The sequence below is a fragment of the Flavobacterium sp. TR2 genome, assembly GCF_025252405.1.
In the GTDB taxonomy this organism is placed as follows: Bacteria; Bacteroidota; Bacteroidia; order Flavobacteriales; family Flavobacteriaceae; genus Flavobacterium.
In genome coordinates this window covers 288358-518116 of record NZ_CP104307.1, presented here as the reverse complement: position 1 = coordinate 518116, position 229759 = coordinate 288358, and the positions used below count along the sequence as shown (strand labels likewise).

The following is a 229759-nucleotide window of genomic DNA, read 5'->3' as shown; positions in this document are numbered from 1 at the left end:
TATACTGCAAGGAAGCAATGAAAATTGGGGGCTGTTTGATAAGAAAAACAGTAAGCACATGGCAATACTGTCACAGCTCAGAACATTGCAATGGACTGTCAAAAATGACCGCTACGGCGAAGTTGCCGACATCCATAGATTGAGCGAGTTTTTAAAGAGCGATAAATCGCCAGTTAAAAAGCCTTTAAAGGATATGGACGAAAAAGAGCTTTCAAAGATCATTAGCTGCTTTGAATCAATGGTAACTAAAAAATATAAATAATGGAATATGCAATTATAACAGTAGTCCTTATTGCAGTGATGTATTTCGGATTTAAGATAGGATGGTTTTTGGCAAAGCAATCAGACGATAGCGATAAAACGGAAGCAGTTAAAACTTTAGAGGATTTATACTGTTTTGAGTGTGAAATCGAAATGCCTGTCAAAGAAAAAGATGGTCGGCTCTACTGCACAAACTGCAAATTATACCACTACAATGATTACCTATAGAATGTTAGAGAACTGTCCGCACAAAAATCGAAAAACAAAAGTATTAGAAACTTTATGCGGATGCGAGAAAACGGTAATTGTCTGTGCCGATTGCAATAAAGAATTAGAAAAACCAAAAACAGAATGTTAGTAAAAATAGCAAAAGTAATAACCGAATGTACAGAATGTGAGCACTGTAAGGTTTTAGAAGATAAATCAAACTACATAAAAGCTTATGTGTGTGTTTTTGAAGATGAATCGAATGAAAATGAGCATAAACCTTTTCTGATTTTTTATCAGGAATCCTCTGGAACTTACAAATTAAACATTCCTGAAAACTGTCCACTTGAAACCTATAAATCTGTAGAAACATGAAAATAAACTTAGCACTAGCACCTGAAGCTGCAATAATAATCGCGGCAACCCTCGAGGCAGTTTACAACACGAAAGCTTTTACTCGCAGAAATAAAGCGGTTTTATCGATCGCGTTGGATGTTGCTGCCAAACTTGACGCAAAAGCTGTTTTGGCGAAAGGAAAAAGAACTCAGTTCGACGCTAAAAAGAAAATAAAAGTGTCATTGAAATTTCACGAAGCCGATATGTTAGAATTATTATTGATTCAGCAGGTTAAAGATGTTCAAGAGCCCTATATCAGACAGCAGATTCAAAAGACAATTGACGATTTGAACCAAAAATTAGCTTAATGAGACAAAAAAAAATATCCAAGAAGACCAACTCTAAAAGCTGAAAGCATTTTTGATGCGGAAAAACGGCTGCATCAAGAAGCTAGGCAGATTTCACAAACATTCGTTCACACTAAACCAATAAAATACCTTTTAAAAAGATGAATGAAGTAATCACATATAAAGTAACTTTTAAGGAGACAGCTGACGAATGGCTGTTCCAATACAAAGAAAGCGACGGTGTCATACACAGCTTTTATAATCTGAAAGGGTCGCGCGTATTAAAACTATTCAAAAACGGTCAGTTTCCTGGCACCAGACACGAAATTGAAAATTGGACAAAGTTTAAGCACTTAGTTACAATTGAACTGGTTTTAGAAGATTATTCCTTTGAAGCTTTCTGGAATAAATACAACCTGAAAGTAAAAAAAGAAGCTGCTGAAAAAGCTTGGAAAAAGCTTGATCTGGTCGATACGATAAAATGTTTCAACCAACTTCCAAAGTATGATGCTTTTCTAGCAAAAACTACTCAGGCAAAAGCGCATTTAGTCACTTGGCTTAATCAAAAAAGGTACAACGATGAATATTAGATTATATGGCAACAGTTGGCAAATACAGAAAGATTATGTTTTCGAAAAAAGACATAAAGTTTATAAGAGATAATTTTCAGTCAATGACAAATCAGCAGATCGCTGACGCGCTAGGGCTAAAAAAGACAAAAGTTCGAATGAAAGCCTACGAACTTGGTCTGCAGCGCATAAAATTGGAATACTGGCCTGTAGAAGCGGTTGACTATCTTATTTCTAATTACAAGATCATGGGCAATGTTGAAATCGTGGAATATTTTAATTCAATGTTTCCAAAATCAAAGGGATGGACTACCAGCCATATTGATAAAAAGCTAGAACAGCTCCATTTAAAGAGAAATAAGCGGGATTGGTATAGTATCATAGAGCGCAATAGGCTGCAAGGCCGATACGGAAATCCAAACCCTAAAAAGAATGGCAGACAGCTCAAAGTGATTGTAACCTTTAAAGAAAAAAAATATCTGCTCAAGCCAGGACAAAGCAAAGAAGAGCTTTTTGACTTAATAATAACGAACAAAGTTGAACCAATAGAAAATTAAAGAGGTATGTCACTTAAAATTGAAATAAAATCACGAAGAAGCAAATCATACGAACTTCAAGTACTACAGAAATTAAGGGATTTTGAGAACAGTAATATTTCTCTGCACTCGTTTCCTGATATGTTTAAATCCAGAATTGGAGAAATACCAAGAGCATCTGTCGGTACAGCCGATATGTTTTACAGAGCCACACTTTCAGAAGACTATAAAAAAGTAGATGTCTGGCATTTAAACATACAAGGCGACCAAGATAGACTGCTGGCTGTTGTTACCGATGACGGTAAAGAGTATAACCCTTTTAATTTTTAACCACATAAAAACTAAAAAAATGCCTAAACAATTTGCAAAAATAACGCAGCGCTATTCAACGAAGAATAAACTGCAGGAATTAATTTTTAAAGAAATGGAAATTGTAGACTTTACGTTATATCCAGACTTTAGAACAGCTAAAAAAGAGATCGTAAAGCTGTACGAAAAAGCGTTGTCCGATTATAAGGGTAAAGCTTCTATACCTGAACTAAAAATATTTGATAGAATTGAAAATGTAGTAAGGTTTGATGTTGATGATGTGATTTCGATTTCAGTATTTAATACTAAATACGACTGGACATGATTTTACCTTTCAGCACGCAGATAGATAAAAAGCCCACATATTTTATTGAAAAGATTTGGAATGGGTTGCTACAAGAAAAATTTAATTTAATCGCTTATCACAAGTTTAGAGATGATGCAGCTTTAGTTGGCGTGATAGATCAATGGGATATTCCAGAATCGAAAGCAGTTAAAATAACAACAATTCGAGAGGACACAAACAAGCGTTGGAAACAGGGTGTCTTAATTGACTTTTTTATCAATTCGAGGACAAAAAAAATGTTCAGGTTTGCGCCAGCTATACCAGTTGTAAGTACCCAGAAAATATTTATGACCTATTACCATAGTGATATAATTCAAATCTCAGTTGATGGAAGAGAATTGTTTGGTTATGAAAGGTTACAGCTAGCGTTAAACGATGGTTTTGATACGTGGAATGATTTTTTTGAATACTTCTATCCAATAATCCAAAATCACCCAGACAAATTATTTAAAGGCAAAATTATACACTGGACAAATTTAAAATACTAAACTATGAGAACAATTATTATATTAATTATCGCTTTATTTTGTATGTCGTGTAAAGTACACATCGCAACAAAGTTCAAGATTGTGACAAAAGAAAGAAACTATTATACTGAGAACATCACTTATAGAAACGATTCTATTATGTTTGCTGAGAAATGCCGAAATGGACTTTCAAAAGACACCCTTAAAATCCTTTACAAGAGTGTGAAAATCATCCCAACAAATTAATATTTTATATAATTACGGATTCCCGTAAAATCAACAATCAATAAAGTTTTAACTTTACATTATGAAAGCTTATAAAGACCCATGCGACAGAGATTATCAGATAAGAGATAAGCATTATCTGGAACAGGAACTGACAATGATAAAGCTGCGAGACGATCTGAAAACAAAAACACGCCGTCTGTATATTGCAGGTTTTATTATATTTGTTCTGATGTTTCTTGCTTACCTTTACATACAAACCAACCCTTAATCAAAATATAAAAACCATGAAAAAAACGCTTTTACTTCTATTGCTTTTAGTTTTTACAATTTCTTGCAGCAATGACGATTCGGACGCTACTAAAAGCACAGAAACCTACATGAAAGTCATATCAGTAGGAACAAATTATACAACAGAAGTGCCTACACGTATTATAGTTTATGGAACATCTGAAACGGATAAGGTTACTTTGGTCGTCGATGAAAAAGTGTTTCAATTTTATCTTACCCGTACAAACCAAGGTAATTTCAGATGGATTGGAGAAGTAGATCACGAATAGCTTATGGAGGACCCAAGACCAACCGCACAAGAAGCGGCACAAGCTTTTCAAAAGCTAGGACAGGCAATTGGACAAATGTCTTTTGCTTATCTGAATTTTTTGACGGTTTCAAAACCGTTGATAGTCAGATTTGAACAGAACCGCAAAATAAAAAGCCTTTTCCGAAGAGTTTTAGGAAAACGCTTTTAATATCAGATCACAAAAAAGCCTCCGAAATGGAGGCTTTTTTTATGCGTAAAAAGTTGGGTTGTACAATGATAAAAATATATATAATTTTGTTCTATGAGCAAAACTAACCAATCTATCGGCATAAGACATAATACTCTTAAACGCTATCAGCTAATTATGCAGCTATACAAAACGCATAAGACAGAGGATATTCCAGACACGGTTATTTTAAGAAAATACATCTGTCCTGTTTATCCGATTTCACGAACCACATTTCATAAAATTTTGTGTACACCCGTTAATAAGGAATTGTCAGAGCTGGAAAAATTGAAAAGCCAGCAGCTGCAAATTTCTTTCTAAACGTTTTGGAATTTGATGGCGTATATAACTTCATACTGCTGGATTCCATCATCCCTTTTTATCCTTCTAAACGATTTTCGGATTAGCTTTCCCGACCCTGCAACCGGTGACCAGGCGTGCAGTTTTCCGTGGACGATCTCGATTAAATCATGAAGCTGCCAAGCATTGTCTTTTTGAAGCTTGGGAGCGTTAAAGCTTGTATTAGTCAATTTTAAATTGGCAAAAGTCAAAATCACGTTGGCCGTGCCTTCCTGTCTGTTCTGCGGAACCAAAGTTCGATCAAGACCAGTATCGGCATAACTCACCGCTGACACATCCAGCAGACAGCACGGCCATTTGACAGGCATGTTTTTGCTGTATTCGTCAAGCTGTCCCCAGTCTTCATCAACATAGGCTATCTGGCTTACTTCGCTTATTTTTGCCTGTATGCTTTCTAAATATTTTTTCATCGTCTAAATTGTCTTAAAAGGTCTTCGCTAAATCTTTTTACGTTTTCATCTACAATCTTTTTTACGGCTTTTGTAATGTCCGGATGATTGCCGATAAACTGCCGTTTTTGAATTTTTATTCGATGCCCTAACGGCATTAGAGCCAAACTCTTCCATTTTTCTGCCTCAGTTCCCGACGTTTTATAATGCATCGCCCAGAAGTATTTTTTCATTTTGGCAGTTACAATTATTTCACCGCCCTGGTTGTGAATGGACGCATAGGGCAGAGAGCTTGTAAATCTTATGTTTCCGCTTGAAATGGTATATCTTATAGAACGTCTCAGACTGCCTGTCCTGTTTAATAGGGAGCCTCTGCTGTTGTGCATTTTTGCAGCAGGCCAATGCTGGTTAAAAAAGGCTTTACGTTCAAAATTCCTGTCAAATTCGTCAGCAGCTTCGACAGCGACATCGTTAATGATCTTGTTTTCTAGTGCTTTAAAGTCCATCATTTAAGTTCTTTTAAATCTTTTACGGCGGTCTTAGCTCCCGCAACCTTTGAATATGGATGCTCAGGCGGGAAGATCTTTTTTGACATTCCAGGATTAAATCTGAATATTGCAAGCTTATTCTTCCCGTCCTTATCGATTTGGGTCGTGGCTTTCTCACCGCTGGCAATAGCTTTTTTGCTGTCGCTCACTTCGTATTTTCCTTTTCGAACCTGAGGCGCAGTGCATCGACATCGCCAGCCGTTAGGCGGATAAAAAGAAATCCAAAAATCATCGTCTGCAGGAAGAGTAATGTTATGCAGAACTGCGTGGCTTGCCCTTACTTTGTCATCATTGGCTGTTCGGTATTGCAGATCATAATCTTTTGATACGTTAGCCCAATTTGCTGCAGACTGCGCCGAGGAAACTGCAAACTGGTATTCAGCTTCCAGATAGTTCTGGTTGTAGTCTTCCTTAATTTTTTTAATGTCCTTTGAAAACTGGCTAAACGATTTCAATTGATTGTCTTCGTTCAGCAGGAGCTTCGAAGCTTCCAATAGCTGTGCATTGGTTTTAAGCCCCGAGAATATAAAGACATCTTTTTTAAGGCTCTCCGTCATTGCTTCGGGCATATCGTTATCGACAATTGCAGAATCAAAGATGGCACTAGTCTCCGAGATCAGATTTTTATATTCTTTCGTCTTGGCTAAATCCTCAGGGCTGTATTTTCCATTTTGATGCAATTTTTTAAATGCTTTTTCAACAGCTTTTAAAACCCCTTTAAAACGGTCTTTCTGTGCCAGCGTTATTGTACTTTTCTCTGCCTTGCAGTCTTCGCAGTTGCAGTCGTACAGAAAATTCAAACGGTTATGCAATGCCCCAAAATACTGATTATAGGCTTTGGGGCTTAGACGAAAAAACTTTCTCCAATTGTTAGGTTTGTGCCTGGAGCTGGCGCAGCCTGTTTAGGCTTTAATATTTTCAAGCTAAATGTTGAGTTCATCCATTCAACATCCATTTCGTAATGCTGCATGGCTTCTTTTACCATTGACCATAATTGAGAAATATCTTTGCTCTCAGGATAAGTGAAAACGCATTCTCTAGATATGACGCCAATGTTAATAAGCGCAGGAATTACAACAGAGTTCCAGTACTGCTCAATTAATGAAAGATCGCTATCGACTAAAGTCTGCAAAGTTTCCTGCATTGCAGCTTCTTTTGAACGGCTGCCGTTTTTCGTGTCCTGTCCCATTACAGCGCCATTGAAAAGCATGGATAATTCGTTGTTGCAGAAAGTCATTAAATTCTGATAGACTGCACCGTCCGTTTTTGTTGCTTCCGCCCATTCAAATTTTTCGTTTTCATCGATAATGAACCAAGCGGCAGCCCCCATTTCTTTCATCATTCTTTCGGCTCTTCGCAGCATCGCAATATTTTGCGTGTCCGTTTTCATAACACGTGGAGGAATACCGGCAATCTCGCAAAGTTCAGACCAGCAGGATTGCGCAAAACGTTTAAATAGAACGTGAGGTACAGCGCAGTTCATTAATCCCAAGTCTTCTCGGTCTCCAAACTCTATAATCCAAGTGCCGTATTCTTTCATTTCGCGGTACTTGATGCCTTTGTCCTCTCTGTAGTCCGGGTAAAAAATTCCTTCTTTAGGCTCGATGTTTTGGCGCTTAATAAGTTCGGCTTTCAATTGCGGTTCTGCCGCCGCCTGACCGTTCGTGCTTTCAATCCATGAGAGCTCGACAACAGAATGTGCATGCGTAACTGTTCCTAAAATCGCCTTATTGATTTCGTTCACCCATATTTTATCCTGGAGAAAATTGGTAAGCTCTTCGTTCACTTTCCCCGCTTTGTCTGTGATGGTAAAATTCATCGCCAGAGATTTTAAGAAACGGTTGCTGACCTGTGAGCGCAAAAGCCCGTCGATAAAAATTTCATCGTACAGGTTCATGAGCAGATGGCGTTTTGGCTTTTCCGCTTTACGCGCCATTGTAAGCGCCGTGTTCCATGTCAAAACATCCTGACGTACGCGCGACATTGAAACGGGAGCGATCTGATTTACCAAACCCGCAGAGCTTGGTGCGGCAGCTGTTTTTTTTGCTGCCAATTCTATATTTTTTTTTGCTAATGATCTAACTTTTCTACTGCTCATTTTCTTTAATCTCCTTGTCTAATTCGTCAATATTTTTTTTTAGGTAGTTTGTGACCTTTAAATAAGCATCCGAAGCGCTTTTGGCGTCAAAACCTCTAAATTTCACGCGTGCGGGATAAACGTTTTTTATCTCGTCGTTTTCAATATCAAAAACTAAAGCCCAGCCAAAGACATGCAGTATCTGGTTTATAATAAGGACTAGTCCTGTGCGTCTAAATTCCGACCATTCTTTTTTGCGTACCATATTACTCGTGATTAAATTTTACTCGTGAACCATTGCCAAAACCGTCCAATTCGTCTTCCTGGTCTTCGATTGGAATAGTTGGCAGATTGTCTAATTTTACAGTGCCTTTTGATAATTTTACCAGCCAAGCGACGGCGCGGTCGTACCTTTCTTTTGCCTGCTCGTAGATAATGTCTGCATTGCATAGTTCAACCAGGTACCATTTTGCAACGGTCACGGTATGCGTTACCAGCAAAGGGTTTCTTGCGGTGCCCGTTGGCGCAAATATTGCGGGAACGTCGTAAGACGATGCGCCGGACAGATAACCGCCCACTTCTTGAACCGCAGCGCCAATGGCCTGCATAACTAAATCGTCATTTCCTTCGGTGATCTGGTCAACCTGGTAGCCATAAATTGCGCTGCCTAAATCTTCTTTTCCTAAAAACATAGTTTAAAATTTTCTGTTACTGCCTCCGCCGTAAGCATAACCGCCTTCCATTGGGACTGATTTATTGTCTAAAAGCCAGCATCCGCCCTCAACGAAGTCGGGTCCGTCCATTGTCTTTGCATTCTCTGAAACTCCTAACATCTGACCATCCATAACAACCATATCCGGGTTCTCCTTTTCATCGATATTAAAAATCAAATTTCCTTTTGAGTGTATCGGTTCCAGCGTTCCTTCAATCCTGAAAAACTTTTCAGGTTTTTTACGCGTATCTTCTGAAATTGGCAGATACACGCCAAGTTCTTTATTACGCTTTCTGATTTCAGGAGTGATAACCTGTTCGTAGTGCGGGTCTTGAAGCGAGTTGTTTTCAATGTAAATGCGCTTAATATCAACTTTATGCTCTATAAGCCATTGATAGGCTTCAAAGAGCCAGCCTACAAAAGTTGCATTGTTGGTCTGTTTAAGCCAGACTTTGTATATATATCGTTTAGCGCCTTTTTTTCCAATAATGCCAACACCTTTGTAAGAAGCCTGCTTGCTTGCTCCTTTATCTTTATTAGATGTTGAAGGGTCTGCATAAACTATAACAGATTCGCAGGAACTTGCAGGCGGACATTTACCGTAATGAACCTCTTTAAATACATCACCCTCGCTTACTGGATTGTTGAAATATTCTTTTTGCTGAGCAGCCCAAGATATTTTTGAAAGTGCACGGTTAATTAACGCCTCTGTATTTTTCTGTGGCCATGTAGAAACGCCTTTTTCATCACGAATGTTTACGATCTCATGAAAATCGGCAACCTTAGCCATTTCAGTAATGCAACAGTATTTTGCAATTATGTTTCCGTTGGCAATCCATAAAAGGCCGTTCGAAATTGAGCGGGTACCGTATAACGCTTCTTCCAGCCATTTTACTTTCGCTTTGATTCTGGCCGGATTTCGGCACTCTTCGTCTGTATCAATATCGTCAATCAGAATAACATCCGGACGCACTTCATCTTTTCTGGTACCACGCGGTGACTGTCCTGCACCAAGAGCACGGAAAGAAACGCCTTGCTTGGTTACAAATTCGCCTGCTTCCCATGAGCCTAAACTTTCCTGCTCGCCGTAGTCGTTTATAATCCTGTTGTTAGCCTCTAGGATTGATTTATAAGGCAGCAGCAAGCGCTCAGCATTATCGTAGGTACTGGAAACCATTAAAACGTTCTTTTTCGTTTTCTTAGCAATTACTAGATAAAGAATTTCCATCATGGTACGCCCCGTTTTCGAAAGCTCACGTGACCAAGAGCGCACCAAATAAAGTTCGGCAAGATTTAAAACTCTCTGTGTTGAGCGTATATGAAACGGTGCAGGTTCTGAGGTGTAGAAATTAGGGAAATAGTATTTAAACCATTGTTCCGGATGTTTCTCCAATCTGGCAATACGGTTCTGCTTATCGGCTAAACTTTCATTTAGGTCAATAGGTGTCGCCTTTCGGGTGTTGTCCCGAAACTGCTGCCATAGTTCGTAATACTTTTTATCCTCTGCGCTCGCCATTATTTCATTTTTGCGGTTATGAATACATCAAAAAGGTTTGTAATGGTTTTTGCAAGCTCCAAATCCTGCTGGCGCACAAACTCAATAAAGTGTCTGGCCACTTCCACAGTATCGCCGATTGATGTTTCAGTTTCAAGTCGGTTAATGGAAGCGGTAATCTTAATAATGGTGTCTGCCTCTTTGCCGACAGCGACTTTAAAATCTCTTTTTGAAATATCAGTGTTCAAAAAATCGAGCTGGTCATATAAGAATGACAGCTGATTCTGTTTGGTGGTCAGAAGCGATTTTTTCAAGCTGTCCCATTTTCCTTCCTTAATCCACTTTGCCAGTGTTTTTTCAGTGACGGAAACCCTTTCTGCGATCTCCTTCTGGGTTAGTCCGCCCGCTAGATATAAGGACTTTGCGTACTCCTTTTCAAGTGCCTTTTTTATTGCCATAATGTCGATTTTATGAGCAAAATTGATTCAATAAAGGCGCTTTAAAAAAATGATGTTCAGGGAGTTTATAAACTGATACAGCCAGTTAATACAGTAGTTCAGCGAGTTTTAAGATTTTTTTTTTCGGCGTTTTTCCACTCAATCTTTGTCCTCTCAAAATGAAACAACGCAAAAAAATAGCCTATGCCAAAACCTTTTGTTTTTAATGATCAGAATCAGGTCAACAGTTACGGATTTAGAATTGTCACATCTGGAATCAGTTTGAAGAGGTTCAAAAAAAATCCAATGATGCTAAACAACCATTGGAACTCAACAGGCAATGTTCTTGGACGATGGGAAAACGTAACAGTCGATAAGGACCTGCTTCTTGGCGAACCTGTTTTCGATATGGACGACAAAGATGCGGCGCTGGTTGCCGGAAAAGTCGAACGTGAGTTCATAAAGACATGTTCAATGGGTATCTCTTTTAACCGTGAGGACTTGCAGATTATTGGCGATGAACTGATAATGACCAAATGCGAGCTTTACGAATGCTCTATTGTCGCAGTTCCTTCAAATGCAAATTCAATCCGTCTTTACAACCAGGAAGGCGAGCTCTTAAAGGATGAAGAGGTTAAAAAATTGTGCTTGTCTATTATGCCTACAGAAGGTGAAACCATACCGCCAACCCAAACCAGAACGTTGGATTTAAACCCTAAAAATAATATGAAAAAAATTACACTATCAATTGCTGCATTGACAGCTTTAAGTTTTGATAAGACAGCACCAGAGGTGGATGTTGAGGCAGTTGAAACTGCTGTATTAAAATTATCAAAAGAGAATGCAGAAAACAAGGGCAAATTATTGGCCATGCAGACTGAAAAAGAAAACCAGGAAGCCGAAGAATTAAAAGCATTGCTTGATGCTGGACAGCTGGCTGGAAAATTTGCAGCTCCAAAAAGAGAAGAGTTCGAAGCTCTTGGAAAAGCCAGCCTTTCTATTCTTAAGACTACTCTGGATTCAATTCCATCTAAAACCACTTTAGCCAATCAAACGGTTACCCCTGTATCTATTGGAGTGGCCACAAAAGAAGATTTTCAAAAATTAAGTCTGAATGAACAATTGGCTTTTAAAAACAGTAATCCAGACGAGTACAACAAAATGTTTAACGTAAAAAAATAAAAATATGCCAGCAAATTTTCCTGAAATTTGGTTAGATCGTGTTATCACAAACTTAGATGAATCAGATCAAGCGCCTTGGCTTGATGGCGTAGCAGAGCTAGACGCGGATGTGTCTCTAGTTGGTGAGAATACCGCAACTGAATCTAACATTATTCATATTGCAGCTACTGATTTTGATGTTGATGTTTTAATCAACAATACAACTTATCCAATTCCAGTACAGCAATATACAGACGGTTCATTGCAGTTTACGCTGGACAAGTATCAAACTAAAGTAGTGACTGTTTCTGACGATCAAATCATGGGAGCGTCTTATGATAAAATTGATACTGTTACTAAAAGCTCAGTAAGAGCAATCTTAGCGGAGAAATATGGTAAAGCTATTCACTCAATTGCTCCACAGTCACATACTACTAAAACACCAGTCATTTTTGCTACTGGTATAAACGGAACAGATGCTCCTTTAATGGATGGCACGCGTCCAAGATTAACTTATGATGATTTAGTGAGGCTTAAGGCAGCGTGCAAATCAGGTAAGTTTCCGCTTAAAGATAGACGTCTTGTTTTAACAGAAGATCACTGGAATGATTTATTGTTAGATCGTAAAAATTTTGGTGACAAGCTTGTTAATTACAGTGAAGGACAGCCAGCGCCAAAAATCGCAGGATTCTATTTATACACCTACGAAAATATGCCGTACTTCACTTCTGCAGGTGTTAAAAAAGCATACGGTTCTGTTCCAGGCGGAACTGACAGACCGGGTTCAATTGTATTTGGGCTTACTGGTATTGCTAAAAAGACAGGTAATACAAAACAGTATTTTGCTGAGGCTAAAAATAACCCGTCAACACAAACAAATGATCTGTCTTATCGTCACTATTTCTTAGCAACTCCTTTCAGAGCTGAGAAAATTGGAGCAATCATTTAAGATCACTATAAAAAATGGCTCTGCTGTTCTGAGCCATTTTTAAAACCCAAAAATTATAAATGGAACAATTTGCATACCCAACTCTGACCGCATTTTTTGGAGCATTAATTACTTGGCTGTTTTCTAAAAGAAAAAACCTAGCGGAAAATAGAGCCGCTGAACTTGATAACGCCGTAACGGCTGTAAAATATTATCGGGAAATGCTCGACGATATGGCTACAAGACTGACCGCAGCTTATGATACTATCAAGCACATGGAAATCCAGCATAAGGAATTGATGCTTATAAATCAGCAGTTAGTTGATGAGCTGCAAAAGTTCAAACAATTAAACGGAAAGACCCATGACACTACGAAATAAAGCACTTGAAATAGCCCAAAGCCAAATCGGCGTACAGGAAATACCCAAAAACAGCAATGCTGGACCAGCGGTTGAAAAATATCTCAAATCAGTGGGACTAGGAAAGGGTTATGCGTGGTGCATGGCTTTCGTTTATTGGTCAGTAAAATCAGCCTCGACTGAGCTGAACGTTGAAAACCCACTTGCAAAAACAGCCGGTGTTTTGGATATGTACAGCAAGATGGCAAAATACAGAGTAGCCACACCGCAGCCAGGAGACTTTTTTATTATGGATTTTGGCAAAGGCGCAGGACATACCGGATTTGTCGAAAAGCTTCTGCCAAACGGAAAGCTGCAGACCATTGAAGGAAATACCAATAATATAGGAAGCCGTGAAGGTTATGAAGTCGCAAGGCGATACGATCGCAAAATATCACAAATGAAGGGTTTTATCAGATTTTAAAGCCCATTTAAAAAGCAATTAAACATGAAGAATAAACCCAATAAAATCACACTCTGCTTATTTTACTTTAGTTTTTTGTTTTTGGCCATTGGAACGCTAGTCTCCTGTAAAAGCAGCGGCGTTCCTTTACCTGAAAAATCAGAAGTAAACACAATTACGACCAAAGTAGTTGTAAGAGACACAGTTTTCGAAATCCTGCAGGACAGCAGCTATTACAATGCATGGCTTGAATGCAAGGACGGAAAAGTCAAGTTCAAGGGCGAACCTGTCGCAACGCCAGGGAAAAGCTTAAAGGCTCCTAAAGTAAATATTCAGGACAATCAGCTTAAAGTCGATTGTCAGGCGGAAGCCCAAAAACTTTTTGCGCAGTGGAAAGACACTTACAAGACCGACATCCAAAAGGTTACCGTTACGCATACCAATTACATTAAAAAGCCGCTCACATGGTGGGAAAAGTTCCAGATTTTCTGCGGGCGTGTCTTCCTTACCCTTGCCCTTTACTACCTAATCAAATTTTTAATCAAAATCTTTAAACCCGTTTAGCATGAAAAACGAAATTTTTAAAGCAAATCCAAATCTGGATATGTATTACCAGACTGCTGATGGTGAGCCATTTTTTACAGAAAATGCCGCTGCCAATCATGCAAAAGGTTTGAAAAATAAATCAGTCGCACCTGTCTACAGATCAGAGGTTGAGGAATCGGACGAAACGGAAGAGGCTGAAAGCGCAGATTTAAACAATATTGATGTTACTGCAGAAATTGTGGCGCCGAATCTTACTGTTGTGAATACAGACCCGTTTGACCCTGAAACATTCCCAAATAGAGTTTTAACAGCTGAATTGGCTGCACCACAAGAACCAGCTGCACCACAAGAACCGGCTGCATCTTCTGAACCGCAAGAACCAGCTGTGCCAGAACAATCGCAAGAGCCAGCAAAACAACAGGAACCAGCTGCGCCACAAGAACCGGCTGCAAAAGCTGATGTAAAAGCTGCTGAGCCTAAAACCAATAAAAAATAATCCATGAACACAGTTCAATTTAATAGACAAGGCGGAGGCTTAGCCAAGAGGCTTGCGGGCGAAGATCACATAAGCGGTCTGATCGTCTACGGTGAGGCCAACATCGCCAAAACGCTTCTTAACGAGGTTGAAGGTTTAGCTGGTATTGGAGTGACGGCTTTGACAAATCCTGTCATGCATTATCACGTGTCGGAATATTTCAGAATTAATCCTGGTTCGAAGCTTTACATTGTTTCTTCATTGCTGAATGATGGCGAATATGTTGCCGTAAAGCAATTGCAGCAGTTTGCTGAGGCAAAAATCAGACAGATTGGAGTTGTCGACCTTATAACTGTTTTTGCTGATTTGGCGGAAACATCGGGAGCGATTAAAGATGTGCTAGACGAGCTGGCCATCTTAAATATGCCTTTGGAACTGCTTTACTCTATGCACGGGATAACGTCAGCCAATTTATTGGCATTGCCAGACCTGCACACTTTCAGCAACGACAGATTTAGTGTTGTAATTGGCCAAGATGGCGCTGGGCGCGGAAATTATGTTTCTGAGCTTGTCACTAAAAAGGTTGGAATCATTGGAGCCGCATTAGGAGCGGTGTCTAAAGCTAAGGTTCACGAAAGCATTGCTTGGGTAGAAAGGCAGAACCTTGTTACAACAGCCTATCCAAAAGCTCTTACAGGCGGGAATGTCCTTGCGCGTGAATTAGACGTGCCGGCATTTATCGATGGCACTTTGATAAGCGACTTTACTCCTGGACAAATCCAGTCGATCAGCAGCAAAGGCTACATCTTTATGATTAAGCATATCGGCTACACCGGAACTTTCTTCAATGACAGTTTCACGGCTACAGATTTAGACAGCGATTTCGCAACAATCGAAACTAACCGCGCAATGGATAAAGCGCAGAGAGGCGTCTACATCAAATTGCTGCCTAAAGTTTCGGGACCGATTTATGTTGATCCGGTGACAGGAAATCTGACGCAGGATGTAATCGCCTCACTCGAGGCAATCGCCTCGATTCCATTGGAACAGATGGAGCGTGACGGTGAAATCAGCGGTTTTAAAATAAACATTAACCCAGACCAGGAAGTGCTGACGACTTCGAAGCTTGAAGTTACAATTAAGATTGTGCCTGTCGGAGTTCTTCGAGAGATCGTTGTCAATCTTGGTTTCACATTACAATTATAGAAAATGGAGACTACACCTTTAATCAACGGCCGAGAGTACGGATGGGCTGATATTGTGGTAAACGTTTCAGCTAGTGCAATTGCTGGCATTAAGGCGATTAAGTACGAAGAGGAACAGGAAAAAGAAAATATCTACGGTTCGGGCAAAAATCCCGTGTCGCGCGGTTACGGACGTGTAAAGACAACCGGCTCAATCACGCTTTTATCAGGAACTGTCTTCGCTATGCAGGCCAATGCTCCGAAGAACAAGCTGCATAATATCGCGCCATTTCCAATTGTAGTTATGTACCAGCCTGAAACTGGACCGATCGTAAAACACACTCTCAAAAATTGCGAGTTTAAGAAAACCACTTTCGATTGGAAAGAAGGCGATATGTCTAAAGACGTCGAGCTTGAATTGTTAATCTCTCACATTGAATAGTAAATCAAAAAACCTTCCAAAGCAATATTTGGAAGGTTTTTAAAAACCAATAAAACAAGATGGAAAACAAAGTAAAAGAAGTAAAAGAAAAATTAATATGCGGATTGACTGAATCCCAAATCGCTACTTTAAAAAGGCAGCACGGATTTTTGGTAATCGTTACAATTCAGCAGGGCGGTGTTGAGCTAAAAGAAAAAATCAATCATTTGGAAACTTTGTTACTAGATCAGGGCGATAAACTTCAAGCTCAGAAACCGAAACTATATGAGGAATTGCAAAATGCTAAGGAAGAATACGAAAGTAAACACATGTTTCACGCAATCTTTAAGGAACCGACTTTTGAAGTTCTGGAAGCAACTGGAGCAATTGGCAAAAACTCTGAAATTAAAGGAACGGTCGCACTTTATGACAACTGCATCATTAAAGCGGACGATGAGATCAGCGGACGCGATTTCGCCAAACTGAAAGCTCTTGAAGGATTGGCCAAGCACATGAACTCTTTTTCTGTTGATGTAAAAAACTTGTAGCCCGTCTGGAACAAGGCGGGGATGATGTGGGATTGATGCAGGGCGATGCCATTATAATGGCAAACTTTAAAATCAATCCAAAAGAATTGCAGGTTACCCAATGGGGAGATTATTACGCGAAAGCGATGTGGCTGGAAAGATGGCGCCTGGAGAATCAGGCCGAAATGTTCAGAAACCTGTTCGGACTTGACTAAGATCTGTTTTCCTTAAAAATGGTGTTCGCAAAATTGATTAGCGCATACACAACCCAAAAACCCAAAACAACCGGAAGTAAGATTGGAATAAAACACGCTAGCGTAATACTTGCTACAAGCACGTAAAACAGAGGTTTGGCGGTGTATTTATATTTCATATCTGAAATTTTATTATACAAATATAAGCATAAAAATGGATAGTATTAATTATAATCTGAATTTTCAGAGCAACGGCGGGCAAATTTTTGCCACAATAAACGGCGGGCTTGCAAGCGTTCAGGAAAATACTACCAGAACAACTAAGGTTTTTGGCGACTGCTATAAGGCGCTTCTTGCAGTTAAATTGGCATCCGAGGGGATACAGCAGTTGGGGCAGATATTGGATGAAGTTGTACAGCCAGGAATTGAACTAAATACGCAGATGGCGGATTTAGGAGCAATTACAGGACTAACCGGACAAGGCCTGAAAGATATTGAAATGGCGGCCAGACAGAGTTCTAAAGTATTTGGAACTGACGCCAGCAACAACGTAAATGCATATAAGCTGATACTTTCGCAATTGTCTCCGGAGATCGCCCAAAATTCTGAGGCGATGAAGCTCATGGGAGATAATGTAAATATCCTGTCTAAAACGATGGGAGGCGATACAGTGGCAGCTACCAATGTTCTTACCACCGCCATGAATCAGTACGGCGTGAACCTCGAGGACCCAATTGCCGCTAGTAAAGTCATGGCAGACATGATGAATGTTATGGCTGCAGGCGCAAAAGAGGGTTCTGCTGAGCTTCCGCAGATTCAGGCTGCCCTGGAACAGGTCGGAATGGTTGCCAAAACAACGGGAATTTCGTTTGTCACTACAAACGCCGCAATCCAAATGCTTGACAAAGCAGGGAAAAAAGGTTCTGAGGGCGGTGTGGCTCTTCGAAATGTTTTAACGACTTTATCGGAAGGCCGTTTTGCTTCAAAGGATGCAACCGAAGGGCTGCAAGCTATGGGAATTTCAACTTTGAAATTATCAGATGCCAGCATCCCGCTTACAGACCGTTTAAGAATGCTTCGCCCTGTAATGAGCGATACAGCCTTAATGACTAAGGTTTTCGGTAAAGAAAACATGGCGGCGGGTATCGCACTTATTGAAACCGCTGACGCGCAGGATGAACTGGCGCTAAAGATCACCGGAACAAACACGGCGGTAGAACAGGCCAATACGATCATGGGAAGCTACCAGGAGCGCATGAACAGAATTAACGCGGTGTTCACCGACTGGAGAATATCAATCTTTAATGCGACTCAGGCCTATCTTCCCTATTTGCAGACAAGCGTAAAAGTATTTACGACTGCCGGAAAGATAGCCGAAAGCTATACCGCACTTAAAAGTGTCATTAGCGCATTTCTGCCAAAGCTGTTTATAAAAACCGTAGCAACGCAGGCAGATACGGCTGTAACGGCTGAGAATGCTGCAGTGACGGGAGTTGGAAGTATCATAAACAGGATTTACGCTGCAACTATAGGAAGTATTACAAGAGCCACTTTAAGCGCAACAATTGCGCAATTGGGATTAAATGCCGCAATGCTCGCCAATCCTATAGGTTTAATAATTGTAGGGGTTGTTGCGCTGATTGCCATTTTTAAGATGCTATGGGATAACTCCAAAAGTTTCAGGGAGGTGCTCTTCGGTATTTGGGAAGCTGCAAAAGCAGTCTTTAATAACATTGGAATAATAGTACAGCGAGTCTGGAACATGATTGTTAAACCAATCATCATGGCTTATTACAATGCCTACAAATTCGTATTCACCAAAATTTGGGAGTTCATAAAGTTTGTTTTCAATGCTATCGCTTCAATATTCGTATGGTACTATGAAACTGCAGTTTCCATTTTTACAGCAGTGAGTGATTTTGTTGTCGGCGTTTTCAATTGGATTGCTGAAAAGGTAGGCGGAGTTTTAACATTCATAGGTTCTTTTTTCAGCGGTATTTGGGAATGGTTCAGTAGCACTTTTTCAGGATTTGTAAAATTTATTGATGAATGGCTCGTACAGCCCATCATATCAGCATTTAGCGGAGTATGGGATTGGATAGTCGCACTATTTGAGAAAATTATGGATAAGCTTACAGGCGTTTTTGCGCCGATAAAGAAGTTCTTCAAAACTCTTTTCTCCAGTGAGGGAATGACCGATGTAAAAGCGGCATATAAAGAAGGTGAGAAAAAAGGTGCGGCCAGCTATGATAAAGATCACCGGAAGGAAAAGGACAAAGAAAAGCCTGTCCAGGAAAAGAAAAAAGACGAAAAGCCAATATTCGACGTCACCAAAGGATTCCAGGCAGGCGTTGCACCGACAAAACCGATTGCCGGAGTTGGCGCAAAAGATAAAAAAGAAGGCGGTTCTGGCGGCGGTTCGGGGTCGCGCAGCATCAACATCGGAAAGCTGATCGAGAACATGACGCTGCATTTCCACGGAACCGCAAAGGAAAGTAAAGAAAGTATCAAACAGTCAGTTACAGAGGCATTATTGACTGCTGTAAATGATGTAAATCTAGCCCAATAATGGTTTTCGATTTTGTGAATGTCCGGACATATAAACCATTAGAGCCCGCAAGTCTGGACTTTAAATTTGAAGGTTCTGAACATTATGGAGTTCCAACACTTACAAGCTTAGCATTTCAGTACAAAGGAAAGCGGATTGAATTTGTGGAATGCATTGCCACAGTAAACATGGAAAGAAATATTGTGACTACTCCTATGGAGGGAAGAGACGGAACCATAAAAGAATATATAAGCGAAGGGGATTATACCATCCAGATCGATGGCGCAGTAACAAATTACAGTGAAACAGACCCTGAGAAAAGCAGGGATTATCCAGTAGAAAAACTGCAGGAGCTCTTAAGTTTTTTAAAGATCAAGGATAGCTTGGAAGTGCAGAGCGATTATCTCACGCTTTTTGGAATTAAAAGCGTTGTTGTCAAATCGTACGGAATGCTGCAGGAAACCCACAGTAACCGTCAGGCTTTTCAATTGCAGCTGTTAAGTGATACGCCATACGAAATAAAAATAAAACAGGATGCTGGTTTTAGTTTCTGAAATAACAATTGAAGGGGATAAAACTTGGAGTTTTAACTCTTTAAATAGCTGTACCATTGTCGAGGACACATCGACGCTAACGGACACCTGCGAACTGCTTTTACCTAAAAAAACATCCTGGCAGGGAGCCGACAATTTCAGGCTTCCAATAAAACGAGGCGATAAAATCACAGTAAAATTGGGTTATGACGGTGTTCTTAAGACAAGGTTTACTGGCTATATCAGAACAATTGATGCAAAGAAGCCTATAAAGATCACTTGCGAAGATGGTATGTTTATGCTTAAAACTGCGGAAGTGAAAAAGAAAGGCTATGCGAAAGTGACCCTTAAAGAACTGATCGGAGATTTATTGGCTGGAACAGGAATCGAATTTCAGCTGATCGATGACGATATTGTTTTGGGCCCTTACCGGATTACCAAAAATACTGTCGCTGAGGAATTGAACGAAATTAAAAAAGAGTTTGGATTGCGTGCCTATTTCAGAACTCTTGACAATGATTCAAAGCTTTATGTTGGCTTTACCTATCCGCTGAACAGCAGAAAGCGCGAGAGCTTCATTTATGGCAAAAATATCATAAATGAAGACTTTGTGTACAGGATTGCAGAAGATGTCAAAGTCAAGGTAAAAGCAATTTCAGTCAATTCAAAAAACAAGAGAATCGAACTGACGACTGGAGACAAGGATGGCGAACTTTTTACGGTGTACAAGTATAATGTCACAAAGGACGAATTAAAAGTATTTGCGGAAACTGAACTCGTTAGATTTAAGACTACTGGTTTTAAGGGCGGTTTTGAGACTTTCGGCGAGCCACTTGTGAGCAAATGCGATATAGCGTACATCGAGGCATCTGACAGCAATAAAGGAAGCTTTCTGATTAAGAAGCTGGAAGTGAATTTCGGAATGAATGGCTACCGCCAGAAAATTGAGTTAGGACAGCCGTTAAACATCGAATAAGACAATGAGCGATTTAAGAGATACATTACAGAACCTGACACAGACTAGTGATGAAGTTTACGCCAAAGTATGTGAGGTGATGGAGATAGACCAAGACGAAAAAACCGTCAACGTGAAACCGGTTGATGATACAGCAGAAATTTATAATGTGCGTCTGCAGGCGGAAAGCGAAACAGGCGGACTTGTATTGTTTCCGAAGGTCGGCAGTATGGTCTTAGTGGTCTTTATCAATAAAAATAATGCGGCTGTTGTCAATACCAGCGAAATTGAAAAGCTTTCCCTGGTAATCGAATCCTGCAAATTTGAGGCTGATAGTTCCGGCTTTCTGCTGCAAAAGGAAAATGAGACTTTAAAAAAGCTTATGGCTGATTTAATAAAAGCGATTAAAGCATTAAAGTTTACAACCAACAACGGTCCTACTATCAATCTGATAAACATTGAGGACTTTATCGAACTTGAAACTAGGTTTAATGGTTTTTTAAAATGAGTTTAAATGGCATTGGATAAAGAAAGGTTAAAAGAAAAAATTAAGGATGCATTTCAAGCGGAACAGACAGAGCAGGAAGATCACAACGCATCGCTTGAAAGGATTTCAGACAAGCTGGCTCAGGCAATTGTGGAAGAAATCAAAGCTTTAAAAATTGAATATACCTCGGGGCTTGTTGCTCCGAGCGGTGGCGGAACAGTCACAGGAACAATTTTACACACAGTATCATGACGGATATTTTATTGGAGAATGACGATCTGAAAGTAATCGACGGCGATTTCGTACTTGGCGACAGCACAAATCAGAATGTTGAAATGATTTTAAAGCTGACGCCTGGAGAATTGAAAGAACATTTGGAAACGGGTGTTGCCATTGACAGATCAATCAGCGGAAACCTCGACAGATTCTTAGATAGGACTGTAAGAGTACAGATGGAGGCTGACGGCTTCAACATCTCGCTTTTGGAAATAAAAGAAACCGGATTAACAATTGACGGAAGCTATGAATGAGTATCAGACCCATGAAAACCAGACTTTGCAAGATGTCGCCTCACACGTGTATGGGCGTGCGGATGTTGCTTTTGAACTGGGGTTATTGAATAATCTGTCGGTTACCGATTCATTGCCTGCCGGAACAATATTAAAACTGGTTGAAGCTCCAGAAAATATATTTGTAAAAACAGCATTGGAAGGAAGAAACATTGTTCCAGCTGTTGATTTTAATTCGGAAGAGTTTGAAGATATCGGCCTTGGTATAGGCAGCATGATAATAGAGACAAATTTTATAGTAAGATAATATGGCAAGAACAATCGCTGAAATACAAAAGCAGATGCTCGACAGGATTGCAGCTGATGAAACTTTATCAGTATTAAACTCGACCAGCAAGACGGCAATTTTCCGACTATTTGCCTATATCATTGCTTTTGGCATTGCGGTTCATGAATCGTTTTTTGACCAGCATTTTAAAGAAGTTAAAGAAATGCTGGACAATGATAAAGCTGGCAGTCTGCCTTGGTATCGTACAATGGCTTTACGTTTCCAATACGGCTTTGATTTAGTCCAGGACAAAGATTATTTTGATAATGCGGGAGCTACAGATGAACAGATTGAAAATTCTAAGATCATTAAATATTCGGCAGTAAACGAAGCTGAAAACGATACAAGAATCATTATAAAAATAGCCAGCGAGGTTGATGGAGCGCTTTCTGATTTTGAAGACAGTACACAGGTAGAAGCAATTGAAAACTACTTTAAAAGAATAAAAATTGCGGGACCTAAGATAACTATTATCAATTATAAGGCAGATCAGCTGTATTTGAATTTGCAGATTAAGCGCGATGTACTGGTTTTGGACGCAAATGGGATGAGCAAGCTAAACGGGAATTATCCTGTGATAGAGGCTTTAGAACAGTTTATGAAGGAGCTGGATTTTAATGGCGAATTAAAGCTTTCAGCCCTTATTGATAAAATACAGCAGGTTCCAGGCGTTTTGGACGCCACTTTACTAAGCGCTCAAAGCTCTTGGATAAATCCAGATTTGGGCGGTTATGGAGTTCCCCAGCCAATTTTCATTTCTAAAATAGCAGAAAGCGGATATTTCAAAATAGTAACATACGAAGATATTGCTTATGTGGAGTAAGATAGATTATAGCAGATTGGTGATTTTGCTGCTCCCCAGTTTTTTGAGAAAGCCTGTCATGATTCGCTATTTACAGGCGCTCATTCTTCCGCTCGATCAGCTTTATTATAGATGGTCTAATTGGCGGGAGGAAAATATTTATAAACTAGAACATACAGGTCAAGTCTGTTCCTTGGAGGGTTCATTGAATGATAAATTTGACCCAATCCAAAGACGGATTTATATAGCGGACGGACAGTTATATGAGACATATTATGTTTACACAGAAAGCGAACAGCAGGACAGGTTTATACACACCGAGAGTGAAGAACCAACAGTTTTCCTTCGCACGGAATCAGAAACTGCAGATACAGGACTAGATTTTATTGTCTTTGTTCCTGAGGAAACATACAATACCCAAATTTACGCATTGCATGCACACGTTAAATTTTATAAAGCAGGCGGTTTTCGCTATGATATTTTTATAAATGAATAAGACAAATTTTAATCAGACAGGCGGTTTTCCATTAAAGACAGAAAGATTGCAGGAGCTTCAAACTGCGTTTATGGCTTTCAATGCATTAGGGCAATTAGCGGGAAATCTTACGATTATTTCAGGCTGTGAGACAGTTGGAACAACTGTTAGAAATGGATTCGTATTTATTGACGGTGAGCTATTAGAGTTCCGTGAGGCCTCAGGAGTTTTTGCGGGGTCTCAGGTTATAATCGTTGATGAAAATATTGACAGAGCTTTTGAAAATGGCACTATAAAAACAGTCCATACACTTCGTTATGCAACAATTGGAACAGCCGAAATATCATGGCCTTGGAGCTCATTTGAAAGGCCTATTCCAACAAAAAGCATTCAGGCATTTCAAACACTTGTTATAGACAGAATAACTGCAATTGAAGCTAAATTGAATACAATTGAAATTGGAGCTCAGAAAAACGTTCAATCGGATTGGAATGTAACTGATGTTCTATCGGATGCTTACATTAAAAACAAAATAGCATTCAACAGTCCATTCCTTCGCAAGGATGTGTTTTATGTTGGAAATGTTGGAAGTAATGGAAATGTAAATGATACAAAAATGACTGTGACATTCCCATCTGTTGGAACTTCTAATTATATGGTGTTGGGCTCTCTTAGAGGAAGGTCAGCATATTGGAATGACGACAATGATGTTTTCTGGACTTACGGCGGAGAAACAAGCACGTCTTTCGAAATCTACCTGCGTGAAATTGTAGCCAATAATCAGAATTTAAATTTCTATTATGTACTAATACCACTATCATAATGGCTACAAACATCAACATAATTTTAGACTGGTTTAGAACTGGCAAAAAACCAACTCAAGCACAATTCTGGGCTACATTGACATCTTTCTGGCATAAAGACGAAATGATTCCACAGTCGAGCATAAATGGCCTGACATCAGTTTTAAATGCAAAGGCTGAGAAATCCCAGTTTGAAGTGCATAAAACAGACCCAAATGCTCATGCTAATTTAATCATAAATACTCGTTTCATTCCAATTGGTCAACGACTTGTTTTTAAGCACTCCTCAAATGATAATCCAGACAATATAAATCAGCAGGAACAAGGTGATTTTGTAATTGGTTTTGTAGAAAATCAATGGATACAAGGATATTTTTTAGGAGGCGATAATAATAATTTAAACAATTATGATGTAGTAACATCAGCTTAACACTAAACCACTATGAAAAAAAAGAAAGTCATTAGCAAACTAATTAATAGAATTGAAAAACTCGAAAAGATCATCAAGCCTGATGGAGCAACATTCACTGATCCTATGGATGAAAACAAAGCAGTTTTTATTGGAATTAAAGCTGGAAAGTACACCAATGATGTTGTTACGATAACTCCACAAACTACAAATATCACAAACATTACTAATCAATCTATTTAATTAAAAACATGAAAAGACTTGTTTTATTTTTATTACTCGCGTTATCTTTTGCAGTAAGAGCACAAATAACCATTCCACAAGAATACTCAATTAAGAAACCTCTCCGATTGCAGACTGTATTTGAGGGTTCAAAACTAGACAGCGTTTTAGTTCGCGGAGCTGACGAAACTGTAAAATTTGTGCCACGTAGCGAATTCGGCGCAGATGGTTCAGAAACTAAAATCGCTGCAGGCGCCAATGCTTCCATAACAGGAACAGGAACAAATGCTAATCCGTACATTATTAATTCAATTCAGCCAACAATTGACGGCTCAGAAACTAAAATTTCGGCTGGAACTAATACAACTGTAACGGGTACAGGAACCGATGCCAGCCCTTACGTTATTAATTCAATTTCGCCTGCAATTGACGGCTCAGAAACTAAAATTTCGGCAGGAACCAATACAACTGTAACTGGTACAGGAACTGATGCCAGCCCTTACGTTATAAATTCAATTTCGCCTGCAATTGACGGCTCAGAAACTAAAATTTCGGCGGGAACCAATACAACTGTAACTGGTACAGGAACTAATGCGAGCCCCTACGTTATTAATTCAATTCTGCCAACTATTGACGGTTCAGAAACTAAAATTTCGGCGGGAACCAATACAACTGTTACTGGTACAGGAACTAATGCGAGCCCTTACGTTATTAATTCAATTCTGCCGACAATTGACGGTTCAGAAACTAAAATTGCTGCAGGAACCAATACAACTGTAACTGGTGCAGGAACTATTGGCAATCCTTATAGAATTAATGCAAGCGGAGGAATAGCCGATTTTGTTTATAAGGTGACTGATAGCGGCGCAAGTTATTATTTAGGCCCTAATACTGCAACTAATACTACAGGAAGTGGTGTCAGTTCTGTGGTGTTTGGAAGTAACAATATAAAATCTCTTACTAATACTCATCTAGTGTCAATCGGTGGTGATGCTTTGGCGGCATTCACAGGAGCCTCTTCCAACACTACTAGTAGATGTACTATAATAGGCGGCAGAGCTGGTATAGCTTTGACATCAATTGGGAATGAAACAACTGCTATTGGTTATTCTGCATTATATGAATCAACGGGTTTGACTGGTCCAGGTAATACAATGGTAGGCTCACTGTCTGGGGGAAGATTATCGGGAACAGCAGAATATAATTCATTTTTCGGTAAAGGCAGTGGTGCAGGTACTACAACAGGTAGTTACAATACTCTTTTGGCTTATGGCGCAGGAAGCTTAATAACTACTGGTTCAGGAAATACTGTCTTAAATAATCCAGCTAATGGCGCAAATAGGTTGGCAACAGGTTCCAATAACACAATTTTAGGAGGTGATGCAAATATGCCAATCGCGAATCCCAACAATTATGTAATTATAGGCACTAGTAGAAGCGGTACTATAGGGGGCGTTAATAGAATTATAATTGATGATACTGGAAAAATGTCGCTATTGGGAGCACTAAAAATTGCAAACGTTCCAGTATACGCAGACAATGCTGCCGCTTTATCAGGAAGTTTAACTGTGGGTGATGTTTACAAAACATCAACTGGACAATTAATGATTGTCTATTAATGAATCTAAAAATAACTTTAAATATATAATATATCTATGAATCAGAAAACTATTGCCGCTATTGTGAGCATCTTAATTGTACTGACTGGAATTATTGACACTAAATTTGATCTTTTGCAGGATGCAGGACTGAGTTTGGTGGTAATCAACAGAATCAAACTAGTAGGTTTGGTATTATCAGCAGTATTGCCAAGTGCGGCACAGCTCTTTTCTAAAAAGACAGAGTAAAATAATCCTTGGAGGCGGGAAAAAAATGTCCTCCACAAATTAATACTTTCTCAGGGTAATTTAATTTAGCACAAAGCCAGCGTGGAGGACAAAAGTCTTCTTATGCTGGCTTTGCTATATTTTAAATTATCCTGAGAGCTGCAAATATAATCATCATCAATCAAACAAACAACACAATAAAATAATGAATAAGTATCATGAAACATTAAACAAAATTATTACTAAAGGCAAGCGCCAGGAGAACAAAAAAGGTTCAATAACTTTTCTGCATAATGAAGTATTGCAGCTAAAACCGATTGATCTTCTTGAACTATTTGAAGGGCACGCAGTTGCAAAAAAGAAACTTAAAGATGAATTAACTCTTTTCATGGCTGGTGAGAGGTCAACAGAAGCTTATAGAGAAATAGGCGTCTCATGGTGGGATTATTGCGGACCAATTTTGGTCAATAGTTATCCAACCTATTTCGAACAGCTGCCAAATCTTATTGAGAAAATTAATCGCGAGAAACGATCTTCTAAAAACTATGTGCTTTTTCTTGGTTCTAACAACACAGAAAGCAATCAACAGCCTTGTTTAAGCCTTATACAATTTCAAATAGACAAAGGAAAATTGATTTTAAGCGCATATCAGCGCAGTTCTGATGCGAACCTAGGTTTGCCTTCGGACATCTACCATTTGTACCTTATTTCGAAGAAAATCGATGTTAAATTGAAAAGCATTACGCTTTTTCTTGGCAACGTTCACATTTATGAAAATAATTTTGAATTAACTAAAGAGCTTATCTCAGGTCAATCAGTTAAATTCAATTTAAACGTTGGTTAAATTGATACAAATTGAGACAATCAACTATTATTACTCATAATTAATTTTGCTGCTATAAATGCAACGGATTAAACATGGCTTTAAGTAATATTGAGGTAAAAATAGTAGGCGATTACATTTGGGATGAATATAATCAAGATTACCATGAGAATAGAATTGAAGATTTTAAATATTATTTTAGTAATTGGCTTGAAAAATTAGGCAGAATACCAGCTAGAGTATGCGTAAATATCAATATAAACTACTATGCAGACACAGGTAGGTTTGAATTTTCATATATCAGCACAAAAGAGACTGAAATACTACAATCCCTAAAGGATGATCTAGGTTTTTCCTCAAGGTATTTTACAAAGTTATGTATCTAATAATTACACTATAAAGATAGTGAATTATAGCGAGTTGACCAAATTTAAAGCATAAAAAAACCTAGATATTTCTAGGTTTTTTTGTTTAGATGGAAGGGATTCGAACCCAACATTACCATAGTCCTTCAGTAAATGTTTACCGCCTATGTTTGCCTTTCGACTTTCAGACTTTACCACTTTGTCCACATCCTAGACAAAGATAATAAAAATGTTTAATGTATCTTTAAATGTGGTTTAAAGTACATTTAAAAGAAACATCTGTTTGCTTGAAAAAATGTACATTTCATTTTATATTTGTGTACATTTCAATTTTGCGATTATATGTATAGCAAAAGAAGAATAAATAATTTTAGCATTTTTTTCAGATTAAGATTAATATCTGACTGAGAAGGAAATTATTTTGTTTCGATATCGACTATTTTTTTACCGTTTTCTCCAAGATAGTGGACTACAATGTTTTCATAAATTTTATAGCCATCATCTACATTCGTAAAAATGACTAGTCCTTGTTTTGTTTTTGGAAGTAAAATACAAATAGTTTGAACGCCTTGGTCTGCTCCTCCGTGCGATAAGGCGTAGTTCTCATTTCCTAAATCATAAATTTCAAAGCCTAAACCAAAATACTTGTTCTTTTTGGTCTGGACTTGATGTGAAATCATATCGTCAAAAACTTTTTTGCTTAACCCCTCGCTGTTCATGACACTGCATAAAAATTGGCTGTAATCTTCAACAGTAGTCAATAAATCATCGGCTGCATTTGCAGATTTATTTTTTGTAGGTTGGTAAGCATTTCCGTTTCTGTCATAATTAACGGCATATCTCGAAAGATCAATTTTATCATTCCAAATTAATTGAGAATCGGTCATTTTTAAAGGTTCAAAAACCAATTCTGAGGCCAATTGATCTAATGTTTTATGAAATTTTTTCTCGAGAGCTCTTCGCAGATATTCAAAACCTTCTCCCGAATATTGGTATTGAGTTCCGGGTTTAAACTTAAAATCCAATTTTTTAGATTCGTTAAAAGACCTCCAATTCGGGAAACCGGTCTGGTGGCTCAAAACAATTCTGGTTGTCAATAGCTTATGATTTGGATCTTTAGCAATATCTGGATCAATCCAATATTTATCGAGCGGTTCGTCCAAATTCCATTTTCCTTGAGAGACCAATTTCAAAGCCACGATTGCCGTTATAGGTTTTGTTAGCGAAGCAACATTCCAAATGGTATTGAAAGGCGCGGGATTATCATGTTTTAGTTCTCCAAACACCTTTACCTGTTTTAGTTTTCCGTCTGCAATAATTCCAATTCCTAAAGTGGGAACATTATTTTCTTTCAGCCATTTTTCAGTTTCCTGATCATTGTCAAAAAGGTTTGATATTCCAGCAGTAGAGCTTGTCATTTGATGATTATAGCTCAGTGATCTGGCTAGTTTCCATTCTTTATTTTTTAAAAGCCATAAATGGGTAAATTTGGCAAAACTTCCAGCCTGTTCAGCATTTCCAGCAGAACTTTCATAAAAACGATGTGTTCCCATTTGAATAGCGCCATACAAAACGCCATTTTTGTGTAAAGGATAAATTTCGGTGCTTCCTTTTATGAGTTCTCTGCGGTAATTATATTTCCTTGTTGGAGAACAGATTCCGTTCTGAAACGTTTTTAAAAACCTTGCCTTATCAGAAATGCTGTCTTTGTCGTGATAAAACTCAAAATCTTCAGTATAAAGATTTTCAAATTGTTTAGCATCGCAGGTATTAAAGCCAACGTCGAAAAGGAGACTGTCCTTTGACATGATGGTTTTGTATAAAGCTGAATTTTTGGCCTCCTGAGAAAATCCCAACTTAATTTGAAAGAGGAGAATTCCAATTAAAAGAAATTTGAATTGAAATGGTGATAGATTGATTTTCATTGTGATTGCGTATTGATTGATGATTCTGCAAAAATAGATCAATCAAAACTCGGAAAATTGTACAAATGCGAAAATTTATCTTTTATGAGAAAGAAAATACGAATTGGGATCGAATGTTTTTGGAGTAGTTTTGGTCACATCTTTAAACTTCTTGATAAAATGCGATTGGTCAAAATATTTATTGTAAAGCGCAACATCAGTCAGTTTTAGTTTTTCTAGATCAGAATTTACCATTTGATCGACTGATTTTCTAAACTTCAAAATCTGAATGTATTTTTTAATCGTCAACCCTGTTGCTGCTTTAAATTTAATCTGCAGGAGCCGCTGAGAAGATTGTAATGACGAACTGATTTCTGAAACCGAAACTTCTGGTTCGGTTTTAATAATCTCGCAGATTTTTTCAATGGTGTTTTTCTCCGAATTTAAATCAGATAAAGCTTCAAAATAAGTGTTTATTGTGTTTAACATTATTTCAATACCAGAATCAATCTGAATGCTAAAAGGCAGTTCTTGAGGATTAATTTTGATAATAGAATCTGTAAAATCGCTTAAATCATATTTAGGAAACATTGAAAGCGTCCAAGTGTGAAGCTGAATGATAGTAACTCTAGTTTTTGGATGGATATTGACTAAAACTTTATTTGTCATTTGAGAACAAAAATAAACGCCTTCGTTCATCTCGTATTTGGCTTTACTCGTGTGAACTTGGATAGAATTTCCAGTGACAAAAGCAAGATTGAAACAGCCGTTTGGCAGAACAAGTTTGTTTTCAATTAAGCTTTCGCCGAAACTGTTATCTAAGCACCAAATTTTATTGACGAATCGCTCAGTTTTAGGGTTTACATAATGTTCGGAGTATAGCTGCATTTTAGTCTGCGATTTCAAATTATGAAATCGCAGACTAAAGTACAGTTTTTCTGAGTCATTGTTTAAATAAACTCCCCAAAATTATCCTGTTTAATATTTTCCCATTCTTCCAAAATAATGCTGAAATAGACGTCAGTTTTACTTTTTCCTTCAGAATCGACATAATTGTTTCTAAATATCCCTTCTTGTAGAGCACCCAGTTTTAAAATAGCTTTTTGAGATCTTAAATTTTCAAGATCAGCACTAAATTGTATTCTCCTAAATTGAATGTGTTCAAAACCAAAATTCAATAATTCATATTTGCACGCTTTATTTAAACCAGTCCCTTGAAATTCTTTTCCGTACCAAGTCCATCCAATTTCACATTTTTGGCTTGCATGGTTCAGGTAACCGTAACGCGTGCTTCCGGCAACTCTGTTTGTGGCTTTGTCAATAATAAGAAATGGATAACAAATTCCATCAGCTTTTTGCTTTAAGGTACTTTTTATATAGTTTTCAAAATCTTGATCGTTTCGAACGTACATCCCCATATATTTCCAAACTTCATCATCAAAAATAATTTCTTTGAGTTCTACATTTCTTTTGCTTTCAAATGGAATTAAAAGCACTTTCTCGTTTTGTAAAATAAGGTCTGTTTGTAAAATTTCGTTATTCATGATTTTTGCTTTAATTAATGAAATTAATCTTTAGCGAAAGTAGCTGTTTAATTTCTGCTAATAAATCTAATAAAATAACAATTTGTTATATTTGTAAAACCATAAAAATCAAATGTCTTCTTTTGAAATGGCGGGTTGCAAATAATTTATTTATTTTGGGGCTTATCTATAATTATTAGTTATTTTTACGACCCAATATTAGATTATACCTCGATGCAAACATCATTAAAAATTGCAGTTGTTGGTTCAGGACTTGTAGGGTCACTTCTGGCAATTTATCTTAAAAAGGCGGGTCACACCGTTCATGTCTATGACCGCAGTCCCGATATCCGAAAAATAAACTTCTCAGGCCGATCTATTAACCTAGCGATGTCTAACCGAGGTTGGAAAGCTTTGGATGCAGTTGGCGTTGGCGATGCTGTTCGGGAAATTGCAATTCCGATGGATAAACGCGCCATTCATTTGGTAGATAAATTAAATTTTCAGAATTACGGACAAGAAGGCGAATCTATATATTCTATTTCAAGAGGAAAACTAAACAGAAAAATGATCGATCTTGCAGAAGCAGCGGGAGCCGAATTTCATTTTGAACAGAAAGTTTGGGACGTTACTTTGAACGATGCAACCCTTCATATTGGCGAAAGCGAAAGAGGAGAGTGGGAAGAAAGAAAATTTGATATGGTTTTTGGTGCCGATGGTGCCTTTTCTAGAATCCGCCACAGAATGCAGCGTCAGAGTATGTTCAACTATTCTCAGGAATTTTTGAATATGGGATACAAAGAATTAAATATTCCAGCAAATCCCGACGGCACACATAAATTAGATAAAAACTCATTTCATATCTGGCCAAGAGGCGAATATATGTTAATTGCGCTTCCTAACCTTGATGGAAGTTTTACTTGTACTTTGTTTATGCCTTTTGAAGGCGAAAATTCATTTGAATCGCTGACAGACCGCAAAATGGTTGAAGATTTCTTTGAGAAAAATTTCCCAGATTCGATTGAAGTAATTCCAGAACTGGCAAATGATTTCTTTAAAAATCCAACGAGTACTTTGGTTACTATGAAATGTTTTCCTTGGACTTACGAAAATAAAATTGCTCTGATTGGAGATGCCTGCCACGCAATAGTTCCGTTTTATGGACAAGGAATGAATGCTGGATTTGAAGATATCACCGTTTTGAGCGAAATGATTGAAAAGTACCAAGACGATTGGAAAAAAATCTTTTCAGAATATCAGATCTCTAGAAAACCGAATGCAGATGCAATTGCAGAGCTTTCGTATCGAAATTTCTTAGAAATGAGCACCAAAACAGCAGATGAAAAATTCTTGCTCCAAAAGAAAATAGAAAAAGTTTTCTCAGATAAACATCCAGACAAATGGATTCCGCTTTACAGCCGTGTTACTTTCAGTGATCGCCCATATGCAGAAGCTCTAGCGATTGGAGATTATCAAAATGGCATTATGGAAGAAGTTTTGCGAATGGAAAACATCGAAAAAATTTGGGATGGCCCAGAAGTTGAAAACAAAATTTTGGAATTATTGGAGCAGGCTTAAATTTTTAAACCATATAATAATATAGGCTCTGTCATAAGAAAACCCGTCAAGTTTAAAATTTGACGGGTTTATTTGTATGAACAAAGTAAGGTTTAAATGAACTTAAATAACTGATATGGTTTAAGTTTTATTTCTTAAAGATTTTAGTCAAAACACCAAAAACACCTCTTATAAAAGTAGCGCTTGTTACAACTTTCAGAACAGATTTTGTAACAACCTCTGTAGTGCTTGGTCCTGATTTTGCTGATTTAGCTGGAGCTTGTTCTTCTTGCTGTGCAGCAGCTTCTGCAGCTTCAGTTAGTTTTTTGCTTAAAATTTCAAAAGCACTTTCGCGGTCAATTTCTTCAGCATATTTCTTAACTAGTTTCGATTTGCCATTTATCTCCTCAATTTCAGAAGGAGACAAAATATCCATTCGGCTCATAGGCGCGCGCATCATGGTAGCAACAAGAGGAGTCGGAATACCTTTTTCGTTAAGTGCCGTTACCAAGGCTTCTCCAATTCCTAAACTGGTTAATAATTCATCAGTTTTATAATAAGGAGAAGTAGGGTAGTTGTCGGCTGTTTTTTTAATCGCCTGACGGTCATTTGCAGTAAAAGCTCTCAGCGCGTGCTGAATTTTTAACCCCAACTGAGCCAGAACACCGCTTGGCACGTCCATAGGGTTTTGAGTGACAAAATAAAGCCCTACACCTTTAGAACGAATCAATTTTACAATCGTTTCAATCTGCTCTAGCAATGCTTTGCTGGCTTCATTAAAAATTAAATGCGCTTCATCAATAAAGATAACAAGTTCAGGCTGGTCTGCATCTCCTTTTTCAGGCATTTTCTGGTAAATTTCAGCCAAAAGGCTTAACATGAAAGTCGAAAACAATTTTGGCTTATCCTGAATATCCGTCAAGCGGATGATATTAACGTAACCTTTTCCGTTTTCATCAATTCGCATCAAATCATCGGTTTCAAAAGATAATTCGCCAAAAAACAAATCGCCGCCTTGTTGTTCCAATTCTATAATTTTTCTAAGAATCGTTCCTGTTGTAGCCGTTGAAATTTTTCCATAGCTAGCAGCAATTTCATCTTTGCCTTCTTCTGTAATATAATTGATTACCTTTTTAATGTCTTTTAAATCCAATAAAGGCATCTTATTATCGTCACAGTATTTGAAGATAACCGCTACAACACCTGCCTGAGTGTCATTCAAATCTAAAATTCGCGAAAACAGGACAGGCCCAAACTCAGAAACAGTAGCCCTAAGGCGCACACCATCTTGTTTTGATAAAGACATCAATTCAACAGGAAATGCAGCTACATTATAAGGTATATTTATTTTGGCATGACGTTCAGTGATAAAGCCCTCTTCTTTACCTTCTTTGGCAATACCGCTGAAATCTCCTTTAATATCCATCATTAATACAGGAATTCCAGCATTAGAAAGCTGTTCAGAAAAAACTTGAATTGTTTTGGTTTTTCCTGTTCCGGTTGCTCCGGCAATTAATCCGTGGCGGTTTAAAGTTTTCAAAGGAATTTTGACATGAGCTTCTGCAATTGGCTCGCCGTCAAGTATTGCGCCTCCAAGCACAATACTGTCTCCCTTCGAAGAATATCCTGTTGTTATATCTGAAATAAAATTCTCTTTTTTATTCATGTTTTTATTTGTAATTTAGATTGTTATGAGTATTGCTTTGTTTTTGGGCGCTTTTTACGGCTTTTTTTTTAGTAAGAAAAAGCTTTTTTTGATTGAAAATTTAATAAAAAAAAAATTCGCAGCTTTTTAAGAAGATATCAAAGGAATCTTTGAATATTTACTAAAACGTTGTAATTTTTCTAATTATCGTCCTTTTTTTTGTTTTATCTAAAAAATGATATGACCAATTTAATGAGATATTTTTTAATTTGAAGTTAAATTTCGGTCAATTAAATTAAAAAAAGTTTTTTTATTTAAACTAAACGTATAAATTTGCTCCTCTACAAGTTAAATATAACTAAAAAATAAAAATTATTTAAAACTATTAAAATTAAAAAAAATGGCAAACGTTAAAGTTAAAAAAGAAAGCACTTCAAATGGGGGAGGAATGATCACTGGAATCATTATTGTTGCGTGTATCTTAGTAGGGGTGTTTATTTGGAAAGTAATCATGGGGGACGCTGCGAACTTCGAAGGTGGTAATCCAGAAACTGGACATCCAATCAATACATTAGGACAAGTTTATAAAGGAGGTTTCATCGTACCGGTATTATTAGGTATGTTTTTAATGGTTGTTGTTTTTTCTATCGAAAGATTTATTGTTATCGGTAAAGCTGCTGGAAAAACTAATCTTGACAAATTCATGAAAAGTGTTCAAGGTAGTATTAAAGAAGGAAACATCGAAGCTGCTATCGCTTCTTGCGACAAACAACAAGGTTCAGTTGCAAATGCAATTAAATCTGCTTTGGTAAAATACCAAGATGTTAAGAAAGAAGGATTCAATAGCGAAGAAGCTTCTGAAGTAATCCACAAAGAAATTGAAGAGGCAACTTCATTAGAAATGCCAATGTTAGAGAAAAACATGACTATTATCTCTACTTTAGTATCTTTAGGTACATTAGGAGGATTATTAGGAACTGTATCTGGTATGATTAAAGCGTTTGGTGCGTTAGCTTCTGCTGGTACTCCTGACCAAGCTGCTCTTGCAACAGGTATCTCTGAGGCACTTATCAACACTGCAACAGGTATCTCTACTTCTATCTTAGCAATTGTTTCTTACAACTTCTTTACTGCTAAAATTGACGATTTAACTTACTCTATCGATGAGGCTGGTACTACAATCGTGAATACTTACAGAAAATTCAGAGGAAGTTTAAGACAATAATTAATTTTTGATTTTATATCAAAAAAATAAAATAAAAGATAATGGCTAAAATAAAAATGAAAAAAAAGTCTACATCGACAGATATGACTGCGATGTGTGATGTAGCGTTCCTTTTGCTAACGTTCTTTATTTTGACCGCTACTGCTAAAGTGCCTGAGGCATTGCCTGTGGATATGCCTGCTTCTGTTGCGATAAGTAAACTGCCAGATACTGATTTGGCTATTATTACAGTAGGAAAAGGGAAAGTATTTTTTGACATCAAAGGAAGAGAAGTTCGTAAAAGAACTCTTGAAGGTATGGGTGCAAAATATGGTATTGAATTTTCAGAAGAAGATAAAACCAAATTTGCTCTTATGGATGATTTTGGTGTGCCAATTACAGGTTTAAAGCAAATCATTGATATGAAAGCGGCGGACAGAACCAAAGCAAACCAACCTGGAATTCCTGTGGATTCATTAGATAATCAATTGAAAGAATGGCTTCTAATCTCTAGAAGAGCTACAATTGATTTGGATGACAAAGAATTGCAGATTGCGATTAAAGGAGATGCTAAAGAAGAATATCCAAAAATTAAAAAAATTATGGATATTTTGCAAGATCAGAAAATCAATTCCTTTAACTTAGTTACTGGTAAGAGAGGAAGAGACTTTTAATTAAAAAAAATACACTAAAATGGCTGAATTAAATACTGGCGACGGCGGTGGTGGTAAAGGCGGTAAAGTAAGAAGTAAAAAGCAGAATTCGAAAGTCGATTTAACAGCGATGGTGGATTTGGCATTCTTATTGATTACATTCTTTATGTTAACTACTTCGTTGTCAAAACCTCAATCGATGGATTTGTCATTGCCAAATAAAGATGATAACGAGAAGGATGCTAAGGATACTAAGGTAGACGAGAATCGTACTATGACAGTAATGTTAGGTGCTGACAATAAAATGGTTTACTATATGGGGTTATTGGCAACACCAAAAGTGGGGCCGAAAGATATTGCATATGGTAAAGATGGTATTCGTAGAGAATTGTTAAAACAAAAGAAAAATGTTTTGGCTTATTCTGCAGCTTTAGGGAAACCTAAAAACGGAATCATTGTGATCATTAAACCAACGAAGAAATCAAATTACCGTAATTTGGTTGATATCTTGGATGAAATGGCTATCACTGGAGTTGATACGTATGCAATCGTTCCTGAGTTTACACCAGAAGAAACTAAAGTGATAGATAAAAAATAAGAGCAATCTTAAATTTTATCGACTTAAAATCAAGAAGTATGAAATTAGATATTATAAAAAATCAGTGGCTTGATATCGTATTCGAAGGTCGTAATAAGATATATGGTGCATATGAGCTGAGAAAATCAAACGGAAAAACAACTGTGAAAGCACTTGTTATTGGTTCTCTTATCTTTAGTGCTGCTATTGCTGCTCCTCTTATTGCGAGTCTATTACCAGACTCTACAGAAGAAGAAGAGGTTAAAGAGGTTAAGATGGCTACGGTAAAATTACCTCCGAAAAAAGAGGAAGTTAAGCCTAATATGCCACCGCCACCGCCACCACCACCAAAAGTGGATCAGGTAAAATTCGTTAAACCTGTGGTAGCAAAAGCGGAAGAAGTTACTGAAGATCCACCAAAAATTGTTGATTTAAAAGACAAAAAAGTTGGTGCTGAGACTATCAAAGGAGATCCAGATGCAGTTTTAACTGTTGATGAGCCAGTTGGTAAAGGACCAGTAGCAGAGGTGGTACAAGAAGATAACACTGTATATAACACAGCTGGTATCGAAGTAAAACCAGATTTCCCAGGAGGTATTGATAAATTCTACAAATTCGTAGGAAACAATTACAAAACTCCAGAAGAAGAAGGTTTAAAAGGTAAAGTTTACGTTACGTTTGTAGTTGAAAAAGACGGGTCGTTAACAGATATTAAAGTTTTAAGAGATATCGGTTATGGTACAGGAGCAGAAGCAATTCGTGTTCTTAAAAAATGTCCAAAATGGACTCCCGGCGAGCAAAATGGTAAAAAAGTTAGGGTATTATACTCTCTTCCTATTACTATTCAATCTGCAGAATAATGTTAAAAGATATGCTTAATAATATTCAGAAGAAATCGCTCAAAGAGCGATTTCTTCTTGTTTTAGGAATACTGTTTTTTTTAATTTATCTTGTGCTCGGTTTAATGATTATGTTCTGGGAAAAACTCCCGCTTAATATGGAGCCTAAATACAGATATGCTTTTGGAGGATTACTGATCGTGTATTCTGGAATAAGATTTTTAAGATTAATTAATTCAAAAGAGGAATAATTATGTTGAAATATGGTAAGGCGGTAGGTTTAGTTGTTTTTGTCTTTTTGTTTGCCATGTGCAACCAAAAAAGCAAAAGTGAAGCTGAAAAAGAAACCATTTTAAAAGGATCACTTGATATTGCGGTTGACGAAACAGTAAAGCAAATTGTAGATGATCAGGTTGCTGTTTTTGAAGGCACTTACTATGATGCAAAAATTACGGTAAAACCAAAATCAGAAGCTGAAGTAATTAATGATTTATTGAATCAAAAAGCTAAAGTTGCAATTACAACTAGAGATTTAACAAAAGAAGAAAAATCTCGTTTTGATAAAAGTAAAATCAATCCTAGAGTTACCCCTTTTGCTCATGACGCTATTGCTTTTATTTCAAACAAAAGCAATAATGACACATTAATTGCGTTGAAAAGTGTAATCGATTTTATGCAAGGTAAGCCAGATGGTAAAATTAAAGGGCTTGTTTTCGATAATCCTAATTCGAGCACAGTTCGTTACATGAAAGATTTGGCAAAGGTAAATGAGATTCCTAAGAATGGTGTTTTCTCTTTTAAAACAAATAATGAAGTAATCAAATTTGTTTCGGAAAACGAAGGAATGATCGGTATTATTGGCGTTAATTGGATATATCAACCAACTCCTGACATGGTATCGACAGTTAATAAGGTTAATGTTCTTTATGTTAAAGGTTTAGATAGTAACGAATATTATAGTCCGACTCAAAATGACTTAGAAATTGGAAAGTATCCTTTGGCACGTGATTTGTTTATTATCAATTGTCAAGGTTATTCTGGACTTGGAATGGGGTTTGCTTCATTCATAGCTGGAGATATTGGCCAGCGCATCGTTTTGAAATCAGGATTGCTTCCGTTTAAAACTCCAGGAAGAAAGCTTAAAATTAGAAGTGAAATTATAAAAGATAAAGAATAAATTAATTACGATAAAGATGAATAAATTTAAAATTTTTAGTCTTGCATTAGTTGCCTCGGCTACTGCGGCGAAAGCGCAAGATATCAACCAAGCAAAAAAGGCAATTGATGCTGAACAATTTGATAAAGCAAAAAATTTACTTAAATCAATTATTAAAGCTAAACCTTCAGATGGTGAAGCAAATTTTGTTTTAGGTAATGTTTATTTAAATCAATCTGTTGTTGATTCTGCTAAAATCTATTATAATAATGGATTGCAAGCTTCAGACAAGAAAAACTTAAACTATATTGGTTTAGGGCAATTAGATCTTGATGCAAAAAATACTGCGGCGGCTCAAGCTAACTTCGCTTTGGCAACTAAAGACATGAAGAAAAAAGATGTAAATGAATTTGTTTACATCGCTAGAGCTTACATGAATTCTGAAAATCCAGATTACAAAAGCGCTACTGAAATATTAAAAAGAGCTTTATTGGTTGATCCTCAAAATGCACAAGTGCTTCTTGCAATTGGAGATGCTTATTATGGAGCAAACAATCAAAATGATGCTTACAAATCTTACCGTGATGCATTTACAGCTGATAATACTTTGTTGAGAGCAAAAATGCAATTGGGTGTTTTGTTAAAAGGGGCTAAATCTTATGATGAGGCAATTAAATCATTTAATGAAGTTATCGCATTAGACGCTAATTATGGACCTGTTTACAGAGAGCTTGCTGAAACTTATTACAAATGGGCAAGAAACAAGCCTTCTACAGCTAAAGTTAACTTGCAAAATGCAATTACAAACTATGAGAAGTACTTAAGTTTGACAGATTACTCTCTTGATTCTAAAATGCGTCACGCAGATTTCTTGATCTTGGTAAAAGATTACAAACAGTTAGAAACTGTTGCGAACAAAATGATCGCTCAAGATAAAGTAAATCCTAGAATTTTCAGATATTTAGGATATGCAGCTTACGAAAACGGAAATGTTGATGTAGCTATTAAATCTCTTCAAGATTATATCAATACACCATCTAACAAAGTAATTGGTAGAGATTACTATTATTTAGGACTTTCTAAAATCAAAAAAGGAACAGGAGCTGATGGTACAGTAGAGCAAGCAGCTTTTGATTCTGGTTTGGCTGATATTAAAAAAGCTATTGAATTAGAGCCTTTAGTGGTTGAGGAATTTGCTGATTTTGGAAAAGAATTGTTTGGTAAAAAACAATACGCACAAGCAGCTGCAATTTTTGAACTTGGAGCAAACAATCCGGAGTCTAAAAATTACTTGGATGATAGTGTTTATTATGGTATTTCATTATACTACGGTAACGCTAGTAAGCCAAAAGAAAGCCGTGACGCTGTTGCTTTAGGAAAAGCAGATGCTGTTTTTGATAAAATTTTAACTACAGCTCCTAGTTATGATGAGGCTTATTTGTACAAAGCAAGAATTAATTCTTTATTAGATAAAGATGATATGATCATTAAAAACTACGAAGAATATGTTTCAAAAATTTCAGCAAAAGGTGCAGAAGAAGTTGCTAAGCCAGCTGTAACTAAGAAATTTATAGAAGCTTACAACGGTATTGGTGCAGCTTATGCTAATACAGATAAAGCTAAAGCTATTGAATATTTCAATAAAACTTTAGTTTTAGATCCAGCAAATTCATATGCTACACAATCTATTAAAGCTTTAAAATAAATAAAGATTTTTTAAGAATAGAAAAAAACCGATAGTTCTAAAAAACTATCGGTTTTTTTGTTCCGTATATTATTGACTATCTTTGCACTCTTAAATTATTAAAATGTTACCAAAAGAAATACAATTAGAAGTGAATAAAGGAGCTATGCTCCCTTTGATGGAAGAATTTTACACCATTCAAGGAGAAGGTTCGCATACGGGCCGAGCTGCTTATTTTATTAGAATTGGTGGATGTGATGTGGGCTGTCATTGGTGTGATGTGAAAGAAAGCTGGAATGCAGAACTTCACCCGCCGACAAGCGTGGATTTAATTGTTGAAAATGCAGCAAAATACGCTGATACAGTTGTAGTAACGGGCGGAGAACCTTTGTCTTGGGATATGACACTTTTGACAGAGCGTTTAAAAGAGAAAAATTTAAAAGTGCATATCGAAACGTCTGGTGCTTTTCCTCTATCAGGAACTTGGGACTGGATTTGTCTTTCTCCAAAAAAGAATAAGTTGCCGACACAGACTGTATATGACAATGCTCATGAATTAAAGGTGATTATTTACAACAAACACGATTTTATTTTCGCAGAAGAGCAGGCAGAATTAGTAAATGATAAAGCAATTTTATTTCTTCAGCCTGAATGGAGCAAAAAAGAAGAAATGACTCCTCTTATTGTTGATTATGTAATGAATAATCCAAAATGGAGAGTTTCATTGCAGACGCATAAGTACCTTAATATTCCTTAAAAACAAAAATCTCTTCAGACGAAGAGATTTTTTTGTTTCTACGAAGTATACAATCTGTGTAAAAAGTAAACAATAGGTTATTGCCAATTTTTGTGACTTTTTAAAGTGATGATATGCGCTAAATGATGATTCGAATGCCAAGCATACATTCCGATAATTTTTTTAAGTTTGTTTTCCGAATTATCTGCAGGATGTACAAAAGTTTTTTCCAAATCAGTTTCAGACAAATTTCTCATGATGTAACCCAATCTAAAATGAAGTCCTTTCAACAATTCTAAGGTTGGTTGGATGGACATTGTTAAATTATCATTTAGTTCAGACCAAAGAACTTCATCGTAAGCTTTAATGACTGGATTATTTTCCGTCAACGCCCATTTAATTCGGATGTAACAATTCATATGGCTTTCAGCGCAATGATGAATAACTTGTCTTACGGTCCATCCGCCTGGACGGTATGGAGTGTCTAATTGTTCATCGGTTAAATGAATCGTTTCTTTTGTTAGTTTCTCAGGAAGAGTTTCGATTTCTTTAATTCTTTCGGAAAGATATTCTTTTGAGTAATCTGCTGGAGCAACAAATTTTCCAATAGGATATTTTAATTTTTCTAAATCTGATTCTGTCATTTTTTTATGGTTTGTTTTAAATGGAAAGTCTGGCTAAATAATCATAATGTTCGCCTTCAAGGATAAGTTCACAATTTAAGCCATTGGCGATTGCTGCATTTTGAAGCGTGTTGTAATCTAAATATAACCAATCAAAAGGTTCTTCTCTTTCTCCTTTATAGCTAATATTAAAAATAAGTTCTCCATAATAATCATTTTCAGATGGAATCCATTTTCCTCCATCATCATCTTCATCAAACATATAAATGATGTCGGAACTGTCAATTAAAATTTGTCCGCCAGGATTTAAAAGAGATTTTAGCTTAGATAAATATTTGTTGCAGTTTTTTAGTTGGCCAAAGATGCCTGTTCCGTTCATTAAAAGTAGGATCGTATCAAATTTTTCTCCGTCAAAATCCAAAATATTTTTAACTCTGGTATTTTTTATTCCTCTAAGGCGGCAGGTTTCAATCGCTTTTTCTGAAATGTCAATGGCGGTTACGTTCAAACTGCGATCATTTTGTAATGATAAAGCATGGCTTCCGGCGCCACATCCTACATCTAGGGTTTTTCCATTAGCCAGTTGCAAAGCCTTTTGTTCAATTTTAGGCATTTCATTATAGGAGCGAAAAAGATATTCAACACTCATTTCATCTTCTTCAGATATTGAAGTTTCTGTAATAATGTCTTCAGGTGAATTTTTGGTGTAAAAATCAAATATTGCCTGCCCAAAAAGATCTTTCATTGTTTTAGTTCAAAGTTTAAGGTTTCAAGTTCAAAGTTGTTTAATTTTGCAGATCAACTTTAAATTTTAAACTTGAAACAGATTTTAAATAACTTAAGTAAGTTAGCCAAAGATAAGCATAACGAAAATAAAAAGTATTTCGATAAGCTAAAAAAGAAACCGCCTAAAAATTTAGATTACATTATGCAGGATTTGCATGATGCCGAATTTAAGAAGACGGATTGCTTAAAGTGCGCTAATTGCTGTAAAACAACGGGGCCATTGTTTACTTTGGCAGATATTGAACGAATTTCGAAACATTTTAGGCAAAAGCCGCAGCAATTTATTGATCAGTATTTGAGAATTGATGAAGATAAAGACTATGTTTTGAAAAGCGTTCCATGTACTTTTTTGGATAATGAAAACTATTGCATGATTTATGATGTCCGCCCAAAAGCCTGTCGAGAATTTCCTCATACAGATAGAAATAAATTTTATCAGATTTCAAATTTAACCTTGAAAAACGTTGAAATTTGTCCCGCAGCATATAACATAGTAGAAGAAATGAAAAAGAAATTGCCATTGTAAATGAAAACTGGCGATTGTTTGAAAGAACATCTCATTTTTCCTTTTTTAAATGTACTTTTGAGAAGGAATGATTAAAACAACCTAAAGAAAACGCATAATTTGAATTTAGAATATTTTATAGCCAAAAGACTTATTACTGCAAAAGATTATAAAAGCAGTATTTCGGCGCCCATTATAAAAATTGCCATTTCTGCAATTGCAATCGGAATTATTATGATGATTGTTTCTGTAGCGACGGGAATAGGTCTGCAGAAAAAAATTCGCGATAAAGTTTCGGCATTCAATGGTCAGATTATAATTTCTAATTATGATAATAATAATTCAGAAGTTACAACAGTTCCAATTTCGAAGAAACAAGATTTCTATCCCAATTTTAAATCAGTTCCAGAAGTAAGCCATATTCAGGCAGTAGCAAGCAAAGCTGGAATTATTAGAACGGAAAATGCATTTGAAGGAATTATCTTCAAAGGAGTAGGGGCAGATTATGATTGGAGCAATATTAAAGAATATATTGTAGAAGGTAAACTGCCAGATTTTACAAAAGCATTGAACGAAGATGTTATTATTTCAAGATTTTTGGCAGATCGTTTAAATTTGAAAATTGGAGACCAGTTCAATACCTTTTTTATAAAAGAAGAACAAGGCAAGCTTCCTAACAGCCGCCGATTTAAAATCGCCGCGATATTCAATTCAGGTTTTCAAGATTTTGATGCCACATATATTATTGGAGATATTCGTCACATTCAGAGAATTAATAAATGGAACGAAAATCAAATAGGAGCGTTTGAGGTTTTTGTTAAGGATTTTGATGAAATAAAATCTACAGGAAATAAAATCTATGAAGAAACGTCTTCTAATCTCGATACGAAAACTATCATAGAAAAATATAGCTATATTTTCGACTGGCTTCAATTATTTGACTTTAATATCGTGATCATTTTGGCAGTTATGATTCTAGTTGCGACAATTAATATGGTAGTAGCGCTTTTGGTGCTTATTTTAGAAAGAACGCAAATGATCGGGATTCTAAAATCTATGGGAGCAAATAACTGGTCAGTTCGCAAAATATTTTTGTATAATGCCTTTTACTTAATTCTGCGCGGATTGTTCTGGGGGAATCTAATTGGTATTTCAATTCTTTTAATTCAGCAGCAATTTGGAGTAATCCAGCTTAATCCTGAAAATTATTACGTCAATCAAGCTCCGGTGTATCTAAATTGGATTTACATACTCCTATTAAATCTGCTTACAGTTACCGTTTGTTTCTTAGTATTATTAATTCCATCTTATATAATAACCAAAATATCTCCCGTAAAAGCAATTCGTTTCGATTAAAGATATGATGAGATGTAAGTATAACAACCCGACAGGTTTTGAAAACCTGTCGGGTTTATTTGTATAGGTATGTTCGCAATCAAATTCCCGTTTTTCTGTAGAGACGCACTGCAGTGCGTCTTATGCTCGACATATATAAGGGCAGTTTTTGAAATTAGGTTTTTTCAGGAGCTGTTTCCCGCTATGCGCTGCAATCTTTTTGGGCCGAAACCCGGCCCAAAAAGGATTTCCGCTCCTATCGGGGCTAAAAATGCGGTTTCAGGAGAGGCGTTTGGGGAAATGGAAGATTTCGAAATCATGAAAAAACTTTTGAAAAAGGCGCCAAATGCTGAAAATCCGATAAAAACTGATGTCGGAAAGTATGGCAAAATAAGAAAATACCAGCCATTCCAAGAAAATCCTTACGCAGAATAAAAAAACTCCGAAACGTAAACAAGATGTTATCAGCGCATTAGGAAAAAAGCGGAAAAAAGATTTAAAATAATCGTTAAAAAGAGTTGGAAAAGCGGAAAAAGGCGCTACTTTTGCACCCGCAACGGCGAAAAATGCTCTTAGAAATTCCGGCAGCTTCAGAAGATCAGCGAAAAGAAATTTTCGAAAAAAAAAGATTGGAAAAAGCTTGCGGGAAAAGAAAAAGCTTTTTACATTTGCACCCCGAAAAACGCGGAAAGTCCATTGAAAGATCGGGAGGGAAATTGGAAAAGGGAGGCGAAAAAAAAGCTTCAAAAATTTTTTAAATTTTTCTTGCAGGAAACAAAAAGAATTTTTAGTTTTGCACCCGCTTTGAAACACAAGTGGAATACAGAAGAAACAACGTTCGTAGACATATTGAATTGACAGCCGTCTTATCTTAAAGATAAGACAACAAAAGAATAAGAGTAATGGAATCGAGAGATTCGAAAAGAACCGATAGAAGAGGCATCGATAATATAATATTAAAATATACGATGAAGAGTTTGATCCTGGCTCAGGATGAACGCTAGCGGCAGGCTTAACACATGCAAGTCGAGGGGTATGCCGATTTATCGGCAGAGACCGGCGCACGGGTGCGTAACGCGTATGCAATCTGCCTTCCACAGAGGGATAGCCCAGAGAAATTTGGATTAATACCTCATAGCATCATGTTCCGGCATCGGGATATGATTAAAGTCACAACGGTGGAAGATGAGCATGCGTCCCATTAGCTAGTTGGTAAGGTAACGGCTTACCAAGGCTACGATGGGTAGGGGTCCTGAGAGGGAGATCCCCCACACTGGTACTGAGACACGGACCAGACTCCTACGGGAGGCAGCAGTGAGGAATATTGGTCAATGGACGCAAGTCTGAACCAGCCATGCCGCGTGCAGGATGACGGTCCTATGGATTGTAAACTGCTTTTGTACGGGAAGAAACACTCCTACGTGTAGGAGCTTGACGGTACCGTAAGAATAAGGATCGGCTAACTCCGTGCCAGCAGCCGCGGTAATACGGAGGATCCAAGCGTTATCCGGAATCATTGGGTTTAAAGGGTCTGTAGGCGGTCTTGTAAGTCAGTGGTGAAAGCCCATCGCTCAACGGTGGAACGGCCATTGATACTGCTGGACTTGAATTACTGGGAAGTAACTAGAATATGTAGTGTAGCGGTGAAATGCTTAGAGATTACATGGAATACCAATTGCGAAGGCAGGTTACTACCGGTGGATTGACGCTGATGGACGAAAGCGTGGGTAGCGAACAGGATTAGATACCCTGGTAGTCCACGCCGTAAACGATGGATACTAGCTGTTGGTGGCAACATCAGTGGCTAAGCGAAAGTGATAAGTATCCCACCTGGGGAGTACGAACGCAAGTTTGAAACTCAAAGGAATTGACGGGGGCCCGCACAAGCGGTGGAGCATGTGGTTTAATTCGATGATACGCGAGGAACCTTACCAAGGCTTAAATGCAGACTGACCGATTTGGAAACAGATCTTTCGCAAGACAGTTTACAAGGTGCTGCATGGTTGTCGTCAGCTCGTGCCGTGAGGTGTCAGGTTAAGTCCTATAACGAGCGCAACCCCTGTTGTTAGTTGCCAGCGAGTGATGTCGGGAACTCTAACAAGACTGCCAGTGCAAACTGTGAGGAAGGTGGGGATGACGTCAAATCATCACGGCCCTTACGCCTTGGGCTACACACGTGCTACAATGGCCGGTACAGAGAGCAGCCACCTCGCGAGGGGGAGCGAATCTATAAAGCCGGTCACAGTTCGGATCGGAGTCTGCAACTCGACTCCGTGAAGCTGGAATCGCTAGTAATCGGATATCAGCCATGATCCGGTGAATACGTTCCCGGGCCTTGTACACACCGCCCGTCAAGCCATGGAAGCTGGGGGTGCCTGAAGTCGGTGACCGCAAGGAGCTGCCTAGGGTAAAACTGGTAACTAGGGCTAAGTCGTAACAAGGTAGCCGTACCGGAAGGTGCGGCTGGAACACCTCCTTTCTAGAGCCTGAAATGTTAGCCGGAAGGCACGTTTGGGAAATGGGATGCCAAGACTGCAGGTTTTGGATCTTGAAATTGCATTACTCTTGCTGTTAATTTAAAGAAATAAACTTTTAAGTAAAAAAAAAACAGAGTCTCGTAGCTCAGCTGGTTAGAGTACTACACTGATAATGTAGGGGTCGGCAGTTCGAGTCTGCCCGGGACTACTTTTTAAAGCTTAAAGAGAAGGAAATTCTGGATGCTGGGATTCGCCAAAAGAAATTAGAGAAGAATAAGAAATCTAAAATCTGAATTCAAAAATCTAAAATTGAAAATGGGGGATTAGCTCAGCTGGCTAGAGCGCCTGCCTTGCACGCAGGAGGTCAACGGTTCGACTCCGTTATTCTCCACCAAGGGCTATAAGCTATAAGCTGTAGGCCGTAAGCTGAGAAAGCCTAAAGCATACTGCTTTAAGCCTAAAGCATAAGAAAGTTCATTGACATATTGGGATAAGAAAATAATAAGAAAGTAGAAAGCGTTTTTATTAGCGATAATAAAAACAAAGAAAAACGGTCATAAATGATTTTATGATTGGTGCAATAAGCAAAATAAGGGCGCATGGGGAATGCCTAGGCTCTCAGAGGCGATGAAGGGCGTGATAAGCTGCGAAAAGCTGCGGGGACGGGCACACACCGACTGATCCGCAGATACCCGAATGGGGCAACCCGCTATATTGAAGATATAGCACACCGATAGGTGGGCAAACCCGCTGAACTGAAACATCTAAGTAGGCGGAGGAGAAGAAAACAAAAGTGATTCCGTAAGTAGTGGCGAGCGAACGCGGATTAGCCCAAACCAGAGCTGTTACGGCAGTTGTGGGGTTGTAGGACCGCGATATTTCATGCATAAGGAACCGGAAGCTTCTGGAAAGGAGCGCCATAGAGGGTGACAGCCCCGTACGGGCAACAAATGTAATGGATAGCGGTATCCTGAGTAGGGCGGGGCACGTGAAACCCTGTCTGAATTCGGCGGGACCATCCGCTAAGGCTAAATACTCCTGAGAGACCGATAGTGAACCAGTACCGTGAGGGAAAGGTGAAAAGAACCGTGAATAACGGAGTGAAATAGATCCTGAAACCATGCGCCTACAAGCGGTCGGAGCCCTTTAGTGGGGTGACGGCGTGCCTTTTGCATAATGAGCCTACGAGTTAACGCTGCTGGCAAGGATAAGTGGTTAAGCCATGGATCCGCAGCGAAAGCGAGTCTGAATAGGGCGCTTTAGTCAGTAGTGTTAGACGCGAAACCGTGTGATCTACCCATGGGCAGGTTGAAGCTGTGGTAACACACAGTGGAGGACCGAACCGGTTGACGTTGAAAAGTCTTCGGATGACCTGTGGGTAGGGGTGAAAGGCCAATCAAACTCGGAAATAGCTCGTACTCCCCGAAATGCATTTAGGTGCAGCGCATAAATAAGTTATATAGAGGTAGAGCTACTGATTGGATGCGGGGGCTTCACCGCCTACCAATTCCTGACAAACTCCGAATGCTATATAATGTTTCTATGCAGTGAGGGCTTGGGTGCTAAGGTCCAAGTCCGAGAGGGAAAGAACCCAGACCATCAGCTAAGGTCCCCAAATATATGCTAAGTTGAAAGAACGAGGTTTGTCTGCCCAGACAGCTAGGATGTTGGCTTGGAAGCAGCCATTCATTTAAAGAGTGCGTAACAGCTCACTAGTCGAGCGGACGAGCATGGATAATAATCGGGCATAAGCATATTACCGAAGCTATGGATTTGCATGTATTTGCAAGTGGTAGGGGAGCATTCTGACAGGGCAGAAGGTATTCCGTAAGGGGTGCTGGACCGGTCAGAAAAGAAAATGTAGGCATAAGTAACGATAATGCGGGCGAGAAACCCGCACACCGAAAAACTAAGGTTTCCACAGCTATGCTAATCAGCTGTGGGTTAGTCTGGACCTAAGGCGAACCCGAAAGGGACAGTCGATGGCCAACGGGTTAATATTCCCGTACTTCTTATTGCTGTGATGGGGTGACGGAGTGATGAAAGCGCCGCGAACTGACGGAATAGTTCGTTAAAGCACCTAGCTATATCTTTTATAGGCAAATCCGTAGAAGATGGCGAAATGCGATAGTACTCGGAGTCTTCGGACAAAGAGATAGTGCGCCTAAGGGCTTCCAAGAAAAACCTCTAAACTTCAGGCAGTAAGAACCAGTACCGTAAACCGACACAGGTAGTTGAGGAGAGAATCCTAAGGTGCTCGAGAGATTCATGGCTAAGGAATTAGGCAAAATAGACCTGTAACTTCGGGAGAAAGGTCGCCCCGAGCAATCGGGGCCGCAGTGAAGAGGTCCAGGCGACTGTTTATCAAAAACACAGGGCTCTGCAAAATCGCAAGATGAAGTATAGGGCCTGACACCTGCCCGGTGCTGGAAGGTTAAGAGGAGATGTTATCTTCGGAGAAGCATTGAATTGAAGCCCCAGTAAACGGCGGCCGTAACTATAACGGTCCTAAGGTAGCGAAATTCCTTGTCGGGTAAGTTCCGACCTGCACGAATGGTGTAACGATCTGGACACTGTCTCAGCCATGAGCTCGGTGAAATTGTAGTAACGGTGAAGATGCCGTTTACCCGCAGTGGGACGAAAAGACCCTGTGCACCTTTACTATAGCTTAGTATTGACCTTGGATAAATGATGTGTAGGATAGGTTGGAGACTATGAAGCGGCGTCGCCAGGCGTTGTGGAGTCATTGTTGAAATACAACCCTTTGTTTATCTGAGGCCTAACCCCGCGATGTGGGGGACAGTGCTTGGTGGGTAGTTTGACTGGGGTGGTCGCCTCCAAAAGAGTAACGGAGGCTTCTAAAGGTTCCCTCAGTACGCTTGGTAACCGTGCGTAGAGTGCAATGGCATAAGGGAGCTTGACTGAGAGACATACAGGTCGATCAGGTACGAAAGTAGAGCATAGTGATCCGGTGGTTCCGCATGGAAGGGCCATCGCTCAAAGGATAAAAGGTACGCCGGGGATAACAGGCTGATCTCCCCCAAGAGCTCATATCGACGGGGGGGTTTGGCACCTCGATGTCGGCTCGTCACATCCTGGGGCTGGAGAAGGTCCCAAGGGTTGGGCTGTTCGCCCATTAAAGTGGCACGCGAGCTGGGTTCAGAACGTCGTGAGACAGTTCGGTCTCTATCTACTGCGGGCGTTAGAAATTTGAGTGGATCTGATTCTAGTACGAGAGGACCGAATTGGACAAACCTCTAGTGTATCTGTTGTCCCGCCAGGGGCACCGCAGAGTAGCTACGTTTGGAAGGGATAAGCGCTGAAAGCATATAAGCGCGAAACCCACCACAAGATGAGATTTCTTTTAAGGATCGTGGAAGATGACCACGTTGATAGGCTACAGATGTAAAGGCAGTAATGTCACAGTCGAGTAGTACTAATAATCCGTAAGCTTATGCACAGACTTTTTCCTCCCGGGCAATCGGGAGGAAGGAACTTTCTAAAAAATAAAGCTTATTTGTTTCTTTATCCCAGTATGTTAAAATATTTGCCCGTCGCGGGCAGTCTTTAAGCCGAAAGATTAAAGCCGAAAGGCTTTAAGACTTGTGACTTTGGACTAAAAACCTTAAGGTGGTTATTGCGGCGGGGCTCACCTCTTCCCATCCCGAACAGAGAAGTTAAGCCCGCCTGCGCAGATGGTACTGCAGTATTGTGGGAGAGTATGTCGTCGCCTTTCTTTTGAAAACCCCATCCGTTACGGATGGGGTTTTTTTGTATGCGGAATTTTGGCTTTCCGCAAAAAAAAAGCTCTTGCAGCGCCGCAGGCCCGAAATCCCTCTTCCGTAGGGCTGCGTTAGGGATGGGAGCGGCATTTTTTTGCGGGATATGCAGGGCTTCTTTTTCCCGCAGACCCCGACCGCAAAAGATACAGCGGACAGCCCGGCCCGAAGGGAAACGCTATAAATGCCAGACCGCTTATTTCTGAAGCCGATTTTCCGGTCTTTTAGCTGCGTTAATTTTATTTGCGGGTTGTTTGCTGTTTTTTTATTGATGTGTCTTTAAAAGTCTTGTAAGCTTGTTTAAATGTTAGTTGATTAATGGTTTTAACTTTTGTCTTAATTTCAGTTTTAAATTTGACTTGATATGTATATTTATTTTGGAGAGACGAAAATGCTAAATTTGCTTTAGAGTTAATCCAAAAGAGGAATTATTAAAGGTTTTGAATTTTAGCTGTATAAAAAATACTAAATTTATATACTTAACAAATTGATGTATCATGACAAAGTATAGCACAAATTCTAAAGTTGATTTTTATTTTGAAGATGCAGATAAATGGAAAGCCGAAATCAAGGTGATGAGAGAAATTGTTTTAGATTGCCATTTGTCTGAAGAATTGAAATGGGGATCTCCATGTTATACTTTCGAAAAAGGGAATATTGTATTAATTCATTATTTTAAGGAGTATTGTGCTTTTCTGTTTTTTAAAGGGGCTTTAATGAAAGATCCAGATCATATTTTGATTCAGCAGTCAGATAATGTGCAGGCAGCGCGCCAAATTCGATTTACGAATGTGGAGGATATTTTGTCAAAGAAGGAAATTTTAAAAAGATATATTTTTGAGGCGGCTGAAATCGAGAAGTCAGGGCAGAAAGTCGAACTGAAAAAAGTTTCTGATTTTGAAGTTGCAGAAGAACTTCAGCATAAGTTTGATTCTGATATGAATTTTAAAAAAGCTTTTGATGCTTTAACTCCCGGAAGGCAACGTGCCTATTTGCTTCATTTTTCTCAACCTAAACAGTCGAAAACGAGAGCGGCTAGAATAGAAAAGAATATTCCACGAATTCTAGACGGGAAAGGACTGAATGATTAAAATGTTCTTTTTTAAAGAATTTTAAATCTTATCTCGAAACTGAAGGTGATTCATACTTTGATTTAACTATTAATTTGTAGAACTTGCAAGCTATATTAGTTAATTAAAAGAATATTACGATTTAATGAATACTAGCCAATCTTCTACAGCAGTTCTTGAAACTAAACAGCATTTTGAAATTTTAGACGGATTAAGAGGCATTGCAGCTTTTGCAGTTGTTGTGTTCCATTTTATGGAATGGATTTTTACCGATCCAAGCCAGAATTTTATAGGACACGGATTTCTGGCTGTCGATTTTTTCTTTTGTCTTTCGGGATTTGTAATTGGATATGCCTATGATGATCGGATTGCAAAGATGGGACTTCGCAATTTTTTTATCTCAAGAATTATAAGATTGCATCCGTTGGTTATTGCAGGATCGATATTGGGGTTGCTTGCTTTTCTGTTTGATCCGTTTGGCGGCTACTTAGAATTGTACAGCACTGGAAAAATTATTTTGGCATTTATTTGTTCTATATTTCTTATTCCGTTTCCAGTTATTGCTGATCGCGGTTTCAATTTATTTAGTTTTAATGCGCCTGCATGGTCGTTATTTTGGGAGTACATTGCTAATATCGTTTATGCATTTGTCCTTTATAGAGTTGCGAGAAGCTTTTTATTGCTATTAACTTTATTATCTGCAATTGCGATTTGTTATGTCGGATATAATTCAGGTAATCTATTAGGAGGATGGAGCGGTCCGACTTTTTGGGATGGGTGTGCAAGAATTTCGTATTCTTTTTTAGCAGGATTGCTTATTTACAGATCAAATTGGATTATTAAAAGCAAGCTTGGTTTTAGCGGGTTGACTATTTTGCTGCTATTGGCTTTTGTTATGCCATTTTCAGAATACAATTGGATTTCTGAACCTTTGGTTGTGCTGTTGTATTTTCCATTGCTGATTTCTTTAGGTGCTGGTGCTGTCTTAAAACCTGGATTAAAAAAAGCCTGTGTTTTTTCTGGAAAAATATCTTATCCGCTGTACATGACGCATTATGCATTTTTATGGATGTTTGGAAATTATTATACCAACTATAAACCTGATATGGCAAAATTGACATTGATTGTAATAAGTTCTGTGATTTTATTAGTTGGATTTGCTTATGCGGTAATGGTAGTTTACGATATTCCACTAAGAAATTATTTTAATAATAAAAGGAAGAAAACCATAGTTTCAAATTCTTAAAAATAATTTTCTAGAGTAGAGAAAGCAAAACGTAGTATTTCAGAGATTTTTACTCAGTGCTTTTTTTAATGGAAATCATGAATTGAAGAGTAAGAAATGTATTTCTATTTTGTGGAAAAGGAAATAATTAAAAGTGAAAATATTTCATATATTCGCTTTAAGAAAAAGGGCTCACCGTCAAAATATAGTCATATAAATGTGCTAATGTTTGAAGGCTGATATAAATAAGGCAGATTATATTTTTAAACAATAATACCACTAAAAATAGAAATGGATAAAATTAATTTATTAATTGTAGCAACTATAATTACTTTATTCATTTCATTATTGCTAATATTTTTTCTGCTCACAGTTAAAACAAAAGATAAAATAAGCAACGTTCTTTTTGCCGTTTTTCTGTTTTTAAATGCAGTAGATTTAAGTGAACCTTTGTTCGGATTGATGTTTGATAAGCCTTCAAATTTAGGAATATTCAGAACTACATTTGCTTTTCTTCAAATTCCAGTATTCTACTTATATGTATTATCTGTTTCTTATTCTGATTTCAGACTTAAATCCAAATATCTTTTTCATGCGCTCCCGTTTTTAATTGTAAATGCAGTTTTGGTGCCGCGTTTCTATGCTGTAGACGATGCTTCAAAAATGGATTTTATAATTAATCGTAAAAGTATGATCGAATTGCAGTTTATTCATATTTTAATACATATTCAGATCATTGTTTATTTTGCAGCGATTTTTATGTTATTAAAGAAAGCAAAAAAACTGTATGTTGAAAATAACGCCGGTACCCACATTAATTCTTATAATTGGTTATTTCAGTTTGCAACCCTTCTCTCTGTCTTGTATGTGGTTGCCATTGTAAAAAATATTTTTAAATTTTCAGAATATCCGGATGTTTCAGAGTGGATAAAAGCTGGGATTATGGTATTACAGCCTTTTGTTATTTGCTGGTATTTGTTTAAAGCATTAAATAATCCTGATTTATTCAGAAATATCGATTCAAAACTAAAGCTGGTAAAAGATATTGTTTCTGAAGAAAAAATTAACGCACCTACAGCTGTAAACGAAGAGAGGTACAGTGAAGAATTGTTGAAACTGCAGCGGTATATGAATGAAGAAAAGCCATTTCTTAATCCTTCGCTAACGATTCAGGACGTTTCTAAGGGGGTCAAAATTCCTGTTCGGGACTTGTCTCTTTTAATCAATCATAAATTAGATCAGCATTTTTATGATTTTATTAATGCTTATCGTATAGAAAATGCTATGGATATTTTAAAAGATGCCACAAAAAGCAAAGTAACAGTTTTAGAAATTCTTTACGATGTTGGATTTAATTCAAAATCATCGTTTAATACTGCATTTAAAAAACATACCGGTTACACACCTACTGCATATCGTAAAGTGGTGTAATTTAGTATTTTGTAATTATTCGTACTTCGTTTTAAGTTATTCGTACTCTTTTTTTTTGGACAAATGAGTACAAATATTTTTATTCGGTCGCACACAATAGGATTCTTTCGGAGGTTTGTATCGAAATAAATTTATAACCTTAAAATTACGATACCATGAAAAATACTATTTATTAGTTCTTATAGTAACAGTTGCAAGTGGCCAGACAAACAAAAAAGTATTACTAAAAGAAAGAGACTATAGCTTTCCAATTAACCAAGAAAGAAAAATAACCTTTTTAGAGAAAAACTCCAAAGTCAGTTGATTTTGGAGTTTTTTTTATCTGTATTTTATGGAATAAAGCGAATCTTTTATAAATTATCTTTTATAAATTATCTTTTATGCGTTTTGTTATTTCTTCGATTGTCCCCATTCCGTCAAAAGTCAGAACGTTGATTTTTGATTTCATGTATTCGATTGCAGGTCTAGTTGCGTTTTCAAAAACGTCAATTCTTTTAAGGTGAATATTGACATCTTTGTCATCTTTTCGATTAGAGGTTTCGGCTCTTTTCTTTGCTCTTTTTAGAAGTTCTTCTTTTGGAACCTCAATATTTATTACTTTCCCAATTTCCAGATTTTTAGATTTTACAAGTTCTAACAAATCATTTACTTGTGGTTCGGTTCTTGGGTAGCCATCTAAAATTATTCCTTTTGAGGCTATATTTTCATCTAAAATTTTACTGAAGAGATCTTTCATGATAGAATCGGGAACCAAATCTCCTTTTTCTTCATAGGTAGACATGATTTTTCCAATTTCCGTTTCGTTTTGTTTTTCCAAACGGCACCTGTCTCCAGTCGAAATATGCTCAAATTTAAGTTCGTCTTTTAAAATTTCGCATTGAGTGCCCTTTCCAGAGTATGGTGGGCCAGTAATTATTAATATTTCCATTTGTTTGTAAAGCGTTTAATTCTCTTTCGAGTTTTTTAGTTGTGAATGTTGTATTCTGATTTAACAAGGAATCACAAATTTACAAGAAAAACAGCTGCGCTTTTGCATAATAAAAACTCCGTTTAGTTGAGGCATTAGCAAACGGTTTTGGAAAGTAAAACAATTCATCAGCGGTAAATGACAATTCAGTCAATAAAAATTGAATGTTCTGGCGAATAAAAATATTTTTACATCAGAAAATCAAAATAACCATAATTCTTAACCATGAAGAAAATTTTTAAAATTATCAAAATCACGTTTATTGCGCTTCTAAGTATTATTTTACTTTTTATAGCTTATCTGTTTATCAGCAACAAATTATTTTTAGAATCTAAAGATGATAATAATATAAGCTATTTGTCAAAAAACAATGTTCAGGTAGGGGCGTCTATAGATGGGAAATTGTTTGATGCAGATTTTTACAAGTCGCAAGTATTTTTATTAGGAGAAATTCATGGTTATGCAGACAATCAAAAGATAGATCAAGAAATGTTCTTTTTCTTAAACAAAAAAGAGGGAATCAAATATTACATTGCCGAAATGGATAGTTTGACGGCTAAAAAGCTCAATGTTTTTTTGTCTGAAAAGCAAAAAAATAAAACGATGTTGAAAGAAGTTGTTGAGTCGATTAAGAGAAGGATTCCACAGCAAGCTAGCCAGGAATTATTTGATAAATGGAATGCTATTTACGATTACAATCAGAATTTGGCTGATTCTCTAAAAATTACAGTAATCGGAATTGACAAAAATTTTGATGATGATTCTAAAATTTCAAGAGATGAGGCTATGGTGAGCAATTTCAAAAATTCAATTAAAAAAATGCATCTTGAAAATGAAAAATTCTACGGACTTTTTGGATATTTTCATACGCTGCAGAAGAAAACGGAATCGGGCAGGGCAACTTTTGCTGCGGGATTAAAAGACTCGGGTGTAAAAGTGACAAGTTTTGTGAGCTATACAATTGACAGCGAAATGTATTTGCCTAAAAATCCTCAGTTTCCTACTCCTAAAAATGAAAAAATTGATTGGGTAAATGCTGACGGGCCATTAATGCTTGTAAAAGGAATTAATGATCTAAAAGAATTGAGTAAACCAGAATCAATTACACTTTTTAAACTTAACGCGAAAAATTCACCTTATTTAAAATTACAAAATCTGATAACAGTAAAATCTAGAGCTTTCGGGGAAAATATTGTGCCTCTAAAAGATGCTTCAGCGACGGATTATTTTCAATATGTGTTTTTGCTGAGAAATTCAAAAGCATTAACGAAATTGGAATAAGAACTTCTGTAATAATTTTCAAAAAAGCTCCATTAGAAATAATAATGGAGCTTTTCTTATTGTTGAGAAAATAATGTTATCTATTTAATTATAGATTCTATCGAGTTGCTAAGTTCCTCCAAATTATTCTGTTTGTTATTGGTCATTAGAATAATTGTTAAGTTTGGATTGCTAATTAATAAAGCTTGGTAATTATAAGCGGCACCATCATGTATGTGACTTGTCACTTTTCCATTTTCCATAGTTCCGCCACCGAGACCAGTTTGATTATCTTTAGAAAAAGGTTCAAATAGTTCGTTCGTCGATTGCTGATTGATAATTTTGAAAGAGTTAATGGCTTCAGACCATTTGTAAAAGTCCTTTAAGTTTAAAGCCGTCCAACCTGAAATATTGTATTTCAGGATGTCTTGTTTTTCTTCTTTGTTAAAAGATTTTGCAACGAGAGGCTCTTTTTCGTTTGGATCTACAACGGCATTTTTAATTCCGATTGGTTTCAAGATTTTCTTTATCACAAAAGCATTGAAGCTCATATTGGTGATTTTTTCAATAATACGTCTTTGTAAAAACACATTATTGTTGTTGTAATCGTATTGAGTTCCTGGTTGAAACTCTAAAGAGGAAGTTTTTAACAGAAATGCCATATTGTCTGAATCCTGATTTACTTCGTTCCATTTTATTTGAGGAAGTCCACTTGTGTATTGAAGCAGATGGATAATCTTAATTTTGTCGGCCCAAGAAGGAAGTTCAGGAATAAATTTAGAAACCGAATCGTCAAGTTTTAATTTTCCTTGCTCTTTTAGCATCATAATTCCGACAGCATTAAACTCTTTAGCGATTGAACCAATATGAAAACGATACTTTTTATTTAAACTAATGTTATTGCTTGCATCGGCCTTACCAAAAGCTTTTTCGTATATAATTTTCCCTTTTTTAGCAACTAAAACATTTCCATTAAAAGTTTTAGATTGAAATGCATTTTGAAACAAAACATCTAATTCGGTTTCTATTTTGTTTGTTTGAGCGTAAAAATAATTACAGGTTGTTAATGCAATTGCAAAAACTGTGATTTTGATTTTTTTGATGATGATATGCATTTTTTGAAATTTTGATAAAAATAGGAAAACTGCATCAGAAATTTTGGAGATCTTAGATTAATGTTTTGTTGTTTCGTCTGCGTTTTCTGTTGTTGAAGTCTTTTCTTATGTTTTAAGCATTAAAAGTAAAAACAATTAGTATATTTGCAATGGTTAAGTATAGACTATACTCTATGCTTTATTGTTGTAAAAAAATAAAGTTATGCTTGTAAACGAATTATCAAAAAAAACGGGATTGTCAATTCATACAATTAGATATTACGAGAATTTAGGAATGATCAAAGGATTGACTGATGAAAATGTGACTTCTAATAATTATAAACATTATGACGCTAATACTATTGAGCGTTTAGAAATTATTATAGAAGCGAGAGAGGTCGGGTTTACTTTGGCAGAAATAAAGAAAATATTGATCAGCTGGTTCGAAACAACTGATTCGAAACCAGAAACACTTGAACTTTTTCAAGCCAAAATAAAAGAGATTGATGATAAGATGAAATATTTTAAGCAGACTAAAAGTCTTCTTGAAAAGGTATGCGAGAAAATAAAGGGTAATGATTGATTTTAAATTGTTTGTTTTTTTTAAAGTGGATGACGAAAGCTCTTGATCTTATCATTTCGAGGGACGAGAAACCACATAAGAAATTCGTTAGCTATATCGTCAAATTTTGTCGATACTTGAATGTGATTTCTCATTCCTTGAATTGACAATGCTTTGTGTTTATAAAAGTTAAGAAGTTAAAAGTATGTTTGTCATTTAATTAACTTTTAATATCTTTTTTAATCTGATTCATATTTTTTTGGATGTGTTCCAAAGTGATTGCAGATTGATTTTTATTTCGCCAATCATTTTCATTGGATTTCCATTCGTCACTAGAAATCTCTTGAATCAATGGAAGGATTTGGTAGAATTTAGTTTCTTTGTTTCCAGAAATAGTATAATACGATATTTCAATATAGCTTTTTATATACGTGTTGCCATGATTTGATAATTCTTGATTTATTAAGAATTCGTATTCATAGCAATGTCTATTATCAAACTCATATATTAAACCTTCATTTTGATTGCTTACTTTGCCAGCATCGAGATATTTTACCAAGGGAAGATCTATTTCTTTGAGGTTTTCTTTTACCAAGACAAGATATGAAACCTCTTTTTGAATTTCAAAATTAGATAACTTGCTATTATTGTTGTATATAGACCATTTAGTTATATAATTTGTTTTCGTTGAGTCTGTATATAATTCATCTCTTTTAATTTGAATTCGTGGAGTGTTTTCCGACTTCATGATTTCTGTTTGTTCTTCGGAAATTCCATTCGCGTAATTTGCAATATTATTGGCTTTAATTGAGATGAAAATGCTTGCAGTAGTTAATGCCGTTGCAGTTATGATTTCAAAAAAGATCTTATTTCTTTCAAGTAAACTGCGTAATAGAATGATTTTATTTTTCATATTTAATTTAGATTATTAGCCAATCTAGGGAAATTTACTAATTCTGAATCAAGTATAAATACGTATTGTATTTGTTGAGAGGAAATAGTGAAAAAAACTGCTAGCGCGGGTATCTCGCTCGTGCTCATGTGGTTTTTTAAATTGATTTAGATTGTGTTCTCGAGCGGGACGCTCGCCCTAGAAAAGATTTATTGAAATAAAAATGTAAAATCTAACAAATTATGATCAAAATTAGCAGGATTATAGTAAAAGTCTAATTCATATTTTAATGCAAGTTTCATTCTTAATAACTCAGGTTCCATATAAATTTCATATGCTATTTTAAAATGATAACCTCTATGCATTTTTTCTAAAATTATTATATTACGACTTGTTTTATCTGATACTTTTTCTAAATCTTCTTCATTTTCTATCCAGCAGTTTGTTTTTAATATTAATTCATCATATTTAATAACAATTTTATCTCCGCATAGCTTAAAATAATCTAGTTCTGTTTTCTCCTTTTTTATTAATTTATTAAGTTGACATTTTTCTATAAAATATGTAATAATGCAGATTAAGAATATACAAACTAATAAAAACCAAGATAAGTATGATGATATTTTGGTATAAAGAAAAATTATGGTCATCATCTAATAAGTTTATCGCACTAGAATTTAAGTGTTTTACTTTTTTATAAAAATTTAAAGTTTTTTTGTAAAAAAATCTTAATCTATTTATCAGGACAATATATTCCAGCTTTATTCCATGTTTCTTCATCTAAAAAAGCACCTTCTCTATCATATTTTCTAATTTTCGTAGTATGTGGAGTTTCAATTGTTATTTTTTTTTCACCATTTGCTGCAATCATCACGATTTCAACAATGTCTCCGCAATAATAAACATCGCTATCTGTAAGTAGATTGGCTGATGAATCGTATGTAGTAGCTTTATATATAAATCCATCTCTAACTTGGTATTTAGTTGTGAATACCTCACCACGCTTTATAAACTTTTCATCAAGTTTTCCGTCAATTTTACCAGCCTTATTTACTGAAAATTTTGTAAAAAAATCATCGTATTTAATTATATAATTTCCTTCTTTTAATATTGTGTCTCGGGCAAGATCATAGCGGTTTTTATATTTAGTGGCTAGAACAGAAAATTTAAAAGTTACTGAATTATGTCTAATCTGAAAATTCTCTTTATTTAGAGTTAAATAATCAATATTTTTTTCTTGAGAGAAAACGAACTGTTGTGTTAAAAACACAAAGGCAATTATAAATTTCATATTTTTTAGTCTTTAATATATTTTGCTGAATTGTTATTTTTTTTTAATTCTGCTTGTTCGTGCAATAAAGTTTATAAAGTCTTTTACCAATTAATTTTTTTTACGACATAAAAATTTTCTTTTTTGCCCCTTATGGCTTTGAAATAAATAGAATCTATGGGCACTAAATTCAAATGTACAAAACACTAAAATATAAAAAAGTCCGAAAACCCCAATAAAATAAGGTACTAAGACCAAAAAAGGTCGAAAATCAAAAAAAATCAAATGTACAAAAGTGTACCATCGTGTATCATTTGTGTACCATTGGAACAGAATTTTAAAAGGTTATGCTGTTATTCAGTACCATCAACACAATACAGACCAAGTAAAATCAATGCTTAAGAGCGTAAAATACCATTTAAAGAACCTTTTAAAATAACTTTAAAAGGTTTTTTCCTTTTGGCATGCTTACTAACCTATATTATCAATAAAATCAATGCACGAGCAAAAAACAGCATACTTTAAAACCTTTTAAAATAGTGTTTAAATATTTTTTAAACGGTTTTAAAAAAACAGTTTACAATCCTAAAAAAAGACTGTTTTAAACCTTTGCTTTGCCTCTTGCTTTGCCTCTTGCTTTGCCTCTAAGGTGTATAAAAAGTAGCGTTGAGATACCCCTCAAATGCACTTTTAGACCCCTTCAAACGTCAAAAAATGGCTTCGAGATGACCCCAAATGCATAAATAATAATACTTTTTTAGTGTTAAGACGCTTTATATCAGGAATTTAAAGTATTTTGTAAATTTTATAAATACGCAAAACGAGTATAAATTCGCATTTTGTGTATTTTGAGAGCCAGAAATGCTAATCGAACATTTTTCTATTGCTTTACTTCTTGCTTTACTTCTTGCTTTACCTCTTAAATGCAAAAAAACTGCGTGAAACACCCCCTATAATTACATTTTACAGCATAAAAGCATCAAAAAACTGCGTGAAATACCCCCTTTAATTCAAAAAATTAATATAAATTATAGCTGTTAGCTCAGTGTTCGTAATGGTTTGCAAGATTTATAGTTATCATCGGCGTCTTAAATACTCCAATTTCGTATAATTTAAATACAAGAATGACGAATAAAATTAAATAATTTTAAGGGCTTGTTCCTACCGTTGGAACAGACAAGACACACCTATAAATTAGATTTTAATTTTTCCTCTAATTCTAATATTTTACTTTGCTGTAATCGAATCGTTTCTCTTTGTGAATCAATAGTTTCCTGTTTGCTCTCCAAAAGAGTGCCTAACGTATCAGTTTCCTTACTTATTTTGTCAATGTTTTCTCTTAATTCAGTAATAATTGAATCATTTTCATTTTTTTTTGATCTGCTAGTTTGTTCTACAGTCATCTTACCACGACCAGTCAATAGCCAATCGAGATTTATATTCTCAATTGCGAATGCTATTTTTTCTAAAACTCCAAACGATGGATTGCCCTTTCTTGTGCCAACTATATTTTCAATAACCGTTGGTGAAACGCCTATTTGACTAGCAAAACGGCTTTTTTTACCATTAAATAAGGTCTTTATTATTTCTTCAATTCGTTCGTTAATAGTCATAATTAATACTCATTTGCGAAATTTTAACATTCATTTGTTTGTAATATTCGCAAAAGCGAATATATTTGCATTAATAACAACGCACAAATATATATAAACAATGGAAATAGAATCAGTAAAACAGAAAATAATTACAAAAATTGAGAAAGGCGATTTAAAAACTTTAAGTACTATTCTAAATGTACCTAGAAATACTGCCGTATCGAGGTTTAATAGAAACAATAAGGATGCTGTTTTATGTATGAAAAAAATTGTTGCGAATAGAGAAAATTTCGTAAAGAAAATGCAAAAACAGTATTCACATAACTAACTAAAAAAAATAAACAACATGAAAAATCCATTTAAAAAAACAAGACTACACAAAGTAAATGCTGAATTAAACGGGATGCAAACAGTTACAACAGTAACATTTTTTGGCATTCCTATTTACAGAAGCACCAAAAATAAGGCTGTGACTGTAAGCTGGTTTTAAGCAGAGTAACAAATAAAAAAAGGTAGCTTTTCTCAGAAGCTACCTTAATTAAATTTAAACCGCTAAGCGGTATAATCAATATGAAGAGCAAAAATATGAAAAATCAAGCAACAAAACAAACAGAGGTTATAAACCAAACAGAATTGCAATCACAAATGTTTACAATTCCAAACAAAGCAATTGTTACGGATATTGTTTTTAATACTGGCGAGATGTCACAAATTGTTACTGCTGTTCCTAAAGGGGTATTCGAAACACATATTCAACTTGGGGTTATTCAGGCATTAAGCATGCAAAATAACATAGCAAGTTGCAAAAGTTCTGTTTTCTCAAACTGTAATGGAAAAATTGAATTAACAATGAGATTTGACACTCATTTTTTTACTGAACAGAACAGAATTGCAAGCCCATGCAAGCAGGAGTATTTATATAGTTCTGTAAGCTATTTAAACTAGATTATAAATGATAAAACTTTCTACGGTAATTATATTTAGCGCAAGCCACAAAAAAAGCCATTCTTAATTGAATGGCTTTTAGTGTTTAATTAAATCAACATCAAAAATGAATCAACAGCCAAACAGGATAGAGCAGTTAAATATAGTCTTACAATATTGCTCCGAAAAGAATAAAGTTTTTACACGTGGCGAAAGAATCTGCATAAATCAGGAAAGAGGCTATTTACTAGGCTTAAGTTTTCCCAGTTCAGAAGCTACGCAGGTGTTTCAGCATTCAGAACTTTTACAGTACAAAATCAGCCAGACGCTTAAGGAAATAAAATACACAGGATGGAATCCTGACAAAGAAATAGAAATTAACTGGTCAACTGATGCGCTATGAGCAGACAAGTAAAACACATCGAAAAAAATAAAGCGATTGCGCTTTATCTAAGCGGAACATCACAAAAGAAGATAGCTATAGAATTAAATGTGACTGAAAAAACCGTTGGAGTATGGCTTAAAGAAACCAAAGCGAGGCGCAAGAAGTACAGTCAGGATTTAAAAATATTAGGCGCGCGATTTAGGATTTTAGTAGACGATCCAAATTCGAATACGCAGGACATAAAAAACCTTGCAATTTCAATCGAAAGAATCGAAAACATTTGGTACAAAGAAATAATGTAAAAATTTTTAATAATAACTATGAAACACACATTTTTAGTTTCTGATGAAACTGTTAACAGTTACGGTTTTAGAATCTTGACGGACGGAATTGACACCACACGTTTTGAGAAAAACCCAATCATGCTTTATATGCATGATACCCCAATGGTTATTGGACGTTGGGAAAACCTACAAAAGAGAGACGGTAAATTGTTTGCTGATGCCGTTTTCGATGAAGCTGACCCATTTGCAAAAGAAGTAATGGGAAAAGTTGAGAGAGGATTTCTAAAAGCTACAAGTCTCGGTATTAGACACGACAGAGATGCATTGCTTAAGGATGATAACGGCGATTATCTGAAAGAATGCGAATTGATAGAAATTTCGATTGTTGCAATTCCAAGCAATGGAAACGCTCTAAAATTATACACTGATAATTTTGATACAGTACAACTAAAACTTAATCATTTAAGTGATGTAAATTCAATTGCCACACTTTTAAATCTGCCAAGCGGGGCAGAAAAAGACAAACTGGTTCTGGGGGCAGTCAAGACTTTGAAACTTGAAAACGATACTCTAAAATTAAAGCTTAAAAAAGTTGATAACGCCCAACAACAGGAGGCTGGCGAAATGATTGATTTAGCAATCAGCAGACGTTTACTACAGCCAGCACTTAGAGAAATTTTCGTTAAACAATTTAGTGATGATTTCTATGAAGCGAAGAAAAATCTTTTACAGCTGTTCCCTATAAAAACAGTATCACTTTGGGAAATGCAGGAAACCGAGAGGTTAAAAAATGCTAAATCTGATAAAGATAAATCTGAATGGACTTTAGAAGATTACAGAAAGCATGCTCCTAACGAACTGGCTTCAAATCCCGAAATGTTTAAAAAATTACTTAAGGAAGAGTATAAAAACTAAAAATTAATCTTAAATATAAATACTATCTATGGCATTACAATCACAGATTTGGACTAGCCAAATCATGAAAAATTACTATTCAGAAGCATCTTTTTTGAAATACGCTCAGGATTTCTCAGAAAATGTAAATTTTGACATCATTAATATGGCGGATTGCGGTTTCGACCCTGCCGTATTGATAAACAACACTACTTATCCAATTGCAATTAATGATCGTGAAGATACACCGCTTTCTTTTGAACTTGACTTGTTTGAAACCACCAACACAAAAGTGAGCAATCCTGAAGCAATGGAATTTGCGTATGACAAAATGGAAAGTGTCATATACTCACACAGAATGTCTTTGCAGGCAAAAACCGGAGCAAAAGCGGCTCACGCATATTCGCCAAGTTCACACTCAGCTAATACGCCAATTATTGAAACAACCGGACCCGACAACGGCGATGGATTTAAGCGTATGCTAGTGATTGATATTTTAAGGCTAAAAAGAGCATACGACACTTTGAAAATACCTGTTGACAAGCGTTACTTGGTTCTAGAGCCAAGACACCTTGAAGATTTATTGGTTGAAGATTTAAAAGCTTTTAAAGATATTACAGACATTGTGAACGGCAAGCCTAAAAGATTTGCAAGTTTCAATATCTTGGAGTATGGCGAAAATGCTATCTATAACGCTACAACTAAAACTAAAAAACCTTTCGGTTCTGTTCCTGGCGCATCTGATACTTATTCATCTTTTTCATTCAGTTCTGACGAAGTGATGAAAGCTGACGGAACTGTAAATGTTTACAGCCGTGAAAAAGACCCAGAGTTGAGAGCGACAATTATTGGTTTTGACAAACGTTTCTTAGCGATGCCAATTCGCAACAAAGCAAACGGTGCAATTATTTCTGCAAAAGTTGCATAACGCATAAATTAAATTTTACATAGCAGGCAGTTTTCACTACAATATTTTTATTCATGAATAAGATAAATTTTAATAAGACAGGCGGTTTTCCGTTAAAAACTGAAAGGTTGCAGGAGATATTTACAACATTGTCTATTTTCAATGCCTTTGGACAATTGGCGGGAAACCTTACCATTGTTTCAGGCTGTGATAAAATCGGCACCACAGTTAAAAACGGTTTTGTTTTTATAGATGGCGAACTTTTGGAATTTCGCGAAGCTTCAGCAGTCAATGAAAGTTCAACGGTTATCATTATCGAAGAAAATAAAGAAGCAACCTTTGAAAACGGTGCGGTAAAAACTGTGCATATTGTTCGTTATGCAACAATTGGAAGCGCTGAAATTTCATGGCCTTGGAACTCGTTTAAAAGACCATTTCCAACAAAAGATATTGAAGAATTTAGAAGTGATTTTGCCAGTAGATTAAATTTAATTGAAACGAAGCTAAACGGAATCGAAGAAAATGCACAGAAAAATGTTCAGTCAGATTTCAACGTCAATGATACAGCATCGAATGCATATATTAAAAATAAACCTGCTTTCTTAAAAGTGCTTTATCAAAATACTAAAGTCATTGGAAATATAACATCGAACAGTTATTCTACTGTTATTTCATTCCCAAATATTGGCACATCAAATTATCAGGTTCTGGGGTCATTTCGTTCAAATTCGGCAAATTTCAATTTGGACAACAACGTATTTCATAACACACGAGAGCATTCAGCTACGTCATTTAGATTGTGCATTCGCGAAATGACTAACGACGATCAGAATGTATCATTTGATTACACAATAGTAGAAAAAACATCCTAATTGCAAAATTGCAAATAGAATAATATTTATCTATATAAAACCGCCTGTAAAGGCGGTTTTTCTAAATTATAAACAACGCATAAATGATTTAAAAAGAAAAATAAATGACAGCAGAACAGACAAAACTTTTAAAACAAAAAAATACTCTTCTTAGATATAAATTGATTTATGAATTGTACAGAAAATACAAAACGGAAGACATTCCCGATTCTGTAGTTCTTAGAAAGTATATTAAGCCAATTTATCCAATTTCCCGAGTGACATTTGATAAGATTTTAACCACTTCGATAAATAAAAAGCTACAGCAAATAGAAGAACTAGAAAAAATGAAAAGCCGTTAATCATATTAACGGCTTTTTCTATTCTACTTTTAAATTGTTTTAAAAGGTTTTTTAAACTGCTTTAAAAGCTTTTATAAATAAATGATGTCTAGATTGCTCCATTCTATAATATAAGCTAAAACTAGCCCAAAATCGATTTGTTTAAAATGTAATATATCTATAAATTTGCTTCTATGGCTTTAACAAAACAATCTTTCGGAATACGATACAGCACATTACAGCGTTACAAACTTATTTTAGATATTTATAAGGCACATAAAACGCCTGATGTTCCTGATACGGTTATCCTACGTAAATACATTAATCCTGTCTATCCTATATCAAGGACAACATTTTACACTATTCAATGTACTGCAGTAAATAAAGAACTTGCAGAACTCGATAAAATTAAAGACCAGTATATAAATTGATGGTCATTCAATCGTAATTTTTAGTTTTTTTATTTATCGAACAGTACTTTTACTTAAAAAATGTACATTTCATTTTATATTTGTGTTCATTTCAATTTTGCGATTATAAATCGCTAATTTTTTCAAAATCATTAATCAAAGATTTATTTTCATTTCTGAATTTATCATATGTTGTCAATTTTATTGTATCTCTAAATTTTAAATTATCCAATGATCTGTTTATATCGTATTTTTTTAATAGTTTTCTAGCATCTGTTTTCGATATTAAATGATTTCGTTCTTTGATGATGATATTGATAGGTTTATTAATTAATGCTTTATCAGAATCTAATTGATATATTATTTTTGTTTTGTTTTGTTTTTTATAAACTTGATAATCGAAAGAACCGTCTCTTAAAGTTTTATTATCAACTCTATATAGCCAGACAACATAATCAACCGAAGAATCGATAAGTATTTGAAATTCAAAAGGAATCGATAAGACAACGCTATCTTTTATCAAAGGATTTTTTAAATTAGGCAGAATAGTTACTATTTCTTTTGTATCTATTTGTTTAATTTCAAGAGTTTTTTCCTCTTTGCAAGATATTAGCAATGAAACTATTGCAACAATAATATGAGTATATTTCATTTTTTAGTTTATAAAGATAGAATCAACGTAAGTTTTATAATTATCAGTATTTTCTTCTTTTAATGTATAATAAAGAATAGTATACTCAAATAAAGATTTATTATAATTGTATTTTATTAATTGATTTTCAGAAAGTTTGTTTAATTCTTTTAATGTTTTTATTTCTCCTTTTAGTAATTTATTTAATATTTCATTATTTATCAAAGTATACTGATAATTTCCATATTTATTCTTATTAAACCACTCAGAATCTGTCAAATCATAAATCCCCGAAAGCCCTCTATCTTTTGCTTCTTCAATAGTGGTATTTACCATTCCGTCCCAAACTTCTTCAATAGGTTTGCTAATGCTTGGATAAACCATTGCATTTAAAAAGTCCAAAGGAGCAAACATGGTAGTGATGATCTCTATTTTTTTTTTCATCCATTGCAAAACTTATTAGATCTAAAGCTTGAAGAATATAATCTAGTTTTTCTACATTTTTTAAAATAGCATTGCGAACCCCTGCTAGCGCAAACGTCTCGCTCGTGCCCGTATAGTTTAAAATTGATTTAGATAGTGTTCACGAGCTGGACACTCAAGTTAGCAGGAGATTATTATTCACTTGAATATCACAATTGTTTAAAAAATATTCTTATGCATATTTGTTTTTAAAGGCAATTTTGATTCAAATATTTTTTTCTTAATTACTTTTCCTTTCTGATTAACTTTAAAGCATATATATATGTACCCATTACCTATTGTTGAATATGAAAAACTATTTACTTCGATTATAATACTTACATAATTTAATTTCTTTAATGCTATAATCTTAGTCGGAATGAGATTCGTAAAATCTTTGAAAACAATATTTTTAATGTCGTAATTATTTATTTCTACTATTGGATTTTGAGAAAAATTTATTTTATCAATTATTTTTTTTGTTACTGAACTTTTATTGCACTCTGAAGTAATTACATTTTCAGTTTTTAGAATAAACTTGATTTCATTATTATATAAATTCTCATTAATATAATAAACATATGTAGAATCATTAATTGGTGTTCTACATGATTCTATTTTTTTTTGAATAAAACCAGATCTATCATTCTGCGCACTTAATATGTTTAAGAAAAAACAGAAAAAAAATGTTGCCATCCTCATAAATTACCTGTTGAGCTATTTTTAAAACTAAATGAAGTTGATTTATAGATAATGGTTGTGCCAAAATCTCCTTTAAACACAGAAACTGATTCAAATATTGATTTATCAAGAATGTTGGAGTTTGACCAATTTTTAAAAGCATTTTTTTTATGATCAGGATGTATAAATAACCATTCTTTCCAATTTTCATTAGTACAGATGTCCGCTCCTTGCCAACCAATTCCTCCATCAGAATAATCCTCATCTACATAATCATTGTTGAAATATTTAACTGCTTTTATAGTATACTCTATAGAAGTTTTCATTTTAGTATTATTATTTCTACCGTCAGCATTTTTGTCGAAATCGATAATTTCATTTAATTCAATATCTAAGAAATTTCGAAATGCAGGATTTCCTTGTGCTCCATAGTGGAAAGTATGGGCGTAAGTACTATCATCCCATTTGTTTCTCATTTTAATTAAAGTGTTATTTAACATCCAACCATTCTTATATTTAGCAACTTTAGAATTAGTTAATTGTTTATGATGATTGACAATTATATATGGTATGCATTTTATAACATCTAATGAAAACCCTGATTCTGAATAAGCTAAACCAGCTATTCTTAAAAACACATCATTTTTAATTTTTAACGATTCGGTATTATTATATGTAACAAAATCATCCCCATTTTTATTTTTTTTAGTAGATTTCCCATCGCATACATACACATCATCAACACTTCCCTCAAAATCGGGTTCATTTACTTTCCCTTCAAAAGTTCCCTCTTTATTATAAAAATGTCCAACATCTCGTTCCACATTTTTAGGTTTTCCATCTACTTTTTTAGAAGAAATATCCACATATTAGAACGAACGAGTCGCTCGTGCCAATGTAATTTAAAATTGATTTAGATTGCGTTCAAGAACCAGCCACTTGCATTGGGAGAAAAGACTTTCAAATTATTTTACCTCAATAGTTTCTTTACAAATTTGTCGAGTCCTTTTGATTCATAAAAATTAAAACAATTACAAAAAATAATATTCTTATCTCCAGTTTCAAAATGTAAATTATTCTCTTGAGAATGATATATCCCCGTTATCGCAATAGTGTAATCTACTATTTTATTTTTCAACTCATCATTCTCTAAAAATCCCCCGTTTATTGAAATCTGAACTCCAGAAGCATCTCTATACGTTTTATAAAATGTTGAATCAATTTTTTGATAATTATAACTCAAACATTTATTGAAAGCATATTTTTTTATTTCTACTATTTTATTTTGCCCAACTATTTTTAAAAAAAACAGTAGAAAAATTACTATATAGATATCTTTTATTTTAGTTCCCATAGCTTTATTTCGTCTGTTTGTATAACAATATTTTTTTTCTTAATGGGGTTATATCGCTCATATTTCATATTAAAATAGTAATATTCACTTGATGGATCATTATGTTGTGGTTCTCCAGGATATATTAAATTTTTACCATCCCATAAAGTAAAATGACCTGAAGCATTTCCCCATCCAGAAACTTTAAACATCACAATTCCCTTAAGTTTTCTTAATTTAGACCAATCAGTAATTGATAATCCAACTTTTTTTTCACCTACATCAGCTTTTTTGAGTGTTACATCAAATTCTGGTGAACCTAGGTTTTCTTCTAAGTATTTTCCTAATTCTTTTACTCTATACCAATAATAATATTTTTTATCTCCTATACTTGCCCCAGTATGTACTCCTCCACTAGAGCCTCTTTCTCTATACTTTGAATTATCTTTAGGAAGTTTAAAACCACTTAAATTTAATCCTCTACTCATCCTAAAAGAACAAGTATTTTCCCAATCTTCGGGTGCTTTGCTGTATAAATTTATTAAACCATTACCTATGTCACTATATAGAGTAGCGACATTTACAGAAGTATCTGGGTAATTTTTAATCATATCATCCCATTTTGGTCTTGTTGGAGCTATTCCTCTTGCCTGAACACCGCCAGATGTAGCTAGAATAACACGTTGCATTAATTGTAATGGGATCATTTTCTCAAAATCCATAATTTTTTTTATATAGGTTTATATTCGCTATTACTGCATATCATCTTTTTCTAGTAAATTCAAAGTGTAGTCTTTTAACACTTTTTCAAAAATTACAATGTTATTTTTATCTACTGTTTTAGTAAGATTTAATTCTTTCAAATTATCTGTCAAAGCTTGTCCATCTTCACTTTTTATACACACTGTTACGCTTTCTCCTTCTTTATAATTTATAGTTTTTACAACCAAATTCATGTCCACATAAAATCTTGATTTATCGGCTAATTTTGTATCTCCAAATGTCCAATATATTTCTACTATCCTCTTTTCATCTATAAGTACAGGTGCTTCAATAGGATCTCCATAAGAATAACTCTCCGACGTTTCATTTATAAAACCTTGAGCATTAAAGGTGATATTGCCTTCCGAATACATATAATGGTTTCCTTTGGTATATATTGTTGTTGTTCCCTCAACTATTCTTATTCTGCTCATTATTAATTATGTCTGGTGTTTTCTCCACTGTTATTTAGTATCTGTTTTTGGGCGTTCTTATTCAAATCGCCTTCGGTATAATGATTTAAACCTTCCTTGCTATTGTCATGTCTGTCCTTTTCGGTTCTAGATTCAAAATTCCCTTTAATATGTTCAGAGTATTTTCCATTAATAATGGCACTAAAATCAGTTCCAACATCAAGTCCTTTTGTTCCTCCAATATTTTCACTATGATTTAATCCGATCATATCGGTTTTATTTATTGTAACATTCGTTGACATATTATTTCCCACATTAATGACAAGGTCTTTACAGTTAAGAGTTAAAGTGCCTGGAGTTGTTAATGTCATATTTTTATTCTCCTCATCCAAATGAATTTCATTCCCGCTCGCATCAGAGAGCTTGATGCACACTTTTTCTATAAACTTAAGCATCTGTCCAAATCTGAACTTCCAGCCTTTTATGCTGTTTTTAGGGTCAAAGAACTCCGGTTTTGCCTGTCCGTTATAATGCGAACCTGATACGTATGGTCTCTCGACATTGCCGCCTTCAAAACTTACCAGCACTTCATCGCCAATTTCGGGCCTGTAATACGTGCCTCTTGACGGGCCTGCGTAATGCTGCACCACGCGCATCCAGTCGCTATCGTTTCCCCAGCCGTTCCAGTAAAGCTCCACTTTTACGCGCCCCAGACCTTCGGGGTCGTTGTTGTCTGTTACTTTTGCGGGTTGGGTTTCGGCTTCGGCAAAAGCTTTTACATCTGTATAATGCGGCGCCGCAACATCTGAAGGGATTGCCCTGAACTCGCAGCGGTAGTTTCCGTTTACTTCTGAGTGGTGCACAACTTCTATGGCCACCAAATCATGTCTGATTTCTTTGTTATGAATCACGAAAACCTGTCCCAAACCAATAGGATAATAGGAAATCCCGCTGTAAAAAATTCTGTTGGCATCGCTTCCCGCTGTCTGAAGCCTGACCATTTCTTCGATTTCTTCCTTATTCTGGGCATTATTGGTGTAGGCGCCAACGCTTAAATCTGAATTGGTTATGGCGTCCTGATTCCACCCCATAGAAATGGCGAACCTATCTCGGCTTCCCGCTGCGGTTTTGAGCGATGAATTTCGAATATTTGACGCTGAACTGTAATCATACCCTCCTAATGAAATTTTACTCGAAACCAGATTTGCCTCATAGGTGAATCCATGGAGCGAAGATCCTGCAATGAGTTCGACCCTGCTGGATTTCAGCTGCCCGAACTGCATCCGCATTCCGTCAAAATAAAACCATTCTCCATAGCGCGCCGAAAGCCTTTTCATGAATTCGAAACCCGTTTCATTGTACTGCGGCTTGCAGCCAAAAGTTTTAGTGAGTGTGGGTTTGATGGCTTCTCTTTGGTAAAACTCTCCCGAACTTTCTTCCGCAAAAATTTCCAACGCAATCTGCTGCAGGGTTTTGTTCAGAAAAATTCTTGACTTTTTCATATCGCTCAGGACCACGGTATGGCTGATTCCCGTAACGTGCAGTCCCGCTGGGCTGCCATGCAGATCAACCGATTTCAGGCTTTTAATAATCCCTTTGGACATTAATTTAATATCATTAACCTTAAAGGTGAAAATCACTTCGCTCCCTATATGCTCTGCAACCGCTTTTGCCTGATCTTCTGGAGCAATCACAGCCCTTCCGCTGTATTGCCATACAAAAGAAAAATAATGGTGGTCGGCCATTTTTTGCGACAGCTTCAAATCTGAATAGATGATATTCTGGCTAAAGGAATTGATGGCTATATGGACCTGTTCGCTGAATTTTGACATAAAAATAGTTTTAAGTTTTTATTTAAATAAATTCTTACAATTTAAAGCACTTTATTTACAGGTGCAATACCTAGATTTAGGGATTTTTTGAAAAAAAACTCCCTAATTTCTTAAGGAGTTTCTAGGTGGGCGATGATAGCTTGTTCCGATTTTTCATCGGAAGGTTCGAATCCTCGACCACTTTCGATGAAAAATCGGAATGCTCTGGACTGGTTGGAGCTAAACTATATTTTGGAATGTTTAAGAAGCTAAAATCATAATTGAATAAAAACAAAAAAACTCCAAAATCATAAGACTTTGGAGTTTTTGGATTTTGTGGGCGATGATAGCTTGTTCCGATTTTTCATCGGAAGGTTCGAATCCCCGACCGCTTCCGATGAAAAATCGGAATGCTCTGAACTGGCTGAACTAAACTATATTTTGGAATGTTAAGAAGCTAAAATCATAATTGAATAAAAGCAAAAAACTCCAAAATCAAAGAACTTTGGAGTTTTGGAATTTTGTGGGCGATGATAGCTTGTTCCGATTTTTCATCGGAAGGTTCGAACCCCCGACCGCTTCCGATGAAAAATCGGAATGCTCTGGACTGGCTGAGCTAAACTATATTTTGGAATATTTAAGAAGCTAAAATCATAATTGAATGAAAAGCAAAAAACTCCAAAATCAAAAGACTTTGGAGTTTTGGAATTTTGTGGGCGATGATAGCTTGTTCCGATTTTTCATCGGAAGGTTCGAACCCCCGACCACTTCCGATGAAAAATCGGAATGCTCTGAACTGGCTGGAGCTAAACTATATTTTGGAATGTTTAAGAAGCTAAAATCATAATTGAATAAAAGTAAAAAGCTCCAAAATCAGGAGATTTTGGAGTTTTGGAATTTATGGGCGATGATAGCTTGTTCCGATTTTTCATCGGAAGGTTTGAATCCCCGACCGCTTCCGATGAAAAATCGGAATGCTCTGAACTGGCTGAACTAAACTATATTTTTGAATGTTTAAGAAGCTAAAATCATAATTGAATAAAAGCAAAAAACTCCAAAATCAGGAGATTTTGGAGTTTTGGAATTTATGGGCGATGATAGCTTGTTCCGATTTTTCATCGGAAGCGGTCGGGGATTCAAACCTTCCGATGAAAAATCGGAATGCTCTGAACTGGCTGAACTAAAATATATTTTGGAATGTTAAGAAGCTAAAATCATAATTGAATAAAAGCAAAAAACTCCAAAATCATAAGACTTTGGAGTTTTGTAATTTTGTGGGCGATGAGGGGTTCGAACCCCCGACCCCCTCGGTGTAAACGAGGTGCTCTGAACCAGCTGAGCTAATCGCCCTATTTTACTAGGTTGCTATCGTTTGTGATTGCGAGTGCAAATATACGCTAGTTTTTGAGTTCTGCAAAGAAATTCGAATAAAAAATAAAACTTTTTTGAAAATAGTCTATATCTACTTGTTTATGAATTTGTTATTAAAATGATTTTTTTGAAGTTTTTTGTAGATCAAAAGTATATTTTAGTTCAAAGGCAATTCGGCAACAACAAAAGTGCTTCCTCCAACATAAATAAAATCGTTTTTTGAGGCGTTTTTCGTTGCTTCCGCGAAAGCGATAGCTACAGAATCATATTTTTCTCCAATCAAACTGAATTTTTCAGCTGCATTTTTTAAAGTTTCGGCAGGTAAAGCTCGTGACGAATTTGGATGACAGAAATAATAGTGTGCTTCTTTTGGGAATAAAGGCAAAATTGAATCCAGATCTTTATCATTTACAACTCCCAAAACAATGTGAAGCTTTTCGTATTTTTCATTTTTTAGCTGATTCATTACAACCGACAATCCGTGTTTGTTGTGCGCAGTGTCGCAAACAATTTTAGGATTTTCTCCCAATTGCTGCCATCTTCCTTGTAAACCGGTATTCTTTACAACATTCAGTAAGCCTTTTTTTAATTGCTCGGTCGAAATTTTAAAATCGGTTTCGTTATTTAGAATGGAAATTGTCTGCTGAACTGTTTTTTTATTGTGAAACTGGTAATCTCCAATTAAATCTGACAAATAAATCTGATCAATCAAATCTGAAGCAAAAGATATCGGCGCATTGTTTTCTTCGGCTTTAGCCAAAAATACAGGTTTGGTTTCATCAGTATATTCGCCAATAACAACAGGAATGTTTGGTTTTATAATTCCAGCTTTTTCTCCTGCAATGGCTTTTAGAGTATTTCCTAAAAACTGAATGTGGTCTAGACCAATATTGGTAATTACCGAAACCAAAGGCGTAATAATATTGGTTGCGTCCAATCTTCCGCCAAGACCCACTTCGATAATGGCAATATCAACTTTTTCGGCTGCAAAATAATCAAATGCCAGACCAACCGACATTTCGAAGAAGCTCATGTCATTAGCTTCAAAAAAAGATTTATGTTTTGCGATGAATTCGATCACAAATTCTTCGGAGATTTCTTTTCCGTTTATTTTAATTCTTTCCCTAAAATCTTTCAAGTGCGGCGAAGTGTATAAGCCCACTTTGTAGCCCGCTTCCTGAAGAACAGAAGAAAGCATATGCGATGTAGAGCCTTTTCCGTTTGTTCCTGCGACGTGAATGCATTTTAGGCCGTTCTGAGGATTGCCAAGATGAGCTGCCAATAATTTGATATTTGTTAAATCTTCTTTATACGCAGAAGCACCTTGCAATTGGTACATTGGAAGCTGATTAAACATCCAATTGGTAGTCTCTTGATAGTTCATTTGTTTAGATAAAATGGTTGTTGATTGAAATAAATTTCGATTTTTGTAGTTTAATATTACAGCGAAAATTATCTTTATTGCAAATTTCAAATATTTTTTAGAATTAATTATTAAAAACCAGAATTAATATATGTTTAGTTTTATTCAGTTACAAACAGATACAATCGCAAATGCTTCAAATGTAGTGATCGAGAAGATTGCAGAACCGCAAAACGAAATTTCAATGTTTGGGTTCATTATGAAAGGGGGAGTGTTCTTAATTCCGATCGCGATTTTATTGTTTTACACTATTTATCTCATTTTTGAACGTTATATGTACATTAGCCGTGCGTCTAAAATTGACAGTCGATTAATGCAGGATATTGGTGAAAAATTGCATTCTGGAAATATTGAGTTGGCAAGAACAATTGTAGAAAGAAACAATACTGCAGCTGGAAATATTTTAAAAGAAGGTGTTCTAGTAATTGGAAGGCCAATTGCTGAAATTGAGGCCAACATGGATCGTGCTGCGGATATCGAGATTGGCGAAATGGAAAGACACTTAGGTCATCTTGGGCTTATTGCCGGTATTGCGCCAACGCTAGGTTTCATCGGAACGATTTCTGGGGTAATCAAAATTTTCTACAGTATTTCGGTTACCGAAAATATTAGTATTGGAAATATTTCTGGAGGTTTGTATGAAAAAATGATCAGTTCAGGTTCTGGATTAATTGTGGGTATTATTGCCTATAGTGCCTACCACTTATTGAACGGAAAGATTGATAATTTTGCTTTAAAAATTCAGAAACAGATTTTAGAATTTGTCAATATAATTCAAAGAGCATAAGTCATGTCTATTAAAAGAAAAAGAAGATTTCACGCTGAAGTAGCCACTTCATCTTTGAGCGATATCATGTTTTTCCTGCTGTTGTTTTTCTTAATTATTTCAACACTGGCAAACCCGAATGTGATTAAGATGACCTTGCCAAAAGCTAAAGCGAATGAAAAAACCAATAAGCAGTTGATTAGTTTATCGGTTACAGAAGATAAAAAGTTTTACATTGACAAACAAGAAGTAGCGTTTGAGAATCTAGAAACGAGTTTAATGTCTAAAATAGGAACAGATAAGGAGCAAACTGTCGTAGTTCGAATTCCGTTTAATCTGCAAGTTCAAGACTTGGTAGATGTTTTACAGATAGGAGTAAAGAATAATTTGAAATTTGTAATTGCAACAAGTCCGAAGTAAAATAGTATAAGGGCGTGACCACAATAAAAAATGGGCCAATCAGCATACACGGAAATTACTTGTCTGTCTTTCGACTTCGCTCAGGAAGACAGGCTAATCGCAAATTAGAATAAATAACACATAAAAAAGGCTTTCAGATTTCCTGAAAGCCTTTTTTATGTGTCTTCATTATTAGTCCAAACTAAAATTGTAAATAATTTTTCCAACTTGTTTTGCAGGAGCATCGCTGTCAGACTCCCATTTTGTATTCATCGCTGCGATTCTTGCTTGGTCTAATAAGCATTTTGCTGTATTTGTTGTTCCTTTAATTCCTGGTGTTGCGCTTATTGTTTTCCCGTTTTGGTCCACGCTTACTTCAACCACGACTTTTCCTTCTTCGTTGCAAGTATATTTTGGTGCGGGTTTAGAAAGTGCTTTTCTATTTCCTAAAGAATATCCAGATCCTCCTCCAGAACCGCCGCCGCTTCCGGCTCCATATCCGCTTCCTGTTCCAATGCCATTCCCAGTTCCGTTACCGCCTCCGGTTCCTCCGCCAGAACCGCCACTTCCGTAGTAACCGTTAGAGTTTAAGCTTCCGTTTGATTTTCCTTTGTTTCCTGCGGCTTTATCGTCTCCGTCACCTCCTTTATTAGAACCTTTCATAATGCTTGCTAATGCATCATTTGTTGAGTTTGAAACTTTTGGTTTTTCAGGTACAGGTTTCTGTATTGGTTTTTCGACAGGAACAGGCTTTTTGGGCTTTTCTTTAGTCGGAATTACAACATCATTATCTGCAGTAGTATTTTCTTGAGATATAATGGCTTCTTCTTCTGGAGTTGCTTTTGCAGGTGCTTGTTTTACGTTGTTTTTTACATCCAGAACTTCGCTTTTGTAATTGGCGCCAGAACCTAAATCGCTGTCTCCAAAGTTTACTGTTACGCCACCGCCGCCACCGCCGCCATCTGCAAGAGCTACATTATTCTCTGGATTGTATGGTGGCCAGAAACGTATGAAAAACAGCAATAGAATGATTACTGCATATATAGCTGTCGTGAATAGCAATGATTTCTTTTGATCTGAAGAAATTGAGGAACTCATTTAAATTCTAAATTTTGAAATGTATTATTTTAAAAACGTTTAAAAGTAGTAAAAATTGTTTAGAATAAAAGAGAGAATTTAACTGCAAAGGGCGCTAAGTTTTTTTTAAAATTATAGCGCAAAGCACGCTAAGATTTACGCAAAGAAACGCAAAGTTTTAATTGACTTAAATTTGAGTGAATCTTAAGATTAAAAGTTCACAAAGCTTTGTCAAGATAAAGCTTTGTGAACTTAAATTTAGATATTGCTCTTCAAATTAAAATGTCTTAGCGCGCTTTGCGTTAAAAAATCTACGCCACAAAAAAACGAGCCAAATAGAAATCTGGCTCGTTTAAAATAATGTGTATAAAAAATTACACTAACTGTTTCAATGCAATCTCAAAAGCAGTTGCACTGATATTTGTTTTGGATGAATTTAAAGCGTGCGCTTTAACAATTGCATTTTTAATAGTCTCTGAAGTATCATTAAAAATTGCCTCGTCAGTCATCTGTACTTTTTTCTCCATGAAATAAGCAAAAACTCTCGCCATTCCGCAATTTGAAATAAAGTCAGGAATCAAGCTTACCTTGCTGTCTACTTCTTCCATGATAGAACCGAAGAAAATCTCTTTATCAGCAAAAGGAACATTGGCACCACATGAAATTACTTCCAATCCGTTTGCAACTAAGCTTTCAATTTGAGCTTGAGTTACCAATCTTGAAGCTGCGCAAGGCGTGAAAATCTCAGCCCCAATAGTCCAGATCTTAGAATTGATTTCTTCAAACGGAATCATATTGTCGGCAACTAATTTGTTTCCGTCTTTATTTAAAAACAAAGTTCTGATTTCTTCAAAAGAAAAACCTTCTTCTTTAATTAATCCTCCATCACGATCGATAATTCCGATAACTTTTGCGCCCATTTCGGCTAAGTAAAAAGCAGCGGCAGAACCTACGTTTCCGAAACCTTGCACGATTGCTTTTTTTCCTTTAATGTCTCCTCCATATGTTGTATAGAAATGACGTACCGCTTCGGCAACTCCAAAACCAGTAATCATATCAGCAACTGTATATTTTCTGGTTACGTCTGGTGAGAATTTTGGGTTTTCGATAACCTTAATTACACCTTGGCGCAATTGCCCGATTCTATTGATTTTATCAGCGTCTGTTGGTTTAAAGTGCCCGTTAAAAACCCCTTCCTGCGGATGCCAAACACCACATTCTTCTGTCATTGGAATCACTTCATGAATCTCATCAACATTCAAATCACCTCCAGTTCCATAGTAGCTTTTTAATAATGGGGAAACCGCTTTGTACCAGCGCTGTAAAACACCTTTTTTGCGAGGATCGTTTGGATCAAAATTTATTCCAGATTTAGCTCCTCCAATTGCAGGGCCTGAAACAGAGAATTTAACTTCCATTGTTTTAGCTAGAGACAAAACTTCATTCATGTCTAAGCCTTTTCTCATTCTCGTTCCTCCACCCGCAGCTCCTCCGCGAAGTGAATTAATAACAGTCCAGCCTTCGGCTTCTGTTTCTGAATCTTTCCAATTGAAAACAATTTCAGGTGCTTTGTTTTCAAATTGTTGTAATAAATCTTTCATTTTGTTGAGATATGTTTATTTTGCGTAAATGTATAAAATTGAATAATGCGAATAATGTATTTCGCATCAAATTTATAAAACAAAAAAGAAAACCCGAAAACTACTTGGTTTTCGGGTTTTGGAATATTCAAAAAATTAAGAATTATTGTCCTAATAAGTGTTTTTTCAAAGTTTCGTCTACTGGTTTGTCAGAAAGCCAGATTCCGAACAATGCTTTTTTGAAATCAAATCCAGGAATTTTTCCTTTTAGCACTTCATTTTTGCTTACGTAAACATTTTGGTCTAAAGGATTGTATGCTAAAATAAAAACATCTTTTTCTGTAATAGCGTCACTTAAATAGGTTTTTAGCTGCTCGATTCTCGGGCGCAATTGCTCAAGATTTGCACCTGCAGATTTTTCAAAACCTGTATTCATTGCTTTTGTCAGTTTGTTTGAAGAAACCATAGAAGAAGTAATTTCGATTCTAACTGCCATTTCAGTATCACTATCAATAATGAATTGCGGATCTTGAGTTAATTGAGATAAATACAATGCCTGAACATAAACTTCTAACCACATTTTTGATCTTCCGCCTGCTCCATTTAATTGCAATGACTTGCCTTGAAATTCTATTTTTCTAGGAACTGTCACGCCATTAACATCAATTTGAGTTTGGGCTGAAACAGTAGAAAATTGCAAACTTAAAAGGACTGTCAGTAAAAGTAAAATCTTTTTCATATTCTATCAAATTTTTATTTTTAAGGCAAAAATAATAGTAATTTATTAATATTTGGGTCATATTTAAAATGTTTTTTTACTAAAATTTTTGCAGTTGGTTTTTGTATTACATTAGCAATCAATTTAGTAAGAGTAGGTTTACGTACTTTTACTGATTTTAAGAATTGTTTAAGTTTTCTGTCATTTAAAAACTGCTTTTTTTAGATTTAAATGCACTTTTAAGGCTAATTTTTCAGTTGGAAATTTTATAGAATTTGTTGTCAAATTAATGCTCTTTTGAAAAAAAAGTTAAATTATCACGAAAACGTTATCGTAATCTTTGCTGATCTATTAATTTTATATGCGCGCATTGTAATTTAAACATTTAAAAAGTATCTTTGGAAGCCTTTGCATTAAAAAGTAAAGCATCGAAAAAATACAAAAAACATAAAAAAATCATCAACTAAAGAAATCTGTTTGAAATCTGGTTGAGAAAAACATTTAAAGTAAACTACTATGGATTTTAATCTTACCGAAGAACATTTAATGATTCAGCAGGCAGCAAGAGATTTTGCTCAAAATGAATTATTGCCGGGAGTTATTGAACGTGACGAAAAACAAATTTTTCCAACTGAGCAGATCAAGAAAATGGGTGAGCTTGGATTTATGGGAATGATGGTTGATCCTAAATATGGAGGAAGCGGTCTAGACGCTGTTTCTTATGTTATTGCAATGGAGGAAATCTCTAAAGTTGATGCTTCTGCTTCTGTTGTAATGTCGGTAAACAATTCATTAGTTTGCTGGGGATTGCAAGAATTTGGGACAGAAGAACAAAAGCAAAAATATCTTCCAGGTCTAGCTTCTGGAGAAATTCACGGTGCGTTTTGCTTAAGCGAACCTGAAGCGGGAAGTGATGCTACTTCTCAAAAAACTACTGCAGTTGATATGGGTGACCACTATTTGGTTAATGGTACAAAAAACTGGATTACAAACGGAAATACTGCATCTGTATATTTGGTAATTGCGCAAACTCATCCAGAATTAAAGCACAAAGGAATCAACGCTTTGATTATGACGAAAGATATGCCAGGTTTCTCAATTGGCCCGAAAGAGCAAAAAATGGGAATCCGCGGTTCTGATACGCACTCTTTAATGTTTTCTGATGTGAAAGTTCCAAAAGAAAACAGAATCGGTGAGGATGGTTTCGGATTTAAATTTGCAATGAAAACACTTGCTGGAGGTAGAATTGGTATCGCCTCTCAAGCTTTAGGAATTGCTTCTGGAGCTTATGAATTGGCTCTGAAATATTCTAAAGAGCGTAAAGCTTTCGGAACAGAGATTTGCAACCATCAGGCAATTGCTTTCAAATTGGCAGATATGGCTGTGAATATTGAAGCAGCTCGTCATTTATGCATGAAAGCAGCTTGGGATAAAGACCAGCATAAAAACTACGACGTGAGCGGTGCAATGGCTAAACTTTTTGCTTCGCAGGTTGCAATGGATACTACAGTTGAAGCTGTTCAGATTCATGGAGGCAACGGATATGTAAAAGAATATCATGTAGAGCGTTTAATGCGTGATGCCAAAATTACTCAGATTTACGAAGGAACTTCTGAAATTCAGAAAATTGTAATCTCTAGAGCGGTTATTGCAGGATAAATAATCTTTAGAATATATTTTAAACCCTTTCGGCTTTTAGTTGAAAGGGTTTTTTTATGAATATTCTATTACTTTTTCATAAGTTTATGGTCTAATTAATTATTATTTTCAATCATCAGTAAAAAAACAGAAAAACCATGAGAAAACTATATTTCTTGCTTCCCCTTATTTTTTTAGCGTGCAAATCGGGAACTTCAACAACAAATGAAAAAGAAGTAAAAGCAGATTCAAAAACAGTAGAAATCAGCTATAAAGTAAAGGAAAATGAAATCTCAGATTTTTTAAAATATCTTTCTTCTGATGAATTGGAAGGGCGTGAAACAGGAACTAAAGGAATTGAAAAAGCGGCCATTTTTCTGGAAGATTTTTTAAAGAAAAATAAAATCAAACCCTATTTTAAAACTTATCGAGATACTTTGACAAATTTTGAATCTCCTGCTTTTAATATTGTTGGAGTTATTGAAGGGATAGATCCTGAACTTAAAAAAGAATTTGTGGTATTGAGCGCGCATTACGATCATATTGGTATTGAGAAAAAAGATCAGGCTGATAAAATTAATAATGGGGCAAATGATGATGCTTCGGGGGTAACTTCTGTTGCGGCAATGGCGAAGTATTTTAGTGAAACCAAATCAAATAAAAGAAGTATTTTAATTGTATTCTTTGCAGGAGAAGAAAAAGGATTGTTAGGGTCTAAAAGTTTGGTGGAGAAATTAAAAAAACAAAATTTCAATCTTTATACGCAATTAAATATTGAGATGATTGGCGTGCCGATGAAACGAGATTATCTGGCTTACATTACAGGTTACGACAAATCGAATATGGCGCAAAAAATAAACGAGTACACTGGAAAAAACACTATTGGATTTTTGCCAAAAGAAGCAGAATATCAATTATTCTACCGTTCTGACAATTATTCATTCTTTCAAGCTTTTGGAAAACCATGCCAATCCATAAGCACTTTTGATTTTGAAAATTTTGATTTTTATCACCATGTTTCAGATGAATTTAAAGTAATGGATATTCCTCATATTACTGCATTCACACAAGAATTATTGCCAGCCGTGACAAAAATTGCTGTTTCGCCGACACAAGAAATAACCATGATTAAATAAGACGCTGTTTTACAGCATTTGATTATTTTTGCGACATGAAAAATATTATCGTTACAGGAACAAGCAGAGGAATTGGTTATGAGTTAGCCTTGAAATTTGCTGAAGCTGGCCATCAAGTTTTGGCCATTTCCAGAAAAATACCGCAAGCACTTTTAGAACATCATAATGTAACTTGTCTGTCTGTTGATTTGGCAGATGAAACGGCTTTAGATCAGGTTGAAAGTTTTCTTTCTTCAACGTGGAAAAAAGTAGATGCAGTGGTTCATAATGCAGGGGCTTTGCTTTTGAAACCTTTTGAGCAAACCACTCAAGCAGACTTTGAAAGCATTTATAAAGTGAATGTTTTTGCGGTGGCCAATTTAACTCGCATCTGTATTCCGTATTTAGGAAAAGGAAGCCATATTGTCACCATAAGTTCAATTGGCGGTGTTCGTGGAAGTTTAAAATTTGCAGGACTCGCAGCTTATAGTTCGAGTAAAGGTGCTGTAATCACTTTAACCGAATTATTGGCAGAAGAATATAAAGAAAAAGGAATCTCATTTAATGTTTTAGCTTTGGGTTCTGTTCAAACCGAAATGCTGAATGAAGCTTTCCCGGGTTATCAGGCGCCAATTTCGGCCGAAGGAATGGCAACTTATATTTATGATTTTACTCTTAACGGAAATAAATATTTTAATGGAAAAGTTCTCGAAGTCTCTTCAACCAATCCTTAATTAATTGTAAATTATGAATTATGAATTATGAGTGAGAGTATTGTGAAAACTAAAAGTTTTGAGTTAGCTGTAAGAGGAGTTAATTTCTACAAATGGCTAGTTGCGGAAAGGAAAGAATTTATAATGAGTAAACAATTTTTACGCTCTGTTACCTCTGTAGGTGCAAATGTTCGTGAAGCTGTGAATGCGCAAAGCAAACCTGATTTTATTCATAAGTTATCGATTTCTCAAAAAGAATGTGATGAATCAATGTATTGGTTGGAAATATTAATTGCTACGAATTATATTTCTGATGCTGAATTTGAATCAATGCACAAGCAATGTGCGGAAGTGTTAAAGATCATAAAAAGTATAATCATAACGTCAAAGAAAAAACTCATAACTCATAATTCATAATTTATAATTCACAACTATTTTGAGCGAAACTTTAGCTAAATACATTCCTGAACACGCGGTAAAACCCGTTTTCGATTTGATAGTGGCCAATCAGGTTCATTTGAAAATTGTCAACGAGCGTCAGACGCGTCATGGAGATTATAGGCGCGGTCCAAGCGGAAAGCATGAAATTACGGTTAATGCTAGTTTAAATAAATATAGGTTTTTGATTACGTTAATTCACGAAATTGCTCATTTGGTTGCGTTTGAGAAGTTTGGGCGAAATATAAAACCGCACGGTAATGAATGGAAATTTACTTTTCAGCGTTTAATGGTTCCGTTTATTCGGCCAGAAATATTTCCGGGACAGATTTTGCCGTTGCTTGCGAGACATTTTAAAAATCCTTCAGCAAGCAGTGACACTGATACGACTCTATCTTTGGCTTTAAAACAATATGATAAAGACAATGATAAGAACTATGTTTTTGAGATTCCGTACGGAAGTGTTTTTAGGATCAAAAACGGTAAAATATTCAAGAAATTGGCTGTTAGAACCAAACGTTTTGAATGCATCGAAATTAGCTCGGGAAAGACTTATCTTTTTAATCCAAATGCTGAGGTAGAATTAATCAATATTCAATAAAAAAATCCCAAATTCCAAGAGTTTACTACAATTGGAATTTGGGATTTTAATATTGAATTTAAAATATTATAATCCTTTTAAATAAGCTTCACGCACTTTTTTGAATAAGTTTGAAGAATATACAAACTTCACGATGGCTTCATTATCGGTTCTAAAAATTTCTTCTTTAGTTCCTTGCCAAGCTTTTAATCCTTTTTTTAAGAAAACGATATTTTCACCAATTTCCATCACAGAATTCATATCGTGGGTATTGATTACTGTTGTGATATTGTATTCTTTTGTAATTTCTTGAATCAAGTTGTCAATCAAAATAGAAGTGTTTGGATCTAGACCTGAGTTTGGTTCATCGCAAAACAAATATTTTGGATTGTTTACAATAGCGCGCGCAATCGCCACACGCTTCTGCATACCTCCTGAAATCTCTGAAGGCAATTTTTTGTGTGCATCGACCAGATTTACTCTTTCTAAAACAAAATCGACACGCTCTTTAATTTGAGCTTTGTTGTTTTTGGTAAACATTTTAAGAGGGAAAGCCACATTTTCTTCAACTGTCATCGAGTCAAATAAGGCAGAACCTTGAAATACCATTCCGATTTCAGTTCTTAGTTCACGTTTTTCGTCTTTATCTAAATCAGAATAAACTCTTCCGTCAAATTCAATTGTTCCAGAGTCTGGAGTGTGAATTCCTAATAATGTTTTTAATAAAACCGTTTTTCCAGATCCACTTTGTCCGATAATCAAGTTGGTTTTTCCAGTTTCAAATACGGTCGAAACGCCTTTTAAAACTTTGCTGTCACCAAATGATTTTTCTATATTTTTTACTTCTATCATTATCCTAATAATAATTGCGTTAATATATAATTTAGAAGGATAATAGTAACAGATGTCCATACAAATGACGTTGTACTTGCCTTACCAACTTCTAATGCGCCACCTTTCATATAATAACCATGAAAAGATGGAATTGTTGCCAATAACATAGCAAAGATTAAAGTTTTGATAAATGCATACGTGATATGAAACGGTATGAAATCTTTCTGAGCTCCCATGATAAAATCTGCGCCTGTAGAGAATCCTCCGTAAGCGCAAGCAAGCCATCCTCCAAAAATTCCTAAAAACATACTGATTCCGATTACAAAAGGATACATCAATAAAGCTATAATTTTTGGAAAAACAAGGTAATTTACAGAGTTAACTCCCATAACCTCTAATGCATCAATTTGTTCTGTAACACGCATTGTCCCGATACTGGAAGTAATGTAAGAACCCATTTTTCCGGCCATAATTACCGAGATAAAAGTAGGGGCAAACTCCAAAACTACCGATTGACGCGTTGCGAAACCAATTAGATATTTCGGAATTAAGGGATTGGTTAAGTTTAATGCAGTTTGAATGGCAACAACTCCTCCAATGAAGAAAGATATAAAGCAGACAATTCCAAGTGAATCAATAATCAAGTCGTCAATTTCTTTGAAAATTAAATTTTTCATGACAGGCCATTTGGTCTGTTTATTGAAAATTTCTTTCAGCATTAAAAAATATTTCCCTATTTGGGATAAATAACGAATTAGCATCATAAGTTTTAAATATTGGCTAAGGTAAAAAGAAGTTATGAGTTTTGAGTCATGAGTTAAGAGTTTTCGGCACGTTTCCGAATCAAATTAACTTTTTTTTCATTTTTTGCAAACGATAATTTCTGATAAACTTAGCTTGTTCAGGAGTTACCAATAAAGGAGTTTTTGCTTTTTTTGCTTTCAAAAAGCCCTTAATGTAATCCAAAAATAGAAATGGTTTTTTCTTCATCATGGCCAGTTTTGCCGAAGCAATCGCTGTGATCCAAAAACCATAACCTAAAGTATAAAAAGCCTCGCCTTGTTTGTAACGAGCTGTTTTGTTGTAATTTGCGCCTGTAGGTTTTAGGTGTTTTACGTGTAAAGATTGGTCGGTAACAATTTTCCAATCGTAAAATTTACACAATAATTCATCTACAGTATCCCAGCCCATGGCAGGTTTTAAACCTCCAATTTGCTGGAAAGTTTCCTTGCGATATGCTTTTAAAGCACCGCGAATATGATCTTTATCGGTAAGGTTTTCCAAAACCCATTCGCCGTTTTTATCAATATAACAGAATCCGCCAACCATACCGATTTTAGGATCAGATTCGAAATGTCTGATGATCGTTTCGAAATAGTTTGGAGGAAAAATTAAATCGCCGTCTATTTTTACAATAATATCGTAATCAGAATCTAAAGTGTCAAAGCCTTTCTGAAATGCCTGAATTACTTTGCTTCCCGGTAAATGAATCGCATCTGAAGTTTTGTTGACAACAGAAATGTATGGATTTTCTTTTGCGAATCCCAAAACAACTTCTTCTGTTTTATCTGTCGAATTGTCGTTTACAACCACAATTTTTGACGGCAAAACAGTTTGCGAGACCAAAGATTGTAAGGTCAGGCCAATTAAATCTTGCTCGTTATGCGCGGGAATGACGATATAATATTTCATAAATTTTCAATTTAAATTCCAATCTCTTAAATTCCAAATTCCAATCTTAACGTAAGTGCTAAAATTGGAATTTGGGATTTTTTTATTGGAATTTGATATTAAGCTCTTTCAGCTACAACAATGTAATACCTCGGAGTGAAATATCTTAATAACGGTCTAAGTCCAAGTTTTTTTACCGGATGTGTAAATTGCAAACGATCTGTAATTTTCCAGCCTGTTTTTTCTAAAAGCCAGTCCAATTGCCAGTCTTCAAATTCGTGGTAATGTCTGTCCCACATATCAGTTTTTGAACGATATGCTGGTGAAAACCATAAACGTAACGGAATTGAGATTAACAATTTATCACATTTTACATTTTGTAAAATCGTGTACGGATTCAGTAAATGTTCGAAAATTTCAAATGCCGTAAAAACAGTGTATTCTTCTGTCTGTAAAGCCGTTTGATCGTTGTCTAAATCTTCGCCTTTAGTATTTTTAACGGTATACCCATTTTCTTCCATTATTTTGGAAAACGGATTTGGTACGCCAAAATCAAAAATGGTTTCAGATGTGCTGACGTGTTTTTTTAAAAACTCTAAAGTAAGTTTGAATCTTTTATTCGGAAACGTTTTTTCGTACATAGTCGCTGCGAGGAACGAAAGTATCTCTCGTTCTTGATTTTATAATTAGGTCGCAAATATACAAAGTTATCTGCTTTTTTGTGTTTTTTAATTTGAAGGAAAATAAAAAGTCCGCATTAAAATGTTGTTTTAAATGCGGACCTATATAAGTTTTTTATAAACTAATCAAAGCTTGGGAGAAGCGCAATATTTATAGCCTATTTTATAATTCTCAGAAAGAAGCTCCGTAGGAGCGAAATCTTTTGTTTTCGACATATCGTTCCTCTGGAGCTTTTTCGAAAGATTGATTAATCTATTCTATAAATATATGATTCCTCTGGAACTGATGTTTCTATAAATTAATATCTATAAACAAAAGCATTAATGTTCATTCCAGCTCCAACCGAAGCAAAAATAATTACATCACCTTTATTGATTTCTTGGTTTTCAATTTTTCCTTGCAGAATTAAATCGAATAGAGTAGGAACCGTTGCAACGCTGCTGTTTCCTAAATCATGAATGCTCATTGGCATGATATCTTTTGGAGGAGTTTTATCATAAAGTTTGTAAAAGCGTTCGATAATTGCTTCGTCCATTTTTTCATTTGCTTGGTGAATCAGGATCTTTTTAACCTCGTCGATTCCAATTCCGCTTTGGTCTAAGCAGCTTTTCATAGCGCACGGAACATTGCTTAAAGCAAATTCGTAAATTTTACGACCGTACATTTTAATGTATTTAATGTCTGGATCTAAATCTTTATTATATGATTTTCCGAAGAAAAGATAATTGGCTTCATCATTAGCAAAAGTGGCACTTTCGTAAGATAATAATCCTGCTTCATCGGTTGATGCTTCTAAAATTGAAACTCCGGCACCATCAGAATAAATCATCGAATCGCGATCGTGATCATCGACAACTCTAGATAATGTTTCGGCTCCAATTACCATAACTCTTTTTGCCATTCCCGATTTAATAAAAGCATTGGCTTGCAAAACACCCTCAATCCAGCCTGGACAGCCAAAAAGAATATCGTAAGCCACGCATTTTGGATTTTTGATTCCTAATTTGTTTTTTACACGTGTTGCTAAACTTGGTAAAATATCGGTTTGGTGTGTGCCTGTTTTTACATCGCCAAAATTATGGGCAAAAATGATGTAGTCTAAAGTTTCGGCATCGATTCCGGCATTGGCAATAGCTTTTTCGGCTGCAAAAAAGGCTAAATCAGATGCATTGTATTGTGGTTCGGCATAACGGCGATTTTGGATTCCCGTAATACCTTTAAATTTTTTAATTACAACTTCATTCGGATAACCAAAAGGAGTCCCATCCTCATTTAAAAAAACATGTTTGTCAAAATCTGTGTTTTTTACTTCTAGATTAGGAATATAACTCCCAATACCAATAATTTTTATTTTCATTTTTCCCTTTATTATCCGATAAATTTAGTGCTAATGTATAAATAATATTATGATAACAATCATAAAAAATAGTATGCGTGCATACAATTGTGAAAAAACGATTTTTCGGTTGATATATTGTTTTTTTTCTAATGATTTTTTAATATTTCCGAGATTTCAAACGATTGAAGATGATTTTTAAGGTGAAGTTTTTTGGGTATTATTTTGACTTTTTAGAAATAATTTCACAAAACATTAGCTAAAAGTTATGTTTCTTTAAATCAGATTTCTTCTCGGCTGTTTTGTTTAAAAAGTTTCAGGTTTCATGTTTCAGGTTTCAAGTTTCAAGTTTCAGGTTTCACGTTTAAACCTGAAACAAAAATAAAACCTGTCTGGTTTTCTGAATGCGGATTTGCGTGAGGGATAGGAGTGAGCTACCGAAGTAGCACGGATAGCCCGACAGCATCCCGATAAAAGGGCGTATAAACGCAAAGTGAGTTAGCCCTTTTATCGGGATGGTGGCACGCCCAGATAATTTATTTTGTTGAAAAGTTTAAAGTTTCAGGTTTTAAGTTCCTGCATAACGTGAAACCTGAAACTTTAAACCTGAAATAAAAAAACAAAACCCGACAGTCCCGAAGCTTCGGGATAAAATCTGTCGGGTTTGAATAAATATATAAAGAAATCTAATTTCTTAGCTTTCCATATAAGCTTCAATAGGAGCACAGCTGCAAACTAAATTTCTGTCACCATAAGCATCATCTACACGACGAACTGATGGCCAGAATTTGTTTTCGGCAATGTAATCTAATGGGTAAGCTGCTTTTTCTCTTGTATAAGGGAAATCCCAGTTGTCAGTTGTTAACATTGCTAACGTGTGAGGCGCATTTTTTAATACGTTGTTTGTGTCCTCAGCTGTTGCTGCTTCAATCTCTTTTCTGATTGAGATAAGAGCATCGCAAAAACGATCTAACTCTGCTAAATCTTCAGATTCTGTAGGCTCGATCATTAAAGTTCCAGCAACAGGGAAAGAAACTGTTGGAGCGTGGAAACCGTAATCCATTAAACGTTTAGCGATATCACCAACTTCAATTCCTTTTTCTTTAAATGCACGGCAATCTAAAATCATTTCGTGAGCAGCTCTTCCGCATTCTCCAGTGTAAAGAATAGGGTAGTGTCCTTCAAAACGCGCTTTCATGTAGTTAGCATTTAAGATAGCGTGTTCTGTAGCACTTTTTAATCCGTCAGCCCCCATCATGGTGATGTAGCCATAAGAAATTAAACAAACTAAAGCAGATCCGTAAGGTGCAGATGAAATTGCTGTGATTGCATTTTCGCCTCCTACTTTTAAGATTGGGTTGGTTGGTAAAAATGGAACTAGTTTTTCGTTCACACAAATTGGTCCAACTCCAGGTCCGCCACCTCCGTGAGGAATAGCGAATGTTTTGTGTAGGTTTAAGTGACAAACGTCAGCGCCAATTGTAGCAGGATTTGTTAATCCAACCTGCGCGTTCATGTTTGCACCATCCATATATACTAATCCGCCATTTTCGTGGATTAATTTTGTAATTTCAATAATTGAAGATTCGAAAACTCCGTGAGTAGAAGGATACGTTACCATTAAGCAAGATAAATCATCTTTGTGCTCAATCGCTTTTTCTCTTAAATCTTCTACGTCAATATTTCCTTCTGGAGTCGTTTTAGTAACGATGATTTTCATTCCAGCCATCGCTGCAGAAGCAGGATTTGTTCCGTGAGCTGATGAAGGAATCAAACATACATTACGGTGACCTTCGTTTCTTGACATATGGTAAGCGCGAATAGCCATTAAACCAGCATATTCTCCCTGAGCTCCAGAGTTTGGCTGTAATGTTGTTCCAGCAAATCCGGTAATTACATTTAATTGCTGCTCTAATTTTTTAAGCATCGTGATGTAACCTTCTGCTTGCTCAACTGGTGCAAACGGGTGAATGCTGTTCCAGTTTGGCATTGAAAGAGGCAACATTTCAGAAGCTGCGTTCAATTTCATTGTACAAGAACCTAATGAAATCATCGAGTGATTCAATGATAAATCTTTACGCTCTAATTTTTTGATATAACGCATTAACTGGCTTTCTGAATGGTGATTGTTGAAAACATCGTGTGTCAAGAAAGCAGAAGTTCTTTCTAACGAAGCTGGTAATTGACTTGTTTCAGTCAATTCAGAAACAGTGAAAGTTTCTTTTCCTAAAGCTTCAGCAAAAATGGCAATGATTTGGTTGATGTCAGCAATCGAAGTTGTTTCGTTGAATGAAATCGAAATCGATTCAGCATCTGGATAGAAGAAGTTTACTTCGTTTTTCTCTGCTACAGCTTTTACTTTTTGAGCATCTGCTTTTACTAAAATAGTGTCAAAGTAAGCTGTATTCGTTTGGTAGACTCCCAATTTATTTAAAGCTTCAGCAGCAGTAACCGCCGATGCGTGAACTTTGTTTGCAATGTATTTTAAGCCTTTTGGTCCGTGGTAAACAGCATACATTCCGGCCATAACAGCTAATAAAACCTGAGCCGTACAAATGTTTGAAGTCGCTTTTTCACGTTTAATGTGCTGCTCGCGAGTTCCTAAAGCCATACGTAAAGCGCGATTTCCGTTTGTATCGATCGAAACTCCAATGATACGGCCCGGCATAGATCTTTTGTATTCTTCTTTGGTTGCAAAATACGCAGCGTGAGGACCGCCGTAACCCATTGGCACACCAAAACGTTGTGTAGTTCCAACCACAACAGCAGCTCCCATTTCTCCTGGCGAAGTTAAAGTTGCCAATGATAAAATATCAGCAGCAAAAGCTACTTTAATTTCGTTTTCTTGTGCTTTAGCAACAAAAGCGCTATAATCGTTTACCTGACCATATTTTCCAGGGTATTGTAAAATAGCACCGAAAAATTCATTTGAAAAATCAAATGTTTCATGGTTTCCAACCACTAACTCAATTCCAATTGGAGTGGAACGAGTTTGAAGTACAGATAAAGTCTGCGGTAAAATTTCTTCAGAAACGAAGAATTTGTGTGTATTGTTTTTCTTTTGGTCACGAGTACGAACGTCAAATAATAACGCCATAGCTTCGGCAGCAGCAGTTCCTTCATCTAATAAAGATGCGTTTGCAATTTCCATTCCTGTCAATTCAATAACAGTAGTTTGGAAGTTTAAAATAGCTTCTAAACGACCTTGAGCAATTTCTGCTTGGTATGGTGTGTAAGCCGTGTACCAACCTGGGTTTTCAAAGATATTTCTCTGAATTGGAGCTGGAACAATTGTTGGATGATAACCCAAACCAATATATGATTTGAATACTTTGTTTTTCTTTCCTAATTCCTGAATGTGGTTTGCAAATTCATATTCTGTCATTGCAGGATCTAAATTCAAAGGCGCTTTTAAACGAATATCATCTGGAAGGGTTTCATAAATAAGTCGCTCGATAGAGTCAACTCCAATAGTTTTCAGCATATGCTGAAGATCTGTTTCTCTTGGACCAATGTGTCTTAAAGCAAAAGCATCTGTTTTCATGTAGCTATCTAAGTTTTTTTAATTAATGTGTTCGTGCACCATTTTGCTGTACGAATCACATTTAAAAGTAAATGTGTTGTTTTTTGTGGCGCAAAATTAAGTATTATTAATAATTTAATAGGTATTTTTAACTTCATTTTTTATCAAATTTATAATCAAAGACTTGGTTTGTTAATAAATGATTAGATTTGGGGTATGATAGTATCAAAACGCATCTTAGATTTTTATCTGAATAGCAGTATTCATGTGGCTTTATCGTGTTATGCTCTAGTTCATATTACTTTTCATGTGTTTCATATTCAATACGATGAGCCCATGGCGCTCTTTGTTTTTTTTGGAACAATCGTAGGGTACAATTTTGTGAAATATGATGCTTTGGTTCGCGTAAAGAAAAATCCGATTGGAACTCAGCTGAAAATTATTGCCGTCCTGAGTTTTATATCTCTTATTTTGGTTGGCTATTATTTTTTCCATTTAAAGCTAATTACCCAAATTGTTTCTGTTGGAATTTTTGCCATAACCGCACTTTATACTTTGCCTTTTTTCCCCAATAGAAAAAATGCTAGAAATTGGGCTGGAGTAAAAATTTACATTGTTGCACTATGCTGGGTTGGAGCTACTTTGGTTTTGCCTCTAATAAATGCCGAAATTCCGTTTACGACAGATTTCTTTATAAAATGTATTCAGCGGTTTATATTGGTTTTTGTGCTGATTCTGGTTTTCGAAATTTTAGATTTGGCCAATGACGATCCGCATTTGCAAACCGTACCGCAGACAATAGGAGTAAAGAAGACAAAACTTTTAGGCTTTCTATTATTGATTCCGTTTTGGTTTTTAGAAGTTTTTATCACAACATTCAATTATCATGATGCCGTAATAAATTTGATTATGGTTACAATGCTGATGCTGTTTATTGCTTTCGCCAACCCTAATCGTTCCAAATATTATACTTCTTTTTGGGTAGAAAGCGTTCCAATTTTTTGGTGGCTTATGGTGATGTTTTTATAAAAATAGTTTGGGCGTGCCCCCGATAATACAAGAGGGCAAAATTACTTTGCGCTTATTTGCCCGCTTGTATTATCGGGGTCGGGCTATCCGCGCTACTTCGGTAGCAAGCTCCTATCCCTCACGCAAACCGTAAAATGAGAAAATTCATTTACAAAAGAATAGCTATCCATTTTTTATGAATTGCCTCCAGCTTTAGCTGAGGGAGAAATAATCACCGAATGTCTAAAGGCTTTAGCCAAACTTCTCCTTTTGGCTAAAGCCTAGATCAGAAACTAAATTTAACCTCCAGCTAAAGCTAGAGGCAATTGAAATTATATTTTGGATCTGCTAAAAATCTGTTGAATCTGCGTGAAATGAAAAAGATTAAATATTGTTTTCAGAAACTTCTTTTAAGACCTTATTTCTTTTCAAAAGAAAATGGGTAAGATGCTTTTTCAAGAATGCTATTATGATTTCTTCATTTTATTCTTTCAAAAATAATTGAAACATATTTAACGAATTATAAAGTTATGTTAATTCAAACCTTGAAATTTTCGATTAAATTATGATGCAGCTATTTTTGTAAAAATCACATTTTATGGAATTATACTACACTTTTTCGGTGCTAATCGTATTGGCATCTTTCTTCGCCTATTTAAATCTAAGATTTTTAAAACTTCCGGGAACCATCGGAATCATGATTATTGCTATGCTGGTTTCAGTTGGAATTCGCCTTTTGGGAGATTCTTATTTTCCTGCAACCACCAAACACTTTTTTGATCTAATCAAGCAATTTGATTTCAATGAAATCTTAATGGGAGCGATGTTAAACTTTCTTTTGTTTGCTGGAGCTTTGCACGTAAATATGTCTGATCTTAAAGAGCAAAAAGTTCCTATTATGATTTATTCTACGGTAAGTGTAGTGTTGTCTGCCTTAATTGTTTCGATGCTGCTTTATTATATTGCGCCACTTATCGGAATTAATATTCCTTATGTATTTTGTTTGGTTTTCGGAACCCTGATTTCTCCAACCGATCCGATTGTGGTGTTGGGAGTTTTAAAGGAAGCTAAAGTTCCTAAAAGAATAGAAACTAAAATCGTTGGTGAATCTTTATTTAATGATGGAGTAGCGGTTGTAATGTTTGCTGTAGTTTTAAAGATGGCAACCGATCCAACATTTGATGTGACTTTTAGTTCAATTTCTTGGCTGTTTATAAAAGAGGGAATCGGAGGGCTTTTATTGGGAGGCGTTTTTGGATTTACGGCATCAAAAGTCATGAAAAAAATCGATGATTATAAAGTTTCGGTTTTAATCACGCTCTCTATTGTAACAGGAGGATTTTTAGTTGCTCAAGCGCTACACGTTTCTAGCCCGCTTGCGATGGTTGTTGCGGGACTAATTATTGGAAACTATGGTAAAAAAGTCGCCATGAGCGAAGTAACCAAAGATTACCTTGGGAAATTTTGGGAGCTTATAGATGAAATCTTAAATGCGGTATTGTTTTTATTTATTGGTTTCGAATTATTATTGCTGCCAGATTTGAACAAACAATTGCTGACAGGTCTTGTAGCTATTTTTATCGTACTGTTTTCAAGGTTAACCGCTATAGTGCTGCCGTGGAAATTCTTTGATATCTTTAAGTTCTTTGGAATAAAATCTGCCTATAACAAAGGCTCTTTGATGGTTTTAGTTTGGGGAGGAATTCGTGGAGGAGTGTCAATCGCACTTGTGCTTTCTATGCCAGAAGGAGAATATAAAAATTTATTGCTGGAGGTAACTTATATCGTTGTTTTGTTCTCAATTGTAGTGCAAGGGTTGACCGTTGGGAAATTGGCAAAAAAAGTTTTAGAGAAAGAGTAGCAATAATAGACTAAAGATCAAAAATCATCTTTGAGACCTGCAAGTTATTCTTGTGGGTCTTTTTATTTGAAGCTGCCTATTTGAATGATTTTTCTTATTTTTGTTCTTTACTTTTTATTTGTAACTGAAATATAGTTGCGAATGAAAAATTAAATAATAAATTTGTATGAGTAAGATTGATAAACTTATTGAAAAGTTAAAATCAAAGCCTAAGGATTTTTCTTGGGATGAAATGGTGAAAGTTTTAAAATATTTTGGATACGAGCAGATTTCACAAGGAAAAACAGGTGGTTCAAGAAGAAAATTTGTAAATGAAAATAAACAGATTATAAGTTTGCATGAACCGCATCCGCAGAAGGTTTTGAAAAGCTATCAGCTTGATATTATTATTGAACATTTGGAATTGTAAGATGAAAAACTATTTAGAATATAACGGATATATTGGAACACTAGAATTTTCTGCAGATGATAAAATATTCTTTGGGAAAATTCAAGGGATAAATGATTTAGTCACTTTTGAGGGATCTTCGGTTACAGAATTAGAAGAATCATTTAAAGAAGCTGTTGACGATTATTTAGAAACGTGTAAATTATTGAATAAAGCTCCAGATAAAACTTATAAAGGTTCTTTTAATGTTAGAGTATCACAGGAATTGCATCAAAAAATATCCCTTTTGGCAACAAAAAAAGGATTGAACTTAAATGAGATTGTAAAAGAAGCATTGTCTTATGTTGTCAAGCATGAGGAAATCTTAAATTAAAAGCCCGAAATAGGAATATTTCGGGCTTTATTTTTATCGCTTATCTTCTTTAGAATAATTTGATTCTCCGTTTATATTAATTTCTTCTCCTAAAAAACGGGGCTGACGATTTCTCAGAACATCAAAAAAGGATTTGAAAATAGAACCGTATTCTCTAAAGCAAACATACTTATATCCGAGATACTCTCCATTGTTTGCAGAATAACCAACCGATTTGATTCCTAATTTTTGACCAATATAAATGGCACGGTTTAAATGATATTCTTGCGAAATCAAAGTAGCTTTTTTAATCTTAAAAATATGTTTTGCACGGTACATCGTCGAATAGGTGTCAAAACCTGCATAGTCAATGAAAATCTTTGTGGTATCAACACCATGATTGTAGCAATAATTTTTCATTACAGTTAATTCATCATATTCATCACGGCCATTATCTCCCGAAAGCAGAATTTTATTAATGCGTTTTGCTTTCCAGAGCATAATTCCGGCATCCAAACGATCTTTTAAATATTTGCTTGGCTGATTTCCGTTAATTCCAGCTCCAAAAATAATTCCGACATCATTCTTCGGAAATTTTTTAACCGAATAATAAATTTTAGTTTTGGTTGAAGATTTTACATAATAGTTTACGGCAACAATGGCAATTAATCCAATAATTGCAAGATATAGGGCTATTTTAAAATATTTTTTCACGGCAGATATTTGTAAGATTAAGATTTAAAACACGAAGATAGTTAAAGTAAAACCAAATAAAAAACCGAAGTATTTCTACGTCGGTTTTAAAAATATTTAATAGTCTAAGAAGTCTAAAAATCTAAGAAAGTCTAAAGTAATCCTGCTCTTTTCAACAAAGCTTCAGGTTTTGGTTCTTGGCCTCTAAAACGTTTGTACAAAGTCATTGGGTGTTCTGTTCCTCCTTTAGAAAGTACATTGTCTTTGAATTTTTTCGCAATTTCTTCATTGAAGATTCCATTTTCATGGAAATATTCAAAAGCATCGGCATCTAAAACTTCTGCCCATTTGTAGCTGTAATAGCCAGAAGAATATCCGCCCTGGAAAATGTGCGAAAATGCAGTGCTCATCGCATTTTCTTTCACATCAGGGTACAATTGTGTGTTGGCAAATTGTTCTATTTCGAAAGCTTTTAAATCGGTAATATTAGTTGGGTCTTGTCCGTGCCATGCCATATCCAATAATCCGAAACTTAACTGGCGCAATGTTGCCAAACCTTCTTGGAAACTTGCACTTTCTTTAATTTTCTGAACATATTCAATCGGAATAATTTCTCCCGTTTCGTAATGATTGGCAAACAAAGCCAAAGCTTCTGGTTCGTAACACCAGTTTTCCATAATCTGGCTTGGCAATTCTACGAAATCCCAGTAAACAGAAGTTCCTGATAAACTTGGGTAAACCGTATCGGCCAACATTCCGTGTAAACCGTGACCGAATTCGTGAAATAAAGTTGTTACTTCATTAAAAGTCAATAACGAAGGTTTTGTTTCTGTTGGTTTTGTAAAGTTGCAAACATTCGAAATGTGCGGTCTTTCGTTTACACCGTCTTTTACATATTGCGATTTGAATGAAGTCATCCAAGCACCGTTTCTTTTTCCTTTTCTTGGGAAAAAATCCGCATAGAAAATCGAAACTAAATCGCCGTTAGCATCTTTCACTTCGTAAGTTGTAACTTCTTCGTGGTATTTATCAATATCAAAAACCTCTGTAAAAGTTAATCCGTATAGTTTTTGGGCAACTGTAAAAGCACCGTCCAAAACTTTTTCTAATTGAAAATAAGGTTTCAGTTTTTCATCATCTAAATTGAAAAGCTGTTGTTTCAATTTTTCTGAATAATATGCGCCATCCCATTTTTCTAATTTTTCGATTCCGTCCAGCTCTTTCGCGAAAGCGGTTAATTCAGCAAATTCTTTTTGAGCGGCTGGTTTCGCTTTTGCTAATAAATCATTTAAAAAAGAAAAAACTTTTTCCGGGCTTTCGGCCATTCTTTCTTCCAAAACAAAATGAGCGTGCGTTTTATAGCCTAATAAATTGGCTCTTTCATGACGCAGTTTCGCAATTTTCAGAACGTTTTCTTCATTGTTGAATTCATTTTTCTGAAAACCTTTTGCTCCAAAAGCAATAGCCATTTTTTTACGCAATTCGCGATTATCGGCGTAAGTCAAAAAAGGAACATAGCTTGGATGGTCTAAAGTGAAAATCCAGCCTTCTTTTTCCTGATTTTTGGCTAATAATCGGGCAGCTTCGATAGTTCCTTCAGGCAAACCTGATAAATCTTTTTCATCGGTTAAATGCAATTCGAAATTGTTGGTTTCTGCCAAAACATTTTCGCCAAACTGTAAACTCAATTTCGATAATTCTTTGTCGATTTCTCTTAATTGGTTTTTCTTGTCTTCTGGAAGATTCGCTCCGTTTCTGGAGAAACTTTTGTATTTTTTGTCTAATAAAGTCGTTTGCTCTGCATTCAGATTCAAACTTTCTTTTTGATCGTAAACGGCTTTTACACGTGCAAACAATTCCGCGTTTAAGCGAATATCATTTCCTAATTCTGAAAGCCAAGGCGAAACTTCCTGAGCAATTTTCTGCATTTCGTCATTCGTTTCTGCCGAATTTAAATTGAAAAAAATACTCGAAAGACGATCTAAAATATCGCCTGAAAAATCCATTGCCACGATTGTGTTTTCAAAAGTGGGTGCCTCCGGATTATTTACAATCGCATCAATTTCGGCTTTAGCCAAAGCGATTCCTTCCTGAAAAGCAGGAACGTAATCTTCGATTTTTATCTGCGAAAAAGGCGCGGTGTTATGTTTGGTGTTGAAATATTGTGTTAAGATGCTCATATTATTTATGCTGTTTAAAAATATAAAATTAGGAAATCATAATTTGAATTTATTCGTGTCTTGAAAAGTATTCCAAAAACGTAGTAATTCCAAATTAGTGTTTTCGATACGATAGTAAAGTGAAATCTGTTTGGTGATGACAATTTTATAAACGTTTTTATAATTTGTTTTAAGAAATAAAACATTGTCATTTTTTAAAAGTGCAATTGTGGTATTTACTTTTTCGATGAAATTAAGAGCAACTTTTTCTGACCATTCTGCTTCTAAATAATCGATGTTGTTCCAAAAGTCTTGTTTTGCTTGTGGAGCCCAAATTACATTCATTATTTGAAGTATTTTGAATAACGATTTTTGGTTTCTTCCATAACCACATCATGCGAAATTCCTTCATTATTGTCCAAAGAATAAATTGCCTCATTTATATTGCTTTTTTGCTCTTCGGAAAGGCTTTCTTTAGATTGAATGAACTCTACAATTTCCTGAATTAAATCGGGATTATCAATGTCTAAAACTATTTTAGCGAGCTCTATTTTAGAAGTTTGAATGTTCATTTTGCTTTTTTCTCAAAGTTAAGTTTTTCTTTTAGAAATTTTTATAATGATTAGTTAATTCTTACAGTGGCTGATTTCGCAAAGATTCACCAAGAAAAAAACACAGAGATTCACAAAAAATTTGTGAGCCTCTGTGTCTTCTTTATGTATCTCTGTGAAATTATTTCTTCAAACCTTCAGCCGCTTTATTAACCGCCGCTTTTAATTCTTCCTTATAAGAAATAATAGTGTCTAAAACTTTTTTGTCGTGGCTTCCGATGATTTGCGCTGCTAAAATTCCGGCATTTTTTGCTCCGTTTAAAGCTACGGTTGCAACTGGGACTCCGCCTGGCATTTGAAGAATCGATAAAACCGAATCCCAGCCATCAATTGAGTTGCTTGATTTTACCGGAACTCCAATTACTGGAAGCGGAGACATTGAAGCCACCATTCCAGGCAAATGCGCTGCGCCACCTGCTCCAGCAATAATTACTGAAATACCGCGATTGTGTGCATTTTTGCTGAAATCGAATAATTTTTCCGGCGTTCTGTGAGCCGAAACGATATCAACTTCAACTTCTACATTAAATTGTTTTAGTATGTCGATTGCATCCTGCATGACTGGCATATCTGAGATGCTTCCCATTATAATAGCTACTTTGCTCATGTTTTTTGTTGTATTTGTTTCAGGTTTAAAGTTTCAAGTTGTTGGAAACTGTAAACGTTATTTATTTAGTTTTAACTGAATACTGTGAATGAAAACTGACCACTACAATTACTGACCGCTAATCACTTTAATAGTATTCTTAACTTCCTCGGCAATTCTTCTCGCTTCGGCCATATTTTCGTTTACGATTGTCACGTGTCCCATTTTTCTGAAAGGGCGAGTTTGTTTTTTACCGTAAATATGTGGTGTAACGCCATTCCATCCTAAAATAGTTTCGATGTTTTCATAGACTACATTTCCAGAATGACCTTCGGCGCCGACTAAATTTACCATAATTCCGGCCACTTTGCTGTCTGTATTTCCTAACGGAAGATCTAAAATTGCGCGTAAATGATTTTCGAATTGTGAAGTATAACTTGCTTCAATAGAGTAATGTCCAGAATTGTGTGGGCGAGGAGCTACTTCGTTTACCAAAATATCGTCGTCCTGAGTCTGGAACATTTCAACAGCTAAAAGTCCAACATGATTGAAATTCTCTGAAACTTTCAAGGCAACTGCTCTCGCTTTTTCAGCAACTTTATCGTCGATTCTTGCGGGACAGATTACGTATTCAACCTGATTGGCTTCTGGGTGAAATTCCATTTCAACAACCGGATATGTTTTCATTTCTCCTGATGGATTTCTTACCACAATCACCGCCAATTCGTTTTTGAAAGGAACCATAGTTTCTGCAATGCATTCTACATTTGGAAGCGTATCTAAATCTGAAACCTGGCGAACTATTTTTACGCCATTTCCATCATAACCAAATTCGGTGCATTTCCAAACGAAAGGCGCCTCGACTTCGTTTGATGCAACGGCAGATTTAAGATTGTCTAAATTTTCAAATCTTTTGTAGGGTGCAGTTGGGATATTATTTTTAGCGTAAAAGTCTTTTTGAACACCTTTATTCTGAATTCCTTTTAAGGTTTTTGGAGACGGATATATTTTTAAACCTTCGTTTTCCAATTGCGTTAAAGCTTCAAGATTTACCAATTCGATTTCAAAAGTCAAAACATCGACTTGTTTCCCGAAGTTGTAAACCGTTTCATAGTCCATTAAATCGCCCTGAAAGAATTTGTTGCAGGCAATTTTACTAGGTGCTTCGTCGCTCGGATCAAGAACGTAAGTTTGTATGTCAAATTTTCTGGTGTCAAACAAAAGCATTTTGCCTAATTGTCCGCCGCCTAATATTCCTAATTTAAAATCAGAAGAAAAATAATTCATTTTGTGTTGTGTTTTTGCAAAGATACTTTTTAATCTTTTTTAGCCAAAATTTAGTTTTTTTAGCCACGAATTCACGAATTATATCTTTTTTAATTTTGCCACAGATTCAAAGGATTAAAATGATTTGCTGCTTTTTGTTTTCCGCCACGAATTCACGAATTATTTTTCACGATAGATTTTTTAGCCACGAATTCACGAATTATATCTTTTTTAATTTTGCCACAGATTAAAAGGATTAAAATGATTTGCTACTTTTTGTTCTCCGCCACGAATTCACGAATTTTTATTAAATCAAAAAGTAAATAATTCGTGAATTCGTGGCTATCAAAAAAAAACTATTTTATTTTCTTCAAAACTTCTTTTGCAACGGCTTTGTAGGCTGCGGAATGATCTCCGAAATCCTTGTCAATAATCACTTTTAGTTCAGGGTGAATCCAATCGTAATAATTTCCTAAAATATATAAGGTTCTGATGGAATAGGCTTTTGTGGCAACTTTGGTATCGTTAATAAGCCAATCGAAAGAGGCTTCGATGCAGTCTTGGAGGTTTTCTTCAGAAAGTTTAATGCAGTTTTCGTTTTTCTTATAATGCGATTTTATCAAAAGTTGGGTCACTTTTGCAATCGGGCGCATGGAACTTTCATCTTTTAAAATCTTCAAATTCGAACAGAAAAAATCAAGATGAGGCTGAAGCCATTGCAATTCCTCGTAAGAAACAAATTCTAAAATCCAGCAGGCTTTATGGTTGTTTTTGTCTGAGGGAGTAAAACAGATAGAAACTAATTCACTAAAAAGTGAAGGGTTTTCTAGAATATCCTGTGCGGCTTTTAGGCGGTTTTCGCGATAAGCATTGACATAATCCAATTTTTTTTGCAGTTCAGACAGCATTTTTTAAGATTTAAGATGGCGCTAAAATAAATAATTTAATGAGATAATTCCGTAATAGTTTATGGGCAGTCCTGGATAATAAAATCTTGGTTGCGCATTTCCAACGGCAGTTGCATTTGTCAAAATCATCGAAGCATATTTTTCGTTTGCCACATTGTTGATTCCTGCATCAAGATGTGCTTTTAAACCTGATAAAATTTCAAATTGATAACCCGTTTTTAAATTTAAAAGTGAATAAGAATCTGAAAAGTCGGCATTCGAATCGTTCATCGGAATTTTATCAGTAAATTGAAAATCGGCTGAAAAATAAAAACCAGAATTTGAGTTTAGATTAAAACCTGCGCTTGCGGTATTGGCAGGAATTCCAGTCAATTTATTTCCAGAATAATCATTTCCTGCATCGATAAACTCTTTAAATTCATAATTTCCAATTGAAGCGCCGACATAAGAATCTAAATTAAAGGTTCGACTAATCGGCCAATTGTGCTTTAATGAAATTTCAATTCCTTCATGAAAAGTTTTTCCAGCATTTATACCTTCATATTGATCGTCTCCGATTCTTTTGGCAACTAATAAATCTTTAATTTCCATTCGATAAGCAGCAATTTCGGCGTATAATTTTTTATCGAAAAGATGAAGTTTGCCGCCCAATTCAAAATTGTAGCCTGTTTCAGGTTTAATGTCCTGATTGATATTTCCTGTTGAGGTTAAAGTTTCTTCGGTTGCAGGAAGAGAAAATCCTCGGCTTGCAGAAAAGTAAAAAGTCTGAACTTCATTTGGTTTAAACAAAAAAGAAAGCTGTGGCGAAAAAATGCCATCATAACTATATTGCTCTTTCTGATTATTCGCCGAAGCGGGGAAATCATTCTGCAGTTCAAACTTGGTTTTGTTGTAATTTAAACCTGCCTGAATTTCAAATCGGTCGGAAAGCAAAGTTCTGATTTGCGAAAAAATATTGTAAAAATGCCTTTTCTGGTCAGTTGCTGAGAGTTGATTGCCTTGTAAACTTCCGTTTCCATTATTTTGCTGATACAGATTTTGAAAAGTATTGGTGCTATAATTGTCGCTGAAATATTCAATTCCGCCAATAAACTGATTTTTGACTTTTCCGATTTTAAAATCGCCTGAAAATTGTGTTCGTGCGCCCGAAGCAAAAGTATATTGGCGCAAAATATCAAAAGGCCTCGGTTCGTTGCTGTCTTTATAATTGATAAAAATTGAAGTCGAATTGCTGAGGTGGCCGTTAATTTTAAAATCATAAGCCAATCCGCCCAAAGTCGATTTATATTCTTTAAAGCCTTTTGAGGCAACCCAAGCGGGAGCGCCTGCCTGCGGATTATTTTCGAAAGTCGTTTTGCCGATAGAACTCGGAATGTAAGCTTTCAAATAAGTGTAATTGGAGAAATAAATCAGTTTACCGTTTTTCTTTCTGAATAATTCTCCGCCAAGCGTAATTCCTTCCCGATTGTAAGCGCTGTTTTGACGCCAGCCATCGGTTTTTAAATTGTGATAACTGAGATTTAAAGAAGAACTTTTTTCATTTAAGTTAAAAGAAACTCTATTTTCAATAATCCGAAAGAACCAAAAACAGAACTGACTTCGGTTTTATAGTTGGAGTTATGAAATGTTTCTGGAGAAATTAAAATCGCTCCGCCCAAACCGGCGCCATAAACACTAGAAAGCGGACCTTTTATAACTTCAATCTGATTGATGTTTTGAAGATCGATATCGTCAATTACGGTTTCGCTGTTTCCGGATGTCAGCGGAATGCTTCCATAAAAAGCTCTGATTTTATTGGTGCCGTAAGGAGTTCTCGCACCAATTCCGCGAATCGAAATTCGGGTTGTGGTAATATTTGAGGACTGCATGAAAACGCCAGGAATTGTGTTAATCACATTGCTAATGTCTGTCGTATTATTTCGCAGCAGTTCTTTTTCGGATAAAATGCCGATCGAAGCGGGGCTGTTTTGCAAATTGCGATTGATGTGAAGGGGGCTTATTAAAACTTCGTTCAGTTTTTGAGTTTTTACCGAATCAATATTTTGGACTTCTTTTTCTTGTGCCGAACTGTTTTTAGAAATAAAAAGAACAAAAAGAAGAAAAAAATATTTTTTGAAAGGCATAAAGGAGTTGGGTTAGGATGCAATTTTAATTAACACATAGAAACATAGCATTGATTGAGGCAAAAAAGGCGTTTTACTTGTCAAAAGCCACATCCCGACATTTCGGGTTTATGTGTGAAAACTAGTTTTCTTAATAACATCTTTTTAAACAATCCCAATCTCGAAATTTCGGGACGGGACTACGTTTCTATGTGTTTAAAATCTTTAAATTTTGTACCAAAGAGCAATTAGCGCTTGGGTTGTAAATAGGAATTTGCGATTTCAAAAATTAGAAATTACCTGTTGGCTGTCACTTTCCAAATTGTATTGCTGCTGTCATCATTTACCAGAAGCGAACCGTCATTCATTACGGTTACGGCAACGGGACGTCCATAAACTTCGGCTTTATTTTCATTAGAAATAAAACCAGTCAGAAAATCTTCTGGTTTTCCTGAAGGTTTTCCATCTTTAAAAGGAACGAATAAAACTTTATAACCCGAAATTTTAGAGCGGTTCCAAGAACCGTGCTGACCTACAAAAGCGCCGTTTTTATATTTTGCAGGAAAGGCATCTTTGTTGTAAAAAGCCAATCCGAGCGATGCTGTATGTGCGCCTACAGGAACATCAGGCACAATTGCTTTTTCGACCAAATCTTTTCTTTCGCCTTTCATTCTAGGGTCAGGAATGCTTCCAAAATAAGAATAGGGCCATCCGTAAAAACCATCTCTTTTTACGCTGGTAATATAATCGGGAACTAGATCGTCGCCCAATTCGTCACGTTCGTTTACTGCTGTCCACAATTCTTTATTAACGGGATTCCAGTCCATTCCCACAGGATTTCTCAGCCCTGAAGCATATATTTTTTCCCCTGTTCCGTCGGGGTTAATCTCGAGAATTCCAGCGCGTCGCACTTCTTTGTCAACGCCATGTTCCGCATTATTGCTTCCAGAACCTACAGAAACATATATTTTGCTTCCGTCAAGACTAGGCAATAAATTTCTCGTCCAGTGATTGTTGTAGCCGCCAGCAGGAAGTTTAAGAATTTTTTCTCCTTTGGTTTCTAGTTTCAGCGGATTGTTTTTATAAGGATAGCGATATAGTCCGTCTGTGTTTGCTATATAGAAAAAGTCTTTTAGAACCAGCATTCCAAAAGGTTTGTTTAGTCCAGAAATAAAAACTTCTCGGGTTTCAAATTTTCCGTCTTTGTCTTTATCTCTTAAAACGGTAATTTGATTTTTGCTTGATCTGGTTCCGCTTTCGACCACAAAAATATCTTGATTTGGCGCAATATAAGTCCAGCGCGGATTTTCGAATCCGTCAGCAAATTTGGTTACCGTAAAACCTTCAGGTGCTTTTGGCGTTTTGCCGGTAGGCCAGCCAATCACTTTACTGTCATTGGTTTTAGATTCGGTAGCGTATGGGGGAGGAAGCGTAATGTCTCCAATAGCGGTTTTTACAACATTTCCAGGCTGTTTGGCTAAGGCTTCTTTTTCTTCTTTTTTTACTTGCCCATTGCAGGCAGTCATTAAGGCTAGTAGTGGAATAGATAACAGGTATAGGGATTTTTTCATTGATTTTTTGGGGTTAAATGATTAGATAACAACAATTTACTGAAAATTCTTATAGCTTCAAAAAATAATTTGTAAACATTAACTGATATTTAACATTCCTAAAAAATATCTCGATTACTGTTTGTTTTGATAGAAGCTGTTAAGTTCTAATTCTTTATCTTTGTCCATTATTTTAAAAAGAAAAATAATGATACAACTTCACGATAAACAATTTGTTCCGTTTATTTCGGCTAAAGAAATTGATTTTGCTTTGACAAAAATGGTCGCTCAGGTAGAAGATGATTTTGGAGATGATACGCCAATTTTTATTGGAGTTCTGAATGGCGCTTTTATGGTGGTGTCAGATTTTCTGAAAAAGTATAAAAAGCCATGTGAGGTTTCATTTATCAAAATGGCGTCTTATGAAGGGACAGAAAGTTCTGAATCGGTTAAAGAATTAATCGGAATAAATCATGACTTGACAGGAAGAACAGTGATCGTTATAGAAGACATTGTTGATACCGGAAATACGGTAGAAGAATTAAAGCACTTGTTTAAAGCACAAAATGTGAAGCATTTTAAAATTGCGACTTTGTTCTTTAAGCCAGAAGCATACAAAAAAGATATAAAAATAGATTACATCGGAATTCGAATTCCGAATAAATTTATTGTTGGTTACGGTTTAGACTACGATGGTTTAGGAAGAAACTTAACCGAAATTTACAAATTAGCAGAATAACAAAACACAACTAAATATTCATTTAAAAACTTCTGAAAGACAGAAGTAACAACACTCATTTCAATTATGATTAACATCGTTTTATTTGGAAAGCCTGGTGCAGGAAAAGGAACTCAGGCAGAATTTTTAAAAGAGAAATACAATTTAACACACCTTTCGACAGGCGATATTTTTCGTTTCAATTTAAAAAATGATACTGAACTAGGAAAACAAGCAAGAGTTTTTATGGACAATGGAGAATTGGTTCCTTGCGAAGTAACAACTGCAATGTTAATTGATGAGGTGAAAAAACACCCAGGAAGCGCAGGATTTTTGTTCGACGGATATCCAAGAACTTTAGATCAGGCAGAAGCTTTAGACAAATTTTTACCAACAATCGGATCTAGCGTAACAGCAACAATCGCTTTAGAAGCTGATGATGAAATTTTGGTGAAACGTCTATTAGAAAGAGGAAAAACAAGCGGAAGAGCTGACGATCAGGACGAAGAAAAAATTCGTGTGAGATATCAGGAATACAATGAGAAAACAGCTCCTCTAATTGGATATTATAAAGAACAAAATAAGTTTCATGCTGTAGACGGTATCGGAACTATTGAACAAATTACAGAGCGCTTAACGTCAGTTATAGATAATTTGTAGAAGCTTTTTCCCCAGCTGCACGTGAAGTCCCGATATGCGTCGGGGCGCTAAAAAACTATTTTTCTAACTTTAGAATTATTTTTTCATTCGAATATGAAAATCAAGATTTTTGAGTTAGAAAAATTAGTTTTTTAACAGACAGCTATTTAGATTACGATTGCAAATTATTTTAACGAGACTATTTTATAACGAATCCACTATCAATTGGAAATACTAATTATATTTTTTCTAATTCTATTAAACGGAGTTTTCTCCATGTCTGAAATCGCCTTGATTTCGGCCCGTAAAAACAGGTTGGAAACAGCAGCGAAAAAAGGCAACAAAAGTGCTAAAACAGCACTGGACTTAGCCAATTCCCCAAATAAGTTTTTATCTACAGTACAAATCGGAATTACCTTAATCGGAATTTTGACGGGTATTTATTCTGGCGACAAAATAACGGCAGATGTTGAGCTTTTTGTTGCAGGATTTGCAGTTCTTAAACCTTATGCGCACTCGATCGCGGTAGGAATTGTGGTTGTAGTTTTAACTTTCTTCTCATTGGTTTTAGGAGAATTGCTTCCAAAACGAATTGGATTAAATTATCCGGAAGCAATTGCAAAAATGGTGGCAATGCCAATGAAAGTGATTTCGATTATTACGGCCCCATTTATTTGGCTGCTTACTTCGTCGACAGATTTTTTATTGAATGTTCTTCAAATAAAACCAACTGCTGACGGAAAAGTTACCGAAGAAGAAATTAAAGCTATCATTAAAGAAGGAACAGAGGTAGGTGAAGTTCAGGAAATTGAGCAGGATATTGTGGAACGCGTTTTCCATATTGGAGACCGAAAAGTAAATTCTTTAATGACACACCGCAAGTCGGTTGATATGTTGCCATTAAAAGCCGATAAAGAAAAAATTAAAGAACTTGTAGTTCAGGATCTTCATGCAGTTTATCCTGTTTATAATGATAATTACGACGATATTGTGGGAGTGGTAACACTTAAAAATATCTTTGCCAATATCGAAAAAGATAATTTCGATCTAGGGTCAATATTATCTGATGCGCCTTATTTAATGGAACAGACTACGGCCTATAAAGCCTTAGAAAATTTCAAAAAAACAGGTGTTCATTACGCTTTAGTTTCTGATGAATATGGTGTTTTTCAGGGTATGATTACTTTGAATGACATCTTAGAAGCTTTAGTGGGCGATGCCGCAGAATTTTATAAAGATGAATTCCAGCTTATCGAAAGAGAAGACGGCTCGTGGCTTGTTGACGGACATTATTCGTTACACGACTTTTTGACCTATTTTGAGTTGGATGAATTAACAAACGATTACGAAGTAAACACCGTAAGCGGAATGATTATGACCGAGCTGTCTCATATTCCAAAAGAAGGAGAAAAATTGGTTTGGCAGAAGTTCGTCCTTGAAGTGGTCGACATGGATGGCGTTAAGATTGATAAAGTGCTTGTAAAAGCGCTAAAAGAGTAGAGGAAAATTTGTTTCATGTTTCACGTTTTACGTTTCAAGTTAGGCAGCGCATAACCTGAAACCGGAATCCTGAAACTTGAGGCTTTACATAAACAAAGAAAATGACAGAAGGAAATTTTGTAGATTACGTTAAGATATATGTTTCTTCCGGAAAAGGAGGAAAAGGCTCTACGCATTTACATAGAGAGAAATTTATTGAAAAAGGAGGTCCAGACGGAGGAGACGGTGGTCGTGGAGGGCACGTGTATTTAGTTGGGAATAAAGGACTCTGGACATTATTTCATCTAAAGTTTGCGCGTCATATTAAGGCGGGGCACGGCGGAGATGGAGGTTCTGACAGAAGCACAGGTGCAGACGGAGAAGATAAAATCATTGAAGTGCCGCTAGGAACTGTTGTAAAAGACAAAGAAACTGGAGAGACACTTTTTGAAATTACAGAACATGGAGAGAAACAGATTCTGGCAAGAGGAGGAAAGGGAGGTTTAGGAAACTGGCATTTTAGAAGTTCGACAAATCAAACGCCTCGTTATGCGCAGCCAGGTTTGCTTGGTGTGGAAATGGACGTGATCCTAGAACTTAAAGTTTTGGCAGATGTTGGTTTGGTTGGTTTCCCGAATGCAGGAAAATCTACTTTATTGTCTGTTTTGACTTCTGCAAAGCCAAAAATTGCAGATTATCCGTTTACGACCTTAAAACCAAATTTAGGAATTGTGGCTTACAGAGATTTTCAATCTTTTGTAATTGCCGATATTCCTGGTATTATTGAAGGGGCAGCAGAAGGAAAAGGTTTAGGGCATTATTTCTTGCGTCATATTGAGCGTAATTCGACTTTGTTATTTTTAATTCCTGTTGACACGGCAGATATTAAAGCAGAATACGATATTTTGGTTAACGAATTGACCAAATACAATCCTGAAATGTTAGACAAAGAACGTCTTGTTGTAATCTCAAAATGCGATATGCTGGATGATGAATTGAAGGCTGAATTGAAAGCTGAATTAGACGTTTCTTTCAAAGATGTTCCTTATATGTTTATTTCATCTGTTGCGCAGCAAGGTTTGACAGATTTGAAAGACAGGCTTTGGAAAATGCTTAACGAATAATGAAACTTACTTAATTATCTAAAAGGTGTTCTGTTCTCAGGACACCTTTTTTGCTTAATGATGTTAAATTCGTAATAAACCGCTAAAAATATAGTATCATTTTTAATTTTAAGATTGTTTTGGTTGAGATAATTGTTAAAATGGCTTATATTCGCATCACTTAAACAAAATAACATGAAAAAAGTAATTTTATTCTTGACCATGTGCCTTATGGCTTTCCCAATGAGAGCCGATGAAGGAATGTGGTTTTTGATGTTTATCGAAAGATTGAACCATAGAGATATGGAAAAAATGGGCTTGCAATTGACAGCCGAGGAAATTTACAGCATTAATCACCATAGCTTAAAAGATGCAATTGTGCAATTTAATGGTGGTTGTACTGCAGAAATCGTTTCTAATAGCGGTTTGGTACTTACGAATCATCACTGCGGATATAGTGCGATTGCAGAACTTTCAACTGCAGAACAAAATCATTTGAAAAATGGTTTTTGGGCAAAAAGCCGTTCAGAAGAACTAAAACCTAAATCTTTGTTTGTTCGTTTCTTCGTTCGTATGGATGATGTTTCAAAAAGAATCTTGTCAAAAGTAAATGATACTATGACAGAAACGGAAAGAAACAAAGTTATTCAGCAAGAAATCGCTTTGATCGAAAAAGAAAACAGCGAAAACGGAAAGTATACAGTTTCTGTTCGTCCTTTCTTTCAAGGAAATGAATATTACTATTTTGTTTACCAAGATTACACAGACGTTCGTTTAGTAGGAACTCCTCCTGAAAGCGTTGGTAAATTTGGTGGGGATACAGATAACTGGGAGTGGCCGCGTCAAACTGGAGATTTCTCTATGTTTAGAGTGTATGCTGACAAAGACGGAAATCCAGCTGCATATTCTAAAGACAATGTGCCATTACAGCCAAAGCACTATTTGCCTGTAAGTTTAAAAGGAGTAAAAGAAAATGATTTTGCAATGATCTTAGGTTATCCAGGTAGAACAAACCGTTGGATGCCAGCTGGAGGAATTGAGCAAAACATTAAATATGCTTATCCTGCTTGGGTTGAAGGTGCAAAAACAGGAATGGATGTTATGAAAAAGTATATGGATAAAGATGCAACTGTTCGTTTACAGTACGCCTCTAAATATGCTTCGACTGCAAACTACTGGAAAAACCGTCAAGGTATGATCGATGCTTTAACAAAAGCTGGAACGGTTGATGCTAAAACTGAACAAGAAGATAAATTCTACGAGTGGGCAACTAAACCTGCAAACAAAGAGAAATATGAAAATGTAATTCCGACAATCAACGATTATTACAGAGAAACAAACTTAAAAGCACGTCATGATAATTATTTGACACAGCTTTTACGTACTTCTGCGTATGCAACTGGACCAGCTAATTTAGGAAATGCATTAATTGCTTACTATAAAGAAAATGATGCTAAAAAAGCTGAAATGCTTCCTAAAATCAATGCGTTGGTAGAAAGTATTTATGGAGATTTTTATGCGCCATTAGAAAAAGATGTTTTAACTGCTCAATTGAATTTATACGCTTCTAAAGCTGCTGAGTACGGACTTGCGCCAGAAATTGCAAAAATGAAAACGGCTAACAACGGCGATTTTACTGCAGATGTAGCAAAAGCAACTGAAATTAGTTATTTTACAACTAAAGAAAAAGTATTGGCATTTTTAGCAGATCCAAAACCATTGGCAATTGTACACGATCCGTTGTACATTATTTCTAATGATTTATTGACTAAATACCGTTCTAAAACTGACGATCAGGCAAAAGCAGATGATGGTTTTGCAGCCGCTTACCGTAAATTGGTAGAAGGTTTGAGAGAGTCTAAATTGAATGCAATTAAATACCCTGATGCAAATTCTACGTTGAGGTTAACTTACGGAAAAGTTCGCGCTTTACCTGCAGATCCTCGCAACGATGCTAAAATCAACAACTATACTACAATGGAAAGTATGGTTAAAAAATACAAAGCAGGAGATCAGGAATTTGACTTGCCAGCTCGTTTATTAGAATTGAACAAGAAAAAAGATTACGGACAATATGCTGATAAAGCAGGATATATGCCAGTAAATTTCTTGACAGATAACGATATTACAGGAGGAAACTCTGGTTCGCCAGTTCTTAACGGAAAAGGTGAGTTAATCGGTATTGCTTTTGATGGAAACATCGAAGCGATGGCTGGTGACGTAATTTTCGATTCTAAATTGCAGAGAACTATCAACGTTGATATTCGTTATGTGCTTTGGATTATTGACAAATACGCTGGAGCTAAAAATATCATCGACGAATTGACGATTGCAAAATAATCTTTTGTCTGATTATAAATATCAAACCCGACAGGTTTCTAAAACTTGTCGGGTTTTTTGTTGGATGCAATTATTTATCTTTAAAACCAAATGTGACATATTATATTTCCTTATTTTTGAAGAATAATTATGGAGTTTATAAGTTATTTGCCATTTCGATTAACCGATTAAACAGTTTAACGATTAAACATTTTAAATGAAAACACATTTCATCGCCATTGGCGGAAGTGCAATGCACAACCTAGCATTAGCATTACATAACAAAGGATATCAAGTTACAGGAAGTGATGATGCTATTTTTGAACCTTCAAAATCAAGATTAGAAAAAAAAGGAATTCTTCCGGCAGAATTGGGTTGGTTTCCAGAAAAAATAACTTCTGATATTGATGCTATTATTTTAGGAATGCACGCCAAAGCAGATAACCCTGAATTGCTGAAAGCGCAGGAATTAGGCCTGAAAATCTATTCTTATCCAGAATTTTTATATGAGCAGTCAAAAAATAAGACGCGTGTTGTAATCGGCGGTTCGCATGGAAAAACCACCATTACCTCAATGATACTTCATGTAATGCATTATCATAATATTGCAGTAGATTATATGGTAGGGGCTCAGTTGGAAGGATTTGATACAATGGTGCATCTTACAGAAGAAAACGATTTTATGGTTTTGGAAGGCGATGAGTATTTGTCTTCGCCAATTGACAGACGTCCGAAGTTTCATTTGTATCAGCCCAATATTGCTTTGATTTCTGGAATTGCTTGGGATCATATTAATGTTTTTCCAACGTACGAAAACTATGTGGAGCAGTTTGAAATTTTCATTGAAAAAATTACTAATGGAGGAATTTTGGTTTACAATGAAAATGATCCAGAAGTAAAACGTGTTTCTGAAGCAGCAACCAATCCGATTAGAAAAATTGCCTATTCGACTCCTGAATATACTGTAAGCGACGGCGTAACTTTATTGAAAACTCCGGAAGGCGATATGCCAATTGAAGTTTTTGGAGCGCATAACTTAAATAATCTTGCTGGAGCAAAATGGATCTGCCAGAATATGGGTGTAGACGAAGCCGATTTCTACGAAGCAATTGCGAGCTTTAAAGGAGCTTCTAAACGTTTAGAGAAAATCGCAGAAGGAAAAGGAAAAGTCGCTTATAAAGATTTTGCGCATTCGCCAAGTAAAGTGGCTGCGACGACAAAAGCGGTTAAAGAGCAGTATCCTAACAGAACTTTGGTAGCTTGTTTAGAATTGCATACTTATAGCAGCTTAAATGCTGAATTTTTGAAAGAATATGAAGGCGCTTTAGAATATGCTGATGTTGCTGTTGTTTTTTACTCGCCAGATGCTGTAAAAATTAAGCAGCTTGAAGAAGTGACTTACGAACAGATTGCTACAGCGTTCAACAGAAAAGATTTAATCATTTATACCAATCCAGCAGAATTTAAAGAATATTTATTCAACTTAAATTTAGATAATTCGGCTCTTTTATTAATGAGTTCAGGAAATTATGGAGGACTAAATTTTGATGAAGTAAAAAGTCTGATTAATTAAAAAAAATAGTCAATTAGATAATTAGCCGATTGTTTATTCAATCGGCTTTTTTTTGTTGTTTAGAAAAATCGACTTAAATTTTTGAAAGATTTTTCTTCTTTTTTAAATATCTTCGCTTCTTAAAAATTTTACTATGGAAGGAGGGCATTTCGCTATAAAAAATTGGTCTGATGATGACAAACCTCGCGAAAAATTAATGCTTAAAGGAAAAGAGGCTTTGAGTGATGCCGAATTGTTGGCTATCTTAATTGGTTCGGGAAGCCGTAATGAATCTGCTGTTGCATTGAGCCAGCGCATACTAGCTAGTGTAGGAGGATTAAATTCTTTAGCAAAATTATCTATTGCACAATTAATGAAGTTTAAAGGAATAGGAGAGGCAAAGGCTGTTACAATTGTCGCTGCTTTAGAATTGTGCGCAAGACGGAGATCGGAAAAAGCGGTGGAAATGACTAAAATAACGTCTAGTAAAAAGGCTTTTGAACTGATGCATCCAATAATAGGAGATTTGCCTCATGAAGAATTTTGGGTGCTTTTTCTTAATAATTCAAATAAGGTTATTTCTAAATCCCAATTGAGCAAAGGAGGAATTGCAGGTACAACTGTTGATGTTAGATTGATTTTTAAATTAGCTTTCGAAAAATCTGCTACAGCCTTGATTTTGTGTCATAACCATCCCTCCGGAAATTTGAAACCTAGTGATGCCGATAGGCAAATTACGAGAAAGATTCGGGAGGCAGGAAATAAGTTAGATGTTAAAGTTTTAGATCATATTATTATTACTGAATCAAAATATTATAGTTTTGTAGATGAAGGAATTTTTTAATGCATGAACACCAATATTACCGACATCTTTTTTGACTTAGATCATACGCTTTGGGATTTTGATAAAAATTCAGAAATGGCTTTTGATCGCATTTTCAAAACTAAGTATCAAGAAATCGTTACTCAAGATTTTATTAAAGAATATATTCCGATCAATCAGGAATGCTGGAGATTGTATCAGAATGATAAAATTACACATCAGGAACTGCGCTACAACCGTTTGAAGTTCTCTTTTGATGCTTTAAATTATGTGATTTCAGAGGAGAATATTTTGGAAATCGCTAATGATTATATCGAGTTTCTTACCGATAACAATTATCTTTTTGATGGAGCAATCGAAGTTTTGGAATATTTAAAACCAAAATATAAACTTCACATTATTACCAACGGATTTGCACACGTGCAGGAAAAGAAAATTAATAATGCATCGCTTGGAGGATATTTCAGCACGATTACAAATTCTGAGTTGGCTGGGGTTAAAAAGCCAAATAGTATTATATTTGATTATGCGTTAAAATTGGCCAACACTTCAAAAGAAAGCAGTATTATGATCGGAGACGATTTTGAGGCTGATGTAAATGGAGCTTTAAATGCGGGTCTAGATGCTATCTTCTTTAATGAGAAAAAAATGGACGTTTCAGAAAACTATAAACAAATTAACCATTTATTAGAACTAAAAAAATATTTATAATGATGAGAATTAAATTTTTACTTGCTGCAATTTTATGTTCAGTTGTTGGATTTGCGCAGTCTATTAATGATTACAAAGCTGTAATTGTACCTTTAAAGTATGATTTTATAAAAACAGATAATCAATATCGTTTGGCTACATTAAGTAAATCAAATTTAGTAAAAGCCGGTTTTGAAGCTTTTTACACAAACGAACAGCTTCCTGATGGATATACAGACCGATGCCAAGTTTTATATATGAATGTGGTAAGAGATAATGCTTTCTTGGTAACTAAACTTATTGTAGAATTGAAAGATTGTTTCGGTCAAGTCGTTTACACTTCAGAAGTTGGAAAAAGTAGAGAGAAAGACTATGAGTTAGCTTATAAAGAAGCATTAGAGAATGCTTTTAAGTCTATTTATGCTTTGCATTATAAATATAGCGGTACACCAGTTGCGACTTCAAAAACACCAGCTCCTGCAAAAGCTGCTGTGGCAACAACTGCAGCTACTACTGTTGCAGCAACTCAAATTGTTGCAGCATCTACTCCAGACTTAAAAGATCCAAATTTATTATATGCTCAGCCAACAGAATCTGGCTACCAATTAATCGATAAAACGCCAAAGGTGGTGATGAAGCTTTTTAAAACTTCTGAGCCAAATGTTTACATCGCAACCAAAGATAATGTTCAAGGTTCTTTGATTTTAAAACAAGACGGGCAATGGTATTTTGAATCTTATCAGAATGATAAATTAGTTTCAGAAAAAATTGTAGTTAAATTCTAATATACAAAATACGGTTTAATAACCGTATTTATCTTTCCAACGGTTCTTTAAAAATTCGCGGGTACTGTTCTCTCTAGAATTGTTTCCAGGATTGTAAAGAACCGTTTTTGTTATTGCATCTGGAAGAAATTCTTGTTCTGCAAAATTATTAGCATAATCATGCGAGTATTTATATTCATCTCCATAACCTAGCTCTTTCATTAATTTGGTAGGCGCATTTCGCAAATGAAGAGGAACAGGCAGGTCACCAGTCTGTTTAACCAATTGCTGTGCGTTTCCGATTGCCATATACGATGCATTGCTTTTTGGAGAAGTTGCTAAATAAATAGCGCATTGGCTTAATATGATTCGGCTTTCTGGGTATCCGATGGTGGTAACAGCCTGAAAAGTATTGTTGGCCATAATAAGTGCCGTCGGATTAGCATTGCCAATATCTTCACTTGCAAGAATTAGCATTCTTCTGGCAATAAATTTTACATCTTCACCGCCTTCTATCATTCTGGCCAGCCAGTAAACAGCTCCATTAGGATCACTGCCGCGAATTGATTTAATAAAAGCAGAAATGATATCGTAATGCTGTTCGCCAGTTTTGTCATAAAGCACCGTATTTTGCTGTACAAGTTCTAAAACGCGATCGTTCGTGATCGTAATTTCGTCACCTGCTGAAGCATTAATCACAAGCTCAAATACATTTAAAAGCTTTCTTCCATCTCCTCCAGAGATTCGTAAAAGGGCTTCTGTTTCTTTTAAATCTATTTTTTTGGTCAATAAATAAGCGTCAGTTTTCATTGCGCGCTTTAAAAGAGCTTCTAAATCGGCTTTTGTAAAGGCATTTAATATATAAACCTGGCAACGTGACAATAATGCAGGAATCACTTCAAAACTCGGGTTTTCGGTTGTAGCGCCGACCAATGTTATCCAGCCTTTTTCGACTGCAGCTAAAAGCGAGTCTTGCTGTGATTTGCTAAATCGATGAATCTCATCAATAAACAGAATGGGGTTTTTAGCAGTAAAAAGTCCGCCGCTTTGTTTTGCTTTATCAATAACATCGCGAATGTCTTTTACACCAGAGTTTATGGCACTTAGAATATAAAAAGGCCTTTTGGATTCTTGAGCAATGATTTGCGCCAATGTCGTTTTTCCTGTGCCAGGAGGACCCCAGAAAATCAATGAAGGAATTATTCCTTTTGAAATCTGCTGTGTTAAAGAACCAGTTGGGCCAACCAAATGCTGCTGGCTGATATAATCTTCTAATTTCTGCGGACGAATACGCTCTGCTAAAGGTGCTTCCATATCACAAAATTACTATTTTAAGATTTAAATTTCATTCATTCAAAAGTTAAAACAGTTTGCAGAAAGAAGGATTGTTCCGATTTGAGACAATTTGGTGTTCTCGTATGACAAAATATCAGTAAAATATTTTTGGATAGTTTTTTGAGTTCTTTTAAATGTTATTTTGTAAAAATATGAGCGACACTAATTTTAAGTTTTCAAATTCGGTTATTGGGCTTCCATTGTTGTTTGTCCTTTTTTTATGGATTATATATTGGCTTCAAATTCGCTTTGATTTTGATTTTTATCGATATGGCATTTACCCAAGAGATGTAATTGGCTTGCGTGGCGTTTTGTTTAGTCCTTTTATTCATGAAAATTTAGATCATTTATATAATAACAGCATTCCGCTTGTGATACTATTGGCGGCTATGCAGTTTTTTTATCCAAAGCAAACTTTAGGAGTGGTTGGTTACGGAATTGTATTTTCTGGATTAATCACTTGGGTTGTCGGGAGAGAAAATTTCCACATTGGCGCCAGCGGATTAATTTATGTTCTCGTAAGTTTTATTTTTTTTAAGGGCATTCAGATCAAATATTACAGATTGGTAGCATTGTCACTAACCGTAATTTTGCTGTATGGCGGAATGATATGGTATGTTTTTCCAGATGTAGATCAGTCGATTTCTTGGGAAGGGCATTTGGCGGGACTCATTACCGGTTTTGTCCTGACTTTGTTTTATAAAGCGCCCGAATACGCAAAACCGATTGTATATGATTGGCAGCGTCCAGACTTTGATCCGAGCAATGATCCTTTCATGAAACATTTTGATGAAAACGGAAATTTTGTTCCGCTTTCCCATGAAGAGGAAGAAGAGCAAATCGAATATTTTTTTTCTAGCCATCCAGTAAATTATATTATAACCCAAAAAGCTGTATTGGAAGAAGATGAGCAAGAAGAAAGCTGATCATTGATTTTCTTTGAAATAAAAAGACTAAATTTGTTAGATAACGATTTAACTATTGGGCATTATGAAGAAAATGAAGTTTTTAGTTTTGTTCCTGTGTTTTGTTTTTAATGCAAAAGGAATTGCTCAATGTGATATAAAAAATAGGGTACAGGCCGATGGAAGCATGATTTACTATTTTGAGCCTGCCGTGTTTTATACTACAAAATCAAAATCGCTGAAAATTAATATTGTTACTGATAAAGAAAATTACTATGTCGCACTGCAACCCACGCCATTTCCCGAAAAAAAAGTAGGAAAAAAAATTAAAGACGACTTAATAATTCATCTAGCTGACAATAAAACATATAAACTAGTGCATTACGATACGCAATATCGACGTAACGATTCTATAATGCAGGTTCTTTATCTGATTGACAATAAAGACATCGAAGCTTTTTCTGCTTATGAAGCTGTTAGTGCAGAAATCAATATGAAGGGAACTGAGTTTGTGCGAAGCTATAATTTTAAGCTTCATAAAAGTGCTATTGTAGATCAGCTGAAGTGCTTTTTAAAGAAAGACGAAAAGTAGTTTATTCTTCGTCTTTTATTTCGGGATGATTTTTCGCTTCGATTTTCTTTTTGAGATTTCGAATAAGATTATTGAAAGTTATGGTAAGTGAAGCTGCATTGGTGGTTTGATTTCCTTTGTTTCGCGGTAGGTATTCATTGCAATAAGTTAGTTCGACCTGAATATCATCTGAAAACAGATAACCCGCGCCAATATTTAGCCGATTCCGATCAAAAAAACTTTCGCCTGTAATTTTTGCGCCAGATTTCAAATAAATTTCATCTGATGCAATTGCGTAGACAACACTGCTTCTTAAGAATTTACTGTTAATAGGTTGTATGTATTTAATTTGTTGGCGATACCTAAAAACATTTTCATAATCATCGTCTTCATTCTGCATATGGCGAAATTCAGTACGCACCCTTGTGCTTAAAGTGTAGCCTGTTTTATGAAAATAATATATGCCTTGAAGCGCAAAGCGCCATTCGGGAGATTCGAACTGGCCAATTTCTGGGACATCTCTATTGTTGAAATAAGCGATAAAAGCTGAAAATTTCCATCTTGGAGAGAAGTAATAATGCCCCCAACCTCTAATAGATCTTTGGATAGTGTTTTCGAATAAGTTTGGCGATGACGCTGTGCTACTATATGCTGCAGCATAATCTATTTCAGTAGCCCATTTTTTGCTTAAAGTTTGGTTGAACTGAATTTCATTCCAAAACTGATTGTATGTAGTATTTTGTCCGTAGCTGTTTGTAATCAATAAAATTACAAACAGGCATCGGAATAGTATAATTTTTGGTTTTGAATTAGATTTTGAAAGCATTAATTAAAGGTATTTAATTATTTCATTCGCATCTCAATCTTTCAATGTATTTTAAGTTCTTTGTCGAACAGCTTCATATAAGAAAGCACCACACGCAACAGATACGTTTAAAGATCCTATTGATCCAAACATTGGCAGTTTTGCTTTTTCATCCACTATTTTTAAAACTGAAGGGTTTATGCCTCGGTCTTCAGATCCCATAATGATTGCTAATGGTTCTGCCAATGATATATCATATATGTTTTGATCTGTTTTTTCAGTTGCGGCCACTGTTTTGATTCCAGAGCCTTGCAGGTAAAAAATAGCGTCTTTTATGTGTTCGACTTTACAAATTGGCACATTAAATACCGCACCTGCAGATGTTTTAACGGTGTCTCCATTAACTGGGGCAGAACCTGCTTTTTGTACAATGATTCCGTTTACGCCAGTACATTCTGCTGTTCTAATAATCGCGCCAAAATTTCTAGCATCTGATATCTGATCTAAGATAAGAAAAAGAGGTTTTGCGCCAGACTCGATTGTAGATTCAACTAGATGTTCTAAATCGATAAAGCCAATAGGAGAGATGGTTGCTACAGCACCTTGATGATTGTTTGGAGTTAAGCGATTTAGTTTTTCTACAGGTACATAAGAAAAGTTAACGTTTGCACGTTTCATTACCTTCATTAAATCTTTCATAAGTTCACCAGAAATCTCTTTCTGTATGAAAACTTTATCTACTTCTTTTCCTGCCTGAATTGCTTCTATTATGGCTCTAATGCCAAATATTTGATGTTCTTTTTCCATTGGACAAATATAGGTATAATGTTATATAAAAAAAAACCACCCCAAATGAATGGGATGGTTTAATATTAAAGTACCTAGATTAAAAAATCTTAGTATTCGTCTTCTAAGAAACCAGTTCTTCTATGACCTTCGTAAGTATAGATAACTCCTGGCTCAGTGCTAAACTCAGCTTTAAAAGAGATTTTGTCAACTGTATGTCCACCAAGAGATGTAGCAGCATTTTTTTCTACTTTACCAGCTGTAATAGTTACAGTTTTAGCATTGTATGAGTTAGCTGCAGCAGTTGCAGAAAAAGTATTATCACTATTAAAAGTAACTTTAACTTTGAATCTCTTAAGACCAGCAGTATTATGATCATCTAACCATAAAGTGTTATCATTGGCAGCAGTGTTGTAAGTAGAAAACAAAGCGTGATCAATAATTACTGCTCCAGCTGGATTAGTAGTTGAAACATACCAGTCACCTGCAAGAAATTCTGCTGATGTTCCTCCTGGATTTGTGTCTCCCACTTCGTCACAAGCTACGAATGACGTAAGTACAAGGATCGCTACAAGTACACGTGTTATATTTAGTTTTAATTTTTTCATTTTAATATTTTTAAATTATCGTGTAAATACTCTTTCAGCTGTACCAAATACTGCTGAAGCATAAATAACCCATTTCCAGTTGTTTTTGTCTGTTATGGTTCCAATATTACTTTCCGCAGAAATTCCTGATTTAGAAGTATTTTCAGCATACGGTGCGTAAATCTGTTTGTCATCTATGTTGTAGAATTCCAATGTAATAAAGTCATTAGCAACGTTGTAACCTGTAGCATTATCACAAATGTACTTTCTGTCAGCTAATCTTTTAACGTTATTAACATTCGCGCCTCTAGTAAATGCACCTTCTAGGTTGATTGTACTAGGCTTATTGCTTAATACAACAACTGTACGTGTTACAGTAGCAGGAAATCCATCACTGTTTAAAGCTGAATAGTTAATTTTGTATACAGTTGGTTTACTTGTGTCTACAGAACCGCTAGTTTTTACTTCTAAAGGCTTTCCGTTTGCTTCTGCATCAACACCTTTTTCAGTATAAGTATCTCCCTGTGTTAGTACAACAAGTGCATCTCCATGCATAGTTAAGTTTGGATAGTAGGTAACTTTCGAAACATTCGCAGTTGAATCACCATCACAAGCAGTAAATAATAATCCTGAAGTTAGGACTACCATTAGTTGTATAAATATTTTTTTCATGATCTAATTTTTATTAGTTAACATCCCACCAAACTTTGTCAGTGATAAGTTTCGCTGCCGGTGCATTTGGATTTCTTGTTGTTACAACGTTTGGTAATACAATTCTTCTTGGGAATACGTTACCAGTTTTAGTTTCAACTGCAATTGCCAATTGTCCAGGAATATATAATTCGCTTGATTGTTTAACAGCAGATTCTTTTGGGTATCCTGTTCTGTTTTGCTCTAAGAATGACTCGTAACCATTTCCAGGGAAACTTGCAATCCATTTTTGAGTAATGATAGCTTCAATTTGAGCATCAGTTCCTGTTGCAGGGAATGCATAAACTCCATTTACGAAAGTTGCAGCATCTGTTGCAGATTGTCCAAATCTTACTAATGCAGCAGTTACACCAGCATCATATTTAGCTTTTGCACCAGCACCATTATAGTATCTTGTAAGAGCTTCAGCTTGCAAGAAGTAACTTTCTTCTTTACTGATGAAGAAAACAGGTGTTAATGGGCTTAATTGAACTAAAGATAAGTTTGGTACTGAAGTATTATTCCAGTCACCTTGGTTGTTAGGATTTCCAGGTTGTGCATAGTATTTAGCTAAACGTGGGTCACCTTTAAGTGATAGGTAAGAAAACATAGTTTTACTAGCTCTTAAGTTTAAAGTAGTATTTAACTGTCTTCTGTCAGACTCATAAAGAGGGTTACTTCTATCAGCAGCATCTTCGAATTGAGTCATAGCAGCATCAACATCTAAGAATTGTGCTCCAGAATTAATTAAAGAAGTGATTCCAGACTGAGCAAGAGTTGGGTTAACCGCAGTTAATCTCATGTGTAATTTTAACAATAGAGTATTTCCAAATTTTGTCCATTTTTCCATATCTCCATTGAAGATGAAATCATCTTTACCTGGTTTATCTCCTACAGAAGCACTTAAATCTTTTGATAAAGCTAATTTCAAATCAGCAATCATTAAATCGTAAGTTTCTTTTCCTGTATTGAATTTAGGCTGTAAAATGTTAACATTGTTAGCTTCAGCATAAGGGATATCATCGTATAAATCTGTTAAAACTTGTGAACCTTCAACTTCAAGGATTGTTGCCATTAAGTAATAGTTCCAGTTTCCTTCTTTTAAAGATTGAGCTTTTACTACTCTAATATCGTTTAATGCATCATACATAGCAGTGTAAGCTGCTGCGTAATTGTTTGCTCCAATACTGTAGCTATCAATATCTCTATATTGGTTAGAAGTTGGGTTTTGTGTCCAGAATTGAGACCAAAAACCACCGATTATAGCGTAGTATGATCCTTGTGCACCTGCAAGACCTGCAATACCAGCAGGAAATATTGTGCTATTTGCTTGTCCAGGAGGCAATGCATCCGGGTCTCTGTTAATGTCAAATGTTTCATCACATGACACTAATAAGAAAAGAGCTGTTATTAATGTTGCTATCTTTTTCATTTTTCTATATTTATTTTTAGAATGATAATTTTAAAACTCCACCTACTGATCTTTGAGATGGGTTAGCTCCAAACTCTCCTAAGTCTGAAAGTACACCTGTACCGTAAGTACTTACCTCTGGATCAACGTAAGGGTTGTCTCCAGGAGTCCACATAAATAAGTTTCTTCCGTAGATACCAACTGTAATTTTGTTTAGACCCATGTTTTTACTAAGTGAAGAAGGGAAATCATAGTTTAAATTTATCTCTCTTAATCTTACAAAAGTTTTGTCAACAATGTGAGTGTTTTCAATTGCTAAGTTACTTTGAGTGTTGTAGTAGTTAGCAACATTTTCGAATGAAACTGGTGTAGTGTTTTCTACGTATGATACAGAACCATTAGGAGCAACAACTTCATTAACAGAATTTGGAACAATGAAAGGAGCTCTATCGTTGTAAGTAGTTTCAATACCATTTCCTACGAAGTGAGACAATCTTTTTGTGTAAGAATACATTTCTCCACCTTGTTTCCAGTCTAAAGATAGGCCTAAGTTGAAGTTTTTGTATTTAAATGTGTTTTGTAAACCCATAACGAAATCACGTTGTGCGTTTCCAATTCTTTGAACTTGAGTTGTATTTACATCAATTCCTGTAGTAGCATTAACAATTGGCTGACCTGTTGGAGTTGTTTTTGTAACTAATGAATAGTATGAACCGATTGGCTGTCCTTTTTCTGCTGAGAAAGTTACACCGTATGCAGTTGCTAAGTCAATTCTGTCAAAACCTTCAGCTAACTTAGTAACTTCGTTAAGGTTTTTAGTGAATGTGTAAGTTAAGCTCCAAGTAAAGTCTTGGTTTTTGATTGGGCTTGCAGTAACAGAAAGCTCAATACCTTTGTTTACGATATCACCAGCATTGATTGCTTTTTGTGTAAAACCAGTAGATGGATCTAATGGAAGGTTAACAATTAAATCAGATGTTGTTTTGTGATATAAAGCGATATCATAACTAATTCTGTTTTTGAAGAATGATCCCTCAGCACCAACTTCGTATTCAACAGTACTTTCTGGTTTCAAACTTGAATTTCCTAATCTTCCAGAAGCTTCGTAGAAACTTACCCCACCAATTGGAGATGCAAGAATTCCGAAGTTAGCAGCAGCAGATCCTGAAATGTATGAGTTCTCTGTTCTATAAGGATCAGTATCGTTTGCAATTTTAGAAGCAGCAGCTCTTAATTTTAAGAAAGTGTTTCCATTGTCAATCGCGATAGCACCTAAAGATAATGCTGGGTAGAAATAAGCATTGTTACCGATTGGTAATGTAGATGTAACATCCTCTCTACCTGTAATTGTAGCAAAGTATCTGTTTTTGAAAGCAAATTCTGCAGATGCGTAAACAGCTCCAGTTTTTCTCATGCTGTTTGATTGAGTAAGAACTGGTCTTACAGCAGAGTTAGATAATTCGTAGTAACCTGGAATTCCTAAGTTCGTGATAGAAGCGATTAATCTGTCGCTTTCTCTTCGGTTGTAGTTGAAACCACCTAAAAGGTTTAATGTCCAGTCTTCACCTAAGTTTGTGTTGTAGTTTAAGTTGAAGAATGTATCAAATTCAGAGATTTCAGATCTTGATTCTGTAACACCACCCACAGTTAAACTTCCTGCAATATCTTGCGGGCTTCCTGGTAAATAGTTTACGATGGCTCCGTGGCTTTTTAATCTTTCACTTCTAAAGTTACCACCAACTTGCCATGAAGCAGTTAATTTGTCAGTAATTTTATAGCTTAAGTTAGCATTACCAAAAATATTGTTTCCGTAAATTTTAGTACTATTTTCGTTAATAGTAAAATATGGATTTGAAGCGTAAGGAGTGAAATAGTAAGAAGGAGTATTGAAAGGATTATTTTTGTAATCTCTCAAATCTACTATACTAATATCAGTTGGGATTTGTAATAAATCTTGTTGTAATGTAGAACCTTCTCCAGCATCATCACCTTGACCTGTGTTTACAACACTTTGATCTTTGTAGATGTAGTTTAAAGATGTTCTTAAAGTAAGTCTTTTACCTTTTAAACCTCCATTGAATCCAATAGATTGTTTTTTGTATAAATCAGCATCTGTAGGAATAACCCCATCACTGTTTACGTTAGAGAAGATTAAAGAGAAATCTGAAGTGTCTCCACCACCGCTAAGGTTTACAGATTGAGTAGATAAAATACCAGTGTTGTAGAAATCTCTAATGTTGTCTTTTAATCCAACATAAGGTTTGATTTGTTGGCTGTTTTCATAAACAGTTCCCCAAGGTCTAACTTCTCCAGTAAATTTTGGTCCCCATGAACCATTCTCATTACTTGGTCCGTTTCCTGTATAACCGTGTCCATTCCATCCTTGTCCAAATTCGCTTTGTAAGTGAGGAACTCTTGCAACTTCACTTAATTCAGTTGAAGCTAACATATCTACTTTTATACCAGAGTTTGCTTTTCCTTTTTTAGTAGTAATGATGATTACACCACCTCCAGCTCTTGATCCGTATAATGCAGAAGCAGCAGCTCCTTTAAGTACAGTCATGCTTTCAATGTTGTTTGGATCTAAATCACTTACACCGTTACCAGCATCATATGATCTACTGATAGATGCAACACCGTTATTACTAGTACCTGTAGAAGTGTTGTTGATTGGAGAACCATCAACTACATATAAAGGACCAGCGTTACCTGTAATTGTATTTAAACCACGGATAACCACTTTTGTAGCAGCTCCTGGTTGAGATGGAGCAGTGATATCAACTCCGGCAATTTTACCAGAAAGAGTTTCAAAAGGGTTCGTGTTAACTACTTGAGTAATCGCATCCGATTTTAAAGTTGTAGTCGCATAACCAAGAGATTTTTTCTCTCTCTTGATACCGAAAGCAGTTACAACTACTCCTTCAAGTTCTTGTGCTCCTGCATCTGCTAATTTTACATTTACAGTTGAAGAACTTGCTGCTACCTCTTGAGTTTTCATTCCGATGTAGCTAAATACCAAAACTTGGCTTGGTGATACTTTGATTGAGAATTTACCATCAAAGTCAGTTTGTGTTCCCGTTTTAGTCCCTTTAACTAATACACTAACACCCGGTAAAGGCATTCCTGCATTGTCAGAAACTGTTCCCGAAACAGCTCTTTCTTGCGCAAAAGAAAGTTGCGCAACTAGTACTAATAAAAGCACTAAGAATCCATTGAACTTTAGTTTCATTTTTAAATATTTTGAATTAGTCCGACAAAAATCTTAATAATTTGTTAATCTACCTAATTTAAAAAGCTTTTTTTTTAGTTAAATAATGATTTTAGGATGAGATTTTGCTTTTTTGTAGATTAAAAAGAGCTTAAAATTACAAATCCGTAATTTTTAGTGTTAAATTTGATAATAATTAAAAATTTTATCAAACCCTTAAATGTTAAATTTATAGATGAAGGGTGTTTAAATGTTTTTTTTATAACTTTTATCCTAAAAAAACGGTGAGGTTAATTGCTAAATTTTGTTAAAAAAGGCGTGACTCTTTAATTGTCAGTGTTAAGAGACCTATAAAGTGTTTTTCTGCCGCTATATGGCTTTGGGAAATTACCGATGTTCTTTTGCTGTTTTCAAAAATTGGTGGTTATGATTTTTTTTAACACTTTTCTTGTTATGAAGATTGTGATATTATGGTGAATGATGTAAGTAAAATGTAAAATTAATGTTAGGTAGTTTTTTAAAATAAAAGCGGTTGCAGATTTTTCTGCAACCGCTTTTCGTTTAATTTATTAAGGTATATACGTTAAAATTTATCCCAAAACAATTTAGTTTCTACTGCATCGCCACCAATTGCTGCGCTTGCATCTGTATAGCTTGCTTTGTTTAGTGATTGTTCTATAATTGGATACGTATAACGCATTGGTATGCCTGAAACTGCATCTGGTGGAGCAACTAAAACTGGGAAATCTAATCTTCTGTAAAATGACCATCCTTCAAATGAATTGTTGTAAAAGGCGATCCAGCTTTGAATTCCTATTTTTTGTTTCCAAGTTCCTGCAGCTGTTGTGTAGGCAACATCGGGATTTGCTAAATAAGCAGTGGCTTCTGCTTCGGTTCCACCCCAGTCTAATATAGAAGCTGTTATTGCTGCGTTATAGTGTGCTTCTGCATCAGCAGGTGTTCCGTATAGTGATCTTTCGGCTGCTTCTGCCAATAGAAATTCAGCTTCGGCATAATCTAAGATTGTTCCTGGAAAATCTGGAGCTTGAATTGTTGGTGTAATATGGGTTTTTTGTGCAAATGAATTGCTGGCGCCATTCTCACCTCCAATATATTCTATTTCTGGCGTAGATGGATCATCCATATTGTCGTCAAAGTATTTTGAACGTCTTGGGTCATTCAAACTGTTCATTTCGTCTATTATGGTGCTAGTTGGAACAAAATCGGAACGGCCACTGGCAACAAGATCTACATATAATGGATTAGTATTTGGCGTAGCTGTTAAATATTTTAGATCTGCATTGTCAAGATTTGATGTGAAAACTAAAGGGGCTGCACTAGATACTGTTGCTTGTGCTAATGCGCTTTCGGCTGGAATATCAGAAATTGTTATACCCATTCTTAATTTTAGAGTATTTGCAAACTTAATCCATTTAGTAACGTCGCCTCCATAGATTCTGTCGCTATCTCCAAAGCTTTTGCCTCCAGTGTTTAATTTGGCTATTGCATTGTTCAATCGCTTAATCAAATCTTTGTAAATTGTTAAACCATCATCGTATTTTGGTGTTTTGTAGTCAAGATTTATAGCTTGAGAATAAGGTACATTTCCAAATGTCTCAACTAATATTGCATACGTATAAACATTTAATACTTCTATGATTGCAAGTTTGTTTTGTTTGTCTAATGGATTTTCGGTTAGACCTAGTGGCGTATTGGTAATGTTTTTGGCACTTTGGTCTAAGTCTTTTAATACATCTTTATATAAAAATTGCCAGTGTTGTTCTGGAATTGTTCTTGTAACTAAGTCATAGTTGCTCTCGTCTGTATAAACGGTCTCTGTAAAGTATTGATTGATTAACCTTATGATGTTGTTGTTGACATTTGTGTTTGTCATCTGATCTACCAAACTTTTTTGTGCGCTGGTAAATAAGGCTTCTCCTGGTACATTAGAAGGGTCTTTGACATTCACATTTAGCTTTTCTATATCATCAGAGCAGGACGATAATGTAACTGCGGTGAGTATGGTTATGAATATTTTTTTCATGATTTTTTGATTTAAAATTGGACTTTAACGTTAAAGCTAACATCTCTTGTTGATGGCAAAGATCCTGTTGAGTAACCTTGTAAGTTACCAGCTCCTAATCCTGATTCTGGATCTGCATCTGGCAAGTTTTTGTGGATAATCCAAAGATTTGTACCAACAATGCTAAAAGTCATTCCATTCATGAATGTATTTTTTAATACTTTTTCTGGTAAAGAATATGTAATTGCTGTTTGTCTTAATTTGATATAACTTGCATCGTATACAAAGGCTTCATCAGGCAGACCTCTTCTGTAACCTTGCGCTCCAAATCGGCTTGCTTCAATTCTTGTAGAATTAACCGTGCCGTCAGGATTTACCCCTGGGTTTATAAATCCTCCGCTATCAGATCCTGGAGTTAATGGGTTTCTTATTGGGTTTCCTAGTTCATTTATAAAAGCTGTGTCATCTGGCAGACCTGTTGCCAAACCATAATAGCGGTCTAGTGAGAATATTTGTCCGCCTTTTTGCATATCGATTAAGAATTCAAATGAAAAGTTTTTATAGACAAATCTATTGTTTAAACCTCCTGTGTAATCAGGATTTGCATTTCCAATCGGATTGTCAGATGTTGAAGTTTTGATGTATTGCCCATTGCTCGGATCAACAACTGGTTGTCCATTTAAATAAGTGTATTTTGTGCCATATATTACGCCGTATGGTTGTCCTACTGCAGCATTTATTGTTACACCGCCTTGAAAAGATCCTAATTGTAAATTGTCAATGCCGTCTAAAAGGTTTAAAACTTTGTTTCTATTTCTAGCAAAATTCAAATTCACCTCCCATGAAAAAGTGTCTGTTTTTATCGGAGTACCACTTAAAGTTATCTCAATCCCTTTGTTTTCAATTTCCCCAGCATTAATTAATTCGTATAAATATCCTGTAGAGGAAGTAAGTCTTAATGGAATGATCTGGTCAATTGAATTGGATTTGTAGTAAGAGAAATCAAATCCTAATCTCTTTTTAAAGAAAGAAAGTTCCAAACCTGCTTCGTAGCTTTTTGTGCGTTCAGGTTTTAGGTTTGGATTGTTCTTAGTATCTTTTACTGATGCTGATGCCGCTCCAAATGCAGTGTTAACAGCATAGGTATCAAGAACTCTGTCAAAGCCAGGGCTATTCCCAACTTCAGCATAATTAAGTCTCACTTTTCCAAAAGACAACCAGTCTGCCTCTATAAATTTAGAGAATACAAAACTTGAAGAAACAGATGGATAGTAGTAGCTGCTATTAGCTTCTGGAAGAGTTGAAGAATGGTCTCTCCTAATTGTTCCCTCTAGAAATAAGTAATCCTCATAACCAAAAGATGCACTTCCATAAATACCGTCTACACCTATAGATTCATCTCTTTCAATTGGAGCCAATAGTGGGCTTTTAGTGTTTTGAAGAGAATATAATTTTGGAATGGCAAGTCCGCCGTTTGTTGCTGCGAATATCGAATTGTAATAACTTCTTCTAATGTTTACTCCGACAACACCTTTTAGGTTTAGTTTTTCTGTGATGTCTGTATTGTAATTCAACATGAAGTCGTAGTTGTATTCGCTAAAGCCTATGTTTTTTCGTGAGTAGCCAGATGATGCTGGGTTTCTGTTAAGAGAACCATCTCCGCCGCCAGTTCCAATTCCGAAATTAGCTGGCACGCTTCCAATCGCTCTTCTTTCTTCTTGTAGTTCGTCATACGTATCAACAGAAATTCGGCCAAAGGCATCTAACCAGCTTGCAATTTTATAATTTAAAGAAAGATTTCCGATAAACCTGCTTCTGCTATCTGATTCGTAATTTTCATAACGTTGGAAATAAGGGTTGTCCCAAAATATTGGAGTCGGATTAGTGTACGAATTTGGGTTCCATGTCACATTGCGCCCTGTAAGTTCATAAGCTTGTCTCAGGCCTTTTATGTCAACGTTGGTTTGCCACCATTGTCTAAAATTACCGGCAATGTTGTCATTATACCCTGTGCTGTTTCTACCAACAGTATTTGTTTTTGTAAAGTTTCCATATCCCGCTATAGTTAATCTGTCGTTAATTAGGGTCGATGCGTTCAACGTGAAAGTGTTTCTCTTTAAGCTACTGTTTGGCATTAAACCAGTTTGATCAAGATTGTTGGCTCCTAATCTTAAATAGCCATTTTCCAAGCCTTTGTCTATTGATATAGAGTTGGTAAGAGCTACTGGTTTTTCAAAAAAAGTAATTGGACCATTTTTTGCTGCTACCCAAGGTGTTGCTTTCATGTAATTTGGAGACTCAGGATAAAATGCGTCCCATTGGTAAACCATTAATTTTGGATCAAAAGCTTGTCCGTAGGAAGCGTCTTCGGTTAATGGAGTAACATTATCTAGAACTCCATCTCCATTTATATCAATATGGTCTAAATACGAATCTTCGTCAGGACCATAGTAAGGTCCATATCCGGCACCATACTGTTTTTGATATTTTATAAAAGTGCTTTTGTCGACAGAACCAATTGTTACGCCAGAATTAACAGTAACAGAGTAGCCTTTGGCTTTTTTGTTTCCCTTTTTTGTTGTAATAACAACAACACCATTAGCAGCTCTCGATCCATAGAGGGCACTTGCGGCAGAGCCTTTAAGGACGTTGATAGATTCGATGTCTTCAGGGTTAATGTCTGATGCGGCGCTACCATAGTCATAACCTGCTCCAGATTGTTCTTGGTCTCTTGTGTTTGAGTTGTTGTTGCTTACTGGAACCCCATCAATAACAAATAAGGCTTGATTGTTTCCTGTCAAAGAAGAATTTCCTCTAATGACAATATTAGTGGAACCTCCAAAGTTTGTTGTTCTTTTTACTTGAACCCCAGAAACTTTTCCAGATATGGCATTTACGAAGTTGTCGCTTTTAACCGCGGCTAGGTTTTCTCCTTTGACTTCTTGCGTTGCATAACCAAGAGATTTTTTCTCTCTTGATAATCCTAACGCAGTAACAACAACTCCTTCCAGTTGTTGTGCATCACTGGACAATTTAGCATTCACTTTTGTCGAGCTAGCTGGAAACTCTTGAGATTTCATTCCAATGTAGCTAAAAACTAAAATTTGACTTGGTGTTGCTTTGATAGAATATTTTCCGTCAAAATCGGTTTGTGTTCCAGTTTTTGTTCCCTTTACTAATACGCTTACGCCCGGTAAAGGCATACTTGCATCATCGGTAACAATTCCCGAAACAGTTCTTTCTTGCGCAAAGGTTAGTTGCGCGATTAGTGCTAATAAAAGCACTAAGAATCTGCTTAGTTTTGATTTCATATTAACAAACATTTTGGATTAGTTATGTAATATTCGTAATTAATCGCTAAAAATCCTAATATTTTGTTAATGTATTTTTATAATGACTTAAAATTTAACATTATAACATATTGTAAGGATACTGTTATAAAATTTTATTTCGGCGTCATTTGTGCTTCCATTGGCTATTATTAGCTTTAATAATCCATTTTTTGTTAGTAGTCCTAAACCTACACCAGCACTGATTAAACTGCTGAATTTTTTGCTATTTTTTAATGAAGTTTGGTCTTGATAAATTCCATAATCAAGTATGGTGTGTATGTATAAATTTGAGCTAAGTAAATATCGATATTCGGTAATGAATAAATTTGCATTATTTCCTTGCAAGCTATTTTCTGAAAAACCGCGAATTGAATTTAAACCTCCAAATCTAAAAAGTTCATTTACTATATAATTATTGCTTTTTAGATATAGAATTTGAGGATTGATGTAAACAAAGTTTTTTTTGTTTAATTCGAAATTGTAAGACAGATTTAGGTTAGTATAAAATTGGTTAGTGGTTTCTGTCGTTTCGGGAGAATTGTTAGTGCTTCTTTTTCCGTAACCAAATAATAGATTTGCATATGATTTTCTTGGAAATAGATCGTTGGAATGGTCATTTTTTTTGTATTCAAAAGTAGAAGTGATGTAGGAGTTTTTAAAATCACTGAGAGTTGCGCTGTTGGTATTTTGAATGTCGCTTGATTCGGTTGATTGATATCCGAGATATATTTTGGAATTGTAATTTATATAATAGCCAAGATCGATCGCTGTTTTTGTGTTTTGAAATGTGCTGTCCTGTTTAAAAATGTTAAGTTGAGCTTTTACGGCCAGTGAGGTTCTGAAAATATATGGAATTTCGAGTTTTGTATTGAAAGTTGTTTGTTTATTGCCGTCGCTTTTCCAATATAGCGAAAATTGTTCGCCCGCATGGAGTGTGTTTATTAATGAAATATCTAAATATCCATTGAGGCGAATCTTTTTGCTGTCGTCATTAGAAAAGCCTATGTAGCCATCAAAAGTATTGGCTTTCCTTTTTTCTATATAGGCGTAGATTTTAGTAGAATCGTTTGTGAATAAAATTTCCGGATATTTTATCTGATTTACAAACTCGTAACTGTTAATGTCTCGATATAGTTCTCTTGTAGTTTCCTGATTGAAAGTTTTGTTTAAATATTTTTTGCGAAGTTGTTTTAGATGGCTGTCTGGGAAAAAATTACGCTCGTTTTGATTTGCGTAGTTTAGAACGATTGAATTTATGCTGCGCTTTTTTTCTGTTTTAAAACTTAAATCTGCATAAAGTATCGTGCCTTTTTTTTGAATATTTTCCAATTTTATTTTACTCAGTGCAAAGCCTAATTTTTCGGCCTCTACTATTTTTTTATTTAAATAGCTTTCTACTTCGTTGTAAGGAATTACGATGCTGTCATTTTTTATTTTTTCAGTTTTAAAGACAGGGTTGTTTGCTCCTATATATATATGTATGTATTTTATTTTTCTATTTAATGATATAATGGTAACGTAGGAGCTGTCGTTTACCTTGTTGGTTTTTAGTATTTTGCTGTCGAGATACCCAATTTTGGAAAGTTTCTCGATAGTTGTCGTTGTTTCGTTTAATAAAGATTTTAGATTCGGGTGCTGAGGATTGTAGCTTAATGAATCAATGATTTTGTTTTCAATATTATTTGTTCCGTTTATTTTTAAGTGAAAGTTTTGCGCATAGCCAGAAATGCTTAAAGATAGGAGAAGAAATATTTGTATTAAGTGTTTCAACGGCAATTGTTTCATTTATTAAAATATTGCAAATATCTATTGTTTGTTCGTAAAATCATAAGCCTAAATAATCTTATTGAAAATTAATGATTTAACGTTTGTATAGTGAAAAATATTTTATACATTTGCAACCCCGTAAAAAGCGGGAATTTAATAAACATAATAATTTTTAGTATTAATTATGCCAACAATTCAACAATTAGTAAGAACAGGAAGAACTCAGATCACTAAGAAGAGTAAATCGGTTGCTTTAGATTCTTGTCCTCAAAGAAGAGGGGTTTGTACGCGTGTTTACACTACTACACCAAAAAAACCAAACTCTGCAATGCGTAAAGTTGCGCGTGTACGTTTGACAAATGGTAATGAGGTGAATGCTTACATCCCAGGAGAAGGACACAATCTACAAGAGCACTCGATAGTATTAGTGCGAGGTGGAAGGGTAAAAGATTTACCAGGTGTTAGATATCATATCGTTCGTGGAGCGCTTGACACGTCAGGAGTTGCAGGAAGAACGCAAAGAAGATCTAAGTACGGTGCTAAACGCCCAAAAGAAGCAAAAAAGTAATTTAAAAACTTTTAAGAAAAAGACATGAGAAAAAGAGCGGCAAAGAAAAGACCACTTTTACCGGATCCAAGGTTTAATGACCAATTAGTAACGCGTTTTGTGAACAACTTAATGTGGGATGGTAAGAAATCTACAGCTTTTAAAGTATTTTATGATGCTATTGATATCATTGAAACTAAAAAGCAAAATGATGAGAAAACTTCATTAGAGATCTGGAAAGATGCTTTAACAAACGTTATGCCTCACGTAGAAGTACGTAGTCGTAGAGTAGGTGGAGCTACATTCCAAATCCCAATGCAGATTCGTCCAGACAGAAAAATTTCTATGGCAATGAAGTGGTTAATACTTTATTCAAGAAGAAGAAATGAAAAATCTATGGCGCAACGTTTAGCTTCAGAATGTTTAGCTGCGGCTAAAGAAGAAGGTGCTGCGGTTAAGAAAAGAATGGATACTCACAAAATGGCAGAAGCTAACAAAGCATTCTCTCACTTTAGATTTTAATTCGTAAAGAAATGGCTAGAGATTTAAAATATACAAGAAATATCGGAATCGCTGCTCACATTGATGCTGGTAAAACAACAACAACTGAGCGTATTCTTTTTTATACTGGAAAATCACACAAAATTGGTGAGGTGCACGATGGTGCTGCAACAATGGACTGGATGGCGCAAGAGCAAGAAAGAGGTATTACTATTACTTCTGCTGCTACAACTTGTACTTGGAACTTTCCAACTGTACAAGGTAAAGTTATTCCAGAATCGTTACCGTACCACTTTAATATTATTGATACTCCTGGACACGTTGACTTTACTGTAGAGGTAAACCGTTCTCTACGTGTACTTGATGGTTTGGTTTTCTTGTTTAGTGCTGTTGATGGTGTTGAGCCTCAATCAGAAACTAACTGGAGACTTGCTGATCAATATAGAGTTCCTCGTATGGGATTCGTAAATAAAATGGACCGTCAAGGTGCTAACTTCTTAGCTGTATGCGGACAGGTTAAAGATATGTTGAAATCAAATGCGGTTGCAATTACTTTGCCTATTGGTGATGAAGCAGATTTTAAAGGTATCGTTGACTTAGTTAAAAATCAAGCTATTGTATGGCATGATGAAACTCAAGGAGCTACTTTTGACGTTGTGGATATCCCAGCTGATATGGTTGATGATGTTAAGCATTACCGTTCTATCCTTATCGAAGAGATTGCTACTTACGATGAAAATCTTTTAGATAAGTATATGGAGGATGAGAACTCTATTACTGAAGAGGAAATTAACAATGCATTGAGAGCTGCTACTATTGATATGGCTATCATTCCAATGCTTGCTGGTTCTTCTTTCAAAAATAAAGGGGTTCAATTTATGTTAGATGCTGTTTGTAAGTATTTACCATCTCCATTAGATAAAGAAGGTATTGAAGGAATTCACCCTGATGATGCTGAATTATTAGAAGAAGATCAAACTAAAATCTTGCGTAAGCCAGATGTGAAAGAGCCGTTTGCTGCTTTAGCATTTAAAATTGCTACTGACCCATTCGTAGGTCGTTTGGCTTTCTTCCGTGCTTACTCTGGGCGTTTAGATGCTGGTTCTTATGTTTTAAATACTCGTTCTGGTAACAAGGAGAGAATTTCTCGTATTTACCAAATGCACGCTAACAAACAGAATCCAATCGAATTTATTGAGGCTGGAGATATTGGAGCTGCTGTAGGATTTAAAGATATCAAAACTGGAGATACTTTGTGTGATGAGAAGAGTCCAATTATCTTGGAGTCTATGAAATTCCCAGAGCCTGTAATTGGTATCGCTATTGAGCCTAAAACTAAAGCTGATGTTGATAAAATGGGTATGGCTTTAGCTAAATTAGCTGAAGAGGATCCAACGTTTACTGTAAGAACTGATGAGGCTTCTGGTCAAACTATTATCTCTGGTATGGGTGAGCTTCACTTAGATATCTTGGTTGACCGTATGAAACGTGAGTTTAAGGTAGAGGTTAATCAAGGTGAGCCGCAAGTTGAGTACAAAGAGGCGTTTACTAAATCTGCTCAACATAGAGAAACTTATAAGAAGCAATCTGGAGGTCGTGGTAAATTCGGTGATATCGTATTTAGAATCGAACCTGCTGATGAAGTGGATGGTAAAGTTCCTGTTGGATTACAGTTTGTGAATGAGGTAAAAGGTGGTAACGTTCCTAAAGAATATATCCCTGCTGTTGAAAAAGGTTTCCGTGAGGCTATGAAAACAGGTCCATTAGCTGGATACGCTGTTGATAGTTTGAAAGTAACTTTATTGGACGGATCTTTCCACCCTGTGGATTCTGATGCTCTTTCTTTTGAATTAGCTGCAAGAATGGGTTACAAAGAATCTGGACGTGCTGCTGGAGCTGTTATTCTTGAGCCAATCATGAAAATCGAAGTTATTACTCCTGAAGAGAACATGGGTGATATCGTAGGTGACTTGAACCGTCGTAGAGGTCAAGTTAATGATATGGGTGATAGAAATGGTGCTAAAACAATTAAAGCTGATGTGCCGTTATCAGAGATGTTTGGTTATGTTACTACATTAAGAACATTGTCTTCTGGTAGAGCTACTTCAACTATGGAGTTTTCTCACTATGCAGAAACACCTTCTAATATTTCAGAAGAGGTAATCAAAAAAGCAAAAGGTAACGCTTAATTTTAAGAAAATGAGTCAAAAAATCAGAATAAAACTAAAATCTTACGATCATATGTTGGTAGATAAATCTGCTGAAAAGATCGTAAAAACGGTAAAAACTACTGGAGCAGTTGTAACAGGTCCTATTCCGTTGCCAACTCACAAAAAACTTTTCACTGTGTTGCGTTCTCCGCACGTTAACAAAAAAGCGAGAGAGCAATTTGAAGTAATGTCATACAAGAGATTGATTGATATTTATTCATCTTCATCTAAAACTATTGATGCTTTAATGAAACTTGAATTGCCAAGTGGAGTTGAAGTAGAGATTAAAGTATAATTTTTTATATTTTTTTTATATAAAAAGCGAGACATTTTTTGTCTCGCTTTTTTTGTTTTTAGAAGTTGCTTTTGGTTTGGTGATATTGATAAGCTTTTCGGATTTAAAATTTCTTGTTCTTTGTTAAAACCCTTTGTTTTAAAGGGATGCGAGTTTTTTTGTTGCGATTTTATTAAATAATTGCAAAGTGTAAAGTGTTTGTTTGATGAAAAAACGGATTCAGATTTTTGTGTAGATACGGTTGGTTTTGGTGTTGTTTTGATGCTTGGATTTTGATTATGAGCGATTTAATTTTTATAACTGTTTGGTATATTCAATTTTAATGTCTACTTTTGCACTCCCTGTTTGGAAATTTCTGTTATTTTCAAATTGAAGGGAATTTTAGTAATTAATAATTAATATTTATGTCTGGGTTAATTGGTAAGAAAATCGGCATGACTAGTATTTTCGACGAAAACGGGAAAAACATTCCTTGTACAGTAATCGAAGCTGGTCCATGCGTTGTTACCCAAGTCAGAACCAACGAGGTTGACGGGTATGAAGCGTTGCAACTTGGTTTCGATGACAAAAACGAGAAACATTCTACTAAAGCTGCTTTAGGGCACTTTAAAAAAGCTGGAACTGTTGCTAAGAAAAAAGTCGTTGAATTCCAAGATTTTGCAACTGAACAAAAATTAGGAGATCTTATTGATGTTACTATTTTTGAAGAAGGAGAATTTGTAGATGTACAAGGTGTCTCAAAAGGTAAAGGTTTCCAAGGTGTTGTTAAACGTCACGGTTTTGGTGGTGTTGGACAAGCTACTCATGGTCAGCACAACCGTTTAAGAGCGCCAGGTTCTGTAGGAGCTTCTTCTTATCCATCTAGAGTATTCAAAGGAATGCGTATGGCTGGAAGAATGGGAGGAGAAAATGTAAAAGTTCAAAACCTTAGAGTTTTAAAAGTAGTTGCTGAAAAGAATCTGCTTGTTGTTAAAGGATGTGTTCCTGGACACAAAAACTCTTATGTAATCATTCAGAAGTAATGGAAGTAAAAGTATTAGATTTCAACGGAAAAGATACTGGAAGAAAAGTTCAACTTTCTGATTCAGTATTCGCAATTGAACCAAACAATCACGCTGTATATCTTGATGTTAAGCAATATCTTGCTAATCAAAGACAAGGTACTCACAAGGCTAAAGAAAGAGCTGAAGTAACTGGAAGTACGCGTAAGATTAAAAAACAAAAAGGAACTGGTACTGCACGTGCAGGAAGTGTTAAGAGTCCATTGTTTAAAGGTGGTGGAACAGTTTTCGGACCAAGACCAAGAAGTTATTCATTCAAATTGAATAAAGGCTTAAAGAGATTAGCTAGAAAATCAGCTTTCTCAATCAAAGCAAAAGAGTCAAATATTGTGGTTTTAGAAGACTTTAATTTCGAAGTGCCAAACACTAAAAATTTCATTAACGTTTTGAAAGCTTTAGGGTTAGAGAATAAAAAATCTTTATTTGTGTTGGGTGAGTCAAATAAAAACGTATATTTGTCGTCACGTAATTTAAAGGCTTCAAACGTCGTAACTAGCTCTGAATTAAGCACTTACGCAATATTAAACGCTAATAATTTAGTGCTTTTGGAAGGTTCTTTAGAGTTAATTGAAGAAAATTTAAGTAAATAATAGGAATATGAGCATCATTATTAGACCTATAGTAACGGAAAAAGTAACCAAAGAAAGTGAAGTTCTAAACCGCTTCGGATTCGTTGTAAACAAAAAAGCAAACAAAGTTGAGATTAAGAAAGCTGTAGAAGCTGCTTATGGAGTAACTATCGTTTCTGTTAACACAATGAATGTGAGACCAGATAGATCTACTAAATACACTAAAAGTGGTTTAATCAGTGGAAAGACAAATGCATACAAAAAAGCAATTGTTCAAGTACAAGAAGGAGAAACAATTGATTTTTACAACAATATCTAAGATAGAAAAATGTCAGTAAGAAAATTAAAACCTATTACCCCGGGTCAGCGATTTAGAGTTGTGAATGGTTATGACGCTATTACAACTGATAAGCCGGAACGCTCTTTGATAGCACCGATAAAAAACTCAGGAGGTAGAAATAGTCAAGGAAAGATGACCATGCGTTATACGGGTGGTGGTCACAAGCAGAGATATCGTATTATTGATTTCAAAAGAACTAAAGATGGAATTCCAGCTACAGTGAAATCAATCGAATACGATCCAAATCGTACTGCATTTATCGCTTTATTAGCTTATGCTGATGGAGAGAAAACTTATATTATCGCCCAAAACGGATTGAAAGTTGGTCAGAAATTAGTTTCTGGACCAGAGTCTCAACCAGAGATTGGTAATACTTTGCCTTTAAGCAGAATTCCTCTTGGAACTGTTATATCTTGTATTGAGTTACGTCCAGGACAAGGAGCTGTTATTGCTCGTTCAGCTGGAACTTTTGCTCAGTTAATGGCAAGAGACGGGAAATATGCAACAATCAAAATGCCTTCTGGTGAAACAAGATTGATCTTGTTAACTTGTTCGGCTACAATTGGAGCTGTTTCTAACTCTGACCACCAATTAGTTGTGTCTGGTAAAGCAGGTAGAACAAGATGGTTAGGAAGAAGACCTAGAACTAGACCAGTAGCGATGAACCCTGTTGATCACCCTATGGGAGGTGGTGAAGGACGTTCTTCTGGAGGGCACCCACGTTCAAGAAACGGATTGCCAGCTAAAGGTTACAGAACTCGTTCTAAGAAAAACCCGAGTAACAAGTATATCGTAGAACGTAGAAAGAAATAATAAGATATGGCACGTTCATTAAAAAAAGGACCTTTCGTTCATTATAAATTAGACAAGAAAGTTCAAGAAAACGTAGAAAGTGGTAAAAATGCAGTTGTTAAGACTTGGTCTAGAGCTTCAATGATTACACCAGATTTCGTTGGACAAACTATCGCAGTTCATAACGGTCGTCAATTTGTACCAGTTTACGTAACAGAAAACATGGTAGGTCACAAATTAGGAGAGTTTTCACCAACTAGATCTTTTAGAGGTCATGCTGGAGCAAAAAATAAAGGTAAAAAATAAAAGAAGCAATGGGAGTTCGTAAAAGAGAAACAGCAGATGCGAGAAAAGAGGCTAATAAGTCTATCGCTTTCGCAAAATTGAATAACTGCCCTACTTCACCTAGAAAAATGCGCTTAGTAGCGGACTTGGTAAGAGGTCAGAAGGTAGAAAGAGCACTTAACATTTTAAGATTCAGTTCTAAAGAAGCTTCAAGAAAATTAGAAAAACTATTATTATCTGCAATCAATAACTGGGAGCAAAAAAATAGTGAAGGTAATTTAGAAGAGGCTGGATTATTTGTTAAAGAGATCAGAGTAGATGGTGGAATGATGTTAAAAAGACTTCGTCCAGCTCCACAAGGTCGTGCACACAGAATAAGAAAACGTTCTAATCACGTAACAATCGTGCTTGGAGCTATCAATAACACACAAAGCAATTCTTAAGCAGCATGGGACAAAAGACAAATCCAATTGGAAATAGACTTGGTATCATCAGAGGATGGGACTCAAACTGGTATGGTGGAAATGATTACGGCGATAAATTAGCTGAAGATCACAAAATCAGAAAGTATATCCACGCTCGTTTATCAAAAGCTAGTGTATCAAAAGTAATCATCGAGAGAACTTTGAAACTTGTAACCGTTACTATCACTACTGCTAGACCTGGTATCATTATCGGAAAAGGCGGACAAGAGGTAGACAAGTTGAAAGAAGAACTTAAGAAAGTTACTGACAAAGAGGTTCAAATTAACATCTTTGAAATTAAAAGACCTGAGCTAGATGCTTATCTTGTGGCTACAAGCATCGCTCGTCAAATCGAAAGCCGTATTTCTTACAGACGTGCAATCAAAATGGCTATTGCTGCTTCTATGCGTATGAACGCTGAAGGTATCAAAGTTTTGATTTCTGGTCGTTTGAATGGTGCAGAGATGGCACGTTCAGAAGGTTTCAAAGAAGGTAGAATTCCTCTATCAACTTTCAGAGCTGACATTGATTATGCTTTGGCTGAAGCTCACACTACTTACGGTAGAATGGGTATCAAAGTATGGATCATGAAAGGTGAAGTTTACGGTAAGAGAGAACTTTCTCCACTTGCTGGAATGGATAAAAAACAATCTGGTACAGGTGGTGGAAAAGGTGGAGATGCTCCTAGAGGCAAATCTAACTTTAATAAAGGTGGAAAACCAGACGCTCGTAAAAGAAAGTAAATTTTTAAACTAAAGAAAAATGTTACAGCCTAAAAGAACAAAATACCGTAAGGTACAAAAAGGTAGAATGAAGGGTAACTCTCAAAGAGGGCATGAACTTTCAAATGGAATGTTTGGTATTAAATCTGTACATGAAGATGGAATGTTCTTAACATCTCGTCAAATCGAAGCTGCACGTATCGCTGCAACTCGTTACATGAAGAGAGAAGGACAATTGTGGATTAAAATTTTCCCAGACAAACCTATCACTAAGAAGCCTCTTGAAGTACGTATGGGTAAAGGTAAAGGAGCAGTTGAATATTGGGCTGCTGTTGTTAAACCAGGAAGAATTATGTTTGAAGTTGGAGGGGTTCCATTGTCAGTTGCAAAAGAGGCATTACGTCTTGCAGCTCAAAAACTTCCAGTAAAAACTAAGTTCGTCGTTGCTAGAGATTTCGAAGCATAATTTATATTTATTATGAAACAATCAGAAATAAAAGATCTTTCTGCAGCGGAGTTGCAAGAAAAGCTTAGTCAAACTAAGAAAGTATATGCTGACCTAAAAATGGCTCATGCTATTTCTCCAATTGCTAACCCACTTCAAATTAGAAGCGTTAGAAGAACAGTTGCAAGATTGGCTACAGAGTTAACTAAAAGAGAGTTACAATAATTGTATTCTGCTGAAAGATGGAAGAAAAAAGAAATTTAAGAAAAGAAAGAATAGGTGTTGTTACTTCAAATAAGATGGATAAATCTATCGTTATTTCTGAAGTAAGAAAAGTAAAACACCCATTATACGGTAAGTTCGTGTTGAAAACTAAGAAATATGTTGCACACGACGAAACAAACGACTGTAACATTGGAGATACTGTAAGAATTAGCGAAACGCGTCCTTTAAGTAAAACAAAATGTTGGAGATTAGTTGAAATCTTAGAAAGAGCTAAATAATTATGGTACAACAAGAATCAAGACTAAAAGTAGCAGATAACACGGGAGCTAAAGAAGTTTTAACTATTCGTGTTTTAGGAGGTACTAAAAGAAGATATGCCTCTGTTGGTGACAAAATTGTAGTTTCTATCAAAGATGCAACTCCAAACGGAAACGTGAAAAAAGGAGCTGTTTCAACTGCAGTTGTTGTGCGTACTAAAAAAGAAGTGAGAAGAGCTGATGGTTCTTATATCCGTTTCGATGACAATGCATGTGTTCTTTTGAATGCTGCAGGGGAAATGAGAGGAACTCGTGTTTTTGGTCCGGTAGCAAGAGAACTTCGTGAAAAACAATTCATGAAAATTGTATCATTAGCACCAGAAGTGCTTTAATTCGTTTTAAGATGATAAAGCTAAAAATAAAATCAGGAGATATCGTAAGAGTTATTGCTGGAGACCATAAAGGTGCTGAAGGTAAAGTTTTACGTGTTTACCGTGAAAAAAACAAAGCGATCGTTGAAGGTGTAAACATGGTTTCTAAACATACTAAACCAAGTGCTAAAAACCCTCAAGGTGGTATCGTTAAGAAAGAAGCTTCTATTCAAATTTCTAACATTGCTTTAATTGATCCTAAAACTAAGGAAACAACTAGAGTAGGTATTAGAGTAGAAGGAGATAAGAAAGTAAGATTTTCAAAAAAATCTAATCAAGTACTATAGTAATGGCATATACACCTAGACTAAAAGAAGAATATAAGAGTAGAGTGATCTCTGCTCTTAAAGAAGAGTTCGGATATACAAACGTAATGCAAGTTCCTAAACTTGAAAAAATCGTTTTGAGCCGTGGAGTTGGTGCAGCTGTATCTGATAAAAAACTTATTGACTATGCGGTTGATGAGTTAACAAAGATCACTGGACAAAAAGCAGTATCTACAATTTCTAAGAAAGACGTTGCGTCTTTCAAATTGAGAAAAGGGATGCCAATTGGAGCAAAAGTAACTTTACGTGGAGAAAGAATGTATGAGTTTTTAGATAGACTTATCACTTCTGCTTTACCACGTGTTAGAGATTTCAATGGTATTAAAGCTACTGGTTTTGACGGAAGAGGTAACTACAATCTTGGAGTTTTAGAGCAAATCATTTTCCCAGAAATTGATATTGACAAAGTAAACAAAATTTCAGGAATGGATATTACATTTGTTACTACTGCAAAAACAGACAAGGAAGCAAAGTCATTATTGGCTGAATTAGGATTACCTTTTAAAAAGAATTAAGACATGGCTAAAGAATCAATGAAAGCCCGCGAGGTGAAAAGAGAGAAAACGGTAGCTAAGTATGCTGAGAAGAGAAAAGCTTTATTAGAAGCTGGAGACTACGAAGGATTACAAAGATTACCTAAAAATGCTTCACCAGTTCGTTTACACAATCGTTGTAAGTTAACAGGTAGACCTAGAGGTTATATCCGTCAATTCGGTATTTCACGTGTAACTTTCCGTGAAATGGCTAACAATGGATTAATTCCTGGTGTGAAAAAAGCCAGCTGGTAATTTAAAAAAGTTTATAAATTGATTAAAGGTTCAGGAGGCAGGGTGCTTCCTGAAAACCATAATCGCAATCAAATACATATGTATACAGATCCTATTGCAGATTATTTGACTAGAGTTCGTAACGCTGTGGCTGCAAACCACAAAGTTGTTGAGATTCCAGCATCTAATCTAAAAAAAGAAATAACTAAGATCTTATTTGATCAAGGTTACATCTTAAGTTACAAATTTGAGCAGAACACAGTTCAAGGTTCTATCAAAATTGCTTTGAAGTATGATAAAGATACTAAAGAGCCTGTAATTAAAGATATTCAAAGAATTAGTAAACCTGGTTTACGTAAGTACGCAGGTGCTGCCAAATTACCAAGAATCCTTAACGGATTAGGAATTGCTATCGTTTCTACATCAAAAGGCTTGATGACTGGAAAACAAGCGAAGCAGTTAAATGTTGGTGGTGAAGTAATTTGTTACGTATACTAATTTTAAACACTAGATAAGATGTCAAGAATAGGTAAAAGCCCAATTGTAATTCCTGCTGGTGTGACTGTTGAAGTTAAAGACGGTAGTGTTACAGTAAAAGGAAAAAAAGGTCAACTAACTCAGGAGTTTTCGGACGTAACTGTAAAAGTTGAAGGTGATCAAATCGTAGTAGAAAGATCGTCTGATTATAAAGACCAAAGAGCAAAACACGGATTATACAGAGCATTAATCAGTAATATGATTGTTGGTGTATCTGAAGGTTTTACAAAAGAACTTGAATTAGTTGGAGTTGGTTATAGAGCTTCAAACCAAGGTCAAAAGTTAGATTTAGCTCTTGGATATTCTCACAATATTGTTTTAGAAATTGCTCCAGAAGTATCTTTAGAAACAATATCTGAAAAAGGTAAGAACCCAATCGTAAAATTAACATCATTTGATAAACAACTTTTAGGACAAGTTGCTGCGAAAATCAGAGGTTTCCGTAAGCCAGAGCCATACAAAGGAAAAGGTGTTAAATTTGTGGGTGAAGTATTAAGAAGAAAAGCAGGTAAATCAGCTTAAAATATAAGATTATGTCATTAACAAAATCTGAAAGAAGACAGAGAATTAAATTCAGAATTAGAAAATCGGTTAGTGGTACTGCTGCAAGACCTAGACTTTCTGTTTTTAGAAGTAATAAAGAAATTTACGCTCAAATCATTGATGATGTAAATGGAGTTACTATCTTAGCTGCATCTTCTAGAGAAAAAGAAATAGGAAAAGGTACTAACGTTGAAGTAGCTGCTGCTGTTGGAAAACTAGTTGCAGAGAAAGCGTTAAAAGCTGGGATTGATACCATCACTTTTGACAGAGGTGGATATTTATATCACGGTCGTATTAAATCATTAGCAGAAGGCGCAAGAGCCGCTGGACTTAAATTCTAATATATTATGTCTAAATACAAAAATGTAGAATTGGTAAAACCTAGTGGTCTTGAATTAAAAGATCGTCTAGTTAGTGTTAATCGTGTTACTAAAGTTACAAAAGGTGGTAGAGCTTTCGGTTTTTCTGCTATTGTAGTTGTAGGTGATGAAAATGGAGTAGTTGGTCACGGATTAGGAAAATCTAAAGACGTTTCTGAAGCAATTGCGAAAGCAGTAGAAGATGCTAAGAAAAACTTAGTAAGAATTCCTTTGAATGGACAATCTGTTCCTCACGAACAAAAAGGTAAATTTGGTGGTGCACGCGTATTCTTAATTCCAGCGTCTCATGGTACTGGAGTTATTGCTGGTGGAGCTGTTCGTTCAGTTCTTGAGTCAGTAGGTATTCACGATGTATTGTCTAAATCTCAAGGATCATCAAATCCGCATAACGTAGTAAAAGCAACTTTTGATGCTTTATTGCAAATGAGAAGCGCTCACACTGTTGCAAAACAAAGAGGTGTTTCTTTAGAGAAAGTTTTTAAAGGTTAATTCAGGAAATTATGGCTAAATTATTAGTAAAACAAGTAAGAAGCAAAATCAACTGTCCTCTTTCTCAAAAAAGAGGGTTGGAAGCTTTAGGTCTACGTAAAATTGGACAAGTTGTGGAGCATGAGTCAAATCCTGCTATCCTTGGGATGATAAACAAAGTTAAACACTTAGTTTCTGTTGAAGAAGCTAAATAACAAATACTGTTATGAATTTAAGTAACTTACAACCTGCTGAAGGATCTACACACAATCAAAATAAAAGATTAGGTAGAGGAGAAGGCTCTGGAAAAGGTGGTACTGCTGCACGTGGACACAAAGGAGCTAAATCTCGTTCTGGATATTCTAAAAAGATTGGTTTCGAAGGAGGGCAAATGCCACTTCAAAGACGTGTTCCTAAGTTTGGTTTCAAAAACATCAATCGTAAAGAATACGAAGGTGTTAATTTAGATACTCTTCAATTATTAGTTGACAATGGTGCAATTACTGATTCTGTTTCTATGGCAGATTTCGTAGCAAATCGTTTGGCTTCTAAAAATGAAATCGTTAAGATTTTAGGTAGAGGAGAATTGAAAGCAAAATTAAAAGTAACTGCCCACAAATTTACTGCTACTGCAAAAGCTGCTATTGAAGCTGCTGGTGGAGAGGCTGTAACTATATAACTTATCTATTAAGATGAAGAAATTTATTGAATCAATAAGTAATGTTTGGAAAATCGAAGAACTAAAAAATAGAATCTTAATTACTTTAGGATTACTTTTAGTATATCGTTTTGGAGCACACGTTACGCTTCCTGGAATTGACGCAACGCAATTGACTGGTTTAGCGGGACAAACTAAAAATGGTCTAGGATCTATCCTAGATATGTTCACCGGGGGTGCTTTCTCTAAGGCTTCAGTTTTTGCCTTAGGTATCATGCCTTATATTTCTGCGTCTATTGTTGTTCAGTTGATGGGGATTGCGATTCCATATTTACAAAAACTTCAAAATGATGGGGAAAGTGGTAGAAAAAAGATTAATCAAATCACTCGTTGGTTGACAATCGCTATCACATTGGTTCAAGGTCCAACTTATATCTATAATTTATACAGAACATTGCCTAGTAATGCATTTTTGCTAGGCTTTAATTCACCTGAATTTTTGTTCTCGTCAGTTATCATTTTAGTTACTGGTACAATTTTTGCTATGTGGCTTGGTGAGAAAATTACAGATAAAGGTATTGGAAATGGTATTTCATTGTTAATTATGGTTGGTATTTTAGCTCGTTTACCACAAGCTTTTATCCAAGAGTTTACAACTCGTGTTACCAATAACAATGGAGGTCCAATGTTATTAGTTATTGAAATTATTGTGTGGCTGTTAGTTATCATTTCTTGTGTATTGCTTACAATGGCAGTACGTAAAATCCCAGTACAGTATGCTCGTCGTACGACAACTGGAGATTACGAACAAGATTTGGCAGGAGGTAATAGACAATGGATTCCTCTAAAGCTTAATGCTTCTGGAGTTATGCCAATCATTTTTGCTCAGGCAATTATGTTTATCCCTGCAGCTGTGGCTGGATTGTCTAAATCAGATACATCACAATCTATTGTTGGTGCATTTAGTAATATGTTTGGTTTCTGGTATAATTTTGTTTTTGCAACTTTAATTATTGTATTTACATTTTTTTATACTGCAATCACCGTTCCTACTAACAAAATGGCTGATGATTTAAAAAGAAGCGGTGGTTTTATTCCAGGCGTTCGTCCAGGAGCAGAAACTTCTGATTTCCTTGATAAAGTGATGTCTTTAATAACTTTCCCAGGATCTTTATTCCTTGCTTTGATTGCTGTGTTCCCAGCTATTGTTGTAAGTATTATGGATGTACAACAATCTTGGGCAATGTTTTTTGGAGGTACCTCATTAATAATTATGGTTGGTGTTGCAATAGATACTATTCAACAGATCAATTCATACTTGTTAAATAAACATTATGATGGTTTAATGAAGACTGGTAAAAATAGAAAAGCGGTAGCTTAATATATTTATGGCAAAACAATCAGCAATAGAACAAGACGGATCAATTATAGAAGCATTATCAAATGCAATGTTCCGTGTAGAGTTAGAAAATGGACATATTGTAATTGCTCATATTTCTGGTAAAATGCGAATGCATTACATCAAATTATTACCTGGTGATAAAGTGAAACTAGAAATGAGTCCTTACGATTTGTCAAAAGCAAGAATTACTTATCGATATTAAAGGATATTCACTATGAAAGTTAGAGCATCAGTAAAAAAGAGAAGTGCCGAGTGCATTATCGTGCGTAGAAAAGGGAGACTGTACGTAATAAACAAAAAGAATCCTAGATTTAAACAAAGACAAGGATAATTATGGCAAGAATAGCAGGGGTAGATATCCCAAAAAACAAAAGAGGTGTTATTGCACTTACCTATATTTTCGGATTAGGAAAAAGTAGAGCTATTGAGATTTTGGAAAAAGCTCAAGTAAGCCAAGATAAAAAAGTTCAAGATTGGAATGACGATGAAATCGGAGCAATTCGTGAAGCTGTTTCATTTTACAAAATTGAAGGAGAATTACGTTCTGAAATTTCTTTAAATATTAAACGTTTAATGGATATTGGATGTTACAGAGGTATTCGTCACAGATCTGGTCTTCCATTAAGAGGACAAAGAACTAAAAACAACTCAAGAACAAGAAAAGGTAAAAGAAAAACTGTTGCTAACAAGAAAAAAGCAACTAAATAATAAGTAATATGGCTAAAGCAACTGCAAAAAAACGTAAAGTTATCGTTGAATCAACGGGTGAGGCTCATATTTCTGCCACTTTTAATAACATTATTATTTCTTTGACTAATAAGAAAGGTGAAGTTATCTCTTGGTCTTCAGCTGGTAAAATGGGTTTCAGAGGTTCTAAAAAGAACACTCCTTATGCAGCTCAAATGGCAGCAGAAGATTGCACTAAAGTAGCACTTGAGGCAGGACTTAAAAAAGTGAAAGTTTATGTAAAAGGACCAGGTAACGGACGTGAGTCTGCTATCCGTTCTATTCATAACGGTGGAATTGAAGTTACTGAAATTATTGATGTTACTCCAATGCCACACAACGGATGTCGTCCTCCAAAAAGACGTAGAGTTTAATTTTTTATTTTTATAGTATAAACAAGGTAGAACATAGATTATCGAAGGATTAGACCTGAATTCATAATTTCTACCTTAAAATTTTTTTTAAAATGGCAAGATATACTGGTCCTAAAACCAAAATCGCTCGTAAATTTGGCGAGGCAATCTTCGGAGATGATAAATCTTTCGAAAAAAGAAATTACCCACCTGGACAACACGGGATGGCTAAAAAAAGAGGAAAAAAATCTGAGTACGCTGTTCAGTTAATGGAAAAGCAAAAAGCTAAATATTCTTATGGAATTTTAGAAAAACAATTCAGAAATTTATTCGAAAAAGCATCAGCGACTAAAGGAGTAACTGGTGAAGTTCTATTACAATTATGCGAAGCAAGATTAGATAATGTTGTTTTTAGAATGGGAATTGCTCCATCTAGAAGAGGTGCGCGTCAAATCGTTTCTCACAGACACATTACTGTAAATGGAGAGGTTGTTAATATTCCTTCTTACCACCTTAAGCCTGGTGATAAAGTTGCAGTTCGTGAAAAATCTAAATCTTTAGAAGCTATCGAACGTTCTTTATCAAATTCAAGTCATGTTTATGAATGGATTACTTGGAACAATGATCTTAAAGAGGGAACTTTCGTTTCTGTACCTGCAAGACTTCAAATTCCAGAAAACATTAAAGAACAATTAATCGTAGAGTTGTACAACAAATAATAATTGACTTAGTCGAAATTTATGGCAATATTTAATTTTCAAAAGCCCGATAAAGTTATCATGATCGATTCAACCGATTTTGAAGGTAAATTTGAATTTAGACCTTTAGAACCTGGTTACGGATTGACAGTTGGTAATGCACTTAGAAGAGTTTTGCTTTCAGCGTTAGAAGGTTATGCAATTACATCTGTTCGTATCGAAGGTGTAGATCATGAGTTTTCTACTATTTCAGGTGTTGTTGAGGATGTTACAGAAATTATCCTTAATCTAAAACAAGTACGTTTCAAACGTCAGATTGAAGATATCGATAATGAATCAGTTACTATTTCTGTTTCTGGTAAAGATCAATTAACAGCAGGTGATTTTCAAAAATTTATCTCAGGTTTTCAAGTTCTGAACCCAGACCTTGTGATCTGTAATTTAGATTCTAAAATCAAATTGAACTTCGATTTAACTATCGAAAAAGGTAGAGGATACGTTCCTGCTGAAGAGAACAAAAAACAGAATGCTGCAATTGGAACAATTTTTACAGATTCTATTTTTACTCCGGTAAAAAATGTAAAATATGCAATCGAAAATTTCCGTGTAGAGCAAAAAACAGATTACGAAAAATTAGTTTTTGAAATCAAAACAGATGGATCTATCAATCCAAAAGATGCTCTTACTGAAGCTGCTAAAGTTTTAATTCACCATTTCATGTTATTCTCTGACGAAAGAATTACACTTGAGGCTGACGAAATTGCACAAACAGAATCGTATGATGAAGAGTCATTGCATATGAGACAATTGCTTAAAACTAAGCTTGTTGATATGGATTTATCTGTGAGAGCATTAAATTGCTTGAAAGCGGCTGAAGTTGATACACTTGGTGATTTAGTATCGTTCAATAAAAATGACCTAATGAAATTCCGTAATTTTGGAAAAAAATCTTTAACTGAGCTTGATGAACTTGTTGCAGTGAAGAATTTAACTTTCGGAATGGATTTAGCTAAATACAAATTAGATAAAGAATAATTTACTTCATATTTTGCTCTCCATGGTGGATTGTAGCAAGATGAAGATAAAAAAAACACGTCATGAGACACGGAAAAAAATTCAACCACTTAAGCAGACAGACTGGACATAGAAAAGCTATGTTAGCTAATATGGCTTGTTCTCTTATCGAGCACAAACGTATTAACACTACTGTTGCTAAAGCTAAAGCGCTTAAACAATTTGTTGAGCCTTTAATTACAAAATCAAAAGAGGATACGACTCATAATCGTCGTATTGTTTTTGCTTACTTACGTAACAAATACGCTGTAACTGATTTGTTCAGAGATGTTGCTGCTAAAGTAGGTGACCGTCCAGGTGGATACACTCGTATCATTAAAGTTGGAAATCGTTTGGGAGATAACGCTGATATGGCGATGATCGAACTTGTTGACTTCAATGAACTTTACAACGGAGGTAAAAAAGAAGTTAAAAAAGCGAAAAGCCGTCGTGGTGGTAAAGCTAAAAAAGCTGAAACTGCTGCTCCTGAAGCCCCTGCTGCTGAATCAGAAACGACTACTGAAGCTTCTGAATAATTATGAAAGTAATCATTCTATAAAAATCAAGGATAAACTAATTTTTAGTTTATCCTTTTTTTTTGATTTTTTTGAAACTATAGAAATGTAACTTTTTTAAAATGATAGGTTTTATTTTTACGAGTGAAAGTTTTAAAAAATCTTGGAAGGGCTATTTTAAAGAAGTAAATTTGCAAAATTCTAATTACACTTAAAACCTTTATTGGGTTTTATAACTTGATTAAAAAAACAATACAAATTAAATAATGAAATACACAACACGACAAAGCGCCATTTTATTACTTAGTGACGGAACAATCTTTCACGGAAAATCTATCGGAATCAGCGGTAAAACTTTTGGTGAAGTTTGTTTTAATACTGGAATGACTGGGTATCAGGAAATTTTTACTGATCCTTCTTATTTTGGGCAAATAATGGTTGCTACAAATACACACATCGGAAACTATGGTGTTAATGATTCTGAGGTGGAATCTGATAGTATTAAAATTGCCGGTTTAGTTTGTAAAAACTTCAGTTTTAATTATTCTAGAGAAAATGCTTCTGGAAGTTTAGAAGACTATTTTGCTAAACAAAATTTAATCTGTATTTCTGATGTAGATACTCGTGCACTTGTAAGTTACATTCGTGATAACGGTGCTATGAATGCTGTTATTTGTACAGATGGAACTTCTATTGAAGACTTGAAAAAAGAATTGGCCAATGTGCCAAATATGGAAGGGTTGGAGTTGGCGTCAAAAGTTTCTACTAAAGAGCCATATTTCTTTGGAGATGAAAATGCTACTTACAAAATCTCGGCATTAGATCTTGGTATCAAAATGAATATCTTGAGAAATCTTGCTAAAAGAGATTGTTATATTAAGGTTTACCCTTTCGACTCAACTTATAAAGATATGTCTGAGTTCAATCCTGATGGGTATTTCTTATCAAATGGCCCTGGAGACCCAGATCCTTTATTCGGAGCGATTCAGGTTGCAAAAGAAATTTTAGCTGATAATAAACCTTTGTTTGGAATCTGTTTAGGACACCAAGTAATTGGTCTTGCAAATGGAGTTGAAACTTATAAAATGTTTAACGGACACCGAGGAATTAATCACCCAGTTAAAAACCTGATTACAGGTAAAGGTGAAATAACTTCTCAAAATCATGGTTTTGCCGTTAAGAGAGAGCAGTTGGAGAATCACCCAGAGTTAGAAATTACTCATGTTCATTTGAATGATGGTACTGTTGCGGGAATGCGTATGAAAAATAAAAATTGCTTTTCAGTACAATATCACCCAGAGGCTAGTCCTGGACCACATGATTCGTCATATTTGTTTGACCAATTTGTAGAGAATATTAAAAGTAGCAAAGTCTAAAACGATGTAGTTAATAAATAAACGGGTTTAATGACTAAACCTCGTTTATAGTATTAAATATTTTTATAATTTCGAAAAAAAAAATATAATTTATTAATAAAAAACAAAAATAATGAGTATTATAATTAAAGTTCACGCAAGACAAATTCTTGATTCTAGAGGTAATCCTACTATTGAAGTTGATGTAGTAACTGAAAATGGAGTTTTAGGTAGAGCTGCTGTTCCATCTGGAGCATCGACTGGAGAGCACGAAGCTGTTGAATTACGTGATGGAGGTAAAGCTTATCTAGGTAAAGGTGTTTTGAATGCAGTGAATAATGTAAATACTATTATTGCTGAAGAATTAGTTGGGACTTCTGTTTTCGAGCAAAACACAATTGACCAATTAATGATTGATTTAGATGGTACTCCAAACAAATCTAAATTAGGAGCTAATGCTATTTTAGGTGTTTCTTTGGCTGCTGCAAAAGCTGCTGCTAACGAACTTGGTTTGCCATTATACAGATACGTAGGTGGTGTTTCTGCTAATACACTTCCTGTGCCGATGATGAACATCATCAATGGTGGTTCTCATTCTGATGCGCCTATTGCGTTTCAAGAGTTTATGATTTTCCCAGTAAAAGCAACTTCTTTTACGCACGCTATGCAAATGGGTACTGAAATTTTTCACAACTTGAAAAAAGTATTGCACGATAGAGGTTTAAGTACGGCTGTAGGTGATGAAGGAGGTTTTGCTCCAAACTTGGCTGGCGGAACTGAAGATGCTTTAGATACTATCAAATTAGCAGTTGAAAAAGCAGGATATTCTTTCGGTGACGAAATTATGATTGCTCTTGACTGCGCTGCTTCTGAGTTTTATGTAAACGGTAAATACGATTACACTAAATTTGAAGGAGAAACTGGAAAAATCAGAACTTCTGCTGAGCAAGCTGAATACTTAGCTGAACTTGCTGCTAAATATCCTATCATTTCTATCGAAGACGGTATGTACGAAGATGATTGGGATGGATGGAAAGCTTTAACTGAAAAAATCGGTGATAAAGTACAATTAGTCGGTGATGATTTATTTGTTACTAATGTTGCTCGTTTGTCAACTGGTATTGAAAAAGGAATTGCTAATTCAATTTTAGTAAAAGTAAACCAAATTGGTACTTTAACTGAAACTATTGCAGCTGTAAATATGGCGAAAAATGCTGGATATACATCTGTAATGTCTCACCGTTCTGGAGAAACTGAAGATAATACAATTGCAGACTTAGCTGTAGCTTTAAACTGTGGTCAAATTAAAACAGGTTCTGCTTCTCGTTCTGACCGTATGGCTAAATACAACCAGTTATTGAGAATTGAAGAAGAACTTGGAAGTACTGCTTATTTCCCTGGTTTAAATGCTTTTAAAATCAAATAATTCTACAAATTATATATTGGAAAAAACCATCCGTTGTCGCGGATGGTTTTTTTTTGGACTTTTAACAAATTCATAGCAGTATTCTTTTTTTAATTAGTCTTAAATTCATTAGATTTGATAAATTATTATTTAAAGAATTATTTCCAGTATATTATGTCAAAAATAGCTACATTAGAAATAGATGGTAAAAAGGTTGAGCTTCCAGTAATCACAGGGAGCGAAAACGAATCAGCTATCGATATCAACAAATTACGTGATTTAACAGGTTATATTACACTTGATCCAGGTTATAAGAATTCAGGATCTTGTACAAGTGAAATCACTTTCCTAGATGGAGAAGAAGGAATTTTGCGTTACAGAGGGTATTCAATCGAAGATCTTGCTGAAAAAGCTAGTTTTTTAGAAGTTTCATTTCTTTTGATTTTTGGTGAATTGCCTACGGCTGCACAATTAGAAGATTTTGAAAATGGCATTAAAAAACATTCTTTGGTAAACGAAGAAATGAAAAATATCATTGACGGTTTCCCTAAAACAGCTCACCCAATGGGAGTGTTATCTGCTTTAACAAGTGCTTTAACAGCTTTTAATCCTAAAGCAGTTAATGTTGATAACGAAAAAGAAATGTATGAAGCTATTTGCAAAACAATGGCAAAATTTTTAGTGATTGCTACATGGACTTACAGAAAATCTATGGGTTATCCTTTAAATTACTATGATAACACAAAAGGTTATGTAGAAAGTTTCATGCAATTAATGTTTAAATTGCCAACAGGACCTTATGCTGCAAATCCAGTAATCGTAAATGCGTTAGATAAATTGTTTATTCTTCACGCTGATCACGAGCAAAACTGTTCTACTTCTACGGTTAGAATGGTAGGTTCTTCTCATGCCGGTTTATTTGCTTCAGTTTCTGCAGGAGTTTCTGCGCTTTGGGGACCTCTTCATGGAGGTGCAAACCAAGCGGTACTTGAAATGCTTGAAGAAATTAACAAAGACGGTGGAGATACAGATAAGTTCTTAGCAAAAGCAAAAGACAAAAACGATCCATTCCGTTTAATGGGATTCGGGCACAGAGTGTATAAAAACTTTGATCCAAGAGCTAAAATCATCAAGAAAGCGGCGACAGAAGTTTTAGAGACTCTAGGTGTTGAAGATCCGATTTTAGAGATTGCAAGAAAACTTGAAAAAGCGGCTCTTGAAGATGAGTACTTCAAATCAAGAAACTTATATCCAAATGTTGATTTCTACTCTGGAATTATTTATAGAGCTTTAGGAATTCCAACTGATATGTTTACTGTTATGTTTGCTATTGGAAGACTACCAGGCTGGATTGCGCAATGGAAAGAAATGCGTGAAAATAAAGAGCCAATTGGAAGACCAAGACAAATTTATACAGGACATCCTTTACGAGAGTTTAAGTCTAATAAATAAAAAACGAAAGCTTCACTTTACTGTGAAGCTTTTTTTATATTTGCTCAAAATATAATAGAGTTATGTTGCAATTAAATGTAAAGAACGAAACGTCTCGACTTCGTGCTGTAGTTTTGGGTTCTGCTGTTCATAATGGTCCAACTCCAACTATAGAAGAGGCTTATGACCCTAAATCATTGGAACATATTAAGGCAGGAACTTATCCTGTCGAAAAAGATATGGTTGCTGAAATGGATGCTTTTAATGCAGTTTTTCAGAAATACGATGTAACTGTTTATCGCCCAGAAATGATCGAAAATTATAATCAGATTTTTGCTCGTGATATTGGGTTTGTGATTGACGATGTTTTTGTAAAATCTAATATTCTGCCAGACAGAGAACGTGAGTTAGATGCTATTCAATATGTAATAGATCAGATTGATCCATTAAAAGTGGTTCGCCCTCCAGAAGAAGTTCATATAGAAGGGGGAGATGTCATGCTATGGAATGATCATATTTTTATAGGGACTTATAAAGGAAGCGATTATAAAGATTACATTACCGCAAGAACCAATATGCATGGCGTAAATTATATTAAGTCGCTATTTCCGAATAAAATTGTGAAAGAGTTTGATCTGGTAAAATCTAAATTAGAGGCGAGAGATAATGCTTTGCATTTAGATTGCTGTTTTCAGCCTGTTGGAAAAAATAAAGGTATTATTTATAAAAGAGGCTTTCGCGAAGAGGCAGATTACCTTTATTTAGTAAAACTGTTCGGAAAAGAAAATTTATTTCATATTGAAAGAAATGAAATGTATAATATGTTTTCGAATGTGTTTTCAATTGATGAAAATGTGGTGGTTTCTGAAAAGAATTTTACAAGATTGAATAACTGGCTTCGTGAAAATGGTTTTACGGTTGAAGAGATTCCGTATGCTGAAATTTCAAAACAAGAAGGTCTGTTAAGATGTTCAACATTACCATTAATTAGAGATTAAAAAAAATCGTTTCAAATTTTATGTTTCGCTTTTTCAGTTGTGAACTTGAAACCTAAAACTTGAACAAAAAAATATAAAATCATGAAACAAACTACTAATGCTATTGTGATGATTCGGCCAGTTGCATTCAGAATGAATGAACAGACGGCTGTCAATAATTATTATCAAAAAGTGTTGGACGGACTTTTGCCGAGTACTGTTAATGCTAAAGCACAACAAGAATTTGATGCTTTTGTAGAAAAACTAAGAGCAGTTGGCGTTGATGTAACTGTTGTTGATGACAATTTGGAGACTGATACTCCGGATAGTATTTTTCCAAATAACTGGGTTTCATTTCATGAAAATGGAGATGTGGCACTTTATCCAATGTTTGCTGAAAATCGCCGTCAAGAACGTCGCGAAGATATTTTGGATACTTTGGAAGAAAAAGGATTTGAAATTTCTAATATTATGGATTATACTTCTGCAGAAGAAGATGGCATTTTCTTAGAAGGAACAGGAAGTTTATTGTTGGATAGAGCAAACGGAAAAGCATATTGTGCATTGTCGCCACGTGCAGATGAAGAATTGTTTATAGAGTTTTGTGAGGATTTTGATTATGCTCCTGTAATTTTTGAAGCTTTTCAAACTGTTGATGGCGAACGTAAATTAATTTATCATACTAATGTGATGATGTGTTTAGGCGAAACTTTTGCTGTGATTTGTGCAGATTCTATTGATGATAAAAAAGAGCGTAAAATGGTTTTGGATAATCTTAAACAAGACGGAAAAGAAGTTGTTTTAATAACAGAAGCTCAAGTAAATAATTTTGCGGGAAATATGCTTGAAGTTCGCGGAAAAGATGATAAGAGATATATCGTGATGAGTGCTTCTGCGTATCAAAGCCTGACTCCAAAACAAATTGCGCAGTTGGAAAATCATGCAGAAATTTTAAGTTCAAGTTTGGATACAATTGAAGCTTGCGGAGGAGGAAGCGCCAGATGTATGATGGCCGAAGTTTTCTTACCGAGAAGTTAAAAAAAAATATTTAGTAAAAAAAAGAAAGGGATAAAGTCATCACGATTTTATCCCTTTCTTTTTTAGAATATGATTTGAACTTAGAAATTTCCTTTAATAATATTCACAATTGCGCTTACAATATATTGAATGCCGATTGAAATAACTATAAAGCCAACAATTCTAGAAATCGCAACAATTCCTGAAGCACCTAATATTCGAGCTAAGTAATGAGCGCTTTTTAGAATTGCAAAAATAGCTACTGCAATTGCTAAAATCGCTAGTGAAGAAATGATGATTTCATTTATTTCATGATGTTCTTGGTAAAAAGCAATTAAAAGAGACATAGATCCAGGGCCAGCAAGCATTGGTATTGCTAATGGAGTAAGGGCGATATCGTTTCTGTGCTGCGCTTCATTTTCGATTTTTTTATTGATTCCTCGTTTTTTGTTGAATTTGCCAGAAAGCAAGGAAAATCCAGAATTTACAATTACGATTCCGCCAGCGATTCTTAAGGCGTCAATACTGATGCCAAAAAAAGTTAGAACATATTGACCAATGAAATAAGAGACCAGTAATATGATAAAAACATTGATTGCAGTCCAAAGAGAAATTCGAGATCTTTCTTTTTGCGAATCATGTTGTGTCAATCCAACAAAAATTGGCACTGTTCCGATTGGGTTTAATACCGAGAATAAAGCGGCAAATAAGTAAATAAATAATTCCATATTATGTTAGTTAGTAAAGTAAATGTAGTTATTTTTTGATGCTTTTGTATGAAATTATGTTATGAATATGTTTTTTATTGTTATCGATTCTGAATCAAAGATATAAGACGTAATCATTCTTTTTTGATTACTTTTGCAATCTAAATAAAAACCATGAAAAGTAAAAAAACATTAGTTATAGGCGCATCTACAAACCCAGAACGCTACTCGTTTAGAGCAGTCAATATGTTGGTTGGGAAAGGCCATTCGGTATTGGCAATTGGACAAAAAGCAGGTGAGGTTGCTGGAGTGAAAATTCAAACCAAGGCAATGCCAGTTAAAAATATCGATACTATTACTTTGTATTTAAATCCTGCTCGTCAAAGAGATTATTATAACTATATTATCGAATCGCATCCTAAACGTGTAATTTTTAATCCCGGAACAGAAAATCCAGAATTGTATCAATTATTAGAATCTAATGGTATTGAGGTAGAAGTAGCCTGTACATTAGTTTTGCTAGCTACTAGTCAATATTAAGCTAAAAGCATTTTTTGAATAGATGGTTTTTGAATGTCGCTAAATACATTTATTTCGGATAGAAAAAGAAAGGGGTTTCGGAATAATTTTTCAATATCGCTAACGCTTGAATTTAATGGATGTAATGTAGGCTAAACCATTAAAAGTATTACTTTTGTCGTCATGGAATTTTCATCAAAATTAATTGAAAAAGCAGTAAACGAAATGTCGCAATTGCCTGGTATAGGTAAGCGTACAGCACTTCGATTGGTTCTTCATTTGTTAAAACAGCCGAAGGAACAAACTGTCTTTTTATCTCAGGCATTATTGAATATGCGTGAGGATATTAAATTTTGCGAAAGTTGCCATAATATTTCGGATACTAAAGTTTGTGAAATATGCGCTAATCCGATTAGAAATCATGAAACAATATGTATTGTAGAAGATATTCGAGATGTTATGGCCATAGAAAATACCGGGCAATTTAAAGGTATATACCATGTGTTAGGCGGGAAAATTTCGCCCATCGAAGGAGTTGGTCCTAACCAGTTGAATATTTCTAGTTTGGTGGCGAAAGTGAAATCTGGGAAAGTATCGGAGATTATTTTTGCTTTAAGCTCAACAATGGAGGGCGATACAACAAATTTTTATATCTATAAGCAAATCGCGGACTCCAAGATTATTATTTCAACAATAGCGAGAGGAATATCGGTCGGAGATGAATTGGAATATGCAGATGAAATAACATTAGGGAGAAGTATTCTGCACAGAATCCCTTTTGAAAAAACATTTAAAAATAATTAACTAAACCCCAAATAACAGCTAGTTTTTTCTGGAAAATAACGGAAAAGCTATGTGAGATAAAATTTAACGAATGACAAAAAAAAGCTTTTTTCTATTCTTATTAATTTCAGCATTATTTACCTCATGCATTCCGATTAAAGATCTAGTTTATCTTCAAGATAAAAATGATTCTGGCGAACAAAAAGCAATTGCTGCAGTAGAAGCAAAACCATATCGCTTACAGGTAAATGACATTTTGAAAATCAATATAAAAGCAATCGATCCGAAATTAGTTTCTATTTTTAATACAACTGAGGATCAAGGAGGACAAGCGGGGAAAAGTGAATCGGCTTTGTATTTTGATGGATTTACGGTTGATGATCACGGAAATATTAGAATGCCAATTCTAGGAGAGATTAATGTAATTGGCTATACTCTTGAAGAGGTTCGCGTAAAAATTGAAAAGAAATTACTGGAAGAATATTTTAAGACTGAGGCCAATGTTTTTGTTACAGTAAAGCTGGCAGGTTTTAGATATACCATTAATGGGGAGGTTGGAAGCACTGGAACAAAAACATTGTTTAAAGATAATGTGACCATCTTGGAAGCTGTTGCAAATGCAGGAGATATTACTACAGTTGGAAACAGGAAAGAAGTGACCGTAATTCGACAAACTCCAACAGGTGTGCAGATGCATGATATTGACCTTACTGATGTGAATGTAATGAAATCGCCTTACTATTATTTACAGCCAAATGATTATATTTATGTAAAGCCGCTAAGACAAAAAACTTGGGGAACTGGCCAGACGGGAATACAATCTATTGGAACAATAATTACATTGTTATCTTTGGCTACAACGGTTTATCTAATAATAAAGTAAAAAGAGAATTTTAAAATGTTAGATATTAAAGACTTGGCCATTTTTGAAAATCAATCTCATTTTGATTTTAAAGGGTTTCTGCTTAAAATTGCAAGCTATTGGAAATGGTTTCTTGTAAGTTTGATTATTACTTTCACAGTTGCTTATCAGATAAACATTCGTAAAGAAAAGATTTACGAAATGCAAACTTTGGTTTCTATTAAAGAAGAAAATAATCCTTTTTTTACATCGAATACCAGTTTGGTCTTTAACTGGGGAGGAATTTCTGATCAGGTAAATGGGATTTCCACAATTCTCCAATCTAGATCTCATAATGAGTTGGTGATAGATAAACTTCAATTTTATATCGATTATTTGGAGCAAGGGGAGTATAATTTGATAGACTCTTATGGAGCTGTTCCATTTTATGTTGACATTGATAAAACCAAAGGACAGATTGCAAATACATTAATTAGCATAAAATTTTTAAGTGAAAATGAATATCAGATACAGATTCCATTTGAAAGTAATTCAGTTTCGCTAATCACTTATAGCAATAACTCTTATAGCAATACTTCGGTACAGCCTGTAATTTTTGCCAAAAAATATAAAGTAGGAGAAAGTGTTAATCTGCCGTTCTTAAATTGGAGACTTCAAATAAATGATAATCCAGGCTTTTATAAAGGCAAAGAATATTTTGTAAGATTTAACGATTTTGACGGAACAGTTTCTCAATATAAAGGAGTAAATGTAGATGCAGGAAAAAGTGGCGGGTCAATATTAACCTTGTCAATGCAAGGAACTAATAAAGCAAGAATGGTTGATTATTTGAATTCGACTGTAAAAATGCTTATTAAAATTCAGCTTGACGGCAAAAATCAGTTTGCTACCAATACGATTAGATTTATCGATAGTACGCTAGTCGCGATGGAGTCTCAGCTCAAACAGACTGGCAACGAATTAAAATCTTTCCAAAAGGATAAGAATATTTATGAAATAGAAGACGGCGGCTCTAAAGTTTCAGAGAAAATAATGGATTTTGATGTTGAAAAAGATCAGTTAACAAGAAAGATAGCTTACTATAATTCGTTAAAATCGTATTTAAACAATAGCGTTGATTATTCTAGATTGCCGGCTCCTTCTGTTGCAGGAATTGAAGATCCAAATATTGTTGCCAACGTTTCTAAACTTATTGCGCTTTCAACTCAAAGGTCTGAAATGGCTTATGCTGTAAAGAGCGAAAAAATATTTAAAGATTTTGATAATCAGATGGCTGCTGTAAAAAATGTTCTTCAAGAGAATATTGTCACTGCAAAAGCTTCTTTATTGTATGATTTATCTTTGGTAAACGCAAAAATTGGTCAAGCGGAAAGCACAGTAAAAAGACTTCCTGGTGAACAGCAAGAATTATTAAAAATCAAAAGGAAATATGATTTAAATGATAATATTTATACAGAGTTTCTTCAGAAAAGAAATGAAGCAGAAATTGTAAGAGCATCTAATCTGTCGGATATTCATTTTATTGATCCTGCAAAGGATATTGGAGGAGGATTAATTGGGCCAAAGACCTCTGTGAATTATATCATGGCTTTGTTTTTAGGGATTTTAATTCCTTTATTATTTGTTCTGGTAATCTTTTTTGTTAGCAATTCAATTCAGAATAGTGAGGATATTAGCAAGTTAACACAAATTCCTTTGCTTGGAGTTATTGGGCTTAATAATGATTCCACTAATTTGGCAGTTTTTGAGAAACCAAAGTCAGCTCTTTCAGAATCTTTTAGAGGTATTCGTTCTTCGCTTCAGTTTTTGTATAAAAAACAGCAAGTTAGCGGAGCAAAAACATTAATGATTACGTCTTCAATAAGTGGTGAAGGAAAAACGTTCTGCTCAATAAATATTGCCACTGTTTTTGCTTTAAGCGAAAAGAAAACGGTAATCGTTGGTTTGGATTTAAGAAAACCTAGATTGGCAGATGAATTTCAAATAAAATCACCTTTGGGAGTGGTTAATTATTTGATAAAGCAAAATAGCTTAGATGAAATCACTAATTCGACATTAATCCCAAATCTAGATGTAATACTTTCGGGGCCAATTCCTCCAAATCCTTCAGAATTAATTTTAAGTGATGGAATGAAGGAGCTGATTGATGAATTAAAGAAGAAATATGATTATATAGTTTTAGATACTCCGCCAGTTGGTCTAGTTGCAGATTCATTAGAATTGGTTCAATTCGCAGACGTAACATTGTATATCGTAAGGCAGAATTATACTAAGAAAGATATGATAACGTTGTTAAATACGAGACTTAAACGTGGAGAGCTAAGCAACGTAAGCATTATATTGAATGGTTATGAAAATAAAGCCAAATATGGTACCGGTTATGGCTACGGCTACGGAGCTTATTCAAATGGTTATCATGAAGAAGAAGTTAAAGCTGGATTTTGGAAAGCATTCATAAATCGAATCAGAAAAAGTTAAACTTGGATAAATGGAAAATAAAGCAAAATATACAATTTTAATTACAGGAGGAGCTGGATTTATAGGTTCGAATTTGACCGAGTATTTTTTAAGCTTAGGTTATAAGATTGTTTGTTTGGATAATTTTTCCACAGGTCACCGTCATAATTTAAAGGATTTTTTAGATAATCCAGATTTTAAACTAATTGAAGGCGATATTCGAAATTTATCTGATTGTAATTTGGCGGTTGAAGGGGCAGACTATGTTTTGCATCAGGCAGCTTTAGGATCTGTTCCTAGATCAATAAAAGATCCAATTACAACCAATGATGTAAATGTTTCTGGATTTTTAAATATGCTAACAGCAGCCCGAGATGCAAAGGTTAAACGATTTGTATATGCAGCCAGTTCTTCGACTTATGGAGATTCTCAAGGATTGCCAAAAGTTGAGGATGTCATCGGAAAGCCATTGTCGCCCTATGCAATTACTAAATATGTAAATGAGTTATATGCAGAAATCTTTAGCAAAACGTATGGCGTAGAAACAATCGGTCTTCGTTACTTTAATGTTTTTGGAAGGAAACAAGATCCAAACGGAGCGTATGCTGCTGTAATTCCGAAGTTTGTAAAGCAATTTATGAATCATGAAAGCCCAATAGTTAATGGGGATGGAAATTATTCTCGCGATTTCACATACATTGACAATGTTATTCAAATGAATGAGTTGGCTATGACTTCTCAAAATCTAGAAGCAGTTAATACCGTTTACAATACAGCATTTGGAGATAGAAACACATTAAATGACTTGGTGAAATATTTAAAAGAATATTTGTCAGAGTTTGATCCAGAAATAAAAAAGGTTCCAGTTATTTATGGAGAAAACAGAGCAGGAGATATTCCACATTCTTTGGCAAGTATTGAAAAAGCAAAAAAAATGCTAGGGTATAATCCAAAATATTCGTTGCAAGATGGATTGAAAGAGGCTGTAGGATGGTATTGGAATAATTTAAAATAAATAGATCAAAATAAAATAGATCAAATGAAAATTACAAAAATTTGCTGCATTGGCGCAGGATATGTTGGTGGGCCAACGATGGCAGTTATAGCACAAAAATGCCCGCACATTCAGGTTACAGTTGTTGATTTGAATGAACAAAGAATCGCAGATTGGAACGATCCAAACCCTGAAAATATTCCTATATATGAACCTGGTCTTTCTGAAATTGTGGCGGAAGCAAGAGGGAGAAATTTATTCTTTTCTACAGATGTGGATAGAGCAATAGATGAAGCTCAAATGATATTTATTTCGGTAAATACGCCAACCAAGACGTATGGAAAAGGAAAAGGGATGGCAGCTGATTTGAAATATATAGAGTTATGCGCTAGACAAATCGCAAGAGTAGCCAAACAAAATAAAATAGTTGTAGAGAAATCTACTTTGCCAGTTAGAACTGCTGAGGCCATTAAAAGTATCTTGGATAATACAGGAAATGGTGTTCAATTTCAAATTTTATCTAATCCAGAATTTTTAGCAGAAGGTACTGCGGTTGCAGATTTGTTAAATCCAGATCGAATTTTAATTGGAGGCGATAGTACGCCAGAAGGAGAAGAAGCAATAAAGTCTCTTGTAGATGTTTATGCAAACTGGGTTAGCAAAGATTTGATTTTGACAACCAATGTTTGGTCATCAGAATTGTCTAAACTGACTGCAAATGCATTTTTAGCGCAGCGCATATCGTCAATCAATGCAATGTCAGAACTTTGTGAGAAAACCGGCGCAGATGTGAATGAAGTTGCAAGAGCAATTGGAATGGATAGTAGAATTGGACCTAAATTCTTAAAATCTTCTGTCGGATTCGGGGGGTCTTGTTTTCAAAAAGATATTCTGAATTTGGTCTATATCGCAAAATCATACGGTTTGAACGAAGTTGCAGATTATTGGGAACAAGTCATTATTATGAACGACCATCAAAAAAGAAGATTCTCTAATAAAATTGTACAAACATTATATAATACCGTAGCGGATAAAAAAATTACTTTTTTGGGCTGGGCATTCAAAAAAGACACAAACGATACAAGAGAATCTGCGGCCATTTACGTAGCTGATGATTTGATAAATGAGCAAGCCAAAATTTCTGTTTATGATCCTAAAGTTTCTGAAAATAAGATGTTAAGTGATCTGAACTATTTAGAAACAAGATCAAGGGAAGAAAATAGTAAAGCCCTAAAGGTTTTGGATAATGCTTATGAAGCTTGTAAGGATGCTCATGCAATTGCAATCTTAACAGAATGGGATGAATTCACAACTTATGATTGGAAAAAGATCTACGATTCGATGCATAAACCAGCTTTTATTTTTGACGGAAGAAACATTTTGAATGCTAAAGAATTAGAGTCAATCGGTTTTGTTTACAGAGGTATAGGTTCTTAAGATCATCTTGTGAAGAAGTAAAAAAGGATGTGAAAATGTGAAGTAGTAAGGTTTACTTCGTTATAAATAAAAAGATGAACTGGTACGTAGTTTATACAAAGCCTAAATGGGAAAAAAAAGTTGCTGATAAACTCGATCAATTAGGAATTGAGTGTTATTGTCCTCTTATTACTCAAGTTAAGCAATGGTCAGATAGAAAGAAAAAGATTGAAACTCCGCTTTTCAGTTCCTATGTTTTTGTTCAACTGGAAGATTCAGAAAGGAATTTGGTTTTTCAGGCTGCTGGAGCGATAAGGTATTTATTTTGGCTTGGAAAACCAGCAATTGTAAAAGATCAAGAAATTGAAGCTATAAAAACTGGTTTAAAATCAACAAATATTAGTGAAGTAAGTGTTTCTGCTCTTCAGGTTGGAGACAAAATCAAATTAGAATCAGGAGCATTTATTAATCAGAATGCAATTGTTCAGGAAGTTTCTAATAATTATTATATACTAGTTTTGGAAACTTTAGGGTGTGTTTTAAAAATAAAATATAGATAACAGCGTTATCCAATAAAAATTAAACGGAAGAGAAGTCTTTTTTTAGATTTTTTCTTCTTTTTTTTTTATAAGGGAATTATTTACAGTCTGATTAATAACGTATTGTAGTTAAGCGTATTTTAATTAACAATTTGTTTTTGAGTATTACGTGAAACCGTATTGAATAACTAGACTTATTATACTATATTTGCGCGAAAATGATTAATTTAGGTATCTGAGTCAGATTTTGTGACTTGGAATGGCGAAGCCGTGAATTTTTGAAAGCCTAAAGGAATTAAGAAAATGGAAGTAGAAAAAAAAGTTAAAATTGCGGTTATTGGTTTAGGGTATGTTGGACTGCCATTAGCTAGATTATTTGCAACAAAATATCCTGTTATTGGTTTTGATATAAATGAATCTAGAGTTAATTCTTTAAAATCGGGAACAGATACAACTTTTGAGGTTGAAGATGATGTTTTACAAAATGTTTTAGTAGATAAACCAACTGAAAAAAAAGGATTATATTGCACTACATCTTTAAATGATATAGCTGAGTGTAATTATTATATAGTTACAGTTCCTACCCCTGTAGATAAAAACAATAGACCAGATTTAACACCTCTTTATAAATCTAGCGAAACCGTTGGTAAAGTTCTAAAAAAAGGAGATATTGTTATTTATGAATCGACTGTTTATCCTGGTGTGACGGAAGAGCAATGTGTGCCTGTTTTAGAGCGAGTTTCTGGATTAAGGTTTAATGAAGACTTTTTTGCAGGATATTCGCCAGAAAGAATTAATCCAGGAGATAAAGAACACACTGTTGAAAAAATCTTAAAAGTGACTTCTGGTTCAACCCCTGAAATTGGATTAAAAGTTGATGCTTTGTATAAGTCTGTAATTACAGCGGGAACACATTTAGCGCCTACTATAAAAGTTGCAGAAGCAGCAAAAGTGATTGAAAATTCACAGCGGGATATCAATATTGCCTTTGTAAACGAACTTGCTAAAATATTCAATTTAATGAATATTGATACGCAAGAAGTATTGACGGCAGCAGCGACAAAATGGAATTTCTTGCCTTTTAAACCAGGTCTTGTTGGAGGACATTGTATCGGAGTTGATCCTTATTATTTAGCTCAAAGGGCACAAGAATTTGGCTATCATCCTGAAATTATATTAGCAGGAAGACGTCTGAATGATAGTATGGGCGAATATGTAGCTTCGCAAATAGTGAAGTTAATGATCAAAAAAGGTATTTCTGTTAATGGCGCTGAATTATTAATGCTTGGGATTACTTTTAAAGAGAATTGCCCAGACGTAAGAAATACTAAAATCGTAGATGTAGTAAAAGCTTTAAAAGAATATGGAATTTTAGTGACCATATTTGACCCCCTTGCAAATGCAGAGGATGTAACAAAAGAATATAATTTAATAACATTAGACTCTATTCCAAACAATAAATTTGATGCCATAGTTCTAGGAGTTTCACATGCTGAATTTTTAGAATTAGATTTTGCTGCATTGCAAAAATCAAATAGTTTATTATATGATGTAAAAGGAGTTTTAGGTACTATAGCTGATAATAGGCTATAGTGCTAAAAGTCTTTTTTTATTTTAGAGAAAATGGAAACAAAAAATACAATAATACATGTTGTTTTGACCGGTGGAGTAGGCAGTAGATTATGGCCTCTTTCTCGTAAAAGCAGACCAAAACAATATTTAGAGATATTTGAAGGGAAATCATTATTCGAAATGACGGTAGAGCGTAATAGTCATTTGGCTGATAGAGTGATGGTTGTTGGGAATGTTGATAATCATCATTTGAGTGGTGTCGTTATGAACAAAACCAATACTGCTTATGTAAATATTGTGGAAGCTACACCTAGAAATACTGCAGCAGCTATTGCCTTTGCTGCTTTTGCTTCAAAACCAGAAGATATATTAATTGTAACTCCTTCTGATCATATAATTGATAAGATATCGGATTACAATAATGCGATCCAAGAGGCAATTTCTAAAGCAGAAGATGGATATATAGTTACTTTTGGAATTATCCCAACAAAACCAGAAACCGGTTATGGCTATATAGAATCTAAAGGAGATAAAGTTTTATCGTTTCGAGAAAAACCTAATGAAACTACAGCTAAAGAGTTTATTTCTAGAGGAAATTTTCTCTGGAATAGTGGTATGTTCTGTTTTAAGGCAGGAGTTTTATTGGACGAATTAAAACAATTTCAACCAGATGTTTATGAAAAATCTAAAGCAGTTTGGGAAGCTTCTCAAGAAGGGTTTTTAGATTTAGAATTATCAATGCAAATTCCATCTATAAGTATTGATTATGCTGTGATGGAAAGGAGTAAAAAAATTAAAGTAGTTCCTGCATCTTTTTCTTGGTCTGATCTTGGTTCTTTTGAATCAGTATACGAATATTTAGTTTCAAAAGGGCATCCTGTAGATTCTAATGGGAATATGGTAATCGGTTGTGATAGCCATACTGTTTTTTTAGGCTTAAGAAATACTATTTTTGTACATACTGACACTGCAAATTTGATTTTGCAAAAAGAAAATTCGCAAGATGTAAAGGATATATATAACGAACTGGAAAAACAAAATTCAGATTTATTAAATTAAATAAAAGCATTTTAAAATGAAAAAAATTCTAATAACTGGTGGAGCTGGTTTTATTGGTTCTCATGTAGTTAGACGTTTTGTGAATAAATATCCAGAATATCAAATTTTCAATTTAGACGCATTGACTTATGCGGGAAACCTTGAAAATATAAAAGATATTGAAAATAAACCAAATTACACGTTTGTAAAAGGAGATATTGTTGATGAAAATTTTATTAATGAACTTTTTAAACTTCATAACTTCGATGGTGTTTTACATTTAGCAGCAGAATCTCATGTTGATCGTTCAATTGAAGATCCATTAGCATTTGTGAAAACAAATGTTATCGGAACAATGAATTTATTGAATGCAGCTAAGAATCAATGGAAAGATAATTCTCAAGGGAAAAGATTTTATCACATTAGTACAGATGAAGTTTACGGTTCCTTAGGTTCTACTGGGCTGTTTACTGAACAAACACCGTATGACCCTAATTCTCCATATTCTGCTTCAAAAGCAAGTTCTGATCATTTTGTTAGAGCTTATGGAGAAACTTATGGTCTTCCATATGTTTTAACTAATTGTTCAAATAATTATGGATCATATCATTTTCCTGAGAAACTTATTCCTCTTTTTATTAATAATATTATAAATAATAAGTCACTACCTGTTTACGGAGATGGAAATTATACGCGTGATTGGCTATTTGTAGAGGATCATGCAATTGCAATAGATTTAGTTTTTCATGAAGGAAAAAATCATGAAACTTATAATATTGGCGGATTTAATGAATGGAAAAATATAGATCTCGTTAAGTTGCTATGTAAAATAATGGATAGGAAATTAGGAAGGGCGGAAGGTGCTTCTGAAAAATTAATAACATACGTAAAAGACAGACCAGGCCACGATTTGCGTTATGCTATAGATGCCTCAAAAATTAATAAAGAATTAGGTTGGAAACCTTCTGTTACTTTTGAAGAAGGATTAGAAAAGACTATAAATTGGTGCCTAGATAACCAAGAATGGCTCCAGAATGTTACTTCAGGGGCTTATAAAGATTATTATCAAAAACAATACTCATAAAGAAGATTTTAGTAAATAAATATCTTTGAAATAATTTTCTCGTAAATATGAAAAAAATAACATACGTTCTTGCTCTATTTTTTACGTTATTAATATCCTTAAATGCAAATGCCCAAGATATTGTAAAATCTAAAGACCTTAGTACTGTAAAAGTAGATTATTTGTCAGATGATGAAATTGCAAAAATTATTGCGCAATTAAAAAGTAATAATGCAACTATTAATGATGTTGAATCTATGGCTTTGTCCAAAGGGATGAGTCAAACGGAATTTGATAAGTTAAGAACTCGTATTACAGAATACGAAAAAAAGAATACTTCAGATAAGGATAAAGACAAAAATAAAAAGGATCAGGACAAACTTAAAAAAATAGATAAGGACTCAGAGTTTGGTAGAAAACAGGAAAAAATAAAAAATGAGAAAATTAAAGATTCTTTAAATGCTTTAGTTTTTGGTTCAGAATTATTTGATAATCCTACTTTAAATTTTGAACCAGATCTGAAAATGGCTACACCAGTTAACTATGTTCTAGGGCCAGGAGATAAATTAGAAGTTAGTATATATGGTGTTCAGCAATTTGAAGATACTGTTCCTGTAAATTTTGAAGGTAAAATTTCGATAACTAATGTTGGACAAATTTCTGTGGCAGGAATGTCTATTGAAGCAGCTACACAAAAAATTAGAGCTGCAATTGCTAGAGTATATAGTACAGTTAGATCTGGGCAATCTCAGGTTAGTGTTAGTTTAAGTGATATAAGAACTATAAAAGTAACAATTGTTGGAGGTAAACAGCCAGGAAATTATTCAATATCATCTTTAGCATCCGTTTATAATGCATTGCATTTGGCAGGTGGACCTGGAAAAAACGGTAGTTACAGAAATATAGAATTAATTAGAAATAATAAGATTTATAAAAATGTTGACATCTATAAGTTTTTAGTAAAAGGAGATCAATCCGATAATGTAAGCTTAAGAGATAATGATGTCATTAGAATCCCTGCTTATACTCAAAGAGTTGTAGTAGAAGGAGAAGTAAAACGCCCAGGTATTTTCGAAATGAAAAAAGGAGAAAAGTTTTCTGATCTATTGAATTTTGCATCTGGATTTAATGAATTTGCTTATACAGCATCAGTGAATGTATTGCAAAAGACAGGAAAAGAATTTAAGGTACATGATATAAATGAAAGCGAATATAATTCTTATCAACCTCAATCGGGAGATGTTTTTAGGATTACTAAGATTTTAAATCGATTTGAAAACCGTATTAAGATTGAAGGAGCCGTTTTTAGACCAGATTATTACTCATTTACAGAAGGAATGAGAATTTCAGATCTTGTTACAAGAGCAGAAGGATTAAAAGAAGACGCTTATAGTAAGCGAGCAAGAATTATTCGTCTGAAAACAGATTTGACTACTGAAATTGTTAATGTAGATTTAGGTGCTGCATTGTCAGGAGACTTAAATGCAGACATTGAATTAAAAAGAGAAGATATAGTTACAGTATATTCTATTTTAGATTTTAGAGAGGAATATAAAGTGACTATAGATGGAGAAGTAAAAAATCCTGGCGAGTATGAATATTTCGAGAATCTTACTTTAAATGATTTAGTTGTCCAAGTTGGAGGATTAACTGGCTCAGCTTCAAAAAGAGTTGAAATTGCGAGAATGATTAAATCTGATGCTATTGATGATGCAGATCCGAAGCGAATAGAATTAGTTGAATTAGAGATAACGGCAGACAATAATGAACAAATTAAGAATTTTGTTTTAAAACCCTTTGATGTTATTAATATCCGTCGAATGGCTGTCTATGAGAAACCAGAAATGGTTAAAGTAAGCGGTGCCGTTACCTATCCAGGGAAATATGTTCTAGCAAATAAAAAGGAGAGAGTTTACAATGTAGTAATGAGAGCTGGAGGACTAACATCTATTGCTAATTTAGATGGTATGAAAATCAAACGACCAATCAAAGAAGAGCAGATTGAGCAGCTAGAAACCATAAATCTTAACCTTGAAAAGAAAGAAACGTTAGAGAAAAAAGAAGGAGCTCCAGAGGAATTAAATTTGAAAACTAAAGATACACTTAAATCTAAGTTATCAAAAAAATTAAGAGACGAGTTAAAATACACAACTATTCCTGTGAATTGGGAAAAGATCGTGAAAGATAAAAATCACTATTCTAATGTTACCTTATTTCCTGGAGATGAAATTGAGGTTGCGGTATATAATGAAGGAGTTAAAGTTACAGGAAATGTACTTTTAACTTCTGAAATTCCTTATAGAAATGGTAAAGGGTTTAAATATTATATTAATTCTGTTGGAGGTATCGATAGTAAAGGATGGAAAAGAAAATCATATATAATATATCCTAATGGAAAGGCAGCTGTTACAAGTTCGTTTTTATTCTTTAGATCTTATCCTAAAGTAGAGCCAGATTCGCAAATTGTCGTTCCTGAAAAGCCTGAAAAGAAGAAAATGACTGCTGGAGAATGGGTAGGTATAGGAAGTGTAATTTCTAGTTTAGCTTTATTAATAGTTACAGCTTTTAAATAAATTTTATGGAAAATCAGTCTGTTGAAAACAGCGAAATATCGTTAAAAGAATTAATTCAGATAGTAAATGAATGGAAAGGGTATTTACTATCCAAATGGAGAATACTTGTCTTAATGGGATTAATTGGAGGTGTTTTAGGATTTGTATATTCATACTTTAAAAAACCTATTTATACGGCAACATTGACATTTGCGTTGGAAGATGAAAAAACAGGGGGTGGATTAGGCGGAGCACTTGGTCTAGCTAGTACGTTTGGAATTGATATCGGTGGCGGTGGCGGAGGAAGCATGTTTACCGGTTTAAATTTAACTGAATTATTTAAATCACGCCGAATGGTAGAGAAGACTTTACTAGTGCCTGTTAATGTGAATGGCAAAGTAATTTCTTTGGCAGAAATGTACATACAAGATAAAAAGTGGCGTGAGAAATGGGAAGATAGTCCTAAATTAAAGAATATTCAGTTTGTAAACCAAGATGAAAGTAAGTTTACTCGAGTTCATGACAGTATTTTAGGAATGATTTATCAAAATTTGTATAAAAATTCTTTATCAGTAGTCCAAAAAGATAAAAAAATTTCTATCATTTCAATGGATGTTTCTTCAAATGATGAACTATTTTCACTTTACTTTTGTGAAGCACTTGCAAGACAAGTAGGGGAATTTTATGTAGAGACGAAAAGCAAAAAAGCACGTAAAAACATGGAAATTTTGGAACGTCAGGTAGATTCTGTAAGAGCTGAATTAAATAGTGCAATTACTGGGGTTGCAATTGCAAATGATAATGCTTTTAATCTTAATCCGGCTCTCAACATTCGTAGGGCTCCTTCCGCTAGAAGACAAGTTGATGTACAGGCAAATACAGCTATTCTATCTGAGCTGGTGAAACAAAGCGAATTAGCAAAAGTTACGTTGCGAAAAGAAACACCTTTGATTCAAGTAATCGATAGACCTATTTTACCATTGCCAAAAGAGAAAACAAGTAAGGTGAAAGGAATAGTTTTTGGAGGTTTTCTCTTTACTGTATTAACTATTTTGTTTTTAATTTTAAAACGCAAGTTTAATGAAGCTAATAGCGAAAATTAATTTTAATTGTTTTTGTGACGTCTAAAATTTAAGTTTTTGATTGTTTTAGTTGGTTCTTAAATTGAATTCAAAATAATCGTTAGAAACTTTGGAACAATTAATAATATATAAAATTATAAAACAAAATATTGGAGATGGAAGAGGGATTAGTTATTACAGTTAGTTATTGTTTGTTATGAAAGAGAAATTACTAAATGTAAAAACATTGATTATTGAAAATAGAAAAGTTATGGAAAATTATTTTTTCATGACTATTTTACAAATATTAAGTTCATTGTTTTATTTTCTTATCTATCCTTTTCTTATACGTACTTTAGGTGCGGAAAGCTATGGTTTATACATTTTTGCAACATCAGTAGTAACTTATTTTATTACGTTTATAGGAAATGGTTTTGATTTTCCTGGGGTTAAAGCGATTGCAACTAATGGGAATGATTTAGAAAAAAAATCACATGTTTTATCATGTATATTTACTGCAAAAATGTATCTGCAATTTGTATCTACTATTGTATTTACATTAATTATATTGACAATACCTGCATTAAGAGAAAATTATGTAATATATGTAATTTGTTTTCTTCAAACTTTATCGGGTATTTTTTTTCCTCAATGGTATTTTCAAGGTGTGCAAAGAATGAAGATTGTTACTTACATTCAATTGCTTTTTAAAATTTTGTCTTTACCATTTATTTTCATTATGATTCATAGTCCAAAGGATCTATGGATTTTTGCATTAATTACAACTTTAGTTAGTCTATTAGGAGCTATTACAGCAGCTTTAATTGTAAGGTTTAATGAAGGAATAAAACTAAATTGGGTTTCATTTAAGGAGGTTAAAATTTGGTATAAAGAAGCTTTTCCATTCTTTCTGAGTTCATCGCTTGGGATTGTTAAAGAGCAAAGCATCACAATTATAATAGGTTCTTTTTTTGGAATGAGAGATGTTGCAATCTATGATTTGGCAAATAAAATTATACTAATTCCGAGGACGTTATTAGTAAATGTGAATTTAGCTTTGTTTCCAAAAATAGTTGCAAATGTCAAGCCACAACAAATCAAAAAAATCATTCGTTATGAAGCTTTAGTTGGATTGTCAGTTATTGCTTTAATAGCAATATTTGGAAGATGGATAGTATTAATAATGGGAGGCGAAACAATGTTGGATTCTTATCCTGTTTCAGTAATTTTAAGTGTTGTTGTTCTTGTTTGGCTCGTTGTAGGAGCATTTATTTCATTTGTTTTCATTCCTCAAAACAAATATAAATATGTTACCAATAATCAAATAATAGCTTTATCAAGTTTTGCGTTATATTCCCTTATTGGTTTTTTAATAACCAAAAGCATTTATGTTTTAGTTTTGTCTATCGCTTTATCAGGATTAACAGAAATAGCATATTGTTGGTATCTAACTAAAAGAGAAAAACTATTATAATTTAAAACAAGATACTACATTAAAGAAAATTCTTTATGGCAAATGATCAAAAAAAATTATCGGTAATAATTCCTATATATAACGTAGAGAAATATCTCCCTAAGTGCATAGAATCTGTAACGAATCAAACTTACAAAGACTTGGAAATAATCTTAGTTAATGATGGTTCAACAGATAGTTGTGGTTCTATATGTGATTCGTATGGAGCAGGCGATTACAGAATTAAAGTTGTTCATAAACAAAATGGAGGATTGTCTTCTGCCAGAAATATTGGTTTAGACAAAGCTACGGGAGATTACATTGCTTTTCTAGACAGCGATGACTGGATTGATGTTGAAATGTATGAAACATTAATTAATTTAATAGAAAGTGAAGGAGCTGAAATAGCAGTTTGTGGATTTAAAGAAGTTTATGAAAATGAAACTATTGCTAATTCTCAGACAGAATCCATAACTATTTATGACAAAACTAGTGCGGTTAATTCTTTGTTTGAGAGTAATTTGAATGTTAGATTTGAAGTCTGGAATAAAGTCTTTACAAGAGACATTATTGGTGATGTAAGGTTTATCGACAAACAAATATTCGAAGATGTTTATTTTGACAGAAACATTTTCTTAAAGATGAATCGCTTGGTTTATTTTGATAAACCTATGCATAATTATCTAAAAGTACGTGCAGGGAATACAAATAGTCATTTCAAAGAGAATAAATTATCTGTCTTTAAAGAATTTGACGATTTTATTTCTAATCTAAGATCTTTAGGGATGGAAGATAGTGCTAATAGATTTGAGGCATACGCCCTAGGCAGTTCTATAGCAATGTATTGCAGTGCTTTTGAATTAAATTCCTCAAAAGATATTCTAGACAAATTAAGAAGTCAACATAGACAATACCTTAATCAAATGAATAAGAATCCATATTTTAATAGAAAAAATAGCTTAATATTTCAATATTTACCTTCTTTTTATTGTTGGATCTCTAAAATTAAAAATAAAACTCGATAGTAATTTTTGATAGAAAATTACGGAAGAAATTATATCAGATGAATTTTACCTCTTTCAAGTATATAGTATTTATTGTTCTACTATACTTGTTCGTTTATAATCCACCGTTTCAAGGGCTACCTGTGAGCCCTGTTGAAATTATGATTATACCGGCGGTACTTTATATTATAATATCTTGGAAATGGTACTCAACTATAAAAATATTTAAGGTCGAAACATTTCTTTTTTTTCTTATTATTTTTTTTAGTTATTTAAGAGACTTTGAAAGGTCAGAGAGTGTGTTTTTTAAAGCAAATGTGTTACTGTTTCTTGAATCTATTGTTATTCCAAGTGCATTGCTTATTTTTTATTCTAAGCTAAAAAATGGCGGAAATTTATTTAAAGAAATTGTATTTGTAGGTGGAATAGCAGCTTTTATTACATTTTTTTTAATATTTGTACCACCTTTAAATTTATTTGTTAAAAATGTTCTGTTGCAACAAAATGAGTTTTCTGAATTTATAGCATTTCGTTCCTTCGGATTGTCTGAAGGATTAACTTTTGCATTTGGTGTTGTGCAAGGATTGGTTTTCGCATTTGCATTCTATTTTTCTAGGACAAAGTCAAAATACTTAATTTTACTTCCGTTTTTACTACTCTCCATTTTTTTTAATGCTCGTTCAGGGCTTATTCCGGTTGTTTTTATCCTAGTCTATTTTGTAATCTTAAAGTTCAATTTTAAATTTATTGGGGTTTCTTTTCTTATTGGTTTTTTATTTTACTTGATTTTATTTCAAACTCCTTTTTTCAAAGAATACGCGCAGACACTTGAATGGGCATTTGATTTTTTCGTACAAACATCTGATTTTTTTACTGGTAAAGCAGATAATGCAGATGTAAATACATTTTCAACTTTGTTTGGTGACATGGTTGTTCTTCCACAAAATTTGACAGAATGGCTGATAGGATCTGGAGATAATGTTTTTCTTTTCAAAACCGGTAATTCAGATGTTGGATACATAATCCAACTTAATTATGGAGGAGTTATTTATTTATTTTTAATAGTTCTTTTAATAAGCCATTTAATTTTAAGACTGAAATTTTTGAATAGAAACCATAGATGGTTTGTTTTAATGCTTCTATTTACGATCGTGATAGGAAATGTAAAAGGGCTCTTCATCTCTGTTAACGCCAATTTTAGGCTAATTATGCTAATGTATTGTTATCTAATTTTTGAATATAGAAAAGGTATAAATCATATAAATAGTCTTTTTGTAGCGTAATGCTGATTTGATTAAATAATATTATAACGAATGACAAAAAATAAAGTATTACTTATCACTCATGATTTTTTTCCAGACAACTCGCCAAATACGTACAGATGGTTAAATGTTTTAAAAGAGTGGAAAAGAAATAGAGATATTGAAATATATGTTGTAGCATCTAAACAAGATGGTTTCTTGGACTATGAAGAGATTCACGGTATTAGAATTTTTAGAACAGGTGATTCTTGGTTTAATAAAATTAAAGGAAAATTACTTCGTGTAAGTAATACAAAAGAGAATGTTCCATCGGCAGTAGGCAATAAAGTATATAAGGAAAGTCTTTTGAGGAAAATTTATAATTTGACTTGGAAGAAAATATATTTTCCCGATTTTGCTTTTTTATGGCAAAAATCAGCTTATAAGGAAGCTCAAAAGCTTATAAAAGAGAATGATATTGAAAATGTTATAACAGTATCGTGGCCATTTTCGGGACACGTCGTAGGATCAAAACTAAAGAAAAACAACGATATCTTTTGGATAGCAGATACAATAGATCCTTTTTATCTAAGTAAGGCGGTAAACAATAATTTTCTATACAATTCATTAAATTATAAATACGAAAAGAAAATTTTAGAAAGTGCAGATGTTGTAACAGTCCTTACTGAAAAACTGAAGAATAAATATGCCTCTCTATACCCGGCTATCGCTAAAAAGATAGTAGTTAATCATAATATTTTTATTCCTTACAATATCAATTTTATTGATAAAAATAAAGATAGCGATAAAATTAAATTAGTTTTTGTTGGGACTTTAACACCAATTACTAGATCCCCAAAAAAAATATTAGATTTTTTTGCTGCGCTTTTAAAATACAAAGACCTTCAAGATAAATTAGAATTGTATTTTTATGGAAATGTAAAGCAATGCAGTTTGATATTTAATGAGTATAGTGATCTTTTGGAAAAAAAAATATTTGTAAAAGGATTTATGCCTAGAGAAACAATTCCAAATATTTTAAGCGAAGCGGATGTACTAATAAATGTTGGTAATAATAATGAATACCAAGAGCCATCAAAAATTTTAGAATACGTATATCTAAAGAAACCTATTTTGAATATTTGTACGATAAAAAATGATACAGCAAAAGAAATGCTTGAAACCTATCCAATGTTCTTTAATGTTGAAGAAGATGAGGTTACATGTAAAATAAGATTGGGGGAATTTAGAACATTTTTATTATCTGGCACTCGTAGTATTTTATCTAATGATGATGTTCAAATGAGATTAAAGAAGTATTTAATTTCTGAAGTGGAACAAAAATATTTTAAATTGCTAAAACAAGATAATGGATAGTTTAAATTTAGAAGCTAACATTAATAACATTGAAGTTAGTGTTATTATTCCTTTTTTCAGTAATAAAGATTGGTTGATTGAGGCTTTAGAAAGCGTAAAGAAGCAAACTCTAAAGCGCTACGAAGTAATTATAATTAATGATGGCTCTACGGAAGATATTTCAGATTTGGAATCTAATTATAAAGATTTTAATTTTTATAAAATTTCAAATTCTGGCCCTGGAGTAGCAAGAAATATTGGGATTGAAAAAGCAGTAGGTAATTATATTGCATTCTTGGATTCGGATGACCTTTGGAAACCAACAAAACTAGAGTCCCAAATTCAATTTATGAAAGAGAATGAATTTGCATGGAGCCACACAAGTTATATTCAATTTCGTAATAAAAATGAAATAATAAAAAAGGTTAGAACCGATTTTCATGGACAGATAATCCCAGATATTTTAATTAGTTGTCCTATTGCAACACCATGTATAATTATTAGACGTCAAATTTTACTCAAAAACTCTGAAATGAGATTTTCTGAAAAAACTAGAGTAGGAGAAGATTCTTATTTTTGGTTTAAAATAGCAGAAGGTTTTCCATTAGGATTTTTAGATGAATATTTGACTTTAGTAAGAATTAGAAATAATAATGCTGCATACCAAGCACTTTTACAATTAAAATCTAAAGCAGATGCGTATTTTTTTGTAAAAAATAGTTCAAAATTTTTTAAAAGTAAAACTTATTTTACGTTAATGAAATTTGGATATTTTATGTGCTACTGTTTTTATTCTTTCTTAAAAAAGATATCTAAGGCATTTTCATTAGGTGCTAAAAGTCAAGAATTTTTTTCAAAGATTTTATATCTATTACCATATTTATATTTAAAAACAATACTAATCATTTACAAAAATAAGTAATGAAAATACAAAATAAAATTCTTCTAATAACTGGAGGAACAGGCTCGTTTGGGCATGCAGTATTAAAACGTTTTTTACATACTGATCATTTTAAAGAAATCAGGATTTTTTCTCGTGATGAGAAAAAACAAGATGATATGCGTAATCAGTTAAAAAATGACAAACTTAAGTTTTACATTGGTGATGTTAGAGATTATAATAGTATTGAACGTGCAATGAGAGGTGTTGACTATGTATTTCATGCAGCAGCATTAAAACAAGTACCGTCATGTGAGTTTTTTCCACTTGAAGCAACTAAAACTAATGTTTTTGGAACACAAAACGTAATTGATGCCGCAGGAATAAACAAAGTAAAAAAAGTTATTTGTTTAAGTACAGATAAAGCGGCTTATCCAATTAATGCTATGGGGATATCTAAGGCGTTAATGGAAAAAGTCGCAGTCGCAGCTTCTAGAAATTTAACTGATACAACTGTTTGTCTTACAAGATACGGTAACGTTATGGCTTCTAGAGGTTCTGTTATTCCATTGTTTTTAAAGCAAATTAAGGAAAACAGTCCAATTACTATTACAGATCCTAATATGACAAGATTCTTAATGTCATTGGATGAGGCTGTTGAATTAGTTTTATTTGCGTTTGAAAATGGTAATCCTGGAGATTTGTTTGTAAATAAAGCTCCTGCGGGAACTATTGGAGATTTAGCACAGGCCCTAAAAGAAATGTGTAATGCAGATAATGAAATTAAAATTATAGGAACTCGTCACGGTGAGAAGTTATATGAAACTTTATGCACGAGAGAAGAAATGGTGAAAGCTGAAGATATGGGAGAATTTTATCGTATTCCAGCAGATAACCGTGATTTGAATTATGCACAATATTTTTCTGAAGGAGAAGAAGATGTTTCGTTAATTGAAGATTATCATTCTCATAATACAGAGCAACAGGGAGTAGAAGGAATGAAAAAGCTTTTGTCAACGCTTCCACTTATTCGAAAAGAAGTTTTTGGAGAAGATGTCGCTCAAATGCCAAGCTAATTAATTTATGGATCCCAAATTAATTGCAGGAAATTGTCATTCTGATCAGCGAGGAATTTTATTATATAATAATGATTTTGATGCTTCAGTAATTAAAAGAATTTATGTTATAGAAAATGCTGATCTTGAATTTAAGCGTGGTTGGCAAGGTCATCAAATAGAACAAAGGTGGTTTTCTGCAGTAAGTGGAAAATTTAAAATTCAATTGGTTAAAATTGATAATTGGGAAGAACCATCCGTTAATTTAGAAGTTTTTACATACTTCATTGATTCTAATAAATTGAATGTATTGCATGTCCCTAAAGGATATGCTAGTAGTATTCAGTCTCTGGAATTAAATTCTAAATTACTAGTTATGGCTGATTATTTGTTAGGAGAGACTAAAGATGAATATAGGTACAATATTGAATATTTTAAAATTTAAGTAAGCTAATGTTAAAAGTAGGTATTACAGGTCAAGCAGGTTTTGTTGGAAAGCATTTATATAATACGATCGGCTTATTTACAGACGAATTTGAAAGAATTCATTTTCGAAAAGAATACTTTGAAAATGAAGAAGCATTAAATGCTTTTGTATCACAATGTGACGTAATTGTTCATTTAGCCGCGATGAATCGCCATAATGATCCTCAGGTTATTTATGATACAAATGTGAATTTAGTTCAAAAATTGATAAATTCTCTTAAAATAACAAATAGTAAAGCACATGTACTTTTTTCTTCTTCAACTCAAGAAGAAAGAGATAATTTGTACGGGAAATCAAAAAGGACTGGTAGAGAATTAATGATCGATTGGTCAAATAATTCAGGAGGGCAATTTACAGGAATGATAATACCTAACGTGTTTGGTCCTTTTGGTCATCCGAATTACAATTCTGTTATTGCTACTTTTTGTCATAAATTATCACATAATGAAACCCCTACAATCGATGTTGATGGTGATCTAAAATTAATTTATGTTGGAGAATTAGTAGATTGTATTCTGACAGAAATTAGAAGTAAAAAAGGGAAATCTGAAATTCTGATACCACATACATCAGAATCTAAAGTCTCACAAATTTTACGTTTGTTAGAAATTTACAAAACAGAATACCAAGATAAAGGCATAATCCCAAATATAAACAACACTTTTGAATTGAATTTATTCAATACATTTCGTTGTTACATGGATATAAAAAATCACTTTCCTGTAAAATTTATCGAACATACTGATCCGCGTGGTTCTTTTGTCGAAATTATTCGATTAGGAGTCGGAGGACAAGTTTCTTTTTCGACTACTGTGCCAGGTATTACTAGAGGAAATCATTACCATACTAGAAAAATTGAGCGTTTTGCAGTTATTAAAGGAAAAGCTTTAATTCAACTTCGTCGTATCGGTACTGATGAGGTTTTGGATTTTATTCTAGATGGAAATGAACCAGCATATGTAGATATGCCAATTTGGTATACCCATAATATTAAAAATATCGGCGAGGAAGTATTGTACACTAATTTTTGGATAAATGAATTTTACGATCCAAATGATCCCGATACCTATTTTGAAAACGTTTAAAAAATAATCAATTTCTTTATATATAATGAAATCACAATTAAAAGTAATGACTGTCGTTGGGACAAGACCAGAAATTATTCGTCTTTCAAGAGTAATGGCAGCTCTAGATAATTCAGATGCAATCGAGCATGTAATTGTACATACTGGACAAAATTATGATTATGAATTAAATCAAATTTTCTTTGATGATTTAGGAATTCGTAAGCCCGATTTTTTCTTAAATGCTGCTGGAGCAACAGCAACAGCAACTGTAGGTCAAATCTTAATTAAAATAGATCCTTTATTAGAATCAGAAAAACCAGATGCTTTTTTAGTTTTAGGAGATACTAACAGTTGTTTGTGCGCAATACCAGCAAAAAAAAGACACATTCCAATTTTCCATATGGAAGCTGGAAATCGCTGTTTTGATCAACGTGTTCCTGAGGAAACCAATAGAAAAATTGTAGATCATACTTCTGATATTAATCTAACTTACAGTGATATCGCGAGAGAATACTTGTTGAGAGAGGGTCTGCCTGCAGATAGAATTATCAAAACGGGTTCTCCAATGTTTGAGGTTTTAAATCATTACTTACCATCTATTGAATCTTCCGATGTATTAGAAAGATTAGGATTGGAAGAAGGAAAGTTTTTTGTTGTATCATCTCATAGAGAGGAGAATATTAATAGCGAAGCAAATTTTAAAGGTTTGATGGATAGCTTAAATCTTATTGCTGAAAAATATGATTACCCAATCATTGTTAGTACGCACCCTCGAACAAGAAATATGATTGAAAAGAAAAATATTCAAATGCATGCAAATGTTCAATTCTTAAAACCGCTTGGATTTAATGATTATAACGCTTTGCAAATGAAATCTTTTGCTGTTTTATCAGATTCAGGAACAATTTCAGAAGAATCTTCAGTATTGAATTTTAGAGCTCTTAATATTAGAGATGCACATGAAAGACCAGAGGCAATGGAGGAGACTTCAGTAATGATGGTAGGTTTAAATCCTGAAAGAATTTTGCAAGGATTAGTGCAGCTTCAATACCAAAAAACAGGAAAAGAAAGAAATTTTAGACCAGTTGCTGATTATTCAATGCCAAATGTTTCTGAAAAAATGGTTCGTATTATTTTAAGTTATACGGATTATGTGAAACGTGTGGTTTGGAGAGAGTTGTAAAATGAAAATTCTATTAGTTACACAATACTTTTTTCCAGAAAATTTTAAAAGCAATGATATTGCTTTCGAACTCGTTAAAAAAGGGCACGAAGTTACAGTATTAACAGGTCTGCCAAATTACCCAGAAGGTAAAATACATCCTGATTATGGTTTTTTTAAAAAACGTAACGAAATCATTAACGGTGTAAAGGTTATAAGAACTTTGTTAATTCCGAGAGGAAAAGGAGGAGGGGTTAGACTTTTTCTAAATTATTTCAGTTGGGCATTTTTTGCCTCTATTAGGGCTCTTTCTTTAGCTTTTAGAGATAAATTTGATGCTATCTTAGTACATGAGCCCTCTCCCATTACACAAGGATTCCCTGCAATTGTGGTTAAAAAAATTCAGCGAATTCCCTTATATTTTTGGGTTTTGGATTTGTGGCCAGAAAGTCTAACTTCTGCTGGTGGAATTAATAATAAAATAGTACTATCTTTTTTTACTAAAATGGTGAAGTACATTTACAATAGTTCAGATAAAATTTTAATTAGCTCAAAGGGATTCAAGGAATCAATTTTAACAAAAGGGGATTATGAAGAGAGACTTGTTTATTTTCCTAATTGGGCAGAAGATTCTATTTTAAATGGTGATTCGGATTATGTAATTCCTAAATTGCCAAGTGGATTTATAGTTTTATTTGCTGGAAATATTGGAGTTGCACAAGATGTCGATTCGATAATTAAATCAGCATTAGTTCTTAAAGAAAACCTAGATATACATTTTATTTTTGTTGGAGATGGTAGAAGTAAAAAACAACTGGAAGATTTTGTATCTGAAAATGAATTGAGTAATACGGTTCATTTTTTAGGAAGATTTCCTATAGAGGCAATGAAAACTTTTTTTACAAAATCGGATGTTTTGTTAGTTTCACTAAAAGATGAATTAATTTTTAATTTAACAGTACCTGCAAAGTTACAAGCTTATCTATGCACACAAAAGCCAATTTTAGGAATGCTAAATGGAGAAGGTGCTTCGATTATTAAAGAAGCAAATTGTGGATTTTCAGTAAATGCAGGAGATCATGAAGCATTAGCCAAAGAAATAATTAAATTATCTGAAATGGATAAAAAAGAGCGAGATCTTCTTGGACAAAATGGATTTAAATATTTCGAGGAGAATTTTACAATGGCAAAATGTATAAATAATTTAGAGTCCATATTAAAAAAATAATGATAAAAGTTGCAATAACGGGATCTACAGGTTTTGTAGGAACCAATCTTCAAAGTTATTTATATGATACGTGTAATGTTGAATCACTTAGTGTTAGATATGTTCCAAATCAAAAATTTAATCTGGAGACAGATGTATTAATTCATCTTGCTGGAAAAGCACATGATCTTAAAAAAGTTTCAAAACCGAAAGATTATTATGAATCAAATTTTGAGTTAACAAAGCAATTGTTTGATTCATTCTTGTTGTCAGATGCTTCAGTATTTATTTTTATGAGTACAGTAAAAGCAGTAGCTGACAAGGTTGATGGAATTTTAACTGAAGATGTAATTGCTGACCCCAAAACACATTATGGAATTGCAAAATATAAAGCTGAAGAATATATTTTACAACAAAAATTACCAGAAACTAAACGAGTTTATATATTAAGACCATGTATGATTCATGGGCCAGAGAATAAGGGAAATCTGAACTTACTATATAAATTGGTTTCAAAAGGTGTACCATGGCCTTTGGCTTCATATAAAAATGAAAGATCATTTTTAAGTATTGAAAATTTATGTTTCATAATCAAAACAATTATTGAAAATAAAAATGTTGATTCTGGAATTTATAATATTGCTGATGACGAATTTATATCGACAAATGAATTAATTCATATAATATCTTCAGTTACAAATAAAAGAAATATTTCTATTGCGATACCTAAGTTCGTAATTGGAAGTTTTAGTAAAATTGGAGATTTGTTAAGATTTCCTTTGAACAGTGAAACTCTTCAAAAGCTAACGGAAAATTATAAAGTTTCTAACCAAAAAATAAAGAAAGCAATCGGAATTGATAAACTCCCATATAGTGCACAGAAAGGATTAGAAATAACAATTAAAAGTTTTACAGAATAAATAATGGAATATACCATACTCGGAATAATTTTAATGATCATTATGCTGCTTTATTTCAAAATAGCAGATCATTTTAATATAATTGATAAGCCGAACGAAAGAAGCTCTCATAAAGAAATAACATTACGGGGAGGAGGAATAATTTTCTGGTTTTCGGCTTTAATTTATTTTTTACAGAATATTCAAAGCAATTACTTTTTCTTTACAGGTATAACCTTAGTCAGTTTAGTTAGTTTTTGGGATGATATTCAAAGCCTATCAAACAAAATTAGAATTGCAGTTCATTTTCTTTCAATTACTTTGATTTTTCATGATTTAAATTTATTCCATTTAATGCCTGTTTGGGGAGTTGTAGTTTCTTATGTACTGGCCATCGGACTAATAAATGCCTATAATTTTATGGATGGAATTAATGGAATTACTGGCCTTTATACTTTAGTTGTAATGGGATCATTATTGTATGTCAATACAAAAATCCAGCTTTTCATTGATGGAATGTTTATTAAATATGCAATAATTGCTAGTCTAGTTTTTCTATTCTTCAATTACAGAAAAAAAGCAAAATGCTTTGCCGGGGATGTTGGAAGTATTGCAATAGCTTTTTGGATAATTTATTTGGTTGTAAAACTAATTCTTGTAACAGAATCACTTATTTGGCTGTTGTTTTTAGCTGTATATGGGGTTGATGCGGTTTGTACAATTTTGCATAGACTTTATCTGAAACAGAATATTTTTGAGGCGCATAGATTGCATTTGTATCAAATATTAAGTAATGAATATAAAATGCAACATAGATTAGTGTCTCTTCTTTATGCCTTAGCTCAAGCTGGAATTTCTTTACTAGTAATTCTTTTTTATCAAAAAGTTCAAGATTTGCTTATTTTCTTAATTGTAATTTTACCTTTATTGTTGCTTTATTCTTCAAAATTTTATTTGTTAAACAAAAATAATTTACGATTGAATCATGGAGCCTAAAATAATTCAGGGAGGAAAATTTTCAGATCAACGAGGAAGTATATCGTATGTAAATGATTTTAACTTTACTGATATTGAAAGGTTTTACATTATAACTAATTCGAAGGAAAATCCAGTTCGAGCTTGGCAAGGACATAAATTAGATGCTAAAAACTTCTATTGTCTTTCAGGGGCTTTTAATATCTATTTTCTAAAAATTGATAATTGGGAAAATCCTTCAAAGGATTTAACGATTGAGACTGTTTATGTTTCTGAATCTGACAGTAAAATAGTTCACATACCTGCTGGTTACGCAAATGCAATAGAATCTCTGGAAGAAAATTCAAAATTAATATCTTTTTCTACATTGCCATTGAGTAATGTTAGCGATGACGATGTTCTTTATCCGTCGGATTATTGGCGTATTAATAATGGAAAATAAAAGGATTTATTTATCATTATCTCAAGAAAGCGGATTTGAGCAAGATTACATTCAGAATGCTTTAAAGTCAAATTGGATTACTTCTGGAGGACCAAATGTAGAGGAGTTTGAAAATATACTTCAGGGTTATTTTGGAAATGAAAACTTTGTTGCCACTACAAATTCTGGAACATCCGCTATACATTTAGCTTTAATCTTATTAGGTGTTAAAGCCGGCGATGAGGTAATTTGCCAAAGTATGACTTTTTCAGCTTCTGCAAATCCAATTTTATATCAGAATGCATCTCCATTATTTGTAGATAGTGAAGCAGATACTTGGAATATTTGCCCCGAAAAACTTGAAATAGCCATAAATGATCGAATAAAAAAAGGAAAAAAACCCAAAGCGATTATAGCGGTTCATTTATACGGTATGCCATATAAGGTAGATGAAATACATTCAATTGCTGATAAATATGAGATACCAATTATTGAAGATAGCGCTGAAGCGCTTGGTAGCAGTTATAAAGGGAAAAAATGTGGTAGTTTCGGATTCTTTGGTATTTTATCTTTCAATGGAAATAAAATTATTACGACTTCTAGCGGCGGCGCATTAATCGCTAGACATAAAGAACAAAAGAAAAAAGCAATTTTTTATGCTACTCAATCAAAAGATGCAGAGGTACATTATCAGCATAGTGAAATAGGCTACAATTATAGAATGAGTAATATTTGCGCAGGAATAGGTTTGGGGCAAATGAAAATCTTAGAAAAAAATATTAGATTAAGACAAGCAAATCATTTATTCTATAAGGAGATTTTTAAAGAAGTCAAAAACGCAAAACTTTTTGATAATCTGGACAATGACTCCATTTCTAACTATTGGCTTAATACAGTACTTTTAAACACAAAAGAAGAAAAAGAAAGTTTAAGACTCGCTTTTAACGAAGCAAATATAGAGAGTAGGCCGTTATGGAAGCCAATGCATCTACAGCCAGTTTTTAAAAAATATCCATATTATGGCGGTATAATTGCTGAAGAATTATTTGAAAAAGGATTATGTTTGCCATCAGGATCAAATTTAACAGGTCAAGATAAAGAGAGAATTAAAGAAGTTATTGTCAATTTCTTTAAATGAATATAAAAATAGAATATGAAAATTGAAGAAACATTTATAAAAGACCTGGTAATTGTTGAGCCAACAGTTTTTGGAGACGAAAGAGGATATTTTTTTGAGTCTTATAGTAAAATCAAATTGGAAGATTTAGGAATTAATATTGAATTTGTTCAAGATAACCAGTCTTTTTCAAAAAAAGGGACTTTAAGAGGGTTGCATTATCAAAATCCTCCTTTCGCTCAAACAAAGTTAGTTCGTGTTTTAGAAGGAGAAATTATTGATGTTGCTGTAGATTTAAGAAAAGATTCCCCTACTTATGGAAAGTCATTTAGTATTTTATTATCAGCAGAAAATAAAAAACAATTGTTAGTTCCTCAAGGATTTGCGCATGGATTTTCAGTTATTAGTGAAACGGCTTCGGTAATGTATAAATGTGATCAATTTTATAATAAAGCCTCAGAAGGAGGGATTAAATACGATGATCCATCTCTAAATATTGATTGGGGGATGAACTTAAATGAGGCAATCGTTTCCGAAAAAGATCAAATCCTGCCTTTTATCGAAAATTGTAATAGCTTATTTTAATGAAAAAAATTCTAGTAACTGGTGCAACAGGGCAATTAGGATCTGAACTTTCAGTTTTAGCGCCTTCATATTCTCATTATGAATGGGTGTTTGCTGATCGAACGCAGGCAACATTAGATAATTTAGAATTGCTTCAATCTCAATTAGATAAGATTAATCCAGATATTATATTTAATTGTGGAGCTTATACGGCTGTTGATAGAGCTGAATCAGAAAAAGATTTGGCTTTTAAAGTGAATCACTTAGCGGTAGAATTAATTGCAAAATACTCTGCAGAAAATAATGCAAAATTAATTCATATCTCAACAGATTATGTTTTTGATGGATCTTCATCAATTGCTTTAAATGAAGAAGCTGAAACTAATCCTATAAATATTTATGGAGAAAGTAAATTGGCTGGTGAAATTGCTTGTTTGAAAGAAAATCCAGAATCTATTATAATTAGGACTTCTTGGGTTTACAGCAAGTATGGAAGTAATTTTGTAAAAACCATGCAGAGATTAATGCAGGAAAGAGATGAAATCAATGTGGTGAATGACCAGATTGGTTCTCCAACTTATGCAGCTGATTTAGCACAGGCAATGATTGATATAATTGAATCATCCAAATGGATACCTGGAATTTATAATTATTCAAATGAAGGCGAAATTAGCTGGTACGAATTTGCATTAAGTATTAAAGAATTTGGAAATTATAATTGTAAAGTAGGAGGGATTCCCTCGTCATCGTACCCAACTCCTGCAAAGAGGCCTAGCTTTTCATTATTAAGCAAGGAAAAAATAGAGACAGTTTATAATATGAATATTCCAAATTATAAGGGAAGTTTAAAAAAAATGTTTGTTTAAAATCTCTGATTTAGAGATTTGAAAAATCAGATGTCTGAAATCTAAAATCAAAAATTAGGATTTATGAAAGGAATTATATTAGCTGGAGGTTCTGGCACAAGATTGCATCCATTAACATTAGCTGTAAGTAAACAATTAATGCCTGTTTATGATAAACCCATGATTTATTATCCGTTATCAACTTTAATGATGGCTGGAATCAATGAAATTTTGATTATATCTACTCCTCATGATTTACCGCACTTTAAGAAGCTTTTGGGAGATGGAAGCTCAATAGGTTGTAAATTTAGCTATGCTGAACAGCTAAATCCTAATGGACTTGCTCAAGCTTTTGTGATAGGTGAGGAATTTATTGGCACTGATAAAGTAGCTTTAGTTTTGGGCGACAATATTTTTTTCGGAACAAATATGCAACAGCTATTAAAAGATAATGCTAATCCAGAAGGGGGGGTTGTCTTTGCATACCATGTTGCGGATCCAGAAAGATATGGAGTGGTAGAATTTGATGAAAATAAAAATGCTATTTCAATTGAGGAAAAACCTTTAGAGCCTAAATCAAATTATGCGGTCCCAGGCCTATATTTTTATGATAATTCTGTTGTAGAAATAGCAAAAAATATAAAACCTAGTGCACGTGGCGAATACGAAATCACAGATGTTAATAAAGTCTATCTTGAGAAAGGAAAATTAAAAGTAGGGATATTAAGTAGAGGTACTGCTTGGCTAGACACAGGAACATTCAATAGTTTAATACAGGCAGGGCAATTTGTACAAGTTTTAGAGGAGAGACAAGGTTTAAAAGTGGGTTGTATTGAAGAAATTGCTTGGAGACAAGGCTTTATTGATGATGCAAGACTGGAGGAATTGGCTCAGCCATTGCTTAAATCAGGGTACGGAACCTATTTATTAGAGTTTTTGAAGCAAAAGAAAAAAGGTGTTAAAATTTAATTTGCACCACTAAGTAATTATTTAAAACCTTTAATTTGTATTTTTGTATAAAGTTCAAATTTTACTGACTTAAAAAATGCTAAATTGAATACAGAAAAACCAAATAACATAACCTCTTTGTTATATAAGACCTTTTCTCCAAGAAATCTTAGAGCAAACATCAATAATTTAAGCTATCTGCCAAGATGGATTATTATTGCTATTGATGTAATGGTCTTGTTTTTTTCATTTTCTTTTACGTATTTGCTTTTTGACGGTACAGCGATAGGATATATTATAACATCTCATGATTTTTATTTTGTAGCTAGTTTAATAACTGTCAATGTTTTTTTCTTTTGGCTCTTTAGAACCTATTCCGGAATTATCAGACATTCATCTTATATTGATGCTATAAAACTGCTTTTTTCTCAAATGTCGGTTTTGGTCTTCTTTCTATTTATAAATTTAATCTTTGAACTTTATACCGGGCATAAAGCATTTTTAAATACAGCTCTTTTTATCAACTTAGTTTTGTCTTTTTGTGGGCTGTTTTTATATCGCGTTATTGTAAAACAGACATTCGAGATGTACTTTTCAGAAAAAGCGACTACTAAGCTTGTAAGAACAGTTATTTACGGTACAGATGCAAATGCAATTTCTGTTGCAAATGCTTTAAAATTTGAAACGCCTTCCAGATTTAAAATTGTAGGATTTGTTGATAAGAATAATCAGAATGCATCAAAGCGTATGCTGGATCTTCCGATTTTAATTTTAAGAAAAAAACTTCCTGCGCTAATGAGATCTGTTGCTGCAGAGGGAGTAATTATTGCAGATAAAAGCTTGACTAAGGATGAACAGCTTATTATTGTTGATCAGTGTTTAGAATTTAATTATCGGGTATATACAGTTCCCTTGATTTCCGATTGGGAAAACCAAAAAGAGATTTCTCAGAAAGTAAAAAACATACAAATTGAAGATTTACTTGAAAGAAAACCTATAGTTCTAGATAGTAAATCAATTTCTAAGCAATTAAAAGATAAAACAATTTTAATTACTGGTGCAGCCGGTTCAATCGGAAGTGAGATTGTAAGGCAGGTTCTAAATTTTAATCCTAAAAATGTTATTGTTTTAGATCATGCAGAGACACCTTTGCACAATTTATGCTTAGAAACTCAATCAATGAATTTCAGTACAAAGATTGTAGCTGTAATTGCAGATGTGAGAAGTAAAAAAGCATTGGATAAAGTTTTTAAAAGCTATAATCCGCATGTTGTTTTCCATGCAGCGGCATATAAACACGTGCCTCTGATGGAAGAAAATCCTGCTCAGGCAATCCAAACCAATATAAAAGGAACCAAGAACCTTGCTGATTTAGCTTGCAAATATCATGTAAAGAAATTTGTAATGGTTTCTACGGATAAAGCTGTGAATCCAAGCAATGTAATGGGAGCAAGTAAGCGAATCGCTGAAAAATATGTGCAATCTTTATTCTTGAAAAATCAAAGAGAAAACGTAGAAGGAGGAACAAAATTTATCACTACTCGCTTTGGAAACGTTTTAGGCTCAAATGGTTCAGTTGTTCCGTTGTTTACTAAGCAAATTGCAGAAGGTGGACCAGTAACCATTACACATCAAGATATAATTCGTTACTTTATGACTATTCCAGAGGCTTGTCAGCTTGTATTAGAAGCAGGTGCAATGGGTAATGGTGGCGAGATTTATATTTTTGATATGGGTAAACCCGTTAGAATTATTGATTTGGCTCGAAAAATGATAAAACTTGCAGGTTTTATTCCAGATAAAGAAATTAAGATAAAAATCGTTGGTCTGAGACCAGGTGAAAAGCTTTATGAAGAATTACTAAATGATACTTCTAAAACTCTTCCAACATATCATAATAAGATTATGATTGCTCAAGAAATTCAGGATGAGTATGAAACCCTTCATAATGATGTTGACGAATTAATTGGCATTGCTGATTTTTATGAAAATGACGATATCGTCGCTAAGATGAAAAAAATTGTTCCAGAATTTAAGAGCATGAATTCTACTTTCGAGATTTTAGACAAATAGTATAGAGATAAAAATATAAATTCAAATATAATCAAAAGGTGTTTTTTTAAACGCCTTTTGGCATTTTTAAACAAATTACAAAATGTTAAAAATCTTGTTAATTTTTTAACAAACGATTTTTAAGTTCGTTTCAATGGATTCTAAAAACACAAATGACTGGCTGTTTGAAATAACACCCAAGAATAAATTTTTCTCCCTGAATTTTAAAGAGATTTGGCAGTATAGAGATTTATTGATGCTCTTTGTAAAAAGAGACATAATTACGGTATATAAGCAGACAGTTTTAGGGCCACTTTGGTACCTAATTCAGCCTTTGTTTACTTCTATAACCTTTACTATAATATTTAACAATGTTGCAGGAATTAAGACTGGCCTTATTCCGCCATTTTTATTTAATCTTGCAGGAATTATGGTTTGGAATTATTTTACTGCTTGTCTAAATGGAACTTCCGATACATTTAAATCTAATGCTGGAATATTTGGAAAAGTGTACTTTCCTAGAATTATCACACCTTTATCTATAGTGATTTCAAACTTGATTAAATTTGGAATTCAATTTTGCATATTTGTTGTTTTCTACATTTTCTTTTTTTGGCAAGGAGCAGATTTAAGTTTAAATGTATCATTGCTTTTTTTTCCTGTCTTAATTGCATTTATGGGAATTTTGGGGTTAGGTTTGGGGATGATGATTTCTTCAATGGTTACAAAATATAGAGATTTAAATAATTTAGTTGGATTTGGAGTACAGCTATTAATGTATATTTCTGCTGTAATGTATCCGATGGAATTGATAAAAGAGAAGCTTCCAAAATTTGGTTGGATTGTCCAATATAATCCCTTAGCTTATGTAATAGAAACTTCTCGTTATATGCTTTTGAATATTGGCAGCATATCATTATTAGGTTTATTATATACAGCAATAGTTACATTGATTGTTTTCTTTGGTGGATTATTGGTTTTTAATAGAACAGAAAAAAGCTTTATAGATACTGTATAAATGAAGGATATAATATTAAAAGCCGAAAACATTTCAAAGCAATATCGTCTAGGAGAGGTTGGCACAGGAACTTTGAAACATGATTTAAATAGATGGTGGTACAAAATTCGTGGGAAAGAAAATCCATATTTAAAGATTGGTGATGTAAACGATCGTTCTAAAAAAGGAGATTCAGATTATGTATGGGCCTTGCAGGATATTAATTTTGAAGTAGAGCGTGGAGAAGTTTTAGGTATTATCGGTAAAAATGGTGCGGGAAAATCTACACTTTTAAAAATTCTTTCGAAAGTAACCGCTCCTACAACGGGTAGTATAAAATCTCGTGGACGCATAGCTTCATTATTAGAAGTGGGGACAGGGTTTAATGGTGAAATGACCGGAAGAGAAAATATTTTTCTAAATGGAGCCATTTTAGGAATGACCAAAAAAGAAATTACATCCAAACTTGATGAAATTATTGAGTTTTCTGGCTGTGAGCGTTATATAGAGACTCCTGTAAAAAGATATAGCTCTGGAATGACAGTTCGTTTAGCATTTGCGGTAGCTGCTTTTTTAGAACCTGAAATTTTAGTTGTAGATGAGGTTCTAGCAGTCGGAGATGCTGAATTTCAAAAAAAGGCAATTGGTAAGATGCAGGATATTTCGAGAGGTGAAGGGAGAACGGTTTTGTTTGTCAGTCATAATATGGCTGCGGTTAAAAGTTTATGTACTAGAGGGATAGTTTTAGAACATGGAAGTATAAAATTTGAAGGAAATATTGATGATGCTTTAATTGTATATAATTCCGATATAATTGATTTAGTGAGGGAAGTGAGTTGGGATATTGAGGAAGCTCCGGGTAATTCAAATGCAAGGATTAAAAGCGTAAAACTTACATCAGATAGTCATTTTTTTTATATAGAAAACAAAATAAATGTTGAAATAGAGTTTGTTAATATTTTTGATAATTATATTGTTAATTGTTCTATTTCAATTTTCGATGATAATGATACTTATATTTTAGCATCTCCAAATTTAGAAAGAATTCCTTTAGAGAAAGGCACTTATAAAAGTGTATGTGTAATTCCTGCAAATTTCCTAAATAAAGGGAAATACTTCTTCTCAGTAATTTTAGTAGGAAATAATTTTGAGATCATTTCACAATTAGATAAAATCGTTTCAATTGATATTGATGAACAAGGTCTTTATAGAAAAGATTATTTTGGTCACTGGAGTGGTATAGTAAGACCATATTTAAAATGGGAAAACAAGCAAATCGATTTCTAAAATGAATCTCAAAAAAATTGCCGAGCATAAATTAAAAGATCTTTTTAATATAATTAAAATCTTTTTTTATAAAGACTATTTTGTTCTCTATAAAGGGCTAAAAAAAAATGATTTATTAATCTTTGATGATATTTTTCCGCATCCCATTTCTGGTTTTAGACTTGAAGAATTTACTTTTTTATTAAATTGTTTAAAGAAATCTAAGATTGTTGTTTTACCAACTGCATATAGGTTTATAAATACACCAGTTGTAGAGCATAAAAAACATATAAAAGAATTCGAGTCTCAATTTAAGCTAAAGAATAAAGTAAAACTTAGAAAGGGATTTTTAAATATTAATGCAAAAGTTTTTTATTGTGTGTTTCTTCATAACATATCAAGAAATCTATCATGGTTAGAAAAACACAAAATACCTTTTATATTTACTTTGTATCCTGGTGGAGGATTCGAATTAGAAGAAAGCAAAAGTGATAATGAATTAAAAAAAGTTTGTGAATCACCAATGTTTCGTAAAGTTATTGTGACGCAGCAAATAACTTATGATTATTTACTAAAAAAGAATATATGTAAGGCAGAAAGTATAAAATTTATTTTTGGATGTGTTGTGCCTCAGATTTCAATGATCAAAGATTTAGTAAACAAAAAAAGTTATTTAATAAATAAAAAAACATTCGACATTTGTTTTTGTGCAGCCAAATATACTCCCACAGGTAAAGATAAAGGTTACGATGTATTTATTGAATTTGCGAAAATGATTGCCCTAAGGTATGATTTTGTTAAATTTCATATAATTGGGGGTTTTAGCGAAAGTGATATTGATGTTTCTGATATAGAAAATAAGACAAAATTTTATGGATATCAAAATTTTGAAGCTTTAGGAGGAATTTACCAAACAATGGATGTTTTAGTATCGCCAAACAAGGCATTTAAGTTAGGCAAAGGTGGTTTTGATGGGTTTCCGTTAGGTACTGTTGTTGAAGCAGCTTTAAATGGGGTTGTGGTTCTGATTGCCGATGAACTTAAACAAAACAGTCTTTTTATTCAGAATGAAGATTTAATCATAATAGATAGTACCTCCGAATCTATTATGAAACATATTGTAGAATTGATTGAAAATCCCCAGAAATTGTATGGCATTTCCCAAAAGGGGAGGCAAAAATTTCGAGAGATTTATTCTAATGAAATTCAAATGAGCCCAAGAATTACCTTAATAAAGAGCGAGATAGCTAAAAAATGATAAATGTAACAAAAACTTTTCTTCCACCTCTAGAAGATTATAATAGAATAATACAACGTGTTTGGGATAATGAATGGCTAACCAATAGAGGCGAATTAGTATTAGAACTTGAAGAAAAATTAAAAAAAAGTTTAGAGGTTTCAAATATTATTATTACAAATAATGGTACAATTCCATTGCAAATTGCAATAAAACTATTAGGCCAAAAAGGAGAAATAATTACCACACCATTTAGTTATGTTGCTACTACATCATCAATTGTGTGGGAAAATTGTAAACCTGTTTTTGTAGACATACATCCAGAGTATTTTACAATTGACGAAACTAAAATAGAAGAAGCAATTACCACAAGAACAACCGCGATAGTAGCAACTCATGTTTTTGGAAATCCTTGCAATATTGAGGCTATAGAGGCCATTGCTAAAAAATACAATTTATGGGTTATTTATGATGCAGCGCATTGTTTTGGAGTAAAATACAATGATAGATCTATTTTTGAATTTGGAGATGTAAGTACCTGTAGTTTTCACGCTACAAAATTATTTCATACAGGAGAAGGGGGAGCAATGTTTGCAAATGATATCGAGTTGAGACATAAATTATATTATTCGCATAATTTTGGACATAATGGGCCATTAGCTTTTCACGGTTTAGGAATTAACGGAAAAATATCAGAACTTCAGGCGGCTATGGGACTTGCGGTTTTCCCCTATATGAATAATATAATTGATGAAAGGAAAAAAATAGTTGAATTTTATAATTTAAACATTAATTTCTCCAAAGTCTCATCTTTGAAAATTAGGAAAAATACAGAATGGAATTATAGTTATTACCCAATTATTTTTGAAACAGAACAAGATTTACTTGATCTTCAAAAAGAATTTAATAATCGCAATATTTTTCCCCGAAGATATTTCTATCCATCATTGAACACAATTCAATATACAAAGGGTGCTGAAATGCCTATTTCTGAAAGTGTCGCCTCACGAATTATGTGTTTGCCACTTTATGTAGGTCTAAAAGTAGAAGAATTAGAAAAAATTGTTTTACTAATAAATACTCATTTATGTTAATTATTGGAGCAAAAGGTTTTGCGAAAGAAGTTTTGGAAGTCGTAAATGAATCAGATGAAATTGATAATTTAGTATTTTATGATGATATCAGCGAGTCTGTAGATAATATTTTGTTTAATAGATTTCCAATTTTAAGGAATCGTGAAGAGGCCTCGAATTATTTAAAAAAAATTGATAATAGATTTACTTTAGGTATTGGAAATCCATTGTTAAGAAAAAAACTTTATCAAGTTTTTAAGGATTTAGGAGGGGTTTTTACTTCTACTATTAGCACTAAATCAAATATTGGAAATTATGATATAAATGTTGGAGTAGGATCTAATATTTTAGCAGGATCGACTATTTCAAATAGTGTTACAATAGGAATGGGAGTTATATTATACTATAATTCAGTTGTAACTCATGATTGTATTATTGGAGACTTTGTCGAAATATCACCTGGTGCTACAATTTTAGGACGCTCTAAAATTTCAGATTATTGTCAGGTAGGAGCAAATTCTACAATACTTCCAGATCTCAATATCGGCACAAATGTTATTGTAGGAGCTGGAGCGGTCGTTACAAAAGATATTCCAGATAATAGTATAGTGGTTGGGATTCCAGGTAAAATTATTAAAGAATTGCCCTCCCTTAATTTTTAAATTATGCATTCTGATTTTAAAGTTAGTGTTTGTATGATCACTTATGGTCATGAAAAATATATTCGTCAGGCTATAGAAGGAGTATTAATGCAAGAGTGTGATTTTGAGGTTGAGCTAATTATTTCTAATGATTGTTCTCCGGATATGACTGACGAGGTGGTTCAAGATATCGTAAAAAATTATCCTAAAAAATCAAGAATAAAATATTTTAAACATGAAATTAATCTAGGAATAATGCCTAATTTATTTTTTTCTTTAGAGCAATGTACAGGAAAATATGTTGCTATGTGCGAAGGGGATGATTATTGGATAACAAAAGATAAATTACAAAAGCAAGTCGACATTTTAGAAAATAATGAAGATGGAGGTTTAGTTTATTCAAATGCTAAACACTACATCGAGAAAACTGGAGAATACTTAGAATTTCCTTATAAGGATATAAAAAATCCAAATCAGATAATTCCTGAAATGTTAAAAAGTAAATTTATTGAATTTGCTTCTACAGTTTTTAGAAAAAAAATATTAGATACAGTATTAGAGACGTTAAGAGAAGAATTAAAAGGGAAAGTAATAGGAGATACAAGAATACTATTAGAAACAATTTATATCTCAAAATTATATTATTTGAATGAAGTTTCTTGTGTTTATAGAATTTTAGATGGGAGTGCGAGCCATCCCATGACCATTGATAAATTTATTTTTACTTTACAAGATTCCTATTTCTGTAGAAAAAGTTTTGTTCAAAGAAATAATTTAAATAGAGCTTGGTTATCTGATTCAATTTGTAATACAAATAGGATATTAATTAACAAGGCTTTCGTTGTTAATAGCTGCCTAGATACTATTCATCTATTAAAAAATATTTTAATTTTAGATACTTTTAAATATTGTAAATGGAACGTCTTTAAGAAAAAAATGAATTTAAGTATTTGGATAAAGTTTGTCCTATCACTAATTGGTATAGGTGTTTTAAGACAGAAACTAAAATGAATAAATCTTCTATTATAAGCGTTTGTATGATTACTTATGGCCACGAAAAATATATTCGTGAAGCAATAGAAGGGGTATTGATGCAAAACTCTGATTTTGAAATTGAAATAATATTATTTAATGATTGCTCTCCTGATAATACAGATAAAATAATTCAAGATATAATTAAAAACCACGAAAGAGGCTCATGGATTAAATATATAAAACATGATCAAAATGTAGGCATGATGGTTAACTTTTTACAGGCACTCAAAGCTTGTAAAGGGGATTATATTGCCCTTTGTGAAGGCGATGATTATTGGGTTGATCCTTTAAAACTGCAAAAGCAAATTAGTTTTTTGTCTTCCAATCCTCACTTTAGTTTATGTTTTCATAATAGTATCATTAAGAGTGAAAACAATGAGAGGGTAATGTTAGAAGAATTAGGCAAATTAGAGTTTGATACCAAAGATATTCTGCATCAATGGTTTATTCCTACTGCTTCGATTGTTTTTAGAAATTATTCTGATTTTGTTTTTCCTGATTGGTTTGTAAATTGTCAAAGTGGAGATATTCCATTATTGTTGTTACTATCACTTAGAGGGAACATAAAATATATAGATGAAGTAATGTCTGTATACAGGCTTCATCAAGGAGGAGTCTCAAATACACATAGAGAATATTCTAAAGTTATTGGCATGGTATATATCTATCAATCTTTCAATTTTTACACAAAGCTAAAATTTGATGAAGAAATTAAAAACGCTATTATTTATGAGATGAGATGCCATTTGCCAGAAATTCAAGAATTAAAACAATTAAGAAATAATAATAAGAGTCTTTTAAAAAGAATCCTTGTTAGATTAAAAAAGAAACTTAGATAATGAAAAAGATATTATTTATTTCACACCAGAATTCATTATCAGGAGCTCCATTAGTTTTATTATATTTCATGCAATGGCTAAAACGAAATCATGAGGATTATCAAATTGATTTACTAGTGTTAAATGAAGGGAAACTGTCAGTCGATTTTAAAAGTCTTGTAAAAAAATATTACAGTATCAACGATTTAAACAGCAAATTGATTTTTCAAAATCAGCTTCCGCTATTTATGAAAGTGAGAGTTGATAAGCATTTGAATAAAATGCTTTTAAAAAAGATTAAAAAAGAAGATTACGATATAATCTATGCTAACACTGTTGGTGCGTTAGGAATAGCATCTAAATTAAAAGAAAATTCGAATTCAGAATTGGTACTGCATATTCATGAATTAAGTACAGTTATAAAGCAGATATTGCCCAACTTTAAGAAATTAAAAGATAATGTAGATAAATTCATTGCAGTTTCAGATTTAGTAAAAAATGAGTTGTCTGAAAAATGGGATGTTGAAACTCAGAAAATAAAAAGAGTATATGAGTTTTCAAAAATTGTAAATGCTATTCCGATAAAAAAAAATAATTCCGAAGAATTCATTGTATGCGGATGCGGATATGTAGATTGGAGGAAAGGCACAGATTTATTTTTACAGGTTGCAAGACTTATCCATTCGAAAAAACACAACAGAACGATAAAATTTATCTGGATTGGTAAATTAAGTTTGGCAGATAGATTAGTTATTGAGGCTGATATAAAAAAAATGGGATTAGAAGATTTTGTAGATTTTATTGGAGAAGTACCTAATCCTCATGATTATTTAAAGAAGTGTGATGTATTTTTAATGCCGTCTAGAGAAGATCCTTTTCCTTTAGTATGTATAGAGGTTGCAATGCTAAATAAACCAATAATCTGTTTTGATAAAGCCACCGGCATAGCAGAAATTATAAAAAATGGAGGAGGTTTTGTAGTTCCTTATCTTGAAGTTGAAAAAATGGCGAACAAAGTTGAGTATTATCTAAACAATCCGGAGATGAAATATCAAGATGGTCTTATAAATCAACAAAATTTTTCAAATTTTACTCCAGATAAAATGTGCCCTGAGATATTTGATTTCCTAGAAACATATGAATCACAGCTTGTTTAATTAAAGCTTTTTGGGTAACATTTGAAGTCAAAATTTTGAATCGTTTAAGAGAATATCAGCTTATGATTAATATAATAAGTTTCGGTATATTCAAAAAATGAAAACTCCTAATCTGTAATTATTTCTATTAAAAAGAATATGATTTCAATAATTATATGTTCCAAAGATCTTAATCTGTTTTCTCAAATACAAAAAAGTATTAAAGAAACAATAGGAGTAATTGCTTATGAAATTATAAGAATCGATAATTCTATAAAGAACTTATCAATAACTAAAGCTTATAATATAGGAATTAATAAGTCAAAATATGAATATTTGGTTTTTGTTCATGAAGATGTCCTTTTTCACACTATAAATTGGGGAAAAATTCTTGTGAATATATTTAATTTAAACCCAAAAATTGGATTGATGGGAGTTGCTGGAACAAAGTATAAAAGCAAATACCCGAGCGCATTTTGGCATACGAAAGAAGATTTTTTAAATATTAATTTGATTCAGCATTATCCACATAAACCAACGAGTCATTTTAAACTAGGTTTTAATGAAAATCATGTCGAAAAAGTTGTAGCAATTGACGGAGTTTTTATAGCTCTTAAAAAAAGTATAGGAGTTCATTTTAATGAAGAAATTATAGGTTTTCATTGTTACGATTTAGGTATTAGCATTGACGTTTTAGATGTAGGGCATCATATTGTAGTAACCGATCAGATTTTAATAGAACATTTTTCCATTGGAAATACAAATCTAGATTTTATAAATGGAGTTATTAAATTTCATGATTTGTATAAAAAAAAACTGCCAAAAAGTATTGATCATAAAAATAAGAACTTAGCATCCTTGGCATTAAAAAAATTTTTAGAATTGTGTCTAGATAATAAAATGGTACCTTCTAATTTATGGATATTCAACATTGCTTATAGCCCTTTTGATAAATTAAATTATCAAATATTGAAATTAAAAATCGATACATTAAAAATGAAATTTAAAGTTAATGGTTAAAGTTTCGATAATATTACCAAGTTATAATCATAGTGAATTTTTGCTAGAAAGATTAAAAAGCATACATAATCAAACTTACAAAAATTGGGAAGCAATTATAATTGATGATCAATCTACGGATGATAGTGTTCCGATAATTTCAAGTTTTCTTGGGCAAAATACCGATTTTAAGGTAAAATACTTTATTGTTAATGAGAAAAATTCAGGAAGTGGTTATTTCTCCTGGCAGAAGGGAATTGAATTGGCTGATACCGAATATATTTGGATAGCAGAAACGGATGATTATTCGAGTATTAATTTTCTGGATAAAATGATAAATGTTTTAGAAAATAATCCGCAGATTGCTTTAGCATTTTGTGATTCTAATTATGTTGATAAAAACAAAGAATATCTATATGATAGCTCCAAAAGAACATCAGTTTTAAAAGTAGCTATAGAAGAATTTGGAATCTTTAACAATAAAATTTTATTAAATTCAATGCCTCTAAATCCATTAATAACAAATGGAAGTAGTGTTGTTTTTAGAAAACCTTTAACTGAAATTCCGATTGAAATATTTCAGCAAAAACAATTGTCAGATCTTTTTTTATGGTCTTATTTAGTAAAAAATAAAGATTTTAGTTTTTTAAACAAAAAATTAAATTTTTTTAGAAGACACGAAGGATCAACTACTACAAAAAATCAATTACTTTATAAACAGGTATTATTTGATGAGATTATTTTTTATAGTAATTATTTTAGGGTTTCAAAAGAAAAGTTAAAAGCTGTAATTTATTATTTTGTCCAAAATTCTACATTTTCAATGAATGCATTAAAAAAAATAGAAGGTTTTAATCAGCGAGAGATTACTTATTATTATGTGAATTCAAGCTGTAAAATTTTCATAAAAAAAATAATAAAATCTTTATGCCAACTGTATCGGTAATTATTCCAACATATAACAGAGCTAAATATTTGGCTTTAACATTGGAAAGTATTGTAAGACAAACTTATCAGGACTTTGAAATAATTGTTGTAGATGATGGTACACCAAACAACGAAAATGAAATTATTTGTTCAAAATTTGATAAAGTACGTTATTATAAAATAAAAAATACTGGAGGACCAGCTGCTCCAAGAAATACAGGTATTCAAAAGGCTTCTGGAAAATATATTGCCTTTGTTGATGATGATGACTTATGGCTTCCTCAAAAACTAGGAATACAAGTTAAAATATTAGAAACTAATCCAGATTTTGGATTAGTTCATTCTTATTGTCAGGTAATAAACGAGTATGGTATTGTACAAGATAAAATTATAGGGAGACCAGGATCAATTGACATAAAGCATGGTGACGTTCGAATGAAAATGATAGGTAATTGGACTATAATGTCATCTACACCACTAATTAAAAGAAGCATTATTGAGAAGGTTGGATATTTTAATGAAAAGATGCCACCTGCAGGAGAAGATACTGAATATTGGACTAGATGTTCTTTTGAAACTAAATTTTATTATATAGATGAGCCACTAGTAAAATATAGGGTTCATTCTAAAAACATATCATCTGATAAGAAGAAATATTACAAACTAGATCTTTATTTAAAAGAAATTTTATTAAAGCAAAAAAAGAAGAATAAAATTTCGAATACTATCTATAAGAAACTTTTAAGTAAAATATGTATTAAGCAAATAAATCATATTAAACAGCATTGTTTTTTATCACTTAAAATCCTTTTTGAACTTGATACTTTTTGGTTTTTAAGATGGACTAATTTTAAAAGCCTAATAATCGTTGTTTTTTTTAACAAAATTAAAAAATAAATAATGCTATTTGAATTACTATGAGAAAATCGATTTATGGGCTAGCTAATAAACTAGGCTTCAAAATTCAAAATAAAAACAGAGAAAGAAAAAGAAGAATAAAGCATTTAAGTTCTTTTTGTAATTTAGTTGTCAATTATGAATTACTTGTAGATTCATATGACTCTATAAAGAACTTAAAAATTAAATTTCCAGAATTTAAAATAGAAAGAATAAATGATGGTTTTTTGGTTTTTTTTGATAATCAGAAGTTTATAATTCATACGCGAGAAGAATTTTTTATTTTAAATGAAGTGTATATTTCTTTGGATTATGAATTTTTTACACATAAAGATGTGATTTTGTTTGATATAGGAGCAAATGTTGGTTTATCAACACTCTTTTTCTCTAAAAAAGAATATATTAAGCAAATTTATTCATTTGAACCTGTTGAAGAAACTTATGTCCAAGCCAAAAAGAATTTTCAGCTTAATCCATTGCAGAGCAATAAAATTACTTCATACAACTTTGGATTAGCGGGAGAAGATAAAGAGGTGGTTTTTGTATTTGATAATGAAAGAAAAGGTAGAAGTGGTTTGCGTCAAGGCCAAAATGATTTAGCAAATAAGGTACTGACGAAAGTTGTCTTAAAAGATGTTTCAAAAATTTTAATGCCAATTATAAAATCGAATCATGATGTGAGTTTTGTTGTTAAAATGGATTGTGAAGGTGCAGAATATGAAATTTTTGAAAATATGATGAAGGGTGAAATATTAAACCATATAAGTATATTTATGATTGAATGGCATGATAAAGGAGCAGATGAAATTAATTCGATTTTGATTAGAAATAACTTTACGGTTTTTAATAATTATTTAACCCCAGTATCTGGAATGATTTATGCAGTTAAACAGTCATAATAAAATTTCAATAATAATTCCTACTTATAATCGAGTAGATGTACTAGTAGAAACTCTAAATAGTGTATTAGGACAAACCTATAAAAATTGGGAATGTATCATAGTTGATGATGGTAGTGAAGATAATATTTCTGAGGTTTTAATTCCTTATTTAAAAGATTCAAGATTTAAATTTTATAATAGACCACCTGAAAAGAAAAAAGGAGCTAATTCGTGCAGAAATTACGGTTTTGAAATGAGTAGTGGAGAATTCATAAAATGGTTCGATAGTGATGATATTATGCTTCCTGATTTCTTACAAAAGCAATGCAATTATTTAGAGCAAAATAAAAACCTAGATTTTTGTGTTTGTTTATCTGAGACTTTTATAGAGGGAACTGATAAAACATATATTAATAAAGCAAATAGAAATGCTTCTGATAATCCTATTAGCTCGTATCTTTTCAAAAATCATTTTTTTTTAACTGCGGCGCCTTTATGGAGAAAGGAATTTTTAAGGTGCAATAATTTATTATTTGATGAAGAGCTGTCAAATAGTGATGAGTCAGATTTTCATTTTAGAGTTATAATTTTAAGACCAAAATATTATTATTCAGATGATATTCTTTATAAAGTTAGAAGAGGTAATATGAGTATAACTCAAGACAAAAAAAATCTTCTTCCTACTTTATATTCAAAAGTAAGATTCTTTAAAAAAGTGGAATTAGAAATAAAAAAAATTAAGATAAAAGATGAAAATCTAATTTATGATTATTTATTATCTCGACAGCTTAATTTATTTTATGAAATTCAAAAAATAAATAAAAGATCTATAATTGAATGTTGCCATGATTTTAGCCAATTGTTTTTTCTTTTAAAAAAAAGTCGTATTTCTATTTTTCATAAAATTAAAATTCTAGTTGGTTTTTTACTGGTTTCATTTTTTGGAAAAGGATATCAATTAATTTACTTTAAGGTTAATTGTAGAGAGTTAATCGAGAACTGATGCGAATAGATTTTAACCCAAATAAAGATAAACAGCGAGAGCCGAACTATTTTTTTCATCAGGTAATTATCCCTATTTATATACCAAATTTTAATGGATATTTTAGAGAAAGTTTTCAGATTCTAAAATATTGTTTGGAATCTTTATTGAAGACAGCCCATTCTAGAACATTTATAACTTTAGTTAATAATGGAAGTTGCAGAGATGTAGTTGATTATCTAGATGAATTGTACCGAATTGGAAAGATACATGAAATTATTCATACTTCTAATATCGGAAAACTTAATGCTGTCTTAAAAGGTATTTCGGGTCATGATTTTTCTCTTATAACGGTGTCTGATAGTGATGTTCTTTTTTTAAATGATTGGCAGGAAGAAACCTATAAGGTTTTTGAAAATTTTCCTAAAACCGGAGCGGTTTGTCCAACTCCTTCTTCACGTTCTCTCAAAAATTATACATCTAATATTTGGTTCGAGTTATTTTTTTCAAAATCGCTTTATTTTTCAAAAGTTAAAAACCCAAAGGCCTTAAAAGCGTTTGCTGAAAGTGTTGGGAATTCTAGATTTTATAATGAGGCACATCTCGAAAAATACCTTACGGTTTCTAATAAAAATAGTAGAGCAGTAGTTGGAGCAGGACACTTTGTTACGACTTATAGAAAAGAAGCTTTTGAAAAAAATAATTTGAAATATTCAGATTTCGTCCTTGGAGGAGAAAGCGAAAAGAAATTGTTAGATTTACCAGTCATTAGAAAAGGAATGTGGAGACTTTCTACAGAAGATAATTTTGCATATCATTTAGGAAATGTAGAAGAACAATGGATGAAAGAAGTTTTAGGTGCTTTAAAATCAAATAATTATGTTGATGAGAAACCAATTATTTTGAAAAATATTAGAACCTCAAAATTTGAATTTTTTATAAAAAACACAATATTTTCAAGGATCATTGCACAAAAGAAGATTTGGAGGTATTGTATAAAATATAAAGGACTTTCAAGCAAGGAAGCTGCAAAATATTAATAAAAATGAATGAGTCAATAAAAGTTATTCTAATATCTCAAGTGGCTCTTCCTTATTCAAAAATAGGAAGTTGGCCAGCATTGTATAACAATTATCTGGAAAATGACCATAAATTAGATTATATTGTTTGCCCTGAAACAAGCAAAAAAAATAATTCTATACAATATTATTTTGTTCAGGAAACTTTTCTGGACAAATTGCAGCAAAGAGTATTTAAGCGTAAAAATCAGCAATATCTTAGGGCTTTAGCTAAGATTATTCAACCAAATGAGAAATACATAATTCAGATTATTGATAATTATGGAATGGTGGAGCCTGTTCATGATTATTTGGTTTCTAAAAAAGTTTTAACCAATTGTTATATCCATTTTTTTTATCATGGATTTTCTCCATACATTAAATCAAATTCAGGAATTAATTTTTATGATGTTATAAATGAATTGACCGTTTTAACTTATGATAGTTATAAGGAACACAAAAAAAAAATAAATGTTTTACCCTGCCATTTTTCTGTTCTTCATAACGGTATAGATACTACAAAGTTTAAAAAAGCATCTATTGTTGAAAGAGAAGACCTAAGAAAAAAAATTCATGTAGAGAATAAAAAAGTCTTTATTTGGTGCTCACAAGATCGGCCGAAGAAAGGATTGCACATTATTTTAGAAGCATGGGCAAATATCTATAATTCTCAAAAGAATATAGTTCTGCTAGTTATAGGATGTGAGAGAAAGGACGAAATTGAGGGCGTCAAGTTTTTAGGAAGAATGCCAAATGATGAATTATCAAATTACCTTAAAGCATCAGACTGTTATCTTTTTTCAACACTTTGTCAGGAAGGTTTTGGGCTTAGTTTAATTGAAGCCTTGCACTGTGGTAATTATTGTATAGCATCGGCAATGGGAGGGGTACCCGAAGTTTTGCAATATGGGAAATTAGGTAAATTAATAGAAAATCCACATTTTGTTTCGGAATGGGTCGATGCAATAAATGATTTTTTAGCAGGAAAATTTGTGACTCCAGAAATCCCTAATGATTTGTATTCTTCGGAAAAATGGAATATTGGAATGAATGAAATCATTGAAAAAGCAAGACTAAGATTAGCAAGTAAATAATTATTGGACAATCAATGGCAATATCAATTGTCAAGGTGTCATTTTAAACATGAAAATAGATTGGAAGAATGAATCCATCCATAAAAACAGAAAACAATAAGGTGAAATCAAATTTGCAACCATTTATTATTGCCGAAATAGGTCAGGCGCATGAAGGTAGCCTTGGAATTCTACATTCATATATAGATGCTTTGGCTCAAACAGGTATTGATGCTGTGAAATTTCAGATGCATATTGCTGAAGCTGAAAGTAGTGAGCATGAACCTTTTCGGGTAAAATTTTCATTGGAGGATCAATCAAGATTCGATTATTGGAAACGAATGGGGTTTTCCTTAGAACAATGGAGAGGCATAAAAAAACATTGTGATGAGGTAGGTTTAAAATTTATTTGTTCTCCTTTTAGTAATTTGGCAGTTGATTGGTTAGAAGAACTTGGAGTTGAACAATACAAAATAGGTTCTGGAGAGGTTAATAATTTTCTGATTTTAGAAAAAATTGCGCATACAAGAAAACCTCTAATTTTATCATCAGGAATGAGTTCATTTGGGGAACTAGACAAAACTGTTGAATTTTTAAAAGAAAGAAATGTGGAGTTTTCCATTCTCCAATGTACTACTTCATATCCAACCAAACCTGAACAATACGGATTAAACGTAATTGAAGAATTGAAAAAACGCTATAATGTGCCCATTGGTTTTTCTGATCATTCAGCAAAAATAGAAACATGTATAGCTGCGACTTCTTTAGGAGCAAGTATTTTGGAATTTCATGTCGTTTTTGATAGGGCAATTTTTGGACCAGATTCAAAATCTTCATTAACTATTTCCGAAACAAAAGAATTAGTGTCGGCAGTAAGAAATATTGCGAGCGCAATTTCTAATCCTATTGATAAAAACGATAATCAAAATTTTTCTTCGTTAAAACAAATTTTTGAGAAATCATTGGCTGTAAATAAAGATCTGCCTAAAAATCATATTTTGACTTTTGGTGATTTGGAGTCCAAAAAACCAAAAGGTTTTGGAATAGATGCTTTGCGATTTCAAGATGTAATTGGAAAAACCTTAAATAAAGATTTAAAGCAGTGGGATTTCTTAAATGAAAAGGATCTTTTTTGAAACTAGATTCCTTAGTAAACTTAAAATTCTTTTTTATCTCGCTTTGCTAAAATATAATAATTAAAAATGCAAAAAAGAAAAATAGCTGTTGTGATTACGGCACGTCCATCTTATAGTCGCGTAAAAACAGTATTGTCTGCGATTCAAGAACATCCTGATTTGGAGTTGCAATTAATTATTGCAGCATCAGCTTTGTTAGATCGTTATGGTAGCGCAGTAAATTATATCGAAAAAGATGGTTTTGTGATTGCTGCTAAAGTTTTTAATGTGTTGGAAGGAGAAAACCTAACCGCAGCGGCTAAGACTACTGGAATAGGAATTTTGGAGCTATCTACCGTCTTTGATAATCTAAAACCAGATATCGTTGTAACTGTTGCTGATAGATTTGAAACAATGGCAACCGCTATTGCTGCATCGTACATGAATATACCTCTTGCGCATATTCAAGGTGGCGAAGTGACAGGAAATATAGATGAAAAAGTGCGTCATGCCATAACAAAATTAGCGGATTATCATTTTGTTGCTTCAGAAAGTGCTAAGGAAAGGGTTATAAAGCTTGGAGAAGATAATAAAATGGTTTTTAATACAGGATGCCCATCAATTGACTTAGCCTCAGAAATAAGAAATAGCAAAAAACTTTCATTTGATCCTTACGAAAAATACGGTGGCGTAGGAGCAAAACCTGATTTATCTAAAGGCTATTTGGTGGTCATGCAGCATCCTGTAACAACGGAATATAAGGATTCTAGAAAACATGTAGAAGCTACGCTTGAAGCGGTGTACAAATTAGATAAACCTACATTATGGTTTTGGCCAAATGTAGATGCAGGAGCAGATGGAACGTCAACAGGAATTCGTGCTTTTAGAGAACAACATCACTTGCCAAATGTTCATTTTTTTAAGAATATGGAAGGTAAAGATTTTTTGCAGTTGTTAATGCATAGCGATTGCCTGATAGGAAATTCTAGCGTGGGAATACGTGAGTGTGCTTATTTAGGAGTTCCTGTAGTAAATATTGGCTCTCGTCAAAACAGAAGAGATCGAGGAGGAAATAGTGTAGATGTTGATTACTCGCAAGAAGAGATAGAAAAAGCCATTGTAGATTCTGTTCAGAAAGGAAAAATTGTTTCATCTCCGATTTATGGAGATGGAAAAGCAGGCATCAAAATAGCAGAATTATTAACAAAAGTCCCTTTGCAATTTCACAAAACAATAATGTATTAACATGAAAGTTCTAGCAGTGATTCCAGCCCGAGGAGGTTCGAAAGGAGTACCAGGGAAAAATATTAAAGAATTAGGAGGGAAACCATTAGTTGCGCACGCAATAGAATGTGCTGTTCAGTCTAACTGTGTGTCTAAAATTGTGCTGTCAACTGATGATGAAAAAATTGCTGCTATTGGCAAACAATATGATATTGATGTCCTGAATAGGCCTGCTCATTTAGCTGAAGATAATAGCAATGTTGTAGAAACTGTAGAGCATATAATCAAAGAATATGATGAAGATTTTGATCTTATAGTTTTATTACAGCCAACATCACCATTAAGGACTTATGTTGATTTGAATAATATTGTTAATCTGTTAATTGATAGAACAGAAATTGACGGTATAATTAGTGTAGTGCCAATGAATGATATACATCCGGCAAGAATGTACAATCTGATGGAGAATGATGAATTAACTCCATTAATTGGCATTGGGGAAAATGTGAGAAGACAAGATTTGAAACCTGTATTCTATAGGAATGGGTGTTTTTATGCTGTTAGAACTAAAGCTTTTGTATCACAAAAAAACTTTATGGTTGAAAAAAAATTAGCTTATGTTATGGACCCAGATTGGTTGGTTAATATAGATACAATAAGAGATTTCAAATTAGCAACACTTTTATATGAAGACTGGAAAAAAGAAATTATTAATAACTGAATCTGATAACTTTAGTAAAAAAGCATTAGCAATTTTAAACGAGGCCTTTGAAGTAAGGTCTGTAAAAATAAAAGATCGAGCAGAATTGAAACTTGAGATTTCTAGTGTTGATGTTATTTTTATAAGGTTAAGATTTGTAATTGATAAAGAAATTTTAGATCAAGCAAGTAACTTAAAATATATATTAACTGCAACAACAGGACTTGATCATGTAGATGTCAATTATTTTGAAAATTTGGGAGGTGAAGTAATTTCACTAAAAGGTGAAATAGATTTCCTAAAAAGTATACCATCGACAGCAGAACATACATGGGCATTACTACTTGCGTTAATGAAAAAAATTCCAAGTTCCTTTGAACATGTGAAAAATGGAGGATGGAATAGAAATTTGTTTATTAATACGAATCTAAAAGAGAAAAAAATAGGCATTTTGGGCCTAGGGAGAGTTGGCGTACAAGTTGCTGATTTTGCGAAAACTTTTGGAATGGAGATTGGCTATTTTGATGTTAAAAATGTAGAGAGTGAATTTTTGAAATTTACTACACCTAAAGAGATGTTTAATTGGGCTGATATTATTTCGATACACATTCCATTTTCTTTAGAAAATGAAAATTTTATTAATAAAGAACTATTGTCTTTTGTAAAAAAAGGAGCATTATTAATCAATACATCTAGAGGAGGCATTTGGGATGAAAACGAAATAGCGAGATTAATTAAACTTGGTGCTATTGGTGGTGTTGCATCAGATGTTTTGCAAGATGAATTAAAAGAAGAAAAAGTAATATTGAATCCCTTGGTTGATTTAGCTAAACAAAATTTTAATGTTATTATTACGCCGCACATAGCGGGAGCAACTAAGGAGTCTATGGAAATGACAGAAGAGTTTATAGTAAAAAAGCTCCTTTTAAAAGGGGATATTTTTTCTGATTTATAGTTTTTATAGCTAATAATATTATAAAAAATTAATCATTAGCTTTGCGCGCATTTATAGATACTTTAGCATTTTAAAAATACAATCCAACTTTAAGAATATTTATGTTTTTTAACTCTATAGCTTTTGCTATTTTTCTGCCAATCGTTTTCTTCTTGTATTGGTTTGTTTTTAATAAAAACAAAAGCACGCAAAATGCATTGTTAATTGTTGCGAGCTATTATTTTTACTCTTGCTGGGACTGGAGATTTTTATTCTTACTGGTTTTTTCAACCTTTCTAGATTATTATACTGGAATTCAAATTGAAAAAGGAAAATCTCAGAAAAGTCGAAATTTTTGGTTTTGGCTTAGTATCACGGTGAATTTGGGCTTTTTAGGAGTATTTAAATATTATAATTTCTTCGCTTCTTCTTTTGCAGAATTATTGACTTCAGTTGGATTTAAAGCAAGTCCTATTCTGCTAAATGTTATTCTTCCCGTTGGAATTTCGTTCTATACATTTCATGGACTTTCGTATGTAATTGATATCTATTTTAAAAGAATAAAAGCGGAGTATAATTTTGTTGATTATTCGTTGTTTGTGAGTTATTTTCCACTTCTTGTCGCTGGACCTATAGAAAGAGCAACACATTTATTGCCGCAAGTTAAGGTAAAAAGAGAGTTCAATTTTCAGACAGCTAAAGAAGGTGTTTATCAGATCATCTGGGGGTTAGTTAAGAAAGTGGTTATTGCAGATACTTGTGCACCTTATGCAAATGCCATTTTTGATAATTACACTTCAATGAATTCTTTCTCTCTTATGGTAGGGGCGATTTATTTTGCTTTTCAAATTTATGGAGATTTTTCAGGGTATTCTGATATTGCCTTAGGAGTTTCAAAACTATTTGGTTTAGATCTGTTGCGAAACTTCAATTATCCCTATTTTTCAAGAGATATAGCCGAGTTCTGGCGTCGTTGGCATATTTCACTTTCTTCGTGGTTTCGAGATTATTTGTACATACCGTTGGGAGGAAGCAAAGGCGGGCTTTGGATGAAAATTAGAAACACTTTTATAATTTTTGTAGTTAGTGGTTTTTGGCATGGTGCAAACTGGACCTATATCGCTTGGGGATTTATAAATGCGGTTTATTTTCTACCCTTACTTTTATCAAACAGCAATCGAAACAACATGGATACCATTCAATTAAAATTCAATTTTGATTCTGTAAAGGTATTTGCTAGCATATTATATACGTTCACATTAACTTGTATAGCATGGGTCTTTTTTAGGGCGAGAACGATATCAGATGCAGTTTCATATCTCAAACGCATTATAACAAGTAAAGATTTTAGTTTTCAGTATCTCGATAACGAACGTTATAGTTATGAGCTGGTATTGATGATTGGAGTGTTTGTTTTAATCGAATGGAATAATCGTTCAAAAATAGAACCGCTTTCAGGAAAAAAGAGCCTCTTAAAAACAGCCTTAGCCATTTTAGCTATAATGGCTTTTGGAACTTTCTCAGATTATAAAGAATTTATATACTTTCAGTTTTAATGAAGAAATTTTTAATTTATACAGGTACAATTGTTTTAATGACTGTGTTAATAGCATTTTTATTAGACGGAATCTATACCTATGCCTTTATGCAATCTAATAAAAGAGGAAAAATTGAGAAAGTTTTCAATTCTGATGCTAAGAAGTACGATGTTGTGATTCTTGGGTCTTCAAGAGCAAACAATCATTTTGTGGCTCAAATGTTTGAAGATAAAGGACTGGAAACATTTAATTACGGGATGAGTGGGGGGCATTTATTTGAGGCAGCATTAATGCTAAAATTAATGATTGAAAGAAAATACGAAATCAAAAATGTTATTCTCGAGGCTGACTTAAATCTTTCTAATGATCATCAAGCTGAAGGAATTTCTGCTAGATTCTTGCCATACATTCATAACTCAGAAATCATAAAAGATCATTTCTCTAAAGAATCAGATTTTAACGAGCTGTATTATGTTCCTTTTTATAGATATATCAAATACGACAGTAAAATTGGATTTAGAGAATTTTTTTTCATTTCTGTCGGCAAAAAAACTAATGCACAAGATAATTTAGGATATTATCCTCTCGAAAAACATAAAAATGGCAATATGAAAAATAATATCGTCAATTTGAACCCATTAAATAGGAACAAATATTATGAAGAAATTAGAAATATTTGCAAAGAACATCATATAAATTTTATTTCAGTAATGACTCCTATTTGTGAAAATACTGCCGGAATGAATTATTTTGAAAAGGTTAAAAAAATCTATCCAGAAATTCATAACTATGAAAATGTAGTGGTAGAAGATAAATACTTTTCCACTTGTGGACACATGAATGATGCAGGGGCAAAGATTTTTACAGCAAGGATATTAAAAGATTTTTTCGCAAAAAAATAAAATGAAAAAAGACAAGGTTTTATTATTGTTTCCAGATGGTGTTGGAGTAAGGAATTATCTTTATTCCAATGTATTTAAAGATTTTCAAGGAGATTTAGTTCTCTTCCATAATTTCGATTCAGAAACTATAAAAGCAATTGAAGAAAATACTCCGATAAATGAAGATATTATAATCCCAAATTATAAGGAGTCTGTCAAAGAAAAGTTTCTTCGCGAATTGATATGTCTTTCAAGATTATATTACAATGAATCAAAGGTTAATAATTCAACATTGCTAGCAAACTGGAAGTGGGAACAAAAATCATTTTCGAAAAATATTTTTTACAAATTAATTCAGATTATAGCTCCATATTGTAAAAGTTACTCTAGTATTTTAAAGCTTGAAAAAAAATATCAGCAAGCTATCCGCAAAAATAAGTTTTATAAAGAGGTTAAAGATATTTTAGAAGAAGCCAAACCTTCGGTTGTTTTTTGTTCTCATCAAAGAGCATTAAAGGCAGCCACAATTTTTAGCGCTGCAGCAGATTTGAATATTCCCACAACCACCGTTATATATTCTTGGGATAATTTACCAAAGGCACGTTTGGCATTACGAGCTGATAATTATTTGGTTTGGTCAGATTATATGAAAAACGAACTGAATCTGTATTATCCAGAAATAAAACCAAAGCAGATTCATGTTACAGGAACTCCTCAATTTGATTTTTATGGCGATTCAGACAATATAATTGATAAAGAAGTTTTTTATGAAAAGTATAATCTAGATCCTAATAAAAAAATTATTTGTTTTTCGGGCGATGACACAAAAACATCTCCAGATGATCCAAAATATTTAAAAGATATAGCAGAAGAAATTTCGAAGGCAAATTTGCAGCATGAATATCAGATTTTATTGAGACGATGCCCAGTTGATTTTTCAGAAAGATTTGATAGTGTTGTACGTCAGTATAAAGATTTAATTAAACAAGCACCACCTTTATGGTATTTCAGTAAATCTAAAGAATGGAATTCTGTTTATCCAACTCTAGAAGATGTCAAGTTATTAGTAAGTACAGCATTTTATTGTGATATTGTTGTAAATGTTGGTTCTACAATGGCTTTTGATTTTGGGATGTTCGATAAGCCTTGTGTTTTTATTAATTATGATCAGGAAGAAAAAACAGTTGATGATTGGTCCGTAAAAACAATTTACAATTATCAACATTTCCGAAGCATTCCAAATGCTGATGCAGTTATTTGGTTGAATGGAAAACAGGAAATCGTTGATAAAATTATTTTTAGAAAAGGATGGGAATCACTTGCATCTCTGAAAAAATGGTCCGAAATTTTAATTGGAAAAAATTATAACAAGGCATCGATTAATATTTCTAATAAGCTAGAGACATTTTGTAAAAAATAATGCTATGATTAATACTATAAGAAAAATGTTTTGGCGCCTCTTAGGAATCAACTATTATTTTTATTTAAAAGGAAGACATCATGTCTATTTAAAAGATGCGAAGTGGGCCGACATCGGAAGTAAGACTTATGATAATGGTGCTTTTGTTTGGAAATGGTTTAATGGTTCTTCATTGTCTATAGGCAAATATTGTTCTATTGCAAATGATGTGAATTTTGTATGTGATTCGGGTTACCATACAGAAAGTGAAATTACATCTTTCCCTTTGTTTCATGAAGTTTTAGAAAAAGATGATAATGTAATAATCAATAAGACGTCATACGTCACAGGAGAAATAACACAACAACTAAAGCCCTCAAAAAGCGGTATCATTGTGGGTAATGATGTCTGGATTGGAATGAATGTAACCATTTTGCCTGGAGTAAAAATTGGCAATGGGGTTACAATTCTGGCAGGAGCCGTTGTTTCTGAAGATATTCCAGATTATGCTATTGTTGGCGGTGTACCGGCAAAAGTAATTCAGTTTAAACACGATAAGGATAAAATTGAAGCTCTAAATAGAATTTCTTGGTGGGACTGGTCTGAAGAAGAAATTAAATTGAATGTGAATGATTTTTATTTGACAGTGGATATTTTTATTAAAAAACATTCATAATGCATATCTGTTTCTTAACTAATGAATATCCAAAGGAAGGATTTCCACATGGAGGAATTGGCAGTTTTGTCAAGACTTTGGCTCTGGCATTGGTGAAAAAGGGATTTAAAGTTTCTGTCGTCGGAATTAATTATACATTGGAAACCGAAACTCAAAATATTGAAGGCGTAGATATTTATCGATTAAAGCCAAATAAGACTAAAGGGTTGTCGTGGTATTTCAATTTTAAAGCGATCAATTCCAAACTTCGAGAAATTCATAAAGAGAGTCCCATTCAAATTATTGAATCTTCTGAACTTGGCCTTGCATTTATTTCTAAAATAAAAGCTGTTAAGTATATTATTAGGCTTCACGGCGGGCATCATTTTTTTGCAGAAAGTGAGAAAAGAAAGATCAATAAATGGAAAGGCTTTCAGGAAAAAAGATCATTTAAGAAAAGTGATGGCTTTGTTGCTGTTTCTCATTATGTAAAAAATCATACGGAGAATTATTTAAGTTACCATAATAAACCTATAGCTTACATAAGTAATCCTATTGATACAGAATTTTTTACTCCAATTGAAAGTAAACAAGAACATGAAAGCAGAATCGTTTTTGCTGGTACAGTTTGCGAAAAAAAAGGTGTGCGCCAATTAATTCAATCTTTTCCATTTGTTAAAAAAGAATTTCCAAATGCGACTCTTGAAATTTATGGTAGGGACTGGTTTTTTCCTGATGGGAGTTCTTATATAAAAATGCTTAAAGAAAAAGAAATTCTGCATCTAGGCAAATTAGCAGAAGATATTCATTTTCATGGAGCAATTCCTTCTAAAGAAATACCAGAAGCATATTCTGAAGCTTCAGTATGTGTGTTTCCTTCTCATATGGAAACGCAAGGTCTTGTAGCTCCCGAGGCGATGGCAATGCAAAAAGCCGTAATTTTTACTAAATATGGTCCAGGCCCAGAAGCTGTTGAAGATTTTGTTACGGGACTTTTATGTGATCCATATAGCCCAGAAGATATAGCTCAGAAAATTGTTTGGGTGCTTTCTAATAAAGAAAGAACAAAAATAATAGGAGAAAAAGCACGTGAATTTGTATGCGGGAAATATGGATTGAATGTGATTGTAAGTCAAAATATTGATTTTTTCGAATCCTCGGTAAATTTTTCGAATTAAAGAAATTAAAGTTATGAATGTATTGCAACTCATAAAATCTGATTACAGAAGGTATAAAAATTACGGAGGGAATTTTTTTGGAATTGTATTTTTTACACAAGGTTTTTGGGCTGTTTTTCAATATAGAATTGCTCATTATATTTTTTCGAAAATAAAATGGCAACCATTTAGATTTTTATTCACTTTTATAGGGCTGGTAACTCAAAAAACTATTGAAATTATAACAGGAATATCTATTCCTGCTTCTGCAAAAATTGGACATTCTTTTTATATTGGACATTTTGGTGGAATCATTATTAATGCTAAAGCAGTAATTGGGAATAATTGTAATATTTCACAGGGTGTTACAATAGGGGTTTCTGGACGAGAGGGGAAAAGAGGAGTGCCTATAATTGGTAATGAAGTTTATATTGGCGCAAATGCAGTTATCTCTGGAAATATTATCATAGGAAATCAGGTTGCAATAGGGGCCTGTTCACTTGTAATTAGTTCGGTAGGAGAAAATTCAGTGGTGTTGGGTGTTCCAGCTGTAGTTATGTCAAAAAATGGTTCTAAAGGTTATATTTAATGAAACTATTAGTTATTTCTGGGGCTCCGTTTATATTTAAGGGTAAAAAAAGTTTCGCTTACAGTCCTTATGTAAAAGAATTAATCGTATGGGAAAAATACGTTGAAGATATTTTGTTTTGTTGCCCAGTTTGGAAAAATGAAAATGGACTTTTAATAGAAGAAATTCCTTTTCATTTTCGAAAGCATTATAAATTGATTGATTTTAATTTAAATAGTTTTCCGAATATTATTAAAAGTTTTTTTTTAGTTTTTTGTAATATCTTAATTATTATTAAAGCTGTATATGATGCGGACCATATTCATTTAAGATGCCCTGGAAATATGGGATTATTAGGTTGCATTGTTCAAATATTTTTTCCCTCGAAAAAAAAGACAGCCAAGTATGCTGGAAATTGGGATCCAAGAAGCAAACAGCCTTTGACATACAGAATGCAAAAATGGATTTTAAATAATACATTTTTAACTAGAAATATGCAGGTTTTAGTTTATGGAGAATGGGAAAATCAGTCCAAAAATATTAAGTCCTTTTTTACCGCTACTTATTCTGAATCTGAAAAAGAGGTTGTAGCGAAAGATAATATAAGTAAAGAGAAAACTTTTGTTTTTGTGGGAGCTTTGGCTTCTGGCAAAAATCCAATGTATGCCATAAAACTAGTTGAACAGTTAGTCAAAAACAATAATATGGACTTGCTTCATATTTTTGGAGAAGGGAGAGAACGAGTGAATTTAGAAAACTATATAAAAGAGAACCAGCTCGAAAAGTTCGTTTTTTTGCATGGAAATCAAAACAAAGAAACACTTAAGCAATTTTATAAAAAAAGTCATTTTGTTATATTGCCATCGAAAAGTGAAGGCTGGCCAAAAGCTATTGCTGAGGGAATGTTTTGGGGATGTGTTCCACTGGCGACAAATGTTTCTTGTGTCCCTTTTATGATTAATTATGGGGAAAGAGGACTTTTATTAGATATGAATGTGAAAAGAGATGTAGCTCAAATACAGGAGATTCTATCAGATCAAAATAGGTTTGAAGAAATGAGCAAATTAGCATCGGAGTGGTCTCGTAATTATACTACAGATATATTCGAAAAAGAAATAAAAAATTTGCTAGTAAAATGAGAATAGTGCAAATTATAGACTCTTTAGAACCAGGAGGAGCTGAAAGAATGGCGGTAAATTATGCAAATGCATTATCAAAAAAAACTGAATTCTCAGGATTAGTATCAACTAGAAAGAAAGGAGTACTTTTAGAAGAAATAGATGAAAAGGTTTCTTTTCTGTTTTTAAGAAAAACTAAAAAGATAGATATAAAATCAATTTTTAAATTAAAAGCTTATTTAAAAAAGAATAGGATAGATGTAATTCATGCCCATAGCTCTTCTTTTTTTTTAGCAATATTGATAAAATTAGTTTTGCCAAAAATTATGATTATCTGGCACGATCACTATGGAATTTCTCAAGATTTGTCAGCAAGAAAAAACTTGAGTTTAAAAATAGGATCACTTTTTTTTGCAGGAGTCATTTCGGTAAATTTGAATTTAAAAAATTGGGCAAAGAGTTATTTGTTTTGTTCCAATATTATTTATTTTCCAAATTTCATTGATGAATCACTGAAAACTGATGAGAAATTAAGTTTGAAAGGTAGTGAAGATAAGAGGATTGTTTGCGTAGCAAATTTACGTCCTCAAAAAAATCATGAATTATTAATTGAGGCCGCAAATTTAATAAAGGGAAAATATCCAGATTGGACTTTTCATGTTTTTGGAAAGGATTTTGAAGATGATTATTCTAATAGAGTGAGAAAGTCCATAGAGGATTTAAAATTAGAAAAAGCTATTTTCTTTTATGGAACAACAAATAATGTTTCATCAGCTCTTAAACAATCTGATATTGCAGTACTGCCTTCATTATCTGAAGGTCTCCCATTAGCACTTTTAGAATATGGATTCCATAAGTTACCTGTTATAAGCACAAATGTGGGACAAGTTTCCAGTGTAATTACTTCAGATAAAGTGGGAATAGTAATCGAATCTCAAAACCTTAAACAATTGGTAATAGCAATTGAAAAGCTGATTTTAGATCAAAAATATAGAGAGGAGTTAGGTTTGGCTTTGTATAATGAGGTTAAATCCAACTTTAGTGAAGAAAAAATAATTGAAGACTACTTTTTATGGCTGAATTCTTTTATTCCTAATGCTCTTTCATTAAAGAAAACGACAAAATGAAAAATAATTCAATATCATATATCTTTCTTGTCTTGATTCATGTAATCATAGGATTGGTTATTTTTGTTGTGCCTCTTTTATCTAAAATTTATGCATTATTAATACCTATTGTAGGGCTTTCTATTGTTATTCGTAATAAGAATAAAAATAATGAAGTGATTTTTGTAGCTGCATATCTTGTTGGGGTTGAGGTATTTTTAAGAATGACTGGAGGTAATTTTAGTAACGAATATGTGAAATTTCTCGTCATTTTTTTTATGATAATTGGGATGTTTTATAGTAACTTCTCAATGAGATCGTTTTTATATATTGTTTTTCTAGTTTTATTAATACCTGGGATCTTAGTTGCTGCTTCGGTAGACGATCTTGGCTTTGACCTTAAAAAAGCTATAGCTTTTAACTTGTCAGGATCATTTTGTTTGGCAATTGCGTCTATGTATATGTACAAAAAAAGGCTGTTGTTTTCAGAATTGCAAAATGTTGTAATTGGAATTGGTCTGCCAATTGTTTCAACAGTTCTTTATTTATTTTTATACAATCCTAGTGTAAGAGATGTAGTGACGGGAACTCAGTCTAATTTTGAAACTTCAGGTGGATTTGGACCCAATCAAGTATCAACAATTTTAGGACTAGGAATGTTTGCTTTTTTTTCGCAACTGATTCTTTTTTCAAAATCAAAAAAAGAAATAATACTAAATGCTATTTTATTAACATTTGTAAGTTATCGAGGTATTGTTACATTTTCACGCGGAGGAATAATAACTGGAGTCGTTATGATTCTTTGCTTATTGCTTTTGCTTTTTGCTTTTTCAAATGATCGCGGCAAAAGGAAAATTACTCTAGTTTTTTTATTAGTAGGAGCGCTAGGAGTTGGGATATTTTCATACACATCGTTGCAAACTTCTGGACTTATCGAAAAAAGATATGCCAATAAAGATGGTAAAGGAAGGGAAAAAAAAGATCGATTAGGCGGAAGAGAAGCTGTTATTGATACAGATTTAAAACTGTTTGTAGATAACCCTATTTTGGGTATTGGAGTAGGAATGGGGAAAGAAAATAGGAAAGAATCATTAGGGCAAGCTGTAGCAGCTCACAGTGAGGTCTCACGTTTACTTAGCGAACACGGTTTGTTTGGAATATTTAGCTTTCTTATTTTACTTTTTGTGCCTTTTACTCTTTATATAAACAATAGACAGCACATATATTTTTTCTCTTTTTTTCTCTTTTGGCTTCTTACGATAAATCATGCGGCACTAAGAATTGCAGCCCCTGCTTTTGTGTACGCGCTGTGTCTTCTTTCGGTTCAAATAAAAATACCTGAAAAAACAGAGAACACCACTAGCTAAATTCGTTTTTTATAATACATTTGCCTCAAGTTTAAGCCCCTAACAAACTGAAAGAATGTCATCAACAAAGAAAATGCATTTTGAAATATCGGAAAGGAAAATATTGCTCCTTACTTTCGATGCTGTTTTTATTTTATTTGCTTTATATCTCTTAAGCGCGATATTTGATTATCATTATTTCGCTTTTAATGTCAATAGTTCATTTAGTATACTTTTATTAGTCAGCTATCTTTATGCTTTTGGCGTAATATTCGAGATTTATAATTTGCAGGTAGCAAGTAATCATCTTCAAATTCTGCAGAACGTAGTTTTTGCCGCTACAGCTACCGTCTTAGCGTATTTGTTTACGCCAGTTCTCTCTCCTGTTTTGCCAAAACAAAGATTAGTTATTGTAATCTTTTATTTTACAATACTGATAACATTGCTTTTATGGCGTTTGTTTTATTGCTATTTCTTGGCATCTCACCGGTTTTCTCAAAATGTTGTCTTGATTTGCGACCAAAGTGAAGTGGAGGAATTAGTTTTAGGACTCGAAAATGTAGATCCGCATTATAAAATTATTGGTTTTGTCAACTCCGATTCAATCGCAGATGAAAATTTAGATTTTCATTATGTGAATGAAATAAAAAAAGAAGATTTAGAGCATTTCGTTTCTACGCATTATGTTTCTGAAATTGTTATTGCTTCTCAGAAAACAGATGGCATTACTCCAGATCTATATCAGCAATTGCTTCATTTGTTAGAATCTGGAAATATTATTCGCGAGTATACGCAAGTTTACGAAAGCAAGACACAACGAATTCCTGTTCACCATATAGAAAGAGATTTTTATCGATTTTTCCCTTTTAGCAGGAGTAATAGCAATAAGCTGTATTTGTTTTTTGTGCGCCTTGTAGAAGTTATATTTTCTGTTTTAGGACTTTTAATTAGTGCAGTTTTTATTCCGATCATTTTTCTCTGCAATCTATTTGCCAATAAAGGAAGCTTATTTTACACTCAAGAAAGAATAGGTAAAAATGGAGCAGTTTTCAAGATTTATAAGTTTAGAACCATGACAGAGAATTCAGAAACAAATGGTGCTGTTTTCGCTGCTCATAATGACAAAAGAGTTACTCCATTTGGCAAATTTATGCGCAAGTCTAGAATTGACGAACTGCCTCAATTTATTAACGTCTTAAAAGGAGATATGGGCGTAATTGGGCCAAGACCTGAGCGTCCTTTTTTTGTTGAAGAAATTGCTGCCGTCATGCCTTTTTATGAAACACGCCATGTAATTAAACCAGGGCTTACAGGCTGGGCACAGGTTAATTATTCTTATGGAGAGTCAATCGACGAAAGTTTGGTTAAACTACAGTACGATCTGTATTACATCAAACACAGAAGTATATTTCTAGATTTGAGCATTACTTTCAAAACCATTACCACGGTTTTATTTTATAGAGGCCAATAATATTTTAAATTATAATCGGAATTGGTTTTTTGTTGCGAATTGCTGTTCGCACTAAAACCACTCCACTTGTAATGATCAATGGCAAAGTGATAAAGAAATGGACTTTATTGATTAAAAACAAAAAGTAAATCACTAAAAGCACAAAGTTGATTAGCGAAAATCTATAAGTCCATAGTTTGTTCTTGAAAATTGAAACCAAAACCAAAACCAGTAATAGCGGACTAAAAAGCAGTGCATTGTAATTCATTGCCAGTTCTTGGTGAAACGAGTAAAATCCCATAATAACAAAGAATATTCCAATTAAAGATAGGACTAGGAAATAGACTTTATCGACTGTTTTACTTTTGGCAAAAATTACAAAAAGTAAGATAAAGAGATAAGTATAAATGTTATTCCACCAAGATTTTGGAGTTTCTTTAGTGAATTCTAATAATGTTTTGCTTTTAGCCACCAAAGGTTTATTTTGGAAAGTCGTTTTATCTAAACTGTTTTTCAATTCAAAAGGAAGAAAAATTCTGGTTCCCATTTGATCTACTTTTGTTCCGAAAATGATGCTTGTACCCAATTGATCGTAAAAATGGCCATCAAAATAAGGAAATAGGATCGAGCGGTAGGTTTTATCCGCATCTTCTTTTTTTGAAATTACATTTCCTCCTAAAGTTTTGTTCACTACATCAACCACCATCGAAGTGCAGTTTTTATCAATAAATTTATAAGTATAATAACGCTCATCAGAATCTAAAACAGCATTTAACTCATTAAAAAGTTTTTGCTTTAAATCTTGAGAAATCAGTAGTTCCTGTTCATAAATGCTTCTTTTCTCATAAGTGTATTCGTTAAAAAAATCGGCATACGAATGCACAGTTGCAAAATACTGCAAATCTCCTTTTGCAAACTTTAAAACAAAGTTTGGAGTTCTAAAATCAAAAGTTCCATAATTGTAAACAACGTCAAAATTGTTTTCTGGATCTAAAACTCTAATTCCAGTATGTCCAAAATAAGAATAAGTCTCGTTTCCAAGACCGCAAGTCAAAATACTTATTTTAGCATCTTTAGATAAAGCCAAACTTTGACTGAAACCAATAAAACCGGATAAGAATAATAAAATAAAAAGCGCTTTTTTGAACATGACAGTTTTCATGGTTTAAAATTTTAAATGTTTTTAAAGTTTCTATCTAAAGATACCTAAATCTACTTTTAGTGAAAAAATATTAGAATACAATGCTGTGCTTTGGTTGCCCAAATCGGTCAAAGCATAATCAATTTGTATGCCTTTATATCTGAATCCCAAGCCAATATTGGGCTGAAAATTTACTTTTTCGGTATTATCCAATTGCATGACATTCTGAAAGTTTCCTGCTCCAGCTCGTACGAAAACCAAATCGGTATAGCCAAACTCAAACCCTAGAGCTGGGTCTATACTTATAGCTTTTGAAGAAATAATATCGTTTGTCTGCTCGAATCGCATATTTAGATTTGCTGAGGTTACAAGACTGCATTCATTATGAAAGTCGAATCTTTTTGAAACTCCTAATTGCGCTTTTGGCAATGTAATTTCTGTGCTTTCTGGCAAAGTATTGTTTTCTCCCGGAATTGCATTGGCGATTTTAGCATATTCTTCTTCGTCGATATTCCAAACATTGTAAGTAGTGGTAATATCGCGAAGCATTAAACCAAACTTCCAGTCATTTCTCTCAAACTGAAGTCCAATATCAAACCCAAAACCCCATGAGTTGGCAAATTTTCCAATTATTCTTCGAATTACTTTTGCGTTTACACCATATTGAAATCCGTCAACAGGCAGTTTTCTGGCATAAGAAAAAGTAAAACCATAATCTGCCGTAGAAAACAAGCTGATTCTATTATAATCTATATTTCCTTGATTATCGATTAATTGCGTGGTGTCCATAATGTCGTCTACCCCGAAACGAATCATCGAAATTCCCCATGCGCTTCTGTCATCAATTGGACTGGCGTATCCTATGTAGTCGTATTGGGCAATGTTGGCAAAGTAGCTGGCGTGCATTAGCGCAATCTGATGGTCTTCAAGATGTGTCAACCCAGCTGGATTCCAATAAACGGCATTTACATCATTTGAAGAAGCAGTTACAGCACTTGCCATTCCAAGAGCAGCGGCATCGACTCCAATATTCATAAACTCGTTCGAATACTTTCGAGCGGTTTGTGCATACTGAAAAGTACAACTCCAAAAAAATAAAAACACTAAATATTTCTTCAACGTATATGTTTTTGCAGATCGAGGCCTGTTTTAAAAATTTTATCAAAAATATAATATTTTACTCATCTAATAAGTTCCTTTACTTAAATATTGCCAAAGTCTCACTTAGAAATAAAAAACTCTCGAAAAAACTCGTTTTGCATCGAGTTATTATGCTAAATTTGTCCTTGCCATTATCAAAATTTAAAGCTATGAATATCAAAAAGCATATCCCAAATCTAATTACATTAATTAATCTTTTCTGCGGCTGTGTCGCAATTGTTTTTGTCTCTAAAGGAGATTTTTTAATGGCTTTTTACATGGTTTGCTTAGGAATCTTTTTTGATTTCTTTGATGGTTTTTTTGCCAGATTATTTAAAGTTTCAAGTCCGCTTGGGTTACAATTAGATTCTTTGGCCGATATGGTGACAAGCGGCGTTGTACCAGGTTACGTCATGTACAGTATGTTTGCTAGAGGCGGTGACCAACTAGGAAATCAAGCAATTGTTCCTTTTTTAGGATTTATTATAACTTTGGGTGCCTGCTATAGATTAGCCAACTTTAATATCGATACTCGTCAGACCGATTCGTTTATTGGTTTGCCAACTCCTGCAAATGCCATTTTTATTATTAGTTTGCAAATAGTTCTGGATATGTATGCAGATTCGTCTCTTGTAATTCTTGAATTATTGACAAATCAATGGGTTTTATTACTTGTCACTTTGGGCAGCGCTTACATTATGAATGCTGAAATTCCATTATTTTCTTTAAAAATTAAAAAATTCAGTTTGAAAGAAAATGCACTTCAAATCGTATTTTTGATTATCTCTGTATTAATGATTCTTTTCCTTCAGTATATGGCAATTCCGTTGATTATTGTCTTTTATGTATTGCTGTCGATCATAAATAATCTTTTTTTGAAAAAGTAATTCTGTTTAATGGCAAGAAAAACGACTTATCGTAAAACATATTCAAGAAAACCAGCAGGAAGATCTTTTCTGAGCAGACTTTTTCGAGGACTTTTATTGATTTTTTTCGGACTTTTATTCATTGCAGTAATCTATCATTATCGCAAAGGGCTTGCTTATTACTTAGGTTTTAGAACAGAAAAAGTTTTAGAAGAAGATGAGGTTGACAAACATCTTTCTGATGTGCGCAATATTCGGGTTCTCGAAAATCATAAAGGAAAAGTAATCGGAATTGACGTATCTGAGTTTCAAGGAAAGGTAGATTGGGAAGAAGTCGAAATTTTGGACGAAAAATATCCTGTACAATTTGTTTTTATTCGCGCAACCGCAGGAAATGATCGTGTAGACAGGCAGTTTAAAAGAAATTGGGAAGGTGCAAAAGAAAATAAAATCATGCGTGGCGCTTATCACTATTATCGTCCAAACGAAAATTCTATTGAGCAGGCAGATCTTTTTATCAAAACAGTAAAATTGCAGAAAGGCGATCTTCCGCCTGTTTTAGATATCGAAAAATTACCCAAAAATCAGCCTTTAGACAGTTTGAAAAAAGGTTTGAAGCGTTGGCTGAATAAAGTTGAGAAACACTACCAAGTTCGTCCAATAATTTATTCGGGAGAAAGGTATTATTCGGATTTTTTGAAAGAAGAATTTAGCGAATATCTTTTCTGGATTGCCAACTATAATTTCTACAGAGAAAAAATTGAAGATGACTGGCTGTTTTGGCAGTTTACAGAAAAAGCGTCTCTGCCGGGAATCAAACATCGTGTTGATGTTAATATTTACAATGGCGATTTAGAGCAATTGCATTTTATTACTGTCGAGTAATACTGAATACTTTTTTTAAGCTATTTCAATAAAACTAAAACAACAATTATTATAAAAGGCAAAAGAAGCATTACAGAATACGGATTGGCAAAATTTATCGTATAGCCCATCCATTGAATTTTTTTGGGAGGAAGCAATCTTTTGTCTTTAGGATTATAATAACAGGTATTGAAGAAATACCAATTCTTTGGGTCTTTGTGCCAATTATCGTAATCTTCCTGAGTTGGTTTTTCTGATTTCATTTAGGATTTCTTAGAATTCTGTTTCAAAAAAAATGGTAAAAAGCAATTCACATTTTACTTTTTACCACTTTCATATTTTTTTTAAAATTCAAGTTTCTTTTTACGAAGCTCAAAGTTTTGTCCAAGATAAACACGGCGGACCATTTCGTCTTCTACCAGTTCTTCTGGAACTCCGGCTTTTAGAATTCCTCCTTCAAACATTAGGTATGTTTTGTCGGTGATTGCTAAAGTTTCCTGAACGTTGTGGTCGGTAATCAAAATTCCGATATTTTTATTTTTTAACTGTGCTACAATTCGCTGAATATCTTCAACTGCAACAGGGTCAACTCCTGCAAAAGGCTCATCCAATAAAATAAATTTTGGATCGGTTGCCAGAGCACGCGCAATTTCGGTACGACGGCGCTCACCTCCAGAAAGCAAATCGCCTCGGTTGGTGCGAATATGCTCTAAGCTGAATTCTTCAATTAAACTCTCCATTTTAGCAATTTGAGCTTCTTTAGAAAGTTTAGTTAATTGAAGTACGCTCAGAATATTATCTTCAATGCTCAATTTTCTGAAAACAGAAGCCTCTTGTGCCAAATAACCAATTCCCTGCTGAGCACGTTTGTACATCGGATAGTCGGTAATGTTCAAATCATCAAGAAAAATATTCCCTTGATTTGGCTTTACCAATCCCACAATCATATAGAATGACGTTGTTTTTCCAGCTCCATTTGGCCCTAAAAGCCCCACGATTTCTCCTTGATTCACTTCAACAGAAATTCCTTTTACAACACTGCGTCCTTTATAAGTTTTGATTAAATTATCGGCTCTTAGCTTCATTTTTTAATTAGATGATTAGATAATTTGAAAATGAGATAATTGAAAAACTAGCTCATACTCAATTTTTTAATTTGATTTGAAAAGCAAAATAAATGTAAAATAATTAATCGGGTAAATCAATTAACAAATTATTGCGTTTTCAAAAGTTTGGAAATTGCGCTTCAAAAGTAAATAATTAGAGCATTTCAAAAACTATCTAATTATCAAATTGGCACATTTTCTAATTATTTTCCTCCTTCTTCAAGAGCTTCCCAAAATTCGTAAGCTCTTCTTAAGTGTGGGATTACGATTGTTCCTCCAACAAGAGTCGCAATTCCCATTGCTTCCATCATTTCTTCTTTAGAAACGCCTTCTTTATAGCTTGTTTCTAAATGGTATTTTACACAATCGTCACATCTTAAAACTGCCGATGCTACCAAACCTAAAAGTTCTTTTGTCTTTACATCAAGAGCTCCTTCAGCATATGCATTGGTATCAAGATTAAAAATACGCTTTACAATTTTGTTGTTGTCAGCAAGCAGTTTTTCGTTCATTTTAGAACGATAGTCGTTAAATTCTTGAACTATATCAGACATTTTCTTCTTTTAATTTATTTTTATAAACAATCTTCGAAATTAGAATACTAACCTCGTAAATAAGCAGCATCGGAATTGCAACAATAGTCTGGCTCACAACATCTGGCGGCGTTACGATTGCGGCAATAATTAAAATAATTACAACGGCATACTTCCAATATTTTCTTAAGAATTCAGGAGTTACTAATCCTAGTTTAGTTAAGAAATAAATAGCGATTGGGAGTTCAAAAAAGATGGCGCTTCCCAAAATACTCGTTTTTACCATTCCCATATACGACTCCAATGTAAACTGGTTTTTTACCACATCACTGATCGAGAACGTTGCAACGAAATTTACCGACATCGGAATTACCACAAAATAGCCAAATAGCACTCCTAAAAAGAAAAGCAAGGAAGAAACAAAGATGAACAATTTTGCATTTTTTCTTTCTTTCTCATAAAGCGCTGGGCTGATAAATTTCCAGATTTCCCATAAAATATAAGGGAAACTCAAAATAAAACCTGCCAAAAGACACATCCAGACAAAAATATTTACCTGGCCTTCCATTTCAGTATTTTGAATAATGAAATTCAGTTCGGTAATACAGATGCTGTCTGCAAATCCTAACGAATGAGATAAGTCGCAGAACCAAACATACGTAAAGAATGTTGGCCTAATAGGACCTAAAATAATTTGATCAAACAAATAATCGCTAATAAAATAAGTAACAATTGCCATGATAATCGTTGCAAGTGTACTTCTAACCAATAACCATCTTAATTCTTCAAGATGATCTAAAAATGACATTTCGCCAAGATTTTTCTTTGCCATTATACGATTCCTTCTTTTAAAATGTCATGTAAATGTAAAACTCCTTTATATTCTCCGTTGTCTGCAACAATCAATTGCGTAATCGAAAAGTCTTCTAAAATATTTAAAGCATCGACAGCCATTGTTTCAGATGAAACTACTTTTGGATTTTTAGACATAATATCTTTTGCAGTTAAGTCTGCAATACTATCTACGTCGTTTAGCATTCTTCGGATGTCTCCATCTGTAATAATTCCGATAATTTTATTGTCTTCAATTACAGCAGTAACTCCCAATCTTTTTTCAGAGATTTCAAAAATCGCTTTTTTGATAGAAGTATCTGGCGTCACCATTGGTTTTAACGAATGTTCGATCATATCTTTTACGCGAAGCAGCAATTTTTTTCCTAAAGCACCTCCAGGATGATAAACCGCAAAATCTTCTGGCTTGAAATCACGCATTTCCATTAAGCACACGGCTAATGCGTCGCCCATGACAAGCTGTGCTGTAGTGCTGTTTGTTGGCGCTAAATTGATTGGGCAGGCTTCTGTGTCAACAGTTGTATTGAGGACAAAATCTGAACCTTTTGCCAAAAATGAAGTTGTGTTTCCTGTAATGGCAATTAAAGTGTTTCCGAATCTTTTTAATAGAGGAACAAGCACTTTAATTTCGGGGCTATTTCCGCTTTTAGAAATACAGATAATGAGGTCATCATTCTGTACCATCCCTAAATCGCCGTGAATGGCTTCTGCAGCGTGCAAAAACATAGAAGGTGTTCCGGTAGAGTTAAAGGTGGCTACCATTTTTTGAGCAATGATAGCGCTTTTTCCAATTCCTGTAACGATCAGACGGCCTTTAGATTCGTATATGCGTTGGACAGCTTCGTAAAAATTTTCGTCCAAAAAATCAATTAGTTTTGTAATTGCTTCACTTTCAGAGAGTATTGTTTTCTTGGCGATCGCCAATATATTTTCTTTTGTGATCAAAACAGAATATTTAAAATTTGTATGTATAAAAGAAAGTTGTATCTTTAT

At 34.1% G+C, this 229759-nt stretch carries 252 protein-coding genes, 3 tRNA genes and 3 rRNA genes (1 of these 258 cut by a window edge); 191 read left to right on the top strand and 67 right to left on the bottom strand.

Features of this window, described 5'->3' with window-relative positions:
- The 12 genes from N4T20_RS02650 to N4T20_RS02595 form a co-directional block, all read left to right on the top strand.
- Positions 1–262, top strand: the 3' portion of a protein-coding gene (locus N4T20_RS02650) for a hypothetical protein (protein ID WP_260671581.1). Its footprint begins 83 nt before the window's first position; only the last 262 of its 345 coding nucleotides appear in the window; its start codon lies beyond the left edge, outside the window; the stop codon is at positions 260–262.
- Between the two features lie 171 nt (positions 263–433).
- Positions 434–619, top strand: a complete 186-nt coding sequence (locus N4T20_RS02645; RefSeq protein ID WP_260671580.1) for a hypothetical protein — start codon at positions 434–436, stop codon at positions 617–619.
- Positions 613–843, top strand: coding sequence for a hypothetical protein (locus N4T20_RS02640; protein ID WP_260671579.1), 231 nt, complete (start codon positions 613–615; stop codon positions 841–843). The genes N4T20_RS02645 and N4T20_RS02640 overlap by 7 nt, the downstream gene beginning before the upstream one ends.
- The gene (locus N4T20_RS02635; protein WP_260671578.1) at positions 840–1172 is read left to right on the top strand and encodes a hypothetical protein; all 333 of its coding nucleotides are present in this window, start codon (positions 840–842) and stop codon (positions 1170–1172) included. The genes N4T20_RS02640 and N4T20_RS02635 overlap by 4 nt, the downstream gene beginning before the upstream one ends.
- Before the next feature lie 140 nt (positions 1173–1312).
- Positions 1313–1741, top strand: a complete 429-nt coding sequence (locus N4T20_RS02630; RefSeq protein ID WP_260671577.1) for a hypothetical protein — start codon at positions 1313–1315, stop codon at positions 1739–1741.
- A 137-nt stretch (positions 1742–1878) separates the two neighbouring features.
- Positions 1879–2277, top strand: a complete 399-nt coding sequence (locus N4T20_RS02625; RefSeq protein ID WP_260671576.1) for a hypothetical protein — start codon at positions 1879–1881, stop codon at positions 2275–2277.
- Between the two features lie 6 nt (positions 2278–2283).
- Complete coding sequence (locus tag N4T20_RS02620) at positions 2284–2586, top strand: hypothetical protein (protein ID WP_260671575.1); 303 nt, start codon at positions 2284–2286, stop codon at positions 2584–2586.
- Positions 2587–2605: 19 nt separating this feature from the next.
- Positions 2606–2890 (top strand): hypothetical protein, encoded by a 285-nt coding sequence (locus N4T20_RS02615; RefSeq protein WP_260671574.1) that lies wholly within the window; start codon positions 2606–2608, stop codon positions 2888–2890.
- Positions 2887–3399: a hypothetical protein gene (locus tag N4T20_RS02610; protein ID WP_260671573.1), complete on the top strand. Its 513-nt coding sequence runs from the start codon at positions 2887–2889 to the stop codon at positions 3397–3399. The genes N4T20_RS02615 and N4T20_RS02610 overlap by 4 nt, the downstream gene beginning before the upstream one ends.
- A 3-nt stretch (positions 3400–3402) precedes the next feature.
- A complete protein-coding gene (locus N4T20_RS02605) occupies positions 3403–3624 on the top strand; it encodes a hypothetical protein (RefSeq protein ID WP_260671572.1) in 222 nt (73 codons plus the stop codon).
- 266 nt (positions 3625–3890) lie between these two features.
- Complete coding sequence (locus N4T20_RS02600; RefSeq protein WP_260671571.1) at positions 3891–4163, top strand: hypothetical protein; 273 nt, start codon at positions 3891–3893, stop codon at positions 4161–4163.
- A gap of 282 nt (positions 4164–4445) precedes the next feature.
- A complete protein-coding gene (locus N4T20_RS02595) occupies positions 4446–4691 on the top strand; it encodes a hypothetical protein (RefSeq protein WP_260671570.1) in 246 nt (81 codons plus the stop codon).
- Here N4T20_RS02595 and N4T20_RS02590 read toward each other — a convergent pair.
- The 8 genes from N4T20_RS02590 to N4T20_RS02555 form a co-directional block, all read right to left on the bottom strand.
- Positions 4688–5038, bottom strand: a complete 351-nt coding sequence (locus N4T20_RS02590; protein ID WP_260671569.1) for a hypothetical protein — start codon at positions 5036–5038, stop codon at positions 4688–4690. The genes N4T20_RS02595 and N4T20_RS02590 overlap by 4 nt on opposite strands.
- A gap of 98 nt (positions 5039–5136) precedes the next feature.
- The gene (locus tag N4T20_RS02585) at positions 5137–5628 is read right to left on the bottom strand and encodes a phage virion morphogenesis protein (RefSeq protein ID WP_260671568.1); all 492 of its coding nucleotides are present in this window, start codon (positions 5626–5628) and stop codon (positions 5137–5139) included.
- On the bottom strand, positions 5625–6467 hold the full coding sequence (locus N4T20_RS02580) for a phage head morphogenesis protein (RefSeq protein WP_260671567.1): 843 nt from the start codon (positions 6465–6467) through the stop codon (positions 5625–5627). Before N4T20_RS02580 ends, N4T20_RS02585 begins: the two co-directional genes overlap by 4 nt.
- Before the next feature lie 44 nt (positions 6468–6511).
- Complete coding sequence (locus tag N4T20_RS02575; protein WP_260671566.1) at positions 6512–7765, bottom strand: DUF935 domain-containing protein; 1254 nt, start codon at positions 7763–7765, stop codon at positions 6512–6514.
- The gene (locus tag N4T20_RS02570) at positions 7755–8009 is read right to left on the bottom strand and encodes a hypothetical protein (RefSeq protein ID WP_260671565.1); all 255 of its coding nucleotides are present in this window, start codon (positions 8007–8009) and stop codon (positions 7755–7757) included. Before N4T20_RS02570 ends, N4T20_RS02575 begins: the two co-directional genes overlap by 11 nt.
- A gap of 1 nt (position 8010) precedes the next feature.
- Positions 8011–8436, bottom strand: a complete 426-nt coding sequence (locus N4T20_RS02565; protein WP_260671564.1) for a DUF1320 domain-containing protein — start codon at positions 8434–8436, stop codon at positions 8011–8013.
- Positions 8437–8439: 3 nt separating this feature from the next.
- Positions 8440–9972 carry a hypothetical protein gene (locus N4T20_RS02560; protein ID WP_260671563.1) on the bottom strand — a complete coding sequence of 511 codons (1533 nt, stop codon included), beginning with the start codon at positions 9970–9972 and terminating at the stop codon, positions 8440–8442.
- Entirely contained in the window at positions 9972–10409 is a 438-nt protein-coding gene (locus tag N4T20_RS02555; protein ID WP_260671562.1) for a DUF1804 family protein, read from the bottom strand. The genes N4T20_RS02560 and N4T20_RS02555 overlap by 1 nt, the downstream gene beginning before the upstream one ends.
- Before the next feature lie 183 nt (positions 10410–10592).
- Here N4T20_RS02555 and N4T20_RS02550 point away from each other — a divergent pair, with 183 nt between their 5' ends.
- The 26 genes from N4T20_RS02550 (at position 10593) to N4T20_RS02425 (ending at position 27731) form a co-directional block, all read left to right on the top strand.
- On the top strand, positions 10593–11570 hold the full coding sequence (locus tag N4T20_RS02550) for an HK97 family phage prohead protease (protein ID WP_260671561.1): 978 nt from the start codon (positions 10593–10595) through the stop codon (positions 11568–11570).
- Between the two features lie 4 nt (positions 11571–11574).
- The gene (locus tag N4T20_RS02545; RefSeq protein ID WP_260671560.1) at positions 11575–12498 is read left to right on the top strand and encodes a hypothetical protein; all 924 of its coding nucleotides are present in this window, start codon (positions 11575–11577) and stop codon (positions 12496–12498) included.
- Positions 12499–12557: 59 nt separating this feature from the next.
- A complete protein-coding gene (locus N4T20_RS02540; protein ID WP_260671559.1) occupies positions 12558–12857 on the top strand; it encodes a cell wall anchor protein in 300 nt (99 codons plus the stop codon).
- Positions 12841–13299, top strand: coding sequence for a CHAP domain-containing protein (locus tag N4T20_RS02535; protein ID WP_260671558.1), 459 nt, complete (start codon positions 12841–12843; stop codon positions 13297–13299). Before N4T20_RS02540 ends, N4T20_RS02535 begins: the two co-directional genes overlap by 17 nt.
- 24 nt (positions 13300–13323) lie before the next feature.
- Entirely contained in the window at positions 13324–13842 is a 519-nt protein-coding gene (locus N4T20_RS02530) for a hypothetical protein (protein WP_260671557.1), read from the top strand.
- A 1-nt stretch (position 13843) separates the two neighbouring features.
- The gene (locus N4T20_RS02525) at positions 13844–14320 is read left to right on the top strand and encodes a hypothetical protein (RefSeq protein ID WP_260671556.1); all 477 of its coding nucleotides are present in this window, start codon (positions 13844–13846) and stop codon (positions 14318–14320) included.
- A gap of 3 nt (positions 14321–14323) precedes the next feature.
- Positions 14324–15505 carry a DUF2586 family protein gene (locus N4T20_RS02520; protein ID WP_260671555.1) on the top strand — a complete coding sequence of 394 codons (1182 nt, stop codon included), beginning with the start codon at positions 14324–14326 and terminating at the stop codon, positions 15503–15505.
- A 3-nt stretch (positions 15506–15508) separates the two neighbouring features.
- Complete coding sequence (locus N4T20_RS02515) at positions 15509–15925, top strand: hypothetical protein (protein WP_260671554.1); 417 nt, start codon at positions 15509–15511, stop codon at positions 15923–15925.
- 59 nt (positions 15926–15984) lie between these two features.
- A complete protein-coding gene (locus N4T20_RS02510; protein WP_260671553.1) occupies positions 15985–16452 on the top strand; it encodes a hypothetical protein in 468 nt (155 codons plus the stop codon).
- Between the two features lie 56 nt (positions 16453–16508).
- Positions 16509–16646, top strand: a complete 138-nt coding sequence (locus tag N4T20_RS02505; RefSeq protein ID WP_260671552.1) for a hypothetical protein — start codon at positions 16509–16511, stop codon at positions 16644–16646.
- Between the two features lie 193 nt (positions 16647–16839).
- Complete coding sequence (locus N4T20_RS02500) at positions 16840–19194, top strand: phage tail tape measure protein (RefSeq protein WP_260671551.1); 2355 nt, start codon at positions 16840–16842, stop codon at positions 19192–19194.
- The gene (locus N4T20_RS02495; RefSeq protein WP_260671550.1) at positions 19194–19727 is read left to right on the top strand and encodes a DUF6046 domain-containing protein; all 534 of its coding nucleotides are present in this window, start codon (positions 19194–19196) and stop codon (positions 19725–19727) included. The genes N4T20_RS02500 and N4T20_RS02495 overlap by 1 nt, the downstream gene beginning before the upstream one ends.
- A complete protein-coding gene (locus N4T20_RS02490; RefSeq protein WP_260671549.1) occupies positions 19708–20682 on the top strand; it encodes a hypothetical protein in 975 nt (324 codons plus the stop codon). The genes N4T20_RS02495 and N4T20_RS02490 overlap by 20 nt, the downstream gene beginning before the upstream one ends.
- Positions 20683–20686: 4 nt before the next feature.
- The gene (locus N4T20_RS02485) at positions 20687–21169 is read left to right on the top strand and encodes a hypothetical protein (protein WP_260671548.1); all 483 of its coding nucleotides are present in this window, start codon (positions 20687–20689) and stop codon (positions 21167–21169) included.
- 6 nt (positions 21170–21175) lie between these two features.
- Positions 21176–21400 carry a hypothetical protein gene (locus N4T20_RS02480; protein ID WP_260671547.1) on the top strand — a complete coding sequence of 75 codons (225 nt, stop codon included), beginning with the start codon at positions 21176–21178 and terminating at the stop codon, positions 21398–21400.
- Positions 21397–21678, top strand: a complete 282-nt coding sequence (locus tag N4T20_RS02475) for a hypothetical protein (RefSeq protein WP_260671546.1) — start codon at positions 21397–21399, stop codon at positions 21676–21678. Before N4T20_RS02480 ends, N4T20_RS02475 begins: the two co-directional genes overlap by 4 nt.
- Positions 21671–21964, top strand: coding sequence for a hypothetical protein (locus N4T20_RS02470; RefSeq protein ID WP_260671545.1), 294 nt, complete (start codon positions 21671–21673; stop codon positions 21962–21964). The genes N4T20_RS02475 and N4T20_RS02470 overlap by 8 nt, the downstream gene beginning before the upstream one ends.
- Before the next feature lies 1 nt (position 21965).
- A complete protein-coding gene (locus N4T20_RS02465) occupies positions 21966–22808 on the top strand; it encodes a nucleotidyltransferase (RefSeq protein ID WP_260671544.1) in 843 nt (280 codons plus the stop codon).
- A gap of 58 nt (positions 22809–22866) precedes the next feature.
- Entirely contained in the window at positions 22867–23283 is a 417-nt protein-coding gene (locus N4T20_RS02460; RefSeq protein WP_260671543.1) for a hypothetical protein, read from the top strand.
- Positions 23276–24085, top strand: coding sequence for a hypothetical protein (locus N4T20_RS02455; protein WP_260671542.1), 810 nt, complete (start codon positions 23276–23278; stop codon positions 24083–24085). The genes N4T20_RS02460 and N4T20_RS02455 overlap by 8 nt, the downstream gene beginning before the upstream one ends.
- Positions 24085–24495, top strand: coding sequence for a hypothetical protein (locus tag N4T20_RS02450; protein WP_260671541.1), 411 nt, complete (start codon positions 24085–24087; stop codon positions 24493–24495). Before N4T20_RS02455 ends, N4T20_RS02450 begins: the two co-directional genes overlap by 1 nt.
- A gap of 12 nt (positions 24496–24507) precedes the next feature.
- Positions 24508–24717 (top strand): hypothetical protein, encoded by a 210-nt coding sequence (locus N4T20_RS02445; protein WP_260671540.1) that lies wholly within the window; start codon positions 24508–24510, stop codon positions 24715–24717.
- Positions 24718–24725: 8 nt separating this feature from the next.
- Entirely contained in the window at positions 24726–26315 is a 1590-nt protein-coding gene (locus tag N4T20_RS02440) for a hypothetical protein (protein WP_260671539.1), read from the top strand.
- A 36-nt stretch (positions 26316–26351) separates the two neighbouring features.
- Complete coding sequence (locus tag N4T20_RS02435; protein ID WP_260671538.1) at positions 26352–26543, top strand: hypothetical protein; 192 nt, start codon at positions 26352–26354, stop codon at positions 26541–26543.
- Positions 26544–26727: 184 nt separating this feature from the next.
- Positions 26728–27366, top strand: coding sequence for a thymidylate synthase (locus N4T20_RS02430; RefSeq protein WP_260671537.1), 639 nt, complete (start codon positions 26728–26730; stop codon positions 27364–27366).
- A 74-nt stretch (positions 27367–27440) separates the two neighbouring features.
- On the top strand, positions 27441–27731 hold the full coding sequence (locus N4T20_RS02425) for a hypothetical protein (protein ID WP_260671536.1): 291 nt from the start codon (positions 27441–27443) through the stop codon (positions 27729–27731).
- Between the two features lie 395 nt (positions 27732–28126).
- Here the strand turns inward: N4T20_RS02425 and N4T20_RS02420 are convergent, their stop codons facing one another.
- From N4T20_RS02420 to N4T20_RS02410, 3 genes are all read right to left on the bottom strand, one after another.
- Positions 28127–29635 carry a class A beta-lactamase-related serine hydrolase gene (locus N4T20_RS02420; RefSeq protein ID WP_260671535.1) on the bottom strand — a complete coding sequence of 503 codons (1509 nt, stop codon included), beginning with the start codon at positions 29633–29635 and terminating at the stop codon, positions 28127–28129.
- Between the two features lie 75 nt (positions 29636–29710).
- A complete protein-coding gene (locus N4T20_RS02415) occupies positions 29711–30502 on the bottom strand; it encodes a helix-turn-helix domain-containing protein (RefSeq protein WP_260671534.1) in 792 nt (263 codons plus the stop codon).
- Between the two features lie 62 nt (positions 30503–30564).
- A complete protein-coding gene (locus tag N4T20_RS02410) occupies positions 30565–31158 on the bottom strand; it encodes a GNAT family N-acetyltransferase (protein WP_260671533.1) in 594 nt (197 codons plus the stop codon).
- A 213-nt stretch (positions 31159–31371) separates the two neighbouring features.
- Between N4T20_RS02410 and N4T20_RS02405 the strand changes: the two genes are divergently transcribed.
- Positions 31372–32715 (top strand): FAD-dependent oxidoreductase, encoded by a 1344-nt coding sequence (locus N4T20_RS02405; protein WP_260671532.1) that lies wholly within the window; start codon positions 31372–31374, stop codon positions 32713–32715.
- Positions 32716–32842: 127 nt separating this feature from the next.
- Here N4T20_RS02405 and N4T20_RS02400 read toward each other — a convergent pair whose 3' ends face one another.
- Positions 32843–34360: a DUF853 domain-containing protein gene (locus N4T20_RS02400; RefSeq protein ID WP_260671531.1), complete on the bottom strand. Its 1518-nt coding sequence runs from the start codon at positions 34358–34360 to the stop codon at positions 32843–32845.
- Positions 34361–34739: 379 nt separating this feature from the next.
- On the opposite strand from N4T20_RS02400, the gene N4T20_RS02395 reads away from it, so the two are divergent.
- The 8 genes from N4T20_RS02395 (at position 34740) to N4T20_RS02360 (ending at position 41209) form a co-directional block, all read left to right on the top strand.
- Positions 34740–35564 carry a MotA/TolQ/ExbB proton channel family protein gene (locus N4T20_RS02395; protein WP_177211948.1) on the top strand — a complete coding sequence of 275 codons (825 nt, stop codon included), beginning with the start codon at positions 34740–34742 and terminating at the stop codon, positions 35562–35564.
- 41 nt (positions 35565–35605) lie between these two features.
- On the top strand, positions 35606–36217 hold the full coding sequence (locus N4T20_RS02390) for an ExbD/TolR family protein (RefSeq protein ID WP_260671530.1): 612 nt from the start codon (positions 35606–35608) through the stop codon (positions 36215–36217).
- 19 nt (positions 36218–36236) lie between these two features.
- The gene (locus N4T20_RS02385; protein WP_260671529.1) at positions 36237–36794 is read left to right on the top strand and encodes a biopolymer transporter ExbD; all 558 of its coding nucleotides are present in this window, start codon (positions 36237–36239) and stop codon (positions 36792–36794) included.
- A gap of 38 nt (positions 36795–36832) precedes the next feature.
- On the top strand, positions 36833–37633 hold the full coding sequence (locus tag N4T20_RS02380) for an energy transducer TonB (RefSeq protein WP_260671528.1): 801 nt from the start codon (positions 36833–36835) through the stop codon (positions 37631–37633).
- Entirely contained in the window at positions 37633–37863 is a 231-nt protein-coding gene (locus tag N4T20_RS02375; protein ID WP_111286913.1) for a hypothetical protein, read from the top strand. Before N4T20_RS02380 ends, N4T20_RS02375 begins: the two co-directional genes overlap by 1 nt.
- Positions 37864–37865: 2 nt before the next feature.
- Positions 37866–38789 (top strand): PstS family phosphate ABC transporter substrate-binding protein, encoded by a 924-nt coding sequence (locus N4T20_RS02370; RefSeq protein ID WP_260671527.1) that lies wholly within the window; start codon positions 37866–37868, stop codon positions 38787–38789.
- Positions 38790–38805: 16 nt separating this feature from the next.
- Positions 38806–40473, top strand: coding sequence for a tetratricopeptide repeat protein (locus tag N4T20_RS02365; RefSeq protein ID WP_260671526.1), 1668 nt, complete (start codon positions 38806–38808; stop codon positions 40471–40473).
- A 103-nt stretch (positions 40474–40576) separates the two neighbouring features.
- On the top strand, positions 40577–41209 hold the full coding sequence (locus N4T20_RS02360) for a 7-carboxy-7-deazaguanine synthase QueE (protein WP_260671525.1): 633 nt from the start codon (positions 40577–40579) through the stop codon (positions 41207–41209).
- A 77-nt stretch (positions 41210–41286) separates the two neighbouring features.
- Here the strand turns inward: N4T20_RS02360 and N4T20_RS02355 are convergent, their stop codons facing one another.
- The gene (locus N4T20_RS02355; protein ID WP_260671524.1) at positions 41287–41832 is read right to left on the bottom strand and encodes a YfiT family bacillithiol transferase; all 546 of its coding nucleotides are present in this window, start codon (positions 41830–41832) and stop codon (positions 41287–41289) included.
- A gap of 16 nt (positions 41833–41848) precedes the next feature.
- The gene (locus N4T20_RS02350) at positions 41849–42556 is read right to left on the bottom strand and encodes a class I SAM-dependent methyltransferase (RefSeq protein ID WP_260671523.1); all 708 of its coding nucleotides are present in this window, start codon (positions 42554–42556) and stop codon (positions 41849–41851) included.
- Between the two features lie 72 nt (positions 42557–42628).
- On the opposite strand from N4T20_RS02350, the gene N4T20_RS02345 reads away from it, so the two are divergent.
- The 11 genes from N4T20_RS02345 to N4T20_RS02295 all read left to right on the top strand — a co-directional run bounded on the left by N4T20_RS02345 (position 42629) and on the right by N4T20_RS02295 (position 54419).
- Positions 42629–43123 carry a YkgJ family cysteine cluster protein gene (locus N4T20_RS02345; protein ID WP_066033485.1) on the top strand — a complete coding sequence of 165 codons (495 nt, stop codon included), beginning with the start codon at positions 42629–42631 and terminating at the stop codon, positions 43121–43123.
- A 99-nt stretch (positions 43124–43222) separates the two neighbouring features.
- Positions 43223–44458 carry an ABC transporter permease gene (locus N4T20_RS02340; protein ID WP_260671522.1) on the top strand — a complete coding sequence of 412 codons (1236 nt, stop codon included), beginning with the start codon at positions 43223–43225 and terminating at the stop codon, positions 44456–44458.
- A 497-nt stretch (positions 44459–44955) separates the two neighbouring features.
- Positions 44956–45195 (top strand): hypothetical protein, encoded by a 240-nt coding sequence (locus tag N4T20_RS02335; RefSeq protein ID WP_260671521.1) that lies wholly within the window; start codon positions 44956–44958, stop codon positions 45193–45195.
- A gap of 207 nt (positions 45196–45402) precedes the next feature.
- A 16S ribosomal RNA gene (locus N4T20_RS02330) occupies positions 45403–46916 on the top strand.
- A gap of 132 nt (positions 46917–47048) precedes the next feature.
- A tRNA-Ile gene (locus N4T20_RS02325) sits at positions 47049–47122 on the top strand.
- Positions 47123–47231: 109 nt separating this feature from the next.
- Positions 47232–47308: transfer RNA gene (locus N4T20_RS02320), tRNA-Ala, on the top strand.
- A 183-nt stretch (positions 47309–47491) separates the two neighbouring features.
- Positions 47492–50374, top strand: a 23S ribosomal RNA gene (locus N4T20_RS02315).
- A gap of 166 nt (positions 50375–50540) precedes the next feature.
- Positions 50541–50650: ribosomal RNA gene (gene rrf / locus N4T20_RS02310) — 5S ribosomal RNA — on the top strand.
- The 16S, 23S and 5S rRNA genes sit together here with 2 tRNA genes alongside, the layout of an rRNA operon.
- A gap of 540 nt (positions 50651–51190) precedes the next feature.
- Positions 51191–51784, top strand: a complete 594-nt coding sequence (locus tag N4T20_RS02305; RefSeq protein ID WP_260671520.1) for a YdeI/OmpD-associated family protein — start codon at positions 51191–51193, stop codon at positions 51782–51784.
- 124 nt (positions 51785–51908) lie between these two features.
- Positions 51909–53009, top strand: a complete 1101-nt coding sequence (locus tag N4T20_RS02300; protein WP_260671519.1) for an acyltransferase family protein — start codon at positions 51909–51911, stop codon at positions 53007–53009.
- Between the two features lie 270 nt (positions 53010–53279).
- A complete protein-coding gene (locus N4T20_RS02295; RefSeq protein ID WP_260671518.1) occupies positions 53280–54419 on the top strand; it encodes a helix-turn-helix domain-containing protein in 1140 nt (379 codons plus the stop codon).
- Positions 54420–54783: 364 nt separating this feature from the next.
- Here the strand turns inward: N4T20_RS02295 and N4T20_RS02290 are convergent, their stop codons facing one another.
- Positions 54784–55347 (bottom strand): adenylate kinase family protein, encoded by a 564-nt coding sequence (locus N4T20_RS02290; RefSeq protein ID WP_260671517.1) that lies wholly within the window; start codon positions 55345–55347, stop codon positions 54784–54786.
- Between the two features lie 264 nt (positions 55348–55611).
- Here N4T20_RS02290 and N4T20_RS02285 point away from each other — a divergent pair, with 264 nt between their 5' ends.
- Positions 55612–56667 carry a hypothetical protein gene (locus N4T20_RS02285; RefSeq protein WP_260671516.1) on the top strand — a complete coding sequence of 352 codons (1056 nt, stop codon included), beginning with the start codon at positions 55612–55614 and terminating at the stop codon, positions 56665–56667.
- Positions 56668–56747: 80 nt separating this feature from the next.
- On the opposite strand, the gene N4T20_RS02280 is transcribed toward N4T20_RS02285, so the two are convergent.
- Positions 56748–57761 (bottom strand): serine hydrolase, encoded by a 1014-nt coding sequence (locus tag N4T20_RS02280; RefSeq protein WP_260671515.1) that lies wholly within the window; start codon positions 57759–57761, stop codon positions 56748–56750.
- Between the two features lie 202 nt (positions 57762–57963).
- Here N4T20_RS02280 and N4T20_RS02275 point away from each other — a divergent pair, with 202 nt between their 5' ends.
- Positions 57964–58323 carry a MerR family transcriptional regulator gene (locus tag N4T20_RS02275; protein WP_260671514.1) on the top strand — a complete coding sequence of 120 codons (360 nt, stop codon included), beginning with the start codon at positions 57964–57966 and terminating at the stop codon, positions 58321–58323.
- 199 nt (positions 58324–58522) lie between these two features.
- Here the strand turns inward: N4T20_RS02275 and N4T20_RS02270 are convergent, their stop codons facing one another.
- The 4 genes from N4T20_RS02270 to N4T20_RS02255 form a co-directional block, all read right to left on the bottom strand.
- On the bottom strand, positions 58523–59215 hold the full coding sequence (locus N4T20_RS02270) for a hypothetical protein (RefSeq protein ID WP_260671513.1): 693 nt from the start codon (positions 59213–59215) through the stop codon (positions 58523–58525).
- A gap of 188 nt (positions 59216–59403) precedes the next feature.
- Complete coding sequence (locus N4T20_RS02265) at positions 59404–59847, bottom strand: hypothetical protein (RefSeq protein WP_260671512.1); 444 nt, start codon at positions 59845–59847, stop codon at positions 59404–59406.
- A gap of 80 nt (positions 59848–59927) precedes the next feature.
- Entirely contained in the window at positions 59928–60485 is a 558-nt protein-coding gene (locus tag N4T20_RS02260) for a hypothetical protein (protein WP_260671511.1), read from the bottom strand.
- A 1166-nt stretch (positions 60486–61651) separates the two neighbouring features.
- Positions 61652–62077, bottom strand: a complete 426-nt coding sequence (locus tag N4T20_RS02255; RefSeq protein WP_260671510.1) for a hypothetical protein — start codon at positions 62075–62077, stop codon at positions 61652–61654.
- Between the two features lie 100 nt (positions 62078–62177).
- On the opposite strand from N4T20_RS02255, the gene N4T20_RS02250 reads away from it, so the two are divergent.
- From N4T20_RS02250 to N4T20_RS02205, 10 genes are all read left to right on the top strand, one after another.
- On the top strand, positions 62178–62387 hold the full coding sequence (locus N4T20_RS02250) for a hypothetical protein (protein WP_260671509.1): 210 nt from the start codon (positions 62178–62180) through the stop codon (positions 62385–62387).
- A gap of 18 nt (positions 62388–62405) precedes the next feature.
- Complete coding sequence (locus N4T20_RS02245) at positions 62406–62549, top strand: hypothetical protein (protein WP_260671508.1); 144 nt, start codon at positions 62406–62408, stop codon at positions 62547–62549.
- 95 nt (positions 62550–62644) lie between these two features.
- Positions 62645–63004: a hypothetical protein gene (locus N4T20_RS02240; protein WP_260671507.1), complete on the top strand. Its 360-nt coding sequence runs from the start codon at positions 62645–62647 to the stop codon at positions 63002–63004.
- Between the two features lie 106 nt (positions 63005–63110).
- Complete coding sequence (locus N4T20_RS02235) at positions 63111–63386, top strand: hypothetical protein (protein WP_260671506.1); 276 nt, start codon at positions 63111–63113, stop codon at positions 63384–63386.
- Positions 63383–63670 carry a helix-turn-helix domain-containing protein gene (locus N4T20_RS02230; RefSeq protein WP_260671505.1) on the top strand — a complete coding sequence of 96 codons (288 nt, stop codon included), beginning with the start codon at positions 63383–63385 and terminating at the stop codon, positions 63668–63670. The genes N4T20_RS02235 and N4T20_RS02230 overlap by 4 nt, the downstream gene beginning before the upstream one ends.
- A gap of 18 nt (positions 63671–63688) precedes the next feature.
- Positions 63689–64567 (top strand): HK97 family phage prohead protease, encoded by an 879-nt coding sequence (locus N4T20_RS02225; protein ID WP_260671504.1) that lies wholly within the window; start codon positions 63689–63691, stop codon positions 64565–64567.
- Between the two features lie 28 nt (positions 64568–64595).
- Complete coding sequence (locus N4T20_RS02220) at positions 64596–65474, top strand: hypothetical protein (protein WP_260671503.1); 879 nt, start codon at positions 64596–64598, stop codon at positions 65472–65474.
- A 53-nt stretch (positions 65475–65527) separates the two neighbouring features.
- The gene (locus N4T20_RS02215) at positions 65528–66325 is read left to right on the top strand and encodes a hypothetical protein (protein ID WP_260671502.1); all 798 of its coding nucleotides are present in this window, start codon (positions 65528–65530) and stop codon (positions 66323–66325) included.
- 104 nt (positions 66326–66429) lie between these two features.
- A complete protein-coding gene (locus N4T20_RS02210) occupies positions 66430–66666 on the top strand; it encodes a hypothetical protein (RefSeq protein ID WP_260671501.1) in 237 nt (78 codons plus the stop codon).
- A 173-nt stretch (positions 66667–66839) separates the two neighbouring features.
- The gene (locus N4T20_RS02205; protein WP_260671500.1) at positions 66840–67076 is read left to right on the top strand and encodes a hypothetical protein; all 237 of its coding nucleotides are present in this window, start codon (positions 66840–66842) and stop codon (positions 67074–67076) included.
- A 103-nt stretch (positions 67077–67179) separates the two neighbouring features.
- Here N4T20_RS02205 and N4T20_RS02200 read toward each other — a convergent pair whose 3' ends face one another.
- The 8 genes from N4T20_RS02200 to N4T20_RS02165 all read right to left on the bottom strand — a co-directional run bounded on the left by N4T20_RS02200 (position 67180) and on the right by N4T20_RS02165 (position 73169).
- Entirely contained in the window at positions 67180–67707 is a 528-nt protein-coding gene (locus N4T20_RS02200) for a hypothetical protein (RefSeq protein WP_260671499.1), read from the bottom strand.
- Between the two features lie 3 nt (positions 67708–67710).
- Positions 67711–68130 (bottom strand): hypothetical protein, encoded by a 420-nt coding sequence (locus N4T20_RS02195; RefSeq protein ID WP_260671498.1) that lies wholly within the window; start codon positions 68128–68130, stop codon positions 67711–67713.
- 198 nt (positions 68131–68328) lie between these two features.
- Complete coding sequence (locus N4T20_RS02190; RefSeq protein WP_260671497.1) at positions 68329–68844, bottom strand: hypothetical protein; 516 nt, start codon at positions 68842–68844, stop codon at positions 68329–68331.
- Positions 68845–68846: 2 nt separating this feature from the next.
- The gene (locus tag N4T20_RS02185; RefSeq protein ID WP_260671496.1) at positions 68847–69695 is read right to left on the bottom strand and encodes a hypothetical protein; all 849 of its coding nucleotides are present in this window, start codon (positions 69693–69695) and stop codon (positions 68847–68849) included.
- A gap of 104 nt (positions 69696–69799) precedes the next feature.
- Positions 69800–70183 (bottom strand): hypothetical protein, encoded by a 384-nt coding sequence (locus N4T20_RS02180; protein WP_260671495.1) that lies wholly within the window; start codon positions 70181–70183, stop codon positions 69800–69802.
- A complete protein-coding gene (locus N4T20_RS02175) occupies positions 70168–70884 on the bottom strand; it encodes a type VI secretion system amidase effector protein Tae4 (RefSeq protein WP_260671494.1) in 717 nt (238 codons plus the stop codon). The genes N4T20_RS02180 and N4T20_RS02175 overlap by 16 nt, the downstream gene beginning before the upstream one ends.
- Before the next feature lie 30 nt (positions 70885–70914).
- On the bottom strand, positions 70915–71358 hold the full coding sequence (locus N4T20_RS02170) for a hypothetical protein (protein WP_260671493.1): 444 nt from the start codon (positions 71356–71358) through the stop codon (positions 70915–70917).
- Between the two features lie 2 nt (positions 71359–71360).
- A complete protein-coding gene (locus N4T20_RS02165) occupies positions 71361–73169 on the bottom strand; it encodes a type VI secretion system Vgr family protein (protein ID WP_260671492.1) in 1809 nt (602 codons plus the stop codon).
- A 640-nt stretch (positions 73170–73809) separates the two neighbouring features.
- Between N4T20_RS02165 and N4T20_RS02160 the strand changes: the two genes are divergently transcribed.
- Positions 73810–73995, top strand: coding sequence for a hypothetical protein (locus N4T20_RS02160; protein WP_260671491.1), 186 nt, complete (start codon positions 73810–73812; stop codon positions 73993–73995).
- 428 nt (positions 73996–74423) lie between these two features.
- On the opposite strand, the gene N4T20_RS02155 is transcribed toward N4T20_RS02160, so the two are convergent.
- Both N4T20_RS02155 and N4T20_RS02150 read right to left on the bottom strand, forming a co-directional pair.
- A tRNA-Val gene (locus tag N4T20_RS02155) sits at positions 74424–74498 on the bottom strand.
- Positions 74499–74676: 178 nt separating this feature from the next.
- Positions 74677–75903 (bottom strand): bifunctional folylpolyglutamate synthase/dihydrofolate synthase, encoded by a 1227-nt coding sequence (locus tag N4T20_RS02150; RefSeq protein WP_260671490.1) that lies wholly within the window; start codon positions 75901–75903, stop codon positions 74677–74679.
- Positions 75904–76033: 130 nt separating this feature from the next.
- Here N4T20_RS02150 and N4T20_RS02145 point away from each other — a divergent pair, with 130 nt between their 5' ends.
- Both N4T20_RS02145 and N4T20_RS02140 read left to right on the top strand, forming a co-directional pair.
- Positions 76034–76729, top strand: a complete 696-nt coding sequence (locus N4T20_RS02145; RefSeq protein ID WP_260671489.1) for a MotA/TolQ/ExbB proton channel family protein — start codon at positions 76034–76036, stop codon at positions 76727–76729.
- 3 nt (positions 76730–76732) lie between these two features.
- The gene (locus N4T20_RS02140; protein WP_260671488.1) at positions 76733–77128 is read left to right on the top strand and encodes an ExbD/TolR family protein; all 396 of its coding nucleotides are present in this window, start codon (positions 76733–76735) and stop codon (positions 77126–77128) included.
- Positions 77129–77299: 171 nt separating this feature from the next.
- Here the strand turns inward: N4T20_RS02140 and N4T20_RS02135 are convergent, their stop codons facing one another.
- From N4T20_RS02135 to N4T20_RS02125, 3 genes are all read right to left on the bottom strand, one after another.
- A complete protein-coding gene (locus N4T20_RS02135; protein ID WP_260671487.1) occupies positions 77300–78205 on the bottom strand; it encodes an energy transducer TonB in 906 nt (301 codons plus the stop codon).
- Between the two features lie 353 nt (positions 78206–78558).
- Positions 78559–79785, bottom strand: coding sequence for a Glu/Leu/Phe/Val dehydrogenase dimerization domain-containing protein (locus N4T20_RS02130; RefSeq protein ID WP_260671486.1), 1227 nt, complete (start codon positions 79783–79785; stop codon positions 78559–78561).
- A gap of 142 nt (positions 79786–79927) precedes the next feature.
- A complete protein-coding gene (locus N4T20_RS02125) occupies positions 79928–80503 on the bottom strand; it encodes a chalcone isomerase family protein (protein WP_260671485.1) in 576 nt (191 codons plus the stop codon).
- Positions 80504–80998: 495 nt separating this feature from the next.
- Here N4T20_RS02125 and N4T20_RS02120 point away from each other — a divergent pair, with 495 nt between their 5' ends.
- The 5 genes from N4T20_RS02120 to N4T20_RS02100 all read left to right on the top strand — a co-directional run bounded on the left by N4T20_RS02120 (position 80999) and on the right by N4T20_RS02100 (position 84987).
- Complete coding sequence (locus N4T20_RS02120) at positions 80999–82141, top strand: acyl-CoA dehydrogenase (RefSeq protein WP_260671484.1); 1143 nt, start codon at positions 80999–81001, stop codon at positions 82139–82141.
- Between the two features lie 137 nt (positions 82142–82278).
- Positions 82279–83256, top strand: a complete 978-nt coding sequence (locus tag N4T20_RS02115; protein WP_260671483.1) for a M20/M25/M40 family metallo-hydrolase — start codon at positions 82279–82281, stop codon at positions 83254–83256.
- Between the two features lie 35 nt (positions 83257–83291).
- Entirely contained in the window at positions 83292–83969 is a 678-nt protein-coding gene (locus N4T20_RS02110) for an SDR family oxidoreductase (protein ID WP_260671482.1), read from the top strand.
- A 27-nt stretch (positions 83970–83996) separates the two neighbouring features.
- Positions 83997–84365, top strand: coding sequence for a four helix bundle protein (locus N4T20_RS02105; protein ID WP_260671481.1), 369 nt, complete (start codon positions 83997–83999; stop codon positions 84363–84365).
- Positions 84366–84384: 19 nt separating this feature from the next.
- Positions 84385–84987 (top strand): SprT-like domain-containing protein, encoded by a 603-nt coding sequence (locus N4T20_RS02100; protein ID WP_260671480.1) that lies wholly within the window; start codon positions 84385–84387, stop codon positions 84985–84987.
- Positions 84988–85053: 66 nt separating this feature from the next.
- Here the strand turns inward: N4T20_RS02100 and N4T20_RS02095 are convergent, their stop codons facing one another.
- The 6 genes from N4T20_RS02095 to gcvP form a co-directional block, all read right to left on the bottom strand.
- The gene (locus N4T20_RS02095) at positions 85054–85818 is read right to left on the bottom strand and encodes an ABC transporter ATP-binding protein (RefSeq protein WP_260671479.1); all 765 of its coding nucleotides are present in this window, start codon (positions 85816–85818) and stop codon (positions 85054–85056) included.
- The gene (locus N4T20_RS02090; RefSeq protein WP_012022541.1) at positions 85818–86564 is read right to left on the bottom strand and encodes an MlaE family ABC transporter permease; all 747 of its coding nucleotides are present in this window, start codon (positions 86562–86564) and stop codon (positions 85818–85820) included. Before N4T20_RS02090 ends, N4T20_RS02095 begins: the two co-directional genes overlap by 1 nt.
- Before the next feature lie 79 nt (positions 86565–86643).
- Positions 86644–87492, bottom strand: coding sequence for a glycosyltransferase family 2 protein (locus tag N4T20_RS02085; RefSeq protein WP_260671478.1), 849 nt, complete (start codon positions 87490–87492; stop codon positions 86644–86646).
- 98 nt (positions 87493–87590) lie between these two features.
- Entirely contained in the window at positions 87591–88112 is a 522-nt protein-coding gene (locus N4T20_RS02080; protein WP_260671477.1) for a methyltransferase, read from the bottom strand.
- A 338-nt stretch (positions 88113–88450) separates the two neighbouring features.
- Positions 88451–89509, bottom strand: a complete 1059-nt coding sequence (locus tag N4T20_RS02075) for a 3-oxoacyl-ACP synthase III family protein (protein ID WP_260671476.1) — start codon at positions 89507–89509, stop codon at positions 88451–88453.
- A 673-nt stretch (positions 89510–90182) separates the two neighbouring features.
- Positions 90183–93032, bottom strand: coding sequence for an aminomethyl-transferring glycine dehydrogenase (gene gcvP / locus N4T20_RS02070; RefSeq protein ID WP_260671475.1), 2850 nt, complete (start codon positions 93030–93032; stop codon positions 90183–90185).
- Positions 93033–93227: 195 nt separating this feature from the next.
- Between gcvP and N4T20_RS02065 the strand changes: the two genes are divergently transcribed.
- From N4T20_RS02065 to N4T20_RS02050, 4 genes are all read left to right on the top strand, one after another.
- Positions 93228–94040 (top strand): hypothetical protein, encoded by an 813-nt coding sequence (locus N4T20_RS02065; RefSeq protein ID WP_260671474.1) that lies wholly within the window; start codon positions 93228–93230, stop codon positions 94038–94040.
- Between the two features lie 577 nt (positions 94041–94617).
- A complete protein-coding gene (locus N4T20_RS02060) occupies positions 94618–95880 on the top strand; it encodes a cation:proton antiporter (RefSeq protein WP_260671473.1) in 1263 nt (420 codons plus the stop codon).
- 166 nt (positions 95881–96046) lie between these two features.
- Positions 96047–96289 (top strand): type II toxin-antitoxin system HicA family toxin, encoded by a 243-nt coding sequence (locus N4T20_RS02055; protein ID WP_260671472.1) that lies wholly within the window; start codon positions 96047–96049, stop codon positions 96287–96289.
- Between the two features lies 1 nt (position 96290).
- Positions 96291–96641 (top strand): type II toxin-antitoxin system HicB family antitoxin, encoded by a 351-nt coding sequence (locus N4T20_RS02050; protein WP_260671471.1) that lies wholly within the window; start codon positions 96291–96293, stop codon positions 96639–96641.
- 33 nt (positions 96642–96674) lie between these two features.
- On the opposite strand, the gene N4T20_RS02045 is transcribed toward N4T20_RS02050, so the two are convergent.
- From N4T20_RS02045 to N4T20_RS02000, 10 genes are all read right to left on the bottom strand, one after another.
- Positions 96675–97334, bottom strand: coding sequence for a vancomycin high temperature exclusion protein (locus N4T20_RS02045; RefSeq protein WP_260671470.1), 660 nt, complete (start codon positions 97332–97334; stop codon positions 96675–96677).
- Between the two features lie 131 nt (positions 97335–97465).
- A complete protein-coding gene (locus N4T20_RS02040; protein WP_260671469.1) occupies positions 97466–99493 on the bottom strand; it encodes a M3 family metallopeptidase in 2028 nt (675 codons plus the stop codon).
- A gap of 36 nt (positions 99494–99529) precedes the next feature.
- On the bottom strand, positions 99530–99817 hold the full coding sequence (locus N4T20_RS02035) for a type II toxin-antitoxin system RelE/ParE family toxin (protein ID WP_260671468.1): 288 nt from the start codon (positions 99815–99817) through the stop codon (positions 99530–99532).
- On the bottom strand, positions 99817–100044 hold the full coding sequence (locus N4T20_RS02030) for a hypothetical protein (RefSeq protein WP_260671467.1): 228 nt from the start codon (positions 100042–100044) through the stop codon (positions 99817–99819). Before N4T20_RS02030 ends, N4T20_RS02035 begins: the two co-directional genes overlap by 1 nt.
- A 160-nt stretch (positions 100045–100204) precedes the next feature.
- Positions 100205–100690 (bottom strand): 5-(carboxyamino)imidazole ribonucleotide mutase, encoded by a 486-nt coding sequence (gene purE / locus N4T20_RS02025; protein WP_073418297.1) that lies wholly within the window; start codon positions 100688–100690, stop codon positions 100205–100207.
- 108 nt (positions 100691–100798) lie between these two features.
- Positions 100799–101956 carry a 5-(carboxyamino)imidazole ribonucleotide synthase gene (locus N4T20_RS02020; protein ID WP_260671466.1) on the bottom strand — a complete coding sequence of 386 codons (1158 nt, stop codon included), beginning with the start codon at positions 101954–101956 and terminating at the stop codon, positions 100799–100801.
- Between the two features lie 335 nt (positions 101957–102291).
- Positions 102292–102843: a hypothetical protein gene (locus tag N4T20_RS02015; RefSeq protein WP_260671465.1), complete on the bottom strand. Its 552-nt coding sequence runs from the start codon at positions 102841–102843 to the stop codon at positions 102292–102294.
- A gap of 21 nt (positions 102844–102864) precedes the next feature.
- Positions 102865–104229, bottom strand: coding sequence for a TonB-dependent receptor (locus N4T20_RS02010; RefSeq protein ID WP_260671464.1), 1365 nt, complete (start codon positions 104227–104229; stop codon positions 102865–102867).
- 155 nt (positions 104230–104384) lie between these two features.
- Complete coding sequence (locus tag N4T20_RS02005) at positions 104385–104966, bottom strand: Plug domain-containing protein (protein WP_260671463.1); 582 nt, start codon at positions 104964–104966, stop codon at positions 104385–104387.
- Between the two features lie 275 nt (positions 104967–105241).
- Positions 105242–106516 (bottom strand): PQQ-dependent sugar dehydrogenase, encoded by a 1275-nt coding sequence (locus N4T20_RS02000; protein WP_260671462.1) that lies wholly within the window; start codon positions 106514–106516, stop codon positions 105242–105244.
- A 187-nt stretch (positions 106517–106703) separates the two neighbouring features.
- Here N4T20_RS02000 and hpt point away from each other — a divergent pair, with 187 nt between their 5' ends.
- The 9 genes from hpt to N4T20_RS01955 all read left to right on the top strand — a co-directional run bounded on the left by hpt (position 106704) and on the right by N4T20_RS01955 (position 116603).
- On the top strand, positions 106704–107234 hold the full coding sequence (hpt, locus tag N4T20_RS01995) for a hypoxanthine phosphoribosyltransferase (protein ID WP_260671461.1): 531 nt from the start codon (positions 106704–106706) through the stop codon (positions 107232–107234).
- Positions 107235–107300: 66 nt separating this feature from the next.
- Entirely contained in the window at positions 107301–107873 is a 573-nt protein-coding gene (locus N4T20_RS01990) for an adenylate kinase (RefSeq protein WP_260671460.1), read from the top strand.
- A gap of 204 nt (positions 107874–108077) precedes the next feature.
- Positions 108078–109352 (top strand): hemolysin family protein, encoded by a 1275-nt coding sequence (locus N4T20_RS01985; protein ID WP_260671459.1) that lies wholly within the window; start codon positions 108078–108080, stop codon positions 109350–109352.
- Positions 109353–109453: 101 nt separating this feature from the next.
- A complete protein-coding gene (gene obgE / locus N4T20_RS01980; protein WP_008464249.1) occupies positions 109454–110455 on the top strand; it encodes a GTPase ObgE in 1002 nt (333 codons plus the stop codon).
- Positions 110456–110629: 174 nt separating this feature from the next.
- The gene (locus tag N4T20_RS01975; protein ID WP_260671458.1) at positions 110630–112774 is read left to right on the top strand and encodes a S46 family peptidase; all 2145 of its coding nucleotides are present in this window, start codon (positions 110630–110632) and stop codon (positions 112772–112774) included.
- 196 nt (positions 112775–112970) lie between these two features.
- Positions 112971–114326, top strand: coding sequence for a UDP-N-acetylmuramate--L-alanine ligase (gene murC / locus N4T20_RS01970; RefSeq protein WP_260671457.1), 1356 nt, complete (start codon positions 112971–112973; stop codon positions 114324–114326).
- A 133-nt stretch (positions 114327–114459) separates the two neighbouring features.
- The gene (gene radC, locus N4T20_RS01965) at positions 114460–115149 is read left to right on the top strand and encodes a RadC family protein (RefSeq protein WP_260671456.1); all 690 of its coding nucleotides are present in this window, start codon (positions 114460–114462) and stop codon (positions 115147–115149) included.
- Between the two features lie 3 nt (positions 115150–115152).
- Positions 115153–115839 (top strand): YjjG family noncanonical pyrimidine nucleotidase, encoded by a 687-nt coding sequence (locus N4T20_RS01960; RefSeq protein ID WP_260671455.1) that lies wholly within the window; start codon positions 115153–115155, stop codon positions 115837–115839.
- A 2-nt stretch (positions 115840–115841) separates the two neighbouring features.
- On the top strand, positions 115842–116603 hold the full coding sequence (locus N4T20_RS01955) for a hypothetical protein (RefSeq protein WP_409559632.1): 762 nt from the start codon (positions 115842–115844) through the stop codon (positions 116601–116603).
- Positions 116604–116618: 15 nt separating this feature from the next.
- Here the strand turns inward: N4T20_RS01955 and N4T20_RS01950 are convergent, their stop codons facing one another.
- Positions 116619–117896, bottom strand: coding sequence for a replication-associated recombination protein A (locus tag N4T20_RS01950; protein ID WP_260671453.1), 1278 nt, complete (start codon positions 117894–117896; stop codon positions 116619–116621).
- 173 nt (positions 117897–118069) lie between these two features.
- Between N4T20_RS01950 and N4T20_RS01945 the strand changes: the two genes are divergently transcribed.
- Positions 118070–118843 carry a rhomboid family intramembrane serine protease gene (locus N4T20_RS01945; RefSeq protein WP_260671452.1) on the top strand — a complete coding sequence of 258 codons (774 nt, stop codon included), beginning with the start codon at positions 118070–118072 and terminating at the stop codon, positions 118841–118843.
- A gap of 64 nt (positions 118844–118907) precedes the next feature.
- A complete protein-coding gene (locus N4T20_RS01940; protein WP_260671451.1) occupies positions 118908–119414 on the top strand; it encodes a hypothetical protein in 507 nt (168 codons plus the stop codon).
- 1 nt (position 119415) lies between these two features.
- On the opposite strand, the gene N4T20_RS01935 is transcribed toward N4T20_RS01940, so the two are convergent.
- From N4T20_RS01935 to N4T20_RS01895, 9 genes are all read right to left on the bottom strand, one after another.
- Positions 119416–120219: a DUF2490 domain-containing protein gene (locus N4T20_RS01935; RefSeq protein WP_260671450.1), complete on the bottom strand. Its 804-nt coding sequence runs from the start codon at positions 120217–120219 to the stop codon at positions 119416–119418.
- Positions 120220–120270: 51 nt separating this feature from the next.
- Positions 120271–121005 (bottom strand): 23S rRNA (guanosine(2251)-2'-O)-methyltransferase RlmB, encoded by a 735-nt coding sequence (gene rlmB / locus N4T20_RS01930; protein WP_260671449.1) that lies wholly within the window; start codon positions 121003–121005, stop codon positions 120271–120273.
- 89 nt (positions 121006–121094) lie between these two features.
- The gene (locus tag N4T20_RS01925; protein WP_260671448.1) at positions 121095–121514 is read right to left on the bottom strand and encodes a lipid-binding protein; all 420 of its coding nucleotides are present in this window, start codon (positions 121512–121514) and stop codon (positions 121095–121097) included.
- A gap of 93 nt (positions 121515–121607) precedes the next feature.
- The gene (locus N4T20_RS01920; protein WP_260671447.1) at positions 121608–122243 is read right to left on the bottom strand and encodes a DUF5011 domain-containing protein; all 636 of its coding nucleotides are present in this window, start codon (positions 122241–122243) and stop codon (positions 121608–121610) included.
- A gap of 13 nt (positions 122244–122256) precedes the next feature.
- Positions 122257–123693 carry a SusD/RagB family nutrient-binding outer membrane lipoprotein gene (locus N4T20_RS01915; RefSeq protein ID WP_260671446.1) on the bottom strand — a complete coding sequence of 479 codons (1437 nt, stop codon included), beginning with the start codon at positions 123691–123693 and terminating at the stop codon, positions 122257–122259.
- A 16-nt stretch (positions 123694–123709) separates the two neighbouring features.
- Entirely contained in the window at positions 123710–126901 is a 3192-nt protein-coding gene (locus N4T20_RS01910; protein ID WP_260671445.1) for a SusC/RagA family TonB-linked outer membrane protein, read from the bottom strand.
- 562 nt (positions 126902–127463) lie between these two features.
- The gene (locus tag N4T20_RS01905; protein ID WP_260671444.1) at positions 127464–128924 is read right to left on the bottom strand and encodes a SusD/RagB family nutrient-binding outer membrane lipoprotein; all 1461 of its coding nucleotides are present in this window, start codon (positions 128922–128924) and stop codon (positions 127464–127466) included.
- An 11-nt stretch (positions 128925–128935) separates the two neighbouring features.
- Positions 128936–132214 (bottom strand): SusC/RagA family TonB-linked outer membrane protein, encoded by a 3279-nt coding sequence (locus tag N4T20_RS01900; protein WP_260671443.1) that lies wholly within the window; start codon positions 132212–132214, stop codon positions 128936–128938.
- Positions 132215–132301: 87 nt separating this feature from the next.
- Positions 132302–134020, bottom strand: a complete 1719-nt coding sequence (locus N4T20_RS01895; protein WP_260671442.1) for a hypothetical protein — start codon at positions 134018–134020, stop codon at positions 132302–132304.
- 166 nt (positions 134021–134186) lie between these two features.
- On the opposite strand from N4T20_RS01895, the gene rpsL reads away from it, so the two are divergent.
- The 37 genes from rpsL (at position 134187) to ctlX (ending at position 157778) form a co-directional block, all read left to right on the top strand.
- Complete coding sequence (gene rpsL / locus N4T20_RS01890) at positions 134187–134570, top strand: 30S ribosomal protein S12 (protein WP_007136570.1); 384 nt, start codon at positions 134187–134189, stop codon at positions 134568–134570.
- A 24-nt stretch (positions 134571–134594) separates the two neighbouring features.
- Positions 134595–135071, top strand: coding sequence for a 30S ribosomal protein S7 (rpsG, locus tag N4T20_RS01885; RefSeq protein ID WP_026727879.1), 477 nt, complete (start codon positions 134595–134597; stop codon positions 135069–135071).
- 11 nt (positions 135072–135082) lie between these two features.
- A complete protein-coding gene (fusA, locus tag N4T20_RS01880) occupies positions 135083–137239 on the top strand; it encodes an elongation factor G (protein ID WP_260671441.1) in 2157 nt (718 codons plus the stop codon).
- Positions 137240–137249: 10 nt separating this feature from the next.
- A complete protein-coding gene (rpsJ, locus tag N4T20_RS01875; protein WP_007803605.1) occupies positions 137250–137555 on the top strand; it encodes a 30S ribosomal protein S10 in 306 nt (101 codons plus the stop codon).
- Positions 137556–137959: 404 nt separating this feature from the next.
- Positions 137960–138577: a 50S ribosomal protein L3 gene (rplC, locus tag N4T20_RS01870; RefSeq protein WP_008464284.1), complete on the top strand. Its 618-nt coding sequence runs from the start codon at positions 137960–137962 to the stop codon at positions 138575–138577.
- Entirely contained in the window at positions 138577–139206 is a 630-nt protein-coding gene (gene rplD / locus N4T20_RS01865; protein WP_125722315.1) for a 50S ribosomal protein L4, read from the top strand. Before rplC ends, rplD begins: the two co-directional genes overlap by 1 nt.
- Before the next feature lie 7 nt (positions 139207–139213).
- On the top strand, positions 139214–139504 hold the full coding sequence (rplW, locus tag N4T20_RS01860; RefSeq protein ID WP_008464286.1) for a 50S ribosomal protein L23: 291 nt from the start codon (positions 139214–139216) through the stop codon (positions 139502–139504).
- A gap of 9 nt (positions 139505–139513) precedes the next feature.
- On the top strand, positions 139514–140338 hold the full coding sequence (rplB, locus tag N4T20_RS01855) for a 50S ribosomal protein L2 (RefSeq protein ID WP_008464287.1): 825 nt from the start codon (positions 139514–139516) through the stop codon (positions 140336–140338).
- A 6-nt stretch (positions 140339–140344) separates the two neighbouring features.
- Positions 140345–140623: a 30S ribosomal protein S19 gene (gene rpsS / locus N4T20_RS01850; RefSeq protein ID WP_008464288.1), complete on the top strand. Its 279-nt coding sequence runs from the start codon at positions 140345–140347 to the stop codon at positions 140621–140623.
- A gap of 8 nt (positions 140624–140631) precedes the next feature.
- Positions 140632–141045 carry a 50S ribosomal protein L22 gene (gene rplV / locus N4T20_RS01845; RefSeq protein WP_007803631.1) on the top strand — a complete coding sequence of 138 codons (414 nt, stop codon included), beginning with the start codon at positions 140632–140634 and terminating at the stop codon, positions 141043–141045.
- 5 nt (positions 141046–141050) lie between these two features.
- Complete coding sequence (gene rpsC, locus N4T20_RS01840) at positions 141051–141809, top strand: 30S ribosomal protein S3 (protein WP_008464292.1); 759 nt, start codon at positions 141051–141053, stop codon at positions 141807–141809.
- 19 nt (positions 141810–141828) lie between these two features.
- The gene (gene rplP / locus N4T20_RS01835; RefSeq protein ID WP_008464295.1) at positions 141829–142254 is read left to right on the top strand and encodes a 50S ribosomal protein L16; all 426 of its coding nucleotides are present in this window, start codon (positions 141829–141831) and stop codon (positions 142252–142254) included.
- A 12-nt stretch (positions 142255–142266) separates the two neighbouring features.
- The gene (gene rpmC, locus N4T20_RS01830; protein ID WP_008464297.1) at positions 142267–142458 is read left to right on the top strand and encodes a 50S ribosomal protein L29; all 192 of its coding nucleotides are present in this window, start codon (positions 142267–142269) and stop codon (positions 142456–142458) included.
- 17 nt (positions 142459–142475) lie between these two features.
- Positions 142476–142736 carry a 30S ribosomal protein S17 gene (rpsQ, locus tag N4T20_RS01825; RefSeq protein WP_012022485.1) on the top strand — a complete coding sequence of 87 codons (261 nt, stop codon included), beginning with the start codon at positions 142476–142478 and terminating at the stop codon, positions 142734–142736.
- Between the two features lie 2 nt (positions 142737–142738).
- Positions 142739–143107 carry a 50S ribosomal protein L14 gene (gene rplN / locus N4T20_RS01820; RefSeq protein ID WP_007803649.1) on the top strand — a complete coding sequence of 123 codons (369 nt, stop codon included), beginning with the start codon at positions 142739–142741 and terminating at the stop codon, positions 143105–143107.
- Positions 143108–143118: 11 nt separating this feature from the next.
- Positions 143119–143433 carry a 50S ribosomal protein L24 gene (gene rplX, locus N4T20_RS01815; protein ID WP_026727873.1) on the top strand — a complete coding sequence of 105 codons (315 nt, stop codon included), beginning with the start codon at positions 143119–143121 and terminating at the stop codon, positions 143431–143433.
- Positions 143434–143435: 2 nt separating this feature from the next.
- Entirely contained in the window at positions 143436–143987 is a 552-nt protein-coding gene (gene rplE, locus N4T20_RS01810; protein ID WP_008464302.1) for a 50S ribosomal protein L5, read from the top strand.
- A gap of 3 nt (positions 143988–143990) precedes the next feature.
- Positions 143991–144260 (top strand): 30S ribosomal protein S14, encoded by a 270-nt coding sequence (gene rpsN / locus N4T20_RS01805; protein ID WP_008464305.1) that lies wholly within the window; start codon positions 143991–143993, stop codon positions 144258–144260.
- A 78-nt stretch (positions 144261–144338) separates the two neighbouring features.
- Entirely contained in the window at positions 144339–144737 is a 399-nt protein-coding gene (gene rpsH / locus N4T20_RS01800) for a 30S ribosomal protein S8 (RefSeq protein ID WP_008464306.1), read from the top strand.
- Between the two features lie 18 nt (positions 144738–144755).
- Entirely contained in the window at positions 144756–145298 is a 543-nt protein-coding gene (gene rplF / locus N4T20_RS01795) for a 50S ribosomal protein L6 (protein WP_260671440.1), read from the top strand.
- Positions 145299–145309: 11 nt separating this feature from the next.
- Positions 145310–145660, top strand: coding sequence for a 50S ribosomal protein L18 (gene rplR / locus N4T20_RS01790; RefSeq protein ID WP_008464310.1), 351 nt, complete (start codon positions 145310–145312; stop codon positions 145658–145660).
- A 3-nt stretch (positions 145661–145663) separates the two neighbouring features.
- Entirely contained in the window at positions 145664–146188 is a 525-nt protein-coding gene (rpsE, locus tag N4T20_RS01785; RefSeq protein ID WP_085949269.1) for a 30S ribosomal protein S5, read from the top strand.
- 11 nt (positions 146189–146199) lie between these two features.
- The gene (rpmD, locus tag N4T20_RS01780; RefSeq protein WP_008464315.1) at positions 146200–146382 is read left to right on the top strand and encodes a 50S ribosomal protein L30; all 183 of its coding nucleotides are present in this window, start codon (positions 146200–146202) and stop codon (positions 146380–146382) included.
- Between the two features lie 11 nt (positions 146383–146393).
- Entirely contained in the window at positions 146394–146846 is a 453-nt protein-coding gene (gene rplO, locus N4T20_RS01775) for a 50S ribosomal protein L15 (RefSeq protein ID WP_260671439.1), read from the top strand.
- A 13-nt stretch (positions 146847–146859) separates the two neighbouring features.
- Positions 146860–148206: a preprotein translocase subunit SecY gene (secY, locus tag N4T20_RS01770; protein WP_008464318.1), complete on the top strand. Its 1347-nt coding sequence runs from the start codon at positions 146860–146862 to the stop codon at positions 148204–148206.
- 7 nt (positions 148207–148213) lie between these two features.
- Positions 148214–148429: a translation initiation factor IF-1 gene (gene infA / locus N4T20_RS01765; protein ID WP_007136545.1), complete on the top strand. Its 216-nt coding sequence runs from the start codon at positions 148214–148216 to the stop codon at positions 148427–148429.
- A gap of 12 nt (positions 148430–148441) precedes the next feature.
- Positions 148442–148558, top strand: a complete 117-nt coding sequence (gene ykgO, locus N4T20_RS01760) for a type B 50S ribosomal protein L36 (protein WP_002987490.1) — start codon at positions 148442–148444, stop codon at positions 148556–148558.
- Between the two features lie 2 nt (positions 148559–148560).
- Positions 148561–148935: a 30S ribosomal protein S13 gene (rpsM, locus tag N4T20_RS01755; RefSeq protein ID WP_008464322.1), complete on the top strand. Its 375-nt coding sequence runs from the start codon at positions 148561–148563 to the stop codon at positions 148933–148935.
- A gap of 8 nt (positions 148936–148943) precedes the next feature.
- The gene (rpsK, locus tag N4T20_RS01750) at positions 148944–149327 is read left to right on the top strand and encodes a 30S ribosomal protein S11 (protein ID WP_008464324.1); all 384 of its coding nucleotides are present in this window, start codon (positions 148944–148946) and stop codon (positions 149325–149327) included.
- Between the two features lie 92 nt (positions 149328–149419).
- Complete coding sequence (rpsD, locus tag N4T20_RS01745) at positions 149420–150025, top strand: 30S ribosomal protein S4 (protein ID WP_008464326.1); 606 nt, start codon at positions 149420–149422, stop codon at positions 150023–150025.
- Positions 150026–150046: 21 nt separating this feature from the next.
- Positions 150047–151039 carry a DNA-directed RNA polymerase subunit alpha gene (locus tag N4T20_RS01740; RefSeq protein WP_008464329.1) on the top strand — a complete coding sequence of 331 codons (993 nt, stop codon included), beginning with the start codon at positions 150047–150049 and terminating at the stop codon, positions 151037–151039.
- Positions 151040–151101: 62 nt separating this feature from the next.
- Positions 151102–151593, top strand: coding sequence for a 50S ribosomal protein L17 (gene rplQ / locus N4T20_RS01735; RefSeq protein ID WP_008464331.1), 492 nt, complete (start codon positions 151102–151104; stop codon positions 151591–151593).
- Between the two features lie 245 nt (positions 151594–151838).
- Entirely contained in the window at positions 151839–152948 is a 1110-nt protein-coding gene (gene carA / locus N4T20_RS01730; protein ID WP_260671438.1) for a glutamine-hydrolyzing carbamoyl-phosphate synthase small subunit, read from the top strand.
- Between the two features lie 112 nt (positions 152949–153060).
- Positions 153061–154353: a phosphopyruvate hydratase gene (gene eno / locus N4T20_RS01725; protein WP_008464336.1), complete on the top strand. Its 1293-nt coding sequence runs from the start codon at positions 153061–153063 to the stop codon at positions 154351–154353.
- A 153-nt stretch (positions 154354–154506) separates the two neighbouring features.
- Positions 154507–155784: a citrate synthase gene (locus tag N4T20_RS01720; RefSeq protein WP_260671437.1), complete on the top strand. Its 1278-nt coding sequence runs from the start codon at positions 154507–154509 to the stop codon at positions 155782–155784.
- A gap of 62 nt (positions 155785–155846) precedes the next feature.
- Positions 155847–156761 carry a dimethylarginine dimethylaminohydrolase family protein gene (locus N4T20_RS01715; RefSeq protein WP_260671436.1) on the top strand — a complete coding sequence of 305 codons (915 nt, stop codon included), beginning with the start codon at positions 155847–155849 and terminating at the stop codon, positions 156759–156761.
- Positions 156762–156842: 81 nt separating this feature from the next.
- On the top strand, positions 156843–157778 hold the full coding sequence (ctlX, locus tag N4T20_RS01710; protein WP_260671435.1) for a citrulline utilization hydrolase CtlX: 936 nt from the start codon (positions 156843–156845) through the stop codon (positions 157776–157778).
- A gap of 80 nt (positions 157779–157858) precedes the next feature.
- Here the strand turns inward: ctlX and N4T20_RS01705 are convergent, their stop codons facing one another.
- The gene (locus N4T20_RS01705) at positions 157859–158485 is read right to left on the bottom strand and encodes a MarC family NAAT transporter (protein ID WP_095931487.1); all 627 of its coding nucleotides are present in this window, start codon (positions 158483–158485) and stop codon (positions 157859–157861) included.
- A gap of 153 nt (positions 158486–158638) precedes the next feature.
- Here N4T20_RS01705 and N4T20_RS01700 point away from each other — a divergent pair, with 153 nt between their 5' ends.
- From N4T20_RS01700 to N4T20_RS01410, 59 genes are all read left to right on the top strand, one after another.
- On the top strand, positions 158639–159004 hold the full coding sequence (locus N4T20_RS01700) for a CoA-binding protein (RefSeq protein WP_260671434.1): 366 nt from the start codon (positions 158639–158641) through the stop codon (positions 159002–159004).
- Positions 159005–159166: 162 nt separating this feature from the next.
- Entirely contained in the window at positions 159167–159787 is a 621-nt protein-coding gene (gene recR / locus N4T20_RS01695; RefSeq protein ID WP_260671433.1) for a recombination mediator RecR, read from the top strand.
- Between the two features lie 70 nt (positions 159788–159857).
- Entirely contained in the window at positions 159858–160649 is a 792-nt protein-coding gene (locus N4T20_RS01690; RefSeq protein ID WP_260671432.1) for a polysaccharide biosynthesis/export family protein, read from the top strand.
- Between the two features lie 15 nt (positions 160650–160664).
- Positions 160665–163106 (top strand): polysaccharide biosynthesis tyrosine autokinase, encoded by a 2442-nt coding sequence (locus N4T20_RS01685; protein WP_260671431.1) that lies wholly within the window; start codon positions 160665–160667, stop codon positions 163104–163106.
- A gap of 10 nt (positions 163107–163116) precedes the next feature.
- The gene (locus N4T20_RS01680) at positions 163117–164100 is read left to right on the top strand and encodes an SDR family oxidoreductase (RefSeq protein WP_260671430.1); all 984 of its coding nucleotides are present in this window, start codon (positions 163117–163119) and stop codon (positions 164098–164100) included.
- 24 nt (positions 164101–164124) lie between these two features.
- On the top strand, positions 164125–165516 hold the full coding sequence (locus N4T20_RS01675; RefSeq protein ID WP_260671429.1) for a UDP-glucose 6-dehydrogenase: 1392 nt from the start codon (positions 164125–164127) through the stop codon (positions 165514–165516).
- 74 nt (positions 165517–165590) lie between these two features.
- On the top strand, positions 165591–166055 hold the full coding sequence (locus N4T20_RS01670; protein ID WP_260671428.1) for a UpxY family transcription antiterminator: 465 nt from the start codon (positions 165591–165593) through the stop codon (positions 166053–166055).
- A gap of 282 nt (positions 166056–166337) precedes the next feature.
- Positions 166338–167627: a nucleotide sugar dehydrogenase gene (locus tag N4T20_RS01665; protein WP_260671427.1), complete on the top strand. Its 1290-nt coding sequence runs from the start codon at positions 166338–166340 to the stop codon at positions 167625–167627.
- A gap of 30 nt (positions 167628–167657) precedes the next feature.
- On the top strand, positions 167658–168665 hold the full coding sequence (locus N4T20_RS01660) for a mannose-1-phosphate guanylyltransferase (protein WP_260671426.1): 1008 nt from the start codon (positions 167658–167660) through the stop codon (positions 168663–168665).
- Positions 168666–168681: 16 nt separating this feature from the next.
- Entirely contained in the window at positions 168682–169728 is a 1047-nt protein-coding gene (gene rfbB, locus N4T20_RS01655) for a dTDP-glucose 4,6-dehydratase (RefSeq protein ID WP_260671425.1), read from the top strand.
- A gap of 47 nt (positions 169729–169775) precedes the next feature.
- On the top strand, positions 169776–172280 hold the full coding sequence (locus tag N4T20_RS01650; RefSeq protein WP_260671424.1) for an SLBB domain-containing protein: 2505 nt from the start codon (positions 169776–169778) through the stop codon (positions 172278–172280).
- Positions 172281–172285: 5 nt separating this feature from the next.
- The gene (locus N4T20_RS01645; protein ID WP_260671423.1) at positions 172286–173362 is read left to right on the top strand and encodes a Wzz/FepE/Etk N-terminal domain-containing protein; all 1077 of its coding nucleotides are present in this window, start codon (positions 172286–172288) and stop codon (positions 173360–173362) included.
- Between the two features lie 175 nt (positions 173363–173537).
- Positions 173538–174794, top strand: coding sequence for an oligosaccharide flippase family protein (locus N4T20_RS01640; RefSeq protein WP_260671422.1), 1257 nt, complete (start codon positions 173538–173540; stop codon positions 174792–174794).
- Positions 174795–174829: 35 nt separating this feature from the next.
- Positions 174830–175798: a glycosyltransferase family 2 protein gene (locus tag N4T20_RS01635; protein WP_260671421.1), complete on the top strand. Its 969-nt coding sequence runs from the start codon at positions 174830–174832 to the stop codon at positions 175796–175798.
- 38 nt (positions 175799–175836) lie between these two features.
- The gene (locus N4T20_RS01630; RefSeq protein ID WP_260671420.1) at positions 175837–177060 is read left to right on the top strand and encodes a hypothetical protein; all 1224 of its coding nucleotides are present in this window, start codon (positions 175837–175839) and stop codon (positions 177058–177060) included.
- A 30-nt stretch (positions 177061–177090) separates the two neighbouring features.
- On the top strand, positions 177091–178395 hold the full coding sequence (locus tag N4T20_RS01625; RefSeq protein ID WP_260671419.1) for a hypothetical protein: 1305 nt from the start codon (positions 177091–177093) through the stop codon (positions 178393–178395).
- The gene (locus N4T20_RS01620) at positions 178388–179296 is read left to right on the top strand and encodes a glycosyltransferase family 2 protein (RefSeq protein ID WP_260671418.1); all 909 of its coding nucleotides are present in this window, start codon (positions 178388–178390) and stop codon (positions 179294–179296) included. Before N4T20_RS01625 ends, N4T20_RS01620 begins: the two co-directional genes overlap by 8 nt.
- Positions 179296–180330: a polysaccharide biosynthesis protein gene (locus N4T20_RS01615; RefSeq protein WP_260671417.1), complete on the top strand. Its 1035-nt coding sequence runs from the start codon at positions 179296–179298 to the stop codon at positions 180328–180330. Before N4T20_RS01620 ends, N4T20_RS01615 begins: the two co-directional genes overlap by 1 nt.
- Before the next feature lie 7 nt (positions 180331–180337).
- Positions 180338–180754 carry a WxcM-like domain-containing protein gene (locus N4T20_RS01610; RefSeq protein ID WP_260671416.1) on the top strand — a complete coding sequence of 139 codons (417 nt, stop codon included), beginning with the start codon at positions 180338–180340 and terminating at the stop codon, positions 180752–180754.
- A gap of 8 nt (positions 180755–180762) precedes the next feature.
- Complete coding sequence (locus N4T20_RS01605; RefSeq protein ID WP_260671415.1) at positions 180763–181881, top strand: NAD-dependent epimerase/dehydratase family protein; 1119 nt, start codon at positions 180763–180765, stop codon at positions 181879–181881.
- Between the two features lie 25 nt (positions 181882–181906).
- Positions 181907–183046, top strand: a complete 1140-nt coding sequence (gene wecB, locus N4T20_RS01600; protein WP_260671414.1) for a non-hydrolyzing UDP-N-acetylglucosamine 2-epimerase — start codon at positions 181907–181909, stop codon at positions 183044–183046.
- 1 nt (position 183047) lies between these two features.
- The gene (locus N4T20_RS01595; RefSeq protein ID WP_260671413.1) at positions 183048–184253 is read left to right on the top strand and encodes a glycosyltransferase family 4 protein; all 1206 of its coding nucleotides are present in this window, start codon (positions 183048–183050) and stop codon (positions 184251–184253) included.
- The gene (locus N4T20_RS01590; protein WP_260671412.1) at positions 184253–185152 is read left to right on the top strand and encodes an NAD-dependent epimerase/dehydratase family protein; all 900 of its coding nucleotides are present in this window, start codon (positions 184253–184255) and stop codon (positions 185150–185152) included. The genes N4T20_RS01595 and N4T20_RS01590 overlap by 1 nt, the downstream gene beginning before the upstream one ends.
- Positions 185153–185155: 3 nt before the next feature.
- Positions 185156–186127 carry an MraY family glycosyltransferase gene (locus N4T20_RS01585; RefSeq protein WP_260671411.1) on the top strand — a complete coding sequence of 324 codons (972 nt, stop codon included), beginning with the start codon at positions 185156–185158 and terminating at the stop codon, positions 186125–186127.
- Complete coding sequence (locus N4T20_RS01580; protein WP_260671410.1) at positions 186117–186548, top strand: WxcM-like domain-containing protein; 432 nt, start codon at positions 186117–186119, stop codon at positions 186546–186548. The genes N4T20_RS01585 and N4T20_RS01580 overlap by 11 nt, the downstream gene beginning before the upstream one ends.
- Positions 186538–187665, top strand: a complete 1128-nt coding sequence (locus N4T20_RS01575) for a DegT/DnrJ/EryC1/StrS family aminotransferase (RefSeq protein ID WP_260671409.1) — start codon at positions 186538–186540, stop codon at positions 187663–187665. The genes N4T20_RS01580 and N4T20_RS01575 overlap by 11 nt, the downstream gene beginning before the upstream one ends.
- Positions 187666–187680: 15 nt before the next feature.
- Complete coding sequence (gene rfbC / locus N4T20_RS01570; protein ID WP_260671408.1) at positions 187681–188229, top strand: dTDP-4-dehydrorhamnose 3,5-epimerase; 549 nt, start codon at positions 187681–187683, stop codon at positions 188227–188229.
- The gene (gene rfbD / locus N4T20_RS01565) at positions 188229–189074 is read left to right on the top strand and encodes a dTDP-4-dehydrorhamnose reductase (protein ID WP_260671407.1); all 846 of its coding nucleotides are present in this window, start codon (positions 188229–188231) and stop codon (positions 189072–189074) included. The genes rfbC and rfbD overlap by 1 nt, the downstream gene beginning before the upstream one ends.
- 63 nt (positions 189075–189137) lie before the next feature.
- Entirely contained in the window at positions 189138–190022 is an 885-nt protein-coding gene (gene rfbA, locus N4T20_RS01560; RefSeq protein WP_260671406.1) for a glucose-1-phosphate thymidylyltransferase RfbA, read from the top strand.
- A 108-nt stretch (positions 190023–190130) separates the two neighbouring features.
- Positions 190131–192074: a polysaccharide biosynthesis protein gene (locus tag N4T20_RS01555; protein WP_409559631.1), complete on the top strand. Its 1944-nt coding sequence runs from the start codon at positions 190131–190133 to the stop codon at positions 192072–192074.
- Between the two features lie 133 nt (positions 192075–192207).
- Complete coding sequence (locus N4T20_RS01550; RefSeq protein ID WP_260671404.1) at positions 192208–193071, top strand: ABC transporter permease; 864 nt, start codon at positions 192208–192210, stop codon at positions 193069–193071.
- Positions 193072–194337 carry an ABC transporter ATP-binding protein gene (locus N4T20_RS01545; protein WP_260671403.1) on the top strand — a complete coding sequence of 422 codons (1266 nt, stop codon included), beginning with the start codon at positions 193072–193074 and terminating at the stop codon, positions 194335–194337.
- 1 nt (position 194338) lies between these two features.
- Entirely contained in the window at positions 194339–195574 is a 1236-nt protein-coding gene (locus N4T20_RS01540; protein WP_260671402.1) for a glycosyltransferase, read from the top strand.
- The gene (locus tag N4T20_RS01535; RefSeq protein ID WP_260671401.1) at positions 195571–196647 is read left to right on the top strand and encodes a DegT/DnrJ/EryC1/StrS aminotransferase family protein; all 1077 of its coding nucleotides are present in this window, start codon (positions 195571–195573) and stop codon (positions 196645–196647) included. Before N4T20_RS01540 ends, N4T20_RS01535 begins: the two co-directional genes overlap by 4 nt.
- Positions 196641–197288, top strand: coding sequence for an acetyltransferase (locus tag N4T20_RS01530; protein ID WP_260671400.1), 648 nt, complete (start codon positions 196641–196643; stop codon positions 197286–197288). Before N4T20_RS01535 ends, N4T20_RS01530 begins: the two co-directional genes overlap by 7 nt.
- A 3-nt stretch (positions 197289–197291) precedes the next feature.
- Entirely contained in the window at positions 197292–198278 is a 987-nt protein-coding gene (locus tag N4T20_RS01525; RefSeq protein ID WP_260671399.1) for a glycosyltransferase family 2 protein, read from the top strand.
- Complete coding sequence (locus tag N4T20_RS01520) at positions 198275–199141, top strand: glycosyltransferase (protein WP_260671398.1); 867 nt, start codon at positions 198275–198277, stop codon at positions 199139–199141. Before N4T20_RS01525 ends, N4T20_RS01520 begins: the two co-directional genes overlap by 4 nt.
- The gene (locus tag N4T20_RS01515; RefSeq protein WP_260671397.1) at positions 199141–200277 is read left to right on the top strand and encodes a glycosyltransferase family 4 protein; all 1137 of its coding nucleotides are present in this window, start codon (positions 199141–199143) and stop codon (positions 200275–200277) included. Before N4T20_RS01520 ends, N4T20_RS01515 begins: the two co-directional genes overlap by 1 nt.
- 138 nt (positions 200278–200415) lie before the next feature.
- On the top strand, positions 200416–201276 hold the full coding sequence (locus tag N4T20_RS01510) for a glycosyltransferase family protein (RefSeq protein ID WP_260671396.1): 861 nt from the start codon (positions 200416–200418) through the stop codon (positions 201274–201276).
- Positions 201269–202201 carry a glycosyltransferase family 2 protein gene (locus N4T20_RS01505; protein WP_260671395.1) on the top strand — a complete coding sequence of 311 codons (933 nt, stop codon included), beginning with the start codon at positions 201269–201271 and terminating at the stop codon, positions 202199–202201. The genes N4T20_RS01510 and N4T20_RS01505 overlap by 8 nt, the downstream gene beginning before the upstream one ends.
- Positions 202183–203079 (top strand): glycosyltransferase family 2 protein, encoded by an 897-nt coding sequence (locus tag N4T20_RS01500; protein WP_260671394.1) that lies wholly within the window; start codon positions 202183–202185, stop codon positions 203077–203079. Before N4T20_RS01505 ends, N4T20_RS01500 begins: the two co-directional genes overlap by 19 nt.
- A gap of 20 nt (positions 203080–203099) precedes the next feature.
- Positions 203100–203978, top strand: coding sequence for an FkbM family methyltransferase (locus tag N4T20_RS01495; protein WP_260671393.1), 879 nt, complete (start codon positions 203100–203102; stop codon positions 203976–203978).
- A complete protein-coding gene (locus tag N4T20_RS01490) occupies positions 203959–204963 on the top strand; it encodes a glycosyltransferase family 2 protein (RefSeq protein ID WP_260671392.1) in 1005 nt (334 codons plus the stop codon). Before N4T20_RS01495 ends, N4T20_RS01490 begins: the two co-directional genes overlap by 20 nt.
- Positions 204963–205982, top strand: coding sequence for a glycosyltransferase family A protein (locus tag N4T20_RS01485; protein ID WP_260671391.1), 1020 nt, complete (start codon positions 204963–204965; stop codon positions 205980–205982). Before N4T20_RS01490 ends, N4T20_RS01485 begins: the two co-directional genes overlap by 1 nt.
- A gap of 5 nt (positions 205983–205987) precedes the next feature.
- Positions 205988–207094, top strand: coding sequence for a glycosyltransferase family 4 protein (locus tag N4T20_RS01480; protein WP_260671390.1), 1107 nt, complete (start codon positions 205988–205990; stop codon positions 207092–207094).
- A 68-nt stretch (positions 207095–207162) separates the two neighbouring features.
- Entirely contained in the window at positions 207163–208209 is a 1047-nt protein-coding gene (locus N4T20_RS01475) for an N-acetylneuraminate synthase family protein (protein ID WP_260671389.1), read from the top strand.
- Between the two features lie 66 nt (positions 208210–208275).
- Positions 208276–209433 carry a UDP-N-acetylglucosamine 2-epimerase gene (gene neuC / locus N4T20_RS01470; RefSeq protein WP_260671388.1) on the top strand — a complete coding sequence of 386 codons (1158 nt, stop codon included), beginning with the start codon at positions 208276–208278 and terminating at the stop codon, positions 209431–209433.
- Between the two features lies 1 nt (position 209434).
- Positions 209435–210133, top strand: a complete 699-nt coding sequence (locus N4T20_RS01465) for a cytidylyltransferase domain-containing protein (protein ID WP_260671387.1) — start codon at positions 209435–209437, stop codon at positions 210131–210133.
- Positions 210099–211067 (top strand): NAD(P)-dependent oxidoreductase, encoded by a 969-nt coding sequence (locus N4T20_RS01460; protein WP_260671386.1) that lies wholly within the window; start codon positions 210099–210101, stop codon positions 211065–211067. The genes N4T20_RS01465 and N4T20_RS01460 overlap by 35 nt, the downstream gene beginning before the upstream one ends.
- A 101-nt stretch (positions 211068–211168) precedes the next feature.
- Complete coding sequence (locus N4T20_RS01455; RefSeq protein ID WP_260671385.1) at positions 211169–212602, top strand: MBOAT family O-acyltransferase; 1434 nt, start codon at positions 211169–211171, stop codon at positions 212600–212602.
- Positions 212602–213486 carry a hypothetical protein gene (locus N4T20_RS01450; RefSeq protein ID WP_260671384.1) on the top strand — a complete coding sequence of 295 codons (885 nt, stop codon included), beginning with the start codon at positions 212602–212604 and terminating at the stop codon, positions 213484–213486. The genes N4T20_RS01455 and N4T20_RS01450 overlap by 1 nt, the downstream gene beginning before the upstream one ends.
- A 1-nt stretch (position 213487) precedes the next feature.
- Positions 213488–214885, top strand: coding sequence for a CDP-glycerol glycerophosphotransferase family protein (locus N4T20_RS01445; protein WP_260671383.1), 1398 nt, complete (start codon positions 213488–213490; stop codon positions 214883–214885).
- Positions 214886–214889: 4 nt separating this feature from the next.
- A complete protein-coding gene (locus N4T20_RS01440; RefSeq protein ID WP_260671382.1) occupies positions 214890–215540 on the top strand; it encodes a CatB-related O-acetyltransferase in 651 nt (216 codons plus the stop codon).
- On the top strand, positions 215540–216697 hold the full coding sequence (locus N4T20_RS01435; RefSeq protein WP_260671381.1) for a glycosyltransferase family 4 protein: 1158 nt from the start codon (positions 215540–215542) through the stop codon (positions 216695–216697). Before N4T20_RS01440 ends, N4T20_RS01435 begins: the two co-directional genes overlap by 1 nt.
- A gap of 13 nt (positions 216698–216710) precedes the next feature.
- On the top strand, positions 216711–217265 hold the full coding sequence (locus N4T20_RS01430) for a serine O-acetyltransferase (RefSeq protein WP_260671380.1): 555 nt from the start codon (positions 216711–216713) through the stop codon (positions 217263–217265).
- Positions 217265–218383, top strand: a complete 1119-nt coding sequence (locus tag N4T20_RS01425; protein ID WP_260671379.1) for a glycosyltransferase — start codon at positions 217265–217267, stop codon at positions 218381–218383. Before N4T20_RS01430 ends, N4T20_RS01425 begins: the two co-directional genes overlap by 1 nt.
- Positions 218380–219489, top strand: a complete 1110-nt coding sequence (locus N4T20_RS01420) for a glycosyltransferase family 4 protein (RefSeq protein ID WP_260671378.1) — start codon at positions 218380–218382, stop codon at positions 219487–219489. Before N4T20_RS01425 ends, N4T20_RS01420 begins: the two co-directional genes overlap by 4 nt.
- Positions 219486–220835, top strand: a complete 1350-nt coding sequence (locus tag N4T20_RS01415) for an O-antigen ligase family protein (RefSeq protein WP_260671377.1) — start codon at positions 219486–219488, stop codon at positions 220833–220835. The genes N4T20_RS01420 and N4T20_RS01415 overlap by 4 nt, the downstream gene beginning before the upstream one ends.
- A gap of 55 nt (positions 220836–220890) precedes the next feature.
- The gene (locus tag N4T20_RS01410) at positions 220891–222285 is read left to right on the top strand and encodes a sugar transferase (RefSeq protein ID WP_260671376.1); all 1395 of its coding nucleotides are present in this window, start codon (positions 220891–220893) and stop codon (positions 222283–222285) included.
- A gap of 4 nt (positions 222286–222289) precedes the next feature.
- Here the strand turns inward: N4T20_RS01410 and N4T20_RS01405 are convergent, their stop codons facing one another.
- Together N4T20_RS01405 and N4T20_RS01400 are read right to left on the bottom strand one after the other, a co-directional pair.
- Positions 222290–223426, bottom strand: coding sequence for a DUF4105 domain-containing protein (locus tag N4T20_RS01405; protein ID WP_260671375.1), 1137 nt, complete (start codon positions 223424–223426; stop codon positions 222290–222292).
- A 30-nt stretch (positions 223427–223456) separates the two neighbouring features.
- Positions 223457–224440: a PorV/PorQ family protein gene (locus N4T20_RS01400; protein ID WP_260673088.1), complete on the bottom strand. Its 984-nt coding sequence runs from the start codon at positions 224438–224440 to the stop codon at positions 223457–223459.
- A 275-nt stretch (positions 224441–224715) separates the two neighbouring features.
- On the opposite strand from N4T20_RS01400, the gene N4T20_RS01395 reads away from it, so the two are divergent.
- A complete protein-coding gene (locus N4T20_RS01395) occupies positions 224716–225432 on the top strand; it encodes a CDP-alcohol phosphatidyltransferase family protein (protein WP_260671374.1) in 717 nt (238 codons plus the stop codon).
- A gap of 9 nt (positions 225433–225441) precedes the next feature.
- Positions 225442–226296, top strand: coding sequence for a glycoside hydrolase family 25 protein (locus N4T20_RS01390; RefSeq protein WP_260671373.1), 855 nt, complete (start codon positions 225442–225444; stop codon positions 226294–226296).
- A gap of 20 nt (positions 226297–226316) precedes the next feature.
- On the opposite strand, the gene N4T20_RS01385 is transcribed toward N4T20_RS01390, so the two are convergent.
- The 5 genes from N4T20_RS01385 to N4T20_RS01365 all read right to left on the bottom strand — a co-directional run bounded on the left by N4T20_RS01385 (position 226317) and on the right by N4T20_RS01365 (position 229711).
- Positions 226317–226538, bottom strand: a complete 222-nt coding sequence (locus tag N4T20_RS01385) for a DUF5808 domain-containing protein (RefSeq protein ID WP_260671372.1) — start codon at positions 226536–226538, stop codon at positions 226317–226319.
- An 81-nt stretch (positions 226539–226619) separates the two neighbouring features.
- Positions 226620–227360, bottom strand: coding sequence for an LPS export ABC transporter ATP-binding protein (lptB, locus tag N4T20_RS01380; protein ID WP_008464443.1), 741 nt, complete (start codon positions 227358–227360; stop codon positions 226620–226622).
- 224 nt (positions 227361–227584) lie between these two features.
- Positions 227585–227935: a carboxymuconolactone decarboxylase family protein gene (locus tag N4T20_RS01375; RefSeq protein WP_260671371.1), complete on the bottom strand. Its 351-nt coding sequence runs from the start codon at positions 227933–227935 to the stop codon at positions 227585–227587.
- Positions 227928–228746: a twin-arginine translocase subunit TatC gene (tatC, locus tag N4T20_RS01370; protein ID WP_202005759.1), complete on the bottom strand. Its 819-nt coding sequence runs from the start codon at positions 228744–228746 to the stop codon at positions 227928–227930. Before tatC ends, N4T20_RS01375 begins: the two co-directional genes overlap by 8 nt.
- Positions 228746–229711, bottom strand: a complete 966-nt coding sequence (locus N4T20_RS01365; protein ID WP_260671370.1) for an SIS domain-containing protein — start codon at positions 229709–229711, stop codon at positions 228746–228748. The genes tatC and N4T20_RS01365 overlap by 1 nt, the downstream gene beginning before the upstream one ends.
- Positions 229712–229759 lie beyond the last annotated feature (48 nt).

Bases quoted from the DNA above. Each gene is read 5' to 3' on its own strand.
- N4T20_RS02645 (WP_260671580.1), top strand. From the start codon at position 434: ATGGTCGGCTCTACTGCACAAACTGCAAATTATACCACTACAATGATT.
- N4T20_RS02640 (WP_260671579.1), top strand. From the start codon at position 613: ATGTTAGTAAAAATAGCAAAAGTAATAACCGAATGTACAGAATGTGAG.
- N4T20_RS02635 (WP_260671578.1), top strand. From the start codon at position 840: ATGAAAATAAACTTAGCACTAGCACCTGAAGCTGCAATAATAATCGCG.
- N4T20_RS02630 (WP_260671577.1), top strand. From the start codon at position 1,313: ATGAATGAAGTAATCACATATAAAGTAACTTTTAAGGAGACAGCTGAC.
- N4T20_RS02625 (WP_260671576.1), top strand. From the start codon at position 1,879: ATGAAAGCCTACGAACTTGGTCTGCAGCGCATAAAATTGGAATACTGG.
- N4T20_RS02620 (WP_260671575.1), top strand. From the start codon at position 2,284: ATGTCACTTAAAATTGAAATAAAATCACGAAGAAGCAAATCATACGAA.
- N4T20_RS02615 (WP_260671574.1), top strand. From the start codon at position 2,606: ATGCCTAAACAATTTGCAAAAATAACGCAGCGCTATTCAACGAAGAAT.
- N4T20_RS02610 (WP_260671573.1), top strand. From the start codon at position 2,887: ATGATTTTACCTTTCAGCACGCAGATAGATAAAAAGCCCACATATTTT.
- N4T20_RS02605 (WP_260671572.1), top strand. From the start codon at position 3,403: ATGAGAACAATTATTATATTAATTATCGCTTTATTTTGTATGTCGTGT.
- N4T20_RS02600 (WP_260671571.1), top strand. From the start codon at position 3,891: ATGAAAAAAACGCTTTTACTTCTATTGCTTTTAGTTTTTACAATTTCT.
- N4T20_RS02595 (WP_260671570.1), top strand. From the start codon at position 4,446: ATGAGCAAAACTAACCAATCTATCGGCATAAGACATAATACTCTTAAA.
- N4T20_RS02590 (WP_260671569.1), bottom strand. From the start codon at position 5,038: ATGCCTGTCAAATGGCCGTGCTGTCTGCTGGATGTGTCAGCGGTGAGT.
- N4T20_RS02585 (WP_260671568.1), bottom strand. From the start codon at position 5,628: ATGATGGACTTTAAAGCACTAGAAAACAAGATCATTAACGATGTCGCT.
- N4T20_RS02575 (WP_260671566.1), bottom strand. From the start codon at position 7,765: ATGAGCAGTAGAAAAGTTAGATCATTAGCAAAAAAAAATATAGAATTG.
- N4T20_RS02570 (WP_260671565.1), bottom strand. From the start codon at position 8,009: ATGGTACGCAAAAAAGAATGGTCGGAATTTAGACGCACAGGACTAGTC.
- N4T20_RS02565 (WP_260671564.1), bottom strand. From the start codon at position 8,436: ATGTTTTTAGGAAAAGAAGATTTAGGCAGCGCAATTTATGGCTACCAG.
- N4T20_RS02560 (WP_260671563.1), bottom strand. From the start codon at position 9,972: ATGGCGAGCGCAGAGGATAAAAAGTATTACGAACTATGGCAGCAGTTT.
- N4T20_RS02555 (WP_260671562.1), bottom strand. From the start codon at position 10,409: ATGGCAATAAAAAAGGCACTTGAAAAGGAGTACGCAAAGTCCTTATAT.
- N4T20_RS02550 (WP_260671561.1), top strand. From the start codon at position 10,593: ATGCCAAAACCTTTTGTTTTTAATGATCAGAATCAGGTCAACAGTTAC.
- N4T20_RS02545 (WP_260671560.1), top strand. From the start codon at position 11,575: ATGCCAGCAAATTTTCCTGAAATTTGGTTAGATCGTGTTATCACAAAC.
- N4T20_RS02540 (WP_260671559.1), top strand. From the start codon at position 12,558: ATGGAACAATTTGCATACCCAACTCTGACCGCATTTTTTGGAGCATTA.
- N4T20_RS02535 (WP_260671558.1), top strand. From the start codon at position 12,841: ATGACACTACGAAATAAAGCACTTGAAATAGCCCAAAGCCAAATCGGC.
- N4T20_RS02530 (WP_260671557.1), top strand. From the start codon at position 13,324: ATGAAGAATAAACCCAATAAAATCACACTCTGCTTATTTTACTTTAGT.
- N4T20_RS02525 (WP_260671556.1), top strand. From the start codon at position 13,844: ATGAAAAACGAAATTTTTAAAGCAAATCCAAATCTGGATATGTATTAC.
- N4T20_RS02520 (WP_260671555.1), top strand. From the start codon at position 14,324: ATGAACACAGTTCAATTTAATAGACAAGGCGGAGGCTTAGCCAAGAGG.
- N4T20_RS02515 (WP_260671554.1), top strand. From the start codon at position 15,509: ATGGAGACTACACCTTTAATCAACGGCCGAGAGTACGGATGGGCTGAT.
- N4T20_RS02510 (WP_260671553.1), top strand. From the start codon at position 15,985: ATGGAAAACAAAGTAAAAGAAGTAAAAGAAAAATTAATATGCGGATTG.
- N4T20_RS02505 (WP_260671552.1), top strand. From the start codon at position 16,509: ATGGCAAACTTTAAAATCAATCCAAAAGAATTGCAGGTTACCCAATGG.
- N4T20_RS02500 (WP_260671551.1), top strand. From the start codon at position 16,840: ATGGATAGTATTAATTATAATCTGAATTTTCAGAGCAACGGCGGGCAA.
- N4T20_RS02495 (WP_260671550.1), top strand. From the start codon at position 19,194: ATGGTTTTCGATTTTGTGAATGTCCGGACATATAAACCATTAGAGCCC.
- N4T20_RS02490 (WP_260671549.1), top strand. From the start codon at position 19,708: ATGCTGGTTTTAGTTTCTGAAATAACAATTGAAGGGGATAAAACTTGG.
- N4T20_RS02485 (WP_260671548.1), top strand. From the start codon at position 20,687: ATGAGCGATTTAAGAGATACATTACAGAACCTGACACAGACTAGTGAT.
- N4T20_RS02480 (WP_260671547.1), top strand. From the start codon at position 21,176: ATGGCATTGGATAAAGAAAGGTTAAAAGAAAAAATTAAGGATGCATTT.
- N4T20_RS02475 (WP_260671546.1), top strand. From the start codon at position 21,397: ATGACGGATATTTTATTGGAGAATGACGATCTGAAAGTAATCGACGGC.
- N4T20_RS02470 (WP_260671545.1), top strand. From the start codon at position 21,671: ATGAATGAGTATCAGACCCATGAAAACCAGACTTTGCAAGATGTCGCC.
- N4T20_RS02465 (WP_260671544.1), top strand. From the start codon at position 21,966: ATGGCAAGAACAATCGCTGAAATACAAAAGCAGATGCTCGACAGGATT.
- N4T20_RS02460 (WP_260671543.1), top strand. From the start codon at position 22,867: ATGATTCGCTATTTACAGGCGCTCATTCTTCCGCTCGATCAGCTTTAT.
- N4T20_RS02455 (WP_260671542.1), top strand. From the start codon at position 23,276: ATGAATAAGACAAATTTTAATCAGACAGGCGGTTTTCCATTAAAGACA.
- N4T20_RS02450 (WP_260671541.1), top strand. From the start codon at position 24,085: ATGGCTACAAACATCAACATAATTTTAGACTGGTTTAGAACTGGCAAA.
- N4T20_RS02445 (WP_260671540.1), top strand. From the start codon at position 24,508: ATGAAAAAAAAGAAAGTCATTAGCAAACTAATTAATAGAATTGAAAAA.
- N4T20_RS02440 (WP_260671539.1), top strand. From the start codon at position 24,726: ATGAAAAGACTTGTTTTATTTTTATTACTCGCGTTATCTTTTGCAGTA.
- N4T20_RS02435 (WP_260671538.1), top strand. From the start codon at position 26,352: ATGAATCAGAAAACTATTGCCGCTATTGTGAGCATCTTAATTGTACTG.
- N4T20_RS02430 (WP_260671537.1), top strand. From the start codon at position 26,728: ATGAATAAGTATCATGAAACATTAAACAAAATTATTACTAAAGGCAAG.
- N4T20_RS02425 (WP_260671536.1), top strand. From the start codon at position 27,441: ATGGCTTTAAGTAATATTGAGGTAAAAATAGTAGGCGATTACATTTGG.
- N4T20_RS02420 (WP_260671535.1), bottom strand. From the start codon at position 29,635: ATGAAAATCAATCTATCACCATTTCAATTCAAATTTCTTTTAATTGGA.
- N4T20_RS02415 (WP_260671534.1), bottom strand. From the start codon at position 30,502: ATGCAGCTATACTCCGAACATTATGTAAACCCTAAAACTGAGCGATTC.
- N4T20_RS02410 (WP_260671533.1), bottom strand. From the start codon at position 31,158: ATGAATAACGAAATTTTACAAACAGACCTTATTTTACAAAACGAGAAA.
- N4T20_RS02405 (WP_260671532.1), top strand. From the start codon at position 31,372: ATGCAAACATCATTAAAAATTGCAGTTGTTGGTTCAGGACTTGTAGGG.
- N4T20_RS02400 (WP_260671531.1), bottom strand. From the start codon at position 34,360: ATGAATAAAAAAGAGAATTTTATTTCAGATATAACAACAGGATATTCT.
- N4T20_RS02395 (WP_177211948.1), top strand. From the start codon at position 34,740: ATGGCAAACGTTAAAGTTAAAAAAGAAAGCACTTCAAATGGGGGAGGA.
- N4T20_RS02390 (WP_260671530.1), top strand. From the start codon at position 35,606: ATGGCTAAAATAAAAATGAAAAAAAAGTCTACATCGACAGATATGACT.
- N4T20_RS02385 (WP_260671529.1), top strand. From the start codon at position 36,237: ATGGCTGAATTAAATACTGGCGACGGCGGTGGTGGTAAAGGCGGTAAA.
- N4T20_RS02380 (WP_260671528.1), top strand. From the start codon at position 36,833: ATGAAATTAGATATTATAAAAAATCAGTGGCTTGATATCGTATTCGAA.
- N4T20_RS02375 (WP_111286913.1), top strand. From the start codon at position 37,633: ATGTTAAAAGATATGCTTAATAATATTCAGAAGAAATCGCTCAAAGAG.
- N4T20_RS02370 (WP_260671527.1), top strand. From the start codon at position 37,866: ATGTTGAAATATGGTAAGGCGGTAGGTTTAGTTGTTTTTGTCTTTTTG.
- N4T20_RS02365 (WP_260671526.1), top strand. From the start codon at position 38,806: ATGAATAAATTTAAAATTTTTAGTCTTGCATTAGTTGCCTCGGCTACT.
- N4T20_RS02360 (WP_260671525.1), top strand. From the start codon at position 40,577: ATGTTACCAAAAGAAATACAATTAGAAGTGAATAAAGGAGCTATGCTC.
- N4T20_RS02355 (WP_260671524.1), bottom strand. From the start codon at position 41,832: ATGACAGAATCAGATTTAGAAAAATTAAAATATCCTATTGGAAAATTT.
- N4T20_RS02350 (WP_260671523.1), bottom strand. From the start codon at position 42,556: ATGAAAGATCTTTTTGGGCAGGCAATATTTGATTTTTACACCAAAAAT.
- N4T20_RS02305 (WP_260671520.1), top strand. From the start codon at position 51,191: ATGACAAAGTATAGCACAAATTCTAAAGTTGATTTTTATTTTGAAGAT.
- N4T20_RS02300 (WP_260671519.1), top strand. From the start codon at position 51,909: ATGAATACTAGCCAATCTTCTACAGCAGTTCTTGAAACTAAACAGCAT.
- N4T20_RS02295 (WP_260671518.1), top strand. From the start codon at position 53,280: ATGGATAAAATTAATTTATTAATTGTAGCAACTATAATTACTTTATTC.
- N4T20_RS02290 (WP_260671517.1), bottom strand. From the start codon at position 55,347: ATGGAAATATTAATAATTACTGGCCCACCATACTCTGGAAAGGGCACT.
- N4T20_RS02285 (WP_260671516.1), top strand. From the start codon at position 55,612: ATGAAGAAAATTTTTAAAATTATCAAAATCACGTTTATTGCGCTTCTA.
- N4T20_RS02280 (WP_260671515.1), bottom strand. From the start codon at position 57,761: ATGCATATCATCATCAAAAAAATCAAAATCACAGTTTTTGCAATTGCA.
- N4T20_RS02275 (WP_260671514.1), top strand. From the start codon at position 57,964: ATGCTTGTAAACGAATTATCAAAAAAAACGGGATTGTCAATTCATACA.
- N4T20_RS02270 (WP_260671513.1), bottom strand. From the start codon at position 59,215: ATGAAAAATAAAATCATTCTATTACGCAGTTTACTTGAAAGAAATAAG.
- N4T20_RS02265 (WP_260671512.1), bottom strand. From the start codon at position 59,847: ATGATGACCATAATTTTTCTTTATACCAAAATATCATCATACTTATCT.
- N4T20_RS02260 (WP_260671511.1), bottom strand. From the start codon at position 60,485: ATGAAATTTATAATTGCCTTTGTGTTTTTAACACAACAGTTCGTTTTC.
- N4T20_RS02255 (WP_260671510.1), bottom strand. From the start codon at position 62,077: ATGACTATTAACGAACGAATTGAAGAAATAATAAAGACCTTATTTAAT.
- N4T20_RS02250 (WP_260671509.1), top strand. From the start codon at position 62,178: ATGGAAATAGAATCAGTAAAACAGAAAATAATTACAAAAATTGAGAAA.
- N4T20_RS02245 (WP_260671508.1), top strand. From the start codon at position 62,406: ATGAAAAATCCATTTAAAAAAACAAGACTACACAAAGTAAATGCTGAA.
- N4T20_RS02240 (WP_260671507.1), top strand. From the start codon at position 62,645: ATGAAAAATCAAGCAACAAAACAAACAGAGGTTATAAACCAAACAGAA.
- N4T20_RS02235 (WP_260671506.1), top strand. From the start codon at position 63,111: ATGAATCAACAGCCAAACAGGATAGAGCAGTTAAATATAGTCTTACAA.
- N4T20_RS02230 (WP_260671505.1), top strand. From the start codon at position 63,383: ATGAGCAGACAAGTAAAACACATCGAAAAAAATAAAGCGATTGCGCTT.
- N4T20_RS02225 (WP_260671504.1), top strand. From the start codon at position 63,689: ATGAAACACACATTTTTAGTTTCTGATGAAACTGTTAACAGTTACGGT.
- N4T20_RS02220 (WP_260671503.1), top strand. From the start codon at position 64,596: ATGGCATTACAATCACAGATTTGGACTAGCCAAATCATGAAAAATTAC.
- N4T20_RS02215 (WP_260671502.1), top strand. From the start codon at position 65,528: ATGAATAAGATAAATTTTAATAAGACAGGCGGTTTTCCGTTAAAAACT.
- N4T20_RS02210 (WP_260671501.1), top strand. From the start codon at position 66,430: ATGACAGCAGAACAGACAAAACTTTTAAAACAAAAAAATACTCTTCTT.
- N4T20_RS02205 (WP_260671500.1), top strand. From the start codon at position 66,840: ATGGCTTTAACAAAACAATCTTTCGGAATACGATACAGCACATTACAG.
- N4T20_RS02200 (WP_260671499.1), bottom strand. From the start codon at position 67,707: ATGAAATATACTCATATTATTGTTGCAATAGTTTCATTGCTAATATCT.
- N4T20_RS02195 (WP_260671498.1), bottom strand. From the start codon at position 68,130: ATGAAAAAAAAAATAGAGATCATCACTACCATGTTTGCTCCTTTGGAC.
- N4T20_RS02190 (WP_260671497.1), bottom strand. From the start codon at position 68,844: ATGGCAACATTTTTTTTCTGTTTTTTCTTAAACATATTAAGTGCGCAG.
- N4T20_RS02180 (WP_260671495.1), bottom strand. From the start codon at position 70,183: ATGGGAACTAAAATAAAAGATATCTATATAGTAATTTTTCTACTGTTT.
- N4T20_RS02175 (WP_260671494.1), bottom strand. From the start codon at position 70,884: ATGGATTTTGAGAAAATGATCCCATTACAATTAATGCAACGTGTTATT.
- N4T20_RS02170 (WP_260671493.1), bottom strand. From the start codon at position 71,358: ATGAGCAGAATAAGAATAGTTGAGGGAACAACAACAATATATACCAAA.
- N4T20_RS02165 (WP_260671492.1), bottom strand. From the start codon at position 73,169: ATGTCAAAATTCAGCGAACAGGTCCATATAGCCATCAATTCCTTTAGC.
- N4T20_RS02160 (WP_260671491.1), top strand. From the start codon at position 73,810: ATGAAAAGCAAAAAACTCCAAAATCAAAAGACTTTGGAGTTTTGGAAT.
- N4T20_RS02150 (WP_260671490.1), bottom strand. From the start codon at position 75,903: ATGAACTATCAAGAGACTACCAATTGGATGTTTAATCAGCTTCCAATG.
- N4T20_RS02145 (WP_260671489.1), top strand. From the start codon at position 76,034: ATGTTTAGTTTTATTCAGTTACAAACAGATACAATCGCAAATGCTTCA.
- N4T20_RS02140 (WP_260671488.1), top strand. From the start codon at position 76,733: ATGTCTATTAAAAGAAAAAGAAGATTTCACGCTGAAGTAGCCACTTCA.
- N4T20_RS02135 (WP_260671487.1), bottom strand. From the start codon at position 78,205: ATGAGTTCCTCAATTTCTTCAGATCAAAAGAAATCATTGCTATTCACG.
- N4T20_RS02130 (WP_260671486.1), bottom strand. From the start codon at position 79,785: ATGAAAGATTTATTACAACAATTTGAAAACAAAGCACCTGAAATTGTT.
- N4T20_RS02125 (WP_260671485.1), bottom strand. From the start codon at position 80,503: ATGAAAAAGATTTTACTTTTACTGACAGTCCTTTTAAGTTTGCAATTT.
- N4T20_RS02120 (WP_260671484.1), top strand. From the start codon at position 80,999: ATGGATTTTAATCTTACCGAAGAACATTTAATGATTCAGCAGGCAGCA.
- N4T20_RS02115 (WP_260671483.1), top strand. From the start codon at position 82,279: ATGAGAAAACTATATTTCTTGCTTCCCCTTATTTTTTTAGCGTGCAAA.
- N4T20_RS02110 (WP_260671482.1), top strand. From the start codon at position 83,292: ATGAAAAATATTATCGTTACAGGAACAAGCAGAGGAATTGGTTATGAG.
- N4T20_RS02105 (WP_260671481.1), top strand. From the start codon at position 83,997: ATGAGTGAGAGTATTGTGAAAACTAAAAGTTTTGAGTTAGCTGTAAGA.
- N4T20_RS02095 (WP_260671479.1), bottom strand. From the start codon at position 85,818: ATGATAGAAGTAAAAAATATAGAAAAATCATTTGGTGACAGCAAAGTT.
- N4T20_RS02090 (WP_012022541.1), bottom strand. From the start codon at position 86,564: ATGATGCTAATTCGTTATTTATCCCAAATAGGGAAATATTTTTTAATG.
- N4T20_RS02085 (WP_260671478.1), bottom strand. From the start codon at position 87,492: ATGAAATATTATATCGTCATTCCCGCGCATAACGAGCAAGATTTAATT.
- N4T20_RS02080 (WP_260671477.1), bottom strand. From the start codon at position 88,112: ATGTACGAAAAAACGTTTCCGAATAAAAGATTCAAACTTACTTTAGAG.
- N4T20_RS02075 (WP_260671476.1), bottom strand. From the start codon at position 89,509: ATGAAAATAAAAATTATTGGTATTGGGAGTTATATTCCTAATCTAGAA.
- gcvP (WP_260671475.1), bottom strand. From the start codon at position 93,032: ATGAAAACAGATGCTTTTGCTTTAAGACACATTGGTCCAAGAGAAACA.
- N4T20_RS02065 (WP_260671474.1), top strand. From the start codon at position 93,228: ATGATAGTATCAAAACGCATCTTAGATTTTTATCTGAATAGCAGTATT.
- N4T20_RS02060 (WP_260671473.1), top strand. From the start codon at position 94,618: ATGGAATTATACTACACTTTTTCGGTGCTAATCGTATTGGCATCTTTC.
- N4T20_RS02055 (WP_260671472.1), top strand. From the start codon at position 96,047: ATGAGTAAGATTGATAAACTTATTGAAAAGTTAAAATCAAAGCCTAAG.
- N4T20_RS02050 (WP_260671471.1), top strand. From the start codon at position 96,291: ATGAAAAACTATTTAGAATATAACGGATATATTGGAACACTAGAATTT.
- N4T20_RS02040 (WP_260671469.1), bottom strand. From the start codon at position 99,493: ATGAGCATCTTAACACAATATTTCAACACCAAACATAACACCGCGCCT.
- N4T20_RS02035 (WP_260671468.1), bottom strand. From the start codon at position 99,817: ATGAATGTAATTTGGGCTCCACAAGCAAAACAAGACTTTTGGAACAAC.
- N4T20_RS02030 (WP_260671467.1), bottom strand. From the start codon at position 100,044: ATGAACATTCAAACTTCTAAAATAGAGCTCGCTAAAATAGTTTTAGAC.
- purE (WP_073418297.1), bottom strand. From the start codon at position 100,690: ATGAGCAAAGTAGCTATTATAATGGGAAGCATCTCAGATATGCCAGTC.
- N4T20_RS02020 (WP_260671466.1), bottom strand. From the start codon at position 101,956: ATGAATTATTTTTCTTCTGATTTTAAATTAGGAATATTAGGCGGCGGA.
- N4T20_RS02015 (WP_260671465.1), bottom strand. From the start codon at position 102,843: ATGCTGTCTGAACTGCAAAAAAAATTGGATTATGTCAATGCTTATCGC.
- N4T20_RS02005 (WP_260671463.1), bottom strand. From the start codon at position 104,966: ATGCCTTTCAAAAAATATTTTTTTCTTCTTTTTGTTCTTTTTATTTCT.
- N4T20_RS02000 (WP_260671462.1), bottom strand. From the start codon at position 106,516: ATGAAAAAATCCCTATACCTGTTATCTATTCCACTACTAGCCTTAATG.
- hpt (WP_260671461.1), top strand. From the start codon at position 106,704: ATGATACAACTTCACGATAAACAATTTGTTCCGTTTATTTCGGCTAAA.
- N4T20_RS01990 (WP_260671460.1), top strand. From the start codon at position 107,301: ATGATTAACATCGTTTTATTTGGAAAGCCTGGTGCAGGAAAAGGAACT.
- obgE (WP_008464249.1), top strand. From the start codon at position 109,454: ATGACAGAAGGAAATTTTGTAGATTACGTTAAGATATATGTTTCTTCC.
- N4T20_RS01975 (WP_260671458.1), top strand. From the start codon at position 110,630: ATGAAAAAAGTAATTTTATTCTTGACCATGTGCCTTATGGCTTTCCCA.
- murC (WP_260671457.1), top strand. From the start codon at position 112,971: ATGAAAACACATTTCATCGCCATTGGCGGAAGTGCAATGCACAACCTA.
- radC (WP_260671456.1), top strand. From the start codon at position 114,460: ATGGAAGGAGGGCATTTCGCTATAAAAAATTGGTCTGATGATGACAAA.
- N4T20_RS01960 (WP_260671455.1), top strand. From the start codon at position 115,153: ATGAACACCAATATTACCGACATCTTTTTTGACTTAGATCATACGCTT.
- N4T20_RS01955 (WP_409559632.1), top strand. From the start codon at position 115,842: ATGAGAATTAAATTTTTACTTGCTGCAATTTTATGTTCAGTTGTTGGA.
- N4T20_RS01950 (WP_260671453.1), bottom strand. From the start codon at position 117,896: ATGGAAGCACCTTTAGCAGAGCGTATTCGTCCGCAGAAATTAGAAGAT.
- N4T20_RS01945 (WP_260671452.1), top strand. From the start codon at position 118,070: ATGAGCGACACTAATTTTAAGTTTTCAAATTCGGTTATTGGGCTTCCA.
- N4T20_RS01940 (WP_260671451.1), top strand. From the start codon at position 118,908: ATGAAGAAAATGAAGTTTTTAGTTTTGTTCCTGTGTTTTGTTTTTAAT.
- N4T20_RS01935 (WP_260671450.1), bottom strand. From the start codon at position 120,219: ATGCTTTCAAAATCTAATTCAAAACCAAAAATTATACTATTCCGATGC.
- rlmB (WP_260671449.1), bottom strand. From the start codon at position 121,005: ATGGAAAAAGAACATCAAATATTTGGCATTAGAGCCATAATAGAAGCA.
- N4T20_RS01920 (WP_260671447.1), bottom strand. From the start codon at position 122,243: ATGAAAAAAATATTTATACAACTAATGGTAGTCCTAACTTCAGGATTA.
- N4T20_RS01915 (WP_260671446.1), bottom strand. From the start codon at position 123,693: ATGAAAAAGATAGCAACATTAATAACAGCTCTTTTCTTATTAGTGTCA.
- N4T20_RS01910 (WP_260671445.1), bottom strand. From the start codon at position 126,901: ATGAAACTAAAGTTCAATGGATTCTTAGTGCTTTTATTAGTACTAGTT.
- N4T20_RS01905 (WP_260671444.1), bottom strand. From the start codon at position 128,924: ATGAAAAAAATATTCATAACCATACTCACCGCAGTTACATTATCGTCC.
- N4T20_RS01900 (WP_260671443.1), bottom strand. From the start codon at position 132,214: ATGAAATCAAAACTAAGCAGATTCTTAGTGCTTTTATTAGCACTAATC.
- N4T20_RS01895 (WP_260671442.1), bottom strand. From the start codon at position 134,020: ATGAAACAATTGCCGTTGAAACACTTAATACAAATATTTCTTCTCCTA.
- rpsL (WP_007136570.1), top strand. From the start codon at position 134,187: ATGCCAACAATTCAACAATTAGTAAGAACAGGAAGAACTCAGATCACT.
- rpsG (WP_026727879.1), top strand. From the start codon at position 134,595: ATGAGAAAAAGAGCGGCAAAGAAAAGACCACTTTTACCGGATCCAAGG.
- fusA (WP_260671441.1), top strand. From the start codon at position 135,083: ATGGCTAGAGATTTAAAATATACAAGAAATATCGGAATCGCTGCTCAC.
- rpsJ (WP_007803605.1), top strand. From the start codon at position 137,250: ATGAGTCAAAAAATCAGAATAAAACTAAAATCTTACGATCATATGTTG.
- rplC (WP_008464284.1), top strand. From the start codon at position 137,960: ATGTCTGGGTTAATTGGTAAGAAAATCGGCATGACTAGTATTTTCGAC.
- rplD (WP_125722315.1), top strand. From the start codon at position 138,577: ATGGAAGTAAAAGTATTAGATTTCAACGGAAAAGATACTGGAAGAAAA.
- rplW (WP_008464286.1), top strand. From the start codon at position 139,214: ATGAGCATCATTATTAGACCTATAGTAACGGAAAAAGTAACCAAAGAA.
- rplB (WP_008464287.1), top strand. From the start codon at position 139,514: ATGTCAGTAAGAAAATTAAAACCTATTACCCCGGGTCAGCGATTTAGA.
- rpsS (WP_008464288.1), top strand. From the start codon at position 140,345: ATGGCACGTTCATTAAAAAAAGGACCTTTCGTTCATTATAAATTAGAC.
- rplV (WP_007803631.1), top strand. From the start codon at position 140,632: ATGGGAGTTCGTAAAAGAGAAACAGCAGATGCGAGAAAAGAGGCTAAT.
- rpsC (WP_008464292.1), top strand. From the start codon at position 141,051: ATGGGACAAAAGACAAATCCAATTGGAAATAGACTTGGTATCATCAGA.
- rplP (WP_008464295.1), top strand. From the start codon at position 141,829: ATGTTACAGCCTAAAAGAACAAAATACCGTAAGGTACAAAAAGGTAGA.
- rpmC (WP_008464297.1), top strand. From the start codon at position 142,267: ATGAAACAATCAGAAATAAAAGATCTTTCTGCAGCGGAGTTGCAAGAA.
- rpsQ (WP_012022485.1), top strand. From the start codon at position 142,476: ATGGAAGAAAAAAGAAATTTAAGAAAAGAAAGAATAGGTGTTGTTACT.
- rplN (WP_007803649.1), top strand. From the start codon at position 142,739: ATGGTACAACAAGAATCAAGACTAAAAGTAGCAGATAACACGGGAGCT.
- rplX (WP_026727873.1), top strand. From the start codon at position 143,119: ATGATAAAGCTAAAAATAAAATCAGGAGATATCGTAAGAGTTATTGCT.
- rplE (WP_008464302.1), top strand. From the start codon at position 143,436: ATGGCATATACACCTAGACTAAAAGAAGAATATAAGAGTAGAGTGATC.
- rpsN (WP_008464305.1), top strand. From the start codon at position 143,991: ATGGCTAAAGAATCAATGAAAGCCCGCGAGGTGAAAAGAGAGAAAACG.
- rpsH (WP_008464306.1), top strand. From the start codon at position 144,339: ATGTATACAGATCCTATTGCAGATTATTTGACTAGAGTTCGTAACGCT.
- rplF (WP_260671440.1), top strand. From the start codon at position 144,756: ATGTCAAGAATAGGTAAAAGCCCAATTGTAATTCCTGCTGGTGTGACT.
- rplR (WP_008464310.1), top strand. From the start codon at position 145,310: ATGTCATTAACAAAATCTGAAAGAAGACAGAGAATTAAATTCAGAATT.
- rpmD (WP_008464315.1), top strand. From the start codon at position 146,200: ATGGCTAAATTATTAGTAAAACAAGTAAGAAGCAAAATCAACTGTCCT.
- rplO (WP_260671439.1), top strand. From the start codon at position 146,394: ATGAATTTAAGTAACTTACAACCTGCTGAAGGATCTACACACAATCAA.
- secY (WP_008464318.1), top strand. From the start codon at position 146,860: ATGAAGAAATTTATTGAATCAATAAGTAATGTTTGGAAAATCGAAGAA.
- infA (WP_007136545.1), top strand. From the start codon at position 148,214: ATGGCAAAACAATCAGCAATAGAACAAGACGGATCAATTATAGAAGCA.
- ykgO (WP_002987490.1), top strand. From the start codon at position 148,442: ATGAAAGTTAGAGCATCAGTAAAAAAGAGAAGTGCCGAGTGCATTATC.
- rpsM (WP_008464322.1), top strand. From the start codon at position 148,561: ATGGCAAGAATAGCAGGGGTAGATATCCCAAAAAACAAAAGAGGTGTT.
- rpsK (WP_008464324.1), top strand. From the start codon at position 148,944: ATGGCTAAAGCAACTGCAAAAAAACGTAAAGTTATCGTTGAATCAACG.
- rpsD (WP_008464326.1), top strand. From the start codon at position 149,420: ATGGCAAGATATACTGGTCCTAAAACCAAAATCGCTCGTAAATTTGGC.
- N4T20_RS01740 (WP_008464329.1), top strand. From the start codon at position 150,047: ATGGCAATATTTAATTTTCAAAAGCCCGATAAAGTTATCATGATCGAT.
- rplQ (WP_008464331.1), top strand. From the start codon at position 151,102: ATGAGACACGGAAAAAAATTCAACCACTTAAGCAGACAGACTGGACAT.
- carA (WP_260671438.1), top strand. From the start codon at position 151,839: ATGAAATACACAACACGACAAAGCGCCATTTTATTACTTAGTGACGGA.
- eno (WP_008464336.1), top strand. From the start codon at position 153,061: ATGAGTATTATAATTAAAGTTCACGCAAGACAAATTCTTGATTCTAGA.
- N4T20_RS01720 (WP_260671437.1), top strand. From the start codon at position 154,507: ATGTCAAAAATAGCTACATTAGAAATAGATGGTAAAAAGGTTGAGCTT.
- N4T20_RS01715 (WP_260671436.1), top strand. From the start codon at position 155,847: ATGTTGCAATTAAATGTAAAGAACGAAACGTCTCGACTTCGTGCTGTA.
- ctlX (WP_260671435.1), top strand. From the start codon at position 156,843: ATGAAACAAACTACTAATGCTATTGTGATGATTCGGCCAGTTGCATTC.
- N4T20_RS01705 (WP_095931487.1), bottom strand. From the start codon at position 158,485: ATGGAATTATTTATTTACTTATTTGCCGCTTTATTCTCGGTATTAAAC.
- N4T20_RS01700 (WP_260671434.1), top strand. From the start codon at position 158,639: ATGAAAAGTAAAAAAACATTAGTTATAGGCGCATCTACAAACCCAGAA.
- recR (WP_260671433.1), top strand. From the start codon at position 159,167: ATGGAATTTTCATCAAAATTAATTGAAAAAGCAGTAAACGAAATGTCG.
- N4T20_RS01690 (WP_260671432.1), top strand. From the start codon at position 159,858: ATGACAAAAAAAAGCTTTTTTCTATTCTTATTAATTTCAGCATTATTT.
- N4T20_RS01685 (WP_260671431.1), top strand. From the start codon at position 160,665: ATGTTAGATATTAAAGACTTGGCCATTTTTGAAAATCAATCTCATTTT.
- N4T20_RS01680 (WP_260671430.1), top strand. From the start codon at position 163,117: ATGGAAAATAAAGCAAAATATACAATTTTAATTACAGGAGGAGCTGGA.
- N4T20_RS01675 (WP_260671429.1), top strand. From the start codon at position 164,125: ATGAAAATTACAAAAATTTGCTGCATTGGCGCAGGATATGTTGGTGGG.
- N4T20_RS01670 (WP_260671428.1), top strand. From the start codon at position 165,591: ATGAACTGGTACGTAGTTTATACAAAGCCTAAATGGGAAAAAAAAGTT.
- N4T20_RS01665 (WP_260671427.1), top strand. From the start codon at position 166,338: ATGGAAGTAGAAAAAAAAGTTAAAATTGCGGTTATTGGTTTAGGGTAT.
- N4T20_RS01660 (WP_260671426.1), top strand. From the start codon at position 167,658: ATGGAAACAAAAAATACAATAATACATGTTGTTTTGACCGGTGGAGTA.
- rfbB (WP_260671425.1), top strand. From the start codon at position 168,682: ATGAAAAAAATTCTAATAACTGGTGGAGCTGGTTTTATTGGTTCTCAT.
- N4T20_RS01650 (WP_260671424.1), top strand. From the start codon at position 169,776: ATGAAAAAAATAACATACGTTCTTGCTCTATTTTTTACGTTATTAATA.
- N4T20_RS01645 (WP_260671423.1), top strand. From the start codon at position 172,286: ATGGAAAATCAGTCTGTTGAAAACAGCGAAATATCGTTAAAAGAATTA.
- N4T20_RS01640 (WP_260671422.1), top strand. From the start codon at position 173,538: ATGAAAGAGAAATTACTAAATGTAAAAACATTGATTATTGAAAATAGA.
- N4T20_RS01635 (WP_260671421.1), top strand. From the start codon at position 174,830: ATGGCAAATGATCAAAAAAAATTATCGGTAATAATTCCTATATATAAC.
- N4T20_RS01630 (WP_260671420.1), top strand. From the start codon at position 175,837: ATGAATTTTACCTCTTTCAAGTATATAGTATTTATTGTTCTACTATAC.
- N4T20_RS01625 (WP_260671419.1), top strand. From the start codon at position 177,091: ATGACAAAAAATAAAGTATTACTTATCACTCATGATTTTTTTCCAGAC.
- N4T20_RS01620 (WP_260671418.1), top strand. From the start codon at position 178,388: ATGGATAGTTTAAATTTAGAAGCTAACATTAATAACATTGAAGTTAGT.
- N4T20_RS01615 (WP_260671417.1), top strand. From the start codon at position 179,296: ATGAAAATACAAAATAAAATTCTTCTAATAACTGGAGGAACAGGCTCG.
- N4T20_RS01610 (WP_260671416.1), top strand. From the start codon at position 180,338: ATGGATCCCAAATTAATTGCAGGAAATTGTCATTCTGATCAGCGAGGA.
- N4T20_RS01605 (WP_260671415.1), top strand. From the start codon at position 180,763: ATGTTAAAAGTAGGTATTACAGGTCAAGCAGGTTTTGTTGGAAAGCAT.
- wecB (WP_260671414.1), top strand. From the start codon at position 181,907: ATGAAATCACAATTAAAAGTAATGACTGTCGTTGGGACAAGACCAGAA.
- N4T20_RS01595 (WP_260671413.1), top strand. From the start codon at position 183,048: ATGAAAATTCTATTAGTTACACAATACTTTTTTCCAGAAAATTTTAAA.
- N4T20_RS01590 (WP_260671412.1), top strand. From the start codon at position 184,253: ATGATAAAAGTTGCAATAACGGGATCTACAGGTTTTGTAGGAACCAAT.
- N4T20_RS01585 (WP_260671411.1), top strand. From the start codon at position 185,156: ATGGAATATACCATACTCGGAATAATTTTAATGATCATTATGCTGCTT.
- N4T20_RS01580 (WP_260671410.1), top strand. From the start codon at position 186,117: ATGGAGCCTAAAATAATTCAGGGAGGAAAATTTTCAGATCAACGAGGA.
- N4T20_RS01575 (WP_260671409.1), top strand. From the start codon at position 186,538: ATGGAAAATAAAAGGATTTATTTATCATTATCTCAAGAAAGCGGATTT.
- rfbC (WP_260671408.1), top strand. From the start codon at position 187,681: ATGAAAATTGAAGAAACATTTATAAAAGACCTGGTAATTGTTGAGCCA.
- rfbD (WP_260671407.1), top strand. From the start codon at position 188,229: ATGAAAAAAATTCTAGTAACTGGTGCAACAGGGCAATTAGGATCTGAA.
- rfbA (WP_260671406.1), top strand. From the start codon at position 189,138: ATGAAAGGAATTATATTAGCTGGAGGTTCTGGCACAAGATTGCATCCA.
- N4T20_RS01550 (WP_260671404.1), top strand. From the start codon at position 192,208: ATGGATTCTAAAAACACAAATGACTGGCTGTTTGAAATAACACCCAAG.
- N4T20_RS01545 (WP_260671403.1), top strand. From the start codon at position 193,072: ATGAAGGATATAATATTAAAAGCCGAAAACATTTCAAAGCAATATCGT.
- N4T20_RS01540 (WP_260671402.1), top strand. From the start codon at position 194,339: ATGAATCTCAAAAAAATTGCCGAGCATAAATTAAAAGATCTTTTTAAT.
- N4T20_RS01535 (WP_260671401.1), top strand. From the start codon at position 195,571: ATGATAAATGTAACAAAAACTTTTCTTCCACCTCTAGAAGATTATAAT.
- N4T20_RS01530 (WP_260671400.1), top strand. From the start codon at position 196,641: ATGTTAATTATTGGAGCAAAAGGTTTTGCGAAAGAAGTTTTGGAAGTC.
- N4T20_RS01525 (WP_260671399.1), top strand. From the start codon at position 197,292: ATGCATTCTGATTTTAAAGTTAGTGTTTGTATGATCACTTATGGTCAT.
- N4T20_RS01520 (WP_260671398.1), top strand. From the start codon at position 198,275: ATGAATAAATCTTCTATTATAAGCGTTTGTATGATTACTTATGGCCAC.
- N4T20_RS01515 (WP_260671397.1), top strand. From the start codon at position 199,141: ATGAAAAAGATATTATTTATTTCACACCAGAATTCATTATCAGGAGCT.
- N4T20_RS01510 (WP_260671396.1), top strand. From the start codon at position 200,416: ATGATTTCAATAATTATATGTTCCAAAGATCTTAATCTGTTTTCTCAA.
- N4T20_RS01505 (WP_260671395.1), top strand. From the start codon at position 201,269: ATGGTTAAAGTTTCGATAATATTACCAAGTTATAATCATAGTGAATTT.
- N4T20_RS01500 (WP_260671394.1), top strand. From the start codon at position 202,183: ATGCCAACTGTATCGGTAATTATTCCAACATATAACAGAGCTAAATAT.
- N4T20_RS01495 (WP_260671393.1), top strand. From the start codon at position 203,100: ATGAGAAAATCGATTTATGGGCTAGCTAATAAACTAGGCTTCAAAATT.
- N4T20_RS01490 (WP_260671392.1), top strand. From the start codon at position 203,959: ATGCAGTTAAACAGTCATAATAAAATTTCAATAATAATTCCTACTTAT.
- N4T20_RS01485 (WP_260671391.1), top strand. From the start codon at position 204,963: ATGCGAATAGATTTTAACCCAAATAAAGATAAACAGCGAGAGCCGAAC.
- N4T20_RS01480 (WP_260671390.1), top strand. From the start codon at position 205,988: ATGAATGAGTCAATAAAAGTTATTCTAATATCTCAAGTGGCTCTTCCT.
- N4T20_RS01475 (WP_260671389.1), top strand. From the start codon at position 207,163: ATGAATCCATCCATAAAAACAGAAAACAATAAGGTGAAATCAAATTTG.
- neuC (WP_260671388.1), top strand. From the start codon at position 208,276: ATGCAAAAAAGAAAAATAGCTGTTGTGATTACGGCACGTCCATCTTAT.
- N4T20_RS01465 (WP_260671387.1), top strand. From the start codon at position 209,435: ATGAAAGTTCTAGCAGTGATTCCAGCCCGAGGAGGTTCGAAAGGAGTA.
- N4T20_RS01460 (WP_260671386.1), top strand. From the start codon at position 210,099: ATGAAGACTGGAAAAAAGAAATTATTAATAACTGAATCTGATAACTTT.
- N4T20_RS01455 (WP_260671385.1), top strand. From the start codon at position 211,169: ATGTTTTTTAACTCTATAGCTTTTGCTATTTTTCTGCCAATCGTTTTC.
- N4T20_RS01450 (WP_260671384.1), top strand. From the start codon at position 212,602: ATGAAGAAATTTTTAATTTATACAGGTACAATTGTTTTAATGACTGTG.
- N4T20_RS01445 (WP_260671383.1), top strand. From the start codon at position 213,488: ATGAAAAAAGACAAGGTTTTATTATTGTTTCCAGATGGTGTTGGAGTA.
- N4T20_RS01440 (WP_260671382.1), top strand. From the start codon at position 214,890: ATGATTAATACTATAAGAAAAATGTTTTGGCGCCTCTTAGGAATCAAC.
- N4T20_RS01435 (WP_260671381.1), top strand. From the start codon at position 215,540: ATGCATATCTGTTTCTTAACTAATGAATATCCAAAGGAAGGATTTCCA.
- N4T20_RS01430 (WP_260671380.1), top strand. From the start codon at position 216,711: ATGAATGTATTGCAACTCATAAAATCTGATTACAGAAGGTATAAAAAT.
- N4T20_RS01425 (WP_260671379.1), top strand. From the start codon at position 217,265: ATGAAACTATTAGTTATTTCTGGGGCTCCGTTTATATTTAAGGGTAAA.
- N4T20_RS01420 (WP_260671378.1), top strand. From the start codon at position 218,380: ATGAGAATAGTGCAAATTATAGACTCTTTAGAACCAGGAGGAGCTGAA.
- N4T20_RS01415 (WP_260671377.1), top strand. From the start codon at position 219,486: ATGAAAAATAATTCAATATCATATATCTTTCTTGTCTTGATTCATGTA.
- N4T20_RS01410 (WP_260671376.1), top strand. From the start codon at position 220,891: ATGTCATCAACAAAGAAAATGCATTTTGAAATATCGGAAAGGAAAATA.
- N4T20_RS01405 (WP_260671375.1), bottom strand. From the start codon at position 223,426: ATGAAAACTGTCATGTTCAAAAAAGCGCTTTTTATTTTATTATTCTTA.
- N4T20_RS01400 (WP_260673088.1), bottom strand. From the start codon at position 224,440: ATGAATATTGGAGTCGATGCCGCTGCTCTTGGAATGGCAAGTGCTGTA.
- N4T20_RS01395 (WP_260671374.1), top strand. From the start codon at position 224,716: ATGAATATCAAAAAGCATATCCCAAATCTAATTACATTAATTAATCTT.
- N4T20_RS01390 (WP_260671373.1), top strand. From the start codon at position 225,442: ATGGCAAGAAAAACGACTTATCGTAAAACATATTCAAGAAAACCAGCA.
- N4T20_RS01385 (WP_260671372.1), bottom strand. From the start codon at position 226,538: ATGAAATCAGAAAAACCAACTCAGGAAGATTACGATAATTGGCACAAA.
- lptB (WP_008464443.1), bottom strand. From the start codon at position 227,360: ATGAAGCTAAGAGCCGATAATTTAATCAAAACTTATAAAGGACGCAGT.
- N4T20_RS01375 (WP_260671371.1), bottom strand. From the start codon at position 227,935: ATGTCTGATATAGTTCAAGAATTTAACGACTATCGTTCTAAAATGAAC.
- tatC (WP_202005759.1), bottom strand. From the start codon at position 228,746: ATGGCAAAGAAAAATCTTGGCGAAATGTCATTTTTAGATCATCTTGAA.